175 protein-coding genes and 4 tRNA genes are annotated in these 186,285 nt (G+C 66.3%); 105 read left to right on the plus strand and 74 right to left on the minus strand.

Annotated elements, in window-relative coordinates; all coding sequences use genetic code 11:
- Positions 1-722 precede the first annotated feature (722 nt).
- The 13 genes from HNQ08_RS15805 to HNQ08_RS15865 all read left to right on the plus strand — a co-directional run bounded on the left by HNQ08_RS15805 (position 723) and on the right by HNQ08_RS15865 (position 18,356).
- On the plus strand, positions 723-1,523 hold the full coding sequence (locus HNQ08_RS15805) for a carboxypeptidase regulatory-like domain-containing protein (protein WP_184134159.1): 801 nt from the start codon (positions 723-725) through the stop codon (positions 1,521-1,523).
- Positions 1,524-1,543: 20 nt separating this feature from the next.
- Positions 1,544-2,368 (plus strand): alpha/beta fold hydrolase, encoded by an 825-nt coding sequence (locus HNQ08_RS15810; RefSeq protein WP_184134161.1) that lies wholly within the window; start codon positions 1,544-1,546, stop codon positions 2,366-2,368.
- Between the two features lie 230 nt (positions 2,369-2,598).
- Complete coding sequence (locus HNQ08_RS15815; protein WP_184134164.1) at positions 2,599-3,888, plus strand: hypothetical protein; 1,290 nt, start codon at positions 2,599-2,601, stop codon at positions 3,886-3,888.
- A 284-nt stretch (positions 3,889-4,172) separates the two neighbouring features.
- A complete protein-coding gene (locus tag HNQ08_RS15820) occupies positions 4,173-5,612 on the plus strand; it encodes a hypothetical protein (RefSeq protein ID WP_184134166.1) in 1,440 nt (479 codons plus the stop codon).
- A 225-nt stretch (positions 5,613-5,837) separates the two neighbouring features.
- Positions 5,838-9,179 (plus strand): ATP-binding protein, encoded by a 3,342-nt coding sequence (locus HNQ08_RS15825; RefSeq protein WP_184134169.1) that lies wholly within the window; start codon positions 5,838-5,840, stop codon positions 9,177-9,179.
- An 8-nt stretch (positions 9,180-9,187) separates the two neighbouring features.
- A complete protein-coding gene (locus HNQ08_RS15830) occupies positions 9,188-11,236 on the plus strand; it encodes an ATP-binding protein (protein WP_184134171.1) in 2,049 nt (682 codons plus the stop codon).
- Between the two features lie 78 nt (positions 11,237-11,314).
- The gene (locus tag HNQ08_RS15835) at positions 11,315-11,512 is read left to right on the plus strand and encodes a hypothetical protein (protein ID WP_184134173.1); all 198 of its coding nucleotides are present in this window, start codon (positions 11,315-11,317) and stop codon (positions 11,510-11,512) included.
- A gap of 199 nt (positions 11,513-11,711) precedes the next feature.
- Positions 11,712-12,710, plus strand: a complete 999-nt coding sequence (locus HNQ08_RS15840) for a DUF4352 domain-containing protein (protein ID WP_184134175.1) — start codon at positions 11,712-11,714, stop codon at positions 12,708-12,710.
- Between the two features lie 591 nt (positions 12,711-13,301).
- Positions 13,302-14,156 carry a hypothetical protein gene (locus tag HNQ08_RS15845; protein ID WP_184134178.1) on the plus strand — a complete coding sequence of 285 codons (855 nt, stop codon included), beginning with the start codon at positions 13,302-13,304 and terminating at the stop codon, positions 14,154-14,156.
- A gap of 53 nt (positions 14,157-14,209) precedes the next feature.
- Entirely contained in the window at positions 14,210-15,613 is a 1,404-nt protein-coding gene (locus HNQ08_RS15850) for a multicopper oxidase domain-containing protein (protein ID WP_184134185.1), read from the plus strand.
- 228 nt (positions 15,614-15,841) lie between these two features.
- Positions 15,842-16,144, plus strand: a complete 303-nt coding sequence (locus HNQ08_RS15855; protein WP_184134189.1) for a hypothetical protein — start codon at positions 15,842-15,844, stop codon at positions 16,142-16,144.
- A gap of 2 nt (positions 16,145-16,146) precedes the next feature.
- Positions 16,147-17,373 carry a hypothetical protein gene (locus HNQ08_RS15860; protein WP_184134192.1) on the plus strand — a complete coding sequence of 409 codons (1,227 nt, stop codon included), beginning with the start codon at positions 16,147-16,149 and terminating at the stop codon, positions 17,371-17,373.
- A 179-nt stretch (positions 17,374-17,552) separates the two neighbouring features.
- Positions 17,553-18,356: an oxygenase MpaB family protein gene (locus HNQ08_RS15865; protein WP_229790233.1), complete on the plus strand. Its 804-nt coding sequence runs from the start codon at positions 17,553-17,555 to the stop codon at positions 18,354-18,356.
- Between the two features lie 130 nt (positions 18,357-18,486).
- Here the strand turns inward: HNQ08_RS15865 and HNQ08_RS15870 are convergent, their stop codons facing one another.
- A complete protein-coding gene (locus HNQ08_RS15870; RefSeq protein WP_184134194.1) occupies positions 18,487-20,154 on the minus strand; it encodes a tetratricopeptide repeat-containing diguanylate cyclase in 1,668 nt (555 codons plus the stop codon).
- Positions 20,155-20,662: 508 nt separating this feature from the next.
- Here HNQ08_RS15870 and HNQ08_RS15875 point away from each other — a divergent pair.
- The 11 genes from HNQ08_RS15875 to HNQ08_RS15925 all read left to right on the plus strand — a co-directional run bounded on the left by HNQ08_RS15875 (position 20,663) and on the right by HNQ08_RS15925 (position 34,316).
- Positions 20,663-21,316 carry a phosphoribosyltransferase gene (locus tag HNQ08_RS15875; protein ID WP_184134197.1) on the plus strand — a complete coding sequence of 218 codons (654 nt, stop codon included), beginning with the start codon at positions 20,663-20,665 and terminating at the stop codon, positions 21,314-21,316.
- Entirely contained in the window at positions 21,313-22,620 is a 1,308-nt protein-coding gene (locus tag HNQ08_RS15880; protein WP_184134200.1) for an erythromycin esterase family protein, read from the plus strand. The genes HNQ08_RS15875 and HNQ08_RS15880 overlap by 4 nt, the downstream gene beginning before the upstream one ends.
- Positions 22,621-22,950: 330 nt before the next feature.
- Positions 22,951-23,955, plus strand: a complete 1,005-nt coding sequence (locus HNQ08_RS15885; RefSeq protein WP_184134202.1) for a Gfo/Idh/MocA family protein — start codon at positions 22,951-22,953, stop codon at positions 23,953-23,955.
- 281 nt (positions 23,956-24,236) lie between these two features.
- The gene (locus tag HNQ08_RS15890) at positions 24,237-25,457 is read left to right on the plus strand and encodes an NAD(P)/FAD-dependent oxidoreductase (RefSeq protein WP_184134205.1); all 1,221 of its coding nucleotides are present in this window, start codon (positions 24,237-24,239) and stop codon (positions 25,455-25,457) included.
- Positions 25,458-25,514: 57 nt separating this feature from the next.
- Complete coding sequence (locus tag HNQ08_RS15895) at positions 25,515-25,844, plus strand: hypothetical protein (protein ID WP_184134208.1); 330 nt, start codon at positions 25,515-25,517, stop codon at positions 25,842-25,844.
- Positions 25,837-26,511 carry an N-acetylmannosamine-6-phosphate 2-epimerase gene (locus tag HNQ08_RS15900; protein ID WP_184134210.1) on the plus strand — a complete coding sequence of 225 codons (675 nt, stop codon included), beginning with the start codon at positions 25,837-25,839 and terminating at the stop codon, positions 26,509-26,511. Before HNQ08_RS15895 ends, HNQ08_RS15900 begins: the two co-directional genes overlap by 8 nt.
- Positions 26,512-26,857: 346 nt before the next feature.
- Complete coding sequence (locus HNQ08_RS28135; protein WP_184134213.1) at positions 26,858-27,994, plus strand: cytochrome P450; 1,137 nt, start codon at positions 26,858-26,860, stop codon at positions 27,992-27,994.
- A gap of 445 nt (positions 27,995-28,439) precedes the next feature.
- Entirely contained in the window at positions 28,440-29,189 is a 750-nt protein-coding gene (locus HNQ08_RS15910; RefSeq protein ID WP_229790232.1) for a spermidine synthase, read from the plus strand.
- 546 nt (positions 29,190-29,735) lie between these two features.
- Positions 29,736-32,636 (plus strand): EAL domain-containing protein, encoded by a 2,901-nt coding sequence (locus HNQ08_RS15915; protein WP_184134215.1) that lies wholly within the window; start codon positions 29,736-29,738, stop codon positions 32,634-32,636.
- 289 nt (positions 32,637-32,925) lie between these two features.
- Positions 32,926-33,663: a YebC/PmpR family DNA-binding transcriptional regulator gene (locus HNQ08_RS15920; protein ID WP_184134217.1), complete on the plus strand. Its 738-nt coding sequence runs from the start codon at positions 32,926-32,928 to the stop codon at positions 33,661-33,663.
- Between the two features lie 152 nt (positions 33,664-33,815).
- Positions 33,816-34,316 carry a trypco2 family protein gene (locus HNQ08_RS15925; protein ID WP_184134220.1) on the plus strand — a complete coding sequence of 167 codons (501 nt, stop codon included), beginning with the start codon at positions 33,816-33,818 and terminating at the stop codon, positions 34,314-34,316.
- A 9-nt stretch (positions 34,317-34,325) separates the two neighbouring features.
- On the opposite strand, the gene HNQ08_RS15930 is transcribed toward HNQ08_RS15925, so the two are convergent.
- Positions 34,326-35,825 (minus strand): amidohydrolase, encoded by a 1,500-nt coding sequence (locus HNQ08_RS15930; protein ID WP_184134221.1) that lies wholly within the window; start codon positions 35,823-35,825, stop codon positions 34,326-34,328.
- A 140-nt stretch (positions 35,826-35,965) separates the two neighbouring features.
- On the opposite strand from HNQ08_RS15930, the gene HNQ08_RS15935 reads away from it, so the two are divergent.
- Together HNQ08_RS15935 and HNQ08_RS15940 are read left to right on the plus strand one after the other, a co-directional pair.
- A complete protein-coding gene (locus HNQ08_RS15935; RefSeq protein ID WP_184134224.1) occupies positions 35,966-37,000 on the plus strand; it encodes an AfsR/SARP family transcriptional regulator in 1,035 nt (344 codons plus the stop codon).
- Between the two features lie 191 nt (positions 37,001-37,191).
- The gene (locus HNQ08_RS15940) at positions 37,192-38,547 is read left to right on the plus strand and encodes an HD-GYP domain-containing protein (RefSeq protein ID WP_342355701.1); all 1,356 of its coding nucleotides are present in this window, start codon (positions 37,192-37,194) and stop codon (positions 38,545-38,547) included.
- A gap of 169 nt (positions 38,548-38,716) precedes the next feature.
- Here the strand turns inward: HNQ08_RS15940 and HNQ08_RS15945 are convergent, their stop codons facing one another.
- Entirely contained in the window at positions 38,717-39,751 is a 1,035-nt protein-coding gene (locus HNQ08_RS15945; RefSeq protein WP_184134225.1) for a serine hydrolase domain-containing protein, read from the minus strand.
- A gap of 48 nt (positions 39,752-39,799) precedes the next feature.
- Here HNQ08_RS15945 and HNQ08_RS15950 point away from each other — a divergent pair, with 48 nt between their 5' ends.
- Together HNQ08_RS15950 and HNQ08_RS15955 are read left to right on the plus strand one after the other, a co-directional pair.
- On the plus strand, positions 39,800-41,881 hold the full coding sequence (locus HNQ08_RS15950) for a S9 family peptidase (RefSeq protein ID WP_184134229.1): 2,082 nt from the start codon (positions 39,800-39,802) through the stop codon (positions 41,879-41,881).
- Between the two features lie 72 nt (positions 41,882-41,953).
- Positions 41,954-42,676, plus strand: coding sequence for a dienelactone hydrolase family protein (locus tag HNQ08_RS15955; RefSeq protein WP_184134232.1), 723 nt, complete (start codon positions 41,954-41,956; stop codon positions 42,674-42,676).
- 19 nt (positions 42,677-42,695) lie between these two features.
- Here HNQ08_RS15955 and HNQ08_RS15960 read toward each other — a convergent pair whose 3' ends face one another.
- The 4 genes from HNQ08_RS15960 to minD all read right to left on the minus strand — a co-directional run bounded on the left by HNQ08_RS15960 (position 42,696) and on the right by minD (position 46,290).
- Positions 42,696-43,928: an MFS transporter gene (locus tag HNQ08_RS15960; RefSeq protein WP_229790231.1), complete on the minus strand. Its 1,233-nt coding sequence runs from the start codon at positions 43,926-43,928 to the stop codon at positions 42,696-42,698.
- Positions 43,929-43,956: 28 nt separating this feature from the next.
- Positions 43,957-45,036, minus strand: a complete 1,080-nt coding sequence (locus HNQ08_RS15965; RefSeq protein ID WP_229790230.1) for an FtsW/RodA/SpoVE family cell cycle protein — start codon at positions 45,034-45,036, stop codon at positions 43,957-43,959.
- A gap of 200 nt (positions 45,037-45,236) precedes the next feature.
- Positions 45,237-45,488 carry a cell division topological specificity factor MinE gene (gene minE, locus HNQ08_RS15970; RefSeq protein WP_184134235.1) on the minus strand — a complete coding sequence of 84 codons (252 nt, stop codon included), beginning with the start codon at positions 45,486-45,488 and terminating at the stop codon, positions 45,237-45,239.
- 1 nt (position 45,489) lies between these two features.
- Positions 45,490-46,290, minus strand: coding sequence for a septum site-determining protein MinD (gene minD / locus HNQ08_RS15975; RefSeq protein WP_184134238.1), 801 nt, complete (start codon positions 46,288-46,290; stop codon positions 45,490-45,492).
- 153 nt (positions 46,291-46,443) lie between these two features.
- Here minD and HNQ08_RS15980 point away from each other — a divergent pair, with 153 nt between their 5' ends.
- Together HNQ08_RS15980 and HNQ08_RS15985 are read left to right on the plus strand one after the other, a co-directional pair.
- The gene (locus tag HNQ08_RS15980; protein ID WP_229790229.1) at positions 46,444-47,400 is read left to right on the plus strand and encodes a carbohydrate kinase family protein; all 957 of its coding nucleotides are present in this window, start codon (positions 46,444-46,446) and stop codon (positions 47,398-47,400) included.
- 27 nt (positions 47,401-47,427) lie between these two features.
- Positions 47,428-48,372: a pseudouridine-5'-phosphate glycosidase gene (locus HNQ08_RS15985; protein ID WP_184134243.1), complete on the plus strand. Its 945-nt coding sequence runs from the start codon at positions 47,428-47,430 to the stop codon at positions 48,370-48,372.
- A gap of 85 nt (positions 48,373-48,457) precedes the next feature.
- On the opposite strand, the gene metK is transcribed toward HNQ08_RS15985, so the two are convergent.
- Positions 48,458-49,693, minus strand: coding sequence for a methionine adenosyltransferase (gene metK, locus HNQ08_RS15990; RefSeq protein ID WP_184134245.1), 1,236 nt, complete (start codon positions 49,691-49,693; stop codon positions 48,458-48,460).
- A gap of 201 nt (positions 49,694-49,894) precedes the next feature.
- Between metK and HNQ08_RS15995 the strand changes: the two genes are divergently transcribed.
- The 3 genes from HNQ08_RS15995 (at position 49,895) to phoU (ending at position 52,283) form a co-directional block, all read left to right on the plus strand.
- Complete coding sequence (locus tag HNQ08_RS15995) at positions 49,895-50,584, plus strand: winged helix-turn-helix domain-containing protein (RefSeq protein WP_184134248.1); 690 nt, start codon at positions 49,895-49,897, stop codon at positions 50,582-50,584.
- Positions 50,581-51,552 carry a sensor histidine kinase gene (locus tag HNQ08_RS16000; protein ID WP_184134559.1) on the plus strand — a complete coding sequence of 324 codons (972 nt, stop codon included), beginning with the start codon at positions 50,581-50,583 and terminating at the stop codon, positions 51,550-51,552. Before HNQ08_RS15995 ends, HNQ08_RS16000 begins: the two co-directional genes overlap by 4 nt.
- A gap of 86 nt (positions 51,553-51,638) precedes the next feature.
- Positions 51,639-52,283 carry a phosphate signaling complex protein PhoU gene (gene phoU, locus HNQ08_RS16005; RefSeq protein ID WP_184134250.1) on the plus strand — a complete coding sequence of 215 codons (645 nt, stop codon included), beginning with the start codon at positions 51,639-51,641 and terminating at the stop codon, positions 52,281-52,283.
- 15 nt (positions 52,284-52,298) lie between these two features.
- On the opposite strand, the gene HNQ08_RS16010 is transcribed toward phoU, so the two are convergent.
- The 4 genes from HNQ08_RS16010 to HNQ08_RS16025 all read right to left on the minus strand — a co-directional run bounded on the left by HNQ08_RS16010 (position 52,299) and on the right by HNQ08_RS16025 (position 56,310).
- Positions 52,299-52,802 (minus strand): hypothetical protein, encoded by a 504-nt coding sequence (locus tag HNQ08_RS16010; RefSeq protein WP_184134252.1) that lies wholly within the window; start codon positions 52,800-52,802, stop codon positions 52,299-52,301.
- Between the two features lie 81 nt (positions 52,803-52,883).
- Entirely contained in the window at positions 52,884-53,714 is an 831-nt protein-coding gene (locus HNQ08_RS16015; protein WP_184134254.1) for an isoprenyl transferase, read from the minus strand.
- A 43-nt stretch (positions 53,715-53,757) separates the two neighbouring features.
- A complete protein-coding gene (gene mutY, locus HNQ08_RS16020; protein ID WP_229790228.1) occupies positions 53,758-54,816 on the minus strand; it encodes an A/G-specific adenine glycosylase in 1,059 nt (352 codons plus the stop codon).
- 60 nt (positions 54,817-54,876) lie between these two features.
- Positions 54,877-56,310 carry a hypothetical protein gene (locus HNQ08_RS16025; protein ID WP_229790227.1) on the minus strand — a complete coding sequence of 478 codons (1,434 nt, stop codon included), beginning with the start codon at positions 56,308-56,310 and terminating at the stop codon, positions 54,877-54,879.
- Between the two features lie 239 nt (positions 56,311-56,549).
- On the opposite strand from HNQ08_RS16025, the gene HNQ08_RS16030 reads away from it, so the two are divergent.
- On the plus strand, positions 56,550-57,008 hold the full coding sequence (locus HNQ08_RS16030; protein WP_184134257.1) for a ketosteroid isomerase-related protein: 459 nt from the start codon (positions 56,550-56,552) through the stop codon (positions 57,006-57,008).
- A 62-nt stretch (positions 57,009-57,070) separates the two neighbouring features.
- Positions 57,071-57,598 carry a GNAT family N-acetyltransferase gene (locus tag HNQ08_RS16035; protein WP_342355702.1) on the plus strand — a complete coding sequence of 176 codons (528 nt, stop codon included), beginning with the start codon at positions 57,071-57,073 and terminating at the stop codon, positions 57,596-57,598.
- Between the two features lies 1 nt (position 57,599).
- Here HNQ08_RS16035 and HNQ08_RS16040 read toward each other — a convergent pair whose 3' ends face one another.
- Both HNQ08_RS16040 and HNQ08_RS16045 read right to left on the minus strand, forming a co-directional pair.
- Positions 57,600-57,827, minus strand: a complete 228-nt coding sequence (locus HNQ08_RS16040; protein ID WP_184134259.1) for a hypothetical protein — start codon at positions 57,825-57,827, stop codon at positions 57,600-57,602.
- 24 nt (positions 57,828-57,851) lie between these two features.
- Positions 57,852-58,313, minus strand: coding sequence for a GNAT family N-acetyltransferase (locus HNQ08_RS16045; RefSeq protein WP_184134262.1), 462 nt, complete (start codon positions 58,311-58,313; stop codon positions 57,852-57,854).
- Positions 58,314-58,408: 95 nt separating this feature from the next.
- Here HNQ08_RS16045 and HNQ08_RS16050 point away from each other — a divergent pair, with 95 nt between their 5' ends.
- The 9 genes from HNQ08_RS16050 to HNQ08_RS16090 all read left to right on the plus strand — a co-directional run bounded on the left by HNQ08_RS16050 (position 58,409) and on the right by HNQ08_RS16090 (position 67,331).
- Positions 58,409-59,944, plus strand: a complete 1,536-nt coding sequence (locus HNQ08_RS16050) for a phytoene desaturase family protein (RefSeq protein WP_184134266.1) — start codon at positions 58,409-58,411, stop codon at positions 59,942-59,944.
- Positions 59,941-60,354 (plus strand): NUDIX domain-containing protein, encoded by a 414-nt coding sequence (locus tag HNQ08_RS16055; protein ID WP_229790226.1) that lies wholly within the window; start codon positions 59,941-59,943, stop codon positions 60,352-60,354. The genes HNQ08_RS16050 and HNQ08_RS16055 overlap by 4 nt, the downstream gene beginning before the upstream one ends.
- Before the next feature lie 2 nt (positions 60,355-60,356).
- Positions 60,357-61,292: a carotenoid biosynthesis protein gene (locus HNQ08_RS16060; RefSeq protein WP_184134268.1), complete on the plus strand. Its 936-nt coding sequence runs from the start codon at positions 60,357-60,359 to the stop codon at positions 61,290-61,292.
- A complete protein-coding gene (locus HNQ08_RS16065; RefSeq protein ID WP_342355703.1) occupies positions 61,285-61,941 on the plus strand; it encodes a lysophospholipid acyltransferase family protein in 657 nt (218 codons plus the stop codon). The genes HNQ08_RS16060 and HNQ08_RS16065 overlap by 8 nt, the downstream gene beginning before the upstream one ends.
- Complete coding sequence (locus HNQ08_RS16070; protein WP_229790225.1) at positions 61,938-63,035, plus strand: glycosyltransferase family 2 protein; 1,098 nt, start codon at positions 61,938-61,940, stop codon at positions 63,033-63,035. The genes HNQ08_RS16065 and HNQ08_RS16070 overlap by 4 nt, the downstream gene beginning before the upstream one ends.
- 57 nt (positions 63,036-63,092) lie before the next feature.
- The gene (locus HNQ08_RS16075) at positions 63,093-63,827 is read left to right on the plus strand and encodes a hypothetical protein (RefSeq protein WP_184134271.1); all 735 of its coding nucleotides are present in this window, start codon (positions 63,093-63,095) and stop codon (positions 63,825-63,827) included.
- Positions 63,828-63,920: 93 nt separating this feature from the next.
- Positions 63,921-65,360, plus strand: a complete 1,440-nt coding sequence (locus tag HNQ08_RS16080; protein ID WP_184134273.1) for a phytoene desaturase family protein — start codon at positions 63,921-63,923, stop codon at positions 65,358-65,360.
- 46 nt (positions 65,361-65,406) lie between these two features.
- The gene (locus HNQ08_RS16085) at positions 65,407-66,081 is read left to right on the plus strand and encodes a hypothetical protein (protein ID WP_184134275.1); all 675 of its coding nucleotides are present in this window, start codon (positions 65,407-65,409) and stop codon (positions 66,079-66,081) included.
- A gap of 98 nt (positions 66,082-66,179) precedes the next feature.
- Positions 66,180-67,331, plus strand: a complete 1,152-nt coding sequence (locus HNQ08_RS16090; RefSeq protein ID WP_221284236.1) for a cytochrome P450 — start codon at positions 66,180-66,182, stop codon at positions 67,329-67,331.
- A gap of 188 nt (positions 67,332-67,519) precedes the next feature.
- Here the strand turns inward: HNQ08_RS16090 and HNQ08_RS16095 are convergent, their stop codons facing one another.
- From HNQ08_RS16095 to HNQ08_RS16120, 6 genes are all read right to left on the minus strand, one after another.
- Entirely contained in the window at positions 67,520-68,260 is a 741-nt protein-coding gene (locus HNQ08_RS16095) for a DUF421 domain-containing protein (RefSeq protein WP_184134277.1), read from the minus strand.
- On the minus strand, positions 68,257-68,457 hold the full coding sequence (locus tag HNQ08_RS16100) for a hypothetical protein (RefSeq protein ID WP_184134279.1): 201 nt from the start codon (positions 68,455-68,457) through the stop codon (positions 68,257-68,259). Before HNQ08_RS16100 ends, HNQ08_RS16095 begins: the two co-directional genes overlap by 4 nt.
- 91 nt (positions 68,458-68,548) lie before the next feature.
- On the minus strand, positions 68,549-69,580 hold the full coding sequence (gene mltG, locus HNQ08_RS16105; RefSeq protein WP_184134281.1) for an endolytic transglycosylase MltG: 1,032 nt from the start codon (positions 69,578-69,580) through the stop codon (positions 68,549-68,551).
- The gene (locus HNQ08_RS16110) at positions 69,577-70,566 is read right to left on the minus strand and encodes a carbohydrate kinase family protein (protein WP_184134283.1); all 990 of its coding nucleotides are present in this window, start codon (positions 70,564-70,566) and stop codon (positions 69,577-69,579) included. Before HNQ08_RS16110 ends, mltG begins: the two co-directional genes overlap by 4 nt.
- Before the next feature lie 123 nt (positions 70,567-70,689).
- A complete protein-coding gene (locus HNQ08_RS16115; RefSeq protein ID WP_184134285.1) occupies positions 70,690-71,268 on the minus strand; it encodes a biotin transporter BioY in 579 nt (192 codons plus the stop codon).
- A 55-nt stretch (positions 71,269-71,323) separates the two neighbouring features.
- Positions 71,324-72,280 (minus strand): biotin--[acetyl-CoA-carboxylase] ligase, encoded by a 957-nt coding sequence (locus HNQ08_RS16120; protein WP_184134288.1) that lies wholly within the window; start codon positions 72,278-72,280, stop codon positions 71,324-71,326.
- A gap of 120 nt (positions 72,281-72,400) precedes the next feature.
- On the opposite strand from HNQ08_RS16120, the gene HNQ08_RS16125 reads away from it, so the two are divergent.
- The 3 genes from HNQ08_RS16125 (at position 72,401) to HNQ08_RS16135 (ending at position 76,114) form a co-directional block, all read left to right on the plus strand.
- Positions 72,401-72,799, plus strand: a complete 399-nt coding sequence (locus tag HNQ08_RS16125) for a Fur family transcriptional regulator (protein ID WP_184134290.1) — start codon at positions 72,401-72,403, stop codon at positions 72,797-72,799.
- Between the two features lie 87 nt (positions 72,800-72,886).
- The gene (locus tag HNQ08_RS16130) at positions 72,887-75,652 is read left to right on the plus strand and encodes a hypothetical protein (protein ID WP_184134293.1); all 2,766 of its coding nucleotides are present in this window, start codon (positions 72,887-72,889) and stop codon (positions 75,650-75,652) included.
- 45 nt (positions 75,653-75,697) lie between these two features.
- On the plus strand, positions 75,698-76,114 hold the full coding sequence (locus HNQ08_RS16135) for an OsmC family protein (protein ID WP_184134295.1): 417 nt from the start codon (positions 75,698-75,700) through the stop codon (positions 76,112-76,114).
- Positions 76,115-76,127: 13 nt separating this feature from the next.
- On the opposite strand, the gene HNQ08_RS16140 is transcribed toward HNQ08_RS16135, so the two are convergent.
- Positions 76,128-77,399: a phosphotransferase family protein gene (locus HNQ08_RS16140; RefSeq protein ID WP_184134298.1), complete on the minus strand. Its 1,272-nt coding sequence runs from the start codon at positions 77,397-77,399 to the stop codon at positions 76,128-76,130.
- 102 nt (positions 77,400-77,501) lie between these two features.
- Here HNQ08_RS16140 and HNQ08_RS16145 point away from each other — a divergent pair, with 102 nt between their 5' ends.
- Together HNQ08_RS16145 and HNQ08_RS16150 are read left to right on the plus strand one after the other, a co-directional pair.
- Positions 77,502-77,747: a hypothetical protein gene (locus HNQ08_RS16145; protein ID WP_184134301.1), complete on the plus strand. Its 246-nt coding sequence runs from the start codon at positions 77,502-77,504 to the stop codon at positions 77,745-77,747.
- Positions 77,740-78,363 (plus strand): phosphoribosylanthranilate isomerase, encoded by a 624-nt coding sequence (locus HNQ08_RS16150; protein WP_184134303.1) that lies wholly within the window; start codon positions 77,740-77,742, stop codon positions 78,361-78,363. Before HNQ08_RS16145 ends, HNQ08_RS16150 begins: the two co-directional genes overlap by 8 nt.
- Before the next feature lie 172 nt (positions 78,364-78,535).
- Here the strand turns inward: HNQ08_RS16150 and HNQ08_RS16155 are convergent, their stop codons facing one another.
- Positions 78,536-79,423: a metalloenzyme domain protein gene (locus tag HNQ08_RS16155; protein ID WP_184134306.1), complete on the minus strand. Its 888-nt coding sequence runs from the start codon at positions 79,421-79,423 to the stop codon at positions 78,536-78,538.
- Between the two features lie 148 nt (positions 79,424-79,571).
- On the opposite strand from HNQ08_RS16155, the gene HNQ08_RS16160 reads away from it, so the two are divergent.
- Positions 79,572-80,804 (plus strand): metallophosphoesterase, encoded by a 1,233-nt coding sequence (locus HNQ08_RS16160; RefSeq protein WP_184134308.1) that lies wholly within the window; start codon positions 79,572-79,574, stop codon positions 80,802-80,804.
- On the opposite strand, the gene HNQ08_RS16165 is transcribed toward HNQ08_RS16160, so the two are convergent.
- The 3 genes from HNQ08_RS16165 to HNQ08_RS16175 form a co-directional block, all read right to left on the minus strand.
- Positions 80,801-80,986 carry a hypothetical protein gene (locus tag HNQ08_RS16165; RefSeq protein WP_184134311.1) on the minus strand — a complete coding sequence of 62 codons (186 nt, stop codon included), beginning with the start codon at positions 80,984-80,986 and terminating at the stop codon, positions 80,801-80,803. The genes HNQ08_RS16160 and HNQ08_RS16165 overlap by 4 nt on opposite strands.
- A gap of 136 nt (positions 80,987-81,122) precedes the next feature.
- Entirely contained in the window at positions 81,123-81,836 is a 714-nt protein-coding gene (locus HNQ08_RS16170; protein WP_425321355.1) for an ABC transporter ATP-binding protein, read from the minus strand.
- Positions 81,836-82,996 carry an ABC transporter permease gene (locus HNQ08_RS16175; RefSeq protein WP_184134314.1) on the minus strand — a complete coding sequence of 387 codons (1,161 nt, stop codon included), beginning with the start codon at positions 82,994-82,996 and terminating at the stop codon, positions 81,836-81,838. The genes HNQ08_RS16170 and HNQ08_RS16175 overlap by 1 nt, the downstream gene beginning before the upstream one ends.
- Positions 82,997-83,118: 122 nt before the next feature.
- Here HNQ08_RS16175 and HNQ08_RS16180 point away from each other — a divergent pair, with 122 nt between their 5' ends.
- Together HNQ08_RS16180 and HNQ08_RS16185 are read left to right on the plus strand one after the other, a co-directional pair.
- Positions 83,119-84,402 carry a DUF4127 family protein gene (locus HNQ08_RS16180; RefSeq protein ID WP_184134317.1) on the plus strand — a complete coding sequence of 428 codons (1,284 nt, stop codon included), beginning with the start codon at positions 83,119-83,121 and terminating at the stop codon, positions 84,400-84,402.
- A 136-nt stretch (positions 84,403-84,538) separates the two neighbouring features.
- Positions 84,539-85,027 (plus strand): SMI1/KNR4 family protein, encoded by a 489-nt coding sequence (locus HNQ08_RS16185; RefSeq protein ID WP_184134319.1) that lies wholly within the window; start codon positions 84,539-84,541, stop codon positions 85,025-85,027.
- A gap of 110 nt (positions 85,028-85,137) precedes the next feature.
- Here HNQ08_RS16185 and HNQ08_RS16190 read toward each other — a convergent pair whose 3' ends face one another.
- The 4 genes from HNQ08_RS16190 to HNQ08_RS16205 all read right to left on the minus strand — a co-directional run bounded on the left by HNQ08_RS16190 (position 85,138) and on the right by HNQ08_RS16205 (position 88,981).
- Positions 85,138-86,055 carry a DMT family transporter gene (locus tag HNQ08_RS16190; RefSeq protein WP_184134321.1) on the minus strand — a complete coding sequence of 306 codons (918 nt, stop codon included), beginning with the start codon at positions 86,053-86,055 and terminating at the stop codon, positions 85,138-85,140.
- Positions 86,052-86,789, minus strand: coding sequence for a glucodextranase DOMON-like domain-containing protein (locus HNQ08_RS16195; RefSeq protein ID WP_229790156.1), 738 nt, complete (start codon positions 86,787-86,789; stop codon positions 86,052-86,054). The genes HNQ08_RS16190 and HNQ08_RS16195 overlap by 4 nt, the downstream gene beginning before the upstream one ends.
- An 81-nt stretch (positions 86,790-86,870) precedes the next feature.
- The gene (gene proB / locus HNQ08_RS16200; protein ID WP_184134324.1) at positions 86,871-87,962 is read right to left on the minus strand and encodes a glutamate 5-kinase; all 1,092 of its coding nucleotides are present in this window, start codon (positions 87,960-87,962) and stop codon (positions 86,871-86,873) included.
- A gap of 44 nt (positions 87,963-88,006) precedes the next feature.
- On the minus strand, positions 88,007-88,981 hold the full coding sequence (locus tag HNQ08_RS16205; protein WP_184134328.1) for a LysR family transcriptional regulator: 975 nt from the start codon (positions 88,979-88,981) through the stop codon (positions 88,007-88,009).
- Between the two features lie 147 nt (positions 88,982-89,128).
- On the opposite strand from HNQ08_RS16205, the gene HNQ08_RS16210 reads away from it, so the two are divergent.
- On the plus strand, positions 89,129-90,379 hold the full coding sequence (locus tag HNQ08_RS16210) for a hypothetical protein (protein ID WP_184134331.1): 1,251 nt from the start codon (positions 89,129-89,131) through the stop codon (positions 90,377-90,379).
- Positions 90,380-90,382: 3 nt separating this feature from the next.
- Here the strand turns inward: HNQ08_RS16210 and HNQ08_RS16215 are convergent, their stop codons facing one another.
- On the minus strand, positions 90,383-91,552 hold the full coding sequence (locus HNQ08_RS16215) for an N-acetylmuramoyl-L-alanine amidase (protein ID WP_229790155.1): 1,170 nt from the start codon (positions 91,550-91,552) through the stop codon (positions 90,383-90,385).
- Positions 91,553-91,691: 139 nt separating this feature from the next.
- On the opposite strand from HNQ08_RS16215, the gene HNQ08_RS16220 reads away from it, so the two are divergent.
- Positions 91,692-92,348 (plus strand): hypothetical protein, encoded by a 657-nt coding sequence (locus HNQ08_RS16220; protein ID WP_229790154.1) that lies wholly within the window; start codon positions 91,692-91,694, stop codon positions 92,346-92,348.
- 33 nt (positions 92,349-92,381) lie between these two features.
- Here the strand turns inward: HNQ08_RS16220 and HNQ08_RS16225 are convergent, their stop codons facing one another.
- A complete protein-coding gene (locus tag HNQ08_RS16225; RefSeq protein WP_184134333.1) occupies positions 92,382-92,849 on the minus strand; it encodes an Rrf2 family transcriptional regulator in 468 nt (155 codons plus the stop codon).
- Positions 92,850-92,900: 51 nt separating this feature from the next.
- Positions 92,901-93,755 carry a DUF1028 domain-containing protein gene (locus HNQ08_RS16230; RefSeq protein WP_184134335.1) on the minus strand — a complete coding sequence of 285 codons (855 nt, stop codon included), beginning with the start codon at positions 93,753-93,755 and terminating at the stop codon, positions 92,901-92,903.
- A 32-nt stretch (positions 93,756-93,787) separates the two neighbouring features.
- Between HNQ08_RS16230 and HNQ08_RS16235 the strand changes: the two genes are divergently transcribed.
- Entirely contained in the window at positions 93,788-94,504 is a 717-nt protein-coding gene (locus HNQ08_RS16235; protein ID WP_184134344.1) for a 3-keto-5-aminohexanoate cleavage protein, read from the plus strand.
- Positions 94,505-94,680: 176 nt separating this feature from the next.
- Complete coding sequence (pyrF, locus tag HNQ08_RS16240) at positions 94,681-95,505, plus strand: orotidine-5'-phosphate decarboxylase (protein WP_184134346.1); 825 nt, start codon at positions 94,681-94,683, stop codon at positions 95,503-95,505.
- Between the two features lie 61 nt (positions 95,506-95,566).
- On the opposite strand, the gene HNQ08_RS16245 is transcribed toward pyrF, so the two are convergent.
- Entirely contained in the window at positions 95,567-96,769 is a 1,203-nt protein-coding gene (locus HNQ08_RS16245; protein ID WP_184134348.1) for a cysteine desulfurase-like protein, read from the minus strand.
- A gap of 250 nt (positions 96,770-97,019) precedes the next feature.
- Here HNQ08_RS16245 and HNQ08_RS27475 point away from each other — a divergent pair, with 250 nt between their 5' ends.
- From HNQ08_RS27475 to HNQ08_RS16265, 4 genes are all read left to right on the plus strand, one after another.
- Complete coding sequence (locus HNQ08_RS27475; RefSeq protein ID WP_229790153.1) at positions 97,020-97,187, plus strand: hypothetical protein; 168 nt, start codon at positions 97,020-97,022, stop codon at positions 97,185-97,187.
- Between the two features lie 5 nt (positions 97,188-97,192).
- Entirely contained in the window at positions 97,193-99,343 is a 2,151-nt protein-coding gene (locus tag HNQ08_RS16255) for a transglycosylase domain-containing protein (protein ID WP_184134352.1), read from the plus strand.
- A gap of 105 nt (positions 99,344-99,448) precedes the next feature.
- Entirely contained in the window at positions 99,449-100,144 is a 696-nt protein-coding gene (locus tag HNQ08_RS16260; protein ID WP_184134355.1) for a VWA domain-containing protein, read from the plus strand.
- A 4-nt stretch (positions 100,145-100,148) separates the two neighbouring features.
- The gene (locus HNQ08_RS16265; RefSeq protein ID WP_229790151.1) at positions 100,149-101,576 is read left to right on the plus strand and encodes a hypothetical protein; all 1,428 of its coding nucleotides are present in this window, start codon (positions 100,149-100,151) and stop codon (positions 101,574-101,576) included.
- Between the two features lie 37 nt (positions 101,577-101,613).
- On the opposite strand, the gene HNQ08_RS16270 is transcribed toward HNQ08_RS16265, so the two are convergent.
- Positions 101,614-102,084 carry an AAA family ATPase gene (locus HNQ08_RS16270; protein ID WP_184134358.1) on the minus strand — a complete coding sequence of 157 codons (471 nt, stop codon included), beginning with the start codon at positions 102,082-102,084 and terminating at the stop codon, positions 101,614-101,616.
- 78 nt (positions 102,085-102,162) lie between these two features.
- On the opposite strand from HNQ08_RS16270, the gene alaS reads away from it, so the two are divergent.
- Complete coding sequence (gene alaS, locus HNQ08_RS16275; RefSeq protein ID WP_184134360.1) at positions 102,163-104,844, plus strand: alanine--tRNA ligase; 2,682 nt, start codon at positions 102,163-102,165, stop codon at positions 104,842-104,844.
- Between the two features lie 116 nt (positions 104,845-104,960).
- Here the strand turns inward: alaS and HNQ08_RS16280 are convergent, their stop codons facing one another.
- The 3 genes from HNQ08_RS16280 to HNQ08_RS16290 are packed head-to-tail and all read right to left on the minus strand — an operon-like array spanning position 104,961 to position 106,961.
- Complete coding sequence (locus tag HNQ08_RS16280) at positions 104,961-105,641, minus strand: hypothetical protein (protein WP_184134362.1); 681 nt, start codon at positions 105,639-105,641, stop codon at positions 104,961-104,963.
- Between the two features lie 26 nt (positions 105,642-105,667).
- Positions 105,668-106,042, minus strand: coding sequence for a hypothetical protein (locus HNQ08_RS16285; RefSeq protein WP_184134365.1), 375 nt, complete (start codon positions 106,040-106,042; stop codon positions 105,668-105,670).
- 55 nt (positions 106,043-106,097) lie between these two features.
- Positions 106,098-106,961, minus strand: a complete 864-nt coding sequence (locus tag HNQ08_RS16290; protein ID WP_184134368.1) for a hypothetical protein — start codon at positions 106,959-106,961, stop codon at positions 106,098-106,100.
- Positions 106,962-107,199: 238 nt separating this feature from the next.
- On the opposite strand from HNQ08_RS16290, the gene HNQ08_RS16295 reads away from it, so the two are divergent.
- The 6 genes from HNQ08_RS16295 (at position 107,200) to HNQ08_RS16320 (ending at position 113,237) form a co-directional block, all read left to right on the plus strand.
- Positions 107,200-108,582, plus strand: a complete 1,383-nt coding sequence (locus tag HNQ08_RS16295) for an RNB domain-containing ribonuclease (RefSeq protein WP_184134380.1) — start codon at positions 107,200-107,202, stop codon at positions 108,580-108,582.
- A gap of 241 nt (positions 108,583-108,823) precedes the next feature.
- A complete protein-coding gene (locus HNQ08_RS16300) occupies positions 108,824-109,102 on the plus strand; it encodes a hypothetical protein (protein ID WP_184134383.1) in 279 nt (92 codons plus the stop codon).
- 37 nt (positions 109,103-109,139) lie between these two features.
- The gene (locus tag HNQ08_RS16305) at positions 109,140-109,478 is read left to right on the plus strand and encodes a hypothetical protein (protein ID WP_184134386.1); all 339 of its coding nucleotides are present in this window, start codon (positions 109,140-109,142) and stop codon (positions 109,476-109,478) included.
- A 99-nt stretch (positions 109,479-109,577) separates the two neighbouring features.
- On the plus strand, positions 109,578-111,011 hold the full coding sequence (gene thrC, locus HNQ08_RS16310) for a threonine synthase (protein WP_184134389.1): 1,434 nt from the start codon (positions 109,578-109,580) through the stop codon (positions 111,009-111,011).
- Positions 111,012-111,033: 22 nt separating this feature from the next.
- A complete protein-coding gene (locus tag HNQ08_RS16315; protein WP_184134392.1) occupies positions 111,034-112,092 on the plus strand; it encodes an agmatine deiminase family protein in 1,059 nt (352 codons plus the stop codon).
- Positions 112,092-113,237, plus strand: coding sequence for a GNAT family N-acetyltransferase (locus tag HNQ08_RS16320; protein WP_221284237.1), 1,146 nt, complete (start codon positions 112,092-112,094; stop codon positions 113,235-113,237). The genes HNQ08_RS16315 and HNQ08_RS16320 overlap by 1 nt, the downstream gene beginning before the upstream one ends.
- Positions 113,238-113,280: 43 nt before the next feature.
- Here the strand turns inward: HNQ08_RS16320 and HNQ08_RS16325 are convergent, their stop codons facing one another.
- Positions 113,281-113,967: a DsbA family protein gene (locus HNQ08_RS16325; RefSeq protein WP_184134403.1), complete on the minus strand. Its 687-nt coding sequence runs from the start codon at positions 113,965-113,967 to the stop codon at positions 113,281-113,283.
- Positions 113,968-114,067: 100 nt separating this feature from the next.
- Positions 114,068-114,676, minus strand: coding sequence for a carboxymuconolactone decarboxylase family protein (locus HNQ08_RS16330; RefSeq protein ID WP_184134405.1), 609 nt, complete (start codon positions 114,674-114,676; stop codon positions 114,068-114,070).
- A gap of 41 nt (positions 114,677-114,717) precedes the next feature.
- On the opposite strand from HNQ08_RS16330, the gene HNQ08_RS16335 reads away from it, so the two are divergent.
- Positions 114,718-115,527: a class I SAM-dependent methyltransferase gene (locus HNQ08_RS16335; protein ID WP_184134408.1), complete on the plus strand. Its 810-nt coding sequence runs from the start codon at positions 114,718-114,720 to the stop codon at positions 115,525-115,527.
- A gap of 44 nt (positions 115,528-115,571) precedes the next feature.
- On the opposite strand, the gene HNQ08_RS16340 is transcribed toward HNQ08_RS16335, so the two are convergent.
- Positions 115,572-117,149: an Rqc2 family fibronectin-binding protein gene (locus tag HNQ08_RS16340; protein WP_184134411.1), complete on the minus strand. Its 1,578-nt coding sequence runs from the start codon at positions 117,147-117,149 to the stop codon at positions 115,572-115,574.
- Between the two features lie 125 nt (positions 117,150-117,274).
- On the opposite strand from HNQ08_RS16340, the gene HNQ08_RS16345 reads away from it, so the two are divergent.
- Positions 117,275-118,186 carry an RluA family pseudouridine synthase gene (locus tag HNQ08_RS16345; RefSeq protein ID WP_184134414.1) on the plus strand — a complete coding sequence of 304 codons (912 nt, stop codon included), beginning with the start codon at positions 117,275-117,277 and terminating at the stop codon, positions 118,184-118,186.
- On the opposite strand, the gene HNQ08_RS16350 is transcribed toward HNQ08_RS16345, so the two are convergent.
- Genes HNQ08_RS16350 through HNQ08_RS16360 form a run of 3 tightly spaced genes read right to left on the minus strand, consistent with a single transcriptional unit; the run spans position 118,183 to position 120,388 of the window.
- The gene (locus HNQ08_RS16350) at positions 118,183-118,914 is read right to left on the minus strand and encodes a hypothetical protein (RefSeq protein WP_184134415.1); all 732 of its coding nucleotides are present in this window, start codon (positions 118,912-118,914) and stop codon (positions 118,183-118,185) included. The genes HNQ08_RS16345 and HNQ08_RS16350 overlap by 4 nt on opposite strands.
- Positions 118,915-118,973: 59 nt before the next feature.
- Positions 118,974-120,020 (minus strand): ComEC/Rec2 family competence protein, encoded by a 1,047-nt coding sequence (locus HNQ08_RS16355; protein WP_184134418.1) that lies wholly within the window; start codon positions 120,018-120,020, stop codon positions 118,974-118,976.
- Positions 120,017-120,388: a DUF3006 family protein gene (locus HNQ08_RS16360; protein WP_229790150.1), complete on the minus strand. Its 372-nt coding sequence runs from the start codon at positions 120,386-120,388 to the stop codon at positions 120,017-120,019. The genes HNQ08_RS16355 and HNQ08_RS16360 overlap by 4 nt, the downstream gene beginning before the upstream one ends.
- Before the next feature lie 170 nt (positions 120,389-120,558).
- Between HNQ08_RS16360 and HNQ08_RS16365 the strand changes: the two genes are divergently transcribed.
- Positions 120,559-121,998 carry a TldD/PmbA family protein gene (locus HNQ08_RS16365; RefSeq protein ID WP_184134420.1) on the plus strand — a complete coding sequence of 480 codons (1,440 nt, stop codon included), beginning with the start codon at positions 120,559-120,561 and terminating at the stop codon, positions 121,996-121,998.
- Positions 121,995-123,362 carry a TldD/PmbA family protein gene (locus HNQ08_RS16370; protein WP_229790149.1) on the plus strand — a complete coding sequence of 456 codons (1,368 nt, stop codon included), beginning with the start codon at positions 121,995-121,997 and terminating at the stop codon, positions 123,360-123,362. The genes HNQ08_RS16365 and HNQ08_RS16370 overlap by 4 nt, the downstream gene beginning before the upstream one ends.
- Before the next feature lies 1 nt (position 123,363).
- Here HNQ08_RS16370 and HNQ08_RS16375 read toward each other — a convergent pair whose 3' ends face one another.
- Positions 123,364-123,984 (minus strand): DUF1684 domain-containing protein, encoded by a 621-nt coding sequence (locus HNQ08_RS16375; RefSeq protein WP_184134422.1) that lies wholly within the window; start codon positions 123,982-123,984, stop codon positions 123,364-123,366.
- An 84-nt stretch (positions 123,985-124,068) separates the two neighbouring features.
- On the opposite strand from HNQ08_RS16375, the gene mqnE reads away from it, so the two are divergent.
- The 9 genes from mqnE (at position 124,069) to HNQ08_RS16420 (ending at position 132,239) form a co-directional block, all read left to right on the plus strand.
- On the plus strand, positions 124,069-125,199 hold the full coding sequence (gene mqnE / locus HNQ08_RS16380) for an aminofutalosine synthase MqnE (protein WP_184134425.1): 1,131 nt from the start codon (positions 124,069-124,071) through the stop codon (positions 125,197-125,199).
- Positions 125,200-125,240: 41 nt separating this feature from the next.
- Complete coding sequence (locus HNQ08_RS16385; protein WP_229790148.1) at positions 125,241-125,600, plus strand: nuclear transport factor 2 family protein; 360 nt, start codon at positions 125,241-125,243, stop codon at positions 125,598-125,600.
- Positions 125,601-125,643: 43 nt separating this feature from the next.
- Complete coding sequence (locus tag HNQ08_RS16390) at positions 125,644-126,489, plus strand: menaquinone biosynthetic enzyme MqnA/MqnD family protein (protein WP_184134428.1); 846 nt, start codon at positions 125,644-125,646, stop codon at positions 126,487-126,489.
- A gap of 272 nt (positions 126,490-126,761) precedes the next feature.
- Entirely contained in the window at positions 126,762-127,502 is a 741-nt protein-coding gene (locus HNQ08_RS16395; RefSeq protein WP_184134431.1) for an enoyl-CoA hydratase-related protein, read from the plus strand.
- 407 nt (positions 127,503-127,909) lie between these two features.
- Positions 127,910-129,310: a nicotinate phosphoribosyltransferase gene (locus HNQ08_RS16400; RefSeq protein WP_184134433.1), complete on the plus strand. Its 1,401-nt coding sequence runs from the start codon at positions 127,910-127,912 to the stop codon at positions 129,308-129,310.
- Positions 129,307-129,975: a hypothetical protein gene (locus HNQ08_RS16405; protein WP_184134436.1), complete on the plus strand. Its 669-nt coding sequence runs from the start codon at positions 129,307-129,309 to the stop codon at positions 129,973-129,975. Before HNQ08_RS16400 ends, HNQ08_RS16405 begins: the two co-directional genes overlap by 4 nt.
- 118 nt (positions 129,976-130,093) lie before the next feature.
- On the plus strand, positions 130,094-130,567 hold the full coding sequence (locus tag HNQ08_RS16410; protein ID WP_184134438.1) for a hypothetical protein: 474 nt from the start codon (positions 130,094-130,096) through the stop codon (positions 130,565-130,567).
- Positions 130,567-131,169, plus strand: coding sequence for a nicotinamide mononucleotide transporter family protein (locus HNQ08_RS16415; protein WP_184134440.1), 603 nt, complete (start codon positions 130,567-130,569; stop codon positions 131,167-131,169). The genes HNQ08_RS16410 and HNQ08_RS16415 overlap by 1 nt, the downstream gene beginning before the upstream one ends.
- 77 nt (positions 131,170-131,246) lie before the next feature.
- Complete coding sequence (locus tag HNQ08_RS16420; protein ID WP_184134443.1) at positions 131,247-132,239, plus strand: AAA family ATPase; 993 nt, start codon at positions 131,247-131,249, stop codon at positions 132,237-132,239.
- Here HNQ08_RS16420 and HNQ08_RS16425 read toward each other — a convergent pair.
- The 3 genes from HNQ08_RS16425 to ald form a co-directional block, all read right to left on the minus strand.
- On the minus strand, positions 132,236-132,598 hold the full coding sequence (locus HNQ08_RS16425; protein WP_184134446.1) for a cupin domain-containing protein: 363 nt from the start codon (positions 132,596-132,598) through the stop codon (positions 132,236-132,238). The genes HNQ08_RS16420 and HNQ08_RS16425 overlap by 4 nt on opposite strands.
- 276 nt (positions 132,599-132,874) lie before the next feature.
- A complete protein-coding gene (locus tag HNQ08_RS16430; protein WP_184134448.1) occupies positions 132,875-133,381 on the minus strand; it encodes a DinB family protein in 507 nt (168 codons plus the stop codon).
- A gap of 92 nt (positions 133,382-133,473) precedes the next feature.
- Positions 133,474-134,601 carry an alanine dehydrogenase gene (ald, locus tag HNQ08_RS16435; RefSeq protein WP_184134450.1) on the minus strand — a complete coding sequence of 376 codons (1,128 nt, stop codon included), beginning with the start codon at positions 134,599-134,601 and terminating at the stop codon, positions 133,474-133,476.
- Positions 134,602-134,777: 176 nt separating this feature from the next.
- Here ald and HNQ08_RS16440 point away from each other — a divergent pair, with 176 nt between their 5' ends.
- Positions 134,778-135,248 carry an Lrp/AsnC family transcriptional regulator gene (locus HNQ08_RS16440; protein WP_184134452.1) on the plus strand — a complete coding sequence of 157 codons (471 nt, stop codon included), beginning with the start codon at positions 134,778-134,780 and terminating at the stop codon, positions 135,246-135,248.
- A 57-nt stretch (positions 135,249-135,305) separates the two neighbouring features.
- Positions 135,306-136,013 carry a peptidylprolyl isomerase gene (locus HNQ08_RS16445; protein WP_184134454.1) on the plus strand — a complete coding sequence of 236 codons (708 nt, stop codon included), beginning with the start codon at positions 135,306-135,308 and terminating at the stop codon, positions 136,011-136,013.
- A gap of 47 nt (positions 136,014-136,060) precedes the next feature.
- Here HNQ08_RS16445 and HNQ08_RS16450 read toward each other — a convergent pair whose 3' ends face one another.
- The gene (locus HNQ08_RS16450; protein WP_184134457.1) at positions 136,061-137,941 is read right to left on the minus strand and encodes a DUF3084 domain-containing protein; all 1,881 of its coding nucleotides are present in this window, start codon (positions 137,939-137,941) and stop codon (positions 136,061-136,063) included.
- Between the two features lie 16 nt (positions 137,942-137,957).
- A complete protein-coding gene (lptB, locus tag HNQ08_RS16455; protein WP_184134459.1) occupies positions 137,958-138,770 on the minus strand; it encodes an LPS export ABC transporter ATP-binding protein in 813 nt (270 codons plus the stop codon).
- 213 nt (positions 138,771-138,983) lie between these two features.
- On the opposite strand from lptB, the gene HNQ08_RS16460 reads away from it, so the two are divergent.
- The 3 genes from HNQ08_RS16460 to hisD all read left to right on the plus strand — a co-directional run bounded on the left by HNQ08_RS16460 (position 138,984) and on the right by hisD (position 142,229).
- Positions 138,984-140,159, plus strand: a complete 1,176-nt coding sequence (locus HNQ08_RS16460; protein WP_184134461.1) for a phosphopentomutase — start codon at positions 138,984-138,986, stop codon at positions 140,157-140,159.
- Between the two features lie 125 nt (positions 140,160-140,284).
- Entirely contained in the window at positions 140,285-140,809 is a 525-nt protein-coding gene (locus HNQ08_RS16465) for a hypothetical protein (protein ID WP_342355704.1), read from the plus strand.
- A gap of 103 nt (positions 140,810-140,912) precedes the next feature.
- Positions 140,913-142,229: a histidinol dehydrogenase gene (gene hisD, locus HNQ08_RS16470; protein WP_184134464.1), complete on the plus strand. Its 1,317-nt coding sequence runs from the start codon at positions 140,913-140,915 to the stop codon at positions 142,227-142,229.
- On the opposite strand, the gene HNQ08_RS16475 is transcribed toward hisD, so the two are convergent.
- The 3 genes from HNQ08_RS16475 to pyrR are packed head-to-tail and all read right to left on the minus strand — an operon-like array spanning position 142,226 to position 144,139.
- Complete coding sequence (locus HNQ08_RS16475; RefSeq protein WP_184134467.1) at positions 142,226-142,627, minus strand: hypothetical protein; 402 nt, start codon at positions 142,625-142,627, stop codon at positions 142,226-142,228. The genes hisD and HNQ08_RS16475 overlap by 4 nt on opposite strands.
- A 1-nt stretch (position 142,628) precedes the next feature.
- On the minus strand, positions 142,629-143,576 hold the full coding sequence (locus tag HNQ08_RS16480; RefSeq protein WP_184134469.1) for an aspartate carbamoyltransferase catalytic subunit: 948 nt from the start codon (positions 143,574-143,576) through the stop codon (positions 142,629-142,631).
- Complete coding sequence (pyrR, locus tag HNQ08_RS16485) at positions 143,573-144,139, minus strand: bifunctional pyr operon transcriptional regulator/uracil phosphoribosyltransferase PyrR (protein WP_184134472.1); 567 nt, start codon at positions 144,137-144,139, stop codon at positions 143,573-143,575. Before pyrR ends, HNQ08_RS16480 begins: the two co-directional genes overlap by 4 nt.
- Positions 144,140-144,443: 304 nt before the next feature.
- Between pyrR and HNQ08_RS16490 the strand changes: the two genes are divergently transcribed.
- Positions 144,444-145,013 (plus strand): Hsp20/alpha crystallin family protein, encoded by a 570-nt coding sequence (locus HNQ08_RS16490; RefSeq protein WP_184134474.1) that lies wholly within the window; start codon positions 144,444-144,446, stop codon positions 145,011-145,013.
- Positions 145,014-145,085: 72 nt separating this feature from the next.
- On the opposite strand, the gene HNQ08_RS16495 is transcribed toward HNQ08_RS16490, so the two are convergent.
- Both HNQ08_RS16495 and HNQ08_RS16500 read right to left on the minus strand, forming a co-directional pair.
- Positions 145,086-146,066 (minus strand): hypothetical protein, encoded by a 981-nt coding sequence (locus tag HNQ08_RS16495; protein WP_425321356.1) that lies wholly within the window; start codon positions 146,064-146,066, stop codon positions 145,086-145,088.
- A gap of 95 nt (positions 146,067-146,161) precedes the next feature.
- A complete protein-coding gene (locus HNQ08_RS16500; protein WP_184134479.1) occupies positions 146,162-146,842 on the minus strand; it encodes a phosphatidylserine decarboxylase in 681 nt (226 codons plus the stop codon).
- Between the two features lie 205 nt (positions 146,843-147,047).
- Between HNQ08_RS16500 and HNQ08_RS16505 the strand changes: the two genes are divergently transcribed.
- Positions 147,048-148,259, plus strand: coding sequence for an ABC transporter substrate-binding protein (locus HNQ08_RS16505; RefSeq protein ID WP_229790147.1), 1,212 nt, complete (start codon positions 147,048-147,050; stop codon positions 148,257-148,259).
- Between the two features lie 36 nt (positions 148,260-148,295).
- On the plus strand, positions 148,296-148,739 hold the full coding sequence (locus tag HNQ08_RS16510) for a hypothetical protein (protein ID WP_184134482.1): 444 nt from the start codon (positions 148,296-148,298) through the stop codon (positions 148,737-148,739).
- Positions 148,740-148,794: 55 nt separating this feature from the next.
- Here the strand turns inward: HNQ08_RS16510 and HNQ08_RS16515 are convergent, their stop codons facing one another.
- Both HNQ08_RS16515 and HNQ08_RS16520 read right to left on the minus strand, forming a co-directional pair.
- Positions 148,795-149,622 carry a DUF72 domain-containing protein gene (locus HNQ08_RS16515; protein ID WP_184134484.1) on the minus strand — a complete coding sequence of 276 codons (828 nt, stop codon included), beginning with the start codon at positions 149,620-149,622 and terminating at the stop codon, positions 148,795-148,797.
- A 111-nt stretch (positions 149,623-149,733) separates the two neighbouring features.
- Positions 149,734-150,171 (minus strand): response regulator, encoded by a 438-nt coding sequence (locus tag HNQ08_RS16520; protein ID WP_184134487.1) that lies wholly within the window; start codon positions 150,169-150,171, stop codon positions 149,734-149,736.
- A gap of 413 nt (positions 150,172-150,584) precedes the next feature.
- Between HNQ08_RS16520 and hisF the strand changes: the two genes are divergently transcribed.
- The 3 genes from hisF to HNQ08_RS16535 all read left to right on the plus strand — a co-directional run bounded on the left by hisF (position 150,585) and on the right by HNQ08_RS16535 (position 152,775).
- The gene (hisF, locus tag HNQ08_RS16525) at positions 150,585-151,400 is read left to right on the plus strand and encodes an imidazole glycerol phosphate synthase subunit HisF (protein WP_184134489.1); all 816 of its coding nucleotides are present in this window, start codon (positions 150,585-150,587) and stop codon (positions 151,398-151,400) included.
- A complete protein-coding gene (gene hisIE / locus HNQ08_RS16530) occupies positions 151,397-152,071 on the plus strand; it encodes a bifunctional phosphoribosyl-AMP cyclohydrolase/phosphoribosyl-ATP diphosphatase HisIE (protein ID WP_184134491.1) in 675 nt (224 codons plus the stop codon). Before hisF ends, hisIE begins: the two co-directional genes overlap by 4 nt.
- A gap of 131 nt (positions 152,072-152,202) precedes the next feature.
- A complete protein-coding gene (locus HNQ08_RS16535; protein WP_229790146.1) occupies positions 152,203-152,775 on the plus strand; it encodes a 5-formyltetrahydrofolate cyclo-ligase in 573 nt (190 codons plus the stop codon).
- Positions 152,776-152,778: 3 nt separating this feature from the next.
- Here the strand turns inward: HNQ08_RS16535 and HNQ08_RS16540 are convergent, their stop codons facing one another.
- Complete coding sequence (locus HNQ08_RS16540; RefSeq protein WP_229790145.1) at positions 152,779-153,087, minus strand: GNAT family N-acetyltransferase; 309 nt, start codon at positions 153,085-153,087, stop codon at positions 152,779-152,781.
- A 223-nt stretch (positions 153,088-153,310) separates the two neighbouring features.
- Between HNQ08_RS16540 and HNQ08_RS16545 the strand changes: the two genes are divergently transcribed.
- Positions 153,311-154,333 carry a metallophosphoesterase gene (locus tag HNQ08_RS16545; protein ID WP_229790144.1) on the plus strand — a complete coding sequence of 341 codons (1,023 nt, stop codon included), beginning with the start codon at positions 153,311-153,313 and terminating at the stop codon, positions 154,331-154,333.
- Between the two features lie 102 nt (positions 154,334-154,435).
- Here HNQ08_RS16545 and HNQ08_RS16550 read toward each other — a convergent pair whose 3' ends face one another.
- The 3 genes from HNQ08_RS16550 to HNQ08_RS16560 form a co-directional block, all read right to left on the minus strand.
- Positions 154,436-155,812 (minus strand): O-antigen ligase family protein, encoded by a 1,377-nt coding sequence (locus HNQ08_RS16550; protein WP_184134494.1) that lies wholly within the window; start codon positions 155,810-155,812, stop codon positions 154,436-154,438.
- Positions 155,778-156,155 (minus strand): prepilin-type N-terminal cleavage/methylation domain-containing protein, encoded by a 378-nt coding sequence (locus tag HNQ08_RS28275; RefSeq protein ID WP_184134613.1) that lies wholly within the window; start codon positions 156,153-156,155, stop codon positions 155,778-155,780. The genes HNQ08_RS16550 and HNQ08_RS28275 overlap by 35 nt, the downstream gene beginning before the upstream one ends.
- Before the next feature lie 61 nt (positions 156,156-156,216).
- Entirely contained in the window at positions 156,217-156,576 is a 360-nt protein-coding gene (locus tag HNQ08_RS16560; RefSeq protein ID WP_184134497.1) for a prepilin-type N-terminal cleavage/methylation domain-containing protein, read from the minus strand.
- 442 nt (positions 156,577-157,018) lie between these two features.
- Between HNQ08_RS16560 and dnaB the strand changes: the two genes are divergently transcribed.
- Together dnaB and HNQ08_RS16570 are read left to right on the plus strand one after the other, a co-directional pair.
- Positions 157,019-158,365, plus strand: coding sequence for a replicative DNA helicase (dnaB, locus tag HNQ08_RS16565; protein ID WP_184134500.1), 1,347 nt, complete (start codon positions 157,019-157,021; stop codon positions 158,363-158,365).
- Positions 158,365-159,036 carry an NUDIX domain-containing protein gene (locus HNQ08_RS16570; protein WP_184134503.1) on the plus strand — a complete coding sequence of 224 codons (672 nt, stop codon included), beginning with the start codon at positions 158,365-158,367 and terminating at the stop codon, positions 159,034-159,036. The genes dnaB and HNQ08_RS16570 overlap by 1 nt, the downstream gene beginning before the upstream one ends.
- Before the next feature lie 110 nt (positions 159,037-159,146).
- On the opposite strand, the gene HNQ08_RS16575 is transcribed toward HNQ08_RS16570, so the two are convergent.
- Both HNQ08_RS16575 and HNQ08_RS16580 read right to left on the minus strand, forming a co-directional pair.
- Positions 159,147-159,902 carry an NAD-dependent epimerase/dehydratase family protein gene (locus HNQ08_RS16575; protein WP_184134505.1) on the minus strand — a complete coding sequence of 252 codons (756 nt, stop codon included), beginning with the start codon at positions 159,900-159,902 and terminating at the stop codon, positions 159,147-159,149.
- A gap of 296 nt (positions 159,903-160,198) precedes the next feature.
- Positions 160,199-162,910 (minus strand): AAA family ATPase, encoded by a 2,712-nt coding sequence (locus tag HNQ08_RS16580; RefSeq protein WP_184134507.1) that lies wholly within the window; start codon positions 162,908-162,910, stop codon positions 160,199-160,201.
- A gap of 441 nt (positions 162,911-163,351) precedes the next feature.
- On the opposite strand from HNQ08_RS16580, the gene gmd reads away from it, so the two are divergent.
- Together gmd and HNQ08_RS16590 are read left to right on the plus strand one after the other, a co-directional pair.
- A complete protein-coding gene (gmd, locus tag HNQ08_RS16585) occupies positions 163,352-164,398 on the plus strand; it encodes a GDP-mannose 4,6-dehydratase (protein ID WP_184134509.1) in 1,047 nt (348 codons plus the stop codon).
- Positions 164,398-165,354 (plus strand): GDP-L-fucose synthase family protein, encoded by a 957-nt coding sequence (locus HNQ08_RS16590; protein WP_184134512.1) that lies wholly within the window; start codon positions 164,398-164,400, stop codon positions 165,352-165,354. The genes gmd and HNQ08_RS16590 overlap by 1 nt, the downstream gene beginning before the upstream one ends.
- Positions 165,355-165,449: 95 nt before the next feature.
- Here the strand turns inward: HNQ08_RS16590 and HNQ08_RS16595 are convergent, their stop codons facing one another.
- The 7 genes from HNQ08_RS16595 to HNQ08_RS16625 form a co-directional block, all read right to left on the minus strand.
- Positions 165,450-166,007: a hypothetical protein gene (locus tag HNQ08_RS16595; protein WP_184134515.1), complete on the minus strand. Its 558-nt coding sequence runs from the start codon at positions 166,005-166,007 to the stop codon at positions 165,450-165,452.
- Between the two features lie 47 nt (positions 166,008-166,054).
- On the minus strand, positions 166,055-168,025 hold the full coding sequence (locus tag HNQ08_RS16600) for a DUF937 domain-containing protein (RefSeq protein ID WP_184134518.1): 1,971 nt from the start codon (positions 168,023-168,025) through the stop codon (positions 166,055-166,057).
- Between the two features lie 255 nt (positions 168,026-168,280).
- On the minus strand, positions 168,281-168,667 hold the full coding sequence (locus HNQ08_RS16605) for a VOC family protein (RefSeq protein WP_184134520.1): 387 nt from the start codon (positions 168,665-168,667) through the stop codon (positions 168,281-168,283).
- A 63-nt stretch (positions 168,668-168,730) separates the two neighbouring features.
- Complete coding sequence (paaZ, locus tag HNQ08_RS16610) at positions 168,731-170,842, minus strand: phenylacetic acid degradation bifunctional protein PaaZ (RefSeq protein ID WP_184134522.1); 2,112 nt, start codon at positions 170,840-170,842, stop codon at positions 168,731-168,733.
- A 178-nt stretch (positions 170,843-171,020) separates the two neighbouring features.
- A complete protein-coding gene (locus HNQ08_RS16615; RefSeq protein WP_184134525.1) occupies positions 171,021-172,286 on the minus strand; it encodes a dihydroorotase in 1,266 nt (421 codons plus the stop codon).
- A 400-nt stretch (positions 172,287-172,686) separates the two neighbouring features.
- Positions 172,687-173,529, minus strand: coding sequence for an SDR family oxidoreductase (locus tag HNQ08_RS16620; protein ID WP_184134528.1), 843 nt, complete (start codon positions 173,527-173,529; stop codon positions 172,687-172,689).
- Positions 173,530-173,664: 135 nt separating this feature from the next.
- Positions 173,665-174,258 carry a metallophosphoesterase family protein gene (locus HNQ08_RS16625; protein WP_184134615.1) on the minus strand — a complete coding sequence of 198 codons (594 nt, stop codon included), beginning with the start codon at positions 174,256-174,258 and terminating at the stop codon, positions 173,665-173,667.
- A 195-nt stretch (positions 174,259-174,453) separates the two neighbouring features.
- Between HNQ08_RS16625 and HNQ08_RS16630 the strand changes: the two genes are divergently transcribed.
- Entirely contained in the window at positions 174,454-174,981 is a 528-nt protein-coding gene (locus HNQ08_RS16630; RefSeq protein WP_184134531.1) for a GNAT family N-acetyltransferase, read from the plus strand.
- A gap of 227 nt (positions 174,982-175,208) precedes the next feature.
- Complete coding sequence (rocF, locus tag HNQ08_RS16635) at positions 175,209-176,108, plus strand: arginase (RefSeq protein WP_184134533.1); 900 nt, start codon at positions 175,209-175,211, stop codon at positions 176,106-176,108.
- A gap of 86 nt (positions 176,109-176,194) precedes the next feature.
- Here rocF and HNQ08_RS16640 read toward each other — a convergent pair whose 3' ends face one another.
- On the minus strand, positions 176,195-176,782 hold the full coding sequence (locus HNQ08_RS16640) for a DinB family protein (protein ID WP_184134536.1): 588 nt from the start codon (positions 176,780-176,782) through the stop codon (positions 176,195-176,197).
- A complete protein-coding gene (locus HNQ08_RS16645) occupies positions 176,779-177,822 on the minus strand; it encodes a tRNA dihydrouridine synthase (RefSeq protein ID WP_229790142.1) in 1,044 nt (347 codons plus the stop codon). Before HNQ08_RS16645 ends, HNQ08_RS16640 begins: the two co-directional genes overlap by 4 nt.
- A gap of 162 nt (positions 177,823-177,984) precedes the next feature.
- Here HNQ08_RS16645 and HNQ08_RS16650 point away from each other — a divergent pair, with 162 nt between their 5' ends.
- On the plus strand, positions 177,985-178,488 hold the full coding sequence (locus HNQ08_RS16650; RefSeq protein ID WP_184134539.1) for a GNAT family N-acetyltransferase: 504 nt from the start codon (positions 177,985-177,987) through the stop codon (positions 178,486-178,488).
- Positions 178,489-178,561: 73 nt separating this feature from the next.
- Here the strand turns inward: HNQ08_RS16650 and HNQ08_RS16655 are convergent, their stop codons facing one another.
- A complete protein-coding gene (locus tag HNQ08_RS16655; RefSeq protein ID WP_184134543.1) occupies positions 178,562-179,965 on the minus strand; it encodes an RtcB family protein in 1,404 nt (467 codons plus the stop codon).
- 233 nt (positions 179,966-180,198) lie between these two features.
- On the opposite strand from HNQ08_RS16655, the gene HNQ08_RS16660 reads away from it, so the two are divergent.
- Complete coding sequence (locus HNQ08_RS16660) at positions 180,199-181,167, plus strand: ABC transporter substrate-binding protein (RefSeq protein ID WP_184134545.1); 969 nt, start codon at positions 180,199-180,201, stop codon at positions 181,165-181,167.
- A 67-nt stretch (positions 181,168-181,234) separates the two neighbouring features.
- Here the strand turns inward: HNQ08_RS16660 and HNQ08_RS16665 are convergent, their stop codons facing one another.
- Together HNQ08_RS16665 and HNQ08_RS16670 are read right to left on the minus strand one after the other, a co-directional pair.
- On the minus strand, positions 181,235-183,118 hold the full coding sequence (locus HNQ08_RS16665) for an ABC transporter ATP-binding protein (protein ID WP_184134548.1): 1,884 nt from the start codon (positions 183,116-183,118) through the stop codon (positions 181,235-181,237).
- Positions 183,115-185,040, minus strand: coding sequence for an ABC transporter ATP-binding protein (locus HNQ08_RS16670; RefSeq protein WP_184134620.1), 1,926 nt, complete (start codon positions 185,038-185,040; stop codon positions 183,115-183,117). The genes HNQ08_RS16665 and HNQ08_RS16670 overlap by 4 nt, the downstream gene beginning before the upstream one ends.
- Positions 185,041-185,576: 536 nt before the next feature.
- Between HNQ08_RS16670 and HNQ08_RS16675 the strand changes: the two genes are divergently transcribed.
- From HNQ08_RS16675 to HNQ08_RS16695, 5 genes are all read left to right on the plus strand, one after another.
- Positions 185,577-185,652 (plus strand) — tRNA-Thr (locus HNQ08_RS16675).
- A gap of 49 nt (positions 185,653-185,701) precedes the next feature.
- A tRNA-Tyr gene (locus HNQ08_RS16680) sits at positions 185,702-185,787 on the plus strand.
- A 15-nt stretch (positions 185,788-185,802) separates the two neighbouring features.
- Positions 185,803-185,875 (plus strand) — tRNA-Gly (locus tag HNQ08_RS16685).
- Between the two features lie 36 nt (positions 185,876-185,911).
- Positions 185,912-185,986, plus strand: a tRNA-Thr gene (locus HNQ08_RS16690).
- Positions 185,987-186,194: 208 nt separating this feature from the next.
- Positions 186,195-186,285 (plus strand): GTP-binding protein (locus HNQ08_RS16695; protein ID WP_221284252.1); only part of this gene is annotated, 91 nt, incomplete at its 3' end.

A 186,285-nucleotide genomic window follows, 5' to 3' on the forward strand; every position in this document is an offset into this window, starting at 1 on the left:
TTCACGCGCGACTACCAGGCGATCCGGCCCAACATGTACCTCGAACTCCGCATGCCTCGCAACTGATCCAGTGGGCTGGGGGGTTCACGCCAGCCCATAGTCACGGCAGACCCCAACTGAGCCATACCGTTGCGCATGTGCTTGAGCTTGCCCGCCCAGCGTTGTGGTCGGTTGTTGGCTTGAACAAAGAAGCGAAGGCGCAGGAATGCGCGTAGTCAAGAGATGAAACGGGCGTGCGGATTGAGCAATCCGCACGCCCGTTTTCAGGATTGGAGTCCTGGCTGTTGCTGTCCCACCTCGCATTGGCTGCGCGGCCACACGCGGCCCTGGACATGACGCGGTTGCCGTCGTGTGAGGCCGTGGGTGCCCTGGGCAGAATGGACGCTCTGGAAGTTCCCGGAGGCTGCCCCGCTACTCGAGTGCTTGTCGGTGTGGCTGGTTTCTGACGCAGCCAGGGGTTTGACGTCTCCCACCACGTGCCGTTTCTCAGCGAGCCACTGAACTTGAGGCGCTGGGGATCGGGACGCCCCAACCAGGAACGATCCCTTCAACACCCTGCTCCTCAGTACAAGGCGGTCATTCAGCTCCATGGGGTACCCCATTCAACGGCTCAGGAAGGGACGGGGTGACCCGGCTGCTCAGAGGGCAACATTCCGCAGCCATCCCCCGCTTCCTACCCTCCATTCACGCTCGCCCATGGGGCGGACCACAGGAGAACAACCATGAATGCTCTCAAGAATGTCAGCGCCCTGTTCCTCGCTACCACGCTCGCCGCATGCGGGGGAACCGAACCAGTCGCCCGGCCCCCAGTTGTGACCCCGCCCGGCAACCCGGGTCCCATCGACCCCGGACCCATTGATCCCAGCAAGCCCACGCCCTACACCATGAAGGGCGTGGTGAAGAACGCGCAGGGGCAACCGCTCGCAGGCGTGGAGGTCTGGGCAGACAACACGCTCTATTACGACATGAATGTCCTCGGCACCACCGACTCACAGGGCCGCTACAGCATTGCGCTGCCGCGGGATCAACTGGGGACCTGGCGCGCGGGCGGGCGGTTCCAGCGCTCCTACCACGGCGAGACATACGAGCTCAGCCTGGAGGTGGATGAGGCCGCCTTCGCCACCGACGCTGGCGCCATTCGCAACTTCACGCTCAAAACGTCCGGTGATCGTCCCGACGGACACTATTACGGCGGCACGGTGTGGGTGTACGGCAACTACAGCAACGGCGACTTCAAGAACAGATACGTGGAACTCACCCTGACGCCGGATGGACCGCTGCTGGACGGCAGTGCCGGTGAAACGTTGAAGCGCTTTGTGGACGGCAACACCGTCGCGGACGTCCCCATTGGCCGGTACACGGTCACGGCCCGCTATCTGCCCGAGGGCGGCACCCCTCAGAACATGCTCGTCATGCGCCAGGACGAGGACACCTTTGCGTCCTCAACCACCCTGATGTTCCGCAAGGAGCCGAAGTACGGCGTCATGACGGACTTCAACCTCAAGCTCGCCAGCAAGCCCTGAGCGCGACAGGAGAAACAGGAATGACGAACCTACAGATCCGCAGCAGTGGGGCAACGTTGGCCGGAGAGGTGCGCGGGGGTGGACCCGCAGTGGTCTTCCTGCATGCGGGGGTGGCCGACCGCCGGATGTGGGACGGGGTGGTGGGGCATCTCGCCGTCTCCCACCGCACCGTGACGTATGACCGACGCGGCTTCGGCGAGACGCTGTCTGCTGAGGAAACGTTCTCGTTACCGTGTGACCTGCTCGCCGTGCTGGACGGCTGCGGGAGCAGCCGCGCGACCCTCGTCGGCTGCTCTCAGGGCGGCAGGGTCGCGCTGGACTTTGCCCTCGCGTATCCGGAGCGGGTCGCGGCCCTGGTGCTGATCGCCCCGTCGATAGGCGGTGCCCCGGTTCCCGAAACCTTCCCCCCGCAGGTCGAGGCGCTGCTCGAAGAACTGGAAGCCGCCGAGGAGTCGGGAGACCTGGAACGCCTCAACCTTCTGGAGGCGCGCCTCTGGCTCGACGGCGTGCTGGGGAAGGAGGGACGAGTTCAGGGCCACCTTCGCGACCTCTTTCTCGACATGAATGGGATTGCCCTGCGGGCGCCGCAACTGGGCGAGGAGACCGTTCCTCCACCCGCGTGGCCCCGGCTGGGTGAGGTCACCGTGCCCAGCCTGCTCGTCTGCGGCGACCTCGATTTTCCGCACGTCCAGGAGCGCTGCCGGAAGATGGGTGAGCTCATGCCGGAGGCCCGGTGGCACCTCATGGAGGGCACCGCGCATCTGCCCAGCTTTGAGCACCCTGAGGCGTTCGCAGCGCTTCTCAGCAACTTCCTGACAGAAGTGGGAGCCGCCGAAAAGCGGTGAGCGAGAGAGAACTGGCATCACGCCACCCCTTCTCCAACCCAGGCGCTGGGTCCACGCCACAGTCCAGGCGCCCGTCCCGAGAGCACCGCCCCTGAGAACTGGCGGCCATCTGCAAACCAGTCCAGTTCTTCACCTCCGACCTGAGCGGCCTTCAATGGCCAGCAGGCTGCCCCAAATCCTGCCGTCCTAAACCCTCATGCCGCGCCCCGGCGCACCCTGGAGAAAAAGCCATGCGCAAGCACATGATCAGCCTCTTTCTGCTCTCCGCCGCCCTCGTTGCCTGCGGCGGCCACAACCCCACCGACGAGGAACCCACGCCCACACCACCCGCGCCAACCTTCCCTGTCGGAACGCCAACAGGTGAGGCGGCACGTGCCACGGTCGGGCCAGAGGGCGGCACCGTGAGCTCGGCCGACGGCAAGCTCAGCCTGCGGATTCCGGCCGGAGCCCTGGCCACCTTCACAGAGATCACGGTGCAACCCATCACGAGCACGGTTCCCAATGCCGTGGGCGGCGCCTACCGTCTCGGGCCGGAGGGTGTGACGTTCAAGCAGCCGGTGGGCCTTACCTTCAAGTACGACGAGGCGCAGGAGAGCACGGCCAGTGTCCTTGCCGTCACCACCCAGGACGGGCAGGGGGCGTGGCAGGCGCACCTGGACACCGCGCAGGACCGCGAGGCGAACACACTGACCGTGCAGACCAACCACTTCAGCGACTGGTCATGGGCCGAAGCGTACAAACTCGACCCGGGGCAGGCGACCGTGCTCCTCGGGAAGTCCGTGAAGTTCACGCTGATGCGCTGCGTCATGGATGAGGCGGGAGCAGACGGAGACGACCTGATCGCGCCCCTTGCCAAGGCGTGCTCACCCCAGACGCTGACGCCCTTCACCCGCAACTGGGCCGTAAACGGCACGGCGGGCGGCAGCGCGGCCGTCGGTACGGTTCGCAAAAACGAGGGCGATACCTCGACAGGCACGTATCAGGCCCCCGCAGCCAGGCCGAGCGTCAACCCCGTTGCAGTCAGCGTGGACCTCGTACGCAACGAGGCCGGCAAGAACATCCTGCGGATGATCGCCTACATCAAGATAATCGACGGCCTGGGCCCCTGCGAGGAAGTGTTCGAGACGTATTACAAGTGCACGTACCCCCTTCGAAAGTTCAACGGCCAGAATCTGCCCTACGACCTGCCCAAGAACGATCCGACCAACTCGGCGGTGGACCGCCTGACAGGAGGCTACCTGCAGCTCACGGGCTACGAGGATGACCTTCTGCTGGGCATCGGCTCGTACGAGGTCCGCTACGAGTTCGACCATCAGGCCAGTGGGACGGACCATAAGACCCACCGCACACTGAACGACGTGGGCAATTTCACGTCCATGGGCGGCCACAACGTCAGGTTCAAATCCATCTCCAAAGTGGAGTACACCGGCAACATCGAGCCGGATAACGCGTCGGTGGACAACTTCCCCATGGGAACCCCCACCTTCTCCGGAAACGTGAAACTCGAATTTGCTCCGTGAACTACAGGCGCCCGGCGGTTCCGGGCCCAAGGGCGACGGCCATCAGGGTGGTCGCCCTTTTTTTGTTCCTAGAGGGGCCGAACCGGCCCGGTAGAAGGGCTGGGCTGCACCGTGTCCGGTCAATGACGGGGTAGAGGCGAGGCCGCTGTTCGTCATCCCGCCTGCCACTCCCAATGCACGGCCCCCGGAACAAAAGGAGATGGCAGCAACATGGCCCAGCCATCCTCCCCTTCTTAACCTGTGGTCACGCTCGCCCTTTGCGCCAGCACCGCCAGGAGGCACCCATGTACGCGAAAAACACCCTCGGAAGCCTGCTCCTTTTCGCCCTGCTCACGGGCGGTACCGTCACGATCCCAACCGCACTGGCCCTTCCCAGCACCACGGCCGTGGCCCAGAGTGCCGTCAGCGGCGAGTGGAGCGGCAAGCTCGATTGGATTGACGTGAAGATGACGTTGAACCTGCAGAACACCAAGGTAACGGGGACGTTTTTTCTGGGCACTCAACCCTTCGCCCTCGCTGGGGGCACATGGGACGCCAGCACGGGCCGCCTCAGCTTTCATTGGACCAACAGCGGCCGGCCCGTGACCGTCAAGGGCACCATCAAGAACGGCGCTTTCCAGGGGACGGCCACCATCGAGGACCAGACTGACCCGCTGGTGATGAAGCGCACGGGTGCTGCACCGAGTGCGGGCTCCGCACCTGCCCCGAATCAGGCCACGCCGTACGTGATGAGCGGCGTCGTGAAGGACGAACAGGGCAAGCCCGTGGCGGGCGCGGAGGTGTTCGCCGATAACACGCTGTATGACAACATGAATGCCATAGGCCGCACTGACGCGCATGGGCGCTACAGCATTGACCTGCCCCGGCAGGAACTTGGAACCTGGGTACCGGGCGCGTACGTGAAGCGCGATTACAACGGCGTGAACCACGAATTCCGCCTGTACGCCGATGATGAGAGCCCTTTTTCCGCCTCCAGGGGCGCCGTGCGGAACTTCGTCTGGCGGCTCAGCGGTGAGCGCGGCGACGGGAACATGGGAAAGCTGGTCTACATCTACATCACCGAAGGCGTCAGCCTCTCCAACGTCGAGGTCACCCTGACACCAAAGGGCCCTCTGGCCGATGGCAGCGTGGGCAGGCCCATCACCCGCCGGGTGCCCACGGGCCGCATCGAAGACGTGCCGGTCGGACGCTACACGGCCACGGCGCGGCTGCTGAGGGACGGGCAGGCCCCCCTGCCGCTGCTGGTCAGTCCCGGGCAGGGTGGGAATTACGGCCCGTCGGCCACGGCGGACTTCGAGAAATCCAATTACAGCATCATTATGGAGTTCACCGTGAAGCGGGGTACAGCGCCCGCGCCGAGCACGACCGTGCCAGATGCCGGGGGCGCGACGGCCCGGTCAATTTCCGGCACGCTGCGGTCCGACGCGGATTTGAAGGGCACGGCCGTCATTCTCTGCGAGGTAAAGGGCGGCGAGTGCGACGAGACCACCGAACGGCAGATGACGATCACGACGTCCGGAACCAGCGCGCGTTACAGCTTTGCGCAGCTGACTTCCGGCAAGACCTATTTCCTCTACGGCTGGAAGGACGTCGACGGCAGCGGGCGGCCGAACCTAGGCGACCTGGTTGGCATCTTTGGCGCGCAGTACGGCGTGAGCAACGAGCCTCAACCTGTCACCGCACCCAGCGCGACCGCCGACTTCGAGGTTATGACGATGAAGTGAGTTGGAAAGGACACTGACAACGCAACCTCCGCTGTCTTCGACCGCATTCATCACTTCCAGATCGAGTCACGCACGGTCCTGATCCTGTGGGACGTGGCTTTCACTCCATGAGTCAGCTCGCTTCGCCCTCGCAATCGTTCTGCACAGGACGCCCCGGCCACGCATGACCTCTCAACCACAATATTCACGATCACTCCGCCTGCGCCTTGCTAATCTGAAAGAACGATGAAAGAACCGCCAACATGGCGGCTGTTTGTGCTGGGCGAGCCTCGCTTGCTGGCACCGGATGGCCGGGAGACGCGCCCCGAGGGCAAGCCGCTCGCCCTGCTGGCGTACCTCGCCCTGGAGGGGACCGTGCCGAGGTCACGTCTCGCGGGACTGCTGTGGCCGGAGCGGACCGAGACGGCGGCCCGCAACAACCTCGTCCAGCTTCTGCGCCGGATGCGGATCACCTTCGGCGGCGAGCTGATCACCGGGCAGGAGACGCTCTCACTTGCCCCCAGCATTGAGGTCGATGTCCGGCGTCTGCTCAAGGACACGCCGACCCCAGCTGAGCTTGCCGCAGATACCCTGCTGGCGGGCGTGCGTTTCGACGATCAGCTGGACCTGGCCGACTGGCTTGCCGTGCAGCGGGAGCGGCTGGATGCGCGGCGAGCCAGGGAAATGGCGAGGGCCGTGACCCGGGCCGAGGAAGCCGGGGACCTGGGAGGGGCCCTTGTGCTCGCGCGCCGGGCGCTGGCCCTTGATCCCCTGTCGGAGGAGACGCACCGCAGACTGATGCGCCTGCTGTACCTCGTGGGCGCTTCCTCCGAGGCGCTCGACGTGTATGCAGAATTGCGGGAGCGGCTGCAGGGCGAGCTGCGCACGGAGCCCATGCCCGAAACACGCGAGCTCGTGGCCTTGATCGAGCGCGGCGGCACGATCCCTGCGGCCCGTCCCATCTCCCCCGTCCCGCTGGCACCACTGCAGCCGCCAGCCCTGACCGGACGCGAACGTGAACTCGCGCGGATGCAGCAGGCGTGGGACCGGGGGCAGTTCATCATCATCTCCGGCGCGCCGGGCATGGGGAAGTCACGCCTGGCTGCCGACTTTGCGGCGAGCCAGGGGCGGGTGCTGTGGGTCGAGGCCCGGCCAGGTGACAGCCTGGTGCCCTATACCACCACGATTCGCAGTCTGCGGCGCGGGCTGAGCCTCTCGGGGGCCGACCTGCCCCTCGAACTGCGGCGGCCGCTCAGTTTTCTCCTTCCTGAACTTGCCCCACCGGGAGAGACGCCCGCCATGACTGCGGACGCGGGACTGCACAGCGTCATTCAATATGCCTTCGCGCTGTGCCTCACGGATGTGGACGTGTGCGTGTTCGACGACATGCAGTTCGCCGACAATGCCAGCGTGGAGGTGGGCTTCGACCTTATCGGCGCCGTTTTTCCGATGGGCCAGCCCGGGGGCCTGCCGCACTTCATCGCGATGCACCGCGAAAACGAGTTGCCACCGTACACCGCAGCCATTTTCGAGCGGCTTGTGGTTGCCGGGCAGGCCGACTGGACGGATCTCGCGCCGCTGAGCGGGGCGGCCACCCGGCAACTGCTCACCAGCCTGAACGTGCCTGCGGACGTGGCAGACGGTCTGGCCCGCGCCTCGGGAGGACATCCCCTCTTCGTCCTCGAAGGCGTGAGGGCGCTGGCGAGCGGCGGTGGGATTGGCGGCTCCGGGGGCGTTTCGCCCAAACTGGGTCAGATGATCGGCGACCGCCTGGCCCGCCTCTCGAAGGTGGCGCTGCATGCCACCCGCGCGAGCGCCGTGCTGAGGCGCGACTTCACCCCGGAACTCGTGGCGGACATGCTCTCGGCACCGCTGCTCGAGGTCCTGGGGGCGTGGGACGAGCTGGAGGCAGCCCAGATCCTCGCTGGTGAGCGCTTTCACCATGACCTTGTGGCGGAAGCCGTGCTGGAGGGCATTCCGCCCACGGTGCTGCGCCTGCTCCACCGTGCTGCTGCCCGCGTCCTGGCAGACGAGGGCGCCGCCGCCGCGCGGATCGCATGGCACTGGCGGCAGGGTGGGCAGGACCTGGAGGCCGCGCCGTGGCTTCTGCAGGCACGCGAGGCCGCGCGGGCTTCCCTGCGCCTGCGCGAGGCGGCGGCCCATCTGGAGGAGGCCGCACGTATCTTCGAGGCGCAGGGCGACCCCCGGGCCTTCGGGGCGTGGCGGCAGCGGGCGGAAGACCTCGCCCTGACCGATGACGCCGAGGCACGTCAGGCGTCCGTGAACGACGTGCTGGAACGGGCCACCACACCCACCGAGATCGCGCAGGCCTGGCTGCTGCAGGCAGGCCTCTTCTCCGCCAGGAACGAGGGGGCGCGGGCGGAGAGCGCGGTGCGGCGGGGGCTCCTGGCTCTGGGCGACCACGACGAGTCCGAGTTGCGAGCGAACCTGCTGGGTGACCTGGGCACGGCCCTCTGGACCCAGGGGCGACTGGCCGAAGCGGAGGCCGCCCTGCGAGAGGCCGTGACGGTGCTCGAACCCCTTGGCCCTTCCAGCAGCCTGGCAGGTGGGCTCAGCAATCTTGCCGTCGTGCTCGATCACCAGGACCGCCACCGCGAGGCCGAGGGATTGCACCGCCGGGCAGTTGAAATCCTGACTGGTTTGGGTGACCTGGGACATCTTGCGGTCATCCTGCGGAACCTCGCGGTCTGTCTGAGTGAGCTTGGCGATGTCCGGGGAGGCCTGGAGGCGCTCCAACGTTCCGTGACATTGCATGACGCGGACTCGCAGGACACCTCGGCTGTGAGTCACGTCCTGCTCGGCATCACCCACGCCGACCTCGGCGAGTATGGGAGTGCCGTGCAGCATTTCGAGCACGCCCTTTCGGCCGAGCTCGATCCCAGCGGCTGGCTGCACGACTACGCGCGTGGCTGTCTGGGAGAGGTGCTCGTGACCCTGGGGGACTTCGGGCGAGCTGAGGCCCTGCTGCGGGCAGCGGAAGCCTCAGGCATACCCAACAGCTACCGCGGGCGTGTTCACGTGGCCCTCGCTCGGCTGGCCTTTGAGCGGGGGCAGGACCCGGCAGCGGCACTCGAACAGGCGGAGGCGTTGGTGGGCGAGGCGCCACGGCCCTTCGCCCTGGGACGGCTGCGGCTCGTGCAGGCCCTGTCGTGCGAGCCTGCACAGGCCCATGCGGCGGCGCGTGAAGCGCTCGAAACCGCCCGCCGTCATGAGCTTGGAGGCCTGGAGCTGGGCGCCCACACCCGCCTGGCCAGAGCGCTGTCGCGTGCCGGTGAAATTCAGCAAGCCCTTCTGCACGCGGAGCAGGCCGCCCACCTGCTGGACACGTTCGAACCCGCCGAACTTTCACGCGGCGAGGTGCTCCTCACGCTGTTCGAGGCGCAGCAGGCGGCGGGAAGCGCAGACGCCGTTGCAACACTGCAGCGTGCTGGGGCATGGCTGGAGCAGACCACTGAGAAACACGTCCCCCCCTCCCTGAAAGAGGCTTTCCTGATCCACAACACGGTGGCCCGCGCCATCACTCAGGCCCAGCAACAAGGCGCCTTAACCGGATTGGAAAGTTGTTAACATAGAACATGCCTGAAGCTCAGACGTCCTGGCAGCTTGACGTGCTCGGCTCGCCGCGCCTTACCACGCCGGAGGGACGCGTGTTGCCGCTGGAGCGCAAGACTGCCGCGCTCCTGGCCTACCTTGCGCTGGAGGGAACGGTCCCGCGCGGGCTCCTGGCAGAATTGCTCTGGCCCGGCACCCCCGGCGGCGCCGCGAGAAACAACCTCGTGCATCTGCTGCGACGGCTCAAGGAAGCGAGCGGCGCTGACCTGGTCGAGGCGGGCGATTCGCTATCTCTGAACGCCGGGGTGACCGTCGACGCGGTCACCCTGCTCACGTCCAGCGGCATTCCGGACGCAGGGGGCACACTGCTGGGGGGGGTGGACTTCGACGACCTGCCCGACCTCGCCGAATGGGTGCTGGCGCAGGACGAACGGCTTGTGGCGGCGCAGGCGGGCAAGTACCGTGGGGCCGTCGCGCGGCTCGCGCAGGACGGCGAGGCGGCCGAGGCGGCGGCCCTGGCCGAGCGCTGGACCGAATTTGACCCCGTGTCCGAGGAGGCCCACCGCGCCCTGATGCGCCTGCATTACGACCTGGGTGACCGCGCCGCCGCGTTGCAGGCCTATCACCGCTGCAAGCACACCTTGCGCCAGGAACTCGGCGCCGACCCGTCGGCGGAGACGCAGCGTCTGGCGAGGGACATCGACCAGGGGGCGCTCCCCACCACCGCGCCCAGGAAAGCCGCGCGTATTCCCCTTCAGGTGCTGCGCCCGCCTACCCTGGTGGGGCGGGAGGACGTGTGGGCAAGGATGGAGGAGGCGTGGGAAAAGGGACTGGGCATCATGCTCGAGGGCGATCCCGGCTCGGGCAAGTCGCGCCTGGCCCAGGACTTCTTGCGCTCACGCACCGGATATCAGCTGCTGATGTTCCAGGGCCGACCAGGCGACGCGGCTGTGCCGTACGCCACCCACGCCCGCAATTACCGGCAGACGCTCGCGGCCAACCCTGATCTCGAACTGCCGGAGTGGGTCGTGCGTGAACTCGCCCGCATGCTGCCCGAACTCGGAGAAGCGCCTCCCCCCATGACGACCCAGGACGACAAGCGCCGCTTCTACGAGGCGAAATACGAGGTCGTGCGGCTCGTCGCCGAACGCGGACCCGTCATCATCTGTACCGACGACGTGCAGTTCATGGACGAACCCAGCATCGAGGCGGGCGCGTATGTCGGCTCGCGCTTCTGGGGCGACACGAACACTATGCTGCGCTGCCTGTACTGCCACCGCACCAAGGCGCTCCCACCCTACTCGGCGGCGCTGCTCGACTCCATGTACGCGGCGGGGGTGGTGGTGCCGGTCTACCTTCCGCCCCTGGGAGAGAGCGCCGTCACCCGCCTGCTCAGGGACCTCGACGTGCCGGGGGGGGCCAGTGTGGCGAGCGAGGTGACCCGCGCCACCCAGGGCAACATTCAGTTTGTGCTGGAAACGGTCAAGAACATGTACGAGCAGGAAGGGAGCGGGGTCGAGGCCCCGGCTGGGGCGACCTCGGGCATCGCAGCGATGATCGAGCAGCGCCTCGCGCGCCTCTCGCCGAGCGCGTTGCAGGCGGCGCGGGCCGCCGCTGTGCTGCGCCGCGACTTCACGCTCGAGCTGGTCACCCAGACACTCGGAACGGGCCTGCTGGACACCGCGACCGCCTGGGAGGAGCTTGAGGAGGCGCAGGTTATGACGGGCGAGGCCTTTAGCCATGACCTCGTGTTTGAAACGGTGCTCGCGCAGACACCGCCAACCGCACGCCGGGTCCTGCACCGCAGCGCCGCGCGGGTCCTGGCGGCAGCCGGGGCACATCCTGCCCGGGTGGCGGGTCACTGGCAGGACGGCGACGGCCCCAGGCAGGCGGCCCCCTGGCTCGTCCGGGCGGGAGACGCGGCGGTGGGCACCCTTCATTTTGCCGACGCGCACGAGTTCTACACCCGTGCGGAGGCGGCCTTTACAGAAGCGGGAGACGCGAGCGGGGCGGCGGGGGTCCGGCGGACTCTCGATGCGCTGGCCACGCGTGCCGAGCAGGCGGCCCTCTGAGACTGCCGCGTCATCCCGCTGCCACGTCCCCCCCACTACCTTGGGTTACCGCGAGCCCGCGGCACAAAGGGGGAACCTATGGAGCAGGAAGAAAGTTGGGAAGCAATCTCTACAGCCGAGGGGCGCGTCTACGTCCTGCGGGTGTGGCGCGACGGGCAGGAGGAGGCCCCCTCCTGGCACGCCACGGTCCGTGAGGGAGCCAATGGTCTGCGGCGGTCCTTTGCCAGCATCGACGACTGCATCGAACATCTCTACGGAGAACTCCTGCGCCGCTGAAGAGGCCAGGGATTCAGGCGCATCCGCTATGGGTGCGCCGCTCCTTTTGGGGCGGCCAGGGGCGAAAATCCGGCTGTTTGCCCATGGGTCGAGAAACAGGCGGGCGTGAATCGCAGCAACATTTTGCAGCCATCCCTCTCCCCGTACCTTTCCTCCAACACCGCCGGAGCCCTCCAGCCCGGTCCCAGGAGGAAACACCATGCAGACCCGACTGATCCTGTCCGCCCTGACCCTCGCCCTCGCCACCACCGCCCTCGCCGGAAACACTCCTGCCACCCCTGCCCAGCCCGTCGTGATGGGTACGACACAGCTGAGTGGCCAGAACGCCAAAATCGGCCAGACCTTCACGGTCGGCAAGCAGAATCCCATCAACTTCACGCTGCTGAGTGCGTCCTACACCACGGCCCGCATGCTGGTCGGCACCGTCCTGGTCGTTCCAAAAGCCGATGAGAAACTCCTGGTGCTCCGCTTCACCGCCCACAACCCCACGCGGCAGGATGCCACCCTGTCCGGCCTGAAGTTCACGGCGGTGGACATCAAGGACGTCAACCATGTCAGCGAGAGCAGCTTTGTGCGCGCCGGAACAAGCGAGGAGTACCAGGCGAGCCTCAAACCCGCTCAGAAGGTGGAGATCGTCTCGGTCGTGCGTGTCCCGGCCAGCGGCGTGATCCCGAAGCTCATCGTGCAGCGCGGTGACGGTCCGGTGCTGCGCTACGACCTGCGCAACCAGGCCAAAGGCGTGCCCGCCCCCTTTGCCGATCCCAAGGACGCGAGCGGCGCGACCGCACTCGGCGACGCGCCCGCAAAGCTCGGCACCACTTACGCGATGGGACGGTACGACATGAAGTTCGAGAACGTTGCCTTCTCCACCGAGCCGATGCTCGGGCGTCAGGTGCCGCAGGGCAAGCGCTACGTGCTGGTCAGCGTTGCAATGAAGAATGCCGGAGCGGACGCCGACAGCCCCTCGCATTACACCTTCAAGACTGAACTCCTCGACGCCGACGGCGAGCCTGTGGAGTTCTGGGTGCTCGCCAAGGGCAGCCGCCCCGAGGAAGCGATCAACCGCAGCGTGAAGCCCGGCGAGGAATACCGGGTGCGCCTTGTATTCGTCGCTCCGGACACTGTGGGCCTGCGCCAGCTGACGGTCCGCGAACGTGACGGCCACGGTGTCGTCTTTGACCTCAGCAACGTCAAGTGACGTCAAAGACGTTGGTGATCACTGCGGCCTCCGTGGCCCGCCACTGACCTGCAACTCTTCCTGCCAGCGGCATGACAAGCCATGGACCACAATGAAGCCGACGGTAGTGGCTGGTGGGTTGCCATACCTCTCCTTCGACAGCGTTCAGGACGCCACCGGATAATTGCGAAGGGCGTGTGCAGGGGGCAAGCCAATCACGATGTCAATGGCACGAGTCGGCCAAGGCCAGCAGAAAGACACAGGGCCACAGGCGATGACTTTGCTCCCTGGGCATGGCACCACGATGGTGCCCGGGCGGCAGGAGGTCTCTGCGAGATTCATTCGCGCTGCCGCCCACCCCAGCAAGGACGCCTCAACCTCCCCGCCCACGTGTACTCCGCACTCCCGGCAGCTGCCCCGCCCCATTGCCGCCGCCGTTCTATCCCCATCGCTGATCCACTGCTGAACGGCGGCGGCCCCGGCTGTGGACGCCAGTGGGCGGGAAACCTGCTCCCCAGGGGCGCTCAATTACCGCGTCATCCTCCAACCATCCTCTCCCCTGTACGGTCAGTGCAGTTCGCCCGGAAAGGCGCGACCACAAGGAGACAGACCATGCACAAGAAACTGACCACCACCCTGATCCTCGCCCTGACGGCCGCCGCCCTCGCCCACCAAGCGCATGACCACGCCGCCACCTTTACCCTGGCTCAGAAGGACGCGGCCTTCACGCTCGCTGGGCCCGACAGCGTCGGCTCGGGATACACCTCCTTCGCCTTCAGCAACACGGCCGCGCAGCCGTTCACTCCTGTGGTCGCCCGGCTCAAGACGGACGCGAACGACGCAGCCGTCAAGGCGGCCCTGGGCCAGTTGATGGAGTCGCACGGTGAGGACATGAGCGCCATCGAGAAGATTGCGGAGTTCGTGGGCGGCAGCGCGGGCGTCATGCCCGGCAAGGGATACGAGTTCGGCGCGAACCTCGCTCCTGGCCGCTACGTGGTGTTCGGCTTCGGTGCGAGCGAGGAGGGCAAGCCCCTGTACGACCTCGGCCAGTACCGCGCCTTCAACGTCACCACGGCGCCCAGTGCCCTCAAGGCACCCCAGGCCGACGTGAAGGCCACCCTTGAGGACTTCAAGGTGGTCCTGCCCAACACGGTGAAGGCAGGCAAGCAGGTCTGGGAGGTGACCAACGGTGGTCAGGAGACCCATCACCTGATGCTGATGCGGCTCAAGGACGGCAAGACCATCAGTGACGCGGAAGCGTTCTTCAAGGCCCCTGATCCCAGCCAGGCGGGCGAACCCCCCTTCGAGGACGCGGGCGGGCTGGAAACCATCTCGCAGGGCCGCAGCGCTTTTGTCAGCTTCGACCTCGCGCCCGGCGAGTACATTGCGATGTGCTTCCTGCCCAGCGCCAAGGAGCACGCGCCTCACTTCGCCCTGGGCATGATGACCGGCCTGAGCGTCAAGTAAATTCCTTCTGGGCGGGGCTGACCATAGCCCCGCCCGTTTTCTCTGGAGCCACCATGCTGCTCTTGCCTCTGAAAATCCACTCCCTTCCTGTCCGGCGCCTGACCCCCTGGCTGCTGGGCACGCTGCTGTTGCTAGGCAATCCTGCCTGGGCGCAGAACGCGCCCCAGGAGCACGATCACGGCGCCGCCGTTCCCAGCGTTTCCAATCCAGCCACAGCGCGCGATGCCCTGCTCCATGACTTCGTGGCGGCGCCCAATGGAACCGTCCCCCTGGAGAAATTCACGGGCGATGTGCGCGAGTTTACGCTGGAGGTCCACGAGATCGAGAGCGAGATAGCGCCGGGGGTCAGGGTCAGGCAGTGGGCCTTCGGCCTCCCTGGACAGCAGGCCAGCGTGCCGGGGCCAGAACTGCGGGTCAAGGTGGGGGACCTCGTCAAGATCACTCTCAAGAACACCACGGACCGTGCTCACACGGTCCACCTGCACGGCATCACGTCGCTGGCGCAGAGCATGGACGGCGTGCCGCACACTTCGCACGCTGTGCTGCCCGGCAAGGAGTTGACCTACGCGTTCGTGGCGACCGAGGCAGGCACCCACATGTACCACTGTCACGTCGAGACCAACCTGCACCTCGACATGGGCATGTACGGGGCGCTGATCGTCGAGCCCCGGGACACGCCCGCCTGGGTCAAAGACCACGTGCTGATGCTTGACGAGTGGGACTCGAAGCAGGACCCGGAACAGCTGCCCCATAAACCCACCCCGAACTACTACCTCGCCAATGGCCGGGCCCATCCCCTGATCCCCGACCTGCACATTCCCCAGGGTGAGGTGCATCTCGTCCGCCTGCTCAACATCGGGCAGGAGGTCCACAGCATGCACCTGCACGGCATGACCTTTCTGGTGGTCGCCAAGGATGGGCAGGACCTGCCTCTCCCCTACCGTGCCGACACGGTGCTGCTGGGGCCCGGCGAACGTTATGACCTGCTGGTGAAGGGGCGGGACGGCACTTTCCCGCTGCACGACCACATTCCCCCCCACGGCACGAACGACGGAGTGGACCCCGGCGGCATTCACCTGATGGTGGTCGGCGGTCCAGAACTTGCGGCGGACGGCACGGTCGTTGGGGCATCGGCACCCCATGCCCATGGGAACGGCGACGCAGCCACGTCGGCACCGCCGAGCGAGCTTCCTTTGCAAAGCGGCACCGTGGAGATCCATGTCACGGGCTTCGTGTTCTCCTCACCCACGCTGCGGATCAAGCGGGGCACCAAGGTCGTCTGGAACAACGACGACATGGCGGCGCACACCGTGACGGTGGACGGGCCACAAAAAGCGGCCTCTGCACCGTTGCGCAAGGGAGGGCGTTTTGCCATGACCTTTGACGAGATCGGCACGTACCGGGTCGGGTGCGTTCAACATCCCTTTATGACAGCCACCGTGGTGGTCGAGCCTTAACACGTGATCTTCAGGGCCCAGAGCAGCCCCAGGAAGCGCCGTGCCCCAGATGGAGCGCGGCGCCCTGTTGTGCCACGAACATCGCAAATCACCAGGCGAGGACAGGCGGCCTGTCGTCGCGCAAGGATGGCAACAGAATGGCAGGGACACAGACGGCCCGGGCCGGTTGCGCCGTCTTTCTCCCCCCGAGTCATGCTGCAATCATCCTGTCCTGATTACCCTGACGCCATGACACGGACACCCCCGCGGAACGACCCCCAGCAGCCGCTCAACACCGGGCCCGTGACCCCCAGCACGGAACTCTACGAGGGCCTGTGCCGCCGCGCCCGGGCGCTGGGGCACGACGACGCCTTCCTGTCCCGCCTGCGGCGCCCGGGACTGAAATCCAACGACGCCATCCGGCTGGCCCTGGACGCCGTGCCCGCCCTGGAACTCCTGCCCCTGCCCGTGCTGGCCCAGGAACTCGGGACTGTCCTGGGACGGGTGCGCCCCTGGGCCCCTGCGCCAGTCACGCGCGTGTGGTTGGCCTGACCGTGCGCCGCACCAGGCTGATCCTGACCGTGCTGGCGGCGACAGCTGGCCTCGTCGCCACACAGAACGTGCCAGTCGGCGCTGGGTCACTCGCATACCTGAAAGGCGGGACGGCGTGGGTTGAGAGCCGGGCCAGTCAGGGTCCCCGGCAGGTGCCGAATTCACGCGGAGCCGTGCTGCTGACCCTGTCCCCCACAGACGGCACGCTCGCTTTCATGACCGGCCCTGCGGGCGCAGATATCTCTTCCGAAAAGGTTCCGCCCTTGCGGCCCTGGCTGAGCAAGCCACCGTACACGAAGAGCGTGCTGCTGAGTTCGGTAGTGCCTGGCCCGACCTTCACCACGGTGCCTGCCCGCTGGCTGCGCTGGGAAGGCGACGGTCACGCCCTGATTGCGGGCAGTGACGGGGGGAACGCAGGCTGGAATCTGGCCAAACGCAAAACATTTCTTCCCAACCAGTCGGCGCTCTACCAGAGCACGTCGCGCGATGGGGCAGTGACGGCAACCCTGGGCTCGGTCCAGTCGCCGGACGATGTGGGCGTTTTGCTGTACGGCCCTGGCGCCCGCCCTGGCACCGAGGTCTTCACCCGCCGCCTGCCGCAGAACCTCATGCAGGCGCTCAAGGCCGCGCCTCAGCCCTCCATCCGCAAGTTCGTGGGGGCCCTGGACCCGCGCGCGCAGGCAGACGACGTGAGCTGGACCGTCACGTCACCGCAGGTCACGCGCGACGGGCGCAGGGTGTACTTCGCCTCCAACGCCGGCTACGGGGTGGGCAGCGCGGGCACCACCACCTCCGCCATCTTTGAGGTGGGGGTGGGCGAGGTCAAGCTGCGGGTCCTGGGATGGCTGGGAACGTTTGCCGGCAGCGTCCTCGATGTCCTGCCTTCCCCCGACGGCGGAAAGCTGCTCATTTTGCTGCAACGCCATGACAGCAACGTCCAGGTCAACACGTTCGCGTATATCGCTGATCTGGGCCAGAAAACCGTGCGCGAGGTGATCGCGGGGAGTGCGCCGAAGGGCACCCTCACCATGCTGAACAGTTCCTGCTGGCTGGCGGACTCGCGGCACGTCGCCCTGAGCGTGGCCTATCCACGCCCGGATGACCTCAACCAGGAGAACGGCTTCGAGCCGCCGGCGAGCGCCTATTCCCTCCTCGTGAAGGAGGCGGGAACCGGGAAGACGCTGCGCCGCGTCCCCGGGGCCACGGGTGTGGACTGCGGTCCGGGTTGACCCAGGGGTGATGGCACAGGCATTGGGACGGCTCGCCTGGATGTTTTACAGTCTCGGACTGTCCCTGCCCGCAACAGCCTGGAAGACCACACAGACTCCGATGCCCTCATCGGCCCAGCACCACCTCAACCATTTTGTGGAATACGCGGCTGGCAGGACGCGCTTACACTGCTTGAACCGTGCCTCTCTCTTCGGACACTCCGCACCCATCAGGGGACGGCTCCCCCTTCGTCCGCCCCGACTCCATCGTGCGGCGCATCTGGGGAGACGGGGATCTGGTGCTGCTGGTCTTCGCCGGGGCCGCCGCAGAGTTCGCGCTCAACCGGGCCGTCGACTGGCTGTTCTTCACCGGAAAAATCCCCCAGGACCCTCTGGGGCGACTGTTTTCCACCGCTGGCTACGCTCAGCAGATCATCCTGGCCGACCGGGCGGGGGCCGAGCGGACCCTCGCCGGGATCCGCGCCGCGCACGGGGTCATCGAGGGGACGCGGGGAGCGCGCATTCCCGACTGGGCGCACCGTGACGTGCTGTACCTGCTGGTGGCCTACTCCGAGCGGGCTTACGAGACCCTGCATCACCCGTTGACCGGGCCAGAGCGGGAGGAGCTGTGGGCCGTCTTCCGGCGCGTGGGCCTCGGCCTGGGCATTCCCGAACTGCCCACCCACTATGCAGAGTGGCAAATCGACCGACAGCGCCACCTGGAGCGTGACCTGACCTGCGGCGAGCACACCCGGGCGCTGTACGCCGCCTACCGTCAGCACCTCGGGCCATGGCGGTATCTCCTTCTCCAGCAGGTGCAGGGCGTGCTGGTTCCCCGCCACGTCCGCGACCTGCTCAGCCTGCCGGGCAAGCCGTGGCTGCGGGGCGTCCTGCCGCTCTACCCCATGGTTGCGCGGCTTGGCCTTCGCCGTGCCCTGCGCCAGGCCCTAATCCCGCCTGCCCATCTCGACTCCGTCCAGCGCCTTGATCTGGCCTCGACATGACCTTTGGGCTCTGGGCCCGGCCACCAGAAACCTGCAACCGTCCCCCGTCTTGCGTCGGAGCTTCAGTGGGCGCCACGTGTGTGACCTGACCGCGTCTCCGGCCCGCGGCCCTCACGCCAGGCAAGAGAACTCAAGGTCTGTAGGCGCAGGCTTGGTTTTTTCCCTGGCGTTTCGCCTGATACATGGCTGTATCCGCACAATGGAGCAGACCATCCAACTCCGTTGCGTGTTCTGGATAACAGGCGTACCCCACGCTCGCCCCCACCTGAACAGCCACCCCCGCGATTGCAAATGGCACTTGCAGCGCCTCCACGATTCGGTTGGCAATCATCTGCAAATCCATGGAATCCGTAATGTCGTGCGCCAGCACCACAAACTCATCCCCGGCCATGCGGGCCAGGGTATCTGAGTCCCGCAACAGGCACCGCAGACGCGCGGCCACTTCCTGCAACATCACGTCTCCCGAGGAATGCCCCAGCGTGTCATTGACCCGTTTGAACCCGTCCAGATCAATAAACATGACCCCATGTCGCGCGTTTGTGCGGCGCGCAATTTTCAACGCCTGCCCCAGACGTTCCATCAGCAGTTTGCGGTTGGGAAGGCCAGTGAGTTCATCGTGATGGGCAAGGTGCCGGACATTCTCCTCAGTCCGGCGCAGGTCATCGTTGATCTGCTCAAGTGCGGCCCGCCGGTCTCTTTCCAGCGCGGCTTCGCGTTGGAGGGAAACCACCTTCGCCTGAACGGTCAGAATCTTGGTCTTGCGATCCATGGTGAGGTCATGCAGATCCTGCTGCAACAGATAGAACGCCTTGAAATGCTGCAGGGCGTCATCGAAAGCCCGGCTCTGCTCCAGGGCGGCAGACAGCCACCGGTGCGCCTCGCTTTCCCTGAGGCGAAGCTGAAGGTCACGCGCGAGGAGTAACGCCTGCTGCAGGTCAACAATCGCCTGATTCGTCTGTCCAAGCTGCAGTTGCAAGCGGCCACGGGCGATCAGCGTCATGGCTTCATGGTCCCGGTCACCACCAGCGCGGTGAAACGTCAGCGCGTGCTCGCATTCCTGCTCGGCCAGCTCAGACTCACCCAGCTCCAGGAAGGTCAGGGCCCGGTAGGTCCGGAGGATCGCTTCAGGCTGGTGGAGTTGCAGTTCCTGGCATTGCGCGAGAATCTCCACGCTCTGCTGAAGGGTGTGTTGGTACTGCTTCAGGTGGAAGGCGGCGACGGCAGTATTCAGCCGAATAATGACTCCCTGCGCCCTCACCGCAGGGGTCCAGTGGACCTGGGAAAGCTCCTGAAGCCGCTCACGTGCCTGGACGTGCAGTTCCAGGGCCCGGTCGTACTCCTGAATTTCCCAGTGCATGTTGCCCATGTTGCTGAGCACACGGGCTTCGCCGGCGATGTCCCCGAGGAGATGCACCAGCTCCAGACTTTCCAGCGCGTACGTCATCGCCTGTGCGTAGTCCCCCAGCTGATGGTGCAGAACGCTCAGACCATTGGTGACGCGGAGCTCGACATCCGGAAACCGGCCCTGACTGAGTTCACGGGCCTGGAATTGATGTTCGAGAGCAGCGTTATAGGCGGATTGATAGAAGGCGCAGGCGCCGAGGATGGTCAGTGCGACAGCCTGGGACCGCTCGTCACCCAGGCTGATCGCCAGCACATGGGCGCGTGTCGCCAGACTTTCCGCCTGGGAAGCGTTGGCGTACTTCTGGTGGTCTGCCTCACTGAGGAGCTGCAGCAGCTCCTCCTGGGGGTTGTGCGTGAACGCCGATAGTGAGGCGAGAGATCGGGACGCTGTCATTATTCCTCGTTGGGCTCTGGTCAAGGCACGCCGTGCACTCTGGCGTAGAGCAATCACTTGCTGTGCAGCCTAGGCACAAGGGTGTTGCACAATCCTGACTTCAGCCGGCTCTCTTGCCTTAATCCCGGAGGGGACTGAAGGGCTGTGATCCTGAACGGGTGACCGCAGGCCCCCTCAGCCCACCTGGGTGTCAGGCGACCCGCAGTGCATCCCCGTGCCCCTTCAGATACCCTTATGACAGTGTGGGACGGAATCCGTCCCTGAAGACTTCCCCAACTCACCCGTCCCGGAAACGGCACCATGCACACAGAACCCATGCTGCAATGGGGAATGGACAGGGTCAGTCAGACAGCACCTGCGGCACGGCTGGAAGGACCACCGCCCCCGCTGGTGCGGGCAGCACGGGCGCCGCCAGCCAGCGGGGCACGCAGCAGCAGCCTTAGCCTCACCGTCTGCCGCCGCGCACTGGGTCTTTCTGCGCGGCGGCCCTGTTTCTCTGGAGGCCGTGATGTTTCAGGATCGCCGGGATGCTGGACGACAACTGGTCGGACAGCTTGGGCACTACCGCAATCAGCCAGATGTGGTGGTACTCGCCCTGCCGCGTGGGGGTGTCCCCGTGGCTTACGAGGTAGCCGAGGCCCTGCACGCACCGCTCGACGTGTTAATCGTGCGGAAGATCGGCATGCCGGGGCACGAGGAATTCGCCATTGGGGCCATCGCTTCCGGCGGTACCCGTGTCATGAATACGCAGGTGGTGGAGGGCTACCGGGTGCCAGAGGCAGCCATTGAGGCCATAGCCGAAAAGGAAAAGCGGGAACTGGAACGGCGTGAACGGTCATACCGAAATGGGCGCCCTCCGCTGGCGCTGCAAGGCAAGACGGTGCTGCTGGTGGACGACGGGCTGGCAACAGGGGCCTCCATGCGTGCCGCCGTGCAGGCCATCAGGCAGTTCGAGCCAGCGAAGATCGTCGTCGCCGTGCCCCTCGCTTCCCCGGACACCTGCGAGGAGTTCCGCACAGGAGTGGACGAGGTGGTCTGCGCGGTCACGCCAGTCCCGTTCTACGCGGTGGGACAGGGCTACGTGGACTTCAGTCAGACCACCGACGAGGAAGTTCATAGGCTGTTAAGACGCGCGGTAGGACAGAAAGGAGCGGGCACATGACAAATGTCCACAGCTTGACAGATGCCGTCAGGGCCGCCGCACGGCCCCTGGACGGGAATTCAGACGACTATGACGTCCTCCTTGACCACATCGGCGAGGCGCGCTTTGTCCTGCTTGGAGAGGCCTCGCACGGCACCCACGAGTTCTACCGCGAGCGCGCCCGGATCACCCGGCGTCTCATTGAGGAGAAGGGCTTCACGGCAGTTGCCGTCGAGGCCGACTGGCCGGATGCTTACCGGGTCAATCGCTATGTACGCGGTCAGGGCCAGGATCGGAGCGCGCCAGAGGCTCTTTCGGACTTCCAGCGTTTTCCCCGCTGGATGTGGCGGAACGTGGACGTGCAGGACCTCGTGGAATGGCTGCGTGAGCATAACGCGCACTACCCGGACCGGATGGCAGGTTTCTACGGGATTGATCTGTACAGCCTGCACCGCTCGATGGCTGCCGTGGTCGAGTACCTAGAGGGCGTGGACCCGGAGGCGGCGCAGCGTGCCCGACAACGCTACAGCTGTTTCGAGCCCTACGGTCAGGATCCGCAGCAGTACGGCATGGCCACGGCCTACGGCATTGAGGAACCCTGTGAGGACGAGGCGGCGGCGCAACTTGTGGAACTTCGGCGGCGGGAGAACGAGTTGATTCAGGACGGCATCCTTGCCGAGGACGAACACTTCTACGCGGAGCAGAATGCCCGCCTTGCGCTGAACGCCGAGCGCTACTACCGCGAGATGTTTCGCGGGCGGCAGGACACCTGGAACCTGCGTGACACGCACATGGCCGACACCATCGATGCCCTCGCGCAGCACCACCGGGAGCAGGGCAGCCAGGCGAAGATCGTGGTATGGGCGCACAACTCTCACCTGGGCGATGCCCGCGCGACCGAGGTGAACTGGCAGCAGGGCCAGCAGAACGTGGGGCAATACATGCGCGAACGCCACCCTGGCGAAACGTACATCATCGGGTTCAGCACCTTTCAGGGAGAGGTGACCGCCGCTGACGACTGGAATACACCGGCAAAACGCAAGCGGGTTCGTCCGGCTGTGCCAGAGAGTCACGAGGAACTGTTGCATGGGGTGGGCATCCCGAACTTCTGGCTGGATCTGCGCGAGCCGAACGCAGCCACCACAGGCTTGTGTGAGGAACGCCTTCAACGCTTCATCGGCGTGATCTACCGGCCCCAGACGGAGCGCGGCAGCCACTATTACCATGCCCGGCTGAGCGAACAGTACGACGCGCTCCTGTACTTCGATCACACGCACGCCCTGGTGCCCCTCGACAAAACCAGTGGCTGGGAAGCCGGTGAATAGTCAAACCTGGGCGAGTTGTCAGAGACAAACGTTCTAGGTGTGAGTGAAGGGAACCGCAGGGATAGCCTGAATCCTGGGCTTTCCCTACCCCTAGTCTGATGACTGCTGCGCCAAATCCAGCTTCACCGAGACCGGAGCAAGGCGACGCCGTGAGCAATCGGGCAACACCACCTCGCCACTCTGCCCGAAGGAAACCGACATCTCTCAGAATGAATCGGGCAATCTGTGCAGAGGGTACCCAGTAGGTACCAGAATCACTGCCAGATCCCAGGATTAAAGGGCGCACGGCTGGGTTTGAGAGATGCGTTCCCGGAACCAAAGGAGAACCAGATGACCAACTCCGTTCGAGTGGGCGTGATCGGCCTCGGCGCCATCGGCCTGAATTTGCTCAGGGCCTTCGCGGCCAATGCCGAGGTGCAGGTGACGGCGGTGTGCGACGTGGACGCCGCTCTCGTTGAGACGACTGCTCGACCGTTTGCCGCCTCGGCCTGGACCGACCACCGTCGGATGCTCGACGAGGTTGACCTGGATCTCGTGTATGTGGCCGTGCCGCCAAGGCACCATCACGCCATTGCCCTGGACGTCATTGCGGCGGGGCGACACATTCTGTGCGAGAAACCGCTCGCCCTGACGCTGAGCGAAGCGCAGGACATGCAACGTGCAGCGCAGGAGATGGGCGTCGTTCACGCTTTGAATCTGCCGTTACACGGTGACTCTGGGATCGAGACCTTTCACCGTCTCGTTCAGAATGGTGGCCTCGGGGCTCTCCGCCGCGCCGAACTGAACCTGGTTTTTCCGCAGTGGCCGCGAGGATGGCAGCAAAACCCTTGGATCGGCGGTCGGGAGCAGGGCGGACCGATCCGTGAGGTGGGGCCGCACCTGTTGCACGTCATCCTGAGCACACTTGGTCCGGTCGCGCGGGTGTGGGCCCACACCGAGTACCCCGCCAACGATCCAGACGCCTGTGAAATGGCCGCCCTCGGGACGCTCGAGCTCGCAAATGGCTTACTGGTCGTCGTGTCGTGCTTGACGAACGTGCCCCGTCCAGAACAGGTCAGCTTGACCGTGTACGGCTCAACGGGCACCGCCGGACTGGTGAACTGGGCAACACCGGTGGCGGCGCTGGGTCAGGCACCGCTCGAATCCGTGCCAGTCGAGAGAGCGCAGGAGGCGGCGGGGACTCGGCTGGTTCGGGCGCTCGTGGAACGTGTGCGCGGCACCGCTAGTGAATCAGATCTGGTCGACTTCACCATGGGAGTCCGCATTCAAGCTGTCCTGGAAGCCTGGGAGGGTTCATCGTTTGCAGGAACCTGGGTGGATGTTGTGCAAGCGTGAACCATACCCGCTTTTGGCCTGATTCGTCTTTGACCGGGCCGTTTAATATTCGGACGGTGTGTGGATTGCATGGTTAAGCCTAGAAAACAAATTAACTTAGGAAGGCCATTTATACATACTTGTTCAGCTGAAGCACGATCTCTAAGCTTCTAAGTTGACTGGAATAACCGAATTACTGAGACCATGAAAATTGAACGGGTCACCTCTCAAGGGCAAGGCCGTCCTGCAGCATCTCGCTTTCCACCTGACCGACGAGCACCTTATCCTGTGCAGGAGTCCCTATGCCCATCCCTTCACCCGCACCCATCGTCGTGATTGGCGGCGGCATTCTCGGCTGCGCCACGGCCTACTTTCTTGCCCGCCACGCCGACGCACCGCCGGTCGTGGTGCTGGAACCAGATCCCTCGTACGCACGCTCCTCCACACCCCGCTCCGCCTCCGCCATCCGCACCCAGTTCCACCTCGGCGCGAATGTCATCCTCTCCCGCTTCGGCTACGACTTTTACAAGCACGCCGAGAAGTACCTGAGCGTCAACGGTGAGCCAGTTGATCTCGACTTTGAGGACTGCCCGTATCTGGTGCTCGCTGCGCCGGAGGGCGTCTCACGACTGCGAGAGGCCCAGGCGCAGCAGGTCAAAGCCGGAGCGCGGGTAGCATTCCTGACTGTCGAGGCTCTGACGGAACGCCTGGCCTGGCTTCGCCCGGACGGCATCGGCGCTGGCACTCTTGGTGAGGGTGGAGAGGGCTGGTTCGACCCCAGACGGGCGCTTGCAGCCCTGCGGCGCAAGGCCACGTCGCTGGGCGTCACGTTCCTGCCGCACCGTGCGGTTGCGATGGACATCAGTGATGGACGCGTGAAGCGGGTGCATCTCGACGACGGCAACCCGCTGGAGGTGGACAGCGTGGTGAACGCGGCAGGCGCGCAGGCAGGCCGCGTCGCCGCCCTGGCCGGGGTGGCTTTGCCGGTGGAATCGCGCAAGCGCAGTGCGTTCGTCTTTCAGGTTGACGCACCGCCTGCCGGATTCATGAACCTGGTCGAGCCGCTGCCGGATGGACGGGGGATGTACGTGCGTCCATATAAGGGAGGATTCATGGCGGTGACGTCTCCACGACCTGCCCAGGATCCGGACACCCTGAACCTCGACGTGGACCGGACCCTGTTCGAGGAGGTGTTGCGTCCGGCGCTGGCCCGCCGCGTGCGGGGCTTCGAGCGGTTGACGCTGGTGGATGCGTGGGCGGGACATTACGAGTTGAACACCTTCGATCAGAACGCGGTGATTGGCGCTCACCCGACCATACGCAACCTGATCTTCGCGTGTGGATTGAGTGGGCATGGCGTGATGCACGCACCCGGAATCGGGCGTGGCGTGGCGGAACTGCTGCTGGGCGGGCAGTACACCACGCTGGACCTGAGCCCCTTCCGGTTTGAACGGCTGCTGGAAGGCGTGCGTCTGGATGATGTACAGCCCAGCGAACAGCGCGAGCATGCTGCGGGCATCTGAGGCAAGATGACCTGGAGTGCCATCTTGAGGAACGCGAGCCGCACTCCGAGGTTTCATATGACCACTTCTGACTTTTCCGCAAACCTTCACAGCATTCTTCCGCCCGTCGTCACGCCGCTCACCCCGGATTTTCATGGAGACGGCCTGTTTCTGCTCGGCTCTGCCAACAAGAACCGGCGAATAGCGGTGGAAGAGGTGGCCGGTCGCGTGCCGCCACTGGTGAATACGGTGCTTCTGGGAGGCACACACGGCTATGGCCTGGGCCTGGGGAGCGTCGATCCTATCCCCTACGCCGTGCTGGACACCACCTGCCACCGCGAGGACTGGCAAGAGTTGGAGCGGGTGCGCGCCATTCCGGCGACTGAGGGGGCGCCCTTCCATGCCTGACCGAACAGTGCTGGATGGACTGAAGGGCGGACTGATCGTCTCGTGCCAGGCCAACCCCGACTCGCCGCTGCGCGATCCGTACATCATCAGTCGCCTCGCGCTGGCCGCTGAGAAAGGGGGGGCGGTGGGCCTGCGGGTTCAGGGACTGGAGGACGTGGAGGCGGTGCGGGCCGTGACTGCCCTGCCCATCATTGGCCTGACCAAGACGGACCGGGACGACACCGAGGTCTACATCACCCCTACCGCGGCCGAGGGCGTCAGGCTGGCCGAACTGGGTGCACAGATCGTGGCGCTGGACGCCACCTCCAGACCCCGGCCCGAGGCTCTAGCGGAAATGTTCGCGGCCATTCACGCGGCTGGGGCGCTGGTGATGGGCGACATCAGCACGCTGGACGAGGCGCGGGCCGCCTATGACCAGGGCGCGGATATCGTCAGCACCACGCTGAGCGGCTACACCCCGTATAGTCGCCAGCTTGCTGGACCGGACTGGGAACTGATGCAGGAGTTGCATGGGGCCGGACTCACCTTTGTGGCCGAGGGGCGGCTGAACAGCCCTGCAGACGCGGCGCAGTCCATGCAGCTTGGCGCGAGCTTCGTGGTGGTGGGCAGCGCGATCACCCGGCCGGATGTGATTACGGGCTGGTTCAAACAGGCGCTGCGGAACTGACGGCCTGCTGGCCCATGCCGTTCCGGACGTGCTTGGTGCAACTCCGGCCCGCTGGCGGGCAGTTCTGCACTGGACCCGTCGAGATGCGAGCCAGGCTCTTCGAGACGGCGTGTGACCCATCTGGGACCACTCCAGGCAAAGCGACAGCCCTCCGCCCAGGGTGACCCCCAGACTCTGCGCTTTCTCAATTTGCTGCGGTTTCCTTCATGGCTACGCCATAACGAACTGGCGCCCGTGCGCGGCGTATATTCAGTCCCGCTTCAGGCCAGCTCAACCACACCCCCTGAATCCTTGGGAAGTGGAGCAGGCCGTTCTAGTTCCTCCTCTCCGCAAAGGATGGCCCTCCGTGACTGATGCCCCGCCTGCCTATTCGCTCCTTGACCCCTTCGGATGGTACGCCGCCCAGCGTGCTGAACAGCCCGTCATCCGCGATTCCAGCTCCGGGATGTGGATGGTCTTCGACTACGACGGCGTACAGCGCGTTCTGTCGGACTGGAAGGCCTTCTCGTCGCAACGGGGACGTCCCAGGGGCGAGGACGCGGCAAGCGCGCTGTCGTCCAGCATCATCTCCACCGATCCGCCGCGACACCGCCAGCTCCGCGCCCTGGTGGAGCAGGCATTCACGCCCAGGCAGGTGCGCGCTCTGGCCCCCCGCATTGTGGAACTGGTCGACGAACTGCTGGTCCAGGTGGAACGTGCAGGGCGCATGGATTTCGTCCTCGATTTTGCCTACCCGCTGCCGGTGATCGTGATCGCCGAGATTCTGGGCATACCGTCGGCGGACCGTGACGCCTTCAAGCGCTGGTCCGACGCCGTGGTGACGGGCAATCCCAGCGGCAGCCGCGAGATGGCCGCCTACTTTGGAACGTTGATCGAGCAGCGGCGACACGCCCCTGGTGAGGACCTGATCTCCGGGTTGATCGCCGCCCAGGTAGAGGGAGAACACCTGAACCCGCAGGAGTTGCTGGGCTTTTGCATTCTGCTGCTGGTGGCAGGCAACGAGACCACCACCAACCTGCTGGTGAACACAGTGCGGTGCTGGCAGGACGCGCCGGACGCCCTGGAACGGGTGCGGGCAGACCGGACGCTGCTGCCCAGCACCATCGAGGAATCGCTGCGTTACCGCTCACCGGTGCAGTCGATGTACCGCGTGGCCGCGCAGGACGTGGAACTGGGCGGCCAGACCATCCCGGCCCTGAGCCCGGTGCTGGCCTGGATCGGCTCGGCGAACCGGGATGAGGCGCAGTTTCCGGACGCGGGGCTTTTTGATCCGGCCCGCGCCCCCAACCGGCACCTGGCCTTCGGGCACGGGGTCCATTTCTGCCTGGGCGCTCCCCTGGCCCGGCTGGAAGCCAGCATCGCGCTAGACGCGGTACTGGAGCGTTTGCCCAACCTCCGTGTGGCGCCTGATACCGTGCTGGAGCCGATCCCGAGCCAGATCGTCAGCGGAGTCAAGCGCCTGCCCATCATCTTCGGTCACTGACCTTCAGAAAGCCGCGGCCAGAGCAGCAGCACTGGAACAGTGGCAGGAAAGGACTTGCGCTCGTACCACGCTGAGCCGCCGTTGATCCCTTCTTTGTCCAGCACGCGTATACAGACCCCCAGCCGCCCAGTCCAGGCTGAACCCGGACACGCCCATTTTTCCATCAGATTGTTTTGCGATCCGTTTCGACTGCTCCAGACACGGTCGAAATTACATTTCCCAATTCTGCGCACGACTTCGTGGAAAGACTGGATGGCGCATGTACGGCGCAAGGACAGGGTGGACCGAACAGGAATTGGCGGCCTCTTCGCAAACCAGGAGAGTCGGGCAGGTAAAGTCAGTCAATGCACGTGCGACTCCTGCCCACTTCCATGTTTTTAAATTCGCCCCGTTTGCCGCTGGCCTGTCCTCAGACGACCGGCTGCTGCTCTCCACTAGACCACGCATGATTCCCTGGGTTCCGCTGGCGCGCGCTCCCATTCCCGGCACACAGCAGGACCTGTGCCTTTACCGCCGTGGTGAGCAGCTGGAGTTTTCCATCCAGATCTCGGGCTACGTCAGCGAGCTGATGAACAGCCGCGTCCACGCCTCCGAAGACGCGCTGGCTGAGTTGGCCTGCGCGGCAATCGTGGGCCGCCCGGCACCGCACGTGCTCGTGGGGGGGCTGGGGATGGGCTTCACGCTCGCTGCAGCCCTGAAGACGCTGGGGCCGGACAGTGTGGTCACGGTGGCCGAACTGGTGCCCGAAGTCGTGGAGTGGAATAGGGGGCCACTGGGCGAATGCGCGGCCTTTCCACTCCACGATCCCCGCACCCAGGTCCATGTGGGCGATGTGACTGAACTCCTGCGCCAAGGCCGCGGAGTCTACGACGCCGTTCTCCTGGATGTAGACAATGGCCCTGAAGGCATGACACATCATGGCAACGACTGGCTCTACTCGCCGTCCGGGCTGGCCGCAGCGCAGCGGACCCTGCGGCCCGGCGGCGTTCTAGCGGTCTGGTCCGCCACACCGGATGACCGTTTCACCCGGCGGCTGCGGCAAGCAGGCTTCCGGGTGGACGTGCGAACGGTGCGTGCCCGGCCCGGCAAGGGAGCCCGCCACACCATCTGGCTGGCCCACCGGACGCAGGACGCGGCTCCCACCCCAGCCCGCCCCCCACGGCGGGTTCGGCAGCACCGAAGCGCTCGGCGCTGAGGGCGCTCACTGGGCAGGGCTGCCACCTTTTCCCCAACCGTGAAGGGCTAGGACTTTTGTGAATTGACGTCGTTCACGGGGAAGCGAACGCTTCACTTCCCAGACTAGGCCATCACCGTTATGGCGCAGCTTTTCAAGAAAGCACTTGACCTGCACGGCGTTCTTGTCGTGGGACAGCGTGCACTTCTATCCAATCGGTTAAATCGGAAGGTTCATAGGCTGAAAATGGCCTGGCAAGCGCTTTTCCTATACTGCGAAGCCACTGCGACATCTGGTCACCTGCTTCCGTCTCCTGCTAATTCCCGACATGCAGATCGAAGGTCCGATGGCAGCGCATCGGCGGCGACGCAAGACGCTTGTGAGAGCCGATCAGGTAGAGTCCAGCTTGTGGATAGCGTCTCCGGGCCGCACCTGCATGTTTTTCAGCCGATCCTCTCAAACTGGGATCTGCTCTCCGGGAATCAGAGCAAATGATCGGGCAGCCAGGAGTGCGACGTCTTTCGCGATCGGCGGACCTGACCCCTGGGTTGCGGTGAGGCGCGCACCATGAGCCCACCAGACGATCTTCCATACCTAGAGTGGCTGGGCCACAGTGTTGAGCCCCTGGCCGTCGTCGACACACACACGCTCTCGATTCTCACCGCCACGCCAGCTTTCGGGGAGCTGTTCGGGCAGCCGCTGCAAACGCTGATGGGTCTGACATTCGTCACCCTGCTGGCCACACATGAACAGACCGAGGTCTCGGCGCTCCTGCGGGCTTTCACCGCGGATGGGGTGGTGCCGCCCCGGCGCAGCTACCTGTTCACCAGACAGGACGGCTCGCTCCTACCCAGTGACATGCATACGCTGCGCTTCACCCTGCCGAGTGGACGACATGTGGCGCTCATGACGCTCCGCCCGGTACAGCAATTGCCCGACACCGTCTCGTTTTACCAGCACGTTCTCGAGGAACTGCCCCTGCCGCTGACCGTGCAGGACGCTGAGGGCCGCTACGTTTACATCAATCCGTCCGCTATGCCTGATGAGGAACGCCGCGTGCGAGCCATCGGTCTCACCGCTGGTGATGTCATGGCCGCCGAGGGCACACCCGAAGCCACTGCCCTGGAGCGCGAAGCCCACTTCTGGCAGGCCGCACAGACCCGCACGCGGGTCGAGTGGCAGGAGATGTCGGTCTGTCCGCACGGTGGAGCGCCACAGTTGACCCACCAGGTCGCTGTTCCCCTCTTCGAGGAGGAGGATGGGCCGCTCAGCCTAATGCTGTGTTTCACACCAGACGTCTCGTTCACGGCCTGGCAATCGGAACAGCTCCAGTTGCTCGAAAGCCTGATCCAGGCGACGGCGGACCCGCTGGCCATTCTGGACGTACGCCCCGGACCCACCTATCGGCAGGTCGTCTACTCCAATCCGGTTCTGCGGCAACTCGATGACGTCCCGCCCCACGCCCAGAACCGTTCATTTCATTCCGATCCACTGGCCTGGGTCAGCGGGCAGCGGGACCGACAGGTGATCGAGAACGCCCTTGAGCAGCTCCGTCACCACACCAGCGCCACCCGGATGGAGGATGTTCACCTGCCGGACCTCGACCTCTGGTTCGAGGTCTCATTCACGCCGGTGTACCTGACCCCGGATCAGCCCACGCACTGGGCGGTAGTGATGCGCGACGTGACCAAACGCAGAAGGGAGCGGGCCTTCCTGCAAGAATTCATGGCCGCCACCCTTCTGGCGCTGCGAGACGCACCCCTGTCGGTGGCCGTACACCAGATGCTGCGGGGGATGGAGCGGCTCCTGCCGTCCTGGACCGCCGTTCTGATCCTTCCCGGAGGAGAGGGGCTTCAGGTGTACGGGGAGGGCCTGCCTGATGACCTGCGTCAATGGATGGCGGGCCGCTCGGCGGAACAATTGCGGGGCTTCTGGACGCAGCGCGACCCCGAGCGCCTGGGACTTGTGGTCACCTTGCAAGATCCGTTTGTTTCTTACGATCAGGCCGCTGAATTCCGGATCTCCATCGGGCTGGCACTATATGACTCACAACAGACGCTGCTGGGGGTGCTGGGGCTCCTACACCCCGACACGGACGCCGCACGCACTCAGGCCAGCGAGGTACTGACCGGCAGTGCCGGCCATATCGGCCTGGTGGTAGAACATCATCACCAGCGCCAGCAATTTCAGTGGCTGGCCTACCACGACCCGCTTACCGGACTGCTGAACCGCAGCGGCTTCGCGCGGGACGCGTCGCTGGCGCTGACCCAGGCCGGGGAGGCGGGAACCTCACTGGCCCTCGGGGTGCTTGATCTCAACCGGTTCAAAACGGTCAACGACAGTCTGGGCCACGCGATCGGCGACCGGCTGCTGCAGGCGTTCGCTCAGCGCTTGCAGCAGCCCGCAGAAGAGCTGGGATTCCAGCTCCTGACCCGACTGGGCGGCGATGAATTCGCCTTCCTGATCGACGACCCTGCGCAGATGGACGAGGTCAGCGCCGCGCTGTCACAGATGCTCGCTGAACCCTTTGCCCTGGAGGGCCGTTCCATTCACATTGGCCTGGCGCTCGGGTGGAGTGTTTTCCCGGGCACGGCCGCAGACCTCGACACCCTGCTGAAGCAGGCTGACAGTGCCATGTACGTCGCCAAACGCACCGGACGTGCGGCCAGCCTGTATACCCCCACCGCACGCCCCAGCATTTCCGGCTTCGAGCTGGAAAACGCATTGCACCGGGCCATTGTGGATGATCAGTTGTGCCTGATGTACCAGCCGCAGGTGTCGGTCACAGATGGGCGCGTCGTTGGGGCGGAGGCGCTGTTGCGCTGGTCTCACCCGGAGATCGGCAACATCCCTCCGTCAGAATTTATTCCCATTGCCGAGAGTCTGGGCCTGATGGACCGGCTGGGCAACTGGATTTTCGACCGCGCGTGCCGGGACGCGGCCAGCTGGCCCAATCCCAAACTGACGCTCAGCATCAACGTCTCGGTGCTGCAGGTTCAGCATCCCAACTTCCAGGCCGCGCTGGAGGCTGCCGCGCTGCGCCACCGTCTCGATCCGCGCCGGCTGATCATCGAACTGACCGAAACCGCGCTGATCAGCGATCTGGCCAGCTTGCAGTCCACGCTTGAGCACGTTCGGGCCTGGGGGCCACGGGTCTCGGTGGACGATTTCGGCACCGGCTACTCCACCCTGCTTTCCCTGCGCCAGCTTCACGTCGACGAACTCAAGATCGATCAGTCGTTCATTCAGGATCTGGGGCAGCCGGGAAAAGCGGGCCGGGACAGCTCCGCGATCATCGAGGCGACGTTGACGCTGGCGGCCACGTTCGGGCTGGGGGTAGTGGCCGAGGGGGTCGAGACCGAGCAGCAGGCGTCACTCCTGCGCGAGATGGGCTGCCCGGCCATGCAGGGCTGGCTGATCGCGCCCGCGCTGAGCCAGGCCGGATTTCTCCAGCGGTTCGGAAGCTAGTCTTTCGGAACGCGCCCAGTTCCATCCTGCCGCCTGCGTACGACCTGAGCGGAGCGCCCTGACGAACCTCATGACGCACCCACCAGCACCACTAGGCCAGGTCACAGCGCTGAGCACCCCACTGGCCGCACACGACGATGACGCCCTGACGGCTCTGAGTAACCTGCTGCTGATCCTGAATGAACGTTGAACTGCTCCCTATGACGCCGCTTGAGCCGCTGGCACGTCGCCCCTCACCCATGCCAGCGTTCTTGGAGCGCCTCCCTGGTGACGCTAGAATGCGCTCCTAATGGCAGGTCACAGCAAATGGTCCCAGATCAAGCGCAAGAAAGGCGCCAACGACAAGAAGCGCAGCGCGATGTACAGCAAACACATCCGCGCCATCGGGGCGGCGGTCCGTTCAGGGGGCAGCGGTGATCCTTCGGGAAACCTGGCCCTCAAGAACGCCATCGCGGCGGCCAAGACCGACACCGTGCCGGTGGACAACATCGACAACGCGATTAAACGGGCGCTGGGCGCGGAAGCCGGGGCCGCCGAATTCAAGGAAGTGACCTATGAGGGCTACGGTCCTGGCGGCACGGCCATCTTTATCGAGGCCCTGACCGACAACGTGAACCGCACCGTGGCCGATATCCGCGCCGTGTTCAACAAGCGCGGCGGCTCGCTGGGCACCAGTGGCAGCGTGGCCTGGCAGTTCGAGAAAAAGGGCGTGTTGCTGCTGCGCGACACCGCCGAAACGGTGCAGGAAATCGCCATCGAGAACGGTGCAGAGGACATCCAGGAATCCGAGGAAGGCCTGGAAATCAGCACTGGGCCTGCGGACCTGTACGCCGTGCAGGAGGCCCTGTCTGGGGCGGGGTACGAGATCGAGAGCGCGGCCCTGACCATGGTCCCCACCAACATGGTGACAGTGGAGGGCGGCGACGCCAGAAAGCTGCTGAACGTGATTGACGCGCTCGAAGAACTTGACGATGTGCAGAACGTGTACTCCAACGCCGACATGCCGGAGGACGAGGCCGAGGAATAATTCTGGGCCACACACACCGGAAGCGCCGCCGCAGCGTCAACTGAGCCCGGACCATTCCAGCGTTCACAAATCCGAGAATGAGCTGCGCGGGGTCGCCACAGTTCCCAGCCTCCGCGTCTCACCAGCTGGGGAACCACTGCGGGAGGAATGCCATGACCAACAGGGCCGTGTCGGTGCTGGAATTCGTGACGGCGGTGCAGGCCAGCGTCGCTCAGGACTTTGGCCGGGAGGGCGCTGGGCCGAATGCGCTGGTGGTCCAGCACATTGAGCTGGAACTGAAGACGGTGCTGTCCCGGACGGCGGGCGGCGGCTTCGAATGGAAACTCGTCACGGCCACCGACGAGGCGGCGGACAGCCAGACTCAGACCCTCTCGCTGTGCTGGGAACGCCAGCCGCCGCACAGAAATTTCACCGCGGAGTCCCTGCCGTCAGACCTGCCGTACCAGCTCATCACGGGCATGAATGCCTTGCGGATCGGGGCCGCGGAATGGGCGCGGCTCTCCCCTGGCCTGCCATTCCGTTCGGTGGGCGGGCAACTGGTCTTCGCGGTGGCGGTTCAGGAGGACGGCAGCCTGTACATCGGCAAATTCGGCGGCGGTGCGGGCCACGAGCGGATGCACACCGTAACCCTGAAGCTGGCCCCGCTGGCCTGAAGCACGGTCCTACAGCACCAGCGCCCGTGCGTTGCCGCCCAGCCGGTCCCACAGCGTGAAGGCCGCGCGGGCGCCGGCGCAGATGACGCCCTCATCGTCCCAGCCCGCCGCCATCGCGGGACCGCGCGTGTGGGCCCACAGCACGTCCTCGGCGGACATGGCCTCATTTGGGGCCAGCCGCCCGCCGCCGTCATCCACGCGGGTGATCGCGGCAGCGAAGCTGCCACGGGGATCGGGAGCGGCCACCGGGGCGTCGCTGCCAAAAGCCAGGATCGCCCCCGCCGCCATCAGCGACTTGAAGGCGTAGCTGCCCTCTGCCAGATGGGGTGTCAGTTCGCGAATCATGGACGTGTCGGCCTGCAGGTGGATCGGCTGCACGCTGCACACCAGGCCTCTGTGGCGCGGAATGTCATCGGAGCGCAGGTGCTGGGAGTGTTCGATCCTCAGACGGAGGCCCCTCGCCCCAGCGGCGGCGCGCAGGTCGTCGTACACGTTCAACACTTCGGTGTTGGCCCGGTCCCCGATGGCGTGGGTGACCGGGGTCAGGCCCAGGGCGATGGCTTCCAGGCCACGCTCGCGGATCAGTTCGGGCGGGTCCAGCGCAATGCCGGTGCCGGAGCCGTCGGCAAAACCGGGCGCGTGTAGCCAGGCGGTGCGGCTGCCCAGGGCGCCGTCCGCGAAGAATTTGACGCCGCCCCACTGGAACAGCCCGCCGCCCCCGGAACCGATGCCCAGCTCGCGGGCCGCGTCCAGGCGCTGGTGTGACAGGCAGGCCCAGACCCTCAGCGGCAGCTCACCGCGCGCCGCCAGCGTCTGGATGGCGCGGGGGGCCTCGGGCGACTCATAGGCCATCGTGTGCGTGCTGACGTAGCCACGTGAGGCCAGATCGTCGGCCCCCACCCGCGCCGCCGCCAGATATTCGGCCTCGCTGGGAGCGGGCATCACGGCGGACACCAGACCGCTGGCGTGTTCCAGCAGGCAGCCCAGCGGGCGCACGATTTGTCCACCTTGCGGATCCGGGGTGGTTTCATTGATTCCGGCAGCGCGCAGGGCGGCGCTGTTCACCCAGGTCATGTGCAGATCACGCGAGTAGAGCTGCACTGGGTGGTGGGGGCTGACCTCGTCCAGCAGGGCCGCTGTGGGGTAGCCGTTCACTCCCAGTTCCGAGAGCAGGAAACCGCCCCCGCGAATCCAGGTGCCGGGTGGGGTGTTCAGCGCCACCTGCCCCACCCTGGCCTGCACCTCCGCCACGCTGCGGGCACCGTGCAGGTTGATCTGCGACAGCGAAAAGCCGTAGGCGACCAGATGGGTGTGCGCGTCGCACAGGCCCGGCGTCAGAATCAGGTCGCGGTGATCGAGGGTTTCGGCGCGTGGGGCCAGTGCCAGCAGATCCGAAGACTCGCCCACCGCCAGCACGCGCCCGCCGCCGACCAGCACGGCTCCGGCACGCGGCATGGTGTCGTCCTGGGTGATGACCTGGGCCTGGATCACGGTCAGAGGTGAAGTCATGGCCTGCAGAGTAATACAGCCGCCGGCAGCCGCCGGGCGAAGCGGCCTGGTCATGGGAAAGCCCCTTCCCCATGACCACCGTCCGGCACCGCCTGGGTTCCGGTCTATGCGGCCCTCACCCGTCTGTTAGACTGCCGCGTATGCCCCGCATTCTCGTGGTGGATGACGACGCTGCCATCCTCAAACTCGTCAGCGTGATTCTCAGCCGCGCCGGGCATGAAGTGCGGACCAGTAACCATCCGGTCGAGGCCCTGGAACTCCTGAAGGTCTTCACCCCGGATCTGGTGATCAGCGACGTGGTGATGCCGTACATGACCGGGCTGGAGTTTCTGGAAAAGATGCGTGAGCATGAACAGCTCTCGGCCATTCCGTTCATGCTCCTGAGCAGCCACGCCGAACGCGGTGACGTGCGCCGCGGCATGAACCTGGGCGCAGACGACTATCTGCCCAAGCCGTTCACGCCGCAGGACCTGACCACCGCCATTGACGCCCGGCTGCGCCGCGCGGGCCTGACCCTGCAGTCCGAGAGCGGCATGCAGGCCAGGGCGCTGGGCACCGCGCAGGTGGTCTGGCAGGGCGCGGCAGTGTCATGGGTCAGCCGCAAGGCGCTGGAACTGTTCTTCTTTCTTCTGGAGCACAAGGAGGTCACCAGCTGGGAGGCTGCCGAGGCCCTGTGGCCCGAGAAGGACGAGGCCCGCGCCAGCTCACTGTTCCACACCACCCTGCACCGGTTGCGCCGCAGCCTGAGCAGTGAAACTGTGGTCAGCGCCAACCGCCGCTACGCGCTGGCGGGCGACCTGAATCCCGAATACGACGTGTACCGCTACGAACTGCTGGCGACTCAGGCCGAACACGGCAGCCTGGGGCTGGAGGAGATGCGTGAGTTGACTGGCCAGTACGGCACTTTTCTGCCTGGCGCCGACAGCCCCTGGGTGGACGACGTGCGCGCCCGGCTGGAGCAGAAGCAGATGAGCGTGCTCAGTCTGGCCGCCCGCGCCGCCACTGAGGCAGGCAAGTCCAAGGACGCCGCACAGTTCCACCAGCGTGCGCTGGCTATTGACCCCATGAGCGAGTTGGACTGGCAGGGCCTGGCCCGCGCCCTGGACACCATTGGCGATCCCCGCGCCCGGCTGGCCGCCCAGCGCGAGGCATGGTGGGCCGTGGACCTCGACTGAGGTATTCGTACCAGGGAGGATGAGAAGCGTCGCCGCTTCAGAACAGCTCTCAAAACTTCAGACTGGCTGTCATTACACTCCGCAGCACGGTGAGAATTCCCCGCCAACTATTGGTTGGCGGGGAATTCTACCGTGTGAAAAGAATCATTAAAACATTAAGTTTATCGAACAGTCGGTGCTAGACTTCCGCTGTGTCATTCCCCAGCCTCTGGTCTTATCTGTTGCTCCTGGTGGGCACAGGAACCGTGGGTTACGCCGCCTACGCCCATTATCCTGGCCTGATGGCGGGTGCGGGCGTCCTGCTGACCATCGGGGCGTGGTCCCTGGGTATGGGGTGGCGCTGGGCCGCCGTGCTGATCTATGTCGCGGCTTTCGTGGCCTCGCTGGTGCTGGCTGGTCACTCTGCAACCGTGCAGGAGTTGCTGGGCGCGTTGATGGTGATCGGCGGTCTGGGCTACATCATCTTGCGGGAACAGAGCACCGAGCGGGAACTGGCCTGGCAGCGCAACACCCTGGTGGCCCTGCGCAACGGCAGCGAGCGACTGGCCGAGGCCCGTGATGACCAGGCGATCATCCGGGCTGGCATCGGGATCCTGAGCACCCTGAAAGTCGCGCCCAATTTGGCCTTCGTGGCCTACCGCCAGGGCACGCCGTACATCCTGGCTGCCAAGGGGGCCTACGAGACCTTCCTGGAGCGGCCCATCCATCCCAGCCACAACGACAGCCGCAGCGTTCAGGCGGACCACTGGGTGGCCGAGGAAGCCCTGGACCTGCTCAAGAAACCGCAGCGCCGCCGTTACCACGTGGCCCCGGTGTTTGGCCGGGCCTCCAATCATCTGGGCGTGCTGATCCTGACCCGCAACACCGACGTGGATTTCGACGAGGATGAAACCTCGGTGGTGGCCTCCTTCGCCAGGCTGCTGGGGGCACAGCTGGGGCAACTGAGCGCCATTCGCGAACTGCGCGACGCCAACGATCTGACCCTGCGCTCGCTGGGCGCCGCCCTGGAACGCCGTGACGACGACACCGGCGGCCACACCACGCGCGTGGTCAGCATGAGTCTGCGCCTGGCCCGCCGCCTCGGTTGGGACGAGGAACAGGTTCGGGCGCTGCGCTGGGGCGCGTACCTGCATGATCTGGGCAAACTGGCCATCCCCGATCACATTCTGCACAAGGGGGGGACGCTGGACGCCACCGAACGTCAGGTGATCCAGACCCACACCACCGTGGGGTACGAGATGTTGCAGGACCTGCACTTCCTGCCCGCCGAGACCCTGGATCTGGTGCGCTACCACCACGAACGCTGGGACGGCACCGGTTACCCGGCCAGCCTGCGCGGCCAGAACATCCCCGAAACGGCCCGGCTGTTCTCAATTGTCGACGTGTACGACGCGCTGTCCAATGCCCGTCCCTACAAGCCGGCCTGGACCCGTGAACGCGCCCTGGCCGAGATCCGCGCCCAGGCCGGGCGGCAGTTCGATCCGCAGTATGTGGACGCCTTCCTGCGCATGATGGCCGAGCAGGATGACGCCGTGATTGTGAGCTGACGCGGCTGCCGAAAGCGTCTTGAACGAATTCACTCGACTTCTGGGTGCCACGCTCCCAAGTCGATTCCGCCCACAACCTGACCTGAGCGCACAGGACCTTCCGATAGTCTGCTCGCCGGGGGCATCCCGACAGCGGGCGGCCCGCTGGGGAAGCGATGAAGCAGACTGCTTACCGCCACTGTTCTCGCCCAGCCCCCAGCAGCGCCAGCAGCAGCGTCGGCAGGACCCCGCGCGGGCCGAGCGGCGAATCGGTGCCACGCGCCAGAAGGGCCACCACCGTACCCGTCCGGAGATTCAGGCCCAATCCCGTGCGGGTGCCACGGGCCAGACCGTCGTGCCAGCGGACCTCTCCGTCTGGGCTGGAAACCATCCAGCCGGGGGTCACGCCGCGAATGTGCCGGGGTAGGCCAGCCGGACGCAACAGGGGCGCGGGCGGCGCCCCCAGCCGCGAAGCGCCAAAACCCAGCAGATCCGCCGCCGTGCCGAACAGCCCTCCCGCTCCGACCAGCGGACCGAAGCCAGTCATGCTCCCGCCGCCCAGCGGCCCCGCAGGCCGCACCACGGCGCCCGCTGGCGTCAGCGAGACGCCCAGACCCAGCGGCCCGGTGACCCAGCCGTGCAGCGCCCGTCCATAGCCCGCCGCGCTGACCTCCTCGCCCGCCGCGTGGGCCAGGGCCAGGGCCAGCACGCCTGCGCCCAGATTGGAATACGCGAACCCTCCAGCGCTTCTGGGCGGCGCTCCGGCCAGAAGCGACCAACGCCGCGCACTGGCAATCGCATCGGTGGCCCCCATGTTGCCGTAGGGATCATGGAACCGCGTGAAGACCGTGACCGCCGCCCGCGCCGGGTGCATCGGCAAGCCCGCCGTGTGGGTGGACAGGGCCAGAGGAGTGAGATGGGGCGGCAGACGCGCAAACGGGCCGCCCAGACGGGCCAGCGGTATCTCCCAATCCAGCCGCCCGGCCTCCACCAGCGTCCCGGCCAGCGCCCCTGTGAAGGGCTTGGTCACGCTCGCCAATTCAAAGGCGCCGCGCGTGTCCACGCCGCCCAGTGACAGGATTACCTGCTGCTCGCCGCGCAGTGCCGCCAGCACACCCCCGCGCCGGAAGACGCCACGGGTCAGCCCCAGCAGCGCCCCAGTGTCTATCCCGATTACCGCCGAGACGCGGGCGAGGGCTAGTTTCACGGGATCACGGCGGAACATGACCTCAAAATATCGTCCCTCTGCCCCGCCCACTGTTACGCTCTGGGCATGCCTGATCGTTCAGAAACCCGGCCACCCGACGCAGAGCGGCAAACCATCACCCACATCATTCATGGCGAGCAGCGCCTGGACGACTACCACTGGCTCAAGACGCGCGGCAAGGCCGACGCCGGCGTGCTGGGCCATCTGGAGGCCGAGAACGCCTACCTGGACACGGTGATGTTGCCTCTGCGCGAGACGCAGGCAGCGATCTACCGTGAACTCCTCTCGCACCTGCAGGAGGACGACGAGCAGCCCCCCCTTCAGGACGGCGAATGGCTGTATTTCACGCGCACGTTGGAGGGCAAGGCGCACCCGGTCTTCCTGCGCCGCCCGCACGCCGGAGGGGACGAGCAGCTCCTGCTGGACGTGAACGCACTGACGAAGAGCGAGGGCCTGGACAACGTGTGGGTCTCTCACACCCGCCCCAGCCCGGATGGCCGCTACTGGGCCTACCTGATGGACCGGACCGGGCAGGAGGTCTGGGAACTGCGCGTGCTGGACATCCGGACCGGGGAGCTGGCCGAGCCTGCACTGACCGGCCTCAGCGGCTGGACCCTGGCCTGGCATGCCGACAGCTCGGCCCTGCTGTACGCCACCGAGGACGACACCCAGCGTGCCGACCGGATCTGGCGACACACGCTCGGGCAGCCCCAGGGCGCCGACGAACTGCTGTTCCAGGAGGATGACCCCACCTTCCGGGTGGGCGCGGGCCTCTCGGAGAATGGGGCAACCCTGCTGATCGCCAGTGAGGCGAACATGGCCCAGGAATGGCTGGCGCTGGACGCCCGCGACGCTGGCGCCACACCCCAGACCGTCCTGCCGCGCGAACGGGGCACCGAGGCCACCCTGGCCGACGGCGGCGATCACTGGCTGGTCCTGACCAACGCCGGGGGCGCGGAGGAATTCAAGCTGGTGCGGCTGCCCAAAGACGGCGAGCTGGATCTCGGGGCCGCCGCCGAGGTGTTGCCCTACACCGCCGAGCGCTACCTGACGGGCATGCACCTGTTCAAGGACCACCTGCTGCTGTCGGGCCGCGAGGGCGGCTTCACGCGTCTGTGGGTGCTGCCACGCAGCGCGGACGGCTACGGCGCGGCCCGCCGGGTGGAGTTCCCGGAAGACAGCGCCACCGTCCGCATTGGCGGCAACCGGGTGTACGAGACCGACACGGCGCGCATCCTCTACACCAGCCTGACCCGGCCGACCGAACATCTGGATCTCAATCTGGACACGCTGGAGACCACGCTGATCAAGGCCACGCCGGTCCCGAACTACGACCCTTCCCAGTACGTCTCCGAAATGGTCTGGGCCACGGCGGATGACGGCGAACAGGTGCCTGTGAGCGTGGTGCGCCGCCGCGACACGGTTCTGCCTGCGCCGACGCTGCTGTACGGCTATGGCAGCTACGGCATTCCCGTGGACCCGGCGTTTTCCATGACCCGGCTGCCGCTGCTGGACCGGGGTTGGGTCTGGGCCATCGCGCACATCCGGGGCGGCTCGGAGCGCGGGCGGGGCTGGTACGACGCGGGCCGGTTGAAGAACAAGATGAACACCTTTACCGACTTCGTGGCGGCAGGCGAACACCTGCGGGCAACGGGTCTGGCGGGCGATCTGGTGGCGATGGGCCGCAGCGCGGGCGGGTTGCTGATGGGCGCAGTCGTGAACCTGCGTCCAGACCTGTGGAAAGCCGCCTTCGTGGGTGTGCCGTTCGTGGACGTGCTGAGCACCATGCTGGACGCCAGCATTCCGCTGACCACTGCCGAGTACGACGAGTGGGGCAATCCCAACGACGCGGGAGCCTACGCCACCATGCGCGCCTACAGCCCCTACGACAACCTGAAGGCAGGCGTGTACCCACACCTGTTCGTCTCCACCGGCCTCAATGATCCGCGCGTGGCGTACTGGGAGCCGGCCAAGTACGTGGCGCGGCTGCGAACCCTGCGCCAGTCTGGCAGCGGCATGCTGGTCCTCAAAACCAACATGGGCGCGGGTCACGGCGGCAGCAGCAGCCGTTACGACGCCCTGAACGAGGCGGCGGAGGAATACGCCTTCGCGCTGGCGGCGGTGAACGGGGACTTGCAGGGAGAATAATTGCGGGGATGAGACGACGGCAGCGCTGGTTTCATCCGGGCTTCGGCTGACCGGACGGCGCTACCCTGGACTATGATTTCACCTGAACAAATTGAGACTGTCCAGGTTCACTCCAGGGGCCGCTGCCTGCCCGCCTATCTCGCGCGCCCCGCCGTCACGGATGGGAACGCGCCGGGCGTGCTGGTCCTGCACGAGGCGTTCGGGCTGAACGACGACATCCGGGGCATCGCGAACCGTTTCGCGCAGGCGGGTTACATCGCCCTCGCGGTGGACCTGTTCGCCGAGCAAAACCGCGTGGTCTGCATGACCCGCATGTTGTCGGGCATCTTCCTGAATTCGCTGGAGCACGGGGGCGTGCACGACACCCGCGCGGCCCTGACCGTGCTGAGCGAAATGGACGGCGTCGACGCCTCCCGGCTGGGGGCGGTGGGGTTCTGCATGGGCGGCAGCCTGGCGGTGGCAATGGCCTGTACCGATGAGCGCGTGCAGGCCATCGCCCCGTATTACGGCTTCAATCCGCGCCCGCTGGAGGCCGTGCGGCGCAGCTGTCCGGTGGTGGGCAGCTACCCCGGCAAAGATCCCACCACCGGGCAGGGCGAGCAGCTCCGCGCCGCCCTCACGGCGGCGGGCATTCCCAACGACATCAAGCTCTACGAGGGCGCCAGACACTCGTTCGCCAATGACGGCCCCAACTTCGACGCCGTTGCCAGCGTGGACGCCTGGAACCGGGTGATGGCATTTTTCGACGAGCATGTGGTTGGAGCGGGTCAGAACAGGTTGGCAGGCAGGGGCTAGGCCCCCGCAACACACCCTCTCAGCGGGGGGCCGGGGCCAGATCGCGCAGCGCCCAGCGCAGCCCCCAGGCGGTCAGGAATCCAGTCGCGGCCAGCAACAGCCACGGCAGGGCAGGCCAGCCCAGGCTCGCCCCCGCGTCCACCAGCCAGCCGCCCAGCACGCTGCCCAGCGCCCCACCTATGCCCAGACTGATCGCGCTGAAGCCAAAATAGCTGCCGACCTGCCCAGCTGGCGCGAAACGGGCGGTCAGCGTCTGTTGCGTGGGATAGACCAGCATGGTGCCCAGGCTGTACAGGCCCACGCACAGCAGCAGCGCGCCGAAGCCATCGGCCAGCGCCATCAGGCCCAGTGCCAGGCCCACCGTGCACACCGCCAGCGTCAGCACGGTGCGGACGCGCAGGTAGCGCTCGGCGAGGCGCAGCAGCGGATATTGCAGCGCCACTGCCAGACCCGCCGACACCGCGTACAGCGGTCCTGTGGCCTGCGGCCCGGCCAGCGCGATGGCCTTGAGGGTAATGGCCACGTTGATCTGCGTGCTCAGCAGAAAGTACCCGATCAACACCAGCGTGAACCGGCGAAAGGGAGCGTTGGCGGCGGCGGCCCGCAACCCGGCCATGCCGCTGCCCGGCGGTCGGCTGGGCGGGCGCACATGCGGGAGGGTCAGGCCCATCACGGCGGCAGCCACCAGATACACCGACGCCGAGGCCAGCGCCGCCACCTGAAAGCCCAGTCCCAGCAGCGCCGCGCCGATCAGGGGACCGGTGACCATGCCCAGGTTGCCCGAGATGCTGGTCAAGCTGAACAGCCGCGTGCGGTGTGCGGGATGGGTGACTGCCGTGATCGCCGCGTTTTTGGGCGCGTCGAACAGGCCTCCCCCGATGCCCGCCAGCAGGGCCGAGGCCAGCAGGATGGGCAGGGTGCCGCTGAAGGCCATCCACGCGAAGCCCAGCGAGCGCAGCACGCATCCGGCCAGGATCAGGGGCTTTGGCCCCACCCGGTCGGCCCACGCCCCGCCCAGCACCGTCAGGCCCTGCTGCGTCAGCTGGCGCAGCCCCAGCACCAGCCCCACGCTGGCCGCCGCCCAGCCCAGTCCCCCAGAGGCCACCGAACCCGCAAAATGCACCGTCACCAGCGGAATCACGGCGAAGAACCCGCCCCACATCAGGAAGTTGGACGCGATCAGTCCCAGTTGCGCCCCCGACAGGCGCAGGGGGGGCGGCGGGGCTGGCGGAGCGGGAGCGGTGACCGTCACTCCTGTACCGTCCGGGTCTGCCGCGCGTTCAGATCGATCCCTCGAAGCGGTCCCGGTAGATCACGTAGGCCAGCCCCAGCGTCGCCAGGGTGCTGACCAGACTGCTCAAGCCGTAGCTGATCAGCGGCAGCGTGATTCCGGTCAGCGGCAGTACCCCCAGCGCCGCGCCGATGTTTTCCAGCGCCTGAAAGCCCACCTGGCCCAGCACGCCCGCAAACAGGATCTGGTCCTGCAGGCGCGGCGAGCCCGCCGCCATCCCCGCCAATCCCCAGAACAGCAGACCGTACAGGGCCAGCACCGCCAAGCCGCCCACAAGCCCCTGCTCCTCAGCCCAGGTGCTGAAGGCGAAATCGGTGTGTGCTTCGGGCAGGAAGCCGTTGTGCGACTGGCTGCCCCCCTTGTAGCCCTTGCCCTGCACGCCGCCCGATCCCACCGCGATGGTGCTCTGAATCACCTGATACCCCGCTCCGCGCGGGTCCTGGTACGGATCGAGGAAGATGGTCAGGCGCTTTTGCTGATACGGCTCCAGGTGCGGGTACAGCACTGTCGGCACGGCAGCGCCCACCAGCAGCACGGCCAGCAGCGCGTGCCACCACGGAATGCGGGCGGCCAGCAGCATCACGCCGAAGATGACGCTCAGCACCAGCGCCCCGCCAATGTCCGACACGGCCACCAGCCCCACAGCAGGCAGGAACACCGCGAAGGCCCACAGGTAGGTTTTCAGGCCCCTGTAGCCGGCGCGTAAGACCACGGCCAGCATGAGGATCAAGGCGAATTTCAGGATTTCCAGCGGCTGGAATTGCAGAGGACCGAATTCGATCCAGTTGCGCTGGCCGTTGATCTCGCGGCCAATGAGGAAGGTGCTGGCCTGCAGCACCAGGGCGGTCCCGAACACCCACGGCGCGAAAGCGTAGATGCGGTCCCGGCCCGCCCACCACAGCAGCGCCAGTGGAACGGCGGCCAGGGCCACCCCGACGAGTTGCTTGGTGAAAATGCCCGGCGCAGCGCGCGGTGACAGCGCCGCGGTACTGACCGTCATCAGCCCCACCAGCAACAGCGCCGCAATCACCAGCGGAAAACGCAGGTCATACTTGAAAGCTTCCCTCACGACCACAGGCTACGGCACTGGCGCAGCACAGACATAGTGGGTCCATGAGGGTTGAGGACGGCGGGAAAACCTGTGTCCCGGGCCTGGAGTTCGGTTGGCCTGGGCCTGCTGCTGGGCGCAGCCATGGGAAGGCCCAGAGCAAATCAGCGCCGCCAGACCTCATCAGTCCGGTGGCGCTGGCCAAAAGGCACCCAGGGCCTTCAGGGCTTGGTGCGGCCCTGCGCGTTCTCGTCGATGGGGATGTTGGCCAGCAGCACCACCATGTCGCCGCGCTGCTCGATCTCGATGCTGCTATGGCCAGTGGGGAAATAGCGCTGCACGACTTCCAGCAGATCATTCCTGAGCGCCTCGACCTTGCCGGGGGGAATCTGGGCGCGGTCATAGGCCAGCACCAGTTCCAGGCGGTCTTTCAGGGTCTCCTTGGTCCGTCCACGCTTGAGCCAGGAAAACATGTCAGGCCCCCCCGAACAGACGGCGCAGGGCAGCCAGGAATCCACCCTCCACATCGGGTTTGGGGTACGGCACGTCTTCACCCTTCAGGCGGCGGGCCGTCGCCATGAAAGCCTCGCCCGCGCGGGTCTTGCCCAGCACGGCGGGCTCGCCCACGTTGGTGGACACGATTATGCCCTCGTCTTCAGGCACCACGCCAATGGGCTTGACCCCCAGGATGTCCAGAATATCGGCCTCGGACAGCATGTTGCCGCTGGCGACCATCTTGGGGCGCAGGCGGTTGATGACCAGCCGAATTTCATTGACCTGCTGCGCCTCAAGCAGACCGATGATGCGGTCCGCGTCGCGCACGCTGGAGACCTCGGGGTTGACCACCACCAACGCGCCCGTCGCCGGGGCCGCCGCCGTCTTGAAGCCCGACTCGATCCCGGCGGGCGAATCGATCAGCACGCGGTCAAAGCCCTCGGTCTCGATCAGGCCGCGCACGACGTCCTTGAAGACTTCGGGGTCCAGCGCGTCCTTGTCGCGGGTCTGGCTGGCCGGCAGCAGGTGCAGGTTCTCGATGCGCTTGTCGCGGATCAGGGCCTGACTCATGCGGCACTTGCCCTCCAGCACATCAATCAGGTCAAAAACCACCCGCGATTCCAGACCCATGACCACGTCCAGGTTCCGCAGGCCCACGTCCACATCAATGACCACAACCTTCTCGCCGAGCTTGGCAAGCGCCGCTCCAATATTCGCGGTGGTCGTGGTTTTTCCCACGCCACCCTTGCCCGACGTGACCACAATTACCTTAGCATCCATTGCCCGGCAGTGTAGCGCCTGTGACGCTTGGGCGTGGGCGGAGGGAGACATATGCGCTGTGACTGCCGTGAGATTGAAGCTTTCCTGGCCCCAGCGTGCCGACGTCATGACAGCCCCCATTCATACTCCGGACCCCGGTACCATACCGGGCAGATGTCCTCCCTTCTTCCCCCCCAGGTGCTCGTGGTCGGCGGCGCAAACATGGACCTCAAGGTACAGACACTGGCCCCTGCCGTTCCTGGCACCAGCAATCCGGGCCGCGCCGCGCAGACCCCCGGCGGCGTGGCCCGCAACGTCGCCGAGACGCTGGCCCATCTGGGCGTGCGCGTGGCCCTGCTCTCGGCCGTGGGTGCCGACGTGCTGGGCGATACGTTGCTGCGGCTGACAGCAGCGGCGGGCGTGGACGTGTCGCCCACCCTGCGCGTCCCGGAACACGCCACCGGAACGTACACGGCGGTGCTGGACAACGGTGGGGAGTTGTTGATCGCGGTGGCCGCCATGGAGGTCATGGGTGCCCTGACTCCAGCAGCGGTGACCCGGCAGGAGGCGCTGTTCCGGGACGCGAATTTTATCGTCGCCGACGGCAATCTGTCGCCCGAGACGCTCGCCGTCCTGCTGAGACTGGGCAGGGAGGGGGGTAGCAGGGTCATCTTTGAGCCGGTCAGCGTGCCCAAAGCGGCGCGGCTGCTCCCCGCGCTGAACAGTGGGCACGCGCCCTGGGCCATCACACCCAATCTGGCCGAACTCGCGACGCTGGTGGGAACAGAGGTGCCCGATGATGCGGCCACCATCCGTGAGGCGGCGCTCAAGTTGCACGGGCACGGCGCCGAAGTCGTGTGGGTCCGGCGCGGCCTGCGCGGCAGTCTGCTGTCGGTGGCAGACGAGGTCCACGAATTTCCCGCCCTGAGCGCAGACGTGGTGGATGTCACCGGGGCGGGGGACGCCATGCTGGCCGCCTTTCTGGCCGCGCTGCTGGCCGAGGAATCACTGCCGGAGGCGGGGCGAGAGGCCCACGCGGCGGCGGCCCTGACGGTGGAAAGCGCGCAGACGGTGGTGCCGGGCCTGTCGAGAGCGGCGGTACGGCAGCGGCTGGTCCAGTCCACTGAATAGGCGCCAGGCTGACGTACCCTGTGACCCATGACGCTCCACCCCATCTCTCCTGAAATCGCCGCCCTGATGGACCTGACCCCGGAAGTCGCCGCCGCGCTTGAGGCAGGCAGACCCGTGGTGGCGCTGGAAAGCACCATCATCAGCCACGGTATGCCCTACCCGCAAAACGTCGGGATGGCACGTGACGTGGAGGCCATCGTGCGCGACAACGGCGCCACGCCCGCCACCATCGCCGTGCTGGGTGGACGGCTGAAGGTAGGCCTCAGCCCCGACGAACTGGAAACACTCGCCACCGACAAGTCCGTGCAGAAGATCAGCACCCGTGACCTGCCAGTGACGGTGGCGCTGGGGCAGAACGGCGCCACCACCGTGGCCTCCACCATGCGGATCGCGTCACTTGCAGGCATCCGCGTGTTCGCCACGGGAGGCACGGGCGGCGTCCACCGCGACGCCGGCCACACGATGGACATCAGCGCGGATCTGCTGGAACTGGCCCGCACCGAGGTCTGCGTGGTCAGCGCCGGGGTCAAGAGCATCCTGGATATCGGCCTGACGCTCGAAGTCCTCGAAACCCAGGGCGTACCCGCCATCACGCTGGGGAGCCAGGTGTTTCCTGCCTTCTATTCCCGTCACAGCGGCTTTGCCTCGCCCCTGAGCGTGGGCAGCGAGGCCGAGGCTGCCCGCGTCCTGCACGCCAAGTGGACGCTGGGCCTGGGCGGGGGCGTCCTGCTCGCCAACCCTGTTCCCGAGGAGGCGGAGATTCCCGCCCGGGAGATGGAGGGGCAGATCGAACAGGCGCTCTCGGATATGAACGCGCTGGGGCTGACGGGCAAGGACACCACGCCGTACCTGCTGGGGCGCATCGTGGAGATCACGGGCGGGCGCAGCCTGGAGACCAACATTGCCCTGGTGCGTCACAACGCGGCGGTGGCCGCCAGGGTAGCGGTGGAGTACGCGCGCCTAGGGGCATAAACCTTCCCTCCAGCCCAACTCAACCGCCCGAATCCGCACACAAAAAGCCCCCTCCACACGGGAGAGGGCTGAATGGGGAGGGACTCTACACCCCTGCGGCCTGAGCCTCCTGGCTTGCGGAGGCCAGCCGCAACCCATCGGCGCGGTCCGTCTGCTCCCAGGGAAACTCAGGGCGTCCGAAGTGGCCGTAGGCGGCGGTCTGCGCGTAGATCGGACGCTGAAGGCTCAGTTGCGCGATGATCGACTGAGGGCGGGCGTCGAAGTGGGCCCCCACCAGTTCGGCCAGCCGCTCGTCGCTCAGGGTGCCCGTACCGTAGGTGTCCACCCGCAGGCTGACCGGGTTGGCACGGCCAATGGCGTAGGCCACCTCCACCAGGGCGCGGCGGGCCAGCCCGGCGGCGACCAGATTCTTGGCGATGTAACGGGCGTAGTAGGCCGCCGAGCGGTCCACCTTGGTGGGATCCTTGCCGCTGAACGCCCCGCCGCCGTGTGGCACCGCCCCGCCGTAGGTGTCCACGATGATCTTGCGTCCGGTCAGACCGGTGTCGCCGTGCGGGCCGCCGATCACGAAACGCCCGCTGGGATTGATGAAGTACTTGGTGTCGGCGGTCAGCAGTTCAGCCGGAATCACCGCGCGGATGACGTGTTCCAGCATGTCCGCCCGGATCTGCTCCTGGGTCGCTTCCTCGTCATGCTGGGTGCTGATCACCACGGTATCCACGCTGACCGCGCCGCCCTCGTGAGGCTCGCCGTCACGCACCACCGTCACCTGGGCTTTGGCGTCGGGGCGCAGGTAGCTCAGCGTGCCGTCCTTGCGCAGTTCCGCGAGCCGGCGCGTCAGCGCGTGCGCCAGCGAGATCGGCAGCGGCATCAGTTCGGGCGTTTCGTCGGTAGCGTAGCCGAACATCAGCCCCTGATCGCCCGCGCCGATGCGGCTGTGGGCGTTGGACGGATCGGCCTGCTGCTCCGGGGTCATCTCGCGCCATTCCTCGGAGGTGTCCACGCCCGCCCCGATTTCCGGAGATTGCTCGTGGATCGCCACCAGCACGGCGCTGTACTCGGCGTCAAAGCCGTAGATGGCGCGGGTATAGCCCACCGTCTTGACGGCCTCGCGCACGGTTTTCTGAATATCCACGTGGGCGGTCTCGGCGCGGACCTCGCCCGCCACCACGGCCATGCCGGTGGTCAGCAGGGTTTCCACCGCCACACGGCTGCCCGGTTCCTGGCGCAGAAATTCGTCCAGAATGCTGTCCGAGATGAAGTCTGCGAGCTTGTCCGGGTGGCCTTCCGAAACCGATTCCGAGGTGTAGAACTTTTGCATGTCTCAGCTCCTGTACGTGCCGGGGAGGCGTCTCACAGAACGGCCTGGAGAGGGATGGCGCTGTGTGCCCGGCTTGACGGCCCCGCCCCATGCCCGGAGCGCGGCAAGCGCAGGGTAACGCACAGGGAGGGGGGCAAAAAAGGAAGGGCGGGCCCCATTCACCTGACATCCCCCTGACCTGAGCCCTCAGAATAGAGGGCAATGAGCCACGTCGTTGTCATCGAGGACGAGGGAACGGTGCGGGAGGTCCTGCGCTTTCACCTGGAGCGCGCCGGTCTGCGGGTCACGGCCCTCGAGTCCACGGCAGGCGGGCTGGAAGCCCTGAGCGACGCCGACGCGCTGGTGCTGGACTGGATGCTCCCTGGCGAGAGCGGGCTGGGCTTCCTGCGACGCCTGCGCGGCGACACTGAACTGCGCCGCCTGCCCGTGCTGATGCTGACTGCCCGCGCCGCCGAGGCCGAACGTGTGGAGGGCCTAGAAACCGGGGCGGACGACTACCTGACCAAACCCTTTTCCGCCGCCGAGCTGGTGGCCCGCGTGCGCGCCCTGTTGCGGCGGACCCAGCCGGACACGCCCCAGACCCTTGCCAACGGCCCGTTGACCATCGATCTTGGCGGCGCTGAAGCACGGGTGGGCGGGCAGCGCCTCAACCTGACTCGCCGTGAATTTGACCTGCTGGCCTTCCTGACCCGGCACATTGGGCGGGTCTACTCGCGGACCGAACTGCTGGACCGGGTGTGGGGCGCGGACTTCCTGGGCGGCGAGCGCACGGTGGACCAGCACGTCACGCAACTGCGCTCGCATCTGGGTGAGACGGTGGGGCAGCCCGCCTTTCTGGAGACCGTGCGGGGCAGGGGCTACCGTATGCGCCCGTGGGTCGAGACGAAATGACGGCGCAGGGAACGGAGCAGGAGCAGGCGGGCACAGCCCCTGACTTCTGGATCGACGCGCTGCCCCAGGCCGTGCTGCTTTGCGAGGGCGGCAACGTGGTTCGTCTCAACGCGGCGGCCTCACGGCTGTGGGGGGTGACCCAGGCGCGGGCGGCAGGGCGTCCGGTGCTGGAGGTGGTGCGGCGCCACACCCTGGAAGCCCTGATTGAGCGCGGCGGCGAGCTGGAACTGGAGGTTGGCGGGCGGACCCTGCGCTGTGCGGCCACCCGTGACGGCGAATCCTCCGCCTTGATCGTGGAGGACACCACCGAACACCGCCGCCGCGAGTCGGAGCTGCGCGAGGCCACCGCCGTCCTCTCGCACGAGTTCCGCACCCCGGTCACCGCCCTCAGGGGCGTGCTGGAAGCGCTGGAATACGACATGCCGCGCGAGTTATCGCAGAACTTCGTGCGCCAGGGTCTGCAGGAGACCGAACGCCTGGCCCGGCTGGTGGAGGATCTGGCGGTGGGCTTCCGCCCCACCCGCGCCCGGACGCTGCTACTAGCCGAAGCGTTCGCCCGCGCCGAACGCCTGCTGGACAGCGAACTCTCGGCCAAGGGTTCCCGCCTGAGCTTCGGCGCGGACCATCTGGTGAGGGCCGATCCCGACAAACTGCTGCAGGTGCTGCTCAACCTGATCGAGAACGCCCTGAAATACGGCCCGCCGGGCCAGGACATCGAGATTCAGACCACCACCCGTGAGACCTGGATCGAGGTCCGTGTGCTGGACCACGGCCCGCCCATTCCCGACACCGACAGCCTGTTTCAGGCGCACACCCGCGGTGCGGGAGCCACCGGCCAGGGCAGCGGCATGGGGCTGTACATCGTTCGCAGCGTCGTCCAGGGCTGGGGCGGTCAGGCCTGGGCGACGCGAACAGGTGGACGCAATGCCTTCTGCTTCACCCTGCCGGGGGTGGGCGGGCTGGGATGAACCCATGTGTCACGGACCCGCCAGAACGAGGGCTGTTGCCGAACATGCCCGGCCCGGATTTCCGCCGCCCACCCCGAGGAGCCCCCATGCGTGAAGTGCTTGAAAATGATCTGCGAAGCGTCCTAAACGGCGCCTTGAATATGCTCGGCACCGTCGAGCAGATGCTGCCGGTGGCCGCCGATGTGCTGCTAAACGAACAGACCGAGCGCCTCCAGGAAGTTCATGCCCTGGACCGCGAGGTAGACGCGCAGGAAGCGCGCATTGAGGCCGAGTGCCTGCGGATCATCGCGCTGCACCAGCCGGTCGCCCGTGACCTGCGGCTGGTGGCGCTGATTCTCAAGAGCCTGTCGGACATCGAACGCATGGGCGATTACGTGGTCCATGTGGCCGAGGACGGCGCGGAGCTGGCCCAGGCCCCAGCACTCAAGAAATACGTCAATCTGGCGCGCATGCTGGCCCGGCTGGGCGAGATGAGCCAGAACCTGCGGACGGCCATTGCCGACCGCGACGTGACCCGCGCCGAGGGCACCATCACCATGGACGACGAGGTCGACGACCTGTACGAGCAGATTCAGCGCGAGCTGGTGACCTACATGCTTGAAGACCCGCGCAACATCAGCAAGGCGCTGATGCTGATGCGGGTGGGGCGCAGTCTGGAACGCGTCGGCGACCACATGGAAAACGTCGCCGAGCGCGTACGCTACTGGGTGACGGGCGTGCGCGAGGCCTGAGGGTCAGGCCGCACCTCAGCTGCGGGTCACGCGGCAACTGCCGCCATACACCGTGCTGAGCTTGGCGAACAGGCCATTGATCTCTTCGCGCGAACCTGACAGCGCAATGCCCTCGTAACTGGTCTGCCCTTCGTCGTAAGACTGGCGGACGTAACACAGCACCAGGCGCTTGGAGTCTGAAACGTCCCAGATCTCGAAGTTCGTCCCCCGGTCCACCTCAAACAGGTTGATGAAGCCAATGTCGCCGTCGTAGAACCAGCCCTGGCCGCCGCGAAACTCCGGCTCGGCGTCCGTCAAGGTAATTTTACTTCTGAGGGCGTTGTTGTTCTGATCCTGACCGCTGATGGTCCAGACCTGACCAGACTTGAAGGCGTACCGCGGGACCGGGACGCTGGAGGTTCCACCGCTCGCGCTTCCGGCACCCGACTTGCTCGCGGCGGGCGCACAGGACGCCAGAGAGATGGCAGCTGTCAAGACGGTGAGGGAAATCAGAAAGGGTGTTTCAGAGATAGGCTTCACAAGAGCGGAGTGTAGGAGATTGCCGCGCCTAAGAGACGAAGATTTGCCTGCCCCCGGTGGGGACGTTCCGTCCAAGCGGCCCTACTTCCCGAAACGCCGGTCCCGACCCTGGAAGTCGCGCAGCGCCCGCAGGAAGTCCACCCGCCGGAAGCCCGGCCAGTACACGTCGCAGAAGTAGAACTCGGAGTACACGCTCTGCCACAGCATGAAGCCCGACAACCGGATCTCGCCGCTGGTGCGGATGATGAAGTCGGGGTCCGGGGTGTCGGCGGTGTACAGATGCGCGCTGATGTGGTCCGGGGCCAGTTCGGCGGCAGCCTGCTCCAGCCGGACCCCGGCAGCGGCCTGGGCTGCCAGGTGCAGCTTCACAGCGTCCACGATCTCCTCACGCCCGCCGTAGCCCACGGCGATATTCAAACGCATACCGTCGTAGTGGGCGGTCTTGGACTCCAGTTCGCGCAGGGCGTCCAGCACGTGCCCTGGGAAATTGCTGTGCTGCCCGATGGCCCGCACCCGCACCCGGTTGGCGTGGATGCGCGGGTCTGTGGACAGGTTCAGCGCCTCTCGCTCCAGCAGACTCAGGATGTGCGCGATTTCCTCCGGATCACGGCTGCTGTTGTCGGTGGACAGCACCCAGATGGTCACGGCGGGAATGCCCAGTTCCAGACACCACTGCAAGACCTCGTGGGCCTTGTCGGCCCCGAAGGAATGCCCCATCTCGCGTCCCATACCACCGGCCCGCGCGTACCGGCGGTTGCCGTCCAGAATCAGGCCCAGATGACGCGGCAGCTTGCCCCCTGTCGCCACGGCGCGGGCCAGGCGCTGCTCGTAGCCCCACAGCAGCGCCCCACGCGCCGCACTACGCGTTTTCTGAATCGTGCGGACGGCGGCGGCGGTGGACTTGGACTTCATAAGCAGGGGTAGTGTAGCGCGCGAAAAAAGATCGGGGCATCCCTCAAACGGATGAACTTTGCATGAGCGGTTCGGCAAAGAGACCCTGCTGCCGCGTCCGCAGCAGCCCCAGCGCCTTGTGGTCCAGTTTTGAGAGGGCCGCAGTCGCCACGATCTGCCGGGGAAGATCGGACGTGCCCGCATAGACGTGCAGGGTGATCTGGCGATGGGTCATGCTGTGGCTGACCTGCCCCAGCAGCTCTCCGGAACGCGCACCCAGGCGGCAACACAACTTTTCCAGCGTTCCCTGGAGCGTCTCGTCCGGGCCAAGCTCAAGCATGGGCAAGCCCATCAGGCCACCGAGCAGTTTGCCCTCTCTCCGCTCCAGCACCGCTGCGTGCCCGTCGCCGATCAAGAGGGCCACCGCCTCCACCGCCCGCACCGCCGTTCTGACTTTGGGGGCCGGAAAAGCGGTGGGGGTGCCGCTCGCCAGCGCCGCGCACCAGGCGGCCAGTGGGCACTCGGGACAGCGCGGCGCTCTGGGCGTGCAGACGGTTGCGCCCAGATCCATGACCGCCTCGTTCCACGCACCGGGGCGAGCAGCGTCTAACAGAGCGTCGGCCCGCGCCCCGATCCACGCGTCTGTCGGCTGCGCCTGGCCGTACAGCCGCGCCAGCACCCGGCGGACGTTGCCGTCGTTGACGGCACGGGCCTCCCCGTGGGCCAGACTCGCCACGGCGGCGGCCGTGTAGGGCCCCACCCCTGGCAGCGCCAGCCAGCCGTCATAGTTGCCAGGAAAGCCGTCCGCAGCGATGAGCTTCGCCGCGCGGTGCAGGTTGCGGGCACGGGCGTAGTAGCCGCAGCCCTCCCAGGCTTTCAGAACCTCGTGGATGGGCGCTTCGGCCAGCGCCTGCACGGTGGGGAATGCCTCCAGGAAACGGTCATAGTAGTGCAGGCCGCGCGCCACCTGGGTCTGTTGCAACAGGATCTCGGCCACCCAAACGCGGTAGGGATCGCGCTGGCCCTCGGTGCCCAGCCGCCACGGCAGGTCACGGCCCGCAGAATCGAACCATGCCAGCAGCGCCGCACGCAGCTCGGGGAGAGGGGTTGAAATGGCAGTCACCGCGCCAGTGTAGAGGCGCGGTGACCGGTCAACCGTGGTGTCTTGCCGGAGTGAAGGTGCTTAGCCCCGGACGCTCTCACGCCGCACTGCGCCGGCAGCGGCAGGGGTGCGGATGCGGCGGCGCACGCCATCGGAGTACTCGGCCAGATCGGTCAGGATGTCCGCCACGTCAGTGCGTAGCAGGAACTGGCCGCCGGGCAGCGGGGTCAGGGCCAGGAAGGGAGCGCGGGTCAGGGTTTCCAAGATGCTGCCCAGTTCGGCGTAATTGACGCCGCTGCCCAGCTTCTCAGCCAGACGCGGCACGCTGATCACGCTGTGGGCGGGCTGCTGCGCCAGCGTGAGCAGCACGAAGCTGAAGATGCCGCGCTGGGCCAGATGGGCGCTGACCAGTTCGGCGATGCTGGCGGCGGATTCCAGGTCGACATGTCCGGCTTTCCAGTACCCGCGCAGGTCAATCGGGGACAGCGGGGCCAGCCGCGCGTGTTCGTTCAGGGCGGCCAGCGCCTCATGGGTCAGGCGGGACACATTCTCGGGATGCTGATCCTCACTGCACAGCAGGACGCGGTACCCCTGCTCCTCGTTCCAGGCGGGCGCGGTTCTCGCCGCCTCATCCATCGCCACCAGCACTGCGTAACCGTGTGCGCCCAGTTCGGCCTTCAAGCGCAGCACGCCGCCGCCCAGATTGTCCAGGCGGTAGCCAGTCAGACGGGCCAGTTCGGCCAGCTGGGCTTCGGCGCCGTGCAACTCTGTGCTGACCGACGGCGCAACAACGGTGGCAGGTATGGTGGTCGCCAGGGTCCCCGTCGCCGCGCCAGCCCGGCCTTCCGCACGGGAAGTCTCGCCGCCGACGCGGGTCAGCGGGGAGGACGCTGTAGGCGAAGTGGTAGGTAGGGGTGTACCCCTCCTGTCGGCCCTGGTCCTTTCGCTAGTCTGCTCGCCGACCTTCAGCTCAGGGGCGTTCTGTTCACTGACTTTCCGCACACTGACCCTGGCCTCAGCTGCCCTCTCAGCGTGGCTGGGCCGCAGCTCGGTCACCCTGATCTCCTGGCTGTCGCTATCCAGGGCACTGGTCTCGGCGGGCGGTGTCGGCTGGGCCTCGGCCTGCTGAGATGTCACCTCCTGCATGCGGACCTCACGCACATGGGCGGTGGACGACACCACCACGCGCCGCGTTTCCGGAGCCTTGCTCTGCTCGCGCCGGGGCAGGGGCGGCGGGGCATGAGGTTTGACGATGGCCTCCACCTGAAAGCGCGCCGGGGCCAGATTGGTCAGGATCAACACGTCGTTCACGCCCAGATGTTGCGCGTGATACAGCCCGCCCAGGCCCCAGACACGAGCACGCTCAGTATCCACCTGCACGGTGTGTTCCTCGCCCTTGTCATCGACAAAAACAGCTGGACCACTCTGGGGAAAGGTGGACTGGAGGTACTTGAGGATGCTCAGGCTGCCTTCTTGCAGGCAGGGACGGGTCACGATGTAACGCATTGATTTCATGCGGGAAACCTCCATTTGGAACACACGCACCTGACCTGACCGGCCAACGGCGCGTGATGCTGCGGTCTTAATTGCCTTCTAAACTAGCAGAACACGCCGTCGGCGGGGGCACAAGTGTCCCCCATACCCCCGGCGCCCGGGCCCAAGTGCCGGGCGCGGTTCACACAGCACTTTCATGAGGCAAAGCTCTGGCAGCGCTGAGACCACCGCGCCACCCGAGTGACCCTATCCTGACGGACATGAATTCACGCCCCTCTGATTCCCACCCGGCGTCTGACACGGCTCCCAGCCCGCAGGCGAGAACGCACGAGCTGATCACCCGTTACTACGCGGCCTTCAATAACAGCGATCCGGCGGGCATGCTGGAACTGCTGAGCGACGACGTGCAACACGACATCAATCAGGGTGGCAGCGAACTGGGCCGGGAAGCCTTCAGCGCCTTTCTGGCCCACATGGAGACCCATTACCGTGAGGAGGCCCGTGATCTGACCGTGCTGGTCAGCGCCGATGGCGTGCGCGCCGCCGCCGAATTCGTGATCCATGGCGAGTACCTGAAGACCGACACGGACCTCCCCTCCGCCAGGGGTCAGAAATATGCGCTGCCTGTGGGCGCGTTCTTCGAGGTCTATGGTGGCCAGATCGCCCGCGTGAGCAACTACTACAACCTTCAGGACTGGACCCGGCAGGTGGGCGGCTGAACGTCTCGGTCACGGCCCTGAGCGGCCCCGCAGCGCGGCCCTACGTCGCCGATCTGGCCCGGTTGAGAATCGGCGTCTTTCGCGCCTTCCCGTACCTGTACGACGGCACGATTGAGTACGAGGAAGAGTACCTGCGGACCTACCTGGACACCGGGGAGGCGGTGGTCGTCCTGGCCCGCGACGGCCAGGAGGTGGTCGGCGCAAGCACCGCCGTTCCACTGACCCACGAGACGCCGGAGGTCAGGGCGCCTTTCACAGCCTCCGAAGTTGGCATTTCGGAGGTGCTGTACCTGGGCGAGAGCATATTGCGGCCCGAATACCGGGGGCGCGGGTTGGGCCATGCCTTCTTCGACGAACGTGAGGCACATGCGCGGCGGCTGGGACTGCCTGTGACGGCCTTCTGCGCCGTGCAACGTCCAGAAGACCATCCGGCGCGGCCCGCCGACTACCGGCCACTCAACGCCTTCTGGGCCGCGCGGGGCTACGTCGAGCGGCCCGATTTACAAACGACGATGACCTGGCAGGATGTGGGCGAGACTGCCCAGACGCCCAAGCTGATGCGCTTCTGGCTCAGGCGCGAGCAGGGGTAGATCAGCGCGCGGCGGCCTGTTTCTCTGCCGCCAGGCGCTTCCTGTTCTCGTTCCAGCCGTGGGAACGCACCGCGTCCACGATGAACCACACGGCCATCACGACGGCCACGGCGGCCCACCCCCAGCTCCCCGAGCGCACGGCAAAGAACGCCCCCAGCGCGCACAACGCCCCCAGCAGCACGCTGAAGTACAGGACGATGTGGGGGGGCACGCGGCGGTTGCCAAACATGGGTTCACTGTAGGGGCTGCCCTCTTACGCTTCTCTGTCATCCACCTGTCGCGACAGCAGCACTCCCTGTAACTCGTCCACCGCGTACCCGCCGTCCTCGTAAAACGCCTGCGCTTCCGGGTTGTCGGACAGCACCCAGACCTCCCCTATACTCTCGGCGCGCATCTGCCGGTGCAGGGCGGCCAGCAGCGCGCGTCCCACGCCTCGCCGGCGCCAGCTCTCGCGCACCCCGATCTCCTCGAACATGACGTGCCGGGCCTCGCCGTGCCGCTGACGGTGAACGTAGGCCATCAGGAAGCCGATAGGCTGCCCGTCCGTCTCGGCGTGCCAGTGCCACACGGCAGGATCGGACAGATAGTCGTGAGCTGCCTCGGGGGACAGGGGCGGGCTGGGCTCCTCGCCTGTGAAGTCGGTTTCATCCTGGGCGATCTGTGCGAGAACATGTTCATCGCCAGGGCCGAGACGGCGGACATTGAAGGGGGGCATGCGTCTAGTGTGAATGAGGCGTCAAAAGGCACGCATCGGCCTTCTGGCGCATCCCTTCCCGTCTCGCCTGCCGTCTTCATGGCAGACTTGCCGGAATGCCGGATTTTGACGTGATCGTGATGGGGGCGGGCCACAATGCACTGGTAACGGCGGCCTACGCGGCCAAGGCAGGCCTGAAGGTCGGCGTGTTCGAGCGGCGGCATCTGGTCGGCGGAGCGGTCAGTACCGAGGAACTGGTGCCGGGCTACCGCTTCGACTACGGCGGCAGCGCCCACATCCTGATTCGCATGACCCCGGTGGTGCGTGAGCTGGAGCTGAGCCGCCACGGCCTGCACTACCTGGAAGTGGACCCGATGTTCCACGCTTACAACGGCGAGACTCCGTGGTTCATCCACCGTGATGCGGGCCGCACCGCCCGCGACCTGGAGGCTCTGTTTCCCGGTCAGGGCGAGGCCTACACCCGCTTTCTGGACGACTGGACGCCGTTTGCCCGCAGCGTGGCCGATCTGTTCAACTCCGCGCCGGGGCCACTGGACATGGGCAAGATGGTGGTCAGTTCGGGCAAGGGCCGCGACTGGATGGAACAGCTGCCGCGCATCCTCAAGCCCTACGGCGAGGTGGCGAGGGAATACTTCACCGACGAGCGCGTGCGGGCGCCGCTGGTGTGGATGGCCGCCCAGAGCGGACCGCCGCCCTCCGATCCGCTGAGCGCCCCCTTTCTGCTGTGGCATCCGCTGTACCACGAGGGTGGCGTGGCCCGGCCCAAGGGCGGCAGCGGCGGGCTGACCCAAGCCCTCAAGCGGGCGATTGAGGCCGATGGCGGCCAGGTCTTCGTCAACGCCCCGGTGAAGGACATTCTGGTGAAAGACGGCAAGGCGCAGGGCATCCGGCTGGAGAATGGCGAGACCTACACCGCCCGCGCCGTCGTGTCCGGGGCGCATGTGCTGACCACCGCCGGGGCGCTGCCGGACGAGTTCGTACCCCCATCTGCCCGGAATGTGCGGGTGGGTAACGGCTTTGGCATGGTGCTGCGCCTCGCGCTGTCCGAGCAGGTCCGGTACCGTCACCACACCGAGCCCGGCAGCCGCGTGGGCCTGGGCCTGCTGATCAAGAACGAGCAGCAACTGATGAAGGGGTACGGACAGTACCTGGCCGGAGAGCCGACGAGCGACCCGCCCCTGATCGCCATGAGCTTCAGCGCCGTGGACGACTCGCTGGCTCCCCCTGGCGGCGAGGCGCTGTGGCTGTGGGCGCAGTATTACCCGTACGAACTGTCGTCTGGCAGCTGGGAAATGCGGACCGCCGAGGCCAGAGAGAACATTCTGAACGCCTTTGAACACTACGCCCCCGGCACGCGCGACACGATCGTGGGCGAGCTGGTGCAGACGCCGCAGTGGCTGGAAACCAATCTGGGGCTGCACCGGGGCAACGTGATGCACCTGGAAATGAGCTTTGACCAGATGTTCTCCTTCCGCCCATGGATGCGGGCCAGCCAGTACAGGTGGCCGAATCTGAAAGGCCTGTACCTGACCGGCGCGAGCACCCACCCCGGCGGCGGCATCATGGGCGCGAGTGGCCGCAACGCGGCGCAGGTGCTGGTCAGGGACCTGACGCGCAGAGGTTGGAAATGAGGCGCATGGGCGCGGGCGTGGCCGTCTTGAAGGGTGGAGAGGTGCTGCTGATCCGGCGAGGGGACGACGGCCTGTGGGACGTGCCGGGCGGGGGCGCGGAAGCTGGCGAGGTCCCTGAGCACACCGCCCGCCGCGAACTGGCCGAGGAAACCGGCCTGGGTGCCGGCGTTCTTCGCCCGCTGGCCGTGTTCCAGCACCCCTACACCTATCCAGACGGAAATGTGGTGGAGTGGGAGACCCACCTTTTTATTGCCAGCTGTTGCGGGGAAGAAGTGCAGGCGGGCGACGATGCCCGGGAGGCGCGCTGGTGGCCGCTGGACGCTCTGCCCCAGGCGGTTTCTGGGACGACAGCGCGGTATTTTGAGGCGCTGGGGCAGGCTGTAGCCCCGTCCCGACACGCCAGGAGCTGACCATGACCCGCCTCTCCCCCACCCTTCTGCGCTCCGGCCTCGCCTTCGCCGCGCTGGGCGTGGCCTTTGCGGGAGCGCTGCTGGTGATGGCGGATCAAGGCGCGGGCTGGGCGCTGATCGCCCTCGGCCTGCCGCTCTCCGGGGTGCTGGCGCTGGCAGGTGATGTCCTGGGGGGCGATTTCTCCAGAACGCTTCAGGACCGGACCCGCAGGCTGATCTCCGAAACGCCCCCATGGATGTGGCTCATTGCCCTCTACGCTCTCCTGCATGTGCCTGTGCCGCTGTGGCCGCAGGGCTTCGGGGTGTTGGGCCTGGCAAGCACGGCTGCGCTGTTTGTGGGCGCGCTGCTCTATGCCGCCGAGCACGTGGGCTGGGGCCGCTCCTGGCTGATGGCCGGGCTGGCCTGTGGCCTGGGCCTGAGCGCCGAAGTGCTGGGCAGTCGCACCGGCTTTCCCTTCGGCGTGTACTCCTACGCCACCGCCCCCGAGCCCCTGATCCTGGGCGTGCCGCTGATGGTGCCGCTGGGCTGGTTCGCCCTGACCCTTTCCGGGCTGCTGCTGTCCGGCGGACGGGCCTGGCTGGCCGGACTGCTGCTGGCGTTGTGGGACGTGGGCTTAGAGCCTCTGATGACGGCCCAGCGCTACTGGCTGTGGAGTGATCCGAACCCGCTGTGGGCGGGCGCACCCCTTCAGAATTTCCTGGGTTGGTGGGCGGTGGGCAGCGGGATCTCGTGGGTCATCACGCGCGTCGGGCCGGGAATCCTAGGGGCACGGCAGGGAGGTCCCAGACTGAACTTCGCCGTCGCCTACCCTATCGAGGCTTTTTTCCTGCCAGGCGGGCTGGTGCTGGTGGGGCGGTACCGGGAGGCGGCCGTCACCCTGCTGGCGATGCTCCTGGGCCTGGGGCTGGCGCGGGCAGTGAGGGGACGACGTGCCTGACCGCGCCCCCTGGGCTACGCCGATGCTCAAGCTCAACATTCGCCGCAGCCTGCGAACCGGGCTGGGTGGCGTGTGGCTGCGCGGCTCGCTGCCCGTGGGCGGCGCGGTACTAGCTCCCAACCACCATTCCTGGTGGGACGGCTACGTGCTGCGCGAGGTCGCATGGTGGGCGGGCGCAGACTTCCGGGTGCTGATGACGGCGCGGCAACTGGGGCGCTTTCCCTTCCTGCGCCGCATGGGCGCGCTAGAGGTAGGGCAGATGCGGGAGGCCGTCCGGAGCGTGCAAGGCGGCGCATGGATGGTCATTTTCCCAGAGGGAGCCGTGCAACCCGCCGGAGCGCCGACAGCCCTCCATCCCGGCGCGGCCTGGATCGCGCGGACGGCGGGGGTGCCCCTGGTTCCCATCGCCCTGCGCGTGGTGGTCCGCGGCGGGCAGTGGCCGGAAGCGTACCTGCGAATCGGGAAGGTCACCACGCAACTGCCCGGAGCGCTGGCTCATGAATTGGCCGTGCTGGATGCCGAGCTGGCCTCCAGCGACCCGGAACAGCCCTTGGCCGGCTACCTGCGGGTGATGGCGGGGCGCACGAGTGGAACGGCAGAGGTGGACTGGCCGGCGCGCCTCCTGACGTTGATCACGGGAGACCGGTGAAGCCCGCCGCCCGCGCGTACCACACCTTCGCCTTCGCGTGGCTGGCGGGCAAGGCGGCGGTGCTGCTGATCAACGCCGTGCATTTTCCGCGCCTGCGCCCGCAAGCTCGGCCAGACGGCGGCCCGCGCGTGTCCATCCTGATTCCGGCCCGTGACGAGGCGGCCAATCTGCCACTGACCCTTCCCGGCGTGCTGGCCCAGGGCGCAGAAGAGGTGATCGTGCTGGACGACGGCAGCACCGACGGTACAGGCGAAATTGCAGGTGGTCTGGGCGCGCAGGTGGTCCGGGGCCAGCCTGTGCCCCCCGGCTGGTTCGGCAAGCCGTGGGCCTGTCAGCAACTCTCAGTGCTGGCCTCCGGCGACATCCTGATCTTCACCGACGCGGACGTGACCTGGCACGCGGGCGCGCTGGGAGCGGTCCTGCATGAGCTGGAGCGCAGCCAGGCCGACCTGCTGAGCGTGCAGCCGCTTCAGAGCAACCGCACCCCTGGCGAGCGGCTGCTGACGCCGCTGGTCGACGCCGCCGTGCTGTCGTACTTTCCGTACACAGTGATCACGCTGCCCCAGGCCGCTGCCAGCATTGCCAACGGACAGGTGATGGCCTTCCGCAGGCAGGCGCTGGAGCAGGCAGGGGGCTACGCCCTAGTGCGCCGGGAACTGCTGGAGGACACGCAACTCGCCCGCCGCCTGAAAGCCCGGGGAGGCCGGGTGGCCTCGGCGCTGGGGCGCGGAGCCATCGGCGTGCGGATGTACCGCTCTTATCCCGACTCGGTGCGCGGGTTTTCCAAGAACGTGCTGCCCATTCATCTGCATTCGCGCCCCCTGCTGCTGCTCAGTGCGGCGGCCCATCTGGCGGTGTACACGCTGCCGTGGCTGGTCAACGTGCCGGGGGCGCGGACGCTGCGTGTGGTCGGAGTGGTCGAACGCAGCGCCGTGGCCCTGATCGCGGGCCGCCGCAAACCCGCCGATCTGCTCGAGGGGCTGCTGGGGCCGATCACCCCGCTGCTGGCGCTGCCGGTATACGTCCGGGCCGCGCGGCGCCGGGTGGTCTGGAAGGGACGAACCTACCCGCAGGGCGAAGCGCCGAAGGATTAGCTCTTGATTGGCCCCGGCCATCAGAAGCGCCTCAGCTTACGGGCGGAGGCTGAGGGCATGAGACGCAAGGTTCTTATGATGCTGGCCCTGATGGGCAGCGCGGGCGCACAGACCGGCTGGCAGGAAACCTCTTACGCGAATGTCGGCGGCTGGGTACCAGTCAGCGCCTGGTGTGATACGCCGGGGCGGGTGCTGGCGGTCACGGCTCCAGGCGGCTCTGGCACCGCCGTGAAGCTGGCACAGTGGGTGGGCGGGCAGTTGACCATCCAGAACTGGCAACTGGGCCGTCCCGATCCCGGCGCGGGCCAGGTCTACACACCGCTGACCCCCGTCGGGCAAACGCCGGGTCCGAGCCCACGCTTCTTCATCCACAGCAGCAACATCGAGAACACCGCCGATCCCCGGTACCGCATGACGCACATCAACGAGTACGTCGTTCCGGCAGGCCGCTTCCGGTGCCGCTACGTGCCGCAGGCCACTGTGCTGGCCGCCACCGCGAAGCACACGGCCATAGTCTGGGAGACGGGCAGGACGGTCACCTATGCCAGCCGCAACCGCGACGGCACGCCGGGCATCCAGCTCACGGGCGGCACCCACACAGGGGCGGCGGGGCGTGAGCGCTACGTCTGGAACAACGCGGGTTACCGGTACGTCCTAGAAGTCGGCAACTCTGCCCAGCCGGGCGGCAGCCTGAGCGTGCTCAGGAGCGGGCGCGTGCTGAGCCGCGAGGAACTGCTGGCCTACTCCATCAGCGTGCCGGGGAAGGATGCCAGCGGAACAGCTCAGAAGTAGAAGCAAAGTGACGGCCCCTTCACCCCGTCCGTACTATCTTCAGGCGATGGACATTCGGGGGATCAACGGCAGTGCCGACAGGGAAGCGCGGGGTTGAGACACACCTCCAGACATAACCCCAGACACGTTGCGGTGATCGGTGCGGGCTTCGCGGGCCTGGCGGCGGCATTGCGGCTGGCCCAGGCTGGGGCGCAGGTGACCGTGCTGGACGCGCTGGAACGGCCCGGTGGCAAGGCCGCACTGGGCTACGAGGACTTTTCCAGTGGGCCCACCGTCGTCACCATGCCGCAGGTCTTCCGTGCGCTGCACGCGCGTCTGTCGCTGCCCGCACCCGGGTTGGAGGCCTCACGCCCCACCACCACCTACCACGCTCACGCTGCCAGACCCGGCGAGGGGCGTACCTTCGCCCCGGAGGCAGTGCACGTGGCGGGGGGATTGGAGCCGACGCTGGCACAGCTCTCCAGGGCCGAGGGCAGACGTTACGCACAGTTGCTGGCCGCCTCGCGCCAGATGTACCTGGACGCTGCGCCCACCTTCCTGTTTGCGCCTCCGCCGGGGCGTGCCCAGCTGGCCCGCTACGCCCTGACGCGGGGAGTGCGGGCCGCGCCGGGCACGACGCTGGCCCGCTACGTGCGTTCGGGGCCGTTCATGACCCCCTTCTGGCTGCGCTTCGCCACGTATCTGGGGGCAGATCCCTACCGTGCCCCCGCCGTGCTGCACAACATCGCGTGGGTGGAACTGGGCTACGGCGTGTGGCACCTGCAGGGCGGGCTGCTGAAGCTGGCCGAGCGGCTGTACGAGAAAGCGCTGGACCTGGGCGTGCGCTTCGAGTACGGCACGCGCGTGCGGCAGCTTATCGTTCACGGTGGGCGTGTGCTGGGCGCCCACACCGACGGCGGAGCCTTCGCGGCCGACGCCTGGGTGAGTGCGGCGGACCGCGCCCTGACGCTGGGCTGGCTGGGCCTGAATGAAGCGCCTGCGCCGCGCGGCGTGAGCGGCTTCGCCCTGCAACTGCGCCTCAAGGAGGACCGGGGCCGCGCCCACCACATCTTCTGGCCCGCCCAGTACGCCCGCGAGTGGCAGGACATCCGCGCCGGACGGCTGCCGCGCGATCCGACGCTGTACCTGCATCTGGACGGCCCGCGCGCTTTCCTGCTGGTCAACGCGCCCCCAAAGCCGGAACTGGAAGACGATCCGCGTGCCTACGGGCAGTTGCTGCTGGGGCTCTTGCAGGACCGTTTTCCACTGGAGATCGAGGAATGGCTGCCACTCAGCCCCGCCGACTACGCCCGCGTCTCGCAGGGCGGCGCACTGTACGGACGCGCCCCGCACGGCCTGACCGGCAGCCTACGCCCCGGCTGGACGCTGCCGCATGCCCGTAATCTGGTGCAGGTGGGCGGCACGGTGCATCCCGGCGGCGGCGTGCCCCTGAGCATGCTGAGCGGCTGGAACGGCGCCGGAGGGCTGCTGGGCCTGCCCTACGACGCGCTGGGCGGCCTGGACGTACCAGGGGTGGGAGAAACGTGGAAATAGCGCGTTTGGATGACGCCTGAGCCGCTGCCCATTCTTAGGCTGGGTCATGCGTCCGCTGATTATCGGTGCGTTGGCCCTGGCCTGTCAGGCTCAGGCGCAGGTTCAGCGCTTTCAGACCGAGCGTGGTGTCCTGACCACCTTCCAGACTGCCGTCGCCCTGACAGATCAGAGAGGGCGGCTGCTGTGGCGGCGCTCACTTCCGGTGGCTGAAATTAACGACGTCCTGTTGGTAACAGACCGGGCGCTGCTGAACATCACCGTTCTTGACCACTTTTCTCTGGCTGGGGGAATCATGTCCCTGAACCTGAAAACGGGCCAGACGTTGTGGGCCGCCCTCTCCATGAACACTGAGGCTCCCAATGTGGACACCAGGGCGAAGGACGTGCGGCGCGGCTGGGGTGTGGTCGGAGATACGGTGTGGTGGTCCCATACGGCGACAGGCGGGGCCTATCTGGCGCAGGGAACGACGGCGCTGGATATAGCTACCGGCCAGATAAGGGACGAGGTGAGCGGTGTGCCGCTGGCCCGACGAGGCCCCAGCTTCCTCCTACTGGCCGATTCTCCCGGCGATGGGGACCTGAATGGAACGGCGCTTGACGTGCTGCTCTGGGACAGCGCCAGCATGAAGATCCAGCCCAAGACCTTCACCGTGCCGCCCAGACCGGGCTGCGGCTCCCTGATCGATGATTTCCCCGGCTATGCCAACCAGGCTGATGGGTAGTTTCTGATCCTGAGCCGCCGCGACAATTGTGGCACCTTCAGGACACGGTACGACTGGCACCTGCCGGAGAATCAGACTCCGGTTATCCTGCCTGGGAATTGATTGCTTCTGATCTCTCTACTCTGCCCCAGCCCCCCACCCGCCCCGGCAACGGCCACCTGCAGGACTGGGCACTGTCGCCGCTGCCCCTGATCGAGGACGGCGCGCGGCGGGCGCGGGCGGCGGAGATGGACCTGTTCCGGTTGAGACTGGGAATCCCTGCCGTTGTCGGCTTCAGTCCGGCGTGGAACCGTCGGCTGCTAGGCGACCTGGACACTTTTCGCAGTGCGGGCGGTTTCTCGGCGGTGGTGCCGTACCTGGCAGGCGGGGTGATCCTCACGGACGCGCCGCTACACCGACGGCGGCGCCAGACCATCAATCCGAGCTTTGGCAAAAAGCACCTGGAAACGCTGCGTGCGCGCACCCAGGCCGCCCTGCCCCCTATTCCAGACGGCGAATTCGACGCCCTGGCCTGGGCCGACAGCGCGGTGCTGCGGTTGTTGAACGCGGCTTATTTTGGCGGCGAGTTCGATTCACAACTGCTGCATTCTTTTCTGGCCCCGCTGCGGCGGCCCTTTCCGGTTCCGGCCCTGCCGCGCCCGCTGCTGTTCGTGCGGGTGGACGCCGAACTGCGCCGCCTGGCCACCCGCAGGCTGACCCAGGGCGGTGACGATCTGCTGGCGGTCCTCGCACCCGTGCCCGGTGGGCTGGAGGAGGCGCGGGTCAGTCTGGCCGCCGCGCACGACACCACCACACACGCGCTGGCCTACGCGGTCTGGCATCTGGCAAACCACCCGCAGTGGCACACGCCCGAACACCATTCGGCCGTCCTCAAGGAAACCCTGCGCCTGCACCCGCCAGGCTGGATGGGCAGCCGCCGACTGAGCCGCGAGCTGGACTGGAACGGCATACGGTTGCCGCGCGGCACGCTGGCGCTGTACGCCCCGTACCTGTCCGCCCGTGACCCGCAGCTGTGGGACGATCCACAGGAATTCAGACCCCAACGCTGGGAGCGCAAGCCGCCCGCATGGGCCTATCTGCCCTTCGGCGGGGGCGAACGTCTGTGCCTGGGCATGCACCTGGCGCAGATGCTGATTCTGGACGTGCTCTCGGCCCTGCCCCCATTGCGGGCGTTCAGCGGCGACGACACCCCAGTGCCGGGCATCACGCTGGGGCCAAGGGGGCCGCTGGTGGTGGCCCGGCAGTCGTAGTCTGTCGTTAAGTCTTAGTCTGTCGATCGGCTCCTGGTCAGTAGTCACGGATGAAAGAAGCCCGGCCGTGGCTCCGTCCTGCTGGGCGCCACGCTGCAACCTCAACGCTTAGAAGCCCGAAACCGAACCGTGCCGCACCGAGGTCCAGAGCGAGTTCCCCTGTGCCCCGTCCGTCAGCGGAATTGTCATCAGACATCATGCCGGGCTGAGCGCCCCGGTCCTGCCAAGGGATCGGTAGTCGCCGCTGTCCACCCGTCCAGTCCACCACAGGTGCAGCCGTCCAGCAGACCACTGACCTGCCGCACCCGCCCGCAGTCCAGGCAGGCCACAAACCCGTGCTGAGGCAGGTCCGGGTTCAGCACGGTGGGCGGCTCCAGGTCCCACGGCGGCACCACGGGAAGACCGGGCGGGGGGGCCGTGTCGTGTCTGAAGACGGTCAGGCCACCGTCCTGCTCGAAGTAGGCACGGCGGACCTCGCCCAGTTGCATCACCGTGTGAGACCGCAGTTTCTCAAACAGATCCTCCCGGCTCAGGTTGGCCTGCTCCAGCGCGGCCACGCTGAATACGCCGTCGCGAACCAGCTCCACCGGCTGGCCCTCCATGAAGGTCTCCACCCGCTCGGAGCGGACCACCAGCCCGGCCAGCGCCCGTTGAAAGCCCACCACCAGCGCCAGTGCCAGCATGGCGTGCAGCAGCGGGACTTCGGGATAGAACAGCGGATCGCCCGCCGCCGAGCCCAGCGCGATGACAATCACCAGCTCCAGCGCACTGAGCTGGGCCAGCCCACGTTTGCCGGTCAGGCGCAGCAGCAGCAGCAACCAGACGAAGATCACGGCGGTGCGGAAGACGATTTCCAGCAGGAACAGCGGCGGCGCGTCACCCAGCCAGATGCGGTGCCAGTCGAAGGGAACCACTGGCGGGCCACTCAAGGACGTTCCTTCGGATCTGGCGCGGCCTTCAGGCCCAGCCCGGCCAGCACCCGCTGACGGTCCCAGCCGATCTTTTCAGCGAGTTCGCGCAGCGCACTCTCGAATTCCGGGGTGTCGGGCACACCGTCCCCTGCGGAAAGTTCACGCAGGCGCTGCCACAACGCGTTGCGGTGCCTGAGCCATTCGGAAGAGGGCATACGTTCAGAGTGTAGGCGTCGCAACGAGCCTTACCCGCCGACGATCTAGGGACACACCTGAACCGCGTCCCCGTTCCGCCCCTCAGACCCCTTACCGGTACTGTTCGTTGTCCCGCAGATGCTCAGCGTAGGTGTGGTTCACGTAGATCTTGCCGTTCGCCGCGTGCAGAAAATACAGGGCGTCGCGTCCGTCGGCCAGCTTGCGATTGGCGTTCAGGACGCTTTGCAGCGCGGCCTCACCGGGGTTGTTGATCGGCCCGGCGGGCAGGCCCATGCGAGTGTAGGTGCTATAGGGCGTGTCCGTGGTGAAATCGCCCGCCGAGCGGTCCAGTTCCGGCAGGTCCTTGCCCAGCCCGTAGGCCACCGTGGGATCGCTGCCCAGCGCGATGCCGTCTTTCAGGCGGTTGAGGAACACCCCGGCCACGATAGGCATTTCCAGATCGTTAGCTGCCTCGGCCTGCACCATGCTGGCCAGAATCACCCAGTCACGCACACTCAGGTCCAGCGCTTTTGCCCTGGCAACACGCTCCGGCGTGAATTCGTCGTTCATGCGCGAGACCATCGTCTCCACGATCTTGCGGGGGGTCTCCTTGGGCCGGAACTCGTAGGTGGCGGGAAAGACAAAGCCTTCCAGGTTTTTCTGCTTGCCAGCAGCGTACTTGCTCAGGCTGGGGTCTTTCAGGAACGTCAGGATGGCCGCGCCGTCGAAACCTGCCTTCTCGAAGATGGCCGGAATGTCCTGAATGCGCTTGCCCTCCGGGACGTTCACGTTAACCACCGGAATCCGCGCCGGACCCGCCAGTTTGTCGGCCACCGCCTGCACGCTCAGGGAACCGTTCAGATCGTACAGCCCTTCCTTGAGGCTGCCCGCCGTTCCGTTCTGGCGCATCACGAAACGCAGGGCGTCAGCGCTCTTGACGATCCCCTTGTCCTGCAACTCACGGGCCACCGCTCCCAAGGTGTCGCCGGGTTTGACCTCCAACGTGTATGGGGCGCCCCCAGCGGGAGCGGTCAGGTTGCGGACATACAAGAACGCGCCCAGGGCAGCGAGTAGCAGCAGCACCAGCAGGATCAGCAGGACCCTGACCCAGACCGGGGCGCCGCGTCCACGCAACCGGCTCACAGGCTCGCCTCTACCACGGCGCCTTGCAGCGGATGGCGTGCCAGCCGGGTCAGCAGTTCGGCGTCGGCCGGGGGTCTGGCCCCGAAACGGGACACCACCCAGCCGCCCACCTCCACGGCCAGTTGCGCGGCCCGTTCCGCATCGCGGTGGGTCAGCCAGCCCGCCAGAAACGCGCCGCCGAAGGCGTCCCCGGCCCCGGTGGCGTCGGTCAGGCTGTCGGGGGTGGCGGCCACCGCCACGCGGGGCTGGTCCGGACCCTCAATGAGCGCGCCGTCCGCGTCCATTTTCAGCACCACCAGCGCGTGCGGGTAACGCTCCCGCAGCCAGCTCAGGGCGTCGCCGGAATGCACGCAGCCGCTCATGGCGCGGGCTTCGTCGTCGTTGGGGAACAGCACGTCGAAGGGCACACGGTCCACGATGTCCAGAAAGTTCTCGCGGCCCATCTGCTGGATCATCTGAAAGCTGCCAGGGTCCAGGCTCAGGGTGGCGTTGCCCTCGCCGATTCTGGAGGATTTGGACAGCATGGCCGCCGCCAGCGCCGCCGCGCGCGGCGGATCACGGAACAGGCTCCAGGCGGTCAGGTGCAGGTGTCCCGCGCCGCGCAGCACTACCCCTGGCAGTTCGTCCGGCAGCAGCTCCCAGTCCGCGCCCTGCCCGGTCAGCATGGCCCGCTGGCCCCGGCGGTCAATCAAGGCCAGCACCACCCCGGTGGGATGCTCGGTGCTGAGGATCAGTTCGGTCTGCACGCCCTCGGCCTGAAGCTCGGCGGTGGCCAGTTCGCCGAAGCGGTCGCGCCCAATCTTGCCCACGAAGGTCGAGGGAAACCCGCACCGCCGCGCCCACACGGCCAGATTGGCCGCGCTGCCGCCGCCCGACAGCTCCAGTCGTCCGGTGGTGTCGCCGCCCGACAGCAGCATGGTATCGGGCTTGGCGAGCACGTCCCAGTTCAGGTCGCCCAGCGACACCAGGGTTTTACGTTCAGTCATGACTGCGGCGCAGCATAGCGCGGCGGGATGAGGCAGGGTTCCCGGCAGCAAAATAAGGTGCGTCACCAGGGCAAAAAGCCCTCTGGTGACGCACCTGCAAGCCGGGCAGTCCGCCCCAGGGATCTAGCGGCGTCCCGCCAGCGCCCAAGCACCCGGCAGCAGCAGCGCGGCCAGTCCCAACTTCAGCGCGTCGCCGGCCAGGAAGGGCAGCAGGCCCGCGCTCAGCAGGGGCTGGCCGCTCAGGCCGGTGACCAGCCCCAGCCACAGCAGGCCCAGCGCGTAGATCACGGCGCTGCCCGCCAGCATCGCCAGCACTGTGCCCAGGGGACGGCGGTCCAGCGCAAAGCGTTCCACCAGAAAGCCCACCAGCGCGGCGGCGAAGGGAAAGGCCAGCAGAAAGCCCCCCGTGGGGCCAGCAAACTTGGCGACGCTGCCGACGCCCCCTGCGAACACCGGCAGGCCCACCGCGCCCGCTGCCAGATACAGCGCCAGTGCCGCGAAGGCCCGTTTCCAGCCCAGCGCCGCGCCGACGAGCAGCACACCTAGCGTTTGCAGGGTGACGGGGACGGGCTTGAGGGGCAATTCGGCCTGCGCCAGCAGCGCGATCAATGCCGCGCCGCCCACGACGAGCAGCAGGTCCCGGGTCAGGCTGGGAGCGGGGGCCAGGGTACGGGCCAGGGTGGGATGGGTGAGCTGGGTCATGGGATTCTCCTTGAGAGGCGTGGGGCGTGGGATTGGAAACAGTGAACGTCGAGCCTCACGGGGCCGGTCCACCGTCCAGTGTGCCGATCAGCTCGACGTCTCCGGCGCTGACGGTGTGCGTGCCGTCCAGGGTCCGGACGATCAGGCTGCCGCCCGCGTCTAACCGCTCGGCCACACCTTCCAGTGGGCCGCGCGAGGTCTGAACGCGCACAGGGCGGCCCAGGGTGACACTCGCCCCCGCCCATGCCTCCAGAATCTCGGCGGGGGGGGCCCGCAGCCAGCGCTCCAGTTGAGAGAGGATGTCTCCCAACACCTCTGCGCGACTCACTTCGGGGCGCAGCTCGTTCAGATGGGCCGCCCCCGCTGGAGCGCCGGAGACGTTCAGGCCGATGCCCAGGACCGCGCGCCGCGCTTCCTCGCCGCGCAGGTCCGCCTCCAGCAGAATGCCGGCCAGTTTGCGCCCGTCCGGGGCCAGCAGGTCGTTGGGCCACTTCAGTCCGCCGACGCCGCAGGCCGCCGCCACCGCCACGCCCGCCGCCAGCGGCATCAGTGCCAGTTCGGGCAGGGTCAGGGGGGCCTCGCCCGCGTCCCCTGCACCGCGCAGCAGCACGCTGAAGGTCAGGGCTCCAGGGGTGGGGGTCCAGGCCCGCCCACGCCGCCCGCGCCCGCCCGTCTGCCGCTCGGCCACCACCACCGCGCCGTGTGGAGCGGGGTCCATGGCGTCGTCGGCCCAGGCGCGGACCGTGTCCTGCGTGCTGCCCACGGTGCCCAGGTAACGCATGGCTGCGCCCAGGACTCCGTCCCGGCGCACCAGTTGTGGCGCAGGGGTGCCCGGAGTCAGGGCGTACCCGGCGCGGGTAATTTGCAAGGGAACACCGTCCTCCAGCAGTCGGTGGGCCAGGGTATTGACTGTGACACGGCCCAGGCCCAGCGGCCCGGCCAGCACTTCCCCGGACTGGGGAGTGTCGGTCAGCAGGGACAGCAGGCGGCCAGGGTTCGACGGAGGGGACATCTCGTTCAGTGTTCTACGGGTTTGGGTGAACGAAAAGCAAGGGGGCGGCCCCTGCGCGGCGACAGGGCACCGCGCCCCACCTCCCATTTTCACCCGCATTGCCTTTGCTAGACTGAGTTCATGACGATGGTGCGGCAGACCAAGCAGCGGGCAGCGGTGATCGAGGTGCTGCGGGCGGCGCGGTCCCACCCGGACGCGGCGTGGATTCACGCGCAGGTGCGCCAGAGCCTACCCAGCGTGAGTCTGGGAACGGTGTACCGCACGCTGGACACGCTAGTCCACGATGGCGTGGTGGTCACGCTGGAACGCGCCGGACAGGCCACCCGCTACGACTACAAGCGTGCCGGCGAGGATCACCACCACGCCGTCTGCCGGGACTGCGGCGCGATTTTCGACGTGGAGGCAGGCGAGCTGCCTCAGCTTTCTGCCGCCGCCCTGCCCGCCGGATTTCAGGTGATCGATGTGCGGCTGGAGTTTATCGGCCTCTGCCCGCAGTGCCAGCCTGAAGCAGCCGGCTAGCGCGGCAAACTTCCGTTCAGGCACCCACTGTTTTGGACCCGCTCCCAGATCAACCGGTGCGGCCCAGTAGGGCGCGTAAGGTAGAGCATGTTCGAACTGCTGGCCTTTCTGGCCCTGATCGTGTCGTTCGTGGCCCTGTCCCGCGCGGGGAAGTCGCAGCAGCAGGTCAGGAGCCTGGCGCAGCGGCTCGAAGTGCTGGAAACCGAACTACAGGCGGCGCGGCAGCCTCCGGGGACGGGCCTGTCCCTCCAGACGTCAGCCCCCGACACAGCTTCCGCACTGGAAACGGCCTCTGGGATGCGCCAGCCCCACCACCCGCCCCAGTGGCCGGAAGCTCAGTCCGCATCCTCAATCTCTGCGCCGCCAGAGGCGCTACCCAGACCACGCGGGCCGTCGCTGTGGGGGCCGCAGTTCAGTCGGGCACGCATCAGCCTGATCGGCGGGGTGCTGGTGTTGGGCGGGCTGGCCTTCACGCTACGGGCGCTGGGCGCTCCGGCGTGGACCCTGCTGCTGGCAGTGTTCGCCTTCGGGGGTCTGCTGTACTTCAATGCGCGCTGGGTGCCGTGGCCGGTATCGGGAGCGCTGCGTGGGCTGGGCTACGGCGTGACGGCGCTGGGCGTGGGCAGCCTGTCGCCCCAGTTACCGGGCGATTGGGGGCCCGGCGCAGTGATGCTTGGCTTGCTGGGGCTCAGTGCGGCCCTGCTGCAAGATGCCCTGCGCCGCCGCGCGCTGCTGCTGGGCGCGCTGGCAGTGGGCGGCTCAGCCCTGAGCACCTGGATGCTCACCGACGATCTGGGGCGCTGGTCCATCCCCGCGGCGGGCGCGGCGTTGTTGCTGGCCGCGGTGGCGGTGTGGCAGGGCCGCGCGGAGCAGCACGCAACCCCGGCCGATGAACAGGGCGACCCGGCTGGGCCAGATGCCCCCGCTTCCCGCCGCGCGGCGTTGGCGCTGACGCTGGGTGCGGCGGGCGCCGTGCCACTGGGCTGGGTCGTGGCCTCGGCCAGCCATGCACAGGACGGCTTGTGGTCTGGGACAGCTGGGCTGGCACGGATGACCTTCCAGCTCACGGGCGGTCCGCTGGCCCTGTTGCCGTGGCTGGCCTTCAGCCTGCTGGCCCTGTCCGTCCCGCTGGCGTTGCTCACCCGGCGGCGGCAGGGGCTGGATGGAGATTTTCAAGATGACCGTCCCGACGGCGTGACCCTGGGGGCGGCCTGGGCGATACTGGCCCCACAGGTGCTGGTGGCGGCGGCAGTGGGGGCGGCCTTCAACAGCGGCTGGCTCCCGACAGGGGCCCTGGCCCTAATTATCCTGGCTGCGCTGGTGATGGCGACGCATGTGGCCTGGACGCGACGGAATACTCAGGACTCACCGCTGGCAAACACAGTGGCGGGCAGCCTGACAGCGGGCGCGGCGGGGGTGGCCGGGGCGCTGGCCCTGAGCGTGCTGGGACCGCGCACGGAAGCCCTGGCCCTGGCCGGGGTGACGTCGGCGCTGGTGCTGGTAGGCCTGTCAGGACGCAGCCGCTTCTGGCTGCGGACAGGTGCGCTGGGCTTGGGGGTCACGGCGCTGTGGGGAGCCTGGGGGACGGTGAGCCTCGCGCTGGGCACAAACCTGCTGGCCTCGCCGGATGTCCTCCGCACGGCGCTGATGGGGGCGGTACCCGCCGCACTGGGCCTGCTGGCCGCGTGGCGGCTGGGCCAAGACAGCTGGGCTACGGCCCCGCCGCCTGCCAGAGCGGTCAGGGCGGCGGAGCCGGGCCAGCCACAGTTCCCTGCTCACCCTGGCCGCCGCTGGTCTCCGACACTGCTGGCGGGCCTGTGCAGCGCTGTGCTGGCGGTGGCGCTGCTGCCCGCTGGGGCGGCTGTGCTGGCCGGGGGGGTAGTGCTGGCAGGGGCAGTGTTGTGGACACACGCGGCACATGAAGGAGGCAACACGGTTCCGTTCTGGACGGCTGCGCCGCTGCTGACCCTGGGCAGCCTCCTGCTGCTCTTCAATGTGGGCGGCTCCATGTCGTCACGTCCGCTGAGCCTGGGGTTCATGTCGGCCCTGCTGGCGGGCGCCGGCCTGCTGCGGGCCACGCCAGGCACTTTTGCCACTGCCCCCCCGCGTCTGCTGGCTGAGGGAACGGCTCTGACCGTGCTGGCCCTGGCCCTGGCCCGCACCGGGCTGCACTGGTGGCCCATGCTGGGCCTGCCGGGCTCACTGGCGCTGCTGGCCCTCCTCACTTCCCCCTTGAGATTGACCCTGGGCTGGAGCCGCATGGACACGTTGCTGGGCCTGGGCGGCCTGATCCTGCTGAGCCTGACCCTGGCGGGCTGGCCGGGCGGCGCCGGAGCGGAACTGGGCCGCGTCCAGGTGGCCGCGCCGGGCGGCGTGGTCCTGGCCGCCGTGTGGTGGTTGACCCGCACGGCGCCCGGCCTGAAGGTGATGGGCCGCCTGAGCCGTCCATTTGGAGGCCTCCCGCCAGAGGCAGGGGCGCACCCGCCGGTCACCCTTGCGCTGTGGCTGGGCGGCTGGGCGCTGCTGGTTCCGCTGGCCCTGGGCGTTTGGCTCAGCCCACAGGCCGCAGGCTTCCAGCCGTGGCTGGTGGCGTCCAGCCTGGCGTTGCTGGCGGTGGGCCTGGAGGCCGCGGTTCGGGCCCACCGGTCAGGCGGAACGGGGGCCAGAGCGCTGTGGACCGCCGGACTGGCATTGATCGCCGGGGCCGGAGTCAAGGGCGCGCTGCTGGACGCCGCCTCCTTTCCCAACGCATCGGCAGGACTTGGAATCGCCGTGCTGGTCACCGGCCTGAGCCTGCTGGCCGTGGCGATCCTGGCCCCCCGCCCGGCGGCTCCTGTCCCTTCCAACGATTGAGGGGAACCCTGGCCACCTCATCCGCCGATGCTCTACGCTGCGGCCATGACTGCTGCCAACACGAAAACCTTGAATGTCACCTGGCTGGGCGAGCAGCGCTACCTAGGCGTCAGCGCCAGCGGCCACCAATTGCTGATTGACAACAGCCCCACCAAGATCGGCGTGTCCCCGATGGAGGCCCTGCTGGGCGCGCTGGCCACTTGCACCGCCTATGACGTGGTGGAGGTGATGAAAAAACGCCGCACGCCGCTGGCGAGCTACCGCATTGAAGTTGAAGGCCAGCGCGCCGACACGGACCCCAAACGCTATACCCACATCACCGTGCGGCACATTGCGGGCGGAGAGGGCGTGACCGCAGAGGCGCTCGAGCGGGCCGCGCACCTGAGCCACGAGAAATACTGCTCGGTGGCCGCCAGCCTGAACAGCGAGATCACGGTGGAAACGCGGGTGGAAGAGGGCTGAACGCTCCCGCAGCTCAGCCCTCTGGCTGTGCCACCAAGCGGCGCAGATGCTCCAGATGGACGCCGCGCCACTCCGTCTGGTCTTCCACCGCCCCCTGAATTCCGTCCACGTAGCCCAGAGCGCGGAACAGCTCGCCCAGGGTCAGGGCGTCGTTGAATAGGGCGCGCAGTTCAGGCAGCGGCGCTAAGTCACTCCAGGCGTCCAGGTAGGCGTCGGTGGCGGCGGCCAGCGCCCGCCGCTGTGATGCGCCGAGCTGATCCATCGCCTCGAAGCCCAGGAAATAGGCCGGGTTGGCGTCCAGAAACGGGTGGGTGAGGCACACATCGGACCAGTCCAGGAACGTGAAGCGGCCGTCCCGCTCCACCACGTTTCCGCCGTGCAGGTCCCCGTGGCCCAGCGTCCGTGGCAGCGGGCTGGTCATCAGACGTCGCAGGGCAGCTTCCAGTTGTGGGCGCTGACCACGCAGGCCTTCGGCGGCTTCGGGTGTGAAGCCACCGGCCTGACCGATCAACAGCGCCTCGTCCGAGAGAAGGTGTTCGAGCCAACCCAGCACGTATTCCGGCCCGCGGTCCCGGAGCGTCCAGCCGCCCAGCAACGGAATACTGGCCCGCTGCACCCGCGCCAGATGGCGCATGAGCGCGTTCAGGTCGGGGGCACTCTGCTCCTCACCCGTATCGGCCAGGAGCAGCAACCCGCGCCGCGTGTCGGCGGCCAGCACAGGTGGAGCGGCGCCCGTCAGTTCGCAGGCCAGCAGGGGCGTGACCTCCACCTCACGCCGGAAGAAGTCGGGGACGCCCTTGAAGTACACCCGCCCGCCAGTGGTCTCGACCCGCCACAGCACGCTGATCTGCCAGTGCTTCAGGACCGTGGGCTGTCCCTGGCGCGTCCAGCCCTGCGCGGCCAGTTCGGCGTCCAGCCACGCCAGAGCGCCAGCGTGCCAGCCGGGACGCATCCAGGGAGTGCGGGCGGGGATCAGGGCAGCCTCGGCCCAGGCCCGATGCCGGGGTGGGAGTTCGGAGACGGGCCGCCAGTCCAGCTGCGCGTCCCCATCAGCTTCCAACTGCCACACCGACTCGGCGCGGCGCACACCCTCCACCTCGCCTGCATGATGGAAGTGAATCCGGCGCAACAGCGTGCTGGGCAGGCCAGCGGCCCGCGCCGCCTCTGCCACGTTCGCGCCAAAATACGACGTCTGATCGGTGGTCAGGATGTGCAGCGCCGCCTGCCCGTCCTCGCAAAACAGCAGGTGCAGCGTGGTCTTGCGGCGTGGGCCAGGGCCGGACATGCCGGCAGCCTGCCACACCGCCGCCGGCCCACGCATCCGCCGATTGGCCCAGCCCCATGGGCAGCGCAGTCGGATTGTTGCGGGCAGGGCAGAATGGAAGGCATGACCGATCCCGAACGTGAACTGAACTTCGCCCGCGAGATCATCGGCCAGCGCGGGTACCGCGACGTGCCCACCGACGAGGTGCTGCGCGAGGCCGAGCGGTTGCTGAACGGCTGGATGGCGGGCGATTTCCGCATGGAGCGGCCTAAGCTGTATGACCACTACGCCCTGCTGCTGCTGGCCCTGCTCCAGAAGAACCGAGAGCTTGAAATGCGCGTTGAGGCGCTGGAGCAGCGGAATGCCTGACCTCAGCCCCCAGGTCAAGGTCTGCGGCACCACCTCCGTCCACGACGCGGTGCTGTCGGCGCAGGCCGGGGCCGACGCCCTAGGGTTTATCTTCGCGCCCGTCAGTAAACGGCTGGTGTCGCCGGACGTGGCGCGCGAGGCTGGCCTGAGCGTGGGGCCAGCGGTGGCGCGGGTGGGTGTCTTTCTGGACCAGGGCCTGAACGAGGTGCTGCGAACGGCCGAGGCCGCACGGGTTTCGGCGGTGCAGCTTCATGGGTCCCTTTCCGAGACGTTCGTGCGGACGGTGGCCGACTTTTACCCGGTGCTGCGCGTCGTGCGGCCCGACGAGCTGCCCGCAGCAGGAATGCGCTGGCAGGACGTACCGGGCGTGACCCTGATGCTGGACGCACCCCAGCCGGGCGGCGGCGTGCCGCTGGACTGGGACCGTCTGCGCCAGACCTTTCCGCCCGGCACCTGGTTGGCCGGAGGCCTGGGGCCGTGGAACGTGGCGGAGGCGATTCGGGTCTTGCGGCCCGCTGGGGTGGACGCCGTGAGCCACCTGGAAGCCCGCCCTGGCGTGAAGGATCTGGCGAAAGTGACCGCCTTTATTGCGGCCGTCCGGGCCTCCACACCATGAGTTATCCACAGTGAAACGGGAGCCTGTGGATAACTTCGCAGGCCGTGAAATATGGGCGAACAGGCCTGGATTTGCCGTCCAGAACAAGTTCAGCGCACATTTGGAACTGATGCGGCATTCACGCTATCCACAGTTTGTCCACAAGCCCTGTGGATAAAATTGTGGATAACTTTCAGCCGGGTAGAGGTGACAGGAGAGATTGCCCGTCATCAACGGAGTTCAGTCCAAACCACCCGGCGATGACCTGACCAGCCTCCACCACCGTCGTCGCCGCGCCCAGGTCCACCGCCGATCCGGCGAACGGCACACGCGCCACGGTGTGCGACTTGGTGTTCAGGTCTTCCAGATTGCCGTGATCGCTGCTGATCATCACCCGCGCCCCGGCGTCCAGCAATCCCAGCAACAGGGCGTCCACGCGGGCCAGGTAGGCAAAGGCCGCCGCCCGGGCGTCGGCGGGCGGTCCCTCCACGCGCCCCAGGTGGCCCAGCAGATCCCCGAACCACAGATCCGCCACGATCAGGTCATGCCCCTGGGCCGCCCCCGCCAGTTCCCGTCCCAGACGCGAGGTTTCAACCAGGCTCTGAACGGCCCCAAAAGGTTCGCGGTAATTCAGGCCCAGCGTCGCGCCCAGCGGGGGCACACCGGGCGGATTGAGCGGCAGGCCCCCCGCCGTGAACGAGAAGGGAAAACAGCCCATGCGGGGGCGGCGAGCCTGGGCTTCTAGATACTGCGGCACGTAGTGGTTCGCCAGCGCTGCCCTCGCTCCCACAGTCGCCAGCCGAACCGGCAAACTGGACTGGCGCAGCAGTCGTTGCAAGGTCGGCCCCGGATGCGGCCCGAAATGCTCGCCCATGTACCTGACGGCGTCCAGGCCCGTCAGCCAGCAGCTCTGCCCGGTGCCGGACTGGGGCAGGCCCGGCACGCCCAGGGCAGCGTCCAGAGCGGCTCCAGCGTCGATCAGAGGGCGCAGTGCGGGCAGGTCCTGCTCCCACACGCTGCCGGGCGGGGCGTCTATGGGGTGGCCCACGCCGTCCAGGGCCAGCCAGACCACACCGCTCAACGCAACTCCATGCCGCCCAGCTTACGGCAGCTGGCCCGCAGCCCTTTGCCTCAGATCCCGCTGTCTCGACCGGGGAGGGACGGTGATCTGCCGAAACCATTCGTTTCAGGGCGTGGATGTGCGAACATCACGGCCTGAGCCCCCGCCCATGACCGATTCCCCCCTTCTGTCCCTTCCCTCCCCAGCCGTGATCGCTTTAATCGGCGCACCCGGCGCGGGCAGGCACACCTTCGCCGCCCGGCATTTCCAGCCCTCTCAGGTGCTGTCGGGCGATTTCTCGCTGGAATTGCGGGGCCGGCTCGCGCGGGGCGAACCGACCGTGATCGACGCTCCACTGACCCGCCCGGACGAGCGGCGACTCGTGCTGGAGGCCGCCCGCGCCCATGATCTGCCCGCCGCCGCCGTCGTCCTCGATCTGCCCCGGACGGTGCTGGAGGAGCGGGCCGTGCGGTTGGGCCGTGATCCAGGCTCGGTCCTGCCCGAGTTCGCCGAGCTACGACGCACGCTGGGCGGCCTCCAGAAGGAGGGCTTTCGTCCGGTCTACGTTCTGCGCTCTGTGGCCGAGATCGACGCCGCACAGGTGGTATACGTGCCGCTAGCTCCAGATCGGCTTGATCTGCACGGCCCCTTTGACTTTATCGGCGACGTGCACGGCTGCCTCCCGGAACTGCTGGACCTGCTGGACCGACTCGGTTACGTCATCACCGGGTCAGCGGTGATGCCTCCAGCGGGCCGCACCGCCGTCTTTCTGGGCGATCTGACCGATCGGGGGCCGGACAGCGCGGGCGTGCTGCGGCTGGTGATGGGCATGGTGGCGTCGGGCGCGGCGCTGTGCGTGCCGGGAAACCACGACGAGAAGCTGGCCCGCGCGCTGGACGGCAAGGCGGTCAAGGCGGTGCACGGTCTGGACCTGACCTTGGAACAACTGGACGCGGCGGGCGAGGCCTTTAAAGCCGGGGTGCGGGCCTTTATCGGCAAGCTGCCCAGCCACTTGGTGCTGGACGGCGGGCGGGTGGTGGTGGCGCACGCCGGGTTGCCGGAACGCTACCAGGGCCGCGTCTCCGGCCGCGTGCGCAGCTTCACGCTGTACGGCGACGTGGACGGCACCTACGACGCGCTGGGCCTGCCTGTGCGCCGGGACTGGGCCGCCGGGTACACGGGGGAGGCCATCGTGGTCTACGGGCACACGCCGGTCGCCGCGCCCGTCTGGGTCAACCGCACGGTGGATATCGACACCGGCTGCGCGTTTGGCGGCGCCCTGACCGCGCTGCGCTACCCGGAACTGAACTTTTTCAGCGTGCCCGCGCGCCAGCAGTATGTGCCCCCACCGCGCCCCCTGCCGCTGCTGGGGCCGGGGACGGGCACACCCGAATTGCGCTAGAGGACGCCTGGCACAAATCGCCTGGTCCGGCGGCGATACGCGGCGTATGCCGGGAAGCGGGCCAGCAACGCCGCTTCCTCATGGGCAGCCTTGAAATGAAACAGCGTGGCCAGGGCTGCCGTCCAGCCCAGGGCGCCCGCACTGCCCCGGCGGACCGCCCAACCCAACCCCAGGGCCAGCACGCCGCTGAAGGAAAGTCACTTCTTTGCGCCGTCCACTCAGGGCCACCAGCGCCATCAGAGCGAATTGTGCCGCCACGAAAGGGCCGCCCCGCTGGAGGAAGCGTTGGAGACGGCCCAGGGGGTTCATCCGCTGAGTCTAGCCCGGAGTCACCACGCCGTCGCGCACGCTCAGGCGGTGGTGCGCCAGCGCCGCCACCTCTGAATCGTGGGTGATCAGGACCACGCGGCGGCCCTCGGCGGCGGCCCCGGTCAGCAGGCCCAGCACCAATTCGCCCGTCTTGCTGTCCAGGTTTCCAGTGGGCTCGTCGGCCAGCAGGATGCCCGGATCGCGCGCCAGGGCGCGGGCGATGGCGACGCGCTGGGCCTCCCCGCCCGAGAGCTGGTTGGGCAGGTGGCCGGCGCGGTTGGCCAGCCCCACCAGTTCCAGCAGGTCTCGCGCCCGCGCCCGCCTCTCCTTCGGGGACAATCCCGCCAGCGTCAGCGGAAACTCCACGTTCTCCTGCGCGCTCAGGATGCTGACCAGATTGTGGTTCTGGAACACGAAGCCGTAGTGCGCCAGCCGGAAGTCGGCCCGAGCCGGCTCCGAAAGGGTGGTCAGGTTGACCTCGCCCACCGAGACATGTCCGGTGCTGGGCGTGTCGAAGCCTGCCAGCAGGTTCAGCAGCGTGCTCTTGCCGCTGCCCGAAGGCCCCACCACCGCCGTCATGCCGGGGGGAAAGGTGTGGGTGAAGGAAGCCAGCGCCTGCACCTGCCCCTCGCCGCTGGGGTAGACGCGCGACAGATTCTCGATGTGCAGCGGCGGGGTGCTGGCGGTCTGAACCCCGCGTTCCTGCATGGGCGTAGCGGTCATCAGACCCTCCCCAGCGCTTCGGTGATGTTCAGGCGGCTGGCGGTGCGGGCGGGCAGCAGACCCGACACCAGACCCAAGAACAGGCTGATGCCCAGCGCCAGCAAGACCAGCCGGGGGGTCAGCGCGGCGGCGTCAATGCCGGCCAGGTCCTGGGTGTACAGGTTGACGCCCCAGATGCCCACCAGCCCCACGATCACGCCGCCCACACCGCCCACCAGCGACAGCAGCAGCGACTCGCTCAGAACTAGGGCCCGCACGAAGCCGGGCCGCGCCCCGATGGCCCGCAGTGTCCCGAATTCGCGGGTCCGCTCGAACACGCCCATCATCACCGTGTTCGCCACCGCCAGCCCGCCCACGATCAGTGAGATCAGCGAGATGCCGAAGCGCACCGCGTCACTGATCTTCAGCGCCCGCTCCACGAAGCTCAGGAAATCCGACTGAGTGGAGGCCTCCAGATCCAGCTTGTCGGACAGCTGCGTGGCCACCTCCCGCGCCTGACGGGGGTTGTCCAGCTTGACCGCCACCAGCGAGACGCGGCCCTCTGCGCCCTCTGCCTTTTGCAGGGTGCTCAGCGGCAGGAAGATGAAGTTGTCCACCAGCCCCGACTCGGGGGCCAGCACGCCCACCACCTCCGCCTTGTTGCGGCGGTTGAGATTAAGAGTGCTGCCTATCCTCAGATTCAGGTTCTGTGCCGCCTTCGCGCCCAGCACCGCCACGCCCTGGCCCTCGTCGGCAGGGGTGAAGGCGCGGCCCTGCGCCGCCGAGACATTGGGAAACACCGTTCCAATGCCCTGGGCGGCGGGCAGACCGTACAGCACCACACTTTGCGACACGTCCAGACTGCCGCGAATGGTCATGACCACCGGGGTCACCGTCTTGATGCCCAGCTCCGGGGCCAGCGCCTGAATGTCGCCCACGGCTTTGTCGGGCAGGTTGGGCTGCGGGGCAAAGCCCTGCGTGAAACCGCTCAGCGACACCTGAATGTCCGGGCCGATGCCGCCGAGCTGCTCCACGAACACCTTGCGGATGCCCTCGCCCAGCGACAGGAAGATCACCATGCTCGCCACCGCCACCGTGATCCCCAGCGCAGTCAGGCCCGTCCGCACCCGCCGCCGCGTCAGTCCGCGCCAGGCCAGTCCCCATAGATCCGTCCATTTCATCATCCTCAAGGTACGCTGGAAGGTCAGGAGTGGGGGGCGGGGATGTTACAGAGGAAGCGGCGGCGGGGAATCAAAGGGCGGCGGCCTCTTTCCTTCTCATCCCCCGCCGCTAGCCTGCGCCCATGCTTCGCCCTGCCCTTCTTCTTTCTCTGTTCCTGACGGCCCAGGCCGGCGCACAGACCCTGCTGCCCCTGGATTCACGGCCCGCGACACGGGTGCTGCCCGCGCTGATCGCGGGGCTGGCAGGCGGCACGCCCCACGTTCCGCCCGCCCTGCTGCTGGGCAACGCCGCGCAGGAGGCCAATCCGGCGCTGCTGGCTGCCTGGCTGAACACCCAGTCCACCGCTGGTCCGCTGATCGTCGCGCTGGACGCGCTGGCTTACGGCGGTCTGGTTCAGTCTCGCACCAGTCCGCTGACGGCGTCGGCAGCGCTGGCCCGACTGGAACCCCTGCGCGAGTGGCACACCCGCACCGGGCAGCCCATCTACGCCTTCATCACCCTGCCGCGCGAGCCGGACGCCACAGACCGGGCGCGCAATCTGGCGGTGGCGCGGGCCATGCTGGACTGGGCACAGGCGGGCATTTTTGCCGCGCTGGACATCACCTGGGACGACGCCCTGCCCGGCAGCCCGGCCCCGGCAGAGGGCGCAGCGCTGGCAGGTGAAGCGGCGGCCAGAGGATTGACGAACGTGCGCGTCTACCCCGGCGCGGACGAGGTGCTGTCCATGCTGGTGGCCCGCGCCCTGGCCCCTCAGGAGAAGACCGTGCGTGTGGAATACAGCGATCCGGTGGCCGCCGAGAAGGTCATCCGCTACGAGGGGATCCCCCTGACCCGCAGCGCGGCTAACCACGCGGCGGGCAGCGGATTCACGGTGGTGGACTCGGCTGTGGATACGACTGAGGCCGACCTGACCCTCTACGTCTTCAACGGCGGCGATCCCAGGCAGGCAGCCCTGCGCGTCAGCGCCCTGCTGCGGCGCGGGCCAGTAGCGGTGGCGGACGTGGAGCGGGTCAATCTGGGCAACTCGCGGCTGTGGGCGGACCTGACCACGTTGCGTCAGCACGCCAATCTGCGGGCGCTGGCAACGTGGGGCACGCCCGGCAACAACCTGGGCTCGGCGCTGGCCCACGCCAGGCTGAGCCTGAACGGGGCCGATCCGGTGCGCCAGGACGCCCTGCTGGCCCGTGAGTACACCAACGACGTGATCTACAGCAGCGAACTGCGCGCCGCGCTACGCAAGGCCGTGCCGGAAAAGGAGCTCGACACGCCGAAGGGTCAGGCTGCGCTGCTGAGGCTGGCGCAGGATTACTTTCCATTGCGAGTTGGCAACGCCTACATGCTGAACGACGCCGTCCTGCCGTGGGGCCGCTCGTTCGAGTGGGATTTCGATCTGAAGGCACGCTAACGGTCAGACCTGCGCTGCCTCCAGACTCGGTTTGATGGCCGACTGCGACACACTAGGACGACTTAAACACAGCTTTGACTCGTTTTTTGAGATATAGCCCATCAGGCAGGGACTGGCCGGATCTATGCTGAACGTCATGTCTGACGGCACTGCCGATTCCCTCCTCTGTGGCCTCGGCGTTCATCTTCCTCACTGGTACACGACCTTCTTGTCCAACCCTCCCAGCGAATTGACCACAACTCGAAATAGCCCCGACAAATCTGCGCAAGTTCCAGCGGATGAGCGGATCTTTCTTCGACCAGGGCAGATCATTCGATTCAACCGGGATCTTTGGTCAGACCGTGAGACACCCTGGATGGCTGATGGCAGGCCCTGGCCAACGAATTATCTGGTCATTGGCGAAGATGGCGGCGGTAACTTTGCTGTCATTGACTTGACGGGCGATGATGAGCGCATCTGGTGGTACGACCATGATGTGAGCGAGGGAACAGTGATTGAAATTGCTCCCAACATCCAGTCCTACGCACACAGCGTTGTTGCTGAATTCGAGCGTGATTTCCAGGCCAGAACCCACAAAATCACAATGGATCAGGCGCGCTTGGAACGCAAACGTCGTTCACGCTAAGCCGCCGACGTCGATGGTGGTCCATGCCAGTCCAGCATGCCCCCCGTACGGACTGGTCTTTGGAAGCTGGGGAAAGAGGCATGGAGTCGGGGGGCTTTTCGGCAGAGGCCTTAGCGCCCGCGTGTCGGCGCTTTCTTCTCCACGCTCAGCAGCAGGGCCGCGCCGATCACCAGCGCAGCGCCCAGCAGGGCCAAGGCCGCCAGTCGCTCGCCAAACAGCAGCGCGGCCAGCGCGGCAGCCACCACCGGCTCCACGCTGGCGATCACGCTGGCACGGGTGGCATTCAGACGGCGCAGGCCCGCGCTGTACAGCAGGTAGGCCAGATAGGTGGACAGCACCGCGATGCTTCCCAGCCCAGCCCACGCGGGGGCCGTCTTGGTCGCAAAACCCTCTGCCAGCACAAAGGGCAGCAGTCCCAACGCTCCCACTGGCAGCGCGACGCCCAGCAGCGCCGGGGTGCTGTAGCGGTGGAAGAACGCCTTGCCGTACAGGTAATACAGGCTGTAGGTGAAACCGGCGATCAGCCCGAACGCCAGTGCGGGCAGCGTGACGCTCACGCCCTGTCCACCGCCCAGGCTGATCAGGGTGATGCCCAGCAACGTTCCGGCAATCGCCAGCCACTCGCGCCCACCGGGCCTCTCACGCAAAAAGGCCCAGCCCAGCAGCGCCACGAAGGCCGGAGCGGTGTACAGCAGCACTGACGCCAGACTGGCCCCGCCGGCCCTCACGGCCAGCTGATACGAACCGTAAAAGATGCTGACCCCGGCGATCCCGAAGCCCGCCGTAATCCACAGGTCCCGCCCGCGCGGCAGGGGGCTACGCGTGAGCAGCGCGTGCAGGGCGTACAGTGCGCCCGCCAGGAGTGCCCGCCAGAAGGCGACCTCCAGCGGGGCCACCCCCGCCGCCTGCACGCCCTTGCCGAAAATACCCAGCAGGCCCCACAGGCACGCGGCGGCTAGGATCAGCAGCGGCGCGGGAACGGTGGGGCGGGCCGGACCCACCGTCTCCACCGCCGGGTCCAAACTCATGGTCGCCGCCAGATGGCCACCGTCGCGCCCACGGTCAGCAGCAGCCCCAGCCCGCCCAGGCCGGCCAGGAGCAGACTGGCGCGGTCACGGGTCTCGCCAACCGGGGCCAGCGTGCCGTCGGTAAAGGCGCGGGCGTCGCCTGCGGGGGCCAGCACGTCCACGGGCGTGGGCGCATTCGCCTGCCCGGTCTGCAGGCTGCCGGGGCCGGTCCCACCCGTGGGCCTGAGCAACCCGTCCGCCGACAGCGGGGTGTAGACGCTGCTGGTGACCCAGTACGCGTAACTTCCGGGGGGCACGGCGCTGTCGATGACCAGTTCGGTGCCCTCAATCCGCACAGTGGGCGCGCTCAGGGGCTGCAGGACGTCCTCCTGCTCCGTTACCCGCTCGAGCGTGCTGCCGAAACCGGTGACGCGCAGGTGGTACTGCCAGCCGCCGCTGCGGGCGCGCAGGCCGGTGTCCGCCAGCGCCTGACGCCCGCCGGGACTGGTCTTGATGAAGATATCGGTGACGCCCGCCGAGAAGCCCGACGGAGCGTTCCACGGGTTGCTGATCTGCCCGAAGCTGACCCTGAAGCGCATGCCACCCCCCTGCGGCGCGGCGCCGAATGAGCGCAGGTCCAGCGCTTCCTCGGTCACGGCGGGCTGGCGCGGCAGGATGTAGCCGCCGTCCCCACGCGCGTCCCCCGCCGGGTCGGGAACAGTCAGCAGGGTGGTGGTGAGCAGCAGCCAGAGCACACGGGGGAGTATAGAGGGGCCGGTGCGGGGCGGATCAGGGCCGGTCTGCGCTGACGCCTGCCGTGCGCCCGTGCCATGTCGTTACAGCCGCACCAGATCGTCCCGGTGCACTGCTTCCGGGCCATAGGTGAAGCCCAGCAGCGCCTCGATCTCGCGCGAGTGGTGCCCCGCAATGCGGCCCAGATCACCCGAGGCATAGCGCGTCAGGCCGCGCGCCACTTCCGCGCCGCCGGGGGCAATCAGACGAATGGTCTGACCACGCTGAAACTCGCCCTCCACACGGCGGATTCCGGCAGGCAGCAGGCTGGAACCGCGCTCGGTCACCGCCTGCGCCGCGCCGTCATCCAGATGCACGCGGGCCGGGGCCACTTCCGCCAGAATCCAGCGCTTGCGGGCTTCCAGGCGCGATCCAGCCGCCAGGAAGCGGGTGCCCAGCGCCTCGCCGCCCACGATGCGGGCCAGCGCCTCCGGCGCGTCGCCAGGGGCGATGACCACCGGGGTTCCGGCGCGGGTGGCGATCTCGGCGGCCTGGATCTTGGTGTGCATTCCGCCCGTGCCCCGGTGCGAGCCTGCGCCGCCTGCCCGCGCCCAGACCTCCGGCGTCACGCGCTCTACCACGGGAATCAGGGTGGCGTCCGGGTCCGTGCGTGGATCGGCGGTGTACAAGCCCGGCGCGTCGGTCAGGATGACCAGCAGATCGGCGTCCACCAGATTCGCCACGAAGGCCGAGAGGGTATCGTTGTCGCCCACCCGGATCTGTTCCAGGGCCACCGCGTCGTTCTCGTTGATGATTGGCAGCACGCCCCGGCTCAGGCAGGCTTCCAGCGTGGTGCGGGCGTTCAGGTAGCGGGTCCGGTCCCGGAAGTCGTCGGCGGTCAGCAGCACCTGCGCCACGTTCACGCCGTACAGCTCGGCCAGCAGGGCGTACAGGTGCATCAGGCGGCTCTGGCCCACGGCGGCCAGCAGCTGTTTCTCGGCCAGCGTGCGGTCCCGTGAGGGAAAGCCCAGCGCCTCCCAGCCCGCCAGCACCGCGCCGCTGCTGACCAGGACCAGCCCGTGCCCGGCGGCCTGCACCGCCACCATCGAGCGCATCAGGTCCACCATGCGCGGGCGGCTCAGGCGGTCTCCCCCCGCCGTCAGGACACTGGTGCCAAGCTTGAGGACGACGCGCATAAGGGCAGTCTACGGGCCAGCAACCGGGCCGGACGTCTGACGGTCTAAAACGCCAGGGGCTCTGTTTCTATTCCCCCGAAACGGACCAGTGACGCCTGCCGCCCCGCCGAGGCGCGCAGGGCTCCTGGCGACAGCACGGCGTCCTGGAAAGCGTCGATCAGCGCTGAAACCTCTGCCTGACCCCGGCGGGTGACGCTGCCAATCGGCCTCCACAGCGGGGTGGGCAGCGGGTACGCGCGCAGGTGGGAGGGCAGCGGCACACAGACCAGCCCGGTCAGGACCGTGAAGCCGTGGCCCTCGGCCACCCGGCCCAGCGCCACCTGCGGGTCTTTCAGGCACACGCTGGGCGCGGGCGGCTGCGAATACCGGGCGACGTGCGCGGCGATGAAGGGGGCACAGTCCTCCTCACACACGATGTACGCGGCGCGGTGGAAATCGTCCCAGCTGCGGATGGGCGGCGCGTGGGCCGCCGTGATGATCAGGTACTCGTCGGCGAACAGGGCGCGCGCCCTCAGTTCGGGGCGCACCGGCAGGCGGCCCAGGCCCAGGTCTGCCTCGCCCGCCAGGACCTGGGCCTCGATCTCATCATGTTCGCCAGAGGTATCCCGCACCCGCACCTCTACCCCCGGATACAGGTGCTGAAAGCCGTTGAGGGCCGGGGTGATGAACTGCCGGATCACGCTGCGGCACGACACCACCCGCAGCGTGCCGCACAGCGTGGGGGCTGGGGCCGTCATGGCGCGCAGGGCGTCGGCGGCGTGGCGGGCGTGGGCCAGGACCCGCGCGCCCGCCGCCGTGGGCCACGCGCCGTGGCGGCCCCGCTCGAAGATCTGCAGGCCCAGCGCGGTCTCGGCGGCGCGCACAGTGTGGCTGACCGTGGACTGGGCCAGCCCCAGCCGCAACGCGGCCTCGCTGAAGCTGCCTGCCTCAGCCACTCCCAGCAACACGCTCAGGTGGGCGCTGCCCAGCGCAGGAAGTTGGCCAGACACTGGGAGGCGGGCGGGCGGTTCGGCGGTCATCATCCCAGTGTAGAAGATGCCATCGACATTCTCGATACAACCCTGTCCGCCATCGCCTCTGTGCATTGTTTCCGTCCGAAGCGAGGCTCAGAATGCACAGGACACCTTGACCGATCCAGGCTCCACACGCTCTTCAGGAGGCCAACCATGCCCAGACTTCCGGTCCATCTCCGTCTGTCTTTTCTCTGCGCCGCCCTGCTCGGCAGCGCCCATGCGGGCGGCAGCGAAACTCCCCTTGCTCGGGATGCCGCCACTACCTGGAACACTGTGCCGCTGGCCGCGCCCCCGGCCGAAGCTGGGCGCCCGCTGCGCGAACTGCAACTGGCCGCCGCTGCGGACGGCTCGCTGGTGCTGGCCCTGCTCAATGACGCCGGGCAGGCCGACAGCGGCAAGGGCATGTACGAATCGCGAAAGGTGCGGGTGTGGCGCAGTGCAGGAAACAGCTGGGAGCTGTTGCGCGGCGGCCTGCCCGGCGGCGTACTGAACTACGACGTGCCCCGCCCGGCTTCCAATCTTGATCTGGCACTGGACGAGGCGGGCACGCCGATCATGGTCTGGAACGAGAATTACGGCGACAACGACGTGGTGGTCTTCCGCGCTTACAAAGACGGCGCGTGGACGGACTGGCACCCGCGCTATCTGGGCGACGATCTCCCGTACGCCGCCCGCACCCGCTCGGTGGTGGCCCAGAACGGCGAGGCGGTTCTCGCCTGGGGCGAGTCCCTGCGCAACCCCTACGGCAGCCGCCTGACCGTACGCCACTGGGACGCGGAGGCCAGAACCTGGACGCGCAGCCCGGCCTTCAATGAGATCAGCGTCTTCTCGCGCACGCCCGCGCTGGCGCTGAACGCGGCGGGGCAGCCCATCGTGGCGTGGCTGCAGGGCGAGGTGCTGGCGAGCAACGTCCTCGTCAAACGCTGGACCGGCACCGCCTGGGTAGCGCTGGGTGGCAGCCTGAACCGCACCCCGGACCGCTATCTGGCCTCCACCCGCCTGAAACTGGACGCGCAGGGGCAGCCGACGGTGGCGTGGCTGGAGGACCTGAACGGCAGCGACGCGCTGTACGCCTCGCGCTGGAACGGGCAGACATGGCAGGCGCTGGGCGGTGCCCTCAGCCCCCATTCGGCCAGTGCACCGGCCCTGGCGCTGGACCGTGGCGGGCAGCCGGTCCTGGCCTGGGTGGAGGAGCGCTCCGGCATCGGTCAGATTCATCTGGCCCGCTGGACGGCCAGCGGCTGGCAGGACTCGGGGGTCATGAATCTGGACCCCCGCCGCGACGCCCGGTCACCCAGTCTGGCCGTGCTGCCGGGCGGCGAGATCATGCTGGGCTGGCGCGAGGACGTGAACGGTGTGTACGGGGCGCAACTGCGCCGGCTGGGAGGGCAGATGGCGCCCTGAGGCCTACTTGGTGTTCAGAAAATCCAGGATTGCCCGCGCCAGCCCCTGCGCGATCTTCTCGCGGTAGGCGGGGGTCGCCAGCCGCGGCCCCTCAGTTGGGCTGCTGCCGAAACCGATCTCGGTCAGGATGGCGGGGGTGGTGGGGTTGCGGATCACGTAGAAGGCGTCGGTCTGCACGCCCCGGTTGACGGCCCCGGTGTACTGCACCAGCCGCGCCTGCACCTTCTGAGCCAGTTGCCGCGAGAACGACAGCTTGGCCTGCGCCACGATGTCACCCAGCAGGCCCTGGGCGCTGTTGGCAGCCTTGCGGGTCAGCTCCTGACCCACGCTGCCGCCGCCGTTTTCCTGCACGGCGCGGCTGCGGTCGCTGCCCGCCAGCGGCTGCCCGAAGTAATACGTTTCGATGCCCTGAGCCGATGCCCCGCCCGCGTTGACGTGGATGCTGATGTACGCGCTGACCTTGCCGGTGGTGGCCAGCCGCGAGCGGGCGTCCAGATCGGTGCGCTTGTCGGCGCTGAGATCGCGGTCCGCCGTCCGGACCATCACCACGTCGACGCCGTGCTTGAGCAGTTCGGCGCGGGTGCGCAGGGCCACGTCCAGCGTTACATCCTTTTCCCGGAGCCACTGGCTGGTCATGCCTGGATCGACGCCGCCGTGCCCGGCGTCCAGCACCACGCGGGGGCGGGTCACCGTGGCCGCTACTGTGGTGGCGGCGGCCACCGGAGCCGTGACTGGCCGGGACGCCAGCGCAGCGGCGGAAGTGGGCACGTCGATCACCAGCCGGGCCGCCGCCGCGCCGCTTCTGGGCAAGACGCTGACCTTAGTCCGGGCCGCGCTGCCGTCTCCTGCCAGCGTCACGGTGACCGTTGCGCCCGACACCGCGTAGGCCGTGACGCCCTCCGCCTTCAGCGCCCCCTGCTCGGCCTTGAGCTTGACATCCAGCTTGACGCTCACGCTGCGGCCCGCCGCCGTGACCCTGGAGGCGCTGTTGCCCGGCAAATCGAAGACCAGCCGCGTGAAGCCGTCATGGGCGCCCACGCGCGGAGCCGCGGCGGCGAGGGAAAGAAGGGTCAGTGTCCACAGCAGGCCCGCAAAACGAAGCAGTGAACGGAAGGAAAACGCAGCGCCCCGGGGTGCAGGGCACAGAACAGACAGAGGAGATGAAGCGATCACTACTCCGGAGTCTAACGCCCCCATCGTCAGGGCCGGTTGAAAGGCCATGAGAGCGCCGCCGGGAAGGGGAAGGCGACTCCTGAATCAGGTCTGACTGGCCCCCTCACGCCGCTCAGGCGGGGGCGGGTACGGTGAGAGCATGAAACTGTCCTTCTCCTCTTTCCTGGCCGCCGCAACGCTGGGCCTGCTCACCCTCAGTCCGTTCACGGGCGGCCAGGCGGTCACCTTCGGCGGCCTGAACGTCACGCCGCGTGGCCCGCAGAACCTGAATCTGGACACCGGCATCACCGAACTGCCCCAGGGCGGCACGGCCACCGATAACAAGGGCGGCCTGAAACTGGTGGCCGGGGCAATGACCCTGAATCCCGGCAAGACCCTGACCGCCCAGAACGCCGTCCTGACCACCAAGCAGGGCGGCACGCTGCGGGCCGCCCAGGTGATCTATGACCTCAAGTCCTCCACTGTGACCGCGACGGGAAGCGTGACGTACAACGACGCCCGCTTCAAGAACCTCAGCGCCCCAAGCGTGATCCTGAATGTGGGCAGCGCGTTCGTGACCGCCCTGGGCGGTGTCAAGGCAGACCGACCGGCCCTGAATGGCGCAGCACTGGTCTTCGACCTGAACACCATGCAGGCGGTCTTGACCGGACCCTACAGCGCAAAGCAGGGCACTCTGAACGCCTCGGCGGACGCGGCGGGCCGCCTGCTGCTGGTCTTCGGCGGGAATCAGGTGGTGCGTTCGTCGACCAGCCCGGACGCCGCGACGCTGGGGCGCTTTACCCCGTACTTGAAATAAAACAGGCACGGTGAGGGCAGCTCCCGCGCGCGGCTAGGCGTTCGGCTTGAGGAGATGCCCCAGACAATGCCCGTAACTCACGCCCTGGCGCGCGTCGGCCACCAGATCGGCCACGCTGAACTCCTGCAACACGCCCAGCATCGCGTCGCGCATGCGGGTGTAGACCGTGGCGCGGACATGGCATCTGGACTCCTCCGGGCAGGATTCGTGCCAGTTGAGACTGATGCAGCTCAGGGGCGCGACCGGGCCGTCGATGGCGCGGACCACCTCGCACAGGCTGATCAGCCCGGCCTTGCGGGCCAGCGCGTAGCCGCCGCCGATGCCCTTCTTGCTTTTCACCACGCCCTTGTTGCTCAGCGCCGCCAGGATGCGCACCAGATACGGACGGTGGACCCCGGTGGCCTCGCTGATCTCCTCGCTGGACACCCAGCGCGCGGCGTCCTGTGTCCCCAGAAAACCCAGGGCCTGAAAGGCATACACGTCGGTGGCCGAAAGCCGCATAGGAAGGAGTCTAGAGCAGATGAGAGCGGGGCAGCCTCCATGCCCTCTCTTTTACTCCCCGTACTGCTTGCGCAGGTACGCCAGCGCCACCGGATCGAACCCGCCGCCGGCCACCCAGCGCTCCTCCAGATTCTCGGTGCCGTACAGCGCCCAGGCGGCGGCCTCGGTATCGGCATCCCAGAGGCCAGCGGGCAATGAGACGGCGTGGCCCTGGCGGATCAGCAGCGCGCGCAGCCAGTTCAACTCCCCCTCGGTCAACTCGCGCGTCTCCGTGGGCCTGCCGAACAGCAGATCGAACATGTCCAGCAGCCGCTCCAGCTCGGCGCACGGATCGGTATGATCGTCGGCGCGCAGGTTGACCCAGTCGTCGGTCAGGCCGCCGTAGCCCCGGCCCGGCCCGGCGCACAGCAGCGCGGCGGACTGGCGGCCTCGCTTGTCGCCGCCCGCGCTGTCGCCAGCCCGCAGGGCGGCCAGCAGGCGACGCGGCAACGGTTGACCCTCCGCCGCGGTCCAGCCTGCATGCATCGCCTCCACGACTTCCGGCCCGGTCAGAATATTGCCCTGGATCGCCACGTCCGCTCCCGCGACGCCGCCCGCCCAGGCGTGGCAGTCGGGGCCAGTAAAGGTCACACTTCGCCCGTCCGCGCCCACGATGCCGAACTGGCGATGGGCGATGCCCGGGTCCTCGGCCTTGAAGCGGGCGCCCACCTCCTGCGGCGACAGGCCCTCCGAGAGCAATCGCAAGCCATCGGGGCCGAAGTTGGGATTGACGTAGCTCTGGGTGGCCACCGCGCCCACGCCCGCCCGCACGAAGGGGACGAGCGCGCCCACCGCCAGAAATTTGCTGGCCACCGCCACTCCCAGATCGCCCGTTGCCGCGTCGCGCCCCACGATGGAAAAGGTCATGCCCAGAGGCTAGCAAGCGGTAGCCTGTCCGCATGCTCATTGCGGCCCTGAACGGCAACCGAAGCCCCAACGAACACCCGGAGGTTCCCGTGACCCCCCAGCAGCTCGCGGCAGCGGCGCGCGAGGCGGTGGAGGCTGGGGCGGACGCCCTGCACGTTCACCCCAGAAATGCGGCGGGGGTGGAAAGCCTGGAGGACGCGGATGTGGCAGGGGCGCTGGCAGCGGTACGCGAGGCCTGTCCAGGCGTCCCCGTGGGTGTGTCCAGCGGCTGGTGGATCCTGCCGGACGCCGGGGCGAGGCTGGCCGCCGTGCGCGCCTGGACCGCGCGGCCCGATTTCGTCTCCGTCAATTGGCACGAGGAGGGGGCGGCTGAACTGGCCGCAGCGCTGCTGGACCGTGGGATTGGCGTGGAGGCCGGCCTGTGGACGGCAGACGCAGTCAGGGCATTCCTGACGTGGTCCCGGCGCGACGAGGTGCTGCGCGTGTTGCTGGAACTACCCGATCAGCCGATCAGGAACTACAAGGCCGAACTGCAGGAGATGTTTGGCCTGCTGGAGGCCTCGGATCTGGACAGGCAAGTCGTGCTGCATGGCCTGGGCGAGAGCGCCTGGCCGCTGCTGCGCGAGGCGGCGCGGCGCGGGCTGGGTGCCCGCATCGGCCTGGAAGACACCCTGCTGCTGCCCGGCGACTTCGATACCGCTGGCGACAATGGGGAGCTGGTCCGGGTAGCCCGCGAAATGCTGAGGTAAGGGGGCCTAGCCGTCCGCAGGGCCTGACAGCCACCAGCGCTTCCCTTTTTCCGGCTCTTGAAAGCACCCATTTCCCACTTCAGCTCCGCTTGAATGCCCAGGTGTTCCCAGCGCCGTTCAAACAGAGCCCGTTTTAGACCTCCTTCCCACCTCCACAAGTGTTAGCCTCGCGCACGATGCTCACCTTCGCCCAAGCCGTGACCGAGCGCACCCTTCGCCTGAACACTCGCCTGTGCGTGGGCCTGGATCCGCGCCGGGACGCCTACCGCGACGCCGCACACCTCAGGAGCCATACGCTGGAGGTGCTGGAGGCCTGCGCGCCTCTCGCCGCCTGCGTCAAGCCGCAGTTTGCCTTTTACGAGGCGCTGGGGGTGGAGGGCATGACCATTCTGGAGGAGGTCTGCGCCGCCGCCCGCACGCTGGGCCTGCCCGTTTTGCTGGACGCCAAGCGCGGCGACATCGGCAGCACGGCGCAGGCCTATGCGCAGGCGTGGCTGAGCGGGCGACACGCGGGCGCGGCGCTGACGGTCAATCCCTTCCTGGGCTTCGAGACGCTGACCCCCTTCGTGGACACGGCCCGCGAGACCGGCGGAGCGGTGTTCGTCCTGGTGAAAACCAGCAATCCCGGTCAGGTCGACTTGCAGGGCAGCGGCGTCAGCGAGCGGGTGGCGGTGGAGATCAAGCGCCTGAATGCCCAGGACTCAGACCTGCAGGCGCAGGAAGGCCCCTACGGCACGGTAGGCGCGGTGGTGGGCGCAACGCATGCGGCGGACCTCGCCACCTTCCGGGCGCTGATGCCGCGCTCGCTGCTGCTGCTGCCCGGTCTGGGCGCACAGGGGGGGGCCGCCGCCGACTTGAAAGGGGCCTTTCACGAGGGCGGTACGGGCGCCCTTGCCAGCGCCAGCCGGGGCGTGCAATACGCGGACGGCCTGAGCGTGAAGGCCAGCGTGGCGGCAGCGCGGAGCTTCAGGGACGAGCTGAACGGGGTACTGGGGGGATAACGACCTGACCGTCCCACCGCCAGGAGACTGGGCGGTGGAACGGTCAGACTTTGGACCTTCTCTAGATCCCGGCCAGCAGACGCTCCACATCGTCCAGCGTCGTGTAGTGCGCAGTGCTGACGCGCACGATGCCTTCGGGATACAGACCCAGATCCTTGAGCGGCTGCACGGCGTAGAAGTGTCCTGCGGCCACGTCCACCCCAATGGCGGTCAGCCGAGCAGCGGACTGCTCCGGCGTCTCGCCGTCCACGCGGAAGGCCGCCGTCCCCACGCGGCCGGTCATGTCCTGAGGCCCGTAGAGGGTGACGTTGTCCATCGCGGCCAGCCCGGAAATCAGGCGCTCGGCCACCGGCTTCTCCAGTTCGGCAATCCGGGCATAGGCGGACACCAGCGCGGCCCGCGTCAGTTCCCCGGAGTCGCCCAGCTCACGCAGGTAATCCAGCGTGCCCAGCCAGCCGGCCAGCAGTTCGAATTGCGGCGTGCCGTGCTCGATGCCCGTGATGTCGCCGTCCGGGACGAAACTCAGCTTGGGCCACGGCAGATGCGGGCGGTGTTCAGGGCTGATCCACAGCGCTCCCAGGTGTGGGCCGAACACCTTGTAGGGGCTGAACATCACGAAATCCGCGCCCCAGGCCTCCACGTCCGGCAGCGTGTGCGGCGCGGCGTGAACGGCGTCCACAACCGTCCAGCCACCTGCCGCCCGCACCTGGGCCGTGACGGCGGGAATGTCCACGGCGACGCCTAGCGCGTTGCTGGTCGCCGTGACCGACACCAGACGGGTCCGGTCCGAGAGCAACCCTGCCAGATCGTCGGCGTGCAGGTACATCTCGGGTTTGCGGGCGTGCCAGACCTTGACCGTCACGCCCACGCGTTCCAGCTCGCGCCACGGGCTGGCGTTGGCCTCGTGTTCCAGGCCCGACACGATCACCTCGTCCCCCGGCCCCCACATGCGGGCGAAGGCGGCGGACAGGCGGAAGGCCAGGGCCGTGGCACTCTGCGCCAGGGCCACGTCTTGCGGCTGGGCATTCAGGAACAGGGCGGTGGCCGCGCGGGCACGGTGCTTGAGGGCCAGGATATCGGCCCCCGGCTGGTGCCCCGGCATGGCGTTCGTCGCGCCGTAGCGCATCAGGTGTGCGGTGATGGCCTCGATGGCGCGCAGGGGCAGCAAGCCGCCCGCCGCATTGTCTAGGTAGGCCCGGCCCGCCAGGAGCGGGGGAAACTGTTCACGGAGACGGGGGGCCAGGGCCGGTGTCGCAGTGGTCATGCCCAGAGTGTAGGCCCACCTGGGGTACTCAGCCCCTGCACGCGCCGCTTTAACCTCCAGTTGTTCACTCTTTGGTGTGATGCGCCCTCTCATGCGCTCCCCCTATCTTTTACGAATGAGTTTCGTCCGCAAACCTCGCCCCTATTCTTCGGGGCTGCCGTCGGTGGGGCTCCCAGGTGGGGCGCGGGAGGGGTCGCGGCCGGACAGAATCCGGACAGAGCCGGCCAGAAAAAAACCAGGGCCACGTTACGTGCGCGGTCCCCGTCCGGCCATGAGCTGGGCCGGGGCGGTCACGGGACTGGCGGTGCTGGGCACGGCGTTGGTGATTCTGGTGGGCGCTTCGGGGCTGTGGAACAGCGTGGCGCGGGACTGGCAGTTCCGCTCGGCGGCGGCGGGCGTGACCGACGTGGCCCGCTGAGGCTGATGGCCGTGACTTCAAGGCAGACCGGTCCAGGGCGGAGGCTCAATTTCTGGCGCAACCCCTGGCCACGCACCCCATTCGTGCGGCGTCCGGGGGGGCGCTGGACCCTGCGGCGCATCCTGCGGGCGGCGCTGGCCACCGTGGGCGCATTGACGCTGGGGACCATGCTTCTGGGCGTGGCGGGCGCGTGGAGCAGCGGGGCCTTCGTCCGCGTGTGGAACCTGCGTTCGGAACTGCGGCCCATCGAGGTGCAGGACCGCCGCGGCCAGCCGCTGGGCGTGATCGACCATTGCCGCGAGGGCCAGACCACCAACGCCGTGCCATGCCGCGAATCGCTGAGCGTGCCGCTGACCGGCGTCTCGCCCTCGTTTCTGCTGGCCTACGTGGCGAAGGAGGACGTGCGCTTCTTCTCGCACGTGGGCGTGGATCTGGGCCGCCTGCCGCGCGCCCTGCTGAGTGGCTCGGGTGGCAGCACCCTGACCATGCAGTTGCTGAAGAACAATGTGCTGGCCGGGCATTTCGACTACGACACGGACCGGCACGGACTGGGCCTGGTGATGACCCGCAAGGCCACCGAGTTCGTGCTGGCCCCGCTGGTGACCCTGCGCTACGGACGGCAGGAGGTGCTGGCGATGAGCGTCAACAGTCTGCCGTGGATCGGCATCGGCCAGCGCAAGGGCGTGTACGACGCGGCGCGGGCAGTGTTCGGCGTGGATCCGGCAGACCTGAACCTGGCGCAGAGTGCCTTTCTGGTGGGCCTGCTGCCTGCGCCGGGACGTTATCTGGTGGCGGCGGACACCCCGCCCGAGACGGCCACCGCCCGCTTTCGCTGGATGCGTTCCCAGCAACTGCTGACCCTGCGAATCCTGCGCTCCAACGGTCTGATCTCGGAGAACGAGTACCTGGCGGCGGCCTCCGTTCCCTTGCAGCCCCGGCTGTGGCGCGCCGAGTACGCCGGAAGCGGCGGCGACCTGCGGATCGTGAGTGCGGCCCGCAATCCCGACTACCGCAACGAGCCTGAACCCGTGTGGGCCATGCAGGAACTGGTGCGGCGCGAGTTGCGGGCCGCCGGCCTGAATCCCAGCAAGGTGGGGCGCGTGGTGCTGACCATTGACGCGCGGGCGCAGGCAGAGCTGTCGCGGCGTGTAAGCGGTGAGGGGGCCACTGGCCTGCGTCCTCCCGGCATCGCCGAGGGCGCAGCCGTGGTGGACGTGCGGGGCGGCGGCATCGTGGCGCTGGCCAGCAGCACTGGAGGCAACCAGAACAGCGACGCCGGGCGGCAGTGGGCGGCTTACGCCCAGAGACCGGTCGCCAGCACGGTCAAACCGCTGCTGTATGCCACGGCATTTGGCAGCGGCGACGGAGATCTTAACCAGTTCAGCACCTTCACGGACACGGCCACCCGCTACGGCTCGCAGGCCATCGGCAACAATTCCGGCACCTTCTTGGGCCGAGCCATGACCGTGCGCGAGGCCAACGCCCGCAGCCTGAACACGGTCGCCGTGCAGGTGGGCACCGGGCGCGAGGCGGCCCTGCGAAAGGTTCTGGCGGGCGTGAATTACAGCGAGGACAGCGCCAACCGCTCCAGCCCGGCGCTAGGGACGTACCGGGCCTCACCGCTGACGGTGGCGGCGGCCTACAGCAGCTTCGCCAACGGCGGCACGCTGTGCCCCCCGCACCTGCTGGCCGAGGTGTACGGAGCTGGTGACAAACCGCTGCCCCTGCGCCGGGTGGGGTGCCAGCCGCTGTGGGATCCGGTGGTGGCCTACGAGACCTTCGACATGCTGACGGGCGCGGTGAACGACCCTGCCGGACACGTCCCCTTCCTGCGCCCCACCCTGTTCCAGCGCCTGAGCGGCAAGGCCATGCCGCTGGGCGCGAAGTCCGGCACCACCGACGACATCAACGACACGTGGTGTGCGGGCGTGACCCCGCAGTACGCGATGGCCGTGTGGATCGGCGACCCCGATGGCCGCCAGAGCGTGCCGGTGAACCTGTACCGCGAACAGGCCGCCTGCCGCGAGATCGGCCTGCTGCGCGATCTGCCGCACGACCTCAGGACGGTAGAGGTTCCGCCGGGGATCACGCGGGTGGGCGGTGTGGCGGTGCCGATTCCGGGGTTGAATCCGAGAAATCCAGTGCCGCCAGGATGAGGCGCCAGAAGACGCCGAGACGCCCATTCCTGCGCCCTGCCCCGACTTCCCACTGAGCTTCCCAATCTCTTTTTCCACACCACAAATCTTCCGAAGGAGCCTGCCATGTCCCCTCTCCCCTTTCTCTCCCTGTTGCCCCTGCTGTCTCCCACCCCCATGAGCGCTGGAACGGTGCTGGGGCTGAGCACGCCGCCGCTGCATTTCGTGATCGCCGCCGATATGACCGGCAGCAGCAAGAACCCCGCCTACAAGTACGCCGATCAGGCCCGGGTGCTGTCGCAGAGCATCATGCTCAATCAGGTGCGTTCGGGCGACACGCTGACCCTGCTCCGCATCTGCGAGGGCGTGCAGACGGTGGCCGACTTCAAATTCCTGTCCAAGAACGGCGCGAGGATGGGCAAGGCCGATATCCTGCGCTACACGGGCGCCTTGACCCAGCCGTGTACCGGACGGGGCAGCGCCATCACCGCCGGACTGAGCAAGGCCAATGCGCTCTTGGCCCGAACTGCGGGGGTGGGCAGCGTGGTGGTGCTGTTCAGCGACGGCGCCCTGCTTGACGATGCGGGGCGCGCCAAACTGCCAACCGTGTTCGGCAAGCTGCTGGGCAGCAAGGACACCCGGCAACTGTTCTTCGCGGGCTTAAGCCCGGAAAAGGACAGGAACGGCAACTCCATCCGGGACGGTTTCGTGGGGGCGCTGGGCAAGGCGGGCGACGACGCGCGGGTGCTGATGGCAGGCGCATATGACCTGAACAACGTCTACCCCACCTTTGCCGACGCCGTGAAGAAAGCCAGGAGGTAGGGCCATGTCGGACGTAAAGCTCTCCAAACCCGAAGCGGAGCTGACCTCGCCGGAGCCCTCAGCCGTTCCGTCATTCAGCCCCTCAGACCCGGTGGACCCCGGAACCTTTGATCTGGCCAGCTACGGGGCCGCCCTCCCGCGCCCGGAAGCGCTGAGCGCCGAGCAGTTCCTGCCGGTGCTGACGCCCGCGCACTTCACCGAACTGCTGGACGATCTGCGCGGCGAATTGCAACTCGTGCCCGACGAGGCCGCCCGCAGCGCGCTGACCTCGCGGGCGCGAATCCTGCGGCTGAACGTGGAGCAGTACCGCATCAACTTCGAGACCGCCCGCGTGACGGTCAACCGCGTACTGGCCGAGACGGGCGTGGGCGTTCGCGGCTCTTGGGCGCGGCAGCAGGACCACCTCAATTTCATGAACGCGGCCAGCGGCGATGTGGAGCGCGAATACCTGCGCGCCACCGAGGAAATCGAGCGGGCGCGCCAGCAGCGTTTCGAGGCGCTGACCAGTTCCGGCGTGCCCGTGGACGTCGATAGCGCCGAGGCGTTCTATCAGGAACAGGCGCTGGCCGAGCTGGCACGTGAGGGCCACGCACTGCGTCCACCGGAAGGGCGTTCGGGCAGCAAGAAGGTCTTCAATGCCTTCGCGGTGTTCAGCAAATTCTTCGTGGGCATCATCAGTGGGGTCAGCATCAATCTGCTGTTCAATCCGGAAAGTCGGCTGTACATGACCATCATCGCCCTGACCGCCGGGATCATGTTCAGCGTGCTGCTGCTGTGGCTGGTAGACGAGCTGGCGTACCGTGCCAAGCTGGCGGCGCGCACCCCCGGCATGGCGCGGCCCGGCGCGTACATCGGCGGCATCCTGGCCGTGACCGCGCTGTATCTGGGCGTGGAAGGCTACCTGAACTGGGACGGCATCCTGCGCGTGACCCAGCAGATCGCCGCCAACGCCGCGCAGCAGGGCCAGCTGACCGATCTGAACGCCCTACCCGACACGCCCACGGAGCCGCAGCACTGGTCTTTGCTGGTGTTCACGCTGGCCCTGGTCAGCATGGCGGCGGGCGCCGCGTTCATCCAGGGCCGCGAACGCGCCCGCGCCCTGCTGGAGCGTGAGCGGCTGGCCGCCAGGGTGGCCGAACTGAAGGCAGACGGTAGATTCGCCGCCGTGGCCCGCGCCGCCGATCATGTGGGCTATCTGGAGACGGCCCGCGATCGCCTGGCCCCCCCACGCGACGTGACCAGCCCCGATCACGCCCGCCTGAACGAGCGTGTCCTGAACCACTGGGAGCAGGAGCGCGAGGGGCAGATCCAGAGCGTCGCCGCCGAGCTGGTGCGCGAGGCCCGCGCCGTGCAGGATGCCCTGGAAGCCTTCGCGCAGGATCTGACCGGGGCCAGACACCCGCAGGAGCGGCGGCGGTTCGGCTTTCTGTAGAGGGAGAGTGGCGGTTGAGAACGCCGGCGGCCCCGGCTCAACCTGCCAGCGCCTCCAGCCCATCCGCCACCACCGACAACGGTTGAGTGGCGTCGAGTTCTGCCGTGGCCGTCGCCCGCAGCAACGGCTCCACAGTGTCCAGATGCTCCAGCACCAGCGCTCTCTCCTGGGGCGACTTCCCGTAGGGATTGTTCCTGCGGGTGGCGATGCGCTCCAGCAGGACGGCGGCAGGGGCGCTGAGCAGAACCACGGCGTCGAACCGGGGATAGAAGCGGCCCTGGTTGGATTTGCACCCCGCCACGAACAGCGCTCCATTCGCGTGACTGGCCAGCAACCCGTCCATGCGGTCCTCCCGCCACACCCAGTCGCGCGCTCCCCGCGCGTCCATGACCCACTCGCACCACTCGTCCGAGTCGGTATCCACAGTGCGGTGGCCCCGACGTGCCAGTTCCTGCAACACGCTGGATTTCCCGGTGCCAGACATGCCGGTGATAAGAATTCGGGTCATGTCAGGACTTTAACCGGGGGTGGCCGCCTCCGGTGGCCCGCACCCTTGAGTCCCCATCCCCCGCGCTAAACTTCCCGAATGACTGCTCCGTCCCCGACTCTGTCCACCGCCGAGATTCGCGAGAAGTTCCTCAGTTTCTTTGAGAGCAAGGGCCACCTGCGCCTGCCCAGCCACAGCACGGTGGCCCCCGATCCCACGACGCTGTTCACGGTGGCGGGCATGCAGCCGTTCAAGGCGCAGTTCATGGGCGCACCCGCCAAATTCGAGCAGGGGACTTCCCGGCGGGTCACCACCGCCCAGAAGTGCCTGCGAATCGGCGACATCGAGAACGTGGGGCGCACACTGAGGCACTGCTCCCTGCTGGAGATGCTGGGCAACTTCTCGTTCGGCGACTACTTCAAGCGCGAGTCGCTGACCTGGGCCTGGGAGTTCCTGACCGCTCCCGAATGGATGGGCCTGGACAAATCGAAGCTGTACGCCACCATCTACGAGGACGACGAGGAAGCGTATGAGATCTGGACGCAGGAGATCGGCCTGCCCGCAGACCACATCCTGCGCTTCGGGGCCGACGAGAACTTCTGGCCCGCCGACGCGCCTGCCGCCGGCCCGAACGGCCCCTGCGGTCCTTGCAGCGAGATCTTCTATGACCGGGGGCCAAAGTACGGCGACGACACCTGGGCCGACTACGCCGAGACCCGCGAGAGCGCGCGCTTTCTGGAAATCTGGAACAACGTGTTCCCGCAGTATGACCGCCAGGAACCCCTCTCCGACGGCACGCCGACGCTGGTAGACCTGCCCTTTAAGAACATAGACACCGGCATGGGCCTGGAGCGCATCGCCACGGTCGTGCAGGACGTGTACGACTTCTACAGCAACGACGTGTTCGGCCCGATCATCGCACGGGTTGTCGAGCTGTCCGGCCACCCCTACGAGGGACCGCAGAACGTCTCGCACCGCGTCGTGGCCGAGCATGTGCGCAGCGTCAGCATGATCATCGCGGACGGCTCTACCCCGAGCAACACCGGGCGTGGCTATGTCATCCGTAAGATCCTGCGCCGCGCTTCCCGCCACGCCTACCTGCTGGGCTTGAAAGAGCCGACGCTGTACAAGCTCGTGCCGCTGGTGGTGGAGAGCATGGGCGACGCCTACCCCGAATTGCGGACCGAGCAGGCACGGGTAGAGGCGACGATTCAAAGCGAGGAAGAACGCTTCCTGAAGACCCTGGAAGGCGGCATCCAGCGCCTCGGCGGGCTGCTGGAAGGCATGCAGAGGGGCGCAGTGCTGGGCGGCGAGGACGCCTTCATCCTCTACGACACCTACGGCTTTCCCGTCGACCTGACCAAAGAAATTGCCGAGGAATACGGCGTCAGCGTGGACGAGGCCGGGTATGCCGAGAGCCTGGAAAACGCCCAGAACATCGCGCGGGCGGGCAGCAAGTACGGCAAGTCCGAACTGTTCGGGGCGCAGGAGGCCCTGGAAGACCTGTCGCCCACGCAGTTTGTCGGTTACGACGAGCTGGAGGCCGACGGCGAGGTGCTGGCGCTGCTGGTGGGGGGCGAACGTCTGGGCCAGCTGGCGGCGGGCGACGAAGCCACCGTGGTGCTGTCACGCACCCCCTTCTACGCCGAGGGCGGCGGCGAGGTGGGCGACACCGGACGCCTGGAATGGGACGGTGGCACCGGTATCGTGCGCGACACCCGCAAGACCCCCGGGGGCGTGTTCCTGCACGATGTGGCGATCGAGGCAGGCGAACTGAAGACCGGCCAGAGGGTGCGCAGCGTGGTCTCGGGCGAACGGCAGGCGACGCAGCGCCATCACACCGCCACCCACCTGCTGCACGCTGCGCTCCGGGCGGTGCTGGGCTCGGGGGTGCGGCAGGCCGGGTCACTGGTGGCCCCGGATCGCCTGCGCTTTGACTTCTCGCACGGCGCGGCCATGACCGCCGACGAGATCGCCAGTGTTGAGCGACTGGTTTCCCGCTGGGTCAGCGCCAACTTCCCGGTGACGTGGCAGGAAATGCCGATTGCCGAGGCGCGGGCGGCAGGGGCCACCGCCCTGTTCGGCGAGAAGTACGGCGACACCGTGCGTGTGGTCCGCGTGGGCGGCGACGTGTCCTACGAGGGACAGGCTGTGGCGAGCATGGAGCTGTGCGGCGGCGCGCACGTGAGCCGCACCGGAGATATCGGCGCGTTCGTGATCCTGAGCGATGAGAACGTGGCCGCCGGGGTGCGCCGCATCGAGGCGCTGGCGGGCGAGGCGGCCACCGCGTGGCTGCGCGAACGCCTTCAGGGGGTGGCCCGCGTGTCCGCCCTGCTCAACACCAGCCCCGACGGTCTGGAAGGCCGCGTGTCTGGCCTGCAGGCCCAGCTCAAGGCTGCCGAGAAGGAGACGGGGGCGGTGCGCCGTCAGCTGGCCGAGGCGCAGATGGGCGGCGGGGGTGGCGCAGCTTCCCCGGTGCGTGAACTGGGCGGCTTCAGGGTAGCGTCCCTCAAGCTGAGCGGCATCGAGGGCAACGAACTGCGCGGCGCGGCGGACACGCTGCTGGACCAGAGCGGAGCCGATCTTGTCGTCATTGCCGGGGACAAGGGACTGGTTGTTAAGGCGACCAAAGACGCCGTGGGCCGTGGGGCACATGCCGGGCAAATAGTGGGCAAGCTGGCCGCGGCGGGCGGCGGCAAGGGCGGCGGGCGCCCCGACATGGCCCAGGCGGGCATTACGGATGCAGGGGCGGCGCTCGAAGCCCTGGAGACGGCGTTCTGAACCCGGTTCACCGGCGGTGATGGCCTCAGGTCACCAGTCAGGAAAGAGAGGTGGCGCTCAGGGTATTAAACCTTGAGCGCCACCTCTCTTTCCTGGTCCTCTGGAAGAAAACTCCATCACTTTAAGGAAATCCGGACCTCGTTGCCCGCACTGTCCTCGGCGCTAATCAGCTCGCCGGGGGGCGGATCCGCTTCGATCAGCAGTTGGATGGTCTCCAGGCTGAATCCTGCACTCTCCAGCGCCGCAATGCCGTGCGGCGGGATCAGCCTTTCCAGATGCGGCGCGAGGCTGACCGGCAGATTGGCGTTGTACTCGTCCCCTGCCGCGGATTCCACCTGAATGCGCAGGATACGGGCCGAGCCGGAGCGGGCGGGCCCGTAGCCGTACTCATACTGGGGCTTCTTGCCTTCCACCACGCCCTCAACGGCGCGCTCGACAGTTTCAGCGATACGGTCAACCATACCCTCTATTCCTCCTCTGCCCGGGCGGGGGCGTGCGCCGCCGTCCCAGGTCCAGGCTGGCCCACGTGGACCACCTTCAGTCCCAAAGTTTCCGGACGGCTGGGGCGGGCGGGGCGGGGCGGGCGGCACATCTCGCACGCCGCGCAGCAGCAGCAGGTGTTCAGCCACCTGCCCGGTGTCCAGCTCGTCACGGTTCAGCAGCGAGTCGATCAGTTCGCGGTCACTGTCGGTCAACGCCAGCTTGGTGCTCAGGGCGGCCAGCAGCGGCCCGGCATCCTCCAGGGTCAGGCGGCCCGCGCGGACCAGATCGAGAAGACGTTTGACCTTTTCTTTCATGGGGAAATCCTTTGTTGGGACGGGGTTCATGGCAGATCCGGCTGCGCGGGGCGGCGGCTGAACCCTGACGTGTCGGAAGCGGAGACCAGATGAGCCTGCCCACTCGAGATCAGCACCCGGCCGCGCAGCCCGCTCCCGTCCGCCCGCGCCTGCCGCGACATGTGCTGGGCGTACCACTGCTCAGGCGTGCGCTGCCACAGCGCGCACAGACGCTGCCAGAGCCTGCCAGCCAGCCCGAGACTGGGCCGTTCGGGATTGTGCAACCCAGTGCCGGTCTCTACGGCGACCTGTCGGACAGGGTGAGCCACGATGCGGTAGCCCCTGGCCGCACGGCTGGGTGGACGCTGGGCACTTGGAGACAGCGAGATGCGGGCCGGACGGGGAGTCGAGGTAACGGTCATCTTGAATCCTCCAGGGACGCGGGATCAGGCGCTGGGCAGCGCGGGCAGCGGGCCGTTATTCGGTGAGCAACTTGACCTGTCCGGCGGCCACGCGGCACGACAGGAAGGCCTCGCCGCCACCGAGCTGCCCGGTGTGATGCGTGTTCATAAAGCCGCCGCTCTTGTGGGTGGAAAAGTCAGCCTTGAAAGCGCCCACGGTCACGTCGGCCTCCACGCGCAGGCTGCTCCCGGGAAGCAGGTGCAGACTTGCGTTTCCGGCGTTGACCTCCAGGCGGTGATCGCCCCCTGAGAGCACCCCGGCCCACTTGAGATTGCCGCCGTTGACACTGGCATTCAGGCTGTGCGCGCCGGTCAGCGACAGGTTGCCCCCATTGACGCTCAGGTGCGTGGGACCGCCCATCTCGGCTGCGGTCAGGTTGCCGCCGTTGACCTCGGCTTTCAGGCTCGCGGCGCGGCCCATGCGGATGTTGCCGCCGTTGACCTCGGCGTGCATCTCGCCGCCCACATCGGGCAGGGTCAGGTTGCCGCCCTCCACCGTGGCGCGCACATGCCGTGCCGCGAAGGGCAGCGCCAGGATGGCCTTGAGGTTGCCCCAGTGGCCATGGTGGAAGTGGTCCACACGCTGCACCTGCCAGCCTTTTGGCGTTCCGGTCAGACGCAGCATGCCGTCCTCGTTGGCGCTCAGATGCGGCGCGGCCAGTGAGGCGTCATGCAGAACCGTCAGGGTGTAGCCGCTGACCTTGAGCATCAGATCCGGCGGAACGTCGCTGGCGCTGTGCGCCTGTTCGGCGGGCATTACGGCCTCGACGGGCGAGCCCTCCAGCAGCCCTGCGGCCTCCTCGGCGGTGAGTTTGCCTTCGGCCACCAGACGCTGAACCTGCGAACGGAAATCCTCGGCGGGCTGTTGCTGTTCATTCATATCCGTCTCCTTGAGAGAATAGAAACACAGATTTACCAGAATGTCAATACAGAATTGATCATCTGATTCCGAAGGTTAGATTCCTGGTGTCTGGGAGGCGATTTTCAGGGATTGTGAACTCAGTACAGAATGAAGTTAGAAATCAGGTCCTTCTATTCAGTGGGTTTGAACCCCATAGTCAGGCCATGGGAATGCCGTCGCCGCGCATCGGCCACCCCACTCCCCTATGCTTGAGCTCATGACGTTGCCCGAACTCACCCCTGCCCAGCGCACCGAAGTGGAGTTGCTGGCGCGCGGCAAGGCGGAAAAGAGCCGCACCCTGCGCGAACTGAATCTCCCCGAGACGCCGGAATCGGCCCATACCTTGCTGCTGCGCCTGGGCCTGTGGAGCGAGGCCAGAACACCGTACGCAGACCGTCTGGGGGTGACGCTAGGCCACCTGACGCTGGACGTGCCGGACTTTGCCCCCGAAGAGCGGCTGGACCTGACCCATCTGGGCGCCTATGCCATCGACGATGAGGGCAACCGTGATCCGGACGACGCGGTGGGCATCGAACCGCTGGAGGGCGGGTTGACCCGCCTATGGGTCCATGTGGCGGACGTGGCGGCTCTGGTGCCGCCGGACAGCCCGCTGGACCTGGAAGCCCGTGCACGCGGCGCAACCCTATACCTGCCGGACCAGACGATTGGCATGCTGCCCGACGCCCTGGTCGAGAAGACTGGGCTGGGACTGCACGAGACCATGCCGGCGCTGTCCATCTCGCTGGATCTGGACGCCGACGGCAACGCCGACGCCGTGGACGTGGCCCTGACCACCGTGCGGGTCACGCGTCTGACATACCAGGGCGCGCAGGCCAGGCTGGAGGCGGGCGAGGAACCCTTCGTCACCCTGGCGAGGCTGGCCCGCGCCAGCCAGGAACTGCGCGAGTCCGAGGGAGCGCTGAGCATCGATCTGCCCGAGGTGCGGATCAAAGCCGATGAGCACGGCGCAACCGTCACGCCGCTGCCCAAGCCGGAGATGCGTTTCGTGGTGCAGGAGTGCATGACCCTGGCGGGCTGGGCCGCCGCCATCTACGCCGACGATCACGACATTCCACTGCCGTTTGCCACCCAGGCCGATCCCAGCCGCGAGGTCCGGGGCGACGGTTTAGGCGTGCAGTGGGCCCGTCGCAAGACGCTGGCCCGCACCCGCTTTCAGCCGTCCCCTGGGCCACATTCGGGCATGGGGCTGGACCTGTACGCCCAGGCCACCAGCCCCATGCGGCGCTACCTGGATCTGGTGGTCCATCAGCAGCTGCGGGCCGCGCTGACGGGCCGTGAACCGCTGGACGGGCGGGCCGTGGCCGCCCACATCGCCCAGGCCACCCTGAACGCCGACGCCACCCGCCAGGCCGAGCGCCTGAGCCGCAAGCACCACACCCTGCGTTACGCCGCCGCCCAGCCTGAGCGCGAGTGGGAGGCGGTGGTGGTGGACCGCCGTGGCCCGCAGGCCACCCTGTTGATTCCCGAACTGGCCTACGATCTGCCGCTGAGCACGCCCGCGCCCGTTGGCACGACGTTGAGAGTCCGGCTGGTGGACGTGAATCTGCCTGCCCTGAGCATGCGCGCCCGCACCGTTTAGAGGCATACCTCACCTGCACCCCCCCGGTGATCGGCGGCACCGACACGTCCCACAGCTCACAAGCAACTTACTTCCCTTGAGGAAAGCCCTGTTGATACTCAGTCCAGTACAGTGAGAACAGAAATGAACTCGGGACATTTAACCCATACACGAAAAACAACGTTGAACACGCACATTTCATCCGCCGAAATCTGCTTCATCTTTCATTCATGCGCCCCTTCCTCTGCTTAAACTGCCAGACATGACCGCCGTGAGCCGGGTATTGAACGACATCGTGTCCCTGCGCATGAGCCACTGCCGCGCCGAACAGGCCGCCGGGGCCGCCCAGTATCACTTGGCGGTGCAGCACTACCGGGCCTGCCTGGAAGCCGCCGAGAGCCGCGAGGACTGCCAGGCGGTGCAGTTCTTCGCCCTGAAGCTGTCGGGCTGCTATGAGCAGATGGGTCTGCGCGACAAGGCGGCGCAGTTCCGCGCTCTGGCCAGCGTGAACGAAGAACTGCCGCCAGGGCTGCTGGGCTAGGAGGCAACCCACCGCCGCTGCGCTGCGTACTGACAACATGGTCAAGACCCTGCTGCTGACCCTGACCCTGGCGTCGCTGCCCGCCGCCGGCGCGGTCCCCCTGACCCTGCGGGCCGGGCAAACTGCGTCGCTGAACGGTACGAACATCACGTTGCTGCGCTTTAACGACAGCCGTTGCCCGCTGAAGGCCATCTGCGTGATGGCGGGCAACGTGAAGGCCAGCCTGTTTGTCGTGAACGGAAAGTCCGCGCGCCTGTACACGGTCTACCTGCCCGGCGTCCCGGTGGCGACGGCGGCCGGAGAGGTCCGCCTGCGGGCGGCAACCCGACGGGAGGGCGGCGGCGCACAGCGCCTGACCTTTGAGGTGGGGAAATAAAGTTGTCGGGACGTGGGGGCGACCTCTGCGTCACCTCTTCAGCCTGCCTCCCCTAGTTCCTGCCCGTCCCTCCAAGACCCGACTCGCTACAGTGGCCCCATGAAGTACGTGTCCACTCGCGGCCTGCGTGATCTGGGGGGCTTCTCGGATGTTCTGCTGATGGGACTGGCCCCGGACGGCGGCCTCGCCATGCCCGAACGCCTGCCCACCCTCAGCCCGGACGATCTGGAAGGGTTGCGCGGGCTGGACTACGCCGATCTGGCCTATGCGGTCATGCACCCCTACATCGACGACATTCCGGAGGCGGACCTGCGCGCCATGCTGCGGGCCACGTATCACCCGGACGTGTTCCACAGCGCCGACATCACACCGCTGACGCCGCTGGGCAACTCCGGGCTGTTCCTGCTGGAACTGTCCAACGGCCCCTCGCTGGCCTTCAAGGACATCGCCATGCAATTTCTGGGGCAAGTGTTCGAGTACGTGCTGGAGCGGCGGAATGAGGAGCTGAACATCCTGGGGGCGACGTCGGGCGACACCGGATCGGCAGCGGAGTACGCCATGTTGGGCAAGGCCCGCATCAACGTCTTTATGCTCTCGCCGCACGGACGCATGAGCGCCTTTCAGCAGGCGCAGATGTTCAGCCTGCACGAGCCGAACATCTTCAACATCGCCGTGCAGGGCGTGTTCGACGACTGCCAGGACCTGGTAAAAGAGATCAACGCCGACACCGGGTTCAAGGCCCGCCACGCGATTGGCGCCGTGAATTCCATCAACTGGGCGCGGGTGCTGGCGCAGGCGGTGTATTACTTCAAGGCGTATTTCGCCCTGAAGCTCCCCGCTGGGCAGCAGGTGGATTTCAGCGTGCCGTCGGGCAACTTCGGCAACGTGTTCGCCGGGTATCTGGCCAAACGCATGGGCCTGCCCATCGGGCAACTGGTGGTGGCCAGCAACGAAAATGACGTGCTGCACGAGTTCTTCTCCACCGGAGTCTACCACGTGCGGCGGGCGGCGCAGGTGGCGCAGACCTCCAGCCCCAGTATGGACATCGGCAAGGCCTCCAACTTCGAGCGCTACCTGTATCTGATCTCGGGTGCGGACGGCGCGCAGACCGGCGTGTGGTGGGCGGAGGTGGGGGGCGGGCGGCCCGTCGATCTGCGCGGCATGGCCCACTGGGACGAGGTGCGGGCGAGCGGCTTCGTGGGCGGGCGCAGCAGTCATGCGGACCGGCTGGAGACCATTCGCCGCACGGATGAGCGTTTCGGGCGCCTGGTTGACCCTCACACTGCCGACGGCCTGCTCGTGGGCGAGCGCTACGCGCGGGCCGGAGTTCCGATGGTCTGCCTGGAAACCGCCCTGCCCGCTAAGTTCGAGGACACCGTGAAAGAGGCCGTGGGCCGCACGCCGCCGCGTCCCGAACGCTTCGAGGGCATCGAGGAATTGCCGCGCCACTTCACCGTGATGGAAAACAACGCCGTCCCCCTGAAAGCATGGATCGCGCAGAAGCTCGGGCAGGCGCTGCAAGCAACACCCTGAACCCGGCACTACACTCGGGGGCATGAAGCACCTCTCCACCACCGATGTCACGCCGCGCGCCCTGGGCTTTGCCATGCCGCCCGAGTGGGAAGCGCACGCCGCCACCTGGATGAGCTGGCCTGCCGGCGATGACCTGTGGTTCGGCCACCTGGACGCAGTGCGCGCCGAGTTCGCCGGGCTGGTCCGGACGATTGCCCGCTTCGAGCCGGTGCACCTGCTGACCCGCGACGCGCAGAGCCGTCAGGACGCGGACGAACGTCTGGTGGGAGCCAACGTGACCTTCCATGACGTGCCGCTGAACGACGTGTGGATCCGGGACAACGGCCCACTGTTCGTGACCCGCAGCCCGGGGGACGTCTCCTTCGTCAACTGGCGCTTCAATGCCTGGGGCGGCAAGTTCGATTTCGCCGAGGACGACCGTGTCCCGGAAGCTGTGGCCCATATCCTGAACGCCTCCCACTGGGATGTGCCGGTGGTGCTGGAGGGCGGCGCGCTGGAGATCGGCGGCGCGGGTGTGGCGCTGACCACCCGTTCATGCCTGCTGACCGACACCCGCAATCTGGGACTGGACGCAGGCAAATACGCCGACTGGCTGCGCGAGTACCTGGGCGTAAGCAAATTATTGTGGCTGGGCGCGGGCCTGGAAAATGACCATACGGACGGCCACATTGACACCATCACGCGCTTTGCCGACGAGCGAACCATCGTGACCAGCGTGGAGGCGGATCAGATGGACCCCAACCACGCGGTCATGACGGCCAATCTGGAGGCGTTGAAAGGAATGACCGACGCGCACGGCAATCCCTTCCGCATCGTGGAGCTGCCCCTGCCCGCCGAGTATCTGGAAGGTGCGGAGGGCCGACTGCCGCCCACCTATGCCAACTTCTACATCGGCAACGGCTTTGTGGTGGTGCCGCAGTACGGCGACCCCAACGACGCCCGCGCGCTGGAGATTCTGACGCCGCTGTTTCCGGGCCGCGAGGTCATCGGCCTGAGCAGCCGCGCGATCATCGAGGGCGGCGGCTCGTTCCACTGCGTGACGCAGCAGCAGCCGGTGGGGACGGTGTGGACGGGGGAATAATGGACCTCGGCGGCGGCTACAGCGCCCGCCCCATCTCGCTGCAGGCTTACCGCGACGCCTGCGACCGACTGCAAGGGCAGATCTTCGGCGACGGCTCGCTGTACGCTTTCGGGCCTCCTGTCAAAGCGCCGCCGCCGCTGGGTGAGACGTTCAGCTGGGGCCTCTATAGGGCTGAAGAACTGATCGGCTGGAGCTTCGCGCAACAGAAGGACGAGCGCACGGTGTACATGGCCGACACGGGAATCCTGCCCGAACATCAGGGGCGCGGGCTATACACCCGCCTGCTGCCGCAGTTGCTGGACACCTTTCGGGAGGCAGGCTACAGCCTAGTCCAGAGCCACCACCGCGCCACCAACAATGCCGTGATCGTTCCTAAACTGCGTGCTGGCTTCCTTATCCAGGGCTTGAACCTGTACGAGGGCGGGCTGAACGTGGCCCTGACGCACAGCCTGGACAACACCTACCGCAAAGCCATGCACGTCCGCAGCGGCCTTCAGGCGGCGCAGGGCGAGACGGCGCGGCGACTGGGGGTGCCCTCGGAAGCCCAGACCGAAAGTGCCGTTCCCCCTGCCATTTCACTGCCGGCCGGCCAGGGCCAGGACACCGAGCTGGGCGGGGGCTACGTGCTGCGCCGCGTTCCCTACGAGGTCTATTACGACATCTACTCGGGGTTGGAAGACGCCGTTTACAGCAGCGTTTCCCTGAACTGGCCGACGCCCGCCCGGCTGGAGCCGCCCGAATATCCGCGGTATGCCTGGCTGATCGGCCACGGGGAGCAGGTGGTGGGCTGGCAGTATTCCCGCCAGTGGGACAGCCGCACGGCCTACATGGTCAACACGGCGCTGCTCCCCGCACACCGTGGGCAGGGGGTGTACACCCGTCTGCTGGCGCCCGTGCTGGCCGCGCTGAGGGCAGAGGGCTATGAGCTCGTTCGCAGTCACCACCACGCCACCAACAACGCCGTGCTGCTGCCCAAGTTGCGTGCGGGTTTTCGCCTGCAGGGCCTCCAGGTGGACGATCACGGCGTCATGGCGGTGCTGATGCTGAGCTTCGGCGGGTTGTACCGCGACTACATGGACGTTCGCAGCGGGCTGAAACGGCCCACCGGCGAGGTGGCACAGGCCCTGGCGCTGGAGAGGCCGTAAAAAGGCCCCCTGCGATAGCAGAGGGCTGAAGAGGGAATGACCGTTAGACCGTCTGCTGCGCCAGCTTCTTTGGCGCCGTTTTCTTGGCCGGGCGGTTCCTCGCCCGTTTCACGGTGGCGATGCCTGCGTCAGAGTGCAGCACCTCGCCGTACAGGTTCCACCACTGACGGGCCGTTCCCAGCTCACGGGTCAGGTTCTCGAAGCGGTAGTAGGCTGCTTCTCCACCGGGCAGGACGAAGGTAGGGGTGCCGAACACCCCCAGTTCGGCGGCCTCGGCCAGCTCGGCGCGCAGGCTGGCACGCAGGCCCGCGTCGTCCTTGCGGTCAGCGGCAAACTGTTCCAGATCGAGTTTCGCGACCCGCGCCGCCGCCATCACGGCGTCCTCGTCCATCGGCTTCTTCTCCTCGTGAACGGCGCGGAACAGCGCCAAGGTGAAGTTCCAGCTCTGCTCCTCGCCCTGCCGGGCCGCTGCCCCAGCCGCCAGGAAAGCCAGCAGACTGGTTTGCTGGGCGCGCTGGCCCGCGTCGCCGGGTTGATCGGTCAGCCACCACACCGGCTCCTGCTGGCCCGCGTTGTCGACGTGGTTGCCCTGCACCAGTGAGAAATGCCTGAGCTTGAACCCCTGCTCGCCCGCCTGACGCAGCACCTGGGCCAGTTCCACGCCGCGCCAGGCATAGGGGCACAGGAAGTCGAAGAACACCTCGTTGGACGGAACACTGGATGGGGTCATGCGGGGACGCTAGCACGCGTTCCAGGCACGGAATGTCAGCCTTCCAACCTCAGAGAGTCCGCTCACGACAGCCCAACACGGCTTTCATGGCCTCGTCGGGTCAGGAATGGTTCCAGTTGTCGGGATCGTCCGAGTCGCCGGGCGAGAGGCCCAGCACGTCGCCGTCAGTGGAGCAGCCCAAGCCCAGCACTGTGCGGTTGGCGTAGGCGAAATAGGCCGTGACCTGATTGATCTCCAGAATCTCGCCGTCGCTGAAGCCCACCTCTCGCAGGCTCTCCACATCCGCCCCGGAGACGGCGGACGGGGTGAGGGTCAATTTCTCGGCGTAGCGCAGGGCCTGTCTCTGCCCCCCGCTCAGCGGGGCAGCGTCGGGATCGCGTGCCTCGACCGCCCGGCGAATGGCGTCCGCCCGCGCGTCGTCCCCGAGCAATCGTTTCAGCCCGGCGAAGTGGTGCTCAACACAGTATTCACAGCTGTTCAGCGAACTGACCCATACCCCCAGCGTTTCCAGCAACCACTTGGGGAGCGTGTTGCCGCTGTGGTGCAGCGCAGCCTTGTACAGCGCCATATGCCCCTCCATGCTGTGGGGCCGCAGCGAGTGCATCGCCATGATGTTGTCCACGTTGTTGCCCGGCCCCTTCACGCGGTCATACAGGACTTTCAGGCGGCCGGTGGCCTCCAGATAGGGAACGGTTTGGATCCAGGGCATGGGGCAGTGTAGGCCGCCAGGAGGACTAAGCTACACCCACCATGAACCCCGACGAACGCACCGCGCAGAATGTCCGGCTGTTCGACACGCTCTCGGCCCACTACGACCGCATGGGCTTCCTGCCTCTGACGGCGCGGTACCTGGCCGGGCGGTTTGAGGCGCGCCCTGGTGAGACGCTGCTGGACGTGATGTGCGGCACCGGCACGCTGGCGCTGGCGCTGGCGGACGCGGTGGGAGCGGGCGGGCAGGTGGTGGGCGCGGACCTGTCGCCAGGGATGCTGGCCGTGGCACGGAACAGGGTGGTGGGAAAGACCAACCTCTCGTTCGTAGAGGCCGACGCGACGGCGCTGCCGTTGGTGGACATGACGTTCGACGGCGTAGCCTGCGCCTCGGGGCTGTTCTTCGTGCCGGACATGGAGGCGGCGCTGCGCGAGTGGCGGCGGGTGCTGCGTCCGGGCGGGCGGGTCGCCTTTTCCTCGTTCGGCAAGGGGCTGATGGGCGACCTGCCGGGGCGCTGGCGCACAGCCCTGGAAGGCGTGGGCTTCAATCCGGGCTTCCCGCCGCTGGGCCGCCTGCCCTCGCCGGATGCGGCGGCAGAGCTGCTGCGGGCGGCGGGCTTCGAGGAGGTCACGGTGGACCTTCGGGACTTGCCCTACCGGCTGCCCACGCCGCAACACCGCTGGGACGACATCGAGGCTGGCATGGAGGGGGCGCCGCTGGCCTCATTGCCGCCTGAAATCCGTCGCCGGCTTCAGAGTGAGCATCTGGCCGAACTTGAGGCGCTATTTGCCGGAGAGGCGCTGACCGTCCCGGTTCCGGTGCTGGTGGCCTCCGGGGTGCGGGCCCGATAAAGGGGTGGGAGACGGGCTGCACAGGTATTGGAGAAAATCGGGGACTACTCCACGGTGCCGTCCTCCGGCGGTGTGCCGTCCACAAACACGGTGTTCTGATCGGTGTAATGCACCTGTCCGGCAGGTGCTCCTCTGGGTTTCCAGACGTACTTGATGCGGGTGTAATCCACGCCCACGTTGCTGCTACCGCGCGCCTTGCTGTGCGCGGCGGCCAGCCGGGCCGCGTACAGGATGTCGGGTTGTGCCAGCTCCTTGCCACCAGTCCGCACGATGACATGGCTGCCGGGGTAGCCCTGCGCGTGGAACCAGTAGTCCATGCTGCGCCCGATGCGGTGCGTCAAGGTGGCATTTTCCTTGTTGTTGCGGCCCACCAGCACCTCGTAACCGCCGGGGGTGGTGAAGCGCAGGCCGTACTGGCTCTTCTCCGGGCGCTCGGACTGCAGGGTGGAGGCCAGCGCGTCCAGTTCCTCCAGGCTGGCGTGTTCCAGCTGCGTTACGCGCGCCTCGGCCTCGGCCAGTTCGGCACGCAGGGTCTCCTCGCGCTCCAGCAGGCGTTCGTACACGTCCTCGCGGCGGCGGGCACGGCCATAACGTTTCTCAGCGTTCTGCACGGCGCTCAGGCTGGGGTCAAGGGCCACCGGGCGCGGACCGCTGCCGTCGAAGGCGGGCAGTTCGGCGCTTGAGCTCCCTGGTTCCACCGTGGAGGCGTAGGCCATCAGCAGGTCCGCTTCCTCGCGGTCTATCGCGGCGGCGTCCAGGCCTGCCTCGGCGCGGGACACGTCGGCCAGCTGGTTGCGGATCAGGGTCAGGCGCTTGCCCAGCGGTTCGGCCAGGGCTTTGCGCAGTGCGGCGGCCTTCTCGCTGCGGGCGGCCTCGCGGGCGCCGTCCTGCATGACGCCCTCGCTGACGGTGGGATCGGCCACCAGCGAACGCAGGGCAGCCAGGGCCTGCGGCCAATCCTGCCCCGGTGCCTGGGTGGACAGCAGGTCCGCCCGCCGCGCCAGTTCCGCGCTCAACAGCGGTCCCAGTCCATCCAGGCGCTCGCGCCACTGGCCTATCGGCAGCGTGGACAGGGACTGCGCCTCCGCCTCCTCCAGCGTGCGTGGGTCCAGCTTGTCGTAGGGCGGCGGCGGGGTGTACTGGCCCCCACTGCGGATGGTGCGGAAGCGGTTGCGGCTGCCGGTGATCTCGCGGGCGGCCATAACGATGCGCCCCCCGAAGCCCTCGCCCTCCTCCAGCACCAGCAGGTTGGCGTTGCGGCCCGTGACCTCGAACAGCAACCGCGTGGGGGCCTGGTCCACGAATCCGGCCTCGCCGCCGAAGTGCAGCGCCACCACGCGGTCGAGCTTGAGTTGCTCGGCCGCCAGCAGTTGACCACGCACCCGCGCGGCCAGAAAGCGCTGGAAGGGGCTGCGGGGATCGCCGCGCAGCCGCTCGCGGGAGATGAACAACACCGGCTGGGGCGGACGGTAGGCCAGCACCAGATTGCGCCTCTCGCCGAGGCCGGGGCCGTCCAGCAGCAGGGCGGCGGTGGTCTCATCGGGAAAGACCCAGCCCAGTGTGTGCAGTGGGAGGTGCGGGCTCAGCTCGCCCAGCACCTTTGCCAGCATCAGCCCTTCCATGTGGGACCTCGGGAGAAATAGGGAAAGGCAGTCATCCGGGCATGCTAGCGCCGGGACAATGCGGGCAACTCGGCACAATGGCTCAGTTTCCAAGGGGCCGCCGCGGATGCCAGACTGTAGCCGCCATGCCCGCCCCGTCCCCCACGCTCAATGACGGCTACGCCTACACCGAGCGCGTCGGTCCACGGGGCGCGGGCCTGACGGTACTGGCGTATCTGGCGGGGCGCTACGGTCATTCCAGCCCTGGGGAGTGGCAGGCGCGGCTGGAGCGCGGCGAAGTCGTGCTCGGAGGCGTCGCCGCCCAGGGTTCAGAGACCCTGCGGGCCGGTCAGACGCTGATCTGGAACCGCCCACCCTGGCCTGAAGACGCCGTGCCGCTGCATTTCGAGGTGCTGTATCAGGATGAGGCCGTGCTGGCCGTCTCCAAACCCTCCGGGCTCCCCACCGTTCCGGCAGGCGGTTTTCTGAATCACACGCTGCTGACCCTGGTCCGACAGCGGTGGCCGGAGGCGTCGCCGCTGCACCGGCTGGGACGCGGCACGTCCGGCCTGGTCCTGTTCTCGCAGACGGCAGCGGCGGGGGCGGCCCTGTCGCGGGACTGGCGCGAGGGACGGATTGAGAAGACCTACCGCGCCCTCGCCCAGGGCATAGCCCGGCAGGACGAGTCCGAAATCAGCACGCCCATTGGCCTGGTGCCGCATCCGAGACTGGGGGAGGTCTACGCGGCCAGCCCAGACGGTAAGGGGTCACGGTCCTTCGCGCGGGTGCTGGCGCGGCGGGACGGTCAGACCCTCTTTGAGGTGGACATCCACACGGGCCGTCCTCACCAGATTCGCATTCATCTGGCCGCCATCGGGCATCCGCTGGTGGGCGATCCGTTGTACGGGGTGGGCGGGCTTCCGCTGGCCGATCTGCCAGGGCTGCCAGGGGACGGCGGCTACCTGCTGCACGCGCACCGGCTGGGGTTTGTCCATCCGAGCACCGCTCAGAAGATGACGCTTGAGGCCACAGTTCCCGCCGAACTGAACGCGGGTTAGTCCAGGCCGCTTCTCCCCAGGCCACCCTTGAGGAGCAGTTTCTGAACGGTCTCGCCGCCGATCTTGCGCGCCTCGCCATACAGAACTGTGGTTGTATTCCAGCCTGGAGAGAAAGAAATATTGACGAACAGGTGATAACGCTTGTCCCGATCCTTGCAGGACAATTCACCTTTGGCCGTGGCGGCAACGCTGGAATAGACCGTCGTTTCTATGGTATTGAAATACTCCGGGAACAATTCAAAATCAATAGTGAAGAGAGAGGAGAACACTGATTCAGGCTTGGCGTCGGCTGCCGGAACCTCACGTGGAACGTACAGCCAGAGCTTTGCAGCCATGGCATCCGGCGCACTGATAACCAGTGTGTCCACCGAGCAATCACCCTCCCCGTAGCCGTTGAACTTCTGGATCAGTTGTTTCAAGGTTGTTTGCTCTTCCTTAGGCGGGTGCGCGGACAATGTGATGTCATACTTCCCACTGCCGTCAATCGTTCCGATGACCGTATTCCGGTTCACGTCCATGAACACAGGACGGGGGGTAGGGATGGACCAGTCTTCAGTTCTGCCCTGAAGTTTCGGCGTCAGCCCCAGCGGTCCGCTCGTCGGAGGCTTTGCCAACGCGTTGGTGAAATCGGCGTCAGTGACAGGCAATTTTGGCGCAATTTGAAGACAAAGCGCTTGGCTACCCGACAGAATCAGGACCAGGGCAGCGAACAGGGAGGAACGGAACATAGCCCAATTACAGCACGGTAATTTTTGGCTGTTGCCGCAAATCTTCCTCTGCCCCTCCCTTACCGCTGCGTGTTGACCGTGTACGTCCCATCTGCGTTGCCCGTGAAGGTCACCGTACCGTTCTGATCGGTGCGGTAGATGCGGACGCCATTTTGCTTGTACAGGTCCAGGGCCGTCTTCGTGGGGTGGCCGTAGTTGTTCTCGCCCACGCTGATGACCACGTTCTGCGGGCGCACCACGGCCAGCCACGCCGGATTGTCGCCATTGGCCGCGCCGTGATGAATGCTCTTGTACACCTGGAAGGGGCCGGCGATCTCGGCACGGTCCTGTTCCAACCACGCCGCCGTTTCCTTGCGTTCGCTGTCGCCCGTCATCAGGGCGCGGAAGTCGCCAAATTGCAGGGCCACGCCCACACTGTTGTCGTTCTGATCGCTCCCCATATTGGGCGGCGGTGCGATCACCTGCACCTTGACGCTGCCCAGGTTGATGATCTGGTTGCTGGCCTTTCTGAACGTGGTCTTCTGGGCCTGCAGGGCGGACACCAGCCGTTCCCAGGTCTTGGTGCTGCCGCCCAGCCCGTTGTTGATGAACAGCGTCGGTTTGGCCGAGGCCGCCGTGACCAATCCGGCGATATGGTCCGCGTCTGCATGGGTTGCCACCATCACATCGATCTTGTCGATGCCGTAGGTCTTCATCTGCTGTTCCATCAGCACGGTGCTGCGCCCACCGTCGATCAGCATGGTCTTGCCCTCGGGACTGCGGACCAGCACGGCGTCGCCCTGACCCACATCCAGAAAACGCACGGTGACCTGGCCCTCGGGGGCCGTCTCTGCACTGGCCTTTTCCTTGCCCTTGCCGGTCATGCCGTTGCAGGCCGCCAGCGAGACGGTCAGCGCCAGCACGACCAGGCCCGCGATATCCGCCGGGCTGGGGCCACGCCGGCGCCCGGCGCGGGAGGGCTTACGGGCGGCAGGCTTGCGGCTCTGAGGGCCCGGCTTTCTGCTCGCCGCTTTCTTCGCGGTCGCTTTTTTCTCAGGCCGCTTTTTTTCTGCTTTTTCCGGCGCCTTTTTCCCGGCTGCTTTCTTCCCTGAACCTTTCTCGCTCATACCGTGATCTCTCCGTCCTCGTCCTGCACCTCAGATTCAGCGCTGTTGAGGGCGTCCAGCTGTGCCTGCGCGGTCTCGTGACGCTCCATGGTCTCGGCGAGCAGAAGGCGAACCGTCACGCCGTCGGGCCCGTCGTGCACACCCAGCAGATCACCCTCGCGCAGACCTTCCGGCAGCATCCGCAGCGGCAGATCGAACGTCATGCCGTCCCCCCGTTCCAGCCGGGCCAGCGGCCCCTGCGGGCTGTCTTCGATGCCGTCTACGGTCCAGTGTTCGGGGGGCTGACCTTCTCCCGTCTGGCCTTCCGCCACCGGAAGCTCCGCGACGTGCTCGGGCAGGGCGTGAGGGTGATGCGCCTCTTTCTTCACCCCCACAGCGTAGCGCTCCGCCCACGCATAAACCTGACCGCCCAGCCGACGGGGCTAGGTGATCTGGCCTAGCCCACCCTTCCCCTTACATTTCCGCTTCACTTTCTTCCGGGTTGGCGCCAAAGTAGAAGGGTTCAGTCGCCAATCCACATTCCACTCCAGGAGAATTCATGACCGCACCGTCATTGACCACCCCCCAGCTTCTCGACTCCCATCTGGCCGCCGAGGTGCTGACCCTGGCCCGCGCGGGTGGGGCCGACTTTTCCGAACTGTTTGTCGAAGACACCGTGAACACAACGTTGCGCCTGCACCAGGGCGAGGTCAAGGACGCCGGGGGCGGCAATCTGTTCGGCGCGGGCGTGCGGCTGCTGTACGGCACGCGGGTGGTCTACGCCTACACCAACGACGTGACGGCAAGCGGGCTGCGTGAACTGGCCGATTCAGTCTCACGCGCCGGGTTGGGGCAAGGCAGGGCGGATTCGGGAGAGGTGGGCCGGGACGGCGCAGGCGGCCTAGATTTTCGCAAGGTAGAGGTCAAACCGCTGTACGTGGCCCGCGAACATCCCCTGGGGGTTCAGCGCCGCGAGAAACTGGCCCTGATGCGCCGGGCGCACGGCGCGGCCGCGGGCGTGGGTGACGTCAAGACAGTAGACGTGACCTACCTGGACCGTGTCCAGCGCGTGCTGATCGCCAATTCCGACGGACTGTGGGCCGAGGACGAGCGGGTCTGGAGCCGCCTGGTGGTGAACGCGATTGCCCAGGACGGCACCTTCCGCGAAAACGGATATTACGGCCCCGGTGCGGGTCAGGGCCTGGAATTCTTTGAGACGGTCACGCCCGAGAGCATTGGCGCGGAGGCGGCCAGGATCGCCAACGCCATGCTGCGGGCCACCTATGCCCCTGCTGGAAAGCTGCCGGTGGTGATCGGCAACGAGTTCGGCGGCGTGATCTTCCACGAGGCCTGCGGCCACAGCCTGGAAACGACGGGGGTGGAGAAGAATGCCAGTGTCTTTGCCGGGCAGATGGGCCAGCCCATCGCCCACGAATCGGTCACGGCCATTGACGACGGCACCATCGGCGGCTCCTGGGGCATGGTGAACGTGGATGACGAGGGCATGCCGTCCCAACGCACGGTTCTGATCGACAAGGGGGTGCTGAAGTCGTTCATTGTCGATAAGGTTGGTGCGCTGAAAACCGGCTATGCCCGCACCGGCAGCGGGCGGCGGCAGGATTACACCTTCGCCCCGGCCAGCCGCATGCGGAGCACCTTTATCGACAACGGCGAGGCCACCCCCGATGAGCTGATCCGACAGGTGACGCACGGCATCTACGCCCGCACGATGGGCGGCGGCAGCGTCACGCCCGGCACCGGCGACTACAACTTCGCGGTGAACGAGGCCTACATGATCCGTGACGGCGAGGTGGCCGAGCCGATTAAGGGAGCCTCGCTGGTGGGCAACGGCGCACAGGATCTGAAGAACATTGTCGGCGTGGCGAACGATCTGTCGCTGGGCCAGGGCATGTGTGGCAGCATCTCGGGCAGCATTCCCACCGACGTGGGCCAGCCGCACATCCTGATCAGCGAGATTACCGTGGGAGGCCGCGCATGACCCGAATGGAACTGGGAAGCACCGAGCAACTGAGCATTGAGGCCGCCCGCACCTACCTGCTGGAACGTGCCGGGGAACGGGGCGTGGCCCTGGAAGTCTTTGCCCAGCGCCAGAGCAGCACCAGCGTCCAGGCCTTCGGCGGCGAGGTCAGTCAGTTCAAGCTGGCCAACCGTCAGGGGGTCGGCCTGCGCGCCCTGGTGGGTGGGGCGTGGGGTTACAGCTTCAGCGAGAACCTCTCACCCGCAGCGCTCGACCGCGCGCTGGACAGCGCCGTGGAAAATGCTCAGCTGGTCCATCCTGAACGCGGCGCGGCGCTGGTGGCCTGGGGTGAGCCACCTGCGCTGGACCTGTACGGCGAGGGCCTGAGCGGCGTGAGTGTGGAGCAGAAAGTGGGGGTGGCTCTGGCGCTGGAATCGGCGGCGAAGGAAGCCGATCCGCGCGTGACCACCATTCCCTACGGCGGCTACCAGGACGGCGACATTCACGCCCTGATCGCCAACACCGAGGGGCTGGAGCGCACAGACGCGCAGCTGTATGCCATGCAGTACGTCTACCCACTGGTCAGTGAGGACGGGCAGACCAAGATGAGCGGCGACTGGCAGTTCACCCGCGAATTCACTGAACTCGATCCCACCCGCACCGCGCTCAGCGCGGTGGAAAAGGCCACCCGGCTGCTGGGGGCCAGGCCCGCGCCCAGCGGGACCTTCCCCGCTGTCTTTAGCGGTGAGTGCCTGGCCGAGGTGCTGATGCTGTTCTCGCCGATCTTCAGTGGGCGCATGGTCGAGGAGGGCAAATCGCCGCTGGCGGGCCGCCTGGGCGAAACCATCGCCAGCCCACTGGTCACGCTGGTGGACGACGCCACCCTGCCGCGCGGCCTGAGTTCACGCGCCTTCGACGCCGAGGGCTGCCCCAGCGCCCCGCTGACCCTGGTGGACGGCGGACGCCTGAGCGCCTTCATGCACAATCAGGACACCGCGGCCCGCGCTGGCACCGTCAGCACCGGCCACGCCAGCCGCCACGGCTACCAGGGCACCGTGAGCGTCGGCCCCAGCAACCTGATGCTGCTGGCCGGAAACACGCCCGCCGCAGGGTTGACCGGCGGCCTGACTGGGGTGCGCGTCACGGGTGTATCGGGCGGTCACGCGGGCGCCAACCCCATTACCGGCGATTTCAGTCTGGAGGCGGAGGGCTTCTGGTTCGAGAACGGTGCCGAGCAGCACCCGCTGGAAGTGTTCACCGTGGCGGGGAACTTCCTGGAACTGCTGGCAGGCATCGAGGCCGTCGGCGACGAGATTGAGTGGTCCAACTATTCTGCCGGGGCACCCGCCGTGCGCGTGGGGGCGCTGGGCATCGGCGGCAGCTGAGTCAGAAGGCCCGTTCGCCTGCCCGCACCGGGCCGCTCAGCACGTTTTGTGGCGGCGCGAGCGGGCAGCTCCAGCGCGGGTCGTAAAAGCAGGACGGGTGGAAGGCGAAATTGAAGTCCAGCACCAGTTCGCCGGACGCCGTACGGCCCAGATCCGCGCTCTTGGCGGTGTCCAGCAGGTAGCGCCCGCCGCCATAACTCTGCCCACCGCTGGTGGCATCCCGGAACGGCAGGAATACGCCGCCACCGTACACGTCGATCCAGTACACGTCGAGCGTCCCTATCGGCAGCACCACGCTCCCGAAGCGGACCAGGGGCATGGCCTGTCCGGTGGAGGACGCGACCGTCAGGCGTTCCTGCGGTACGGCAACGTCCACCCGTGCGGTGAACGCCAGCGCCGGCTCGTACGGCCAGCACGGCAGTTGCGTGAATGATGCTCGTGCCGCCGCGTCCAGCGGGGACTGGGCATGGTGTTTGAACAGCGCGTTGCGCCCCGTCTGCCAATGTTGATGGGCCGCCCCCGGGTCACGTGGCAACTCGTCCCGGACACGGGCGTACAGCGCGCTGGCCTCACGCCGCCAGTCAAGGAGATCGAGCCAGGCCTTGGATGCGTCGGAAGACATGCCGATATCCTACGCGCTCTTGATGGCCCTCTGACCGGGCAAAAGGGACACTTTCGGGCTGGCCCTGGGCGTATCCTCACCTCTATGAAGTGGCTCCGTGACCAGACCTTAAGCGACGTCGTGGACAAGGTAGAGGCAGGTGAGCGTCTGAGTTTCGAGGACGGCCTGCGCCTGTTCCACACCCGTGACCTGAACGCGCTGATGCGGCTGGCGAACCTGCGAAAGGAGCGCCTGCACGGCGATAAGGTGTTCTTCGTCCATTCGATGCGCCTGGAATTCACCAACATCTGCTACGTGGGCTGCACTTTCTGCGCCTTCGCCGCACACAAGAATGAGGAGCGGGCCTGGGACTACAGCCCCGAGCAGGTGGTGGAACAGGTGCGCCGCCGCTACCTGCCCGGCATCACCGAGCTTCACATGAGCAGCGGCCACCACCCCAACCACAAGTGGGAGTACTACCCCGCGATGGTGCGCGGGCTGCGCGAGGCGTTCCCGGACTTGCAGGTCAAGGCGTTTACCGCCGCCGAGATTGAACACCTGGCCAAGATCAGCAAGAAGCCCACGCTGGAAGTGCTGCGCGAACTGAAGGACGCGGGCCTGAGCGCCATGCCGGGGGGCGGCGCAGAGATCTTTGCGGACCGGGTCCGCCAGCAGGTGGCGAAGAACAAGGTCAAGGCCGAGAAGTGGCTCCAGATTCACCGCGAGGCCCACAGCCTGGGGATGCGGACCAACGCCACCATGCTCTACGGCCACATCGAAACGCTCGAGGAGCGCCTGGACCACATGGACAGGCTGCGGAAGGTGCAGGACGAGACAGGTGGGTTCCACGCCTTCATTCCCCTGGCCTTCCAGCCGCTGGGCAACACGCTGGCGCAGAATCTGGGCAAGACCGACTTCACCACCGGACTGGACGACCTGCGAAATCTGGCCGTGGCGCGCATCTATCTGGACAATTTCCCGCACGTCAAGGGCTACTGGGTGATGATCGGCAGCGAGTTGACGCAGGTCTCCCTGGACTGGGGCGTGTCCGACATTGACGGCACCATTCAGGAGGAGCACATCGCCCACGCGGCGGGGGCCACCAGCCCTATGGCGTTGTCCGAGGCGGGCATGATCCGCATGATCCAGCACGCCGGACGCACGCCTGTGTTGCGCGACGCCTATTACAACGAGTTGCAGACCTTCCCCAGGACTGAGGCCGAGGCCGCCGATTAACGCGGTGCCGTCCGGTTATCCAGTAGGCTGGGAGCATCGCCGTGCTGCCGCTCAATGACACCTCCCAGGCTGACCTCGATGCGGTGCTGCTCCTCGATGACCGCTGGAACGCCGCCTACCACCGCCGCAGCCCGCAGGAGATGGCGCAGGTGCTCGCCGCCGACTGGCTGGCCTTCTTCCCGGACGGGCAGGTGGTTTTCAAACGGGATGCCCTGGAGGGTATGGCACGCAACCCAGCCGCCACCCTGGTCTTCGAGCGCCATGCTTCACGCGTCTTCGGCGACACGGCCATCACGCGCGGCACGCTGTACGCCGACGGCAAGCGGATCCAGAGCTTCCTGCGGGTGTACGCCCGGCGGGAGGGCGAATGGCAAGCGGTGAGCGTGCAGGTGGTGCCATGACACACGCCGAAGCAGCGCGCCACATTTTTCTCTGGAGCTGCCCATGACCTACCGCGCCGGATGGATCCACTTCACCAACGTTGCCCCGATCCTCGATTCGCTGACGTTGCCCCCGGGCGTCACGGCCATCACGGGCGTGCCGACCCAGATGAACGCCGCGCTGCTGTCGGGCGAGGTAGACATCGCCAATATCAGCGCGGTGGAATTTATCCGCCACGCCGATGTCCTCGAAGCCCTGCCCGATTTCAGCGTCAGTGTGCTGGGGCCGGTTTACTCGGTCAACCTGTTCCACACCCGCCCGCTGGACGAGCTGCGCCGGATCGCCCTGACTGCCCAGTCGGCCATGAGCGTGGCGCTGCTGGAGGTGCTGCTGCGTGAGCGCGGCCTCTCCCCCACCCTGGAACGCGCCGAGGGCGAGGCGGAGGAGCTGCTCGCGGATGGGTATGACGGCGTGCTGCGAATTGGTGACAGCGCCCTGCGCGAGTGGTACCGCGTCGTTGGGCCGCTGACCACAGAGCGCACCATGACCATGTTGCCGGACAGTGGGCGCGGCGTGACCGTCACCGATCTGGCCGAGGATTGGTTCCGCCTGACCGGCCACCCCTTCGTGTTCGCCGTATGGGCCTACCGCAAGGACCGTCCCCCCCCACCCGAGCTGGTGCAGGCCATGCGCGTGGCCCGCCGGGAAGGCATTGGACATCTAGCAGACGTGGCCGGGCGGCACGCGGCCCAGCTGGGACTGCCTGAACGGGTGGTGCAACACTATCTGTGGAACTTTCGCTACCACCTGGAAGCGCCAGACCGGCTGGGTTTACAGGAATTTGCCGCCAAAGCGGTGCCGGACCACGCACAGCTCTGCTTCGGCAGAAGGCCCGGTGAAGCGGGCTGACTGGAACGGCTCTGCAAGCCACGCAAAAAGGGAACCTCTATTGGCTCCCTTTGCTGAAGTTCAAAGCTCACGGGTCTTCTCCCGCTCCTTTGTTCGCACGTCCGTTTTTAAGGTTCCCGGAGGTGGACGTCGCCCTCAAGTGCATATGTACATCGTGGATTGCACAGCATGGCTTTCTCAAGCCAGAAAAACAAATATAAATCATTGGGATAAAGAAGTCAAGCTCAGCTGGTTTTAGACCGGGTCCAAGTGAAGGCGTTACACTGGCGGGCATGACCTATCAAACCGTTCGCCTCTCACGGCAGGGCGAGGTGGCCACCCTGACCCTGAGCGCCAAGATGGGCAGCATGGGGCCGGACTTCTGGCGCGAGATGCCGCAGGCCCTGGCCGAGCTGGGGGACGCGCGCGTGTTGATCGTGCGTGGCGAGAAGATCTTTAGCGCGGGCCTGGATGTGAAAACTAACGCGGCTCAGATTGGACCGGTCCTGGGCGACGTGGCCGGATTCAGGGCCGTGGTGGACACGATGCACGCGGTCACCGAGGGACTGGCCGCGCTGCCGATTCCAGTGATCGCCGCCGTGCACGGGTGGTGCATCGGCGCGGGGCTGGAGCTGATCAGCGGTGCGGACATCCGCATCTGCAGCAGCGACGCCCGATTCAGCCTGCCAGAAGTGAAGCTGGGGATCGCCGCCGATCTGGGCGGTCTACAACGCCTGCCGCACCTGATCGGACGCGGGCGCACGGCGCATCTGGCGCTGACTGGGGAAGCCATTGATGCTGAGACCGCCGAGATCTGGGGGCTGGTGACCGAGGTCATGGACACCCCGGATGACCTGTTCGCCAGGGCCGACGAACTGGCCGCCCAGCTCGTCGCCCTATCGCCCAAGGCGCTGGAAGGCACCAAACGCGCCCTGACCGATGACCTGCCGCACGCCGAGAGCCTGAGCAACGCCGTGGAGTGGAACGCGCGGCACATGACGCTGGACGGCCTGCAGAACGCGCTGAAAAAGTAAGTTGGCAAGGAACCGGGGCCACAGGCATTTCCCTGTGGCCTCCTTGCTGCCAGCATTGGGGGGTAGTCCGCGAAATACGTTGCCCGAGCTATCAAGCATTCTGGACAGCCCATCACCCTGGGCTCGGCCTGCTGGTGAACTGCGAGACGCGCAACACCAGTCAAACTTTTTGATTTAGACAGGTCTTCTCACTCTCAATACATGACGTATTAAAGCCATCACGCCAGCTCAATATTTCAAAGGTGCCGGAGAGCTGGCAGCAGCATCAATGCCATCTGTGGAGAAATCGCCTGCTTCAACGGCTGTTTACAAACACATTTTGGAACAGACAATATCGCTTATCTCATATTACTCATAGTTTGATTTATAATTATGAGATTATAGAGCAGAACCACAGGAGGCTCACCATGACCCGCACCGCCCTCCCCCACCTGAGCGACGACAATCTGATTCTGGACACCGACAGCTACAAGAGCAGCCACTTCTTGCAGTACCCGCCCGGCACCACGCGGCTGTTCTCATACCTGGAATCGCGCGGCGGGCGCTATCCGGTCACCCGCTTTTTCGGACTGCAGTACATTCTGGACCGTTACCTGACACGCCGCATCACAGCAGAGATGGTGGACGAGGCCAGAGATCTGATCGAGGCACACGGCGAACCCTTCCCCTACGACGGCTGGATGCGCGTGGTCAATGTCCACGGTGGCAAACTTCCGCTGGAAGTGAGGGCCGTCCCGGAAGGGACCCTCGTCCCCATCCACAACGTGCTGATGAGCGTGACCAACACCGATCCCGAGTTGCCCTGGCTGGTGGGCTGGTTCGAGACCATGCTGATGCGGGTGTGGTACCCGGTCACGGTCTGCACGCAGAGCTGGCATATTCGTCAGATCATCGGCAAGGCGCTGGAGCAGACCTGCGACACCCCCGAGGCGGAACTGCCCTTCAAGCTGCACGACTTCGGCAGCCGCGGGGTGTCCAGCCGCGAGAGCGCGGGCTTGGGGGCGCTGGCGCATCTGGTCAACTTTCAGGGCAGCGACACCCTGGAAGCCCTGCGTGTGGCGCGCAACCACTACGACACCGACATCGCGGGTTTCTCGATCCCCGCCGCCGAGCACAGCACGATCACCAGTTGGGGCAAGGAGCATGAGGTAGACGCCTACCGCAACATGGTCACGCAGTTCGGCAAGCCGGGTAGCCTCTACGCCGTGGTCAGCGACAGCTACGACCTGAAGTACGCCATCAACACCCACTGGGGTGAAACCCTGCGGCAACTGGTGATCGATAGCGGCGGCACGCTGGTGGTGCGGCCCGACAGCGGCGAACCGCCTGCGATGGTCCGGCTGGCCGTGCGTGCCCTGGCTGCCAAGTTCGGGACCACGGTCAACAAGAAGGGCTATCAGGTGCTCAACCATGTGCGCGTGATTCAGGGCGACGGCATCGACGAGGTGACCATCACCCAGATTCTGCAGAACCTGCTGATCGACGGTTTCTCCGCCGAGAACGTCAGCTTTGGTATGGGCGGCGCGCTGTTGCAAAAGGTAGACCGCGACACCCAGCGCTTCGCCTACAAGGCCAGCGCGGGCGTGATCGACGGTGCGTACCGGGGCATCTACAAGGACCCTGTAACCGATCCCGGCAAACGCAGCAAGGACGGTGTGCTCGATCTGGTCATGGAAAATGGCCGCATGACCACCCGCGCCTATTACACCTTCGACACCGACTTCCCCGGCTCGTTGATGCGGACGGTCTACAGGGATGGGGAGTTGCTGGTGCGGGAGAGCTTGGAGGCTGTGCGGGGGCGAGGGTGAGCAAGCAGCTTGAACGTGTCCTGCCAATCCTGACGACTATACCCGGTGTCAATATTCCGGCCACACTGCTTCAAGGTCTTTATATTGCCGCCAGCCAGCGCAAGATGGAGCAATTTGAAGGGGCGCTGCGTTACGAAGTCAATCTGCTGAATCGAAAGATTGAAGCTGGGAAACTGGTTCTGGACCGCGAGTACATCAAATCCGAAGCCTTTGCCGCCAACGTGATACAGGCCTTGAGAGCAGCAGAAGTCGCAGAGTCAGAGGACAAACTGCATTTCATCGCGCGAGCGCTGGCCGGATGTTCTCTAAGCTTCCCTTCGCCCCGACTGGATCGCTTTCAGACTTTGAGAATTATCGAGGGCATGTCGGATCGTGAAATGACGGTCTTCGTCGCCTATTTTCAAATTCTTGATCCGATCAACCCGTATGACGACTTTATTCCAGTAGACACGCAGGTTTCTGTCGCCGGCCTCACGCGCCAAGAGTTTGTCTCTGCATTGTTGGGGCTTGAGCAACTTGGTCTTCTCAGCAAGGAAAACCTGACTAATCAAGAAGGCGATTGGAGACCGACGCCGAGTCGTTCTGGATCTGGTTTCGCCTGGAAACTGACCAGTCTCGCTCGGCAGGTGGCCAGCCTCAGCCAGTTTGGTGAGGATGACATATGACTGGTGTTAGCGGAGCCGGGGCAACGAACGTTCCTTGTGCAGGAGGAAGTGGCCTGAGAACTGAAGGCTCTGGCACGGCGGATGGCGGTTTTGTGTCGGCCTGGAGGAGTAAAGAACGATGAAGAACGACTGGCTGGACACACTTTTCCCGCCTAACGCCGAGCGCACAGTGCCCTGGCCCCCTGTAGGTGAGACCGTAACGCTCTGGCGTCCTACAAGCCTACACGAGCTTCAACTGGTGGCACAGACTGGCTGGCAAAACTGGCCGCCCCGCCTGCCAGATCAGCCGATCTTTTATCCAGTGCTCAACCGCCTCTATGCGGAGGAAATTGCGCGCGACTGGAACGCGAAACGTAATGACCCACCCATCGGCTTCATCACCGAATTTGAAGTTCAAGCCGAGGTGGCGATCCAGTACAAAGTTCAGGTGGTAGGGACGCAGGACCGCCATCAGGAATTGTGGGTGCCCGCCGAAGAACTGAACGATTTTAATTGGGCGATTGTGGGACCAATTCGTGTGATAGGGCATTTCGCGGGCAAAGGCTACACCGGTGCTATCGATCCGGAAACGCATCTGCCAGAGGACTTTTGATGAACATTCTCGGCCTCAACGTTCCACCCATCGCGCTCGATCTGGCGGGCGGCCTGTGCGTGCTGGTCAGCCTGTATTACCTGTGGCGGAAGGCCAGCACCTACTGGCACTGGAGCAACGCCTCGTTGCTGCCATATTTTCTGCTGTTTCTGGCGGGCGAACAGTGGATGCTGGCGGGCCTGCAGGTCACGTACTTGCTGTTCGGCATCCACGGCCTGTACCTGTGGCACCTGGAGGCGCGGCGCGCACGGGGCGAGATTCGCTTCAACGAGGCGGGATGGTACGGGGTGACCTGGGCCACCAGCCTGCTGATCTTCGCGTATACGGTGGCCCTGACCGACTTCAGCAATGTGTGGAACGGCGTGCAATTTGCGGCGGTCACGCTGGCCCTGATCGCCAACTTCGGTACGACGCGACGCTGGGCCTGGGCCTGGCCGGTGTGGGTGGTGGTAAACGCCGTGCAGGCGGTGTATTTCTGGCACACGCAGTACTGGGTGCTGTTCGGTCTGCAATTCATTCTGGCAGCCATGAGCGTCTATGGCTGGCGGCTCTGGCGGCAGGATGAGGAGCAGGTGTCGGCCGGTGCTGTTCAACATGCGTAAGCCCCTGCTCACGGCGGCACGACCGGACAGCGGGCCATGTCCGGAACCAGAACCGCTGCGGACTTTAGTGCTGCGCCATGTCTGAGTTCGCTCACGCCCTGATCATCGGCAAGTTCGCGCCGTTCCACCGGGGGCACATGCTGCTGCTGGAACGGGCGCTGGCCGAATGCAGGCGCGTCAGCGTGTGGGTCTACAGTCGCCCGGACTTTGCAGCGATGCCCTCGCCGCTGCGCCGGGGCTGGATCAGGGAGCTGTTTCCCGCCCGCCTGTATCCGGGGCTGGAACTGCTACCCGACGCTCCGCACCCGCCCACCAACGCTGAACCGGACGGGATTCACCGTGCCTACGTCCGCTCGGTGCTGGACGGCTGGGGTGTGCATCCCGATGCCGTGTACACGAGTGAGGGCTACGGCGACGCGCTGGCGGCAGAACTGGGGGCAACGCACGTTTGCGTGGACCGGGCGCGGGAAGCGGTGCCGATCAGTGGAACGCGGCTGCGGGCGGACCTTCATGCCCACCGCCAGTTCCTCGATCCTGCGGTTTACGCCCATTTCGTGGAGCGCGTCGTGCTGCTGGGCGCGGAGAGTACCGGCAAGAGCACGTTGACGCGGGTGCTGGCCGAGGCGCTAGGAACAACCTACGCCCGCGAATATGGCCGCGACGTCTACGAGCGCGAGGACGGCAAACTGACCCCCGAACATTTTCTGGAAATTGCCCTGGGCCACCGCGCCCTGGAGGACGAGGCTGCCCGCGCTCCCGGCGCAAACCAGCGCGTCTTCTGCGACACCAACGCCGCCACCACACTGATGTGGTCCTACCTCCTGACCGGCACAGCCCTCCCCGAACTGCACGCTCTGGCCGATGCCTGCCGCGCCCGCTACGCCCACACCATCCTGTGCGCTGACGATCTGGCCCACGAGCAAGACGGCTGGCGGGCCAATACGCCGGTCCGCACCGTCCAGCAGGGCTTTATCCGGCAGGAATTGGGCACGCACGGCGTTCCCTATTTTGAGGTCCGTGGGGCCGTGGCCGCGCGGGTGACGCAGGTACGGGCCGCGCTGGGCGTCTAGCCGCCGTATTCCCCATCTGTAACCTTGCCCAGCCAGAGGGTCTCGCCCGCATTGATAGCGAGGTGCTGCATCAGGGAATCCGGGGCCGCGCCGTGCCAGTGTTCCTCGCCCGCCTCAATCTGCACCACGTCTCCGGCCGCTATGGTCAGGGCGGTCTCGCCGCGCTTCTGGACCCGGCCCACGCCGCTCAGGACGATCAAGGTCTGGCCGTGCGGGTGGGTGTGCCACGCCGTCCGTGCGCCAGGGATAAAGGTCACGCGCAGCACGCCCTCAGCCTGCCGTTCCATCCAGACCTGTCCGGTGAAGTGGGCCTCGGGCGCGGGAGTCATGGTCAGTGTCTGGCCTGGAGTGTGTTTCATGGGGCCAGCCTACGCCGTAGGGCTCAGGCCAGCCCGCTCATCCAGCAGCTGTGCGATCCGGCGGCTATGCGCATCGTTTCCCTCCACCAATGCGGGCAGTTCGGCGCCCAGCAACTCGGCGACAAACGCTGGCCAGTCATGCGAACCCTCGTGTAGATACGGTGCAGAACACTGCGGGCAATGACGACAGGGAGAGCGTTCATTCAGAGCTTCCGGACAAAAACAGCACTGGCCCCGACCACGGCGGTCAGGGCCAGCAAGGGCTTCGGTTTCAAATCAGGTATACCGCTCGGCCAGGATCTGGAGGTGCGCCCGCTCGTGGCCCAGCATGCCGTGAGCATAGGCACGCACCGTGAAGGGCTGGCCATTGGCGATGCCCTGCCTTTCCCAGGCTTCCGGCGTGAGCTGACGCAGCACGAACAGGTTGCTGGTGCGGGCCGACTCGAAACCATCCAGCAGATCCTCGAGTGTCTGTGCCCCAAAGTCGCTGGCCGCCATCCAGTCGTCCTGCTCGAAACCGGGCAGGGGGCTTTGATCGGCGCGGGCGAACCACAGGGCCCGGAAGCCGAAGACGCGCTCGGTGTCGGCCATGTGGCCCACCACCTGCTTCACGCTCCACTTGTCGGGGGCATAGCGAAAGTCCGGGCGATCTGCGAACGCCAGAATGGCGGCGCGGGTCAGCGGGGCCTGCTCCGCCATGGCCCCCAGCACGTCCCCTTCCGGCGCGAGGTTCACGTAGCGGGCGTAGAAGGGTGGGTAGTCGCCGGGCTGGGGCTGGGTCATGCGGTCACTGTAGCCCTCTGGACCCAGGGCCGCACCCCAGGTCCTCTCGACAGCCCTCGGTCCGCACGGGTGGGGGTCTGCTGGGACTGGCTCTACTGCGCCTGGGCACTCCACTGGCCCAGGGCCTCTGCGGTCTGCACGTACGGCAGGCCAAAGGCTTCCGCCACACCCTGGTAGGTCAGCTGGCCGCGGTGGGTATTGACGCCCAGTTGCAGCGCCGCGTGACCCCGCAGCACGTCGATGCCGTGGTCAGCCAGCATCAGCACATAGGGGAAGGTGGCGTTGGTCAGGGCAAAGGTGCTGGTGCGCGGCACGGCCCCCGGCATGTTGGCGACGCCGTAGTGCACCACACCGTCCACCACATAGGTGGGGTCGTCGTGGGTGGTCGCGTGAATGGTCTCCACACAGCCGCCCTGGTCCACCGCCACGTCCACGATCACGCTGCCCTCCTGCATCAGGCCCAGCATGTCGCGGGTGACCAGATTGGGGGCCTTGGCGCCGGGGATCAGCACGCCGCCGATCAGCACGTCCGCCTCGGGCAACAGGGCGCGGATGTTGGCCTCGCTGCTCATCATGGTGGTCAGGCGGCCAAAGTAGATGTCGTCCAGGTAGGTCAAGCGGCGGTGGCTGACGTCTAGAATGGTGACCTTCGCCCCCAGACCCATGGCCATTTTCGCCGCGTTGGTGCCCACTACGCCGCCGCCGATGATCACCACATGTCCGGCCTGCACGCCGGGGACGCCGCCCAGCAGCACGCCGCGCCCGCCGACGGGCTTTTGCAGGTGGTACGCGCCCGCCTGCACGCTCAGGCGGCCTGCCACCTCACTCATGGGGGTCAGCAGGGGCAGGCTGCGGTCCTCGGCCTGCACGGTCTCGTAGGCGACTCCCGTGGTTCCTGCGTCCAGCAGGGCGTCCAGCAGAGGACGGTCGGCGGCCAGGTGCAGGTAGGTAAAGAGCAGCAGGTCTTCACGCAGGAAGCCGTACTCAGCGGCCACCGGCTCCTTGACCTTGACCACCATCTCGGCAGCCCAGGCGTCCTCGGCGCTGCCGATGGTCGCGCCTGCATCGATGTACTCCTGATCGCGGATGCCGCTGCCGACGCCCGCACCCTCCTGAACGATCACGCTGTGACCGCGCCGAACCAGCGTGCCGACCCCGCCGGGCGTTAGGGCGACGCGGTTCTCCTTGACCTTGATCTCCTTGGGAAGTCCGATCTGCATAGGGTTTTCTCCTGGGCCGCACAGGGGCCGGAAAGGGTGGAAAGGCGGTTGAATTGAAGACCAGCGCGAACGGCGTATCCTAACAGGGGAAGCCCCGATCAGGATTGCCGAAAAGCACCTCTAGCGGGGGCATTATCGCAACACTATTGCGCGAATATGCGATAGTGGGCCATAAGATGTCTCAAACCAATCTGGATGCCATTGATAAGCAGATCCTGACCATTCTGCAGCGCGACGCCCGACTGCCCAACACCGAACTGGCCGACGAGATCGGTCTGACCCCGGCGCCCACGTTGCGCCGCGTCCGGCGGCTGGAGGAGGACGGCATCATTCAGCGCTACGTGGCGCTGCTGGACCACAAGAAGGTGGGGCGCGACCTGCTGGTGCTGGTCCGCGTCACCCTGGACAAGCAGACCCGCCAGGGCTTCAACGACTTCGCTGCGCAGATGCAGGACCGTCCAGAGGTGCTGGAGTGCTACCTGTGCCTGGGCGACATCGACTACCTGCTCAAGGTCAGCGTGCCCGATCTGGACGCCTATCAGCACTTTCTGGTCAACACCCTGGCCGCCATTCCCGGCGTCCGCAACACCGCCAGCACCATTCTGGTCAAGCAGGAAAAATACACCACCAGCCTTCCGCTGGAATAAAGCAGGAGACTCCCTATTCTCCCCTGTCTCCCATCAAAGGCTGGAATACTGCCCGGTATGGTCACCACAAAATCCGCTTCCCTGCTGTTGTCCGCCTCGCTGCTGATGCTGGTGGCCTGCGCGCCCGCCACCCAGGCCCAGACCACATCTGCCGCCACCCCGGCGCCCCCCACCGCGCCCACCTTCACTCCTGTCAAGCCCCTGAGCGCCCAGCCAGTACGGGACTTCGACAAGGCCGCTCAGGTCATTGATCCAGCCAAAACCTACCGTGCGGTCCTGAAAACCGAGAAGGGCGACATCACGGTGGAGCTGAACGCGAAAGCCGCGCCAAAAGCGGTCAATAACTTCGTCTTTCTGGCGCTGAACCATTTCTACGACGGCACGCGCTTTCACCGGGTCATTGACGGATTCATGGCCCAGGGCGGCGATCCCCTGAGTGCAGATCAGGCCAAGCAATCTGAGTGGGGCACCGGCGGCCCCGGTTACAGCTTCTCGGCGGAACCCAAAAATGGCCTGAAGTTTGACAGCGCGGGTGTGCTGGGCATGGCGCGGGCGGCCAGCCTGGATTCACAGGGCAGCCAGTTCTTCATCACGGTGGCCCCCGCTGACTTTCTGGACGGCCAGTACACCGTCTTTGGCAAGGTTATTCAGGGTCAGGACGTATTGAACCAGCTGACCCGCAACGACGACGGCAGAGGCCCGATTGCCGGAAAGGCAGCGGATGAGTTAAAGGGCGTGGAGATTCTGGTTTCCAGCGGAAGTTGAGAGAAGTCGCTCAAAACCCTCTCCTTCGGGAGAGGGTTTTTTGATGGTCAGGGCAACACCGGGTACAGGTCCACCCGCATACTGGGTCTCACGTCGTCCCGCGCGGCCACGCCCACCACGGCCGTGCCCCCGGTGCGCCGTCCCAGCCGCTCCAGCAGGGTCACCAGCTCAGACACGTCCAGGCCCTTATTGACGATGTACTCGCTGGGCACACCGCGTGTGGTGATTTCGGTCACGGCGTCGCGCACAAGGTCGCTGATCTGATCCTGCAGGGCGCGTGGATCGCCCCCCAGCGTGATATTGGCGCGCCGGATGATCTCACCGCCCCGGTACAGCACAGTGTTGGGGCGGGCGTCACAGCTCAGATCCACCGGAAAGCCCACTGCGGCGTTCTGGGCGGCACGGCACTGCACGAAGGTACTGGCGTTCAGCCCGCGCAGTTTGGTTTCCAGTGCGCTGCGGGCGCTGCCGCTCAGGCGGGCACTGGGGGCGCTGGCCGTTCCCTTGGAGCCGCGCATCTGCGCAGCGCCCGCAGCGTCTTTCAGAAAGCTGTCCAGATTGCGCACGCCGGGCACCACGGCGGCGTAGACCAGCTCGTTTTTGGGGTAGGCCAGATCGGTGTTGCGGCTGGCGCTCAGTTCGGTGCGGCTGGACAGGTTCTCGTCCTGCAACTTGCCCAGGCTGGCACGGGCGTCGGCCAGGGCGCGCGCCAGCGAATCGTTGCTGTTCTTGAGCTGATCGTTGCTGGCCTGAAGTTGCCGCTGCTGCTGTTGCAGGGCCGTCAGATCCTTGCGCACCTTGTCCCGGTCCGCCGTGGCCTGGGTGCGCTCCCGCGCTGCCTGATCACGTTCTTTGGCCAGCCGCAGCCCATCGGCCACCAGCTTGTCGCGCTGGACCATCAACGCGTCGCGCTGCGCCGTGAGCTGATCTCTGGCCTGCTGGGCGGCCTGCTGCTGCTGCTTGGCGGCAGAGGCGGCAGCCAGAGCGACGGTCAACGCGTTGGCGGCCTGCTCGCGGGACTGCTCCAGCGTCGTGACCTGGGCCTCAAGGTCCCTGACCTGCTTTCCGGCAGCCGCGATCTGCGCGGCGGCGTTCTGCCTGGCCTGCTGAACGCTGGTCTGGGCTGCCGCCACCTGTTTTGCGGCCTGCGCCTGCGCGGCCTGCACCTGTTGCCTTGCCTGGGTTTGGGCGGCAGCCGCCTTCTCTTGCGCGGCCCTGGCGCTGGCCTGCGCCGCCGCTGCCCTGTCCTGCTGCGCCTGCGCGGTGGCCTGCGCCTCATCTGCGCGCGCCTGGGCTGACTGGGCCTCCTGCTCGGCCAGGGCAACGCGGGTGTTGAGCTCCACCACCTGACTGTCCAGCGTCTGCGCACGTTCCTCGCTGGCTTTCAGGGCCTTCTCAGAGGCGGCGAGCTTCCTGCGGTTCTCGGCGGCACGGGCCTCCAGGGTCTTAAGGGTGGCGGTCTGCTCGTCCACCTGTCCCTGCAGGGTGCTGGTTTCTTCCCGCAAGGTCTTTTCGGCAGCGCGGGTGACGTCCAGCTGCCGGCGAATTGCCCTGAGGTTCTGCTCGGCCTGGGCCTGCAATTTCGCGGATCTGTCGGCCTCCTGCTGCGCCTGATCGCGTTCCTTCTGGGCCGCTTGCAATTCACCCTGAACGGCGCCAACCTCCTGACGCAGGGATTCGATGCGCGGACGCAACTGATCGGCCTCGGCAATGGTGGCCACGGCGTTGCGGTTGAGCAGCAAGAAGGCCGCCAGACTGGCCGCGCTGATCGCCATGCCCGACAGCACCGCTACCAGCAGCGCCGTGGTCTTGGGGCGCAGCCCGAACAGGCGGATGTGCTTGCGCCCGGCCTTGCGCGCAATGGTGTCGGCGGCGTAGGCCACCACACCCGACAGCACCACCACAAAGGGCAGGAACAACCACAGCACGTGTCAGGGCCTCCCGCTACAGCTCAAAGTCGTCACCCAGGTAGTCGTTGCGGGCATGCGTGTCCCGCGCAAATTCCTGGGGCGTGCCCTCGAACTTGACCTGGCCGTCGAACATCAGGTACACCCGGTCCGTCAGCGCAATGGTCTCACGGACGTTGTGATCGGTGATAAAGACACCGATGCCCCGGCGGTCCCGCAATTCGCGGATCAGGCGCTGAATCTCGCGGATGCTCTTGGGGTCCACGCCGGTGAACGGCTCGTCCAGCAGCAGATAATCAGGATCGGTGGTCAGGGCGCGCGCCAGCTCCAGACGACGGCGCTCCCCGCCCGAGAGCTGGTAGGCGAAGCTGTTGGCCAGATGCGACAGACCGAACTCAGCCAGTAGCGCGTCAGCGCGGGCGTGCTGCTCATCCCTGGACAGCTTCTGGTATTCCAGAATCGCCAGCAGGTTGTCGCGGGCACTCAGCTTGCGAAAAGCGCTGGGTTCCTGCGGCAAGTAGCCCAGGCCCATGCGGGCACGTTCGTGCATGGGCAGGCGCGTTACATCCCTGTCGCCCAGCTGAATCGTGCCCCCGCCAGGACGGATAAACCCCACCAGCATGTAGAAGGTGGTGGTCTTCCCTGCCCCGTTGGGACCGAACAGCGCCACGATCTCACCGGGCCGCACCGTGAAGTCCACGTCCCGCACCACCGAGCGCCGGCCGTAGGTCTTGCTCAGGCCCCGCGCCACCAGATCGGGCCGGGCCTGAACCTGTGCCGTTCCTGTCAAGTCGGCAGAAACAGGCGTCGCAGCCGGGAAACTCGGGGTCTGGGGGGCGGGCGCGGTCACGCGGGCAGCGTATCATGCAAGCGGTTTGAAGGCCGTGAGAGAAGGGGGATTTGCGGCGCGTAGGCGGGCAGACCGCCAGACAGTCCGGGCCATCGCCATACAGAGAGCAGAGAGGCCTCGGAAACCGTCATGCCACCCGGTCCGGGCGCCGTAGCCTTCAAGGTCCCTCCATCAACACCCTGCCTCCAGGCGTCCACACCTTAGACTGACCGCATGTTGCTGACCGTGATCGTGCTGGACTCCGTGGGCGCAGGCGAACTGCCCGACGCGGAGGCGTTCGGGGACGTGGGGTCCCACACCATCAACCACACCCTGGAAGCCGCTCCCGTGGCCCTGCCCAATCTGGCGCGGCTGGGACTGGGGCATATCCCCACCATCCAGACCTCGCCCGAAACTGTCCCGGATGTGCCCGCCGGGGGCGGCTACGGGCGGCTGCGCGAGGTCAGCCCCGGCAAGGACACCTCCACCGGGCACTGGGAGTTCATGGGCGTGCAACTCGAACACGCCTTCCAGATCTTCCCCGACGGTTTCCCGACTGCCGTGATGGAGCCGTTCGACGCTGCCACCGGCCACGGCCACCTGTGCAACAAGCCCTACAGCGGCACGGAAGTGATCCGCGACTACGGCAGGGAACACCTGGAGACCGGCGACCCCATCGTGTACACCAGCGGCGACAGCGTGTTCCAGATTGCTGCGCACGAGGACGTGGTGCCGCTGGAAACGCTGTACGAATGGTGCGAGGCTGCCCGCGCGCTGCTTCACGGTGAATTCGCCGTGGCCCGCGTGATCGCCCGACCCTTCCGGGGCGAGTGGCCCTTCGAGCGTGCGGGCGAACACCGCCGCGACTTCAGCCTGACGCCGCCGCCTACGGTGCTGGACGCCGCCAAGGACGCGGGCAGGGCTGTGATCGGCATCGGCAAGATTCCCGACATCTACGCCCACCAGGGCTTCACCGAGGAGATTCACACCGACAGCAACGCCGACGGCATCCGCAAGACCATCGAGCGCATGCGGCAGGCGGGCCAGGACGGCACCGATGGGCTGATCTACACCAATCTGGTGGACTTCGATTCCAAGTACGGCCACCGCCGCGATCCGGCGGGTTACAGCCACTGTCTGGCCGAGTTCGACGCTGCCCTGCCCGAGATCATGGCCAGCGTGCCGGAGGACGGGGCGCTGATCATCATCAGCGATCACGGCAACGACCCCACCTGGCACGGCACCGATCACACGCGGGAGCATGGGCTGCTGCTGGTCTACCGGCCTGGGATGAACGGCGTCAATCTGGGCGAGCGCTCCACCTTCGCCGATATCGGCGCCACCACGACTGAGGCGCTGGGCGTGAAGTGGACGGGGCCGGGTGAGAGCTTCTGGCAAGCCCTGAAGTAACCGAAGGCCACCCCTTCCCCCGTCAGGAGGCCGACGCCTTCAACCTCACCCTGACACTGGGCGGGCGCTACGCCGGGGAGCAGGCGTGGACGATCAGCCCGGAGCGCGGCGCGGTGGTGGTGCGCGTGCAGACCGATTTCGGCGGCGTGCTGCCGGATCTGCGCCGGGTGCAGACCAGCCGCCTCGATCCCCACACGCTGACCAGTCTGGGTTACGCGGAGGGTGACGGACGGGGCCGCGCCGCTTTCGAGACCACCTTTGACCGCCGCACTGGCCTGGTCACGCTGCGCCAGGGCAAGGACGAGGCCACGGCGCCCCTGACCACCGAGTACCACGACCCGGTGGGATTGCTGATGTGGCTGCGGGCCCGCGCGGCGGCCCAGGACGGTGGCCCTGAACGCTCCTACGCGCACTTGACCGGCGGACGCGTGTTGATTCAGCGCCTGCCCGACAGCCGGATCGGGGACTCGGACGTCCACGGCTACTACCTGCGCCCCGGCAACGCCTACGTGTACGTGGAACGCGGGGCCCCGCACCGCCTGATCCGTCTGATCCAGCCCACCGATTTCGGCACCGTCGAGGCCAGTGCGCAGGCCGCCCCCCGTCGGCCAGCCACGAACGAGCGGCGGCGGCGACGGGGCCGCGATTAAAACGCAGTTCTGATGGTCCCCGCTGCCTCCAGAGAGGGAGGCGAGCGCAACCGGCCTTCAGCGTTTAGACCCTCCACCCTTTTGACTCTTCAAAGGAGTCCCCATGCAAGTTCTCGAAGGCCCTGACGCCCGCGCCGCCCTGACCCGCAGTTTCAATGAAATCCCCGTGCCAGACAGTGTGCTGGCCCGTATCGAGGGCATGTTCGGCGAGCCACTGACCCCGCAGCAAGTCGTCGAACGCATCCTGGCCGACGTGCGCGGGCGGGGCGACGAGGCCCTGCGCGACTGGACCGAGCGGCTGGACGGCTCGCGCCCGGAGGCGCTGGCCGTTAGTACCGACGAGATTGAGGCGGCCACGGTGGCGCCTGAACTTCACGGCGCCATCCGGCTTGCCATTGCCCGCGTCCGGGACTTCTATAAGCAGCAGCCCGCGCACGGTTTCCTGAACCACGGGCCGGACGGCGCGCTGGGGCAACTGGTGCGCCCGCTGGGCCGGGTGGGCGTGTATGTGCCCGGCGGCCTCGCGCCGCTGATCAGCACGCTGATCCACACGGCGGTTCCTGCGCAGGTGGCGGGCGTGCCGGACATCGTGGTGGCGACGCCGCCGGGACGGGACGGACAGATCAATCCGGCCATTCTGGTGGCCGCGCACGAGCTGGGCATCACGCAGGTCTACCGGGTGGGCGGCGCGCAGGCCATCGGGGCGCTCGCCTACGGCACCCGGAGCATCGGGGCGGTGGACAAGATCGCCGGGCCGGGCAACCTCTTCGTGGTGATTGCCAAGCGTCTGGTCTACGGTCAGACCGGAATCGAGAGCCTGCCCGGGCCGACGGAAACGCTGGTGCTGGCCGACGACAGCGCCGACGCCCGCCATGTCGCTGCCGATCTGCTGGCGCAGGCCGAGCATCTGGGCGCGGAGCCGGTGCTGGTCTCGGTCAGCCGGGAGCTGCTGATCCGGGTGCAGGCCGAGTTGAACGGCCAGCTGGAGGCCCTGCCCGAACCCAACCGGAGCTGGGCGCGCGACAGTGTCTCGGCGCGCATGAAAGTGGTGCTGGCGGCCGATCTGGAGGAGGGCCTGGAGTTGTCCAACCTGTACGCCCCCGAACACCTGTGTCTGCTGACCCGCGACCCATGGAGCCTGCTGGGCCGGGTGCAGCGGGCGGGCGGCGTCTTTATCGGTGAATACAGCATGGAGGCGCTCGGGGATTACGTCGCTGGTCCCAGCCACGTGATGCCCACGGGCGGCACCGCCCGCTTTGCCAGCCCGGTCAACGTGCGCGACTTCCAGAACATCATCAGCGTGGTGGGCGTGAACGAGGCCACCCTGCGCCGCATCGGACCAGCCGGGGCCGCCCTGGCGCGGGCCGAGGGACTGGAGGCGCACGCACGGGCGATTGAGAGTCGGCTGGGACAGGACTAACGGTCAGCGCTGCCGTGTGGCAGCAATCTGAGGGGTTCAGCTTCAGCCTGACGAATGCCGTCCGCATCGGCAATCCAGGTCAGGCCATCGTTAAAGCGGGCCTCGATGCGGTATTCGGCACTGGACGCAATGGATAAGCGGCACGCCTCGACTTTCAAGAGCTGGGGCGGCCTGATGTCCTCGAAGCGCGGGCTGTCGCAGTCGTCCGACAGGGCGGTCTCGCGGTCCCGCAGATACGCCACATTCAGGGCCGCCCGCACGTCTGCCAGATACGTGTGGGCCTCGGTCCACTGGGGGGGCTGCGGCGTGGCCTCCGGCGCAGCCCGAACCTCCATCCGGCTCTGAACGGGCTGACAACCACAAAGGAGTGCGGCGATCAGCAGCGTGGCGAATCTCACGTCAGTCGCGGCCCACCAGCAGGTGGTACAGCACGCTCATGCGAATGGCCTGCCCATTTTCCACCTGTTGCAGGATGCGGCTCCTCGCGCCGTCTGCCGCCTCGCCGCTGATTTCCAGATCGCGGTTCATGGGGCCGGGGTGCAGGACGATGGCGCCGCTCTCGGCCTCGGCCATCAACCCTTCGTTGACCTGATACACGTCGGCGTATTCCTGCAGGCTGCCCAGGAACCCGCCACTCATGCGCTCCTTTTGCAGGCGCAGGGCCATGACCGCGTGAGCGCCGCGCACCGCTTCCTGCGGATCGCTGGTCAGCGTCACGCCCGGCAGCGCGGCCAGATCGGCGGGCAGCAGGGTGGCCGGGCCGCACAGTACGACCTCGGCCCCCAGTTTGGGCAGCAGTTCGGCGTTGCTCCGCGCCACGCGGCTGTGGCGAATGTCGCCGATAATCGCCACCCGCTTGCCCGTCAGGCTGCCAAATTCCTGGCGGACCGTGTAGGCGTCCAGCAGCGCCTGGGTTGGGTGGGCGCGGCGGCCATCCCCGGCGTTGATCACTGGCTTGCCGCTGTAGCGCGCCACCAGATGCCCGGCCCCGGCGGCGTGGTGGCGCACGATGTAGGCGTCCACCTTGTAGGCGGTCAGCACCTCCACGGTGTCGCGCAGCGATTCGCCCTTGCTGACGCTGCTGTTCCCGGCTGCAAAAGTCAGCACGTCGGCACTCATGCGGCGGGCGGCCAGCTCGAAGGAGGTGCGGGTGCGCGTGGAGTTCTCGAAAAAGGCGTTGCAGACGGTCAGTCCCTGCAGCGCAGGCACCTTCTTCACGGGCCGGTCCAGCACCTGCAACATGGTGTCGGCGTTGTCCAGAATGGCCGAGAGGCGTTCCGGGGACCAGTCCTGAAAGTCCAGCAGGTGCCGGGGCCGGGGGGTCCGGGCGGAGGCTGGGGCGCTCACTTCAACTCCGCCTTCAGGTCCGTCAGGTCCCACAGTTCCACACTGTCCATGCCGCCGTCGGTTTCATGCAGCTTGACCTTGACCACCTCGCTGCTGGCGGTGGGAAGGTTCTTGCCCACGTAGTCGGCGCGGATCGGCAGTTCGCGGTGGCCCCGGTCCACCAGAACGGCCAGCTGGATTCCGGCGGGGCGGCCCAGATCAATCAGCGCGTCTAGCGCGGCCCGCACAGTGCGTCCGGTGTACAGCACGTCGTCCACCAGCACCACGCGGCGCTGCGAGATGTCGAAGGGCACCTGCGTCTCGCGGATGATCGGCTGGTGGGCCACCTCGCTCAGATCGTCGCGGTACAGGGTGATGTCGAGCATCCCCGTGGGCACGTCCACGCCCTCCAGTTCGGACAGCTTGGCGGCCAGCCGGGTCGCCAGCGGAATGCCGCGCGTGTGGATGCCGATCAGGGCCAGCTTGTCCGCACCCTTATTGCGTTCCACGATCTCGTGGGCGATGCGGGTGAGGGCGCGGCGCGTCTCATCGTCGCTGAGGATGATGGCCTTGGGACCACTCATACGGCCAAACCCCACACAAAAAAATCGCCACTCAGCGCGTGCCGAGGGCCTGTTGCGAACATGATCATTGCGAACTCCTTCTCCTGCCTCACGGGGCGGGCGCAGCCTCACAGGACTGCCGAGAGAGGGGCGAAGCCAGAGCCGTTTCTCTGCCGCCCAGGAGTGTAGCAGGTCGCCGCAGCAATCTGAACAGAAATTCAAGGCGCACTAAACTTGACAACACTCGGCTCAGATTTTAGGATACGGAACAGATGGGTCCGGGTGGATGGTTCCACCCCCGCCCTCACTCAAAGGAGGTTTTGACATGATGCGATTCGATCCCTTCCGCGACATTGAAGAACTGACCCAGCGCATGGACCGCGCCTTTGGCCAGGGCATGAGCGGCAATGTCCGCCTCGCCCCGCCCGTGGACGTTCACGAGGACGAGCAGGGGCTGGAACTGACTCTGGATCTGCCCGGCGTGAAGCCAGAGGACATCCAGATTGAGGCCGAGAGCCAGACCCTGACCGTGCAGGCCGAGCGCAAATACAACCGCACGGAGGGGCGCACGGCCCACCGCGTCGAGCGTGCCTACGGCACCCTAGTGCGGACTTTCAGCGTGCCCGCCAAGTACGATCTGGGCAAGGTACAGGCGGACTTCGACCACGGCACCCTGACCCTCAGCGTGCCCCGCAGCGAGGCTGCCCAGAAGCGCAGCATCAGCGTCCGCAGCGGCGGCCAGGACACCCAGTCCAACGGTTCCAGAACGCTGGACGCCGTACAGAGTGGCGGACAGAACGACCAGAAGCGCGACGCCATCACGGACGGGGCAGCCGACATGACGGCCCATAAGGGCCAGTCGAGTGCCCAGAAAGGCAAAGCACAGAGCGCCTGAGCCGGGATTATAGGAGCAGAGGCAAGGCCGGGATTTATCTGTCCCGGCCTTGCCTCTGCCCTTGTGTGTTCTCTACTCGCCGTCTCTTACGGCTTCCAGCAGTTCCTCAACCAGATTCAGCGCAGCGGGACCGAGGGGGGCGCGGGTCACGCCCAGCAAGGTGCCCAGCTTCTCGCGGCGGGCGCTCGACAGGCTGGCCCAGCGGGCCAGATCGGGGCGGTGGGCACGGGCGGTCTCGTCGCGCAGGTAACGCAGCGCCCCATCGTAGTAGCCCGCCGTGTAGGCGGTGCGGGCGCGGCGCTCCTGTGCCAGCAGCCCCAGCCCGCGCGTGGCGAGCAATGCCCGCCGCGCCTCCTCCTGACCGCCGAAAGCGTAGAGCTGTTCCAGTCGGTAGATCGCCTTGGGGAAACGCAGGCCCGCCGCTGCGCGCCACGCATGGGGCAGCCGGACCTCGAATTCGGGCCACAGGTGCAGGTGGGTCAGCAGGGCCGGGTACAGCAGGTTCAAGGACAGTTCACGGGCGTCGGCCAGGGCCAGCAGTTGTTCCTGCACGCCGTGGCCCGGCCCGGTGTGGGCGGCACGGGCGGCGGTCAAGCCCTCCGCGGCCAGATTCAGCAGTTCGGCACGGTAGGCGGCCCGTTGTGAGGCGCTCAAGTTCCACAGGGTCCGCTGGATACGCCCGTAGTTTCCGGTGGGGTCATACAGCACCCGGCCCGTCGCCAGCAGAGCCAGGGGAGCCTCGGCGCGGGCGACGTCCCAGTCGCGCCACGCTTCGAGCTTCTCGAAAGGAAAACGCTCCACACTCACGCCGGCGCGCGTCTCGGGCTGCGGCGAGAGCAGGTCACGCTCGAAGGTCACGAAGGTGGGCTGGCTGCCCACCCAGGCCAGTTCGGTGCCGTAACTGCCCGCCTGCGCCACCGCCCGCACCTTGCGGTCCGCCACCAGCCGTTCACCCACCCGCTCGGGCGACTGGCGCTCGGGCGGGTGACGGTCCGTGTGTTTGGCTGATTCAGATGACGGCACGGCTTCTTCCCCTCCTCTCAGACCCAACATAACGGGCCAGCGCAGAAGTCTAGCGCGTGCCAGGCAACGTGACCGTCCGACGGCCCAGGCAGGCGCTGCTGGCACTGGCCAGACTGAGCTTTTCTTTAAATGTGGCTGCCGGAAGCGATCACGGTCTGCGCGCCCGTCACGCGCTCGCCCACGCTGACCTGCGGGGTCAGTTCGGCAGGAACGTGCACCACCACAAGGCCGCCCTCGGCCAGGAAGGCGGCCTTGTGCCCCGCACTGGCGCTGTCTCCCGGCTTGAGGTAGGAGGTGGCCTGCAGCCCCGCGCCAGGGGCCACCAGGGTCACCGCGACCTGGCCTACCTCACCCTTGATCTCGGCGCTCAGACGCTCGTTTTCCAGCGTGCCGCGTCCGGCCAGCAGGTCGGTGGGCTGTCCGGCCAGCATGGAGAGCGCCTCGACCGGGCCGAGCAGCGCAGCGTTGCTGCGGCTGCCGATGTGCTGCACGTCCGTGACCTGACCGCTCACTGGCTGATACACGTAATGGACGTCCAGCGGCCCGACGAAGATGCCCATCAGCCAGCCGTTCTGCACCGCCGCACCCAGCAGGTCCTCGACCTTCAGGGCGGCGTTCAGCGCGTCGCTCTGGACCTTGCCGCCCTCAGTGCGCCGCACGAAACTGACCACGCCATCGGCGGGACTGATCACCGCGCCCGGCTGGGTCGGCGGTACGCGCACCGGATCGCGGAATCGGTAAACGCTCCGCAAGTACCACGCGGCGGTTCCAGCGGCAATCGGGAGAAGCAGACGGCGCAGACGCATGGGGGCAGTCTAGCGGGCTGGACCCCATGCGCAGCTTCAGTGTTTGGTGGGAGTGGGCCAGACTTCAGCGCAGACGAACCCATGTGTCCTGTTTTCGCCGCTGGCACCTGTCTGGTGCTCCCTTATCACACCATTCCCGCAAAAGCTCCCAGCCATGGGGGCCAACTTTCAAAGTCCCGTCAGCCCCAGCCGCTAGACTCCGGGGGTGCGCCGTCTCTTTCCTCTCTCTGCCCTGCTGCTCCCCGCCGCGTTGCTGAACAGCGCCGCCAGCGCTGCGCCGCTGCGTCTGGAATTCTGGCATGCCATGACCGGCGTGCAGGGCACGGTGAGCGACTATGCGGCGGCCTTTAACAAAGCCCAGAGCGCCTACGAGATCGTGCCGGTGGCGCAGGGCAACTACCGCGAAATGCAGCCCAAACTGGACGCGGCCATCAGGGCCGGAAAACCCCCGGCGCTGGCCCAGGTGGAGTTTACGCAATTTCCGACACTGGCGGCGGATGGGCAGTTGCTGGACCTGGGACAGGCGGTGGCCGCTTTGCCGGACAGCCTGACCGGCGATTTTTACCCGGCGGTGTGGAAATCGGGCCAGTTTGGCGGCAAGACCTACGGCTTGCCGTGGAATATCAGCGTGCCGGTGCTGATGTACAACGCCGGAGCGCTGAAAAAGGCTGGGATCAAGGCCCCTGACACCTGGACCGAACTGGAAGCCGCCGCCGCCAGACTCGCAGGTGGATCCAGACGCCCGCTGGTGGCGCTGGCCGATGCCTGGACCTTCGAGGCCAATGTGCTGTCGCGCGGGGGCGCGCTGGTGGACGGCACAAAACCGTCCCTGAACAGCCCGGACGCTGTGGAAGCCCTGACCCAGCTGGCCCGCATGAGCGCCGCGAAAACCGCCCAGCCCCGCACCCTGAACGACGCCACCCGGGCCGCCTTCGATTTTGCGCGCGGTCAGAACGTGTTTGCCCTCGCCAGTGTCGCCAACTGGACCGACGCGCGCAAGCTGCCGTTTTTTGACCTGGGCATCGCCCCCTTTCCCTGCGAGAAGCCAGGCGCCTGCACCGTGCCGTTGGGCGGAGCCACCCTGAGCGTTCCGCGCGGCAACAGTGCGGCGGCCCAGGCGGGCGCGCTGGCCTTCTGGCAATTTCTAAACGAGCCGACGCGGCTGGCAAACTGGGTGCAGACCACCGCCTACGCGCCACCCCGCCGCGCGGTGACACCCCTGCTGGAGGCCTGGTATGCCAAGAACCCACAACTGCGCGCCGCCCACGCCCAGTTGAGCCGCGCCGTACCGCGTCCCGCCGTCCCCGCCTACGCGGGCTGGACCCGGCTGCTGGAAGACGCGATCAACGGGGCCACCAACGGCAAGCTGAGTGCCAGGGCCGCCCTGGACGAGGCCCAGCGGCAAGCACTAAAGTAACGCCCCGCCTTTGGGCGCCCGCTACACTACAGCTCGATGAGCGTCCTGTATCTGCTGCTGACCCTGGCCTTCGCAGGCGTGTTGCTGGTCCTGCTGGCCCGTCCGGCGGCCCGCGCAGGTATCGTGTGGGGACTGGCGGCTCTGCTCCCGTTGCTGGCGGCCATGACCGGGGCACTGAGCGTGCAGGCGCGCTCGGCACGAACGCTGGCGGCTTATCCTGCCGCTCCCGTTACGCTGACCATCTCGGACGGGATTTTCAAGCGGGCGGTGGTCCTGGACTTCATGGACGCCGCCTGCGTGGAACGCGCCGTACGTCTGCGTTCAGAGGCAATTCTGACCACTCCCGGCGGCCCGCTGCGGCTGGGCGCAGAGAGTCAGGTGGAGGGCGCCCTGCCTCCCCAGTCGGTGGTAGAGGCGCTGACGTTGCGCGGCGAACTGAATTGCCCGAACCTCAAAGCGGTGCAAGGCGACAAAAAATAGATTGATGTCAGCTGAGACGGCTGCTGGTGACCTTGCAGCTTGAATCGCGGAACCCTTACAGCAGTCGCCCGTCGTCTCCCGGATCAGGTGTCGCCACGGGCACACCGCGCGCGTTCAGGGCCTCGCGCAGCATGGGAATGTTTTTAAGGGCATGGCCTTTGGTGGTGTTCTCGAAAAACACGTACAGCTCAGACAGGTCCTCGGCCACCAGCGCGATCTTCTCGGCCCATTCATCCATCTCGGCACGGTTATACAGGTAGTCGTGGCGTTCGGCTGCACTTTTGCCCTCCCACCAGCTGCCCTCATTGCGCCCGTGCAGACGCAGATAACCCACGTCCCCGGTGACGTGCACCTGCGGCTCAGGCATCCCGCCCACAGGTGGGTAATCCGGGCTAACCCAAATCAGGCCGAACTCGCCCATACCCTCCCGGACCTCGGGCTTGTCCCAGCTGGCATGGCGCAGTTCCACGGCCAGCTCGTGCCCGGCGAAGCGCTCAGCGAGTGCCAGCAGGTACTTGCGGTTGTCGGCGGTCCGGTGAAACGAGTACGGAAACTGCGCCAGATACGGCCCCATCAGCCCCGCGTCGCGGAGCGGTGCAGGGCTCTGGAGCATTCGGTCATAGTCGGCGTCTGCAGGGGCGCGGTCATGGGTAAAGACCCGGTGCAGCTTGACGGCAAAGCGGGTGCGCCCGCCCGACTTGCGGGCCATACCCTCGAAAGCTTTCAGGCCAGGGATAGCGTAGAACGAGCTGTTCAGCTCCACCGCATCGAAATGACGGGCGTAGGCGTCCAGATAAGCGTCCTTCTTGACGCCCTCGTAGATCAGGCCAGGGGCCGTCCAGTCGTCATTGCTGTAGCCGCCACAGCCGAGATATACGCGCATGGGTTCAGGGTACGGCGCAGATCCACTATGGGGCGCGGGGATAAAGGTGGGTTCAAGACAGAAGCAAAACGAAAACGTGCGGCAACGTCGGGTTTTCCCTGCTCACGCCAGTCAGTACAGGCGAGGATGCCGGTTCAGGTTGGTCCAGAACGCCTGAATGGTTTGCATCGCCTCGCTGAACTGGGTAAAGTCCAGCGGCTTGATCACGTAAGCACTTGCGCCGTGCGCGTAGGAGTCGCGGATGTCGCGGTCCTCGCCGCTGGTGGTCAGCATCACCACCGGGATATCGCGCAGATCCTGATCGGCCCGGATAGCGTCCAGCACGGCCAGACCGTCCATCTGCGGCATCTTGAGATCCAGCAGGATCAGGTCCGGCAGGGGCTTGCTGTTCCGGGCGGCGCAGCGCAGGAGCCCTAAAGCCTCCTGGCCGCCACCAGCCACGGTGACCTCGGCCTGGGATTCGCCCACTTTTCCGTCGCCGATGGCAGACAGGGCCAGTTCCAGATCATTTGGATTGTCATCCACTAGCAGAATTCGGTGCGTGTTCACGGCGTTCTCCAGAACAGTGGGCGGGCCGGAAAATCGTTATTCCCGCCAGAACGGGAACAATCAACGGTGGCTGGCGCAGCCTGAGGGAGCCACCTGACACCCCCAGCTTAGCATGAAGGATGAAGGATTCTTAAAGTTTTCAGGACTTCATGAAGGACACCCAAAAGTGATATTTTCCGCAAATCGCCGCATTGACAACTTCTCAACTAAATTACAATGATGAGGAAGCTCTCATCCGAGCTAACTAGTGTACTAGAGACGCGGTGGCGTCTTGACCTTCGCGAGAGCGGCAAGCAACGGCGTGCAGAGTCTGCCCTATGTCCTAGTCCCCACTGCTGAGCCGGTCAGGGGACGCCGCGTACCCCTGTAGATGCCACGCCGCTGGGGGCAACGCCCTCGCGTAAACTCTGGACATGTTGAGCAAGCGCATCATTCCCTGTCTGGACGTGCAGAATGGCCGGGTGGTCAAGAACGTCCGTTTTTTCGAGGACCACCGTGATGCAGGCGATCCGCTGGTGCTGGCACAGGCATATGAGCAGCAGCAGGCTGATGAACTGGTCTTTTACGACATCACCGCAACCCATGAGGGCCGTGGCCTGATGCTGGACGTGGCTGCGCGGGTGGCCGAGCAGGTCATGATGCCCCTGACGGTGGGCGGCGGCGTCAACGCCCTTGCAGACTTCCGGCAGTTGCTGATGGCCGGGGCAGACAAGATCAGCGTCAACAGCGGTGCGCTGACCCGCCCGGAACTGATCCGCGAGGCGAGTGACCACCATGGCGCGCAGTGCGTGATGCTCTCCATCGACGCCAAACGCCGGGCGGACGGGACAGGCTGGAATGTCTTCCGCGGGGGTGGGCGGGTCGACACCGGGCTGGATCTGCTGGAATGGGCCGTACGCGGGCAGACGCTGGGGGCGGGCGAGATCTGCCTGAACATCATGGACGCCGACGGGACCCGGGCGGGCTTCGATCTGGAGGCCACCCGCACCGTGGCCCGGGCCGTGGACCTGCCGGTGATCGCGTCAGGCGGTGCCGGACAGCTCTCGGACTTCTACAACGTTCTGACTACCGGCGGAGCCGACGCGGCCCTGGCGGCCAGTGTTTTTCACTTTGGGGAACTGACGGTGCCTCAGGTCAAGGCGTACCTGCACGGACACGGCGTGGCGGTGCGGCCAGAGTGGCAGGACACGGCGATTCCAGCAGCCGTACTGGAAGGTGGAGCCAGATGAGCGCAGAACAACAGACCTTGGACCTCTCAGCCCTGAAATTCGGAGCGGACGGCCTGATTCCGGTGGTCACGCAGGATGCACGGACCGGCGTGGTGCTGATGCAAGCTTACGCGGACCGGGAAGCCGTGGAGCGCACTCTGCAGACCCGCGAGGCCACGTACTACAGCCGTTCACGCGGCGAGCAGTGGATCAAGGGCAAAACAAGCGGCCATACCCAGCGCGTGTTGGGAGTGTCCCTTGACTGCGACGGCGACAGCGTGCTTTACCGCGTGGAGCAGACCGGGGCGGCCTGTCACACCGGGGACTATTCCTGCTTCCATACGCCGCTGCTGGAAGAACAGTCTTCCAAGACTGGCCTGGACGGCACACTGGAACGCGTTTATGCCACTATTTCGGAGCGCCTTGCCACGCTGCCGGAGGGCAGTTACGTGGCCCGCCTGCACGCGGGGGGCCTGGACCGGGTCTTAAAGAAGATCAGCGAGGAGAGCGGTGAGGTGCTGTTGGCTGCCAAGAACAATGACCGGGTCGAGCTGGCGACCGAGGTGGCCGATCTCCTGTTCCACACCCTGTTTGCAATGGCCGAGGTGGGCGTCTCGCCCGGCGACGTGGCTGCCGTCCTGCAGGGGCGCGAGGGCCGAAGTGGCCTGAAGGGGCCGAAAGAGGCAGGCTGAAGACACAGTGAGGGAAGAATGAAGCCCTCCTCTGATCCAAACGCGCGCCGACCGCATATGGCTGTTCAGGAGCGCGTGTCCACCTGGGGAGGCACGCGTTCCACTTTTGTTGCCATTCTGCAATTCTGGCCATGATGCCACTTCCGGAAGGCAACGCCACAGACATGCTCCACTGGGACAAGGGTGAGTGGCGGGCCTGGGCCCGCGGTCAGAGGGAACAACTGCCCGATCACTCGGCGGCGATCTCAGCGCAGCTTCTGGCCTTCTTGCACGGCGAGGGCGTACGGCGCGTGCTGGCTTACCGCGCTCTACCCGGCGAACCTGATGTTTCGGCGCTGGCCCACGACTTTGAATTGCTGGCCCCACGCGCCCGCTTCCGCCCCTCCCCCAGGCTGACGCTTCATCCCTGGGACACGGCCACCGAGCCCAGCCGCTTTGGGGCGCTCCAGCCGCCTGCCAACGCTCCTGAAGTGCCACTGGGCGATGTGGACGCCGTGTTGTTGCCCGGCCTCGCCTTCGACACGCAGGGCGTCCGTCTGGGCTACGGGGGCGGTTTCTATGACCGCCTTCTCCCCTCCTTTCAGGGGTTGACGATAGGCGTGATTGCCAGTGCGTTGATTGTGCCGGGGCTACCCGCCGAAAACCATGACTGTCCAGTGACGTGGCTGGCAACGGAGGGCGGTCTCAGGCGCACAAAATCCTGAACTTCACGAACCGCATTCCGGATGTGGGATCCGGGTCAGCGGATTGCCCAGGTCAATCTCGAAGAAAAGGAAGCCTTCCTGTCCAGCGTCGTCGGAACGGTAACCCATGGCCCAGTAGGCTGCGCCTGCCTCACCTGCGTTGGCGTACCAGAAGATATAACGCAGGGGCCGCCGCCCCCAGTCCTCGACCGCTTCCATCAGCAGCTGGGCCACGCCCCGTCGCCTCCACCCTGGAGACACATACAGATCATCCAGCTTGGCTGTGCGGTGCGCGTCGCCGGAACGCAGGTGCGGCCCGTAGTCGTGCAGCACAGCGTAACTAATGTCTTCGTTTCCTCGACAAAAACGGTATAGGCTGGACCGCCACAGAAATCCAGAAAACGGTCTTCCAGCGCCGCCTCGTCTTCTACAAAACCCATATCGAGCAGCATGGGGCGCAGAGCGGGAAAGTCAGAGGGAACACCGGAATGAACAAGCATTCCTATCCGTTGAGGCCATGTCGCCCGAACACCTCCGCCCTCTGTACCATGCGGGCATGCCGCGCCCCCTTCTGCCACTGCTGGGCCTGCTCCTGACGGCCTGCGCTCCTGCCATCAGCGGCCCGGTTCAGCCTCTTCCGGACCTCACCGCGACGCTGACCATTTACGATCCACAGCGACTGCGGGTGGTGGTCATGGGCGATCAGGGGACCGGGACGGAGGTACAGCAGCGGGTGGCGGCGGCCATGCAAACCGTGTGCGCGGCGCAGGCCTGTGACGTGGGGATCGGCCTGGGCGACAATTTCTACCCAGCAGGACCGCGAGCGGCGGACTCGCCGCTGTTCAAGACCCGCTTTGCCGACGTGTACGGCCCGTTGAACATCCCCTTCCTGATGGTGCCAGGCAACCATGACGAGAGCGGCCTTTTCGGCGGCGACGGCACGGACGCGCGGGGTGCAGAAGCACAGGTCGCTTACAGCAAGCTCAATCCGCAGTGGGTGATGCCAGGACGCACTTACCGCGCCCCCGTGAACACCCTAGCCGAGTTCTTCGTGGTGGATACCTCACCGCTAGCCGCCTACCTGCCCGTCCGCCGCGCCAGCGAGCGCCCTGGCGGCCCGTGGGACCTGGCACAACGCGCGTGGCTGAGCCAGGCATTGGGAAACAGCACCGCCCGCTGGAAAATCGTGCTGGGCCATCATCCTCTGTTCTCCAACGGCAAGCATGGGGACGCCGAAAGTTACGATGGGCTGCCCTTCGCCTTCCAGAGGGGGGATGCGGTGCGCGATCTTTACGGTTTGGCCTGTGGCAAGGCAGACCTGTTGCTAAGCGGTCACGATCATGCCTTGGAGGTTTTTGCCCCCCAGTCCGAATGCCCTGGTACTTGGACCGCAGTTTCTGGCGCAGCGGGGAAGATAGAGGGGTCTAAAGTGGGCATTCGGGCTGCTGTGGCTGAGTTCTATGACCAGCCAGGATTTCTGTGGTTAGATCTGACCCCGCAGATGCTTACTATTCGAGTTTATATAGTAGCAGCGGATGGAATGGTCAATATGAGCTGGTCACAGGTAATTCAGAAGTGACATCGAACACTGCTACAAATCCAATACCACCAGACTACGAGCCATTACTGGTGCTCAGCGCTAGCTGCATCAGATCTGCGATAACAGGCAATTGAGGGTGATCTAAGGATTCTCTTTCACAGTGAGAGAAGAATTGGATTGCTTTCCATATGCCAGACAAATACCCATCATAAACCAGGCAATGGGTGCAAAGCGGATAATTTCCGGCCAAGTCAACAGATACACCGCATAAGCCACCAGCCCAGCTGAAAGTGCCGGTGCCAATCTTCTGCCAGACCAGATTGCCCAGCCCAGCAGAACCGTGAACATGAGAGCGGCCGGAATGCCATATGTCAGGGCATAGTCTAGGTATTCGTTGTGAACTTTGTTGACCGGTGTGCGCACAACAACGCGTTTGCCATCAGAGAGCGTCACAGCAATAGCAGGAATTTCGTCTGTGGATCGAGGGAGGCGCTGTGCGGTCACAACGTTTGTGACCTCCTGTTCCCGCAACAGCTCGCTTGTGGGACGGGCAGCCATAGCCCGCCAGACGCCTGGAGCTCCCCAACCGAAAATAGGGCGCTGTACGATGCCATAAAGGGCAGAGTTCCAGAGGACAGTCCGTTGACTGCCGTCCAGCAGACCTTTGGCTCCATTAAAGTCGCGGACAGGTTCTCGCAAAGCAAGTGTGCCTGCGAACAGGCAAAGTCCGAGTGGGACCGCCAGCCAAACTTGTTTGGGAAGGATGCGCCAGCCCCAGACTGCCAGCCAGCCGACCCCGGCGATACCCGCAAGCCAGGTTCCGCGTGTATAGGCCCCAGCCAACGCCCACGTCATGAGGACAACGCCTGCAAACGCCCACCACCGCATTCGTGTTCGTCCTGCTGTGATGATCGCCAGTGGTAGAAGCAACGCCAGCAAACCACCCATGTAACCGCGTTGGCCCATTGGTCCGCCTGCTAGGGTGGCGACGACGCCCTGGATGGCTCCCTCACCGATTACGCCGATCAGACCGAGTTGCTGCGCAAGACTCCACAACGCCAGCAGGATTCCCGCTACCGTCAGGCCAGTCAACAGCCGCGCCCGCATCCCCAGCTGGTGGACCAGTACCCACCCGCCGAGCAGCACCACCACGTAAACGGTATGCATAACCACGCCATCTGCCCGGTCCTGTGGCCCCCACCAATTAACTCCTCGATTGCCAGTGAGCAATGCGCTGATCACCAGCCAACCCAAAAAGATCGCCAACAAAAGCAAAAGCGGGCGGGCCTCTTTCATTTTTAGAGAGCTACGTCCTAACCAGATGAGCAGTCCAGCGGCAGGCAGCACTGCTCCGTAAACCCAGACAATCTTTGGCTGAAGATAGACATCGTCGAAGGACAGTGTAAGTTCTGGATTAATGATTAGCGGAAGGATGATTAGTGCAAGAAGAAGAAAGAATTGAGAACGTTTGCTTATTCCTGAATTAGCCATTGTCTGCAATAAACGTGTGTCCGTCATGCTTGAAGACCTTTCCTGTTTTGCTCTTCACAGTGATGAGGTAGTCGCTCCGTGTGCTATCGATGCTAATTGATGAACTAATTACCGAGGCGGAAGGTACCAAACGCGCTTCACCGAGGGCATTATCGTGACAGGTGCTAGGAGCAACATCAAATTTACCTGTTAATCCATTTCTGATAGACTCGAGAGAGTTTACACAATTCCTAATATATATGGAGCTTGCGGCGTCATTTGCCCTATTGCGCGCCGATACAAGTGTAGGAGTCAAAACGGTCATCAACAGTGCGAGTACACCGACTACTATGAGCAATTCTAAAAGAGTGAAGCCAGTGGCTCGTTTCATAAGTCTTCCTAAAAGGAAAAGCCCCCACCAAGCAGGTGAGGGCCTTCAAGTTTGTGGGAACTTAGCTGCCGGTGATTTCCTTGCCGTTGTAGCCGAAGTTCTTGCCCGTCTTGGAAACGGCGGCAATAGTGTAGGTGTCTTTGGTGGTGTCGTAGGTAATGGTGCAGCTTGTCATGCCAGTGGGAGCGCTCACACCCTGCAAGGTGGCGCAGTTGGTTTGCGTGGGCAGGGCCTGAGTCACGGAGTCGCGGTTGGCTTCAACTGCAGTCACGGTGTTGCGAACAAAGCTCTGGACGGCGCTGTCGTTGGCGCGGTTACGGGCACTCAGCAGGTTAGGAATCAAAACCGCCGCCAGGATCCCGATGATGGCGATGACGATCAGCAGTTCGATCAGGGTAAAGCCTTGGGTGTTGTTCTTCATGGTGGGTCTCCTTGTGCGCGTTCGGCCTGCCGGATAAGTTATTTATGGGTCCGGTCCGCCTACTGATGGCTCGGCAGGTGCGGGTGTCTCCCGTCCTTCCTTGACCAAAGATTAATGTGGGAGTTCTAACAGGAGTCTTACGAGATTGCGGCCAACGCAACCATTCAGATGGTGGGAATGTTCGGCAGAATTAGCTGTGTGGGCGCTAACTCTATTGCCGAACCTCGTCTTCAAGGTCTTTGTAAGAGCTAGTAAGCAGGCTGACCCTACAACGGGTGAGTGCTATGCTGCTCCCCAGTTCAGCCAGACTCCACTCTGGCGAATGGGACCGCACATCCGTCCCCACCCCCATTTACACCGCGAATTGACCCCCGTGTATGCCGCGCTTCCGTGCTCTTTAGGGTGGCGCTGGCAGACACGAGCGGGCGAAGGAGACAGGCTTTTGGAACTCACGCCGCGCGTTCCACCGCACAGCAATGACGCCGAAATCAGCGTGCTGGGCAGTGTATTACTGGACAACGACACCATGACCAACCTGGGCGACACGGTAGGCCCGGAAATGTTCTACCGCGAGGGCCACCGCAAGATCTTCACCGCGATGCGTGATTTGCAGGAGCGCGGCGAGCCGGTGGATCTTGTGACCCTCAGCGAAGACCTCCGCAGCAAGGGCACGCTGGACGAGGTAGGCGGGCTAACCTACCTGATCGGCTTGTCAGATCAGGTGCCCACTGCCGCTTATGCGGAGCATTACGCGCGCATCGTGCAGGAAAAGCACACGCTGCGCCAGCTGATCAGCGCGTCGGGTAAAGCTATGCAACTGGCCTACGACGCGCAGTTGCCTCTGGAGGACCTGCTGGACCGCGCCGAAAAAATGATCTTCGAGGTGGCCGAACAGAAGAAGAAGGGCGAGCAGTACCAGGCGATGGGCGAGGTGGTACACGACACCTTCGAATACATCACTTTGCTCCACGCCAACAAAGGCATCCCGGATGGCGTGAGCAGTGGTTTCAAGGACCTAGATGAGCAGATCTCGGGCCTACAGAAGGGCAGCCTGAACGTGCTGGCCGCCAGGCCCTCTATGGGCAAGACGGCCTTCGCGCTGTCCATCGCCCAGAACGTGGCCCTGCGCCGCGAGAAGACGGTGGCGGTCTTCAGCCTGGAAATGCCCAGCGTGCAATTGGCCCTGCGAATGCTGTGTTCCGAGGCCCGCGTGGATATGAACCGTATCCGCAGTGGTCAGCTCAACGAGCGCGACTTCGAGCGGTTGGCGCACGCGGCGGGCCGCTTAGCCGAGGCCCCGATGGTCATTGACGACGAACCGGACCTGACCCTCAACGGCCTGCGCTCCAAGCTGCGGCGTATGGCCGCGCAGCATGGGCAGCTGGGACTGGTGGTCATCGACTACCTGCAGCTGATGTCCGGCGGCAAGAGCAACGGCGGCAGCGACAACCGTCAGCAGGAGATCAGCACCATCTCGCGCGGTCTCAAGGGACTGGCGCGCGAGATGGAGGTGCCGATCATCGTGCTCAGCCAGCTCAGCCGCGCGGTGGAACAGCGCCCGAATCACCGCCCGATGCTCAGTGACCTGCGTGAATCGGGGGCCATCGAGCAGGACGCCGACATCGTGATGTTCATCTACCGTGACGAGTACTACAACAAGGAAACCGACCAGCAGGGCATCGCCGAGATCATCATCGGCAAGCAGCGCAACGGCCCAGTGGGCACCGTCAAGCTGCAGTTCCACAGTTCGCACGTCCGCTTCAATGATCTCGCGCCGGAGGGCGTGTGATGACCGGGGACGGCGGGGTCAAGAACGCGGCGGTGGGCGGTCAGCGCAGGCGACGGCGGCGGCGCACGCCCGGCAGCAGTACGCCGGGACCGGGACAGGTGACCAACACGGTGGCAGTGCCGGTGCCCGCCGCGCCCAGCAAGCGCGGGCAGAAACGCGTGGTGGAGGGGCCGCGCATTGCGGTGGGCTGTATCGTGCTGCGCGGTGAGGAAATCCTGCTGGTGCGCGAACGGGGACGCTGGTCCCTACCCAAGGGCGGTCTGGAGGGCGGTGAGCTGATCCAGGACGGCGCGCGCCGTGAGACCTTCGAGGAAACCGGGCTGGTGGTGGAGCTGCGCGATCTGGCGTTCATCGTGGAGTTCAAGGCACAGACCTGGGGCCACCACTTGCAATTCTTCTACACCGGTCGCGAGGTCAGCGGCAAGCTGGAGCCGCGCGACCCGGACCGTGATGTGCAGGAGGCCCGATTTGTGCCGATCCGGCATCTGCGCGAGTTCATCCGTTTCCGCCCGCGACTGGTCGCCCTGGAAACCTGGTTGCGTGAGCGTCGCCCACGCCATTTCGTCTTCAATCTGGACAAGGAACCCGCCATGCTCCGCAAACGCCGTCGCGTGGGCGAGGGCGGTGTGAACGTCATCGACTCGGATCTGACTGACGAACCGGATTTGTAGGCGGCCCGCCGTACGGGCTGAGCCCGCCCCGAAAAGGTCACCCTGAGCTTGGACACTGTTGTCCAGCTCAGGGTGATCCTTCGCCCTGAATGAAAATGAAATGGCCCAGTTCAGGCCACGTTGCCGCCGCGTGTCCCGGTCCTGACCGTGATCGGTCCAGTGGCCGAGAAATTCTCCATCAAAAACAGGCAGGCGTGGGCCGGGTCCTCGGCGTAGAGCTGATTGCGCTGCCACACCGCGGCGCTCTCCTGCAGGCTGCGCGGGCCACCGACCGACATCTGACCGAAGGAGGCGTCGCCAGGCGCGCCACTCGTCAAGGGCATTTGGGCCGCTCCCTCCTGTTCGTCCTGCACGCCCTCCATGTGGAAGACCACCGAGATGAAATCACAGCTGTACTGCTTGCGGTAGCGGTCACACAGCCCGGTCACCAGCGACCTCATCAGCTGATCGCTATCCCGGCCCTCCTGCCGATAGGCCCGAATGGCGAATTCATCGGCCTCGTATTGCATGGTCTGCAAATCGAACTGACAGTCGATGATGCTCAGCAGTTTGCGGACCTCGTAGAGATACGAGGCATGAATGATGTTGGAGGCGATCATGACCTTGCCGTACAGCGATTCGGCGGGCCGCAGCAGGCCATCGAGTACATGTTCACCAGTCAGGGTCGCCAGAAATACGTAGTCGGGCAGCTCGGATTCGAAGAACGCCTGTACAGCTCCCTGACAGCGCAGATCAAGGTCCTCGGCGGTGCGGGTGAGGACGTTCCAATAGCCCAACTCTTCCAGTTTTCGGCAGACTACGGCGCCGATCAGGCTGTCATGTCCCGCCACGTAGATTTTGGCATCCACCGGAATTCCCATTCGCATCGTTCGCCCCACCCTCTGACCCACATTTGGCCGTGCCCGGCACATTGCCAGGAGCGGTCTGTCACAGTGGCGCCCCGTCCTTAATAGGTGGGGCATGCACTGGCGCACCGGCACTCTCCGGTCCACTTCACGCTGGGCGCAGACCTCGTCTTGCCAGAGCCATCGCGGTGAGGGCAGTGTTCTTGAAGCGGCGTTACTACGGCGTTAATCGTGTGGGGGCAAGGGGGGTCCAGGACAGATATTTGCAGCAACGTTGGCCTGCAAAGTTTTTGGCGGGGCAGACTGCGGCGCCCAGATCAGCGCTGCACCGTCAGGGAGGGTGAGACAGCAGGTTGGTCCACCCGCACTCCGGCGACACCCAACCGCTCAGGGGCTGCCATCAATGGCAGCAGCGGCTGACCGTTGATGGTCAGTTCCCCGAGAGTGAGGGCCAGATCGAGGGCACGCACATGCACTTCCAATCGCTCGGTTGGCTGTCCCGCCGCCAGGTTGAAGACCACTTCATGCTCCATCCAGGTCCCCAGGATCACGTCGCTCCGGACCCCCTGCCGCTGGCCTTCCTCGGTGTAGTCGGACATGTCGTCAGGTGTCAGGACCTGCGCGCCGTCAGCGCCGGGAACGAGAAAGCGCAGCGGGAAGGCCACCTGATTCGGCCCCAGCTCATGTCCACCGTGGAAGACATCCAGTCGCCACACCACCCGCAAGGTCAGGCGTGGGGCATCCCGCAGGGCAGCGGGCAGCGGCACATGCACCCGCAGGGTGTGCGGGTGCCCGTAGCGCCCCTGACTCAGCACGCTGAGCCAGCCGCCAGGCTCCCAGGCCAGTCGGTAGCCCTGCCACGTCACGCCGGCGCTGGCCGCAGCATGTGTTCGCCGGGGCTCGGCCACGTTGGGAGCCGGGTGAGGCGGCAGCATCGGTGCCGACAGCATCCGGGTGGCCACTGGGGCCGACGTCTGACCGCCCGTAACCATGGGCCGCAGCAGCGGGCTGCCGGCATCCAGACGGGCACGGTAGAGCTTGCGGAGACGATCGGCGTCCTGATCGGCCCCGGCACGTTCCGCGTAGTACAGGGCCAGGCCCGGCTGGCTGGTTTCCAACTCTGCGGCCAGATGGCGTCGCAGCGCCTGCCGCTCTGCATGGGGCAGCAGGCTTGCCAGCGCGATCCGCAGCCCCTCGGACCGAAAGCGGTACCACGGCTCGCTGCGAGTCACGTCTCCCAGTGAACCGAAACCGGGCCAGGCCAGAGCGCTAGGCGCTTCTGCCTCGACCAGGGCGCGGCGGTCCAGTGCCTCCCGCAACAGCGCTGCCGCCGGGATATTGGAGCGGGCCGCATCCGGCAGAGACTCGGCCAGCGTGAAGCTGAAATCGCCCTGGATGACCCCCAGATGACTCAGGGCCTCGCGCAGCGGCGCAGGCCAGCCATCGATCTCGCCCAGATACGTGTCCCGAATGGTGGTGGGCAAGCGGCGCTGCGAAAGCGGCCCAGCCTCCGCACCTGCGTCCTGCGCCCCTGCAGTCGGAGCCGGGACAAGCTGCGGCAGACCGCCCCCTTCCAGCAGAGCGAGCAAGTGCAGGGGATTGCCGCCACTGCGCTGCAGGATCACGGCGGCCCGCGCGTACAAGTCTGCACCAAAAGCCACGCCGTCAAGATCGACGCGTGTCCCAAGTGCCTGAACCACGCTATTCAGCGAGAGCGGGGTGATTTCCAGCACCAGACTCTGGGCTGCACCGAAACGGCGCAACAGGGCGCGGCAGAGGGGGGCCTGTGCCGGTGGGGTGCGGCTGAGCATGATCAGGGCACGCGGACAGGCCGCAGGGACATTAAGCAGGAACTCCAGCAACGAGGCCAATTCCACCGGTGCATTGTGGGCGTGGTCGAGCACAATCGCCACCGGTTGTGGCAGGGTGGCCAGCACGGTCGCCACCTTGACTAGATCCTCTTCGAGACTGCCGGGGCGCAGCAACACGTCCTGCAGGGTCCGGGTAGCGTCAGCGTGAGCGCCAGGCGGCTGAGCAGTAGAGGAATAAGGCTCAGCCGACACACCAGAAACAGTGGTCTGGCTGCCCTTCGTCGGGGACAGCAGGAAGGGCTGGGCCAGCAACGTCTGGGCCAGCGTCGCCACCACCAGGCGGCCCGCACGGCTGTTATTGACCCGCAGCGCCAGCCACTGTTCCCCAGCCAGCGCCCTTTCAGCCTCGTAGGACTTGCCGCAGCCGGTAGGGCCGTGCAGCACCACCACCTGTGGCGCCTGCGCGGCGCGGTGCAGGCTGCCGCGTAGCGCCTGTTCACGGCTCGGCACACTGAAGTGCAATGGTCCGTCCGTAACAGCAGCAGAAGCACCAAAGACTGCGTCCGTCTCCAATGCGTCGTCGCGCCACAGCTCACTCCGAGCGCCCCGGCTCGTTTCTCCCCTCACCCCACCCACAGCCGGGAAGACCGAAGCTGGCTCCTCGTCGTCTCCTGAGAGCTCGCCGGGATGAACAAAGCCCAGGGCTTCGGCGCGCGCGGCAATGGCGCGAGTGGCCCAGCCCTTCCCGCTGCGCTCGAATTGCCGGTAAGCCTGACCCAAGACCTGCTCGATATGCTCGGTCAGGACCCATCGCTGGTGGTCTATCCATTCCTGGAAGGCGGGGCTGCCAAGATCCTCCAGACCGCTGAGCGGGACCCCACGCAGAGTTGAGAGCCACTGCGCCAAGCCCGCCTGATCGAGTTCGGTGCCCAGTTGCGACAGCCAGGTGTTCAGGTCCGTCTCAACGTTTTCCAGGTACAGCAGTTGGCGACTCAGCGGGAACAGATTCAGCCCCGCAGAGCGGATCCGGGCCAGTTCGACGCGCAGGTTCTTGCGGGCCTCGGGGGTGTTCCACAGCAGGTCGGCCAGCCGCTCACGGTGCTGGGGCAGCTTCTCGATGGTCAGGTACGTGATCAGCGCCACGGCCTTTGCCGATAACGGCACCGGGCGATTGTTGTAGGTGACGTGAGCATGTCCCAGCAGGTGTACGGTGAGCATGGCTAAACTCCGTGCGAGGTGATCAACGGTAAGCGATCATCGTGGCGGAACGGCCCAGCGTTAAGGGTGGCGCCGGGCGGCATGGGAAACGAGGAGTCAGAATAAATGGATTCATCACCTGCTTGCGCTCTTTCCAGTCTGCCGTCCAGCAGATGTTGGGATTCTCGAGTCACGTTAATTATTTCTCATTAGCCGTCAGCTTGAGGTCAGGTTCCGGGAGCCCGGTCGGATGGCGTCCTACTTCGACGGAAGAAGAGGACCTGTGCCAGGACTGAGGGTAATCCCAGGGGTCTGCCAGGGAACTTACAGATGATGTTTACGGTTTTGAAACGCGTTGTCAGGAACACTTCTGGAACACACAGGGCCAGCGCGCCCGCCAGAGGAGTCCGGTAAAGTGAGTGGGACAGCGGCTGGAGCAGGACGCGGCACGAAGGAAGACTTATGAAAAAAGCACTGATTACAGGCATCACCGGACAAGACGGCAGTTATCTGACCGAGCTGCTGCTGGACAAGGGGTACGAGGTTCACGGCGTGATCCGCCGGGCCAGCACCTTCAACACCGAACGTATCGACCACCTGTACCACGATCCACATGACCCCAACGCACGTCTTTTCCTGCACTACGGCGATCTGGCCGACGCCTCTGGCGTGCGGGCGCTGCTGGAAAAAGTACAGCCACAGGAGGTCTACAACCTGGGCGCGCAGTCCCACGTCAAGGTCAGCTATGATCAGGCGGAATACACCGCCGACGTGACCGGGCTGGGAACGCTGCGCCTGCTGGAAGCAATCCGCGACGTGGGCGGGCGCACCGGCAACCCCATGCGCTTCTACCAGGCGTCCAGCAGCGAGATGTTCGGCGCGGCCCCACCCCCGCAGGGCCTGCACACCCCCTTCCACCCGCGCAGCCCCTACGCGGTGGCCAAGGTCTACGCCTACTGGCAGACCGTCAATCACCGCGAGGCCTACGACCTGTACGCCTGCAACGGCATCCTGTTCAACCACGAGAGCCCCCGGCGCGGCGAGACCTTCGTGACACGCAAGATCACCCGCGCGGTGGGCCGAATCAAGATGGGCCTGCAAAAGAAGCTGTACCTGGGCAACCTGGACGCCAAGCGCGACTGGGGCCACGCCCGCGACTATGTGGAAGCCATGTGGATGATGCTGCAGCAGGATGCCCCGCGCGACTACTGCATCGCCACTGGCGAGGCGTACAGCGTGCGTGAATTCGCCGAGCGGGCCTTTGCGCTGGCAGGGCTGAACCACGAGGATTACGTGGAGATTGACCCACGTTACTTCCGCCCCGCCGAGGTCGACTACCTGCTGGGTGACGCCGCCGAGACCCGCGAAAAGCTGGGCTGGAGCCCCAAAACAACTTTCGAGGAACTGGTGCGCGAGATGGTGGACCATGACCTGGAGCTGGCCCGCCAGGAACGGACCCTGCGCGACGCCGGCCACACTGTGGCGCTCAAGGGAGCCGGGGCCTTCTGATGCAGCTGACAGACCGCATCTACGTCGCCGGTCACGGCGGTCTGGTCGGCAGCGCGCTGATCCGACGCCTGAAAGCCGACGGATACACCAATATCCTCACCTGTGGCAGCCGGGAGCTGGACCTGCGCGACCAGGGGGCGACGCGGGCCTTCTTTGAAGCCGAGCGCCCGCAGTACGTGTTCCTGGCGGCGGCCAAGGTGGGCGGCATCCATGCCAATAGCACCCGGCCCGCCGAGTTCCTGTACGACAACCTGATGATCGCCGCCAACGTGATCCACGCGGCTCACGTCACCGGTGTCCGGAAACTGCTAAACCTGGGGTCCACCTGCATCTATCCGCGTGACGCGGCGCAGCCCCTGCGCGAGGACGCCCTGCTGACCGGCCCCCTGGAGGAGACCAACCGCGCCTACGCGGTGGCGAAGATCGCCGCCATCGAATTGTGCGATCAGTACCGCGCGCAGTACGGTTCGGACTTTGTCTCTGCCATGCCCACCAACCTGTACGGGCCAGGAGACAATTTCGATCTGATGGGCAGCCACGTGCTGCCCGCCCTGATCCGCAAGATGGTGGACGCCCGCGAGGCCGGCACTCCCACCGTCAGCGTGTGGGGCAGCGGCACGCCCCTGCGCGAGTTCCTGCACGTCGACGATCTGGCCGACGCCTGCCTGTTCCTGATGCAGCACGTCTCCGAACCCGGACCCATCAACGTGGGTACCGGTCAGGACCTGAGCATCCGCGAGGTGGCCGAGCAGATCCGGGCCGTGGTGGGCTACGCCGGCGAACTGGCCTTTGACGCCAGCAAGCCTGACGGCACCCCGCGTAAGATCACGGATGTCAGTCGCATCCACGCGATGGGCTGGCACCACCGCATTGCCCTGGACGAGGGCCTCCGAAGCACGGTGGAATGGTATCTGGCCCACCGCGGTCAGGTGCGCGGCGAGGTTGTGGTCGGATAGAACCAGCTGAAACCTGGGCAGAACATCAAAACAATCGGAGGTCCGTCCCCAGTTGGGAAGACGGACCTCTGATTTTCAGGTGGCTTGTCAGGAGCCTAGCGGACGTTCACGGTCAGGCGCGCTTCCGGCGCGTCGCTGGCGCTGTCCTCTGCCGGGCGAACCTCGTAGGTGACGCTGCTGGCCCGTCCCGCGCGAACGCCGGGGTTGCTGGTAAAGCTCCAGCCACAGCCAGCGCCCAGTCGTACCGTCTTGTGCCCGACGGTGCGTCGGCCGCGCTTGACGGTCACGATGTAGGCGCTGCCGCTGCCCTTACCCCCGAAGCGGTAGGGCGCGGTGACCGTCTCGCCGTCTTCCAGGCTGACACTCAGGGGCTGCGTGCAGGCCGCTCCCTGGGCACTGACAGAAGCCGCCTGCACCGTGACGGGCACCGAGGCAACCTCCTCGTCCGCTGCCGAACGAATCACATAAGTTTTCTCACCCTCACCGGGAGCGGGCACCGCGTGCGTCCAGGTGCCGGACGCCCCCACAGTAAAGCTGCCGATGCTGACGCCATATTCCAGGACCTCGAAGGTCTGGCCCGCCGTGCCGGTGCCCGAGAGCGTGAAGCCTGCGCCGGACACCTCCGCACCGCTGGCCGGACTGCCAACGGTCACCCCCGCCGCACCATCCGAATCTCCCGGTGCGGCTGATGTAACGTCCTCTACCGCCGTGGCCCCGGCACCGTCGTGTCGGACCCACCCGTCCCGGCGGGGGTGGTGTCGGCACCATCGACGTCTGCCGTCCCCACCACGACGTTCAACGCGGCCATTTCTCCGCCCGCTGCATTCCTGAGCGTATAGGTCTGCGGCCCAATGGGCGCGCCGTCTCCCACTTCCAGACTCCAGGCCCCGTCAGGACCGACGGTGGCACCACCAACCCTGGTATCCCCTAGGAACACCTCCAGCACCTCTTCGGAAGGACCGGTCCCACGCAGGGTGAAGCCGCTCGCTGGCACGGCCGCGCCGCTCTGGGGATCTGTGAAGACCGGTTGCACGGGCATGGCGGGCATGCCCCCACCAGCGGCCGTGCCCAGTGTGCTTGTCTCAGAGGTGGGCGCTGCCGTGTCGGGGACGGGCGTGGGCGTGACAGGATCGGCAGACTGACGGCTTTGCACCAGCCAGTAGCCCCCCAGCACCAGCAGGAGCAGCAGCGGAATCAGCCACAGCGGAAAGCCGCCGCCCCGGCGGGCCGGTGGAGATGGGGGCGGCGCGGGCGTCTCGAACCGCGCGGGCCGCGGCGGCTTGAGGGGCGAGGGCCGGGCGGGCGCACCCGTGGGCATGGAGCGAGGGGCGGCAGGTGCGGGCGTGGGGGCAGTGCCGGGCAGCGGCGTCCCGGAAGCCAGGCTGTCGATCAGCACACCCAGGCTGGAGAAGCCGGACGGCAACGTCCCCTTCAGCCCATCAGACAGACCACTCCAGGGAAGGGCGGCCAGGCCAGCTGGCTGGGCGCGGGTCAGGACCGACAGGACCAGCGGGGTCAGCAGGGCCAGCAGGCGGCGCGAACTGTCACCGCTGCCGCCCAGCGCGCTGCCCAACCGCCCGGTCACCGCGTTCACGTCTCCGAACAGTGAAGCCATCAGGCCGCGCCCCTGGCCTTCGATACGCGCCACCTCCACAGGACTATCCAGCAGGGCCGTGTTGACCTGACCGTCCTCATCCGTCAGGGGCGCGAAGGGCCGGGCCAGCGCATCCAGCTTGCTCCCGGCCTCGGCCTTGCCTACCAGCGCTGCCAGCACCACCGGCAAGGCGGCCAGAGCGGCCTGCTTACGAACACCCCCCCCAAAGCCCGCCACCGCGCCGATCTGCTGGCCCACCACGCCGCCAAAGCGCTGCTGGAGGAACTTCAGCAGCCCCTCCGGCGTGCCAGGGTCCAGCGGCTCAACCTCCGGCGAGATGCTGTCCTGTGACGCGGGGGCCGGTGGGACGGATGCGGGCGGGCTCGTCTCCAGTGCGGCTGGTACGACTCCGGCAGGGGGCGACTCGACTGACTCGACCTCCTCTGGTGCGCCCTCATTCGAAAGCTCTTCAGGAGCCTCCGGCGTGACAGCTTCCGCTTCGACACGAACAGCCCCGATCACTGCTGTCTCCGCCACGCTCACCACGATGGTCTTGGTCTCTGACGCCGTTTCGGTCACGGGTGCGCCATCAGGCTGCGGATCCTCCAGGCCTGCTCCGCCCAGGCTTGCGAGCATCGGCGCGATGTTCCCGGCCTGCAGACCACGCTGACCCAGGGCACTCAGCAGCAGGGGCAGGGTCATCTGGAGCAGTGTCTGGACGCTGGCCGGGTCCGCTCCCGTCTGAGCGGCCACCTGTGCGGGCAGACGGTTCGCGGCTTCCCCCAGCAGCGCCGGGGCGAGCATCTCCCCGGCCTGTTGCAGGTGGTCCGCACCGCCCGATTCGTCCAGCGCATCCGCCACACTGCCGAAGGCGGGCAGAGCCCCCACAGCCTCGGCGATCATGGCCTCGCCTTCTGGGTTCCTTGCCGACTGGGATAATGCCTGGAGCTGAAGCAGAATCCCGGCTTCCAGCACCCGCCCAGTCATCTCCGGCTCCAGGCCCACAAGCCGCGCCAGCCGTGCCACCGCGTCGGAGTCAAAGTAGGACTGAATCAACTCGGTTGCATTCATGGACATTCTCCACAGCATAGGGTGAAGGACAAAGGGGCGCAGCACACGTCCGGGGTCGGCAAGGGTCCGAACTCAGGAAACTGCGCCATCAACAGCTGCGCGGCCTGGTCTTCTAGGCCTTCCACACGTTTCCGGAGCTGCTTGGTTTCCCGGCCGTCCAGCGTGGAGACCGGCCGTCGCACGACACGATCACTCGCCCGTCCTTGAGGGCACGGGACTCGAAACGCCCGTCCAGCAATTCTCCCCGAGCGTCTTACGGCACTACAGGAGAACACTGGGATGCGAGCCTTCGACGACTTCCAGCCGGTTGCCAAAGGCATCTTTGAGAAAAACGCGCAGCACGTCCGCCTCCGCATCGGAAACATAGGGGACACCGTGCGCGTCGCAGTGCGCACCAAAGGCGCCGATGTCGTCGCAGCGCAGTGCCGGGTGGCCCTTCTCGCGCGGCACGAAGTCGGGGGCCACCCCCACATGCAGCTGACGCCCGTCGGGCAGCCCAAACCACACGCCACCATTCTTTTCAAAGGCGGCGGGCTTGCGCAGCTCCGGCAGACCCAGAAAGCTGCCGTAGAAGGCGCGCGCAGCTTCCTCGCATCCGGCGGGGGCTTCAACCTGAAAGTGATCGAGTCCGGTGATCAGAGTGGCCATAGAAAGAAGCGTAGCAAGCAGTTCCCGCTCCGATTGCTACTTCTCTAGGGACAACAAGTTGAATTAAGCTTGCGCTGCGCTCTCTTCCCCACCGTGCGCCGGAGGATCAAAGCTGTCGCGCGCCCGCACCACCAGGGTCAGAATATCGTAGGTGGCGACGAGCTCGTCCCGCTGGTTGGTGATCTCGGCGTGCCATTCCACCACGCCGGTAGGCCGCTCCTCGCCCTCCCGCAGGTCCTTGCGAATCTTGCGCTTGCAGGTCAAGCGGGTGCGGATGGTATCGCCGATCCCGACAGGCTCCACGAAACGCAGGTTCTCCAGACCATAGTTCGCCAGCACGGGCCCCGGCGCAGGCGAGACGAACATCCCAGCGGCCGCAGAAATCAGGAAGTAGCCGTGCGCCACCCGCCTGCCGAAAATCCCCTCCTTCGCGCCAATCTCGTCCACATGGGCGTAGAAATGATCCCCGGTCAGACTCGCGAAGTTCACGATGTCGGCCTCGGTGACAGTGCGGCGGTGCGTAAGCAGGCTGTCGCCTACCCCGATCTCATCGAAGGTCTTGCGGAAGGGGTGAACCACGTCCTCGCGCACTGCCCCGCCCGGCACGTATTCGCGTGTGATCGCGGCCAGGGTGGTGGGATCGGCCTGAACTGCCACCTTGTTCATGTGGTGCTTGACGCCCGCGATGCCGCCCAGCTCTGCGCCACCCCCCGCCCGGCCGGGACCGCCATGGAGCAGTTGCGGCAGCGGGGAACCGTGACCAGTACTTTCCTTCGCGTCGTCACGGTTGAGGACCAGCAGGCGTCCGTGCGTGCTCGCCAGCCCAAGCACCAGCTCGGTGGCCTCGGCACGGTCATGCGTGACCACACTGCCGGCCAGCGAACCGCGCCCCATGCGGGCCAGTTGAATGGCGTCGTCCAGCGAGTCGTAGGGCAGCAGCGTCGCCACCGGGCCAAAGGCCTCCAGTTCATGCGGTCCCACAGCGGTCAGGGGCGAGTCGCACAGCAAGACCGTGGGATCGAGGAAGGCTCCCTTCTCGCGGTCGCCGCCCAGCAATTCACCCGCCTCGCCGCCGATGATCACCCGTGACTCCTTCCCCAGTTCCTCCAGCGTTCGCCGCACGCGGTCGCGCTGTTCCACGCTGACCAGCGCGCCCATTCGCACGTCGTCGCGGGCGGGGTCACCCAGCGTGACCTTGCCCAGTTCCTTCTTCAGCGCCTCGGTCACGGCCTCCACCATCCCCGAGGGCACGATGGCGCGGCGGATGGCGGTGCACTTCTGGCCTGCCTTGCCGGTGATCTCGCGGGCCACTTCCCTAACGTACAGCGTGAATTCCGGGCTGTCGGGCGTCACGGTCAGCCCCAGCACCGAGGCGTTCAGGCTGTCGGCCTCAGTGTTGAAGGGCACCGAATGGGCGATGATGTTGGGATGCACCTTGAGCTTGGCCGCCGTCGCCGCGGAACCGGTGAACGCGACCAAATCCTGCTCACGCACGTGGTCCAGCAGATCGCCCGGCTCACCGATGACCAGTTGCAAGGCACCCTCTGGCAGCAAGCCGGACTCTATGATGTCGCGCACCACGCGTTCGGTCAGGTAGGCGGTCTGCGGCGCGGGCTTGACCAGACTTGGCATTCCAGCAATAAAGGCGGGCGCGAGCTTTTCCAGCATCCCCCACACCGGGAAATTGAAGGCGTTGATCTGGACAGAGACGCCCTCACGGGGCACGAGCAGGTGACGGCCCACGAAAGTGCCGGCCTTGCCCAGTCGCTCCACCTTGCCCTCGGGCAGAAAGCGCTCGTCGGGTAGTTCGCGCCGGGCCATGCTGCTGTAGCTCAGCAGGGTGCCGATCCCGCCCTCGATGTCCACCCAGCCGTCGCGGCGGGTTGCGCCGGTCAGCAGGTTCAGGGCGTAATACTCCTCCTTGCGCTCCATCAGGTACAGCCCCAGAGCTTTGAGCGCCCGCGCCCGCGTGTGGAAGGTCATCTTCCGCAACCCCGCGCCTTTCTGACGTCCGTAAGCCAGCGCGCCGGCGAAGTCCACCCCCTCCGAGGAAATCACGGCGACGGGGCGGCCATACACGGCGTCCACCAGGGTTTGCCCATCGGCATTGGCATGCCATTGGCCGGACACGTAGGAGGCGGGACGAAGGATTCGGGCTTCAGTCTGGGTGGTCATGGGGACTCCTGGGTCAAGAGAATGAGCGGCTGAGGATGAAAATCAGCATACGGGATGTGCCAGGGGGCATTTGGATCGGGCTTGCCTTTTGCCACGGGCCGCCTGCCAACCGCTCAGCATTCGTGTCAGGACGCCAGAGGTTGTGGGGTGGGGCAAGCCATGACCCTGCCCTCGCCTGTCACGCCCGCTGGTACGCCACCCGCCCGTCCACCACCGTCAGCAGCGGCCAGCCCCGCAGCGTCTCCCTGGCCCAGGGCGTGAACTTGGCCTTCGTCTTGAACTCGGCAGGGTTAACCGTCCGCTCCGTCTCCAGATCAAGGACTACCAGATCGGCGGGGGCACCTGCTTCCAGCGAGGGCACGACCCATCCCATCACGCGGGCGGGGGCGGCGGTCATCAGGTCCAGCAGTTTGTCCAGCCCCAGCGTCTCGCCAAAGCGGGTGTACATCAGCGGAAAGGCCAGTTCGATGTAAGCGATCCCACTGGGAGCGTCCAGCAGATCGCGCTCTTTCTCAGCGCGGGTGTGGGGGGCGTGATCGGTGGCAATACAGTCCACGGTGCCGTCCCGAAGGCCGGCCAGCAAGGCGTCGGCGTCGGCCTGGGTTCGCAGTGGGGGGGCCACCTTATACATCGCGTCGAAGCCGCGCAACGCCTCGTCGGTCAGGGTCAGGTGGTGGGGGCAGACCTCGCAGGTCACGTTCAGGCCGCGCGCCTTCGCGCCGCGCACCAGTTCCAGCGCGCGGGCGGTGGACAGGTGCTGAATATGCAGGTGGGCTCTAGAACCCTGGGCGTGAAGCCCCGACAAAATCTCCAGATCGCGGGCCACGCGGGCCGCTTCCGCCGCCGCCGGGTTGCCAGGCAGGCCCAGGGCCTCACTGACCGGACCCTCGTTCATCACGCCGTCGGCGCGCAGCGATGCGTCCTCGGCATGCACGCTGACCATACGGCCCAGACTGCCAGCGTATTCCAGCCCCAGCCGCAGCACCCGCGCGTTCTCGTTGGTGCGCCCGTCATCGGTGAACATCACGGCCCCAGCGTCTTTCAGGTACGACAGTTCGGCCAGAGCCTCACCGTTCTGGCCCTTCGTCAGCGCCGCCGCAGGCTTCAGGCGCGAGAAGCCCAACCCCTTGGCCTTCTCGGTCAGGCTGCGGACAATGGCCGGATCGTCGATGACGGGTGAGGTATTTGGCATGCAGACCACCGTGCCGTAGCCGCCCGCCGCTGCTGCCGCGAGCCCAGAGGCCAGGTCCTCCTTCTCGGTTTGCCCCGGCTCGCGCAGGTGGGCATGCAACTCGATCAGTGCAGGTGCGATGGTACCGCCCTGTCCGTCGATGGTCTCGCCCTCTGCCGGAATATTCCAGCCCTTGATGACACCGTTCTCAATGGTGACCGACTCGGTCGTGGTGGCGTTGGGACGGCGGATATTGGTGATGGTTAAAGTCATGAAATCCCCGTATGGTTGACGCTATCTGACAAGGAAGAAATAGCTGCCCTGCTCGTTAAGAGCAACAAGACGATCGAGAAGTTGGATTCGGCTGTCCGCCATTTAGTCCTGATCATCTGGATAAGTAATCCATTCGTACAGATATATCTTTCCGGTCCTGGAGTCTTGAAAGAGTGCTTCGGACGGGTTACCGATATCTCCAATGGCTTGCCAATACCATGATCGACAGGAATAGAAATCAGCAATTCGTTCAAGGAGAGGCTGGGGAAAGTATGGATTGGCGTCTATACACAAGTATGGATCAAGCAGAAAGACGCCGTAGCTGGTCTACTGGCCGAGTAAAGTCCACAGATCTGTCCCGATCCTCCTTCACTCACCTATCGTTTACCTCAACCTTCGCTCAATCCTTCTTCTGCCCAAACCCCATCGCCTGGAACGTCTGGTATTGCGGCGCTCCACCCAACATGTTCTGGCCGCCGTCCACCGGCAGGATCACGCCGGTAACGTAACTGGCTGCGTCGCTGACCAGGAACAGCGCGGCGTTGGCGATGTCCTGCGCCACACCCAGACGCCCCAACGGAACAGTCCCGGCCACCATGCTGCGGCTCTTCTCGTCGGGGGCAAGCCGCGCCATGCCCTCAGTGCCGTCGATAGGGCCGGGAATAATGGCGTTCACGCGGATGCCGCGTAGACCCCATTCGATGGCCAGCGTCCGCGTCAGGGCGTCCACGCCGGCCTTGGCCGCCACCACATGCGCTTGCATAGGCACCGGGATTCCATAAGCGCTGATGCTCAGGACGTTGCTGCCCGGGGCCTTCAGGTGCGGGGCCGCCGCTTTGACGGTGTGGAAGGTCCCAATCAGATCGATGTCTACCACGCTCTTGAAGCCGTTGGGCGAAATGCCGTCCACCGGAGCCGGGAAGTTCCCTGCCGCGCCGGCCAGCACGATGTCGAAGTCGCCGAACTGCTCGACCGCCTGTGCCACCGCCGCCTGCATGGCCGCAAAATCACGCACGTCGGCGCTAACGCCCAGGCCCCGTCCGCCCGCATCCACAATGCCCTGGGCCGCCTTCTGGGCCTTTTCCAGATTGCGGCCCAGGATCGTGACCGCGCAGCCGTGCGCCGCGAAACTCTGGGCAATCCCCAGATTGATGCCGCTACCGCCGCCGGTGATCAGGGCGTGCTTGCCGTGGAGCAGATCGGGGCGGAAGGTGGATTCGGGCGTGCCTGCGCTGAGGGTCATGGTGCTCCTTGGGGAGAATGAAACTTAGGGTCGAGGCAGGAAAGAGCGTCGACAGGCTCTTTCCTCCCATCTGCTGGGCTTGACCTGCACTGTAGCGCGAAAGCCTGACGGGCTGACCCTCACGCGGGCCGGGCTTCAGACATCCAGCACCCGGTAACCGTAAGCATTGACCACCCGCGTTCCCGAGGCCTCATCGACATATTCGAGCTTGCGGCCCTCGTACTCGTGGATATGGCCGTGTACCAGGAGGGCGGGGTGACGGCGTTCCATGAAACGGTTGATTTCCGGGCAGCCCCGGTGGGCGTAGTCGCTGCCCGCGTGCGGCCCGGCGGGCGGGGCGTGGGTCAGCAGAATGTCCACGCCGCCGCGTGCATGCAAAGCCAGCTTGCCCAAGCCCCAGCGGGCCTCGAAGGCGCTGTACTGCCCCCTGCCCTTCTCGCGGTAACGGGGTGCGCCGCCCCACCCGGCAATCTTGAGCCCGGCTTCCTCCACCACGCGCCCGTGCGCGGCGATCACGCCGCGCGCGGGAATGCGCCCGTCACCCTCGTTGACGTATTCGTTCTCGTGATTGCCATGCACGTAGATGATCGGCACCGTCAACTTGGTCGCCAGAAATTCCAGGTAGTAGCCGGGAAGGTCCCCGGCAGCCAGCACGGCGTCGACCTCTGGCACACCTTTGGGAAAGCCCTCGCGGTACACGAAAGGATGCACGTAGTCTGCCAGCAACATGATCCTCTTGCCCAGCACACGCGGCTGGACGGCAGGAGGAGCATTAGAAACGGTCTGGATCATCGGGGAGTGGCTTCTTCGGAACGTTGAGAAGGCGGCTGAATTGTCGGTGTCCCGAGTGTAGGTCTTGTGCGCAGCTACAGACGGCGGCGCGTCTAGGACAGAGACGCGAAAGATTCACGATACCCTGCCCGCGTGCCCTTTCTCTTTACCCCGCGTTTACAGCTGCTGCCCCTGACCCGCGCCATGATCATCGCCCGGCTGGAGGGCGAGGCGTTCACATTGATCTGTGACACACCCGATGGCCAGCTGAACGTGTTCTTTCCCGCCGAGTGGCCCGGAGCACCCCTGGGAGCCTTTCCCTACTACCTGACCCAGACGGACGCGGCGGGCGTCAAGCCCGGCTCCTTTGTGGCCGTCACGCGCGATGGAGGGCGGGCCATCGGACAGCTGGGCAGCAAGGGCAGACCCAACGCGGCGGGCGAATTGGAAATTGGCTACGGCCTGAATCCGGAAGTGTGGGGGCAGGGCCTGGCGACGGAGGCGGTGAGCGCACTCGTTGCCCATCTGCACGCCCAGCCCGACGTGCAGACCGTGACCGCCCAGACGGCGCTGTTCAACCGAGCCAGCGAGCGCGTCCTGGAAAAACTGGGCTTCGTGCGAACCGGCAAGGGCTGGGACCGGGAAGACGGAGAACTGACGGTCTGGGCACACCACGGCTAGGCCACGCCGCGCAGACCAATGAGGCCCTCCGCTACAGGCTGGGACCACGCGCCCGCATATCGCGCGCCACCCCTTCCCATCGCCACTTGCCCTTCATTCGCTGAGTTCTGCTCTTGCCACAGCATGAATATTCAACTGAATATCCCCTGAGCCCGTACCACACCATTCCCACGAAAATAATGTTGCAGGCGCAAGGCATAACTCCGCCTGTCCCGTAAGCTGAATGCATGAACGTTTCTATTCTGGGTATTCCGATGGATCTGGGCGCAGGGCGGCGCGGTGTGGACATGGGGCCTTCGGCACTGCGCAACGCGCATCTGGCCACCCGCCTGCGGGAGCTGGGGCATACGGTGGAAGACCTTGGCGACATTGCCGTGGCCCTGCCCGAGACGCTGGACAAGCACCGGGAGACCGGGCTGGTCTTTCTGGAACCGATCATCGACGCCTGCCGTGACGCTGTTGGGCGGGTGGCGGCCTTGCCGGACGGTACTTTCCCGCTGACGCTGGGCGGCGATCACAGCGTCAGCATGGGTACCGTGACGGGCAATGCGCTGCGGGGTCAGCCGCAAGGCGTCCGCAGCGGGCTGATCTGGGTGGATGCCCACACCGACTACAACACGCCGCAGAGCAGCCCCAGCGGCAATATCCATGGCATGCCGGTGGCACATTTGACCGGGCTGGGCGATTCCAAACTGACCGGACTGGGCGGGGGCTGGCATATGCGCCCCGAGGACATCGTGATGATCGGCATCCGCAGCGTGGATCAACGGGAGCGCGCCCTGATGCAGGAGGCAGGCATCCTGGCCTACACCATGAAAGAAGTGGATCAACTGGGCATCACCCGTATCCTGGACGAAACGTTGGAACGCCTGGGCGGCCTGGAGCGGCTGCATGTCTCCTTTGACGCCGACGCTCTTGATCCGTCCATCTGTCCCGGTGTGGGGACCCCCGTACCCGGCGGTCTGACCTACCGCGAGGGCCACCTGCTGATGGAACTGCTGAGTGAGTCCGGGCGCGTGACGAGCATGGACATCGTGGAGGTCAATCCGATTCTGGACATCCATAACCAGACGGCGGAAGTCATGGTGGGCATGGCCGCCAGCCTGCTGGGGCAACGCATTCTTTAGGCCAGTATCGCCAGGCCACGCCCCGAAACCTCAACGCCCCACACCGCGAAGGGTGTGGGGCGTTGAGGTTTCGGGAGCCTGAAGGATTAAGCGGGTTCGGAGTCGGTCTCTTCGGGGTCTTCCAGCTCCGGGACACCACTCTCGGCGCCCGGACCATCCACCGCCTGGGGGCGGGCGAAGCGCAAGTAATCTGCCCATGGAGGCGTGTGGCCCAACTGGCGCACCATCAATGCAATCTGCGCGGTGTGGCGCACCTCATGGGTCATGACATTCCACATCAGCTGATCGAGGGTCACGGTGTCGCTGGCCGGATCGTCCTGCACCAGTTTGATGCTGCGCCCCAGATCCGGTCCGGATTCCAGGAAGTCCTGGGTCAGGCGGCTGACCGTCCGTCCATAATCGATGATCCAGGCCAGATCGTACTGCTGGGCCTGAGGCTGGACCCAGTCATGCTTGAAGCGGCCATCGCTCTGAAGATTCTCGCCGCGCGCAATGTAGTGGACCCAGTGATCCTCGACATCGGTCACGTGCAGGAGCAGGTCCTTGATGCTGTGAAAGCGTTCCCCGGACTCGATCAGATTGCGGTCGAGATCGGCGGTAGGCAGGGCACGCAGATAATTCCAAAGTTGCTCGCGCGCGGCAGACAGGTAGGTGTAGTACTCGCGAACGTTCATGGGTAACTCACAGCATACTCTGCGGCGGCGGGGGTTGCGGGTGTCTGAGTGGCCCCATCCCCCAGCAGGGGGGACAACACCCGCTCGACATCGGCCACCGTGACCACTTGCGTCAGCTCCGCGTGCAGATCGGGGTAGTCCGGCAGATAACGGGGCAGCACTTTCCGCAGCGGACGCAGGGTCAGTCGGCCCGTGTCGTCATCGTAGAAACGAGTCTGGAGTTCGGCGTGCCGAAGGGCAGTCCGGGCGCGGACCTGGGCGCTGGGCTGGGCGTCTTCCAGCCCATCCGCCAGCGCACGGAAGATCCAGGGATTGCCCACTGAGCCGCGCCCGATCATCACGGCGGCCACACCACTCTCCCGTTGCCGCTGCCGGGCCGTTTCCGCGCTCAAGATATCGCCGCTGCCCACCACCGGGACGTTGACGCTCGCAGCTACGCGGGCAATGGCATCCCAGTCAGCCTCGCCCGTGTACCGCTGGCGGCTGGTGCGGCCATGCACGGTGATCAGGGACACGCCAGCCGCCTGCAGCCCCTGCGCCACCTCCACACTGCGGTCAGTGTCCCAGCCCAAGCGAATCTTGGCGCTTACGTCCAGCGCGGTGGCCGCGCGCATGGCGTGCAGCAGCTCGTAAGCCACCTCTGGCGTCTGCAGCAGGCACGCACCGCCCCTGCCCCGGATCTTGGGCACCGGGCAGCCCATATTGAGGTCGATGGCCGCCGGGGCGAACCATGCCTCGGCGCGGGCCACCGCCTCCGACAGCAACTCGAGTTCCGCGCCGAACAGCTGGACGGCCCGGCCCTGCTCCCCAGCGTAGGGGCGGCCCAGATTCAGCTTCTCGGTGTCACCGCCCATGACCAGACCGCGCGCGCTGATCATCTCACTGACCGTCCACAGTGCCCCCTGCTCGGCAGCGAGCTGGCGCATGGGTGCGTCGCTGTACCCAGCCATCGGGGCCAGCACCGCCCCGGGATGGGCCAGTCGGGCGGCGTAGAAGCCCGGAGCGGCGGGGGCCGCGGAAGAGGAGTCGGCGACGATCATTCCTACAGGGTAGCGCACCCCCACCCCCCCGGACATGAACCTCTTCTCAAGCGCCAGGACGCCCTGAATTCATATCCCTGCCGGGCTGCAGGGTGTATGCTCTGTTCAAGCCCAGTCATTCTCTCCCCTTTATTCCTGCCGCTCCGGACAGGAGGCTCAACCTTGAATTTCACGCCGCTGGCGCTGCATCACGCGCCGCTCCTGCACATGCTCTACGCTGCCGCTCCCGGCTACTTCGCCCTGCTCGGAAGCCGTGTTCCCTCGCTGTGTGAGATCGAACGAGACGTCGAGATCGCCCTGCTCGATCCACGCCGGCGGCTGGAGCTGTTGCATGACCCACGCGGCGAACTGGTGGGCAGCCTCGACTACAAGCTGGATTATCCCCAGGCCGGTGACCTGACCATCAACCTGCTGCTGATCCGCGAGGACCGCCAGTCGCAGGGGCTGGGCGAGGCTGCCATGCGTGAGCTGGAAGAGCGGCTGCCCCCGCACATCGAGCGCGTGCTGGCCAGCGTGCTGGGGGACAATCCCCGTGGGGCCCGCTTCTGGGAGCGCCTGGGGTACACCTTCACGGTGGACGCCCGCCCGGTCATGACGTGGTACGCCAAGCCGCTGCACGCCCGCCTGCACGACACCGATCCCGGCCTGAGCGTGGCGAGCGACTGATCCTCTGGCCCACGGCCAAAAAGCCCTCTGCACCGCGGTGCAGAGGGCAAGCCATTTCATGGTTCAGGTCCGGCTAGATGTCCTCGCTGCCGCTGTCCATGCGCACGACCCTCGGCGTGAATTTCGCCACCACGTCCACCAGCTCGCTCTGGCGGGCGATCACGTCCTCAATGCGCTTGTACGCTTGCGGCGCCTCGTCGATGCCGCCGCCGATCAACGTGACGCCACGCTCCTTGAGGTAGGCCGCCACCTCCTTTTTGACCAGCTTGTTAGCGGCAGCCTTGCGCCCGAGCTGGCGGCCCGCGCCGTGGCTGGCGCTGCTCAGAGCCTCCACATGCCCGCGTCCGCGGACCACGAAGCCGGGATCGGCCATGCTGCCGGGAATCAGTCCGAGTTGCCCGCTCTCCGCAGGCGTCGCGCCCTTGCGGTGAACAATCATTTCCCGGCCGTTGATCTGCTGCTTCCAGGCCAGATTGTGGCTGTTGTGAACCGACGCCAGCACCCTCACCCCCAGCGCGCGGGCCAGGCGGGCGTGGATCAGCTCATGGTTCGCCAACGCGTAACGTCCGGCCAGATTCATGGCCTGCCAGTACGCCTCACCCTCCTCAGCGTCCAGGGGGAGCCAGGCCAGTTTCCTGGCCGCCGGATCGAGGTTGGGATGCAGCCGTTCGGCCAGTCCTGTGAAGTGGCCGGCCACCTGCGCCCCGAAGCCACGCGAGCCGCTGTGGGACAGCAGCGCCAGGTACTCTCCGGCCTCCAGCCCCAGGTCTGCGCTCGTCAGGGTCAACGTGCCGAACTCCGCAAAATGGTTGCCGCTGCCCGACGTGCCGATCTGGGACGCCGCCTTGTCGAACAGGTGGCGCAGCAGAGGCTGATCTTGCCAGGTGGACTCGTGCAGCACTTCGTGATCGTCGCGCTCGCGCTTCTCGAAGGCCACGCCCGCCCCGAAACGGGTGTGCTTGAGCAGCAGGGATTGAGCTTCCTCCACCTTCACGGCATCCGGTCGCATGGGAAACACGCTCAGGCGCATGCTGCACCCGATGTCCACGCCCACCCCGTAAGGAATCACGGCATTTTCCGTTGCCAGCACGCCGCCGATGGGCAGGCCGTAGCCCACGTGCGCGTCGGGCATCAGCGCCCCGGCGCGGGCGATTGGCAGACGCATGGCAACGTCCATCTGTGCGCTCGCGCCCGGCTCGATCAGGTCCGCGCCCCACACCCCGTAAGGGAGCGGCGAGGGGGATAGGGCCGCACCCATCCGGCTCTCGTTCAGGGTGTTCTGTGCATTCAGTTCCACCGCCAGCTCGGCATAGACGCCGCCTGCCAGATACGCCGCAGGATCGGCCTGCACCGCGCGTAACTCACTCAGGATGGCGCTGCGCTCCAGGCCGGCACGCTCGCGGATGGTCGCGGCACTCAGGGCTAGGCCGATGGCCTTCCTCTCAAACCCCAGTTTGGTGATCTGCTTTCCGTTCATGGTCTTTCCCTTTGCTTCAGAGACGACTGCGCCCCTGGAATGGATCTTGATCGAAGGCGATCCCACGCCGCCCGTCTTCCGTGTCCGAACTCTGGTCTGCTGGCATGTCCACCTCCCTTTCCGCCCGCTACTGTGCCGTATGGCTGGACGCGGCAGCATCCGCACAATGGCGGGGGACTGGCTTAGCGTCACCCATCACAGACCCGTCATGCCCCCCTCCTATACTCGGTCTCATGAAGCGCTTTGCCCTCCTCTCCCTGGCATTATTGCTGGGGACCAATATTCAGACCACCCAGGCCCAGACCCCGACGAGAACCGTCAATATCGGCCTGGGCTACAACCCGGACGTGCAGTTCACGCCCTTCTACGTGGCGGACAAGCTCGGCTACTTCGCCGCCGAAGGACTGAAGGTCAACTATCAGCACGGCTACGTCAATCAACTGCTCCCGCTGCTGCTGCAGGGCAAGCTTGACTTCGTGGTGGGCGATCCCGAGGACGCCATCTTCGCGCGGAACCAGGGCGCAGACGTGAAGTACATCATGACCATGTACCAGAAGAATCCAGTGACAGTCTTCAGCCTGAAACCGCTGGACAGCATTGCCAGTCTGAAAGGCAAGACGGTGGGCATCCCCGGCCCCTACGGCAGCACTTACCACGCCATCCAGGCCCTGCTGGACAGTGCCAAGCTCACCGAGGGCAAGGACATCACCCTGGCCAACATCGGCTTCACGCAGCAGGACGCGGTGCGAGCTGGACGGGTGGACGCCGCAGTGGGCTACATCAACAACGATGTGGTGCTGCTGGGCCAGTCGGTGGACAAGAAGGTCTACACCCTCGACATTTCGGGCGCCTACCCCATGGTCGGTGTGGGTCTGATCGCCTCGGGCAAGTCGCTGACGGGCGATCTGGCGGCGAAAGTGGTGCGTGCCTCCCAGCGCGGGCTGAAATTCACGGTGGCGGACCCGGCCCGCGCCTTCAAGCTGGCCCAGCCCGTGTTCGGCAAGGCCGGAACGCTTGAGATCCTCAGGGCCAGCACGCCGCTGATGACCAGCGCCTACACCCAGGCCAACGGCATCGGCGCGAGCAGCCCTGCCGCGTGGACCAAGGCGGTGGCGGCCCTAGTCAAGCAGGGCAATCTGCCTGCCGGGGCAAAGGCCACCGACTACTACACCAATGGGTTCATCAGCAAGACGCTGAAGTAAGCGCCAGAGATAAAGACAAAGGAGGCCGGAAGCGAATTGCTTCCGGCCTCCTCTGCGTTGGCGGGCGTCAGTCCGCTGCGTCCGCCTGCGAGTACTGAAGGCGGTGCAAGCGGGCGTAGTAGCCCCCGTGCTCCAGCAGTTCGCGGTGGCTGCCCTGCTCCACCACACGGCCCTTGCGCATCACCACGATGCGGTCACAGTGTTCGATGGTGCTCAGGCGGTGGGCAATGATGATGCTGGTGCGTCCGGACATCACCTTGACGAGCGCCTGCTGAATGCGCATTTCGGTTTCGGTGTCCACGTTGGCGGTGGCCTCATCCAGCACCAGCAGGATATCCGGGTTCTGGATCAGCGCCCGGGCGAAGGCCAGCAGTTGCTTCTGCCCGGTGGACAGGGTGGCGCCGCGCTCACGCACCTCGGTCTGATAACCGTTTTCCAGTGACAGGATGTATTCGTGAACGCCCACGTACTTGCAGGCCTCCACCACGCGCTCGTGAGAAATCGCCTCGTTGTTCAGGGTCAGGTTGCTCTCGATGGTCCCGGCGAACAGAAACACGTCCTGCAAGACCACACCCACATGCTTTCTCAGGTCATGCTGGGCAAGGTCTCGCACGTTCTCGCCGTCCACCTTCACTGCGCCGCGCTGCACGTCGTAGAAGCGGCTGACCAGAGCGGTCACGCTGGTCTTCCCCGCCCCCGTCGCGCCCACGAGGGCCACGCTCTCGCCGGGCTGGATGTGCAGGTCGATGCCACGCAGAATCCAGCGGTCATCGCTGGCGGGCGTCTCGGCAGTCACGGTCTGATCGTAGGCAAACCAGACCTGTTCAAAGTCCACCCGCCCCTCAAAATTCGGCAGCGTCTTGGCGTCGGGCTTATCGGCAATCTCCTCCTTGGTGTCCAGAACACCGAAGATGCGCTCGCTGGAGGCCATCGCCGCCTGTAGGTTGTTGAACACGTCGGCCAGATCCTGAATCGGCTGGAACAGTTGCTGCGACAGCTGGATAAAGGCGAACAGCGTCCCCACGGTGATGGCCCCGGCGATGGCGCCGGTCTGCAGCGCCCCGTTGGCATCCACTCCCACGCCCAGGATCTGGCGCGAGGCGAAGTACAGAATCAGGGCCACGGCCACCTGTCCGAGCACCGCCACGGTGGGCATGAACAGCGAGAACCAGTGCACGCTGTTCTCGTTGGCCGTCAGCAGGGCGCGGTTGCTGTGCTCGAAGTCCAGGGCGCTGCGGCGCTCGCGCCCGAACAGCTGCACGGTCAGCATCCCGGTGATGTTCTCGTTGAGCTTGCTGTTCACGATGGCCTGCTGCGTGCGGGTGTTGCGGAAGGCGTCACGCAACTTGGTGCGAAAGAAATTGGTGGCGAAATACAGCACCGGCAGCACCGTGAAGCTGATCAGCGCCAGCCGCCAGTTCACGCTGAGCATGATCACCACATACACCACGATGATAAAGCTGCTCTGGATCAGGCTGACCAGCCCGCCGGTGATGAACTGGTTGATGGCGTCCACGTCGCTGGTCACGCGGGTGATCAGACGGCCCACCGGGTTCTGGTCGAAAAACGCCAGATGCAGACGCTGCAGTTTGCCGAACACATCGGCGCGGATATCGCGCAGCACATTTTGTCCCAGGTAACCGATCACCAGAGCGAAGGCGTACTGCAGCACAAATTCCAGCACCTTCAGGCCCGCGTACAGTAGCGCGGTCATCGTCAGGCCCTGCAGCACCGTGTCCAGCGCGCCGCCACGCTGTAGGGCCAGCGGCGTTAGGTAGGCGTCGATGGCGTGGCGCTGAATCAGCGCGAAGGTAGGTGCGGCCAGCGAGATCAGTAGCGCCAGCACCACCCCGCCGATGACCAGTTTCAGGTAGGGCTGCACATAGTGCAGGATGCGGCGGGTCAGCTGAGAGTCGAATTCCTTCTTGTAGCTGTCGTCGGGGGCGGTCACTTCAGCGCCTCCTGACGGGGCTGTCCCTGATTGGGCTGCTGCCCGTTGCGGACGGCTTCGCGGCGCGCCGCTAGACGGTCTGCCGCTGCCTCGGGGTCACTGATGGCGTTGTCGTCCTCGTCCAGATCGCTGGCCAGACGCTGCAGACGCTCCAGCTCGGCGTAGTGGCCGTTCAGTTCCAGCAGCTCATCGTGGCTGCCCTGCTCGGTCACGCGGCCCTCTTCCAGAACCACAATGCTGTCGGCGTGGCGCAGGGTGCTGACGCGGTGGGCGATCAGGATCACGGTGCGGCCCGCACTGACCTCACGCAGGCCGTCCAGGATCTTGCGCTCAGTCTCGGTGTCCACCGCCGAGAGGCTGTCATCCAGAATCAGGATCGCCGGCTCGCGCACGATGGCCCGCGCAATGGCGGTGCGCTGGCGCTGGCCGCCCGACAGGGTCACGCCGCGCTCCCCCAGCAGCGTCTCGAAACCCAGCGGGAAGCTCTCAATATCCTCCAGCAGTCCGGCCAGACGCGCGGCGTTCCGCACTTTTTCCGGGTCCGGCTCCTGCGGAATATTCGGCGGTTGCGGCGCTCCCACCACGCTCACCCCGGTCTTGACGACGGGCAATTCCTGCTTCTCCACCCCGAAGGCAATGTTGTTGGCGATGCTGTCGCCGAACAGGAAGGGCTCCTGTGGCACCACCGCCACGGCGTCGTGCAGCAGCTTCAGGGGAATGACCCGCAGGTCGTGGCCGTCCAGCCGTACCACGCCGGAGGAGGGGTCCATGCTGCGCGTGATCAGCTGGCCCAGCACGGTCTTGCCACTGCCGGTGGGGCCGGTGATGCCCAGAAACGTTCCGGCGGGCACATGCAGATTGATGTTCTTCAGGACCTCACGGTTGCCATAGTTCAGGGACACGTTGTCAAAGCGCAAGTCGCCCGTCAGCGCGCGGATGCTGACGTCAGTGCGGCCCGGCACGTCCTGAACCTGAGCGCGGGCGTCGTACAGCTCACGCAGGCGCAGCCACGAGGCCAGTCCGCGCTGGGTCACGCCGGTGATCCAGCCGATCATCAGCATGGGAAAGGTCAGCCGTTCAAGGGTTCCCACGAACTGCACGAACATCCCCACCGTGAAAGCACCATTCGAGGTCAGGATCAGCCGCCCGCCGATCAGCAGGATCAGCGCGAAGGCCAGCCCCAGCAATAGGCTCATGAAGGAGCGCAGCGGGCCGTCCACCTTGGTCAGGGCGATGTTGCGCCGCAGCAGTTCCAGGTTCATGGCCTTGTACTCGCTGATCTCGCGGTCCTCAATGGCATAACCCTTGACCACCCGCGCGCCACTGAAATTCTCCTGCGCCTTCCCCGCAATCTTGCTGTTCTGCTCCTGCGCCAGCCGGTGGCGCACGTTGATCAGCCGGGCCAGGTAGGTCAAGATCCCCACGATCACGGGCACCACTGCCACCACAATCAGGGTCAGCTGCCAGGTCAGGCTGAACATCACCGCGAAGGCCGTGATAAAGCCCGACACGATATTCACGATTTGCCACGCGCCGAAGCCCAGCATTTCGCGCACGGCACTCAGATCGCCGGTCAGGCGGTTCATCAGATCGCCGGTGCTGGCGCGGTCGTAATATGGTTTGTCCAGGCCCTGCAGGTGGGCGAAGATATCGCGCCGCACCTCGTATTCGGTCTGGCGCGAGGCCACCACAATCAGGCGGCGCATGAACAGCATCAGCACGCCGGCCGTGGCGGCGGCACCCACAATCCCTAGCGCGTACCAACCGGCCTGCGCCAGCGTGATGCCAGCTGTGGCAGGATCGCCGTCCCGCGCCCCAGTCAGGCCATCAATGGTCAGGCGAATCAGGTAAAACGGCAACAGGTTGATGCTGTTGGCGAAGATGACCAGCACCATCCCAATCAGGTACTGGCGCTGGTGCATTTTCAGGTAGGGCCACAGGGATCTCAGACTGTCCAAGGAAAACCTCGTCGTGCGGAAAAAAGAAGCGAAGCTTCAGCGGCTGTTCTAGAACACCCAGATTGCGCCTGGAACAGCCCGTGCGGCGGACAGCATACGCCCGATGGCTCAGGAGCGAATGCGCCGAATGGCCCATATGTTTCGGCGTTTCTTGGGAATAGAAGGGGCGACGGGCCACTGTCCAGCACGCAGTGCAGGCTCGTTGTGAATGGCTTTTGGCTCCCCAAGAAAAACTGAAGAGATCCGGTGCCCAGTCCGCTCATGCAGGACATTTATCTGATCAAAGGGCGCTGGAAGCAAAAGAGGCGCGCCCAGTCGCGAATCTGAAGGTGACCAAGCGCCCGCGGAAGATCCAACTGGCAGGTGGACACGCCTCAACACTAACGTCGCACCCACCGAGGTTTGACACCCCCCATAAGCGGTGCTAATATTCCCAGCCGGAAGTGACTGTGCTTGCACACCCTTCCGCACTCAGGCGGGACAGCCCCACCATTGCTCAGGCCACCCTAGCTCAACTGGTAGAGCACCCGATTTGTAATCGGAAGGTTGTCGGTTCGATTCCGATGGGTGGCTCCACAGTTTCACCGACAGCGTCCGTTGACGGCGAAACCTTGACAAATATTCCGGGTAGGTGGCCGAGTGGTTAAAGGCGACAGACTGTAAATCTGTTCACGTACGTGTACGGCGGTTCGAATCCGCCCCTGCCCACCAGCGTTTTACCTCTTTGCGGGAATAGCTCAGTTGGTAGAGCGTCAGCTTCCCAAGCTGAATGTCGCGAGTTCAAGTCTCGTTTCCCGCTTATCTTTCTCCTCTTTTCGCCTTCTCGCTAACGTACGCTTCTGTAGCTCAGTGGCAGAGCACTCCCTTGGTAAGGGAGAGGTCATCAGTTCGAACCTGATCAGAAGCTCCAGCAATCTCGACAGAGTTCCACGGTTTTTTGGAAACGGCCCTCATGTTCTCGTGTGGGCCGCTTTCGATGAATGCCGCAGGGGGTCTCACCCGTCAAAAGTGAGGCAGCTCTTGGCGCGAAGTGGGCAGACGGCTACACTGTCCAGGCTTGTCCGGAAACCGGACAGTCCCCACCAAGCTCTTTCAGTCTTTCTCAGGAGGACACGAACATGGCAAAAGGAACGTTTGAGCGCACGAAGCCGCACGTGAACATCGGGACCATCGGTCACGTGGACCACGGCAAGACCACCCTGACCGCCG

This window comes from Deinococcus humi (assembly GCF_014201875.1).
Classification (GTDB): Bacteria; Deinococcota; Deinococci; order Deinococcales; family Deinococcaceae; genus Deinococcus; species Deinococcus humi.

Bases quoted from the DNA above. Each gene is read 5' to 3' on its own strand.
- HNQ08_RS15805 (WP_184134159.1), top strand. From the start codon at position 723: ATGAATGCTCTCAAGAATGTCAGCGCCCTGTTCCTCGCTACCACGCTC.
- HNQ08_RS15810 (WP_184134161.1), top strand. From the start codon at position 1,544: ATGACGAACCTACAGATCCGCAGCAGTGGGGCAACGTTGGCCGGAGAG.
- HNQ08_RS15815 (WP_184134164.1), top strand. From the start codon at position 2,599: ATGCGCAAGCACATGATCAGCCTCTTTCTGCTCTCCGCCGCCCTCGTT.
- HNQ08_RS15820 (WP_184134166.1), top strand. From the start codon at position 4,173: ATGTACGCGAAAAACACCCTCGGAAGCCTGCTCCTTTTCGCCCTGCTC.
- HNQ08_RS15825 (WP_184134169.1), top strand. From the start codon at position 5,838: ATGAAAGAACCGCCAACATGGCGGCTGTTTGTGCTGGGCGAGCCTCGC.
- HNQ08_RS15830 (WP_184134171.1), top strand. From the start codon at position 9,188: ATGCCTGAAGCTCAGACGTCCTGGCAGCTTGACGTGCTCGGCTCGCCG.
- HNQ08_RS15835 (WP_184134173.1), top strand. From the start codon at position 11,315: ATGGAGCAGGAAGAAAGTTGGGAAGCAATCTCTACAGCCGAGGGGCGC.
- HNQ08_RS15840 (WP_184134175.1), top strand. From the start codon at position 11,712: ATGCAGACCCGACTGATCCTGTCCGCCCTGACCCTCGCCCTCGCCACC.
- HNQ08_RS15845 (WP_184134178.1), top strand. From the start codon at position 13,302: ATGCACAAGAAACTGACCACCACCCTGATCCTCGCCCTGACGGCCGCC.
- HNQ08_RS15850 (WP_184134185.1), top strand. From the start codon at position 14,210: ATGCTGCTCTTGCCTCTGAAAATCCACTCCCTTCCTGTCCGGCGCCTG.
- HNQ08_RS15855 (WP_184134189.1), top strand. From the start codon at position 15,842: ATGACACGGACACCCCCGCGGAACGACCCCCAGCAGCCGCTCAACACC.
- HNQ08_RS15870 (WP_184134194.1), bottom strand. From the start codon at position 20,154: ATGACAGCGTCCCGATCTCTCGCCTCACTATCGGCGTTCACGCACAAC.
- HNQ08_RS15875 (WP_184134197.1), top strand. From the start codon at position 20,663: ATGTTTCAGGATCGCCGGGATGCTGGACGACAACTGGTCGGACAGCTT.
- HNQ08_RS15880 (WP_184134200.1), top strand. From the start codon at position 21,313: ATGACAAATGTCCACAGCTTGACAGATGCCGTCAGGGCCGCCGCACGG.
- HNQ08_RS15885 (WP_184134202.1), top strand. From the start codon at position 22,951: ATGACCAACTCCGTTCGAGTGGGCGTGATCGGCCTCGGCGCCATCGGC.
- HNQ08_RS15890 (WP_184134205.1), top strand. From the start codon at position 24,237: ATGCCCATCCCTTCACCCGCACCCATCGTCGTGATTGGCGGCGGCATT.
- HNQ08_RS15895 (WP_184134208.1), top strand. From the start codon at position 25,515: ATGACCACTTCTGACTTTTCCGCAAACCTTCACAGCATTCTTCCGCCC.
- HNQ08_RS15900 (WP_184134210.1), top strand. From the start codon at position 25,837: ATGCCTGACCGAACAGTGCTGGATGGACTGAAGGGCGGACTGATCGTC.
- HNQ08_RS15910 (WP_229790232.1), top strand. From the start codon at position 28,440: ATGATTCCCTGGGTTCCGCTGGCGCGCGCTCCCATTCCCGGCACACAG.
- HNQ08_RS15915 (WP_184134215.1), top strand. From the start codon at position 29,736: ATGAGCCCACCAGACGATCTTCCATACCTAGAGTGGCTGGGCCACAGT.
- HNQ08_RS15920 (WP_184134217.1), top strand. From the start codon at position 32,926: ATGGCAGGTCACAGCAAATGGTCCCAGATCAAGCGCAAGAAAGGCGCC.
- HNQ08_RS15925 (WP_184134220.1), top strand. From the start codon at position 33,816: ATGACCAACAGGGCCGTGTCGGTGCTGGAATTCGTGACGGCGGTGCAG.
- HNQ08_RS15930 (WP_184134221.1), bottom strand. From the start codon at position 35,825: ATGACTTCACCTCTGACCGTGATCCAGGCCCAGGTCATCACCCAGGAC.
- HNQ08_RS15935 (WP_184134224.1), top strand. From the start codon at position 35,966: ATGCCCCGCATTCTCGTGGTGGATGACGACGCTGCCATCCTCAAACTC.
- HNQ08_RS15945 (WP_184134225.1), bottom strand. From the start codon at position 39,751: ATGTTCCGCCGTGATCCCGTGAAACTAGCCCTCGCCCGCGTCTCGGCG.
- HNQ08_RS15950 (WP_184134229.1), top strand. From the start codon at position 39,800: ATGCCTGATCGTTCAGAAACCCGGCCACCCGACGCAGAGCGGCAAACC.
- HNQ08_RS15955 (WP_184134232.1), top strand. From the start codon at position 41,954: ATGATTTCACCTGAACAAATTGAGACTGTCCAGGTTCACTCCAGGGGC.
- minE (WP_184134235.1), bottom strand. From the start codon at position 45,488: ATGTTTTCCTGGCTCAAGCGTGGACGGACCAAGGAGACCCTGAAAGAC.
- minD (WP_184134238.1), bottom strand. From the start codon at position 46,290: ATGGATGCTAAGGTAATTGTGGTCACGTCGGGCAAGGGTGGCGTGGGA.
- HNQ08_RS15980 (WP_229790229.1), top strand. From the start codon at position 46,444: ATGTCCTCCCTTCTTCCCCCCCAGGTGCTCGTGGTCGGCGGCGCAAAC.
- HNQ08_RS15985 (WP_184134243.1), top strand. From the start codon at position 47,428: ATGACGCTCCACCCCATCTCTCCTGAAATCGCCGCCCTGATGGACCTG.
- metK (WP_184134245.1), bottom strand. From the start codon at position 49,693: ATGCAAAAGTTCTACACCTCGGAATCGGTTTCGGAAGGCCACCCGGAC.
- HNQ08_RS15995 (WP_184134248.1), top strand. From the start codon at position 49,895: ATGAGCCACGTCGTTGTCATCGAGGACGAGGGAACGGTGCGGGAGGTC.
- HNQ08_RS16000 (WP_184134559.1), top strand. From the start codon at position 50,581: ATGACGGCGCAGGGAACGGAGCAGGAGCAGGCGGGCACAGCCCCTGAC.
- phoU (WP_184134250.1), top strand. From the start codon at position 51,639: ATGCGTGAAGTGCTTGAAAATGATCTGCGAAGCGTCCTAAACGGCGCC.
- HNQ08_RS16015 (WP_184134254.1), bottom strand. From the start codon at position 53,714: ATGAAGTCCAAGTCCACCGCCGCCGCCGTCCGCACGATTCAGAAAACG.
- HNQ08_RS16025 (WP_229790227.1), bottom strand. From the start codon at position 56,310: ATGAAATCAATGCGTTACATCGTGACCCGTCCCTGCCTGCAAGAAGGC.
- HNQ08_RS16030 (WP_184134257.1), top strand. From the start codon at position 56,550: ATGAATTCACGCCCCTCTGATTCCCACCCGGCGTCTGACACGGCTCCC.
- HNQ08_RS16040 (WP_184134259.1), bottom strand. From the start codon at position 57,827: ATGTTTGGCAACCGCCGCGTGCCCCCCCACATCGTCCTGTACTTCAGC.
- HNQ08_RS16045 (WP_184134262.1), bottom strand. From the start codon at position 58,313: ATGCCCCCCTTCAATGTCCGCCGTCTCGGCCCTGGCGATGAACATGTT.
- HNQ08_RS16050 (WP_184134266.1), top strand. From the start codon at position 58,409: ATGCCGGATTTTGACGTGATCGTGATGGGGGCGGGCCACAATGCACTG.
- HNQ08_RS16055 (WP_229790226.1), top strand. From the start codon at position 59,941: ATGAGGCGCATGGGCGCGGGCGTGGCCGTCTTGAAGGGTGGAGAGGTG.
- HNQ08_RS16060 (WP_184134268.1), top strand. From the start codon at position 60,357: ATGACCCGCCTCTCCCCCACCCTTCTGCGCTCCGGCCTCGCCTTCGCC.
- HNQ08_RS16075 (WP_184134271.1), top strand. From the start codon at position 63,093: ATGAGACGCAAGGTTCTTATGATGCTGGCCCTGATGGGCAGCGCGGGC.
- HNQ08_RS16085 (WP_184134275.1), top strand. From the start codon at position 65,407: ATGCGTCCGCTGATTATCGGTGCGTTGGCCCTGGCCTGTCAGGCTCAG.
- HNQ08_RS16100 (WP_184134279.1), bottom strand. From the start codon at position 68,457: ATGCCCTCTTCCGAATGGCTCAGGCACCGCAACGCGTTGTGGCAGCGC.
- HNQ08_RS16110 (WP_184134283.1), bottom strand. From the start codon at position 70,566: ATGACTGAACGTAAAACCCTGGTGTCGCTGGGCGACCTGAACTGGGAC.
- HNQ08_RS16115 (WP_184134285.1), bottom strand. From the start codon at position 71,268: ATGACCCAGCTCACCCATCCCACCCTGGCCCGTACCCTGGCCCCCGCT.
- HNQ08_RS16120 (WP_184134288.1), bottom strand. From the start codon at position 72,280: ATGTCCCCTCCGTCGAACCCTGGCCGCCTGCTGTCCCTGCTGACCGAC.
- HNQ08_RS16125 (WP_184134290.1), top strand. From the start codon at position 72,401: ATGACGATGGTGCGGCAGACCAAGCAGCGGGCAGCGGTGATCGAGGTG.
- HNQ08_RS16130 (WP_184134293.1), top strand. From the start codon at position 72,887: ATGTTCGAACTGCTGGCCTTTCTGGCCCTGATCGTGTCGTTCGTGGCC.
- HNQ08_RS16135 (WP_184134295.1), top strand. From the start codon at position 75,698: ATGACTGCTGCCAACACGAAAACCTTGAATGTCACCTGGCTGGGCGAG.
- HNQ08_RS16140 (WP_184134298.1), bottom strand. From the start codon at position 77,399: ATGTCCGGCCCTGGCCCACGCCGCAAGACCACGCTGCACCTGCTGTTT.
- HNQ08_RS16145 (WP_184134301.1), top strand. From the start codon at position 77,502: ATGACCGATCCCGAACGTGAACTGAACTTCGCCCGCGAGATCATCGGC.
- HNQ08_RS16150 (WP_184134303.1), top strand. From the start codon at position 77,740: ATGCCTGACCTCAGCCCCCAGGTCAAGGTCTGCGGCACCACCTCCGTC.
- HNQ08_RS16160 (WP_184134308.1), top strand. From the start codon at position 79,572: ATGACCGATTCCCCCCTTCTGTCCCTTCCCTCCCCAGCCGTGATCGCT.
- HNQ08_RS16170 (WP_425321355.1), bottom strand. From the start codon at position 81,836: ATGACCGCTACGCCCATGCAGGAACGCGGGGTTCAGACCGCCAGCACC.
- HNQ08_RS16175 (WP_184134314.1), bottom strand. From the start codon at position 82,996: ATGAAATGGACGGATCTATGGGGACTGGCCTGGCGCGGACTGACGCGG.
- HNQ08_RS16180 (WP_184134317.1), top strand. From the start codon at position 83,119: ATGCTTCGCCCTGCCCTTCTTCTTTCTCTGTTCCTGACGGCCCAGGCC.
- HNQ08_RS16185 (WP_184134319.1), top strand. From the start codon at position 84,539: ATGTCTGACGGCACTGCCGATTCCCTCCTCTGTGGCCTCGGCGTTCAT.
- HNQ08_RS16190 (WP_184134321.1), bottom strand. From the start codon at position 86,055: ATGAGTTTGGACCCGGCGGTGGAGACGGTGGGTCCGGCCCGCCCCACC.
- proB (WP_184134324.1), bottom strand. From the start codon at position 87,962: ATGCGCGTCGTCCTCAAGCTTGGCACCAGTGTCCTGACGGCGGGGGGA.
- HNQ08_RS16205 (WP_184134328.1), bottom strand. From the start codon at position 88,981: ATGACCGCCGAACCGCCCGCCCGCCTCCCAGTGTCTGGCCAACTTCCT.
- HNQ08_RS16210 (WP_184134331.1), top strand. From the start codon at position 89,129: ATGCCCAGACTTCCGGTCCATCTCCGTCTGTCTTTTCTCTGCGCCGCC.
- HNQ08_RS16220 (WP_229790154.1), top strand. From the start codon at position 91,692: ATGAAACTGTCCTTCTCCTCTTTCCTGGCCGCCGCAACGCTGGGCCTG.
- HNQ08_RS16225 (WP_184134333.1), bottom strand. From the start codon at position 92,849: ATGCGGCTTTCGGCCACCGACGTGTATGCCTTTCAGGCCCTGGGTTTT.
- HNQ08_RS16230 (WP_184134335.1), bottom strand. From the start codon at position 93,755: ATGACCTTTTCCATCGTGGGGCGCGACGCGGCAACGGGCGATCTGGGA.
- HNQ08_RS16235 (WP_184134344.1), top strand. From the start codon at position 93,788: ATGCTCATTGCGGCCCTGAACGGCAACCGAAGCCCCAACGAACACCCG.
- pyrF (WP_184134346.1), top strand. From the start codon at position 94,681: ATGCTCACCTTCGCCCAAGCCGTGACCGAGCGCACCCTTCGCCTGAAC.
- HNQ08_RS16245 (WP_184134348.1), bottom strand. From the start codon at position 96,769: ATGACCACTGCGACACCGGCCCTGGCCCCCCGTCTCCGTGAACAGTTT.
- HNQ08_RS16255 (WP_184134352.1), top strand. From the start codon at position 97,193: ATGGCCGTGACTTCAAGGCAGACCGGTCCAGGGCGGAGGCTCAATTTC.
- HNQ08_RS16260 (WP_184134355.1), top strand. From the start codon at position 99,449: ATGTCCCCTCTCCCCTTTCTCTCCCTGTTGCCCCTGCTGTCTCCCACC.
- HNQ08_RS16265 (WP_229790151.1), top strand. From the start codon at position 100,149: ATGTCGGACGTAAAGCTCTCCAAACCCGAAGCGGAGCTGACCTCGCCG.
- HNQ08_RS16270 (WP_184134358.1), bottom strand. From the start codon at position 102,084: ATGACCCGAATTCTTATCACCGGCATGTCTGGCACCGGGAAATCCAGC.
- alaS (WP_184134360.1), top strand. From the start codon at position 102,163: ATGACTGCTCCGTCCCCGACTCTGTCCACCGCCGAGATTCGCGAGAAG.
- HNQ08_RS16280 (WP_184134362.1), bottom strand. From the start codon at position 105,641: ATGAAAGAAAAGGTCAAACGTCTTCTCGATCTGGTCCGCGCGGGCCGC.
- HNQ08_RS16285 (WP_184134365.1), bottom strand. From the start codon at position 106,042: ATGACCGTTACCTCGACTCCCCGTCCGGCCCGCATCTCGCTGTCTCCA.
- HNQ08_RS16290 (WP_184134368.1), bottom strand. From the start codon at position 106,961: ATGAATGAACAGCAACAGCCCGCCGAGGATTTCCGTTCGCAGGTTCAG.
- HNQ08_RS16295 (WP_184134380.1), top strand. From the start codon at position 107,200: ATGACGTTGCCCGAACTCACCCCTGCCCAGCGCACCGAAGTGGAGTTG.
- HNQ08_RS16300 (WP_184134383.1), top strand. From the start codon at position 108,824: ATGACCGCCGTGAGCCGGGTATTGAACGACATCGTGTCCCTGCGCATG.
- HNQ08_RS16305 (WP_184134386.1), top strand. From the start codon at position 109,140: ATGGTCAAGACCCTGCTGCTGACCCTGACCCTGGCGTCGCTGCCCGCC.
- thrC (WP_184134389.1), top strand. From the start codon at position 109,578: ATGAAGTACGTGTCCACTCGCGGCCTGCGTGATCTGGGGGGCTTCTCG.
- HNQ08_RS16315 (WP_184134392.1), top strand. From the start codon at position 111,034: ATGAAGCACCTCTCCACCACCGATGTCACGCCGCGCGCCCTGGGCTTT.
- HNQ08_RS16320 (WP_221284237.1), top strand. From the start codon at position 112,092: ATGGACCTCGGCGGCGGCTACAGCGCCCGCCCCATCTCGCTGCAGGCT.
- HNQ08_RS16325 (WP_184134403.1), bottom strand. From the start codon at position 113,967: ATGACCCCATCCAGTGTTCCGTCCAACGAGGTGTTCTTCGACTTCCTG.
- HNQ08_RS16330 (WP_184134405.1), bottom strand. From the start codon at position 114,676: ATGCCCTGGATCCAAACCGTTCCCTATCTGGAGGCCACCGGCCGCCTG.
- HNQ08_RS16335 (WP_184134408.1), top strand. From the start codon at position 114,718: ATGAACCCCGACGAACGCACCGCGCAGAATGTCCGGCTGTTCGACACG.
- HNQ08_RS16340 (WP_184134411.1), bottom strand. From the start codon at position 117,149: ATGGAAGGGCTGATGCTGGCAAAGGTGCTGGGCGAGCTGAGCCCGCAC.
- HNQ08_RS16345 (WP_184134414.1), top strand. From the start codon at position 117,275: ATGCCCGCCCCGTCCCCCACGCTCAATGACGGCTACGCCTACACCGAG.
- HNQ08_RS16350 (WP_184134415.1), bottom strand. From the start codon at position 118,914: ATGTTCCGTTCCTCCCTGTTCGCTGCCCTGGTCCTGATTCTGTCGGGT.
- HNQ08_RS16355 (WP_184134418.1), bottom strand. From the start codon at position 120,020: ATGAGCGAGAAAGGTTCAGGGAAGAAAGCAGCCGGGAAAAAGGCGCCG.
- HNQ08_RS16365 (WP_184134420.1), top strand. From the start codon at position 120,559: ATGACCGCACCGTCATTGACCACCCCCCAGCTTCTCGACTCCCATCTG.
- HNQ08_RS16370 (WP_229790149.1), top strand. From the start codon at position 121,995: ATGACCCGAATGGAACTGGGAAGCACCGAGCAACTGAGCATTGAGGCC.
- HNQ08_RS16375 (WP_184134422.1), bottom strand. From the start codon at position 123,984: ATGTCTTCCGACGCATCCAAGGCCTGGCTCGATCTCCTTGACTGGCGG.
- mqnE (WP_184134425.1), top strand. From the start codon at position 124,069: ATGAAGTGGCTCCGTGACCAGACCTTAAGCGACGTCGTGGACAAGGTA.
- HNQ08_RS16390 (WP_184134428.1), top strand. From the start codon at position 125,644: ATGACCTACCGCGCCGGATGGATCCACTTCACCAACGTTGCCCCGATC.
- HNQ08_RS16395 (WP_184134431.1), top strand. From the start codon at position 126,762: ATGACCTATCAAACCGTTCGCCTCTCACGGCAGGGCGAGGTGGCCACC.
- HNQ08_RS16400 (WP_184134433.1), top strand. From the start codon at position 127,910: ATGACCCGCACCGCCCTCCCCCACCTGAGCGACGACAATCTGATTCTG.
- HNQ08_RS16410 (WP_184134438.1), top strand. From the start codon at position 130,094: ATGAAGAACGACTGGCTGGACACACTTTTCCCGCCTAACGCCGAGCGC.
- HNQ08_RS16415 (WP_184134440.1), top strand. From the start codon at position 130,567: ATGAACATTCTCGGCCTCAACGTTCCACCCATCGCGCTCGATCTGGCG.
- HNQ08_RS16420 (WP_184134443.1), top strand. From the start codon at position 131,247: ATGTCTGAGTTCGCTCACGCCCTGATCATCGGCAAGTTCGCGCCGTTC.
- HNQ08_RS16425 (WP_184134446.1), bottom strand. From the start codon at position 132,598: ATGAAACACACTCCAGGCCAGACACTGACCATGACTCCCGCGCCCGAG.
- HNQ08_RS16430 (WP_184134448.1), bottom strand. From the start codon at position 133,381: ATGACCCAGCCCCAGCCCGGCGACTACCCACCCTTCTACGCCCGCTAC.
- ald (WP_184134450.1), bottom strand. From the start codon at position 134,601: ATGCAGATCGGACTTCCCAAGGAGATCAAGGTCAAGGAGAACCGCGTC.
- HNQ08_RS16440 (WP_184134452.1), top strand. From the start codon at position 134,778: ATGTCTCAAACCAATCTGGATGCCATTGATAAGCAGATCCTGACCATT.
- HNQ08_RS16445 (WP_184134454.1), top strand. From the start codon at position 135,306: ATGGTCACCACAAAATCCGCTTCCCTGCTGTTGTCCGCCTCGCTGCTG.
- HNQ08_RS16460 (WP_184134461.1), top strand. From the start codon at position 138,984: ATGTTGCTGACCGTGATCGTGCTGGACTCCGTGGGCGCAGGCGAACTG.
- hisD (WP_184134464.1), top strand. From the start codon at position 140,913: ATGCAAGTTCTCGAAGGCCCTGACGCCCGCGCCGCCCTGACCCGCAGT.
- pyrR (WP_184134472.1), bottom strand. From the start codon at position 144,139: ATGAGTGGTCCCAAGGCCATCATCCTCAGCGACGATGAGACGCGCCGC.
- HNQ08_RS16490 (WP_184134474.1), top strand. From the start codon at position 144,444: ATGATGCGATTCGATCCCTTCCGCGACATTGAAGAACTGACCCAGCGC.
- HNQ08_RS16495 (WP_425321356.1), bottom strand. From the start codon at position 146,066: ATGTTGGGTCTGAGAGGAGGGGAAGAAGCCGTGCCGTCATCTGAATCA.
- HNQ08_RS16500 (WP_184134479.1), bottom strand. From the start codon at position 146,842: ATGCGTCTGCGCCGTCTGCTTCTCCCGATTGCCGCTGGAACCGCCGCG.
- HNQ08_RS16510 (WP_184134482.1), top strand. From the start codon at position 148,296: ATGAGCGTCCTGTATCTGCTGCTGACCCTGGCCTTCGCAGGCGTGTTG.
- HNQ08_RS16515 (WP_184134484.1), bottom strand. From the start codon at position 149,622: ATGCGCGTATATCTCGGCTGTGGCGGCTACAGCAATGACGACTGGACG.
- hisF (WP_184134489.1), top strand. From the start codon at position 150,585: ATGTTGAGCAAGCGCATCATTCCCTGTCTGGACGTGCAGAATGGCCGG.
- hisIE (WP_184134491.1), top strand. From the start codon at position 151,397: ATGAGCGCAGAACAACAGACCTTGGACCTCTCAGCCCTGAAATTCGGA.
- HNQ08_RS16535 (WP_229790146.1), top strand. From the start codon at position 152,203: ATGATGCCACTTCCGGAAGGCAACGCCACAGACATGCTCCACTGGGAC.
- HNQ08_RS16545 (WP_229790144.1), top strand. From the start codon at position 153,311: ATGCCGCGCCCCCTTCTGCCACTGCTGGGCCTGCTCCTGACGGCCTGC.
- HNQ08_RS16550 (WP_184134494.1), bottom strand. From the start codon at position 155,812: ATGACGGACACACGTTTATTGCAGACAATGGCTAATTCAGGAATAAGC.
- HNQ08_RS28275 (WP_184134613.1), bottom strand. From the start codon at position 156,155: ATGAAACGAGCCACTGGCTTCACTCTTTTAGAATTGCTCATAGTAGTC.
- HNQ08_RS16560 (WP_184134497.1), bottom strand. From the start codon at position 156,576: ATGAAGAACAACACCCAAGGCTTTACCCTGATCGAACTGCTGATCGTC.
- HNQ08_RS16570 (WP_184134503.1), top strand. From the start codon at position 158,365: ATGACCGGGGACGGCGGGGTCAAGAACGCGGCGGTGGGCGGTCAGCGC.
- HNQ08_RS16575 (WP_184134505.1), bottom strand. From the start codon at position 159,902: ATGCGAATGGGAATTCCGGTGGATGCCAAAATCTACGTGGCGGGACAT.
- HNQ08_RS16580 (WP_184134507.1), bottom strand. From the start codon at position 162,910: ATGCTCACCGTACACCTGCTGGGACATGCTCACGTCACCTACAACAAT.
- gmd (WP_184134509.1), top strand. From the start codon at position 163,352: ATGAAAAAAGCACTGATTACAGGCATCACCGGACAAGACGGCAGTTAT.
- HNQ08_RS16590 (WP_184134512.1), top strand. From the start codon at position 164,398: ATGCAGCTGACAGACCGCATCTACGTCGCCGGTCACGGCGGTCTGGTC.
- HNQ08_RS16600 (WP_184134518.1), bottom strand. From the start codon at position 168,025: ATGTCCATGAATGCAACCGAGTTGATTCAGTCCTACTTTGACTCCGAC.
- HNQ08_RS16605 (WP_184134520.1), bottom strand. From the start codon at position 168,667: ATGGCCACTCTGATCACCGGACTCGATCACTTTCAGGTTGAAGCCCCC.
- paaZ (WP_184134522.1), bottom strand. From the start codon at position 170,842: ATGACCACCCAGACTGAAGCCCGAATCCTTCGTCCCGCCTCCTACGTG.
- HNQ08_RS16615 (WP_184134525.1), bottom strand. From the start codon at position 172,286: ATGACTTTAACCATCACCAATATCCGCCGTCCCAACGCCACCACGACC.
- HNQ08_RS16620 (WP_184134528.1), bottom strand. From the start codon at position 173,529: ATGACCCTCAGCGCAGGCACGCCCGAATCCACCTTCCGCCCCGATCTG.
- HNQ08_RS16625 (WP_184134615.1), bottom strand. From the start codon at position 174,258: ATGTTGCTGGCAGACTACGTGCATCCTTTCGTGTACCGCGAGGGCTTT.
- rocF (WP_184134533.1), top strand. From the start codon at position 175,209: ATGAACGTTTCTATTCTGGGTATTCCGATGGATCTGGGCGCAGGGCGG.
- HNQ08_RS16640 (WP_184134536.1), bottom strand. From the start codon at position 176,782: ATGAACGTTCGCGAGTACTACACCTACCTGTCTGCCGCGCGCGAGCAA.
- HNQ08_RS16645 (WP_229790142.1), bottom strand. From the start codon at position 177,822: ATGATCGTCGCCGACTCCTCTTCCGCGGCCCCCGCCGCTCCGGGCTTC.
- HNQ08_RS16655 (WP_184134543.1), bottom strand. From the start codon at position 179,965: ATGAACGGAAAGCAGATCACCAAACTGGGGTTTGAGAGGAAGGCCATC.
- HNQ08_RS16660 (WP_184134545.1), top strand. From the start codon at position 180,199: ATGAAGCGCTTTGCCCTCCTCTCCCTGGCATTATTGCTGGGGACCAAT.
- HNQ08_RS16670 (WP_184134620.1), bottom strand. From the start codon at position 185,040: ATGCACCAGCGCCAGTACCTGATTGGGATGGTGCTGGTCATCTTCGCC.